Annotated in this window: 203 protein-coding genes, 2 tRNA genes and 8 pseudogenes (2 of these 213 cut by a window edge); 147 read left to right on the top strand and 66 right to left on the bottom strand. The window is 43.7% G+C overall.

Translation table 11 applies throughout. The features are described from left to right. A protein-coding gene (locus tag ACNOGP_RS20030) for a SusC/RagA family TonB-linked outer membrane protein (RefSeq protein ID WP_418213548.1) crosses the window boundary here: on the bottom strand, window positions 1-1,775 show its 5' portion. 1,246 nt of this gene lie to the left of the window's left edge; the window shows 1,775 of its 3,021 coding nt (coding positions 1-1,775); it begins with the start codon at window positions 1,773-1,775; its stop codon lies beyond the left edge, outside the window. Window positions 1,776-2,064: 289 nt separating this feature from the next. Between ACNOGP_RS20030 and ACNOGP_RS20025 the strand changes: the two genes are divergently transcribed. Continuing rightward, window positions 2,065-3,081: an energy transducer TonB gene (locus ACNOGP_RS20025; RefSeq protein WP_007758664.1), complete on the top strand. Its 1,017-nt coding sequence runs from the start codon at window positions 2,065-2,067 to the stop codon at window positions 3,079-3,081. A 529-nt stretch (window positions 3,082-3,610) separates the two neighbouring features. Continuing rightward, complete coding sequence (locus ACNOGP_RS20020; protein ID WP_143866673.1) at window positions 3,611-3,823, top strand: hypothetical protein; 213 nt, start codon at window positions 3,611-3,613, stop codon at window positions 3,821-3,823. A gap of 601 nt (window positions 3,824-4,424) precedes the next feature. Here the strand turns inward: ACNOGP_RS20020 and ACNOGP_RS20015 are convergent. Beyond that, window positions 4,425-4,498: transfer RNA gene (locus ACNOGP_RS20015), tRNA-Ala, on the bottom strand. A gap of 117 nt (window positions 4,499-4,615) precedes the next feature. Here ACNOGP_RS20015 and ACNOGP_RS20010 point away from each other — a divergent pair. From ACNOGP_RS20010 to ACNOGP_RS19970, 9 genes are all read left to right on the top strand, one after another. Then, window positions 4,616-4,918, top strand: coding sequence for a DUF4286 family protein (locus ACNOGP_RS20010; RefSeq protein ID WP_007758669.1), 303 nt, complete (start codon window positions 4,616-4,618; stop codon window positions 4,916-4,918). Next, the gene (ruvC, locus tag ACNOGP_RS20005) at window positions 4,915-5,481 is read left to right on the top strand and encodes a crossover junction endodeoxyribonuclease RuvC (protein WP_007758671.1); all 567 of its coding nucleotides are present in this window, start codon (window positions 4,915-4,917) and stop codon (window positions 5,479-5,481) included. The genes ACNOGP_RS20010 and ruvC overlap by 4 nt, the downstream gene beginning before the upstream one ends. Before the next feature lie 50 nt (window positions 5,482-5,531). Then, window positions 5,532-7,532: a type I pullulanase gene (pulA, locus tag ACNOGP_RS20000; RefSeq protein ID WP_418213547.1), complete on the top strand. Its 2,001-nt coding sequence runs from the start codon at window positions 5,532-5,534 to the stop codon at window positions 7,530-7,532. 206 nt (window positions 7,533-7,738) lie between these two features. After that, window positions 7,739-9,154: an MFS transporter gene (locus ACNOGP_RS19995; RefSeq protein ID WP_186967007.1), complete on the top strand. Its 1,416-nt coding sequence runs from the start codon at window positions 7,739-7,741 to the stop codon at window positions 9,152-9,154. Between the two features lie 68 nt (window positions 9,155-9,222). Further along, window positions 9,223-10,323, top strand: coding sequence for an endo-1,4-beta-xylanase (locus tag ACNOGP_RS19990; protein WP_418214783.1), 1,101 nt, complete (start codon window positions 9,223-9,225; stop codon window positions 10,321-10,323). 27 nt (window positions 10,324-10,350) lie between these two features. Next, window positions 10,351-11,328: a glycoside hydrolase family 43 protein gene (locus ACNOGP_RS19985; protein WP_418213546.1), complete on the top strand. Its 978-nt coding sequence runs from the start codon at window positions 10,351-10,353 to the stop codon at window positions 11,326-11,328. A 111-nt stretch (window positions 11,329-11,439) separates the two neighbouring features. After that, window positions 11,440-12,894 (top strand): ATP-binding cassette domain-containing protein, encoded by a 1,455-nt coding sequence (locus ACNOGP_RS19980; protein WP_186967004.1) that lies wholly within the window; start codon window positions 11,440-11,442, stop codon window positions 12,892-12,894. Window positions 12,895-13,004: 110 nt separating this feature from the next. Further along, a complete protein-coding gene (gpmA, locus tag ACNOGP_RS19975) occupies window positions 13,005-13,751 on the top strand; it encodes a 2,3-diphosphoglycerate-dependent phosphoglycerate mutase (protein ID WP_186967003.1) in 747 nt (248 codons plus the stop codon). 28 nt (window positions 13,752-13,779) lie between these two features. Beyond that, a complete protein-coding gene (locus tag ACNOGP_RS19970) occupies window positions 13,780-14,832 on the top strand; it encodes a class I fructose-bisphosphate aldolase (RefSeq protein ID WP_143866701.1) in 1,053 nt (350 codons plus the stop codon). 56 nt (window positions 14,833-14,888) lie between these two features. Here ACNOGP_RS19970 and ACNOGP_RS19965 read toward each other — a convergent pair whose 3' ends face one another. After that, entirely contained in the window at window positions 14,889-18,821 is a 3,933-nt protein-coding gene (locus ACNOGP_RS19965) for a hybrid sensor histidine kinase/response regulator transcription factor (protein WP_418213545.1), read from the bottom strand. Window positions 18,822-18,899: 78 nt separating this feature from the next. Between ACNOGP_RS19965 and ACNOGP_RS19960 the strand changes: the two genes are divergently transcribed. From ACNOGP_RS19960 to ACNOGP_RS19905, 12 genes and pseudogenes are all read left to right on the top strand, one after another. Continuing rightward, window positions 18,900-20,330 carry a phosphotransferase gene (locus tag ACNOGP_RS19960; RefSeq protein ID WP_418213544.1) on the top strand — a complete coding sequence of 477 codons (1,431 nt, stop codon included), beginning with the start codon at window positions 18,900-18,902 and terminating at the stop codon, window positions 20,328-20,330. Window positions 20,331-20,339: 9 nt separating this feature from the next. Beyond that, window positions 20,340-21,089 carry a nucleotidyltransferase family protein gene (locus ACNOGP_RS19955; protein ID WP_182505661.1) on the top strand — a complete coding sequence of 250 codons (750 nt, stop codon included), beginning with the start codon at window positions 20,340-20,342 and terminating at the stop codon, window positions 21,087-21,089. Between the two features lie 91 nt (window positions 21,090-21,180). Further along, a complete protein-coding gene (locus tag ACNOGP_RS19950; RefSeq protein ID WP_418213543.1) occupies window positions 21,181-22,092 on the top strand; it encodes a PD-(D/E)XK nuclease family transposase in 912 nt (303 codons plus the stop codon). Between the two features lie 314 nt (window positions 22,093-22,406). After that, on the top strand, window positions 22,407-25,736 hold the full coding sequence (locus ACNOGP_RS19945; protein ID WP_418213542.1) for a SusC/RagA family TonB-linked outer membrane protein: 3,330 nt from the start codon (window positions 22,407-22,409) through the stop codon (window positions 25,734-25,736). Between the two features lie 15 nt (window positions 25,737-25,751). After that, a complete protein-coding gene (locus tag ACNOGP_RS19940) occupies window positions 25,752-27,590 on the top strand; it encodes a RagB/SusD family nutrient uptake outer membrane protein (RefSeq protein ID WP_418213541.1) in 1,839 nt (612 codons plus the stop codon). Between the two features lie 27 nt (window positions 27,591-27,617). Beyond that, window positions 27,618-29,513 (top strand): DUF5006 domain-containing protein, encoded by a 1,896-nt coding sequence (locus ACNOGP_RS19935; RefSeq protein ID WP_418213540.1) that lies wholly within the window; start codon window positions 27,618-27,620, stop codon window positions 29,511-29,513. 103 nt (window positions 29,514-29,616) lie between these two features. After that, a complete protein-coding gene (locus ACNOGP_RS19930; protein WP_272720920.1) occupies window positions 29,617-31,200 on the top strand; it encodes a sulfatase in 1,584 nt (527 codons plus the stop codon). Window positions 31,201-31,215: 15 nt separating this feature from the next. Further along, window positions 31,216-33,546 carry a family 20 glycosylhydrolase gene (locus tag ACNOGP_RS19925; RefSeq protein WP_418213539.1) on the top strand — a complete coding sequence of 777 codons (2,331 nt, stop codon included), beginning with the start codon at window positions 31,216-31,218 and terminating at the stop codon, window positions 33,544-33,546. Window positions 33,547-33,570: 24 nt separating this feature from the next. Beyond that, window positions 33,571-36,642 (top strand): annotated as a pseudogene (locus ACNOGP_RS19920) (glycoside hydrolase family 2 TIM barrel-domain containing protein); the annotation flags it as partial. Further along, entirely contained in the window at window positions 36,637-38,415 is a 1,779-nt protein-coding gene (locus ACNOGP_RS19915) for an alpha-L-fucosidase (protein ID WP_336314528.1), read from the top strand. The pseudogene ACNOGP_RS19920 and the gene ACNOGP_RS19915, both read left to right, overlap by 6 nt. A gap of 30 nt (window positions 38,416-38,445) precedes the next feature. Continuing rightward, window positions 38,446-39,996 carry a sulfatase family protein gene (locus ACNOGP_RS19910; RefSeq protein WP_418213538.1) on the top strand — a complete coding sequence of 517 codons (1,551 nt, stop codon included), beginning with the start codon at window positions 38,446-38,448 and terminating at the stop codon, window positions 39,994-39,996. 127 nt (window positions 39,997-40,123) lie between these two features. Continuing rightward, on the top strand, window positions 40,124-41,299 hold the full coding sequence (locus ACNOGP_RS19905) for a mechanosensitive ion channel family protein (RefSeq protein ID WP_186966990.1): 1,176 nt from the start codon (window positions 40,124-40,126) through the stop codon (window positions 41,297-41,299). Between the two features lie 99 nt (window positions 41,300-41,398). Here ACNOGP_RS19905 and ACNOGP_RS19900 read toward each other — a convergent pair whose 3' ends face one another. Then, window positions 41,399-42,538: an endonuclease gene (locus ACNOGP_RS19900; protein ID WP_272720925.1), complete on the bottom strand. Its 1,140-nt coding sequence runs from the start codon at window positions 42,536-42,538 to the stop codon at window positions 41,399-41,401. Next, the gene (locus ACNOGP_RS19895; RefSeq protein WP_272720926.1) at window positions 42,519-43,979 is read right to left on the bottom strand and encodes an aminoacyl-histidine dipeptidase; all 1,461 of its coding nucleotides are present in this window, start codon (window positions 43,977-43,979) and stop codon (window positions 42,519-42,521) included. Before ACNOGP_RS19895 ends, ACNOGP_RS19900 begins: the two co-directional genes overlap by 20 nt. Before the next feature lie 134 nt (window positions 43,980-44,113). Between ACNOGP_RS19895 and ACNOGP_RS19890 the strand changes: the two genes are divergently transcribed. Both ACNOGP_RS19890 and ACNOGP_RS19885 read left to right on the top strand, forming a co-directional pair. Next, a complete protein-coding gene (locus tag ACNOGP_RS19890) occupies window positions 44,114-44,347 on the top strand; it encodes a hypothetical protein (RefSeq protein WP_418213537.1) in 234 nt (77 codons plus the stop codon). Between the two features lie 27 nt (window positions 44,348-44,374). Continuing rightward, window positions 44,375-44,977 (top strand): OmpH family outer membrane protein, encoded by a 603-nt coding sequence (locus ACNOGP_RS19885; RefSeq protein WP_007758720.1) that lies wholly within the window; start codon window positions 44,375-44,377, stop codon window positions 44,975-44,977. Between the two features lie 95 nt (window positions 44,978-45,072). Here the strand turns inward: ACNOGP_RS19885 and ACNOGP_RS19880 are convergent, their stop codons facing one another. The 6 genes from ACNOGP_RS19880 to ACNOGP_RS19855 are packed head-to-tail and all read right to left on the bottom strand — an operon-like array spanning window position 45,073 to window position 49,556. Next, on the bottom strand, window positions 45,073-46,089 hold the full coding sequence (locus tag ACNOGP_RS19880) for an FAD:protein FMN transferase (RefSeq protein ID WP_186966987.1): 1,017 nt from the start codon (window positions 46,087-46,089) through the stop codon (window positions 45,073-45,075). 33 nt (window positions 46,090-46,122) lie between these two features. Further along, a complete protein-coding gene (locus ACNOGP_RS19875; protein ID WP_418213536.1) occupies window positions 46,123-46,704 on the bottom strand; it encodes a manganese efflux pump MntP family protein in 582 nt (193 codons plus the stop codon). A 6-nt stretch (window positions 46,705-46,710) separates the two neighbouring features. Beyond that, window positions 46,711-47,508, bottom strand: coding sequence for a DUF6048 family protein (locus ACNOGP_RS19870; RefSeq protein WP_182505658.1), 798 nt, complete (start codon window positions 47,506-47,508; stop codon window positions 46,711-46,713). Further along, window positions 47,444-47,992: a DUF6452 family protein gene (locus ACNOGP_RS19865; RefSeq protein WP_143866734.1), complete on the bottom strand. Its 549-nt coding sequence runs from the start codon at window positions 47,990-47,992 to the stop codon at window positions 47,444-47,446. Before ACNOGP_RS19865 ends, ACNOGP_RS19870 begins: the two co-directional genes overlap by 65 nt. A gap of 20 nt (window positions 47,993-48,012) precedes the next feature. Then, complete coding sequence (locus tag ACNOGP_RS19860; protein WP_007758729.1) at window positions 48,013-48,963, bottom strand: glycosyltransferase family 2 protein; 951 nt, start codon at window positions 48,961-48,963, stop codon at window positions 48,013-48,015. Between the two features lie 35 nt (window positions 48,964-48,998). Next, window positions 48,999-49,556, bottom strand: coding sequence for a DUF4199 domain-containing protein (locus tag ACNOGP_RS19855; RefSeq protein ID WP_055278979.1), 558 nt, complete (start codon window positions 49,554-49,556; stop codon window positions 48,999-49,001). A gap of 308 nt (window positions 49,557-49,864) precedes the next feature. Between ACNOGP_RS19855 and ACNOGP_RS19850 the strand changes: the two genes are divergently transcribed. Then, window positions 49,865-49,938 (top strand) — tRNA-Thr (locus tag ACNOGP_RS19850). 687 nt (window positions 49,939-50,625) lie between these two features. Here the strand turns inward: ACNOGP_RS19850 and eno are convergent. The 5 genes from eno to ACNOGP_RS19825 all read right to left on the bottom strand — a co-directional run bounded on the left by eno (window position 50,626) and on the right by ACNOGP_RS19825 (window position 54,795). Then, window positions 50,626-51,906 (bottom strand): phosphopyruvate hydratase, encoded by a 1,281-nt coding sequence (gene eno / locus ACNOGP_RS19845; RefSeq protein ID WP_007758733.1) that lies wholly within the window; start codon window positions 51,904-51,906, stop codon window positions 50,626-50,628. Between the two features lie 179 nt (window positions 51,907-52,085). Beyond that, entirely contained in the window at window positions 52,086-52,748 is a 663-nt protein-coding gene (locus ACNOGP_RS19840) for a pentapeptide repeat-containing protein (protein ID WP_418213535.1), read from the bottom strand. Between the two features lie 30 nt (window positions 52,749-52,778). Beyond that, window positions 52,779-53,156 carry a fluoride efflux transporter CrcB gene (crcB, locus tag ACNOGP_RS19835; RefSeq protein WP_004309778.1) on the bottom strand — a complete coding sequence of 126 codons (378 nt, stop codon included), beginning with the start codon at window positions 53,154-53,156 and terminating at the stop codon, window positions 52,779-52,781. Between the two features lie 18 nt (window positions 53,157-53,174). Further along, a complete protein-coding gene (locus tag ACNOGP_RS19830) occupies window positions 53,175-53,951 on the bottom strand; it encodes a hypothetical protein (protein ID WP_004302049.1) in 777 nt (258 codons plus the stop codon). Window positions 53,952-53,961: 10 nt separating this feature from the next. Next, entirely contained in the window at window positions 53,962-54,795 is an 834-nt protein-coding gene (locus tag ACNOGP_RS19825) for a M23 family metallopeptidase (protein ID WP_418213534.1), read from the bottom strand. A 268-nt stretch (window positions 54,796-55,063) separates the two neighbouring features. On the opposite strand from ACNOGP_RS19825, the gene ACNOGP_RS19820 reads away from it, so the two are divergent. The 6 genes from ACNOGP_RS19820 (at window position 55,064) to ACNOGP_RS19795 (ending at window position 64,197) form a co-directional block, all read left to right on the top strand. Further along, entirely contained in the window at window positions 55,064-57,223 is a 2,160-nt protein-coding gene (locus ACNOGP_RS19820; protein WP_418213533.1) for a glycoside hydrolase family 97 protein, read from the top strand. A 160-nt stretch (window positions 57,224-57,383) separates the two neighbouring features. Continuing rightward, window positions 57,384-58,793 (top strand): amidophosphoribosyltransferase, encoded by a 1,410-nt coding sequence (locus ACNOGP_RS19815; RefSeq protein ID WP_418213532.1) that lies wholly within the window; start codon window positions 57,384-57,386, stop codon window positions 58,791-58,793. A gap of 153 nt (window positions 58,794-58,946) precedes the next feature. Further along, window positions 58,947-60,170 carry a peptidase T gene (gene pepT, locus ACNOGP_RS19810; protein WP_143866741.1) on the top strand — a complete coding sequence of 408 codons (1,224 nt, stop codon included), beginning with the start codon at window positions 58,947-58,949 and terminating at the stop codon, window positions 60,168-60,170. A 31-nt stretch (window positions 60,171-60,201) separates the two neighbouring features. Beyond that, a complete protein-coding gene (gcvT, locus tag ACNOGP_RS19805) occupies window positions 60,202-61,287 on the top strand; it encodes a glycine cleavage system aminomethyltransferase GcvT (RefSeq protein ID WP_418213531.1) in 1,086 nt (361 codons plus the stop codon). A 159-nt stretch (window positions 61,288-61,446) separates the two neighbouring features. Continuing rightward, window positions 61,447-63,720, top strand: coding sequence for a cation:proton antiporter (locus ACNOGP_RS19800; RefSeq protein ID WP_007756107.1), 2,274 nt, complete (start codon window positions 61,447-61,449; stop codon window positions 63,718-63,720). A gap of 51 nt (window positions 63,721-63,771) precedes the next feature. Further along, entirely contained in the window at window positions 63,772-64,197 is a 426-nt protein-coding gene (locus ACNOGP_RS19795) for an HIT family protein (RefSeq protein ID WP_186966982.1), read from the top strand. Window positions 64,198-64,349: 152 nt separating this feature from the next. Here the strand turns inward: ACNOGP_RS19795 and ACNOGP_RS19790 are convergent, their stop codons facing one another. The 4 genes from ACNOGP_RS19790 to ACNOGP_RS19775 all read right to left on the bottom strand — a co-directional run bounded on the left by ACNOGP_RS19790 (window position 64,350) and on the right by ACNOGP_RS19775 (window position 66,604). Beyond that, window positions 64,350-64,766 carry an RNA-binding S4 domain-containing protein gene (locus ACNOGP_RS19790; RefSeq protein WP_007756093.1) on the bottom strand — a complete coding sequence of 139 codons (417 nt, stop codon included), beginning with the start codon at window positions 64,764-64,766 and terminating at the stop codon, window positions 64,350-64,352. A 1-nt stretch (window position 64,767) separates the two neighbouring features. Beyond that, entirely contained in the window at window positions 64,768-65,334 is a 567-nt protein-coding gene (pth, locus tag ACNOGP_RS19785; protein ID WP_195475414.1) for an aminoacyl-tRNA hydrolase, read from the bottom strand. 140 nt (window positions 65,335-65,474) lie between these two features. Further along, window positions 65,475-66,065: a 50S ribosomal protein L25/general stress protein Ctc gene (locus ACNOGP_RS19780; protein WP_007756089.1), complete on the bottom strand. Its 591-nt coding sequence runs from the start codon at window positions 66,063-66,065 to the stop codon at window positions 65,475-65,477. A 137-nt stretch (window positions 66,066-66,202) separates the two neighbouring features. Continuing rightward, a complete protein-coding gene (locus tag ACNOGP_RS19775) occupies window positions 66,203-66,604 on the bottom strand; it encodes a PUR family DNA/RNA-binding protein (RefSeq protein ID WP_007756088.1) in 402 nt (133 codons plus the stop codon). Window positions 66,605-66,772: 168 nt separating this feature from the next. On the opposite strand from ACNOGP_RS19775, the gene nusB reads away from it, so the two are divergent. From nusB to ACNOGP_RS19745, 6 genes are all read left to right on the top strand, one after another. Next, window positions 66,773-67,699, top strand: a complete 927-nt coding sequence (gene nusB, locus ACNOGP_RS19770) for a transcription antitermination factor NusB (RefSeq protein WP_007758751.1) — start codon at window positions 66,773-66,775, stop codon at window positions 67,697-67,699. Window positions 67,700-67,738: 39 nt separating this feature from the next. After that, window positions 67,739-68,062 (top strand): preprotein translocase subunit YajC, encoded by a 324-nt coding sequence (yajC, locus tag ACNOGP_RS19765; protein ID WP_143866748.1) that lies wholly within the window; start codon window positions 67,739-67,741, stop codon window positions 68,060-68,062. Window positions 68,063-68,083: 21 nt separating this feature from the next. After that, window positions 68,084-69,097, top strand: coding sequence for a CdaR family protein (locus ACNOGP_RS19760; protein WP_029425769.1), 1,014 nt, complete (start codon window positions 68,084-68,086; stop codon window positions 69,095-69,097). After that, complete coding sequence (gene coaE / locus ACNOGP_RS19755) at window positions 69,087-69,701, top strand: dephospho-CoA kinase (protein ID WP_418213530.1); 615 nt, start codon at window positions 69,087-69,089, stop codon at window positions 69,699-69,701. Before ACNOGP_RS19760 ends, coaE begins: the two co-directional genes overlap by 11 nt. Before the next feature lie 22 nt (window positions 69,702-69,723). After that, window positions 69,724-70,149 (top strand): DUF5606 domain-containing protein, encoded by a 426-nt coding sequence (locus ACNOGP_RS19750; RefSeq protein WP_007756075.1) that lies wholly within the window; start codon window positions 69,724-69,726, stop codon window positions 70,147-70,149. 200 nt (window positions 70,150-70,349) lie between these two features. Next, complete coding sequence (locus ACNOGP_RS19745; RefSeq protein ID WP_017142364.1) at window positions 70,350-70,610, top strand: hypothetical protein; 261 nt, start codon at window positions 70,350-70,352, stop codon at window positions 70,608-70,610. Between the two features lie 85 nt (window positions 70,611-70,695). Here the strand turns inward: ACNOGP_RS19745 and clpB are convergent, their stop codons facing one another. Further along, window positions 70,696-73,284, bottom strand: coding sequence for an ATP-dependent chaperone ClpB (clpB, locus tag ACNOGP_RS19740; RefSeq protein ID WP_055278177.1), 2,589 nt, complete (start codon window positions 73,282-73,284; stop codon window positions 70,696-70,698). A 224-nt stretch (window positions 73,285-73,508) separates the two neighbouring features. Here clpB and ACNOGP_RS19735 point away from each other — a divergent pair, with 224 nt between their 5' ends. Together ACNOGP_RS19735 and ACNOGP_RS19730 are read left to right on the top strand one after the other, a co-directional pair. Further along, complete coding sequence (locus ACNOGP_RS19735; protein WP_418213529.1) at window positions 73,509-74,093, top strand: DUF6621 family protein; 585 nt, start codon at window positions 73,509-73,511, stop codon at window positions 74,091-74,093. Between the two features lie 19 nt (window positions 74,094-74,112). Next, entirely contained in the window at window positions 74,113-75,009 is an 897-nt protein-coding gene (locus ACNOGP_RS19730) for a LysR substrate-binding domain-containing protein (protein ID WP_143866754.1), read from the top strand. A gap of 53 nt (window positions 75,010-75,062) precedes the next feature. Here the strand turns inward: ACNOGP_RS19730 and ACNOGP_RS19725 are convergent, their stop codons facing one another. Beyond that, window positions 75,063-76,049, bottom strand: coding sequence for an IS30 family transposase (locus ACNOGP_RS19725; RefSeq protein ID WP_195477624.1), 987 nt, complete (start codon window positions 76,047-76,049; stop codon window positions 75,063-75,065). 329 nt (window positions 76,050-76,378) lie between these two features. Beyond that, window positions 76,379-77,014 carry an HU family DNA-binding protein gene (locus ACNOGP_RS19720; RefSeq protein WP_007758767.1) on the bottom strand — a complete coding sequence of 212 codons (636 nt, stop codon included), beginning with the start codon at window positions 77,012-77,014 and terminating at the stop codon, window positions 76,379-76,381. Window positions 77,015-77,561: 547 nt separating this feature from the next. Here ACNOGP_RS19720 and ACNOGP_RS19715 point away from each other — a divergent pair. Both ACNOGP_RS19715 and ACNOGP_RS19710 read left to right on the top strand, forming a co-directional pair. Next, window positions 77,562-78,290, top strand: coding sequence for a Fic family protein (locus ACNOGP_RS19715; protein ID WP_418213528.1), 729 nt, complete (start codon window positions 77,562-77,564; stop codon window positions 78,288-78,290). Window positions 78,291-78,532: 242 nt separating this feature from the next. Next, the gene (locus tag ACNOGP_RS19710) at window positions 78,533-79,528 is read left to right on the top strand and encodes a YeiH family protein (RefSeq protein ID WP_007756046.1); all 996 of its coding nucleotides are present in this window, start codon (window positions 78,533-78,535) and stop codon (window positions 79,526-79,528) included. Window positions 79,529-79,674: 146 nt separating this feature from the next. On the opposite strand, the gene recA is transcribed toward ACNOGP_RS19710, so the two are convergent. From recA to ACNOGP_RS19695, 3 genes are read right to left on the bottom strand one after another with little or no spacing between them, the layout of a single operon-like run. Then, window positions 79,675-80,709 carry a recombinase RecA gene (gene recA / locus ACNOGP_RS19705; protein ID WP_418213527.1) on the bottom strand — a complete coding sequence of 345 codons (1,035 nt, stop codon included), beginning with the start codon at window positions 80,707-80,709 and terminating at the stop codon, window positions 79,675-79,677. Window positions 80,710-80,732: 23 nt separating this feature from the next. Next, the gene (gene bcp / locus ACNOGP_RS19700) at window positions 80,733-81,188 is read right to left on the bottom strand and encodes a thioredoxin-dependent thiol peroxidase (RefSeq protein WP_418213526.1); all 456 of its coding nucleotides are present in this window, start codon (window positions 81,186-81,188) and stop codon (window positions 80,733-80,735) included. Between the two features lie 32 nt (window positions 81,189-81,220). Continuing rightward, complete coding sequence (locus ACNOGP_RS19695) at window positions 81,221-82,414, bottom strand: saccharopine dehydrogenase family protein (protein ID WP_007758772.1); 1,194 nt, start codon at window positions 82,412-82,414, stop codon at window positions 81,221-81,223. A 173-nt stretch (window positions 82,415-82,587) separates the two neighbouring features. On the opposite strand from ACNOGP_RS19695, the gene ACNOGP_RS19690 reads away from it, so the two are divergent. The 52 genes and pseudogenes from ACNOGP_RS19690 to ACNOGP_RS19435 all read left to right on the top strand — a co-directional run bounded on the left by ACNOGP_RS19690 (window position 82,588) and on the right by ACNOGP_RS19435 (window position 133,260). Next, window positions 82,588-83,376 carry an META domain-containing protein gene (locus ACNOGP_RS19690; RefSeq protein ID WP_007758773.1) on the top strand — a complete coding sequence of 263 codons (789 nt, stop codon included), beginning with the start codon at window positions 82,588-82,590 and terminating at the stop codon, window positions 83,374-83,376. A gap of 331 nt (window positions 83,377-83,707) precedes the next feature. Then, on the top strand, window positions 83,708-85,621 hold the full coding sequence (gene dnaK, locus ACNOGP_RS19685; RefSeq protein WP_272719485.1) for a molecular chaperone DnaK: 1,914 nt from the start codon (window positions 83,708-83,710) through the stop codon (window positions 85,619-85,621). A gap of 201 nt (window positions 85,622-85,822) precedes the next feature. Then, complete coding sequence (locus tag ACNOGP_RS19680) at window positions 85,823-86,389, top strand: hypothetical protein (protein ID WP_005812876.1); 567 nt, start codon at window positions 85,823-85,825, stop codon at window positions 86,387-86,389. After that, window positions 86,386-87,633, top strand: coding sequence for a site-specific integrase (locus ACNOGP_RS19675; RefSeq protein ID WP_005812874.1), 1,248 nt, complete (start codon window positions 86,386-86,388; stop codon window positions 87,631-87,633). Before ACNOGP_RS19680 ends, ACNOGP_RS19675 begins: the two co-directional genes overlap by 4 nt. Before the next feature lie 410 nt (window positions 87,634-88,043). After that, window positions 88,044-88,598, top strand: coding sequence for a hypothetical protein (locus ACNOGP_RS19670; RefSeq protein WP_021935591.1), 555 nt, complete (start codon window positions 88,044-88,046; stop codon window positions 88,596-88,598). 133 nt (window positions 88,599-88,731) lie between these two features. After that, window positions 88,732-89,100, top strand: coding sequence for a helix-turn-helix domain-containing protein (locus ACNOGP_RS19665; RefSeq protein ID WP_004320284.1), 369 nt, complete (start codon window positions 88,732-88,734; stop codon window positions 89,098-89,100). A gap of 43 nt (window positions 89,101-89,143) precedes the next feature. Continuing rightward, complete coding sequence (locus ACNOGP_RS19660; protein ID WP_005812869.1) at window positions 89,144-89,485, top strand: helix-turn-helix transcriptional regulator; 342 nt, start codon at window positions 89,144-89,146, stop codon at window positions 89,483-89,485. Between the two features lie 2 nt (window positions 89,486-89,487). Further along, the gene (locus ACNOGP_RS19655) at window positions 89,488-90,594 is read left to right on the top strand and encodes an AAA family ATPase (protein ID WP_005812867.1); all 1,107 of its coding nucleotides are present in this window, start codon (window positions 89,488-89,490) and stop codon (window positions 90,592-90,594) included. Window positions 90,595-90,794: 200 nt separating this feature from the next. Continuing rightward, window positions 90,795-91,694: a toprim domain-containing protein gene (locus tag ACNOGP_RS19650; protein ID WP_005812865.1), complete on the top strand. Its 900-nt coding sequence runs from the start codon at window positions 90,795-90,797 to the stop codon at window positions 91,692-91,694. A 156-nt stretch (window positions 91,695-91,850) separates the two neighbouring features. Further along, the gene (locus tag ACNOGP_RS19645; RefSeq protein WP_005812863.1) at window positions 91,851-92,822 is read left to right on the top strand and encodes a hypothetical protein; all 972 of its coding nucleotides are present in this window, start codon (window positions 91,851-91,853) and stop codon (window positions 92,820-92,822) included. 119 nt (window positions 92,823-92,941) lie between these two features. Further along, complete coding sequence (locus ACNOGP_RS19640; protein WP_227191525.1) at window positions 92,942-93,589, top strand: hypothetical protein; 648 nt, start codon at window positions 92,942-92,944, stop codon at window positions 93,587-93,589. Next, the gene (locus ACNOGP_RS19635; RefSeq protein ID WP_007837351.1) at window positions 93,586-94,356 is read left to right on the top strand and encodes a metallophosphoesterase; all 771 of its coding nucleotides are present in this window, start codon (window positions 93,586-93,588) and stop codon (window positions 94,354-94,356) included. Before ACNOGP_RS19640 ends, ACNOGP_RS19635 begins: the two co-directional genes overlap by 4 nt. Window positions 94,357-94,577: 221 nt before the next feature. Continuing rightward, window positions 94,578-95,030: a hypothetical protein gene (locus tag ACNOGP_RS19630; protein WP_005812857.1), complete on the top strand. Its 453-nt coding sequence runs from the start codon at window positions 94,578-94,580 to the stop codon at window positions 95,028-95,030. Further along, complete coding sequence (locus tag ACNOGP_RS19625; RefSeq protein WP_005812854.1) at window positions 95,027-95,359, top strand: DUF4134 domain-containing protein; 333 nt, start codon at window positions 95,027-95,029, stop codon at window positions 95,357-95,359. The genes ACNOGP_RS19630 and ACNOGP_RS19625 overlap by 4 nt, the downstream gene beginning before the upstream one ends. A gap of 58 nt (window positions 95,360-95,417) precedes the next feature. Further along, window positions 95,418-95,675 (top strand): annotated as a pseudogene (locus tag ACNOGP_RS19620) (DUF4134 family protein); the annotation flags it as partial. 562 nt (window positions 95,676-96,237) lie between these two features. Next, window positions 96,238-98,049 carry a group II intron reverse transcriptase/maturase gene (gene ltrA / locus ACNOGP_RS19615; RefSeq protein WP_060451334.1) on the top strand — a complete coding sequence of 604 codons (1,812 nt, stop codon included), beginning with the start codon at window positions 96,238-96,240 and terminating at the stop codon, window positions 98,047-98,049. A 24-nt stretch (window positions 98,050-98,073) separates the two neighbouring features. Further along, window positions 98,074-98,268 (top strand): DUF4134 family protein, encoded by a 195-nt coding sequence (locus tag ACNOGP_RS19610; protein ID WP_121765382.1) that lies wholly within the window; start codon window positions 98,074-98,076, stop codon window positions 98,266-98,268. Window positions 98,269-98,316: 48 nt separating this feature from the next. Continuing rightward, entirely contained in the window at window positions 98,317-98,616 is a 300-nt protein-coding gene (locus ACNOGP_RS19605) for a DUF4133 domain-containing protein (RefSeq protein ID WP_005816074.1), read from the top strand. A 122-nt stretch (window positions 98,617-98,738) separates the two neighbouring features. Further along, a complete protein-coding gene (locus ACNOGP_RS19600; protein WP_008021336.1) occupies window positions 98,739-101,444 on the top strand; it encodes a TraG family conjugative transposon ATPase in 2,706 nt (901 codons plus the stop codon). A 220-nt stretch (window positions 101,445-101,664) separates the two neighbouring features. Then, entirely contained in the window at window positions 101,665-104,205 is a 2,541-nt protein-coding gene (locus tag ACNOGP_RS19595) for a hypothetical protein (protein ID WP_005816117.1), read from the top strand. A gap of 14 nt (window positions 104,206-104,219) precedes the next feature. Beyond that, on the top strand, window positions 104,220-104,945 hold the full coding sequence (locus tag ACNOGP_RS19590; RefSeq protein ID WP_005816118.1) for a hypothetical protein: 726 nt from the start codon (window positions 104,220-104,222) through the stop codon (window positions 104,943-104,945). 27 nt (window positions 104,946-104,972) lie between these two features. Beyond that, a complete protein-coding gene (locus tag ACNOGP_RS19585) occupies window positions 104,973-105,737 on the top strand; it encodes a DUF5045 domain-containing protein (protein ID WP_005816119.1) in 765 nt (254 codons plus the stop codon). 43 nt (window positions 105,738-105,780) lie between these two features. Next, a complete protein-coding gene (locus ACNOGP_RS19580; protein ID WP_005816120.1) occupies window positions 105,781-106,611 on the top strand; it encodes a phage antirepressor in 831 nt (276 codons plus the stop codon). Window positions 106,612-106,626: 15 nt separating this feature from the next. Then, entirely contained in the window at window positions 106,627-107,028 is a 402-nt protein-coding gene (locus tag ACNOGP_RS19575; RefSeq protein WP_005816121.1) for a hypothetical protein, read from the top strand. Then, the gene (locus tag ACNOGP_RS19570; RefSeq protein ID WP_005816122.1) at window positions 107,028-108,158 is read left to right on the top strand and encodes a hypothetical protein; all 1,131 of its coding nucleotides are present in this window, start codon (window positions 107,028-107,030) and stop codon (window positions 108,156-108,158) included. Before ACNOGP_RS19575 ends, ACNOGP_RS19570 begins: the two co-directional genes overlap by 1 nt. Before the next feature lie 65 nt (window positions 108,159-108,223). Then, complete coding sequence (locus tag ACNOGP_RS19565) at window positions 108,224-108,625, top strand: hypothetical protein (protein WP_005816123.1); 402 nt, start codon at window positions 108,224-108,226, stop codon at window positions 108,623-108,625. Window positions 108,626-108,628: 3 nt separating this feature from the next. Continuing rightward, complete coding sequence (traK, locus tag ACNOGP_RS19560; protein ID WP_005816126.1) at window positions 108,629-109,243, top strand: conjugative transposon protein TraK; 615 nt, start codon at window positions 108,629-108,631, stop codon at window positions 109,241-109,243. A gap of 12 nt (window positions 109,244-109,255) precedes the next feature. Then, window positions 109,256-109,675 carry a hypothetical protein gene (locus ACNOGP_RS19555; protein WP_005816127.1) on the top strand — a complete coding sequence of 140 codons (420 nt, stop codon included), beginning with the start codon at window positions 109,256-109,258 and terminating at the stop codon, window positions 109,673-109,675. Continuing rightward, window positions 109,659-110,801, top strand: a complete 1,143-nt coding sequence (traM, locus tag ACNOGP_RS19550) for a conjugative transposon protein TraM (RefSeq protein ID WP_005816128.1) — start codon at window positions 109,659-109,661, stop codon at window positions 110,799-110,801. Before ACNOGP_RS19555 ends, traM begins: the two co-directional genes overlap by 17 nt. Window positions 110,802-110,870: 69 nt before the next feature. Beyond that, the gene (gene traN / locus ACNOGP_RS19545; protein ID WP_005816133.1) at window positions 110,871-111,716 is read left to right on the top strand and encodes a conjugative transposon protein TraN; all 846 of its coding nucleotides are present in this window, start codon (window positions 110,871-110,873) and stop codon (window positions 111,714-111,716) included. Next, window positions 111,716-112,261 carry a hypothetical protein gene (locus ACNOGP_RS19540; protein ID WP_005816135.1) on the top strand — a complete coding sequence of 182 codons (546 nt, stop codon included), beginning with the start codon at window positions 111,716-111,718 and terminating at the stop codon, window positions 112,259-112,261. The genes traN and ACNOGP_RS19540 overlap by 1 nt, the downstream gene beginning before the upstream one ends. An 8-nt stretch (window positions 112,262-112,269) precedes the next feature. After that, complete coding sequence (locus ACNOGP_RS19535; protein ID WP_005816136.1) at window positions 112,270-112,923, top strand: hypothetical protein; 654 nt, start codon at window positions 112,270-112,272, stop codon at window positions 112,921-112,923. Between the two features lie 66 nt (window positions 112,924-112,989). Then, entirely contained in the window at window positions 112,990-113,898 is a 909-nt protein-coding gene (locus ACNOGP_RS19530; RefSeq protein ID WP_005816138.1) for a fimbrillin family protein, read from the top strand. Window positions 113,899-113,978: 80 nt separating this feature from the next. Continuing rightward, window positions 113,979-116,168, top strand: coding sequence for a type IV secretory system conjugative DNA transfer family protein (locus tag ACNOGP_RS19525; protein WP_005816140.1), 2,190 nt, complete (start codon window positions 113,979-113,981; stop codon window positions 116,166-116,168). Between the two features lie 53 nt (window positions 116,169-116,221). Next, a complete protein-coding gene (locus ACNOGP_RS19520; RefSeq protein WP_005816141.1) occupies window positions 116,222-116,719 on the top strand; it encodes a hypothetical protein in 498 nt (165 codons plus the stop codon). Between the two features lie 88 nt (window positions 116,720-116,807). Further along, window positions 116,808-118,016 (top strand): putative resistance-associated DNA invertase, encoded by a 1,209-nt coding sequence (locus ACNOGP_RS19515; protein WP_005816149.1) that lies wholly within the window; start codon window positions 116,808-116,810, stop codon window positions 118,014-118,016. A 505-nt stretch (window positions 118,017-118,521) separates the two neighbouring features. Next, window positions 118,522-119,094 (top strand): UpxY family transcription antiterminator, encoded by a 573-nt coding sequence (locus ACNOGP_RS19510; RefSeq protein WP_007837407.1) that lies wholly within the window; start codon window positions 118,522-118,524, stop codon window positions 119,092-119,094. 100 nt (window positions 119,095-119,194) lie between these two features. After that, window positions 119,195-120,397: a GNAT family N-acetyltransferase gene (locus ACNOGP_RS19505; protein WP_008021343.1), complete on the top strand. Its 1,203-nt coding sequence runs from the start codon at window positions 119,195-119,197 to the stop codon at window positions 120,395-120,397. A gap of 43 nt (window positions 120,398-120,440) precedes the next feature. Then, window positions 120,441-121,562 (top strand): efflux RND transporter periplasmic adaptor subunit, encoded by a 1,122-nt coding sequence (locus ACNOGP_RS19500; RefSeq protein ID WP_005816213.1) that lies wholly within the window; start codon window positions 120,441-120,443, stop codon window positions 121,560-121,562. Further along, window positions 121,559-124,672, top strand: a complete 3,114-nt coding sequence (locus tag ACNOGP_RS19495; RefSeq protein ID WP_007837417.1) for an efflux RND transporter permease subunit — start codon at window positions 121,559-121,561, stop codon at window positions 124,670-124,672. Before ACNOGP_RS19500 ends, ACNOGP_RS19495 begins: the two co-directional genes overlap by 4 nt. Continuing rightward, a complete protein-coding gene (locus ACNOGP_RS19490; protein WP_005816221.1) occupies window positions 124,673-126,031 on the top strand; it encodes an efflux transporter outer membrane subunit in 1,359 nt (452 codons plus the stop codon). Window positions 126,032-126,168: 137 nt separating this feature from the next. Next, window positions 126,169-126,483 (top strand): annotated as a pseudogene (locus tag ACNOGP_RS19485) (hypothetical protein); the annotation flags it as partial. Then, window positions 126,480-126,677: pseudogene (locus ACNOGP_RS19480) on the top strand (SIS domain-containing protein); the annotation flags it as partial. The pseudogenes ACNOGP_RS19485 and ACNOGP_RS19480, both read left to right, overlap by 4 nt. Window positions 126,678-126,717: 40 nt before the next feature. Continuing rightward, window positions 126,718-127,146 (top strand): annotated as a pseudogene (locus tag ACNOGP_RS19475) (CatB-related O-acetyltransferase); the annotation flags it as partial. A 12-nt stretch (window positions 127,147-127,158) separates the two neighbouring features. Further along, complete coding sequence (gene erm(G), locus ACNOGP_RS19470; RefSeq protein ID WP_418213525.1) at window positions 127,159-127,893, top strand: 23S rRNA (adenine(2058)-N(6))-methyltransferase Erm(G); 735 nt, start codon at window positions 127,159-127,161, stop codon at window positions 127,891-127,893. A 353-nt stretch (window positions 127,894-128,246) separates the two neighbouring features. After that, window positions 128,247-128,597, top strand: a complete 351-nt coding sequence (tnpB, locus tag ACNOGP_RS19465) for an IS66 family insertion sequence element accessory protein TnpB (protein WP_007897433.1) — start codon at window positions 128,247-128,249, stop codon at window positions 128,595-128,597. Between the two features lie 54 nt (window positions 128,598-128,651). After that, window positions 128,652-128,858, top strand: a complete 207-nt coding sequence (locus ACNOGP_RS19460; protein WP_008144451.1) for a transposase — start codon at window positions 128,652-128,654, stop codon at window positions 128,856-128,858. Next, window positions 128,815-130,170 (top strand): IS66-like element short variant transposase, encoded by a 1,356-nt coding sequence (locus ACNOGP_RS19455; RefSeq protein ID WP_007897432.1) that lies wholly within the window; start codon window positions 128,815-128,817, stop codon window positions 130,168-130,170. The genes ACNOGP_RS19460 and ACNOGP_RS19455 overlap by 44 nt, the downstream gene beginning before the upstream one ends. Before the next feature lie 690 nt (window positions 130,171-130,860). After that, entirely contained in the window at window positions 130,861-131,115 is a 255-nt protein-coding gene (locus tag ACNOGP_RS19450) for a DNA cytosine methyltransferase (protein WP_007897429.1), read from the top strand. A 22-nt stretch (window positions 131,116-131,137) separates the two neighbouring features. Further along, complete coding sequence (locus tag ACNOGP_RS19445) at window positions 131,138-132,007, top strand: nucleotidyltransferase domain-containing protein (protein WP_007897428.1); 870 nt, start codon at window positions 131,138-131,140, stop codon at window positions 132,005-132,007. Beyond that, window positions 131,988-132,728: a class I SAM-dependent methyltransferase gene (locus ACNOGP_RS19440; RefSeq protein ID WP_007897427.1), complete on the top strand. Its 741-nt coding sequence runs from the start codon at window positions 131,988-131,990 to the stop codon at window positions 132,726-132,728. Before ACNOGP_RS19445 ends, ACNOGP_RS19440 begins: the two co-directional genes overlap by 20 nt. A gap of 37 nt (window positions 132,729-132,765) precedes the next feature. Further along, window positions 132,766-133,260: an HD domain-containing protein gene (locus ACNOGP_RS19435; protein ID WP_007897426.1), complete on the top strand. Its 495-nt coding sequence runs from the start codon at window positions 132,766-132,768 to the stop codon at window positions 133,258-133,260. A 159-nt stretch (window positions 133,261-133,419) separates the two neighbouring features. On the opposite strand, the gene ACNOGP_RS19430 is transcribed toward ACNOGP_RS19435, so the two are convergent. Beyond that, window positions 133,420-133,872 carry a hypothetical protein gene (locus ACNOGP_RS19430; RefSeq protein WP_007664626.1) on the bottom strand — a complete coding sequence of 151 codons (453 nt, stop codon included), beginning with the start codon at window positions 133,870-133,872 and terminating at the stop codon, window positions 133,420-133,422. A 1,008-nt stretch (window positions 133,873-134,880) separates the two neighbouring features. On the opposite strand from ACNOGP_RS19430, the gene ACNOGP_RS19425 reads away from it, so the two are divergent. After that, window positions 134,881-135,081 (top strand): hypothetical protein, encoded by a 201-nt coding sequence (locus tag ACNOGP_RS19425; protein WP_007837439.1) that lies wholly within the window; start codon window positions 134,881-134,883, stop codon window positions 135,079-135,081. A gap of 153 nt (window positions 135,082-135,234) precedes the next feature. Here ACNOGP_RS19425 and ACNOGP_RS19420 read toward each other — a convergent pair whose 3' ends face one another. Further along, window positions 135,235-136,521, bottom strand: a complete 1,287-nt coding sequence (locus ACNOGP_RS19420) for an IS1380-like element ISBaov1 family transposase (protein WP_007664617.1) — start codon at window positions 136,519-136,521, stop codon at window positions 135,235-135,237. A 139-nt stretch (window positions 136,522-136,660) separates the two neighbouring features. On the opposite strand from ACNOGP_RS19420, the pseudogene ACNOGP_RS19415 reads away from it, so the two are divergent. From ACNOGP_RS19415 to ACNOGP_RS19400, 4 genes and pseudogenes are all read left to right on the top strand, one after another. Further along, window positions 136,661-137,158 (top strand): annotated as a pseudogene (locus tag ACNOGP_RS19415) (SIS domain-containing protein); the annotation flags it as partial. Further along, window positions 137,155-137,343, top strand: coding sequence for a hypothetical protein (locus ACNOGP_RS19410; RefSeq protein WP_005816226.1), 189 nt, complete (start codon window positions 137,155-137,157; stop codon window positions 137,341-137,343). The pseudogene ACNOGP_RS19415 and the gene ACNOGP_RS19410, both read left to right, overlap by 4 nt. 234 nt (window positions 137,344-137,577) lie before the next feature. Continuing rightward, window positions 137,578-138,720 (top strand): ImmA/IrrE family metallo-endopeptidase, encoded by a 1,143-nt coding sequence (locus ACNOGP_RS19405; protein ID WP_007897423.1) that lies wholly within the window; start codon window positions 137,578-137,580, stop codon window positions 138,718-138,720. Next, window positions 138,711-139,268, top strand: coding sequence for a DUF4411 family protein (locus ACNOGP_RS19400; protein WP_005816230.1), 558 nt, complete (start codon window positions 138,711-138,713; stop codon window positions 139,266-139,268). The genes ACNOGP_RS19405 and ACNOGP_RS19400 overlap by 10 nt, the downstream gene beginning before the upstream one ends. Before the next feature lie 162 nt (window positions 139,269-139,430). On the opposite strand, the gene ACNOGP_RS19395 is transcribed toward ACNOGP_RS19400, so the two are convergent. Continuing rightward, window positions 139,431-140,060, bottom strand: coding sequence for a M23 family metallopeptidase (locus ACNOGP_RS19395; RefSeq protein ID WP_007837448.1), 630 nt, complete (start codon window positions 140,058-140,060; stop codon window positions 139,431-139,433). 220 nt (window positions 140,061-140,280) lie between these two features. Between ACNOGP_RS19395 and ACNOGP_RS19390 the strand changes: the two genes are divergently transcribed. The 18 genes and pseudogenes from ACNOGP_RS19390 to ACNOGP_RS19305 all read left to right on the top strand — a co-directional run bounded on the left by ACNOGP_RS19390 (window position 140,281) and on the right by ACNOGP_RS19305 (window position 159,039). Continuing rightward, complete coding sequence (locus ACNOGP_RS19390; protein WP_005816235.1) at window positions 140,281-141,042, top strand: DUF4099 domain-containing protein; 762 nt, start codon at window positions 140,281-140,283, stop codon at window positions 141,040-141,042. 23 nt (window positions 141,043-141,065) lie between these two features. Further along, complete coding sequence (locus ACNOGP_RS19385; RefSeq protein ID WP_005816237.1) at window positions 141,066-141,290, top strand: hypothetical protein; 225 nt, start codon at window positions 141,066-141,068, stop codon at window positions 141,288-141,290. Between the two features lie 37 nt (window positions 141,291-141,327). Beyond that, complete coding sequence (locus ACNOGP_RS19380; protein ID WP_005816239.1) at window positions 141,328-142,923, top strand: hypothetical protein; 1,596 nt, start codon at window positions 141,328-141,330, stop codon at window positions 142,921-142,923. Between the two features lie 30 nt (window positions 142,924-142,953). Then, window positions 142,954-144,096 carry a toprim domain-containing protein gene (locus tag ACNOGP_RS19375; protein ID WP_005816242.1) on the top strand — a complete coding sequence of 381 codons (1,143 nt, stop codon included), beginning with the start codon at window positions 142,954-142,956 and terminating at the stop codon, window positions 144,094-144,096. Then, complete coding sequence (locus ACNOGP_RS19370) at window positions 144,093-144,578, top strand: PH domain-containing protein (protein ID WP_005816244.1); 486 nt, start codon at window positions 144,093-144,095, stop codon at window positions 144,576-144,578. The genes ACNOGP_RS19375 and ACNOGP_RS19370 overlap by 4 nt, the downstream gene beginning before the upstream one ends. Beyond that, on the top strand, window positions 144,559-145,260 hold the full coding sequence (locus ACNOGP_RS19365) for a hypothetical protein (RefSeq protein ID WP_005816246.1): 702 nt from the start codon (window positions 144,559-144,561) through the stop codon (window positions 145,258-145,260). The genes ACNOGP_RS19370 and ACNOGP_RS19365 overlap by 20 nt, the downstream gene beginning before the upstream one ends. A 17-nt stretch (window positions 145,261-145,277) precedes the next feature. Continuing rightward, on the top strand, window positions 145,278-145,961 hold the full coding sequence (locus tag ACNOGP_RS19360) for a hypothetical protein (protein WP_005816248.1): 684 nt from the start codon (window positions 145,278-145,280) through the stop codon (window positions 145,959-145,961). A 93-nt stretch (window positions 145,962-146,054) separates the two neighbouring features. Then, window positions 146,055-146,717 (top strand): hypothetical protein, encoded by a 663-nt coding sequence (locus tag ACNOGP_RS19355; protein ID WP_005816251.1) that lies wholly within the window; start codon window positions 146,055-146,057, stop codon window positions 146,715-146,717. 15 nt (window positions 146,718-146,732) lie between these two features. Further along, a complete protein-coding gene (locus tag ACNOGP_RS19350; RefSeq protein ID WP_418213524.1) occupies window positions 146,733-147,554 on the top strand; it encodes a M23 family metallopeptidase in 822 nt (273 codons plus the stop codon). Window positions 147,555-147,586: 32 nt separating this feature from the next. After that, complete coding sequence (locus tag ACNOGP_RS19345) at window positions 147,587-147,859, top strand: hypothetical protein (RefSeq protein WP_007897422.1); 273 nt, start codon at window positions 147,587-147,589, stop codon at window positions 147,857-147,859. 9 nt (window positions 147,860-147,868) lie between these two features. Next, complete coding sequence (locus tag ACNOGP_RS19340) at window positions 147,869-149,668, top strand: hypothetical protein (protein ID WP_005816255.1); 1,800 nt, start codon at window positions 147,869-147,871, stop codon at window positions 149,666-149,668. Window positions 149,669-149,750: 82 nt separating this feature from the next. Further along, the gene (locus ACNOGP_RS19335) at window positions 149,751-152,207 is read left to right on the top strand and encodes a zincin-like metallopeptidase domain-containing protein (RefSeq protein WP_005816257.1); all 2,457 of its coding nucleotides are present in this window, start codon (window positions 149,751-149,753) and stop codon (window positions 152,205-152,207) included. 4 nt (window positions 152,208-152,211) lie between these two features. Next, window positions 152,212-153,768, top strand: coding sequence for a glucosaminidase domain-containing protein (locus ACNOGP_RS19330; RefSeq protein ID WP_005816260.1), 1,557 nt, complete (start codon window positions 152,212-152,214; stop codon window positions 153,766-153,768). Then, window positions 153,765-153,947 (top strand): hypothetical protein, encoded by a 183-nt coding sequence (locus ACNOGP_RS19325; RefSeq protein WP_005816263.1) that lies wholly within the window; start codon window positions 153,765-153,767, stop codon window positions 153,945-153,947. Before ACNOGP_RS19330 ends, ACNOGP_RS19325 begins: the two co-directional genes overlap by 4 nt. A gap of 72 nt (window positions 153,948-154,019) precedes the next feature. Further along, entirely contained in the window at window positions 154,020-154,625 is a 606-nt protein-coding gene (locus ACNOGP_RS19320) for a hypothetical protein (RefSeq protein ID WP_005816265.1), read from the top strand. A gap of 6 nt (window positions 154,626-154,631) precedes the next feature. Further along, a pseudogene (locus tag ACNOGP_RS19315) lies at window positions 154,632-154,826 on the top strand (ArdC family protein); the annotation flags it as partial. Window positions 154,827-155,387: 561 nt separating this feature from the next. Continuing rightward, window positions 155,388-157,199 (top strand): reverse transcriptase domain-containing protein, encoded by a 1,812-nt coding sequence (locus ACNOGP_RS19310; protein WP_121765590.1) that lies wholly within the window; start codon window positions 155,388-155,390, stop codon window positions 157,197-157,199. 37 nt (window positions 157,200-157,236) lie between these two features. Beyond that, window positions 157,237-159,039, top strand: a complete 1,803-nt coding sequence (locus ACNOGP_RS19305) for a zincin-like metallopeptidase domain-containing protein (RefSeq protein WP_418214782.1) — start codon at window positions 157,237-157,239, stop codon at window positions 159,037-159,039. Window positions 159,040-159,145: 106 nt separating this feature from the next. On the opposite strand, the gene ACNOGP_RS19300 is transcribed toward ACNOGP_RS19305, so the two are convergent. Together ACNOGP_RS19300 and ACNOGP_RS19295 are read right to left on the bottom strand one after the other, a co-directional pair. Beyond that, window positions 159,146-159,511, bottom strand: a complete 366-nt coding sequence (locus tag ACNOGP_RS19300) for a DUF2958 domain-containing protein (protein ID WP_005816269.1) — start codon at window positions 159,509-159,511, stop codon at window positions 159,146-159,148. Between the two features lie 2 nt (window positions 159,512-159,513). Then, window positions 159,514-159,807, bottom strand: coding sequence for a hypothetical protein (locus tag ACNOGP_RS19295; RefSeq protein ID WP_005816271.1), 294 nt, complete (start codon window positions 159,805-159,807; stop codon window positions 159,514-159,516). Window positions 159,808-160,201: 394 nt separating this feature from the next. On the opposite strand from ACNOGP_RS19295, the gene ACNOGP_RS19290 reads away from it, so the two are divergent. After that, the gene (locus tag ACNOGP_RS19290) at window positions 160,202-161,464 is read left to right on the top strand and encodes an ATP-binding protein (RefSeq protein ID WP_005816273.1); all 1,263 of its coding nucleotides are present in this window, start codon (window positions 160,202-160,204) and stop codon (window positions 161,462-161,464) included. Window positions 161,465-161,604: 140 nt separating this feature from the next. On the opposite strand, the gene ACNOGP_RS19285 is transcribed toward ACNOGP_RS19290, so the two are convergent. From ACNOGP_RS19285 to ACNOGP_RS19255, 7 genes are all read right to left on the bottom strand, one after another. Continuing rightward, window positions 161,605-163,011, bottom strand: coding sequence for an OmpA family protein (locus ACNOGP_RS19285; protein WP_005816276.1), 1,407 nt, complete (start codon window positions 163,009-163,011; stop codon window positions 161,605-161,607). A gap of 54 nt (window positions 163,012-163,065) precedes the next feature. After that, the gene (gene mobV / locus ACNOGP_RS19280) at window positions 163,066-164,517 is read right to left on the bottom strand and encodes a MobV family relaxase (protein ID WP_005816278.1); all 1,452 of its coding nucleotides are present in this window, start codon (window positions 164,515-164,517) and stop codon (window positions 163,066-163,068) included. A 208-nt stretch (window positions 164,518-164,725) separates the two neighbouring features. Continuing rightward, window positions 164,726-165,610, bottom strand: coding sequence for a hypothetical protein (locus tag ACNOGP_RS19275; protein ID WP_005816280.1), 885 nt, complete (start codon window positions 165,608-165,610; stop codon window positions 164,726-164,728). A 79-nt stretch (window positions 165,611-165,689) separates the two neighbouring features. Next, window positions 165,690-166,184, bottom strand: a complete 495-nt coding sequence (locus tag ACNOGP_RS19270) for a hypothetical protein (protein ID WP_005816282.1) — start codon at window positions 166,182-166,184, stop codon at window positions 165,690-165,692. Beyond that, entirely contained in the window at window positions 166,174-166,587 is a 414-nt protein-coding gene (locus ACNOGP_RS19265; protein ID WP_005816283.1) for a hypothetical protein, read from the bottom strand. Before ACNOGP_RS19265 ends, ACNOGP_RS19270 begins: the two co-directional genes overlap by 11 nt. A 78-nt stretch (window positions 166,588-166,665) precedes the next feature. After that, window positions 166,666-167,112 (bottom strand): hypothetical protein, encoded by a 447-nt coding sequence (locus ACNOGP_RS19260; RefSeq protein ID WP_004319947.1) that lies wholly within the window; start codon window positions 167,110-167,112, stop codon window positions 166,666-166,668. Between the two features lie 24 nt (window positions 167,113-167,136). Continuing rightward, entirely contained in the window at window positions 167,137-168,249 is a 1,113-nt protein-coding gene (locus ACNOGP_RS19255; protein WP_005816286.1) for a hypothetical protein, read from the bottom strand. Window positions 168,250-168,503: 254 nt separating this feature from the next. Between ACNOGP_RS19255 and ACNOGP_RS19250 the strand changes: the two genes are divergently transcribed. From ACNOGP_RS19250 to ACNOGP_RS19200, 11 genes are all read left to right on the top strand, one after another. Then, complete coding sequence (locus ACNOGP_RS19250; RefSeq protein ID WP_005816288.1) at window positions 168,504-169,127, top strand: recombinase family protein; 624 nt, start codon at window positions 168,504-168,506, stop codon at window positions 169,125-169,127. Window positions 169,128-169,143: 16 nt separating this feature from the next. Further along, window positions 169,144-169,827, top strand: a complete 684-nt coding sequence (locus ACNOGP_RS19245; protein WP_005816290.1) for a DUF3800 domain-containing protein — start codon at window positions 169,144-169,146, stop codon at window positions 169,825-169,827. A gap of 3 nt (window positions 169,828-169,830) precedes the next feature. Beyond that, on the top strand, window positions 169,831-170,367 hold the full coding sequence (locus tag ACNOGP_RS19240; protein ID WP_005816292.1) for a hypothetical protein: 537 nt from the start codon (window positions 169,831-169,833) through the stop codon (window positions 170,365-170,367). Window positions 170,368-170,561: 194 nt separating this feature from the next. Continuing rightward, complete coding sequence (trxA, locus tag ACNOGP_RS19235; protein WP_005816294.1) at window positions 170,562-170,861, top strand: thioredoxin; 300 nt, start codon at window positions 170,562-170,564, stop codon at window positions 170,859-170,861. A 10-nt stretch (window positions 170,862-170,871) separates the two neighbouring features. Further along, window positions 170,872-171,447 (top strand): DUF6155 family protein, encoded by a 576-nt coding sequence (locus tag ACNOGP_RS19230; RefSeq protein WP_007837469.1) that lies wholly within the window; start codon window positions 170,872-170,874, stop codon window positions 171,445-171,447. Window positions 171,448-171,461: 14 nt separating this feature from the next. Further along, a complete protein-coding gene (locus tag ACNOGP_RS19225; RefSeq protein WP_005816298.1) occupies window positions 171,462-171,707 on the top strand; it encodes a hypothetical protein in 246 nt (81 codons plus the stop codon). Then, window positions 171,688-171,891: a hypothetical protein gene (locus ACNOGP_RS19220; RefSeq protein ID WP_008144459.1), complete on the top strand. Its 204-nt coding sequence runs from the start codon at window positions 171,688-171,690 to the stop codon at window positions 171,889-171,891. Before ACNOGP_RS19225 ends, ACNOGP_RS19220 begins: the two co-directional genes overlap by 20 nt. Then, complete coding sequence (locus ACNOGP_RS19215) at window positions 171,891-172,328, top strand: DUF4186 domain-containing protein (RefSeq protein WP_005816300.1); 438 nt, start codon at window positions 171,891-171,893, stop codon at window positions 172,326-172,328. Before ACNOGP_RS19220 ends, ACNOGP_RS19215 begins: the two co-directional genes overlap by 1 nt. After that, window positions 172,325-172,531 (top strand): hypothetical protein, encoded by a 207-nt coding sequence (locus ACNOGP_RS19210; RefSeq protein ID WP_005816302.1) that lies wholly within the window; start codon window positions 172,325-172,327, stop codon window positions 172,529-172,531. The genes ACNOGP_RS19215 and ACNOGP_RS19210 overlap by 4 nt, the downstream gene beginning before the upstream one ends. Window positions 172,532-172,540: 9 nt before the next feature. Further along, window positions 172,541-172,777, top strand: coding sequence for a hypothetical protein (locus tag ACNOGP_RS19205; protein WP_005816304.1), 237 nt, complete (start codon window positions 172,541-172,543; stop codon window positions 172,775-172,777). Between the two features lie 24 nt (window positions 172,778-172,801). Beyond that, window positions 172,802-172,981 carry a transcriptional regulator gene (locus ACNOGP_RS19200; protein WP_005816310.1) on the top strand — a complete coding sequence of 60 codons (180 nt, stop codon included), beginning with the start codon at window positions 172,802-172,804 and terminating at the stop codon, window positions 172,979-172,981. 300 nt (window positions 172,982-173,281) lie between these two features. On the opposite strand, the gene ACNOGP_RS19195 is transcribed toward ACNOGP_RS19200, so the two are convergent. Together ACNOGP_RS19195 and ACNOGP_RS19190 are read right to left on the bottom strand one after the other, a co-directional pair. Then, the gene (locus ACNOGP_RS19195; RefSeq protein WP_005816313.1) at window positions 173,282-173,773 is read right to left on the bottom strand and encodes an SLOG family protein; all 492 of its coding nucleotides are present in this window, start codon (window positions 173,771-173,773) and stop codon (window positions 173,282-173,284) included. A 3-nt stretch (window positions 173,774-173,776) separates the two neighbouring features. After that, the gene (locus tag ACNOGP_RS19190; protein WP_005816315.1) at window positions 173,777-174,343 is read right to left on the bottom strand and encodes a hypothetical protein; all 567 of its coding nucleotides are present in this window, start codon (window positions 174,341-174,343) and stop codon (window positions 173,777-173,779) included. Between ACNOGP_RS19190 and ACNOGP_RS19185 the strand changes: the two genes are divergently transcribed. After that, window positions 174,337-174,588: a hypothetical protein gene (locus ACNOGP_RS19185; protein WP_225494525.1), complete on the top strand. Its 252-nt coding sequence runs from the start codon at window positions 174,337-174,339 to the stop codon at window positions 174,586-174,588. The two genes, ACNOGP_RS19190 and ACNOGP_RS19185, sit on opposite strands and share 7 nt — an antisense overlap. 306 nt (window positions 174,589-174,894) lie before the next feature. Here the strand turns inward: ACNOGP_RS19185 and ACNOGP_RS19180 are convergent, their stop codons facing one another. The 6 genes from ACNOGP_RS19180 to ACNOGP_RS19155 all read right to left on the bottom strand — a co-directional run bounded on the left by ACNOGP_RS19180 (window position 174,895) and on the right by ACNOGP_RS19155 (window position 177,732). Continuing rightward, window positions 174,895-175,173 (bottom strand): plasmid partition protein ParG, encoded by a 279-nt coding sequence (locus tag ACNOGP_RS19180; RefSeq protein WP_005816317.1) that lies wholly within the window; start codon window positions 175,171-175,173, stop codon window positions 174,895-174,897. Window positions 175,174-175,180: 7 nt separating this feature from the next. After that, the gene (locus ACNOGP_RS19175) at window positions 175,181-175,936 is read right to left on the bottom strand and encodes a ParA family protein (protein ID WP_005816319.1); all 756 of its coding nucleotides are present in this window, start codon (window positions 175,934-175,936) and stop codon (window positions 175,181-175,183) included. A gap of 119 nt (window positions 175,937-176,055) precedes the next feature. Beyond that, the gene (locus ACNOGP_RS19170; protein WP_005816321.1) at window positions 176,056-176,481 is read right to left on the bottom strand and encodes a single-stranded DNA-binding protein; all 426 of its coding nucleotides are present in this window, start codon (window positions 176,479-176,481) and stop codon (window positions 176,056-176,058) included. Between the two features lie 53 nt (window positions 176,482-176,534). Next, window positions 176,535-176,891 (bottom strand): helix-turn-helix domain-containing protein, encoded by a 357-nt coding sequence (locus ACNOGP_RS19165; RefSeq protein ID WP_007837478.1) that lies wholly within the window; start codon window positions 176,889-176,891, stop codon window positions 176,535-176,537. A 47-nt stretch (window positions 176,892-176,938) separates the two neighbouring features. Beyond that, a complete protein-coding gene (locus ACNOGP_RS19160) occupies window positions 176,939-177,169 on the bottom strand; it encodes a hypothetical protein (RefSeq protein WP_004319914.1) in 231 nt (76 codons plus the stop codon). Window positions 177,170-177,177: 8 nt separating this feature from the next. Further along, window positions 177,178-177,732 carry a hypothetical protein gene (locus ACNOGP_RS19155; protein ID WP_005816324.1) on the bottom strand — a complete coding sequence of 185 codons (555 nt, stop codon included), beginning with the start codon at window positions 177,730-177,732 and terminating at the stop codon, window positions 177,178-177,180. A 909-nt stretch (window positions 177,733-178,641) separates the two neighbouring features. Between ACNOGP_RS19155 and ACNOGP_RS19150 the strand changes: the two genes are divergently transcribed. Next, the gene (locus ACNOGP_RS19150) at window positions 178,642-178,929 is read left to right on the top strand and encodes a hypothetical protein (RefSeq protein ID WP_227224266.1); all 288 of its coding nucleotides are present in this window, start codon (window positions 178,642-178,644) and stop codon (window positions 178,927-178,929) included. Between the two features lie 355 nt (window positions 178,930-179,284). Here ACNOGP_RS19150 and ACNOGP_RS19145 read toward each other — a convergent pair whose 3' ends face one another. Next, window positions 179,285-179,671 carry a single-stranded DNA-binding protein gene (locus tag ACNOGP_RS19145; protein ID WP_004319910.1) on the bottom strand — a complete coding sequence of 129 codons (387 nt, stop codon included), beginning with the start codon at window positions 179,669-179,671 and terminating at the stop codon, window positions 179,285-179,287. 78 nt (window positions 179,672-179,749) lie between these two features. On the opposite strand from ACNOGP_RS19145, the gene ACNOGP_RS19140 reads away from it, so the two are divergent. Continuing rightward, on the top strand, window positions 179,750-179,893 hold the full coding sequence (locus ACNOGP_RS19140; protein ID WP_007897403.1) for a hypothetical protein: 144 nt from the start codon (window positions 179,750-179,752) through the stop codon (window positions 179,891-179,893). A gap of 607 nt (window positions 179,894-180,500) precedes the next feature. Here ACNOGP_RS19140 and ACNOGP_RS19135 read toward each other — a convergent pair. Both ACNOGP_RS19135 and ACNOGP_RS19130 read right to left on the bottom strand, forming a co-directional pair. Further along, window positions 180,501-180,683 carry a hypothetical protein gene (locus ACNOGP_RS19135; protein ID WP_004319908.1) on the bottom strand — a complete coding sequence of 61 codons (183 nt, stop codon included), beginning with the start codon at window positions 180,681-180,683 and terminating at the stop codon, window positions 180,501-180,503. A 15-nt stretch (window positions 180,684-180,698) separates the two neighbouring features. Next, window positions 180,699-181,283, bottom strand: coding sequence for a hypothetical protein (locus ACNOGP_RS19130; RefSeq protein ID WP_005816332.1), 585 nt, complete (start codon window positions 181,281-181,283; stop codon window positions 180,699-180,701). 65 nt (window positions 181,284-181,348) lie between these two features. On the opposite strand from ACNOGP_RS19130, the gene ACNOGP_RS19125 reads away from it, so the two are divergent. Beyond that, complete coding sequence (locus ACNOGP_RS19125; protein WP_007837487.1) at window positions 181,349-181,561, top strand: hypothetical protein; 213 nt, start codon at window positions 181,349-181,351, stop codon at window positions 181,559-181,561. 632 nt (window positions 181,562-182,193) lie between these two features. Here the strand turns inward: ACNOGP_RS19125 and ACNOGP_RS19120 are convergent. Next, the gene (locus tag ACNOGP_RS19120) at window positions 182,194-187,068 is read right to left on the bottom strand and encodes a RecQ family ATP-dependent DNA helicase (RefSeq protein ID WP_418213523.1); all 4,875 of its coding nucleotides are present in this window, start codon (window positions 187,066-187,068) and stop codon (window positions 182,194-182,196) included. A 213-nt stretch (window positions 187,069-187,281) separates the two neighbouring features. On the opposite strand from ACNOGP_RS19120, the gene ACNOGP_RS19115 reads away from it, so the two are divergent. The 6 genes from ACNOGP_RS19115 to ACNOGP_RS19090 all read left to right on the top strand — a co-directional run bounded on the left by ACNOGP_RS19115 (window position 187,282) and on the right by ACNOGP_RS19090 (window position 193,619). Continuing rightward, a complete protein-coding gene (locus ACNOGP_RS19115) occupies window positions 187,282-187,458 on the top strand; it encodes a DUF4250 domain-containing protein (RefSeq protein WP_143866765.1) in 177 nt (58 codons plus the stop codon). A gap of 209 nt (window positions 187,459-187,667) precedes the next feature. Continuing rightward, window positions 187,668-188,207, top strand: a complete 540-nt coding sequence (locus ACNOGP_RS19110) for an RNA polymerase sigma factor (protein ID WP_195475473.1) — start codon at window positions 187,668-187,670, stop codon at window positions 188,205-188,207. 4 nt (window positions 188,208-188,211) lie between these two features. Continuing rightward, window positions 188,212-188,565: a hypothetical protein gene (locus ACNOGP_RS19105; RefSeq protein WP_007758808.1), complete on the top strand. Its 354-nt coding sequence runs from the start codon at window positions 188,212-188,214 to the stop codon at window positions 188,563-188,565. Between the two features lie 33 nt (window positions 188,566-188,598). Continuing rightward, window positions 188,599-189,165: a hypothetical protein gene (locus tag ACNOGP_RS19100; protein ID WP_007756023.1), complete on the top strand. Its 567-nt coding sequence runs from the start codon at window positions 188,599-188,601 to the stop codon at window positions 189,163-189,165. A gap of 47 nt (window positions 189,166-189,212) precedes the next feature. After that, complete coding sequence (locus ACNOGP_RS19095; protein ID WP_418213522.1) at window positions 189,213-191,960, top strand: TonB-dependent receptor; 2,748 nt, start codon at window positions 189,213-189,215, stop codon at window positions 191,958-191,960. 87 nt (window positions 191,961-192,047) lie between these two features. Next, complete coding sequence (locus ACNOGP_RS19090) at window positions 192,048-193,619, top strand: ClC family H(+)/Cl(-) exchange transporter (RefSeq protein ID WP_418213521.1); 1,572 nt, start codon at window positions 192,048-192,050, stop codon at window positions 193,617-193,619. 5 nt (window positions 193,620-193,624) lie between these two features. Here ACNOGP_RS19090 and nfo read toward each other — a convergent pair whose 3' ends face one another. Next, entirely contained in the window at window positions 193,625-194,458 is an 834-nt protein-coding gene (gene nfo / locus ACNOGP_RS19085; RefSeq protein WP_418213520.1) for a deoxyribonuclease IV, read from the bottom strand. A 1,086-nt stretch (window positions 194,459-195,544) separates the two neighbouring features. Here nfo and ACNOGP_RS19080 point away from each other — a divergent pair. The 8 genes from ACNOGP_RS19080 to ACNOGP_RS19045 all read left to right on the top strand — a co-directional run bounded on the left by ACNOGP_RS19080 (window position 195,545) and on the right by ACNOGP_RS19045 (window position 202,284). Next, on the top strand, window positions 195,545-197,791 hold the full coding sequence (locus ACNOGP_RS19080) for a caspase family protein (protein ID WP_418213519.1): 2,247 nt from the start codon (window positions 195,545-195,547) through the stop codon (window positions 197,789-197,791). Window positions 197,792-197,810: 19 nt separating this feature from the next. Continuing rightward, the gene (locus ACNOGP_RS19075; protein ID WP_143866779.1) at window positions 197,811-198,494 is read left to right on the top strand and encodes an outer membrane beta-barrel protein; all 684 of its coding nucleotides are present in this window, start codon (window positions 197,811-197,813) and stop codon (window positions 198,492-198,494) included. A 9-nt stretch (window positions 198,495-198,503) separates the two neighbouring features. Next, window positions 198,504-199,529 (top strand): hypothetical protein, encoded by a 1,026-nt coding sequence (locus ACNOGP_RS19070; RefSeq protein ID WP_195532531.1) that lies wholly within the window; start codon window positions 198,504-198,506, stop codon window positions 199,527-199,529. Next, window positions 199,526-200,002 carry a hypothetical protein gene (locus ACNOGP_RS19065; protein WP_418213518.1) on the top strand — a complete coding sequence of 159 codons (477 nt, stop codon included), beginning with the start codon at window positions 199,526-199,528 and terminating at the stop codon, window positions 200,000-200,002. Before ACNOGP_RS19070 ends, ACNOGP_RS19065 begins: the two co-directional genes overlap by 4 nt. A 25-nt stretch (window positions 200,003-200,027) precedes the next feature. Then, window positions 200,028-200,438 carry a hypothetical protein gene (locus ACNOGP_RS19060; RefSeq protein ID WP_418213517.1) on the top strand — a complete coding sequence of 137 codons (411 nt, stop codon included), beginning with the start codon at window positions 200,028-200,030 and terminating at the stop codon, window positions 200,436-200,438. A 35-nt stretch (window positions 200,439-200,473) separates the two neighbouring features. Then, window positions 200,474-201,115 carry a hypothetical protein gene (locus ACNOGP_RS19055; protein WP_418213516.1) on the top strand — a complete coding sequence of 214 codons (642 nt, stop codon included), beginning with the start codon at window positions 200,474-200,476 and terminating at the stop codon, window positions 201,113-201,115. Between the two features lie 439 nt (window positions 201,116-201,554). Further along, window positions 201,555-201,707, top strand: a complete 153-nt coding sequence (locus ACNOGP_RS19050; RefSeq protein WP_186966961.1) for a hypothetical protein — start codon at window positions 201,555-201,557, stop codon at window positions 201,705-201,707. A gap of 4 nt (window positions 201,708-201,711) precedes the next feature. Continuing rightward, a complete protein-coding gene (locus ACNOGP_RS19045; protein ID WP_418213515.1) occupies window positions 201,712-202,284 on the top strand; it encodes a GNAT family N-acetyltransferase in 573 nt (190 codons plus the stop codon). Window positions 202,285-202,372: 88 nt separating this feature from the next. Here the strand turns inward: ACNOGP_RS19045 and ACNOGP_RS19040 are convergent, their stop codons facing one another. The 15 genes and pseudogenes from ACNOGP_RS19040 to ACNOGP_RS18970 form a co-directional block, all read right to left on the bottom strand. Next, the gene (locus tag ACNOGP_RS19040) at window positions 202,373-204,991 is read right to left on the bottom strand and encodes a DUF4962 domain-containing protein (RefSeq protein WP_287665304.1); all 2,619 of its coding nucleotides are present in this window, start codon (window positions 204,989-204,991) and stop codon (window positions 202,373-202,375) included. Window positions 204,992-204,993: 2 nt separating this feature from the next. Further along, complete coding sequence (locus tag ACNOGP_RS19035) at window positions 204,994-206,262, bottom strand: sugar MFS transporter (protein WP_017142352.1); 1,269 nt, start codon at window positions 206,260-206,262, stop codon at window positions 204,994-204,996. 42 nt (window positions 206,263-206,304) lie between these two features. Continuing rightward, entirely contained in the window at window positions 206,305-207,264 is a 960-nt protein-coding gene (locus ACNOGP_RS19030) for an ROK family protein (protein WP_418213514.1), read from the bottom strand. Window positions 207,265-207,282: 18 nt separating this feature from the next. Beyond that, window positions 207,283-208,911 (bottom strand): Tat pathway signal sequence, encoded by a 1,629-nt coding sequence (locus ACNOGP_RS19025; RefSeq protein ID WP_418213513.1) that lies wholly within the window; start codon window positions 208,909-208,911, stop codon window positions 207,283-207,285. Window positions 208,912-208,927: 16 nt separating this feature from the next. Beyond that, on the bottom strand, window positions 208,928-210,535 hold the full coding sequence (locus ACNOGP_RS19020; protein WP_287665294.1) for a sulfatase: 1,608 nt from the start codon (window positions 210,533-210,535) through the stop codon (window positions 208,928-208,930). 6 nt (window positions 210,536-210,541) lie between these two features. Beyond that, window positions 210,542-212,542, bottom strand: a complete 2,001-nt coding sequence (gene hepC / locus ACNOGP_RS19015) for a heparin-sulfate lyase HepC (RefSeq protein WP_418213512.1) — start codon at window positions 212,540-212,542, stop codon at window positions 210,542-210,544. 43 nt (window positions 212,543-212,585) lie between these two features. Continuing rightward, window positions 212,586-213,881: a DUF4995 domain-containing protein gene (locus ACNOGP_RS19010; RefSeq protein WP_418213511.1), complete on the bottom strand. Its 1,296-nt coding sequence runs from the start codon at window positions 213,879-213,881 to the stop codon at window positions 212,586-212,588. Between the two features lie 180 nt (window positions 213,882-214,061). Continuing rightward, on the bottom strand, window positions 214,062-215,768 hold the full coding sequence (locus tag ACNOGP_RS19005; RefSeq protein WP_143868591.1) for a RagB/SusD family nutrient uptake outer membrane protein: 1,707 nt from the start codon (window positions 215,766-215,768) through the stop codon (window positions 214,062-214,064). Between the two features lie 11 nt (window positions 215,769-215,779). Then, on the bottom strand, window positions 215,780-218,944 hold the full coding sequence (locus tag ACNOGP_RS19000; RefSeq protein WP_418214781.1) for a SusC/RagA family TonB-linked outer membrane protein: 3,165 nt from the start codon (window positions 218,942-218,944) through the stop codon (window positions 215,780-215,782). 19 nt (window positions 218,945-218,963) lie between these two features. Further along, window positions 218,964-221,300, bottom strand: coding sequence for a surface glycan-binding family protein (locus tag ACNOGP_RS18995; protein ID WP_418213510.1), 2,337 nt, complete (start codon window positions 221,298-221,300; stop codon window positions 218,964-218,966). Window positions 221,301-221,333: 33 nt separating this feature from the next. Next, the gene (gene hepC, locus ACNOGP_RS18990; protein ID WP_418213509.1) at window positions 221,334-223,499 is read right to left on the bottom strand and encodes a heparin-sulfate lyase HepC; all 2,166 of its coding nucleotides are present in this window, start codon (window positions 223,497-223,499) and stop codon (window positions 221,334-221,336) included. Between the two features lie 239 nt (window positions 223,500-223,738). Next, on the bottom strand, window positions 223,739-226,009 hold the full coding sequence (locus ACNOGP_RS18985; RefSeq protein WP_418213508.1) for a glycosyl hydrolase family 95 catalytic domain-containing protein: 2,271 nt from the start codon (window positions 226,007-226,009) through the stop codon (window positions 223,739-223,741). A 113-nt stretch (window positions 226,010-226,122) separates the two neighbouring features. Beyond that, entirely contained in the window at window positions 226,123-228,255 is a 2,133-nt protein-coding gene (hepC, locus tag ACNOGP_RS18980; RefSeq protein WP_418213507.1) for a heparin-sulfate lyase HepC, read from the bottom strand. Between the two features lie 531 nt (window positions 228,256-228,786). Further along, window positions 228,787-229,695, bottom strand: a pseudogene (locus ACNOGP_RS18975) (ATP-binding protein); the annotation flags it as partial. An 85-nt stretch (window positions 229,696-229,780) separates the two neighbouring features. Beyond that, window positions 229,781-230,686, bottom strand: the 3' end of a protein-coding gene (locus tag ACNOGP_RS18970; protein ID WP_418213506.1) for a hybrid sensor histidine kinase/response regulator transcription factor. Its footprint extends 3,156 nt past the window's final position; only the last 906 of its 4,062 coding nucleotides appear in the window; its start codon lies beyond the right edge, outside the window — the gene reads right to left on this strand; its stop codon occupies window positions 229,781-229,783.

Raw genomic sequence — 230,686 nt, 5'->3', positions numbered from 1 at the left:
GCAGTGATGAAATACCGTTTCTTGTAGTCATAGTTGGCACGTATGATTCCTGAAGCAAGAGACGCTTCTGTGTACGAGTTGCTTGCATTTCTTATAGCGGCATTGGCGATATTCCAATATCCTACGCTCTCATTGTTCAGATTCGAACCGGTACCTTGCAAGCCCGTATCCCACGAGCGGCTGATTTCCCATACGGCCATTGCCGTAACGTTGTGGTCACCGAATTGTCTTTGCCAGGTCAGGTTATTGGTATTCTGCCAATAGTTATGCATATTGCTGGTGTTGTTCATGCTGTTGATTGCACCGGGAGCTTCCAATTTTGATTTGAAAGAATAGGAAGGGCTGTGGTCGTAGTCGTATCCACCTTGTACGGAGAACGTAAGCCCTTTCATTATCTTGAATAATAAGGTCAGGTTGGCATTGAGGTTATAACTGTAACTGTCACTGTAGTTAACCATCAGCTCACCGTATGGATTCGAGCCGTTGGCGATGTTATACGGGTCTCTGTTGTATATGCCGGTTTCCGGGTCTTTCATTTCCATCGTAGGGGAGAAGTTGGTGATATGAAACCAGTTGGCGCCGTCGTTATGCTTATGCAGACTGCTGGCGTTCATCTTGGCGGAGATAGTCAGCCAGGGTTTTACATCAGCATCGATGTTTGCCCGGATACCATAACGTTTGTAATCCGTCCTGATAGTGACGGCTTCCTGATCCAGCATATTTCCGGAAATAAGATATTTCACTTTGGCGTTTCCACCGGAGATGCTTAACCTGTAATCCTGCGTGATACCGGTGTGAGTGATGAGGTCAGCCCAATTGATTCCTTTTGTCCCGTTTTTGTAGGCTTCGAGGTCTTCGGCTGAAATCGTAGATGAACCGCGTATATCATTCAGTGCCGTTGCATATTCATATGCGTTCAGTAAATCATATTGTTTTCTCACTGTGGAAAGACCTACGGAAGCATCGAACGTAATACTGGCTTTTCCTTCGCTGCCGCCTTTGGTGGTGATCAAAATAACTCCGTTTGAACCTCGCGAACCGTAAATAGCGGTGGATGAAGCGTCTTTCAGAACTTCCATCGATTGGATATCCGACGGATTGATGCCGTCCAGCCCGCTGGAAGAGATGATTCCGTCTATCACGTACAACGGGTCACTACTTTTATTGATAGAGGTAGTACCGCGTACACGTACTTTCATGCCTGCTCCGGGCACACCGCTTGTCGCAGTAACTTCCACACCGGGTGTCCGGCCTTGAAGGATGTTTTCCACCCGTTTTACCGGCTGGTTCTTGAATTGCCTGGTCGACACACCGGAAACGGAGCCCGTCAAATCGCTTTTCTTGACTGTTCCGTATCCTACCACCACTACCTCTTCTAGTAGCTGATTGTCTTCTTTCAGTATGACATGGAGGGCTGTTCTTTTTCTTATTTTTATTTCCTGCGGATGATATCCGATATAAGAAATAACGAGGGTGGCTCCTTGGGGAACACTCAGTGTAAATTTGCCGTCCATGTCACTCGTTGTCCCTGTCGTTTCTTCTCCTTTTATTAATACAGAGGCACCGATGATGGTTTCTCCTTGTTCGTCATAAATAATTCCTTTTATGGTTCTGTTCCCGCCTTCATCGGTTTCGTCTTCTTGCACTTCCGTCACCGGCTCTCCCTCTGTCGGGGCTTCCATCGGCATACTTGCTGCTTGTGAAAACAGATGTGATGGTAAAAGGAACACAAAAAGAATGCTTAACAACCATTTGCTTTTTCTTGTCACTTTCATGTTTATTTAAGTTTAGATTTTCTTATAGGGATTGAATTCTGTTAATAGTTAGTGGGCAAGCAGCGTGCCAGACCATTTTATATACTGTCCGGATAAAACGTAAATAATTGATTTTTATTGTTATAGTATTTAAGAAATAAAGTGTGTTTTTTTAGAAGTGTGGAATTGCAGACTGTGGAATTGTGTAAAAATTCCACAGTGTGGTGGAGTATATTCCCCATTGTTTTATCGGTACGCATTGAAATAATTTATATCTTTGCACCGTTATGTACCGAAAATCCGGCAACTTATGAAAAAGATTGTTTTCACTCTTCTGATTTTGGCTTTTTCTTTTCGCCTTGCGGCCCAGATAGACTATTTGGAGCCGGTGCGATCTCTCTCTACTTATAAAGGCGAGTTGGGTGAATATTATCGTAGCGTATTCTCTTTGTTAAATACAGGTTTTCAGAAACAGCCTTATGCGCGTTTTACAGCTATTCCTTCCTTTTCGCCCGAATATGCCATGTCGGTGGAAAAGAAGAACGGACGTTATTTTCTTATATCGAACACGCTGTCACGAACTTATTGGCAGGCGGAGAAAGGAACGGTGAAAGTGGAGACGAAATCAGTTGCCATCAGTCCGTCGCTTTATCGGTCTTTGGGAGCTATCTTTCATATAGTCACTGAGCAGATACAGGATTTGGATGGTTCCAGTGCCGGTCTGGATGGGGTTGTCTATTATTTTTCTTCCACCAATGAGAAAGGGAAAGAGCGGATGGGACGGAAGTGGTCTCCGGAAAAAGGAACTTTGATGGAGCGTCTTGTGTTGGTTTGCCAGTCGGCTTATATGTTGTCCAAAGGTGGAAATATATCGGAACAGACTTTGGCGGAAGAAGCCGCTTCTTTGTTGAAGGCCCTGCAACAACGCAGTAAGGAAGCTCCCGATGCATATAAACAACCGATATATGTTGGAATTTATCAGGTAGGTCCCCGTTCGAGAGCGCTTTCCGGAAAACGGATAGAAGAGTTAGCTCATTTTCCGGATATGACTCCTGAAGAATATATTGCCGGACAGATGGTGTATCCGGCCGATTTACTGGAAAAGAATATTCCCGGATTTGCTTTGTGCGAGTTTACTATTGATAAAGAAGGAGTTATACTTCGTCCACATATAGTACGGTCTACGCATCCGGAGTTTGCGGAAGAAGCTCTCCGCATTGTAAAAGGAATGCCGAAGTGGGCTCCAGCTCTTGTAGAAGGTAAACCGGCAGATAGTAATTATACTCTTTATATTCCTTTTCGACCGCAGAATTATCGGGCGAAATAACCTTCCTCCCCTAGTGTAAAAACATAAAATTCTCTATCACCTATCACCTGTTGCTCTGAATTCCTTTATTCATCGTGCTTTCAGTAGGGTGATAGGTTGTATGTAATCTATCACCGCACCTGTCACCTATCACCGCTTTCTCTGAAAACAGTAATCGGTAGAATGTCTCTCTTACTATTGGTCGTTTTGTTTCATGGATGTTTGAAACATTTTGTTTGCCACCGTAAAACACTATGTTTCACGCTGCCAAACACTTTGTTTCTCACTGCCGAACACTTTGTTTCAAGCCGTTGAAACACGACTCTACTCCGTATGTTTGGGATGAATCGTATAGTTGGTTTAGGCGAATCGTATGGTTAGTTTAAGTGAAACGTATAGTCGATTTAGGCAAATCGTATGGTCGTATTGGGTGACAGATGTTTTGCCAAGATAGTTACTCATGTATAATCAGATTCAAAAAATCATTAAAACAAAGAACTTTTCTTGTTCTTGATTGTCTTATGACCATAAATATATAAAATGAGAACTTATGGATGATATGATTAACAGACACGATTCGATTGCAGAAGAAAATATCGAACCGAATGGTCGTCCGGCCACGAATGATTTTGAAGAATGGAGCAGCGAAGTTTCTGACCGTGCAGACAATGTTTTCAAGAATGATACGAAAGACGGTCCCGACAAAGACCGTAAGAAACGTATAAAGGAAATAGATGAAGTGATAAAGAAGGACCTTGAATAAAGGTCCTTTATTTGATTACAATCTCTATTTGTATATTTTTAGGTATAAGTTCTACTCCATATTTTTTCTTGAATGCCGCTTTTGCTCTTTGTACGGAAGTTTTCCCTTTAATTCAACAAAATACTCGTTGTGACAATGATCAAGTATTAAATAATCGCACCTGATGCCTTCAGTGATTTGGTAACCGTCGACTTTTATTTTTGTTAGTAAATGTTGGTCAGGGTTTAAGAAAATACATTTGCATTTATTCTCTTTGATTACCAGAATTTTATCTGTCATTTCTCGTGTACACGTCTGTTTGAAGATTGTCATGTTATTCTAAGTCTAATAATGCAGAGAAAATCCAGCCTTGTTCATCTGAGGTAGCGTCTATTTGGTCGGCAACAACGATATTAAATTCTTTATCTAAAATGGAAATGACATTTCCGTTCTCTATTTTATAAGCGGTGATTCTGTTGAAGTGATCGCTCCAAAGTTGCGAATGATGAGTTTACGTTCCATATTACTATACGACTTATATTTTCGACTCGTGCAATATAATCATTTAATGGTAGAAAATCAAAAAAGAGCAACTCTGTTTATGAATTGCTCTTTTAAGAAGTGGAGCGTATCGGACTCGAACCGATCACCTTAACACTGCCAGTGTTACGCTCTAGCCAGATGAGCTAACGCCCCTTTTTTCTCTTATTATGATAACGTTTGTAAACGAATCTCTTTTGTTGCCGCAAATATAATGCAATATTCTGAAATAATTGCTATGTTTGCGGTAAATAATCTATTAGAAGGAAAAATATGTTGATTTATAACACCACTTTTCAAGTGGACGATGATGTTCACGATAATTTTTTGATTTGGATAAAAGAATCTTATATTCCCGAAGTACAGAAGCACGGAGCGCTGAAAACACCACGTATTTGTCGTATACTGAGCCATCGGGAAGATGGGAGCGCCTATTCTTTACAGTGGGAAGTAGAGAGTAGCGGATTGTTGCACCGCTGGCATTTGGAACAAGGGGTGCGATTGAATGACGAACTGACTAAGATATTCAAGGATAAGGTAATCGGATTTCCTACATTGATGGAGGTGATAGAGTGATTCAACCGGTAAAAGAGAAGATAATTCTGGGGATAGACCCCGGTACGACAATCATGGGATATGGAGTGCTGAGAATAAAAGGAACCAAACCCGAAATGATTGCTATGGGGATTATCGACTTGCGTAAGTTTGCCAATCATTACTTGAAACTGCGCCATATCCATGAGCGGGTGCTGAGTATTATTGAAAGCTATTTACCTGATGAACTGGCTATTGAAGCTCCTTTCTTCGGCAAAAATGTTCAGTCTATGTTGAAATTGGGACGTGCGCAAGGAGTGGCGATGGCAGCAGCGTTAAGTCGTGATATACCGATCACCGAATATGCCCCGTTGAAGATAAAGATGGCTATTACCGGAAACGGACAAGCATCTAAGGAGCAGGTGGCGGATATGTTGCAGAGAATGCTTCATTTCTCAAAAGCGGATATGCCCACCTTTATGGATGCGACCGACGGTCTGGCTGCCGCCTATTGTCATTTCCTGCAAATGGGACGGCCTGCCGTAGAGAAGGGATATAGTAGCTGGAAGGATTTTATAGCGAAGAATCCGGATAAAGTGAAGTAAACTTTAACAATAATCAGATTACGAAAAATAGTATCATAGGAGAGCTTGAGATGAAGATAGGAATTAATTCAATAATAGGAGTGACTACAGTGGCAACAGTGATGAGTTGTTCTTCTGCGAAAAAGGAATATGCTTCCTTCGAGTTGTATCCCGTCCGTACGGGAAGCCTTACGGAAATGGAATATACTCCGGAAGCTACGAAATTCACCCTTTGGTCACCGACAGCAGAAGAGGTGCGCCTGATGCTTTATGATGAAGGTGAAGGAGGTCATGCCTATGAAACTGTGAAGATGGAACTTGGAGAGGATGGAACTTGGGCAACTGTGGTTAACAAGGATTTGCTCAATAAGTTCTATACTTTCAATGTGAAAATCAATGATAAATGGCAAGGGGATACTCCGGGAATTAATGCTCACGCCGTTGGGGTGAACGGAAAACGTGCCGCTATTATCGATTGGAAAGCAACGAACCCGGAAGGATGGGAGAATGATCAACGTCCTCCGCTGAAATCTCCTGCCGATATGATTATCTACGAAATGCATCATCGTGATTTTTCGGTCGATTCTACTTCCGGAATAAAGAATAAAGGAAAGTTCCTTGCTTTAACCGAGCATGGAACGATGAATTCGGACAAATTGCTGACAGGAATCGACCATCTGATAGAGTTGGGTGTGACGCACGTGCATCTTCTTCCTTCCTATGATTATGCTTCCGTAGATGAAACGAAATTGGATGAAAATCAGTACAATTGGGGATATGACCCGTTGAACTACAATGTTCCGGACGGCTCATATTCAACAGATCCTTATCAACCCGCCACTCGCGTGAAAGAATTCAAGCAAATGGTACAGGCGTTGCATAAAGCCGGCATCCGGGTGATTCTGGATGTGGTTTACAATCATACGTTTAATACGGCGGAGAGTAATTTTGAACGTACAGTACCCGGTTATTTTTATCGTCAGAAAGAAGACGGGACATTGGCGAACGGTTCGGGTTGTGGAAATGAAACGGCTAGTGAACGTCCTATGATGCGTAAGTTTATGATAGAGTCCGTGCTTTACTGGATGAAGGAATATCATATCGATGGTTTTCGCTTCGATTTGATGGGAGTTCATGATATTGAAACGATGAACGAGATTCGGAAGGCAGTGGATGAAGTGGACTCTACTGTTTGTGTTTACGGAGAAGGATGGGCTGCTGAAACGCCTCAATATCCTGCTGATTCTTTGGCTATGAAAAAGAATGTGGCGTATATGCCCGGAATTGCAGTCTTCTCGGACGAGTTTCGTGACGGGCTTTGCGGTTCTGTTTGGGAGAAAGGTAAGGGAGCTTTTCTTGCCGGAGTGCCGGGAGGGGAGAACAGCGTTAAGTTTGGTATTGTGGGAGCTATCGAACATCCGCAAGTACGCTATGATTCGGTGAATTACAGTCGGCAAGCCTGGGCCGGACAGCCTACCCAAATGATTAGTTACGTTTCCTGCCATGACGGTTTGTGCCTTGTTGATCGCTTGAAAGCAAGTATGCCGGGAGCTACTCCCGAGCAACTGGTCCGGCTTGATAAGCTTGCACAGACGGTAGTCTTCACTTCGCAAGGTATTCCTTTTATCTATGCAGGAGAAGAAGTGATGCGCGATAAACAAGGGGTGGATAATAGTTATAAGAGTCCGGATGCAGTCAATGCTATCGATTGGCGACGCAAGACGACGAACGGAGATGTTTTCATGTATTATAAGCGGCTCATAGATCTGCGTAAGTCCCATCCCGCTTTCCGTATGGGAGATGCGGAAAAGGTTCGGAAGCATCTGGAGTTTCTTCCGGTGGAAGGACAAAACCTGATTGCATTCCGCCTGAAGGATCACGCGAACGGAGATAGTTGGGAAGATATTATCGTGGCCTTTAATTCCCGTATAACCCCTGCACGTTTGGCAGTGCCTGCCGGAAAGTATACAGTGGTGTGTAAAGACGGGGTGATAGATGTTCGCGGGCTGGGAACACAGACGGGAACGGAAGTGATTATTCCCGGTCAATCGGCTTTGATTATGTATCGGTAGCCAGCTTTTTCAGCTTGAATGTAACATAACAACAACTATTTGTAACATATGCATACGATGATGTAACAGACGAGAAACAATCTGAATCGTAATTCTTCGGTGGAGGGCAAGAAACTTCTTAAGTTTGCAACGTGATAGTCGGCAAGATTCGTCATTTTTCCAACTATCGCGAAATAACTAAGAAGTAAAAGAAAAGACAGAATGAAATGGACTCTACAATGAAAACGAATGACGCTAAAGGTTTCTACAAGCTCTCCTGGCTCCAGCGTATAGGATTCGGCTCCGGTGATTTGGCGCAAAACCTTATCTACCAGACCGTATGTATGTATCTGCTGATTTTTTATACGAATGTATATGGTCTCAAACCGGAGGTGGCAGCCGTGATGTTCCTTATCGTCAGGATAGTGGATGTCATTTGGGATCCTCTTGTAGGGGCTTTTGTTGATAAGCACAATCCTAAACTCGGCAAATACCGTTCATACCTTATATTGGGAGGGATTCCATTGACGGGATTTGCTATTCTCTGTTTTTGGAACGGCTTCTCGGGTTCGTTGTTTTATGCTTATTTTACTTATGTGGGATTATCCATGTGCTACACGTTGATCAACGTTCCTTACGGAGCATTGAATGCATCGCTTACGCGGGATACAAATGAAATAACAGTGCTGACTTCAGTACGTATGTTTCTTGCTAATTTAGGTGGACTGGCAGTAGCTTACGGTATCCCGATATTAGTAAAATTATTATCCCCCGATGGTAAGATCAATACTACCGCATCTGCCAATGCCTGGTTTATTACGATGACAATCTATGCCGTTGTAGGGCTGGCGTTATTGGTTTTCTGCTTCAGCCAGACGAAGGAACGTGTAGTTATGGATCAGGAAGAAACATCCAAAGTAAAGGTATCCGACCTATGGGTAGAGTTCTGTAGGAACAGACCTTTACGGATTCTCGCATTTTTCTTCATAACCGCTTTCGCTATGATGGCTATCGGTAATTCTGCAGGTTCATACTATATGATTTACAATGTCCATGCGCCGGAAATGCTACCTTATTTCATGGCGTTAGGATCTATTCCCGCATTTATCTTTATGCCGTTGGTACCTGCCATTAAACGCGCTATCGGGAAGAAACAGATGTTTTACGTATTTCTTTCGGTCGCAATTTTCGGTATGGCGTTGTTGTATGCCATTTCTGTGATTCCTTCGTTAAAGACGCAGATATGGCTGGTATTTGTGGCGCAGTTCATAAAGTCTACCGGAGTGATTATTGCGACGGGATATATGTGGGCGTTGGTTCCTGAGGTAATTTCTTATGGGGAATATACTCACGGTAAACGTATTTCGGGTATTGTCAATGCATTGACAGGTATTTTCTACAAAGCGGGTATGGCTCTTGGAGGTGTGGTGCCGGGACTTGTCATGGCATTTGTCGGATTTGATCAGACTAATGAGGTGTCACAATCACCTTTTGCCGAACAGGGGATACTGTGGCTTGTAGCTGTTATTCCTGCCTTGCTGCTTCTGGTGGCTATGTTCATTATATCTAAGTATGGACTAGAGGACGATGTGATTGATAACATCAATAGAGAGATAGAATTACGCCACAAAGGAGGCGAATAAATAAAAGAATATTTACTTAAAAAATGTTGTATATGAAAAACAAACGGATCAATATTTTCTTGCTTGTGATGGCGGCATTTCTTACTTATGGTGGTGAAGTAGCTTTTGCGCAAAACAAAAGCCCACTGAAAGAGGCTCTGAAAGATAAGTTCCTGATCGGCTCATCGCTGAATGCCCGCCAATTTTCGGGAAAGGATGTGAAGGGTATAGAAATAGTAAAAAAGAATTTTAATACGATTGTGGCAGACAATTGTATGAAGTCCTCTCTAATTCATCCGGAAGAGAATAGGTATAACTTTGTTCAACCGGACGAATTTGTCCGTTTCGGTGAAGAGAACCGGATGTTTATTGTCGGTCATTGTCTGATTTGGCATTCGCAGTTGGCTCCTTGGTTTTGTATTGATGAGAAAGGGGGGGATGTCTCTCCGAATGTTCTGAAAAAGCGGATGAAAGAGCATATCACTACTATCGTGAAACGGTATAAAGGTCGTGTTAAGGGATGGGATGTGGTAAATGAGGCGATTGAAGACGACGGAACTTATCGTAAGAGTAAATTTTATGAGATTTTGGGAGAAGAGTATATTCCGTTGGCTTTTCAATATGCACATGAAGCCGATCCGGATGCGGAGTTGTATTACAATGATTACTCAATGGCAAATCCGGGCAGAAGAGCAACAGTGGTGAAATTGGTGAAAGACTTGAAGAAAAGGGGAATCCGCATTGATGCCGTAGGTATGCAAACACATATCGGTATGAAATACCCCAATATTGACGAATATGAGAAAAGTATGCTTGCTTTTGCGGAAACGGGAGTGAAGGTGATGATTACGGAGATGGATCTAACGGTGATACCTACTCCGGATCCCAATATTGGTGCGGAAGTTTCCGCTTCTTTCGAATATAAGAAAGAAATGAATCCTTATCCGAACGGGTTGCCGGAGGATGTAGCTGCAGCATGGACAAAGCGAATGGGCGATTTCTTCCGTTTGTTTTTGAAACATCAGGATATCATAAGTAGAGTTAACCTTTGGGGAGTAGCCGATCCGGATTCTTGGCGTAATGATTGGCCGATGGCCGGGCGCACGGATTATCCATTGCTTTTCGACCGTAATTATCAGCCAAAGCCGATAGTGGATCTGATTATTAAAGAGGCTGAAAAGACAAAATAAGTTTCTAACAGAAAAAACAGAAATAGGATGAGAACAGAAAAAAGATATTTAGTTCCCGGTGATTATATGGCTGACCCTGCCGTACACGTATTTGATGGCAAACTGTATATTTATCCCTCGCATGACTGGGAGAGTGGCATTGCCGAAAATGATAACGGGGATCATTTTAATATGAAAGATTATCATGTCTATTCTACGGATGATGTGATGAACGGTGAAATAAAAGACTATGGAGTTGTACTTTCTACTGAGGATATTCCTTGGGCAGGCCGTCAGCTTTGGGATTGCGATGTGGCTTTTAAGGATGGGAAGTATTATATGTACTTTCCGCTAAAGGATCAGAATGATATATTCCGTATTGGGGTGGCTGTGAGTGATACACCCTATGGCCCTTTTATACCGGAAGAGAATCCGATGAAAGGAAGTTATAGTATTGACCCTGCTGTGTTTGACGATGGGGATGGTAACTATTATATCTATTTTGGTGGATTGTGGGGCGGTCAACTCCAACGTTACAGGAATAATAAGGCGTTGGAATCGGCCATTTTACCGGAAGGTACGGAAGAAGCCTTGCCCGCACGCGTAGCCCGTTTGAGAGAGGACATGATGGAGTTTGCCGAAGAACCGCGCGCGGTGGTGATAATCGATGAAAATGGGAAACCGTTGACAGCCGGAGATACGGAACGCCGTTTTTTTGAAGCTTCGTGGATGCACAAGTATAACGGGAGATATTATTTCTCTTATTCTACGGGAGATACCCATTTGCTTTGTTATGCGATAGGTGATAATCCATACGGACCATTCACTTATCAGGGAGTCATTCTGACTCCGGTAGTAGGATGGACTACACATCATGCCATTGTTGAATTCAAAGGAAAATGGTATTTGTTCCATCACGATTGTGTGCCGTCAGGAGGGAAAACTTGGCTGCGCAGCATGAAGGTTTGCGAACTGCAATATGATGCGGACGGGAAAATCATTACTATTGACGGAACGGATGAATAACCCCGTTGGATAAACAAATCGGTTGTATGAATGGAAAAATGTTCGTGATAGGCCTTATTTTGCTGTAAAATTGTTACCTTTGCGGTCGATAATTAAACAGAATATAAGAATATGAGTCAAAATACATTTAGTATGGCGGGGGGCGTAGCACGCAACCCGCTTGTGCGTTTAGCCAAACCCATCACGGCAACTATCGGAGCGAATGAACACATAGCTATTGTAGGTCCCAATGGTGGTGGTAAAAGTCTTTTTGTAGATACTTTGATAGGAAAATATCCTTTGCGTGAGGGAACGATTGAATATGATTTTTCTCCTTCGGTCACTCAGACTGTTTATGATAATGTGAAATATATTGCTTTCCGTGATACTTATGGGGCAGCCGATACCAATTACTACTATCAGCAGCGTTGGAATGCTCATGATCAGGATGAAGTACCGGATGTTCGTGATATGTTGGGCGAAATCAAAGACGACAAGCTGAAAAATGAATTGTTTGAACTCTTCCATATCGAACCTCTTCTTGACAAAAAGATAATTTTACTTTCCAGTGGTGAACTACGTAAGTTCCAACTCACTAAAACTCTGTTGACAGCACCTCGTGTGCTGATTATGGATAATCCGTTCATCGGTTTGGATGCACCTACCCGCGAATTATTGTTCTCCTTGCTTGAGCGTTTGACAAAGATGTCGTCGGTGCAGATCGTCTTAGTCCTTTCTATGCTGGATGATATACCTTCGTTTATTACTCATGTCATTCCTGTGGATAAGATGGAGGTCTTTCCTAAAATGGCACGTGAGGCTTATCTGAAAGCTTTTCATGACAGAGATACGGTTGATTCTTTTGAGGAGTTGCAGAAACGGATTATCGATTTGCCTTATGACGGAAATACCTACGACTCGGATGAAGTCGTGAAATTGAATAAGGTGAGTATTCGTTATGATGACCGTACTATCCTGAAAGAATTGGACTGGATAGTTCGTCGTGGTGAGAAGTGGGCATTAAGTGGGGAAAACGGAGCGGGTAAATCGACCCTGTTGAGTCTGGTCTGTGCAGATAATCCGCAGTCGTATGCCTGTGATATCAGTCTTTTCGGGCGGAAAAGGGGAACGGGAGAAAGTATTTGGGAAATCAAGAAACATATCGGTTATGTCAGTCCGGAGATGCATCGTGCCTATCTCAAGAATTTGCCGGCTATTGAGATTGTGGCCAGTGGTTTGCACGACAGTATCGGTCTGTATAAACGTCCTCAACCGGAACAGATGGCTATCTGTGAGTGGTGGATGGATATATTCGGTATTGCAGATTTAAAAGATAAACCATTCCTGCAACTATCCAGTGGAGAACAACGTTTGGCCTTGCTGGCAAGAGCTTTCGTCAAAGACCCGGAACTGCTGATTCTGGATGAACCGCTTCATGGATTGGATACCTATAATCGTCGCCGGGTAAAGAAAGTGATTGAGGCTTTCTGCCAACGCAAAGATAAGACGATGATTATGGTGACACATTATGAATCAGAACTTCCCGATACAATTACAAACCGTATTTTCTTGATGAGAAACCGATGAAAGAATAAAATCAGCATTTTTAGGTATTGGCAACTCCTTCTTCTTTGGTGAACTTTGTAGCGAAACAAACTGTTCTATATATAACTAAAGAAGAAAGGAGACCAATAAAAATGAAAAAAATAGTATTGCTTCGTCATGGAGAAAGTGCTTGGAATAAAGAAAACCGCTTTACGGGTTGGACAGATGTCGATCTGACCGAAAAAGGAATTGCCGAAGCTGAGAAAGCAGGCGAGACATTGAAGGAGTATGGCTTCAATTTCGATAAAGCCTATACCTCTTACTTGAAAAGAGCTGTCAAGACGCTGAATTGTGTACTTGATAAAATGGATCTCGACTGGATACCTGTTGAAAAGAACTGGCGTCTGAACGAAAAGCATTATGGCGATTTGCAAGGATTGAATAAAGCGGAAACTGCCGGGAAATATGGTGAAGAACAAGTGCTGATCTGGCGTCGTAGCTATGATATTGCCCCTAATCCGCTTTCGGAAAGTGACCTGCGGAATGCGCGTTTTGACTACCGTTATCATGAAGTTCCCGATGCCGAACTTCCCCGTACCGAATCACTGAAAGATACCATTGAACGTATTATGCCTTATTGGGAATCGGATATATTTCCCAACCTGAAAACAGCCCATACTTTATTGGTTGTGGCTCATGGTAACAGTCTGCGAGGTATCATCAAACATCTGAAACATATTTCTGATGAGGAAATTGTAAAACTGAATCTGCCTACTGCCGTTCCTTATGTATTCGAGTTTGACGAGAACCTGAATGTCTCCAATGATTATTTTCTTGGAAATGCGGAAGAAATCAAAAAAATGATGGAAGCGGTAGCCAATCAAGGAAAGAAGAAATAAAGTGTTGTATATTTAAAAAAGTAAAGTTATGAGTAAAGTAATTGATTTGTTGGGAGATAAAGCCGGATATTATCTGGATCACACTTGTAAGACTATTGATAAGTCTTTGATTTATGTGCCTTCTCCCGATACGATAGATAAAATATGGATTGATTCCGACCGTAATATAAAAGTGCTGAACAGCTTGCAAGCTATTCTCGGACATGGGCGTTTGGCTAATTCCGGTTATGTATCCATTCTTCCTGTAGATCAGGATATTGAACATACTGCCGGAGCGTCTTTTGCTCCGAATCCTATCTACTTCGATCCGGAGAACATTGTGAAATTGGCTATTGAAGGTGGTTGTAATGCGGTCGCTTCTACATTCGGCATTCTGGGAGCGGTGGCACGCAAATATGCCCATAAAATTCCGTTTGTAGTTAAACTGAATCACAATGAATTGCTGACCTATCCTAATTCGTATGATCAGGTGATGTTCGGTACAGTGAAAGAAGCATGGAATATGGGAGCTACGGCTGTCGGTGCTACTATCTATTTCGGTTCGGAACAAAGTCGTCGCCAATTGGTGGAAATCGCTGAGGCTTTCGAGTATGCTCACGAATTGGGGATGGCCACTATCCTGTGGTGTTATCTGCGTAATAGTGATTTTAAGAAAGATGGTGTGGATTATCATGCTGCTGCTGACTTGACCGGACAGGCCGACCGTCTCGGAGTTACGATCAAAGCAGATATTGTCAAACAAAAACTTCCTACGAATAATGGTGGTTTCAAAGCAATAGGTTTCGGTAAGACGGATGAACGTATGTACACCCAACTGGCTTCGGAACATCCGATTGATCTTTGTCGCTATCAGGTTGCCAATGGTTATATGGGGCGTGTCGGTTTAATCAATTCCGGTGGTGAGTCGCACGGAGCTTCCGACTTACGTGATGCGGTTATTACAGCCGTAATCAATAAGCGTGCCGGAGGTATGGGGTTGATTAGCGGACGTAAAGCGTTCCAGAAATCGATGAATAAAGGTGTCGAATTATTGAATGCTATCCAGGATGTTTATCTTGATCCGGCAATTACTATTGCCTGATTACTGATTATAGGAAAGTGAATATTCCGGTGACTGTGTCAACAGTCGGTGAATATTCACTTTTTTCGTTTCTCTTTGTATTGTGTGGGAGTTTCCCCTGTATATTGTTTGAAAGCTGTACTGAAATAACGTGAAGTGGTGAAGCCGACTTTCTCAGCTATTTCTGTAAATGTCATATCCGTTCCGGTAATGTATGCTATTGCTTTCTCCATTCTGAACTTATTGATATAATCATTAGCCCCCATATCTGTCAGGGCTTTCAACTTATTGTAAAGTGAAGCCCGGCTCATACCGATTTCTTTGCAGATAAAGGCTATATCCAAACTGCTGTTGTCTAGATTTTCTTGAATGATCTTATTCAACTTGAGCAGGAAGGTCTCATCTGCCTGGCTGAACGTACTTTCTTCCGGTGCAGGGATTACTCCGGCATTTAGGTATCTTTTCTTGGTAGACTCACGGTTTTTCAATCGGTTACGAATGATTTCCATAAGCATTTCTATCTCAAAAGGCTTTGTCAGATAGGCGTCCGCTCCATTCTTGTAACCGCTTAATTGACTTTGCTGGTCGTCTCTTGCCGTCAGCAGAATAATAGGGATATGGCTGATTGTGATATCTTCCTTGATACTTTTGCAGAGTTCATATCCATTCATTCTAGGCATCATTACATCGCTGACAATTATGTCCGGAGTGTGGCTTCTGATAAGTTGAAGGGCTTCTACACCATCCGAAGCTATCACTACCCGTTTAAAGTATTCTCCCAACGATTTTTTCAGGAAATCTGTTAAATCCGGATTGTCGTCTACAACTAAAACTGTATATGGAGTTGTATCGAAATCATCATTGCCGGGTGCTTGTTCATGGCTGTCGTCACTCATCAGTTCGTTCAGATAGGCTTTCGGTTGACAGATGATTTCTTCTGATTCTTGTCTTAACGGCAATTCAATGAAGAAAGTCGCACCTGCTTCCTGATTGTCGTATGCGCCGATGGAACCACCTTGCAATTCAACCAGAATCTTTGAATAAGACAGTCCGATTCCAGTTCCGTTTTGTTCTTCGGAGCCTTGATAGAAGCGTGTGAAAAGTTTTTGTGTATTGACTTGCTTCAAACCGCTTCCTTGGTCGGTGATAGAGATACGTATTCTGTCTTTTTCAGGAAGCAATTCTGATATAATAGTGATTTCCGTATTCTCCGGACTGTGTTTCAATGCATTGATAAGCAAGTTGCTCAAAATAATTTCGCATTTGTCTTTATCGAAACTTACCGTTTCTATTTGCGGATCCAGTTGGTATCGGATACGTACGTTTTTAGCTTCTCCTTCACTGATGAAATCCTGTGAGATGTGTTCTATCCATTGGTTGAGGAAGTGAGGCTTTATCTGTATTTTACTTTCACCCACTTCCATTTTTCGTACGTCAAGTACCATATTAATCAGATTCTTCATCCGTTGTGACTGCCTGTAAATCGCCTTTATGGGCAGATATTGCGGCTCTTCAGGAGAGAGTGATTTCAATATCCGGCTAAGTGGAGCGTGTATCAATGTCAACGGTGTGCGTAGTTCGTGGCTGATATTAATGAGGAAACGTACTTTTTCTTCGTATACCTGTTGCTCATGCTCTTTCATCGCCCATTTCAACTTTTCTTCTTTGCGTTTCAGAGCCCTTCTGAAAGTCTCGATAATAACGACAGTAATGAGAACCGCACAGCTAAGGATAAACCACCACGTGCGGTACCAGGGAGGAAGAATAGTCAATGCTAATACTTGTTGATTGGGAATCCAACTACCATCTTTTGCTGTACAGGACGCTGTGATTTTATAATTTCCCGGAGGAAGTGAACGTATCACCAGTTCAGGGTTGTATGATTCTATTTGTTGGTCGTTCAGTCCTTCTATTTGATATCGGTATACTTTTTGTCGGAAGATGTCTTTTTCTTTTGACATGATCCGAATGATTATATTGCTGTTCCAAGGAGCGGAAATACTCGTTGGATTATTGTTTAACTTATCGTTGACGGACTCACCATTGATGATGACATCCGATAGTTGAAGTTGGGGTATTTCGGTAGTGATTAAGGGTAGGGTACTATTGATGTGTAATAATCCTTTCACTCCGCCCATATAGATATTGCCTTGTGAACTTAACAAACAGGGTTTGGATAGGTACTCGTTTTGAATGACACCGTCCGATTCGCCGAAAAGCACAAATTTCTGTTCTTTGATTAGCCAGGCGAACAGCATATTATTGGTTCCTATCCATACTTTTCCTTGTTGGTCACACACAATCGATGTGACTTCCGAGAAAAGGGAGGTAGATATGGGAGTTTGTATTTTTTCATCGGGATTATAATGAAACAGCCCGTAATTATTTCCTATCCAGAAATGACCATGTTCATCTAATGAAACAGAATTGATAATAGTGTCCTTGTAGCATTGATACAGAACTTCCAATTGGTTGGTGCGGTTATCCAACCGATAAATGTGCTTTATGTCGTTCAGATAAGTATAATTCCCATAATTTGTTATGGGTAAGAAAGTGCCGATAATGTCCAGTCCTTCTTGTTCGGTTGCAATATTGAAAGTGTGCTTCTTCAAGTCATATTGATAGACATGGTCTCCAAGTAACAGAATGCTATGAGGGCTATTGGAAAATAAATTGACTGTCTTTCCCCGCTTTCCGAGACGCATGGAAGTTTCCGAATCTATAATCATGAATGGTGTTTTCTTACCTGTTGCCGGGTTGAATACGAATATTCCTTTTGAGAAAATGGAAACTAACAGATTGCCGGAAGTGAATGGACAAATGGAAGCGATTTTGTCTTCCCAAGTGGATGGATAATGGGTGAATTTCTCTGTGATAGGATTAAAGAGATTAATACCTCCGCCGTCTGTGCCCACCCAGATGCGGTCGTTCGATTCCTGATAAAGACTGAGTACGGTATTATTACTTAATCCACGATTGCTGCCCGTCAGGACTTCCGTATAGGTTTTCATGGAAACTTCCCGGATATTGATCAATCCGTTGCGGATACTTCCAGCCCACATATTATTGTTCCGGTCATTGTAGAGACAAAAGATAGAGGTGGCGGGAAGTGAATAGTTATCACCTCCGGGAATGTGTTCCAGCAAGGATAAACGTCCTGTTTCCGGTTCAAGGATATTGATACCGCCTCCGTCTGTTCCTATCCATATTTTTCCTTCCCGTTCGGCAAGACTTAAAACGACGTTGTTGCTTAGGTCGGAATTGTGAGTAGTATAGGCTTTCACCAGTTCTCCGTTATGGGTGAAGCATTTTATTCCTTCATTGTAAGGGGTGATCCAGATTCTGTTTTGTGAATCGATCAGCATATTCATGATTTCCTTTCCGCAATCGAAAGGCGGAAGGCGATGCTTTCCCGTTTTCAGATCCAGTAAAGCAAGACCTTGCCACCGGCTGCAACAAAGGACAGTATGTTCGTTCCATAGGCTTAGTAAAGAGATATTAAAATTACTCCCTTTATTCAACTTTTGCAGAAGGCGAAGAGAAGAATCCTGATAACTATAAAAGTATACTTTGTCTTTAGAACCAAACAATACCCCGTCTTTGGTCAGGCAGGTTGAATAGGCGATAATAGGATTACCTTTTTCATCCGTAGGTAAGAAGAAGTCATCACTTTGACGTTGATAGCGGGCTATTCCTTTGTCGGTCAGAATCCAAATATTGCTCATTTCATCTTCTGCAATCTGATGGATTAAGTTATTGGGAATCGAATGAAGATTGTTTGGGGAATGGACGTATTTCTTTAGCTCATGTCCGTCATATCGGCTTACTCCAGCCTTCGTTCCTATCCATACAAATCCCTGTTTGTCTGTCAGGATACATCTCACGGCTGAAGTCAACCCATCTTTTAAGGAGAGCTGTTTATAGTAATAATGGCTAGCTTTTAGGTGCGTGACACCGGCAAACTGCATAATAACTGTCAAACATAGTAGGATAAAGATTTTTATTCTCATGAGATTAGGTCAGTTAAACGAAAGCAAAGGTAGTATTATTTGTTTATAATTCCTATCTTTGCTCGAAAATATGTAACTATGATTACCGAAGAACTACAGAAACTTTATCAGTCATATACGGGAGTTCCCGCTGAGAATATAACAGAATTACCTTCCTCCGGTTCAAATCGCCGTTATTTCCGGCTGACAGGAACACAAACACTGATTGGAGTATATGGAACTTCTGTTGATGAGAATGAAGCTTTCTTTTATATGGCGGAACATTTTCGCAAAAATGGGCTTCCTGTTCCCGAAGTACACATTGTGTCGGAAGATAAAATGTATTATCTGCAAGAGGATTTAGGAGAAACTTTACTTTTTCACGTCATTGAGAAAGGACGTGCTACCAGTGTATTTTCCGAAGAAGAGAAAGAGTTGCTTCGTAAAACGATCCGTCTGTTGCCTGCCATTCAGTTTGCCGGAGCTGATGGATTTGATTTTTCCCGTTGCTATCCCCAGTCGGAATTCAATCAGCGTTCCATACTTTGGGATTTGAATTATTTCAAATATTGTTTCCTTAAAGCTACCGGAATGGAGTTTCAGGAAGATAAGCTGGAGGATGATTTCCAGAAAATGAGTGATGTTTTGCTCCGTAGTTCTTCCGCTACTTTTATGTATCGTGATTTTCAGAGTCGCAATGTGATGATAAAGGATGGAGACCCTTGGCTTATTGACTTTCAAGGAGGACGAAAAGGGCCGTTTTATTATGATATTGCTTCTTTCTTGTGGCAAGCCAAAGCAAAATATCCAGATAGCCTTCGGAAAGAATTGTTACAGGAATATATAGAGGCTCTTCGCAAATATCAACCAATCGATGAGTCTTATTTTTATAGTCAGCTCCGTCATTTTGTACTTTTCCGTACTTTGCAGGTGTTAGGGGCATACGGCTTTCGCGGCTATTTCGAGAAAAAGCCCCATTTTATCCAGAGTGTTCCATACGCTATCGCAAATTTGCGCGAGTTGCTTAAAGAGGAATATCCGGAATACCCGTATCTTTGCAAAATGTTGCGTGAATTGACCGGACTGAAACAGTTTACAGATGATTTGGAGAAGCGTCAACTGACGGTCAAGGTAATGAGCTTTGCCTATAAAAAAGGTATTCCTGATGACCCGACAGGTAATGGTGGAGGTTTTGTATTCGATTGTCGTGCAGTGAATAATCCAGGAAAATACGAACGTTATAAGCCTTTTACCGGATTGGATGAGCCTGTGATAACTTTCTTGGAAGAAGACGGTGAGATTCTTCGTTTTCTCGACCATGTTTACGCTTTGGTGGATGCTTCCGTCAAACGTTATATGGAACGCGGATTCAGTAATTTGTCGGTTTGCTTCGGTTGTACCGGAGGACAGCACCGTTCCGTTTATTCAGCGCAGCATTTGGCGGAACGTCTGAATAGAGAGTTTGGGGTTAAAGTGGAATTAGTACATCGCGAACAGAATATAAAACATACATTTGAAGCAACTATATAGAAGATCGTTATGAAAGCAATGATATTTGCGGCCGGTTTGGGAAGTCGGTTGAAACCGCTGACGGATACTATGCCTAAAGCTCTTGTTCCCGTAGCCGGGCGTCCTATGCTGGAGCACGTTATCTTGAAGCTGAAAGCATTCGGCTTTACTGAAATAGTAATTAATATTCATCATTTTGGCGAGCAAATACTTGAATTCCTGAAAGTGAATGACAATTTTGGACTTACTATCCATATTTCCGATGAACGTGATGTGCTACTTGATACAGGGGGAGGAATCCGGAAAGCCAGTTCTTTTTTTGAGAATTCCGATGAGCCTTTTCTTGTACACAATGTAGACATTCTTTCGAATGTGGACTTGAAAGAACTTTATGATTATCATTTGCAGACTGATGGTTTGGCTACTTTATTGGTAAGCCAACGTAAAACTTCACGTTATCTGCTTCTCGATGCGGAGAAGAGACTTTGCGGATGGATAAACAAGGATACAGGTCAAGTGAAACCCGAAGGTTTTCAATATGAACAATCATTGTTCCAAGAATATGCGTTCAGTGGCATTCATGTACTTTCACCTGCTATATTCCAATTAATGGAAGTTCCCCTGTGGGAAGGAAAGTTCTCTATCATGGATTTTTATCTCTTCACCTGTCGACAAACGAACTTCTTTGGTTATCCGGTGGAAAATCTGCAACTTATTGATATTGGTAAACCGGAAACACTTGCTAAGGCAGAGGAGTTTATAAGGTCTTTCGGCAAATAATATTGTTCGCTGGGTTGAATAACATGAGCTTGGCTAATTTAGTTTTTGTATTTGTTTGGGATTCCAACATATTTCCTTTACCTTTGTTATAATGAAAACAGAAATAGAAAAAGGAGGCGAACAAATGGCAAGTAATTATATTCGTTTCGGTTGGGCAATGAAACGCTTATTGCGTAATAAAGCTAATTTTGCCGTACTGGAAGGTTTTTTGACTACCCTTTTAGGGGAATCAATCCTTATTCAGAGATTATTGGAGAGTGAAAGTAATCAAGAAGATGAGTACGATAAATATAATCGTGTGGATTTGCTTGCCGAAAACTCTAAAGGTGAGCTTATTTTAATAGAAGTTCAAAACAATAATGAATATGCTTATTTCCAGCGTATGTTATTTGGAACATCTAAGTTGGTTACCGAATACATAAATCGTGGAGAAGGTTACGACAAAGTTCGTAAAGTGTATAGCGTTAATATCGTCTATTTCTCTTTAGGTAGCGGTAAAGATGTTGTATATCATGGTAAAACGGAATTTCGCGGAATTCATCAAGGGGATGTTTTAAAACTGACTCCATTCCAAAAACAAACTTTCAAAGTGGATACTGTCAGCCAACTTTATCCGGAATATTATATATTGAAAGTGAATGATTTCAATCAAGTAGCAAGAAGTCCGCTTGAAGAATGGATTTACTATCTGAATACAGGAGATATTCCCGATAACGCTACTGCACCGGGATTGAACGAGGCACGCCAGCGATTGAAATTGGATCGGATGACAAAGGAAGAACTCAATGCTTATTATAGACATTTGGATAATATTGTTATTTTGAGAGATAATATATTCACGGAACGTGCAGAAGGACGTGCTGAGGGACGTTTGGAAGGACGTGCCGAAGGGGAAAGAAATAAGCAAATTGAGATTGCGCGTAATTTAAAGAAGGCAGGGGTTTCAATAGATGTTATTTCACAATCTTCGGGATTGACAGTAGATGAAATAGAGAAGTTATAAAAGTATTACTTTAAGTAGAAATAAAAAAAGAAAAGGCGGGAATGCTCAAAAAGGGTATTTTCGCCTTTCCTATTTTGTTTTATATACGTATCCAAAAATGTCTAAACAACTCGTATTATCCGATGAAATGGACGATTTTAGACAAAATTGGATATAAAATAGCGATTTTGGAACATTCCATTTTTAGAAGCTTCCTATTTTTGTAGTCGTAAAGAGTTACCCGCTATAAAATATCGGGATATTCTTTCAACCAAAGTTTAAGATTTATTTTTGTTAGCTAATAAATAAAGTCTTTTTATTATTAATGTAATATTATGAAAAAAAAGAAGCTTATGAAAAAACAAAGCTGCTTTGTTGTGCTTTTGACATTACTCTTGTTATTTCCTTCAGGAGTGTTTGCACAGCAACAAGTAATTAAAGGACAAGTAGTGGATGATAAAGGTGAAACTGTTATCGGTGCTACGGTCATGTTGAAAGGAACACAAGAGGGTTCGATAACTGATATTGATGGAAATTTCTCTTTAAAAGGACAAGTGGGAAGTGTGCTGACCATTTCTTATGTAGGTTTTTCTCCTCTCGAAGTAAAAGTAACAAAGCTTGAAGGAAATCGTTTCGTACTGAAAGAAGATGCTCAGGTACTTGATGAAGTCGTTGTTGTAGGAATGGACAAACAAAAACGTAATACTATTACGGCAGCGGTAGCTACTGTGAATGAAAAGGCGATTGTCAATCGTCCGGTTTCCGATCTGACTAGTGCTTTGCAAGGTAATGTAGCGGGTTTAAATTTTGCTTCAGATGCGACTTCCAGTGGTGTAGGTGGTGAAACGGGTGCTGAAATAAAATTCAATATTCGTGGTGTCGGATCTATTAATGGTGGTGACCCCTATGTATTAGTGGATGGAGTAGAACAGAGCATGCAAAATGTGAATCCTGCCGATATTGCAAGTATTAGTGTGTTGAAGGATGCTTCGGCATCAGCTGTTTATGGTGCCCGTGCTGCATACGGTGTTGTTTTGGTAACGACCAAAAGCGGTAAGAAAGAAAAAACACGGATTACATATCGTGGAACCGTAGGTTTTAGTTCTCCTATCAATATGCCGGAAATGATGAATTCTTTGGAGTTTGCTCATTATGTTAATGAACGTAACGATAATATGGGAGTGAAGCATCTTTTCTCTGATAAACTCATTGAAAAAATGGAAGGATTTATGGCAAATCCTTATTCTGCAGAATTTCCAGGGGTAGAACCCAATCAGCAAGGAACCGGATGGGCAGGTTCACAGGATGCAGTTTATGCCAATACTGATTGGTTTGATTATTATTTTAAGAAATCGGCTATCCGCCATTCTCATAATCTCAATATTACTGGTGGTTCAGATAAGTTCAACTATTATGTAGGTATGGGATATACTTATCAGGAAGGTTTGTTGGATAAGGTAGAGGATAATCTGAGCAAGTATAATGTAAATACCAAATTCCAAATAACGGCAAATGAATGGTTGAAATTTAATTTTAATAATAATATGACGCTGAATATTATTAAGCGTCCGTTAGCTAATCAGACTATTTTTTATGGAACGATAGCTAACTCTTTCCCTAATCGTCCGACAGTCCTTCCTGTTGATTCGGAATATAATCTTCCTGATTGGAACGAGTTCCTACGTTTGAAGCAATCTCATTATAATCAGAATCGTATTTCAGATGCAATGTCTTTTTCTGCTGTTATTACTCCATTAGAGGGATGGGAGATTGTCGGTGAGATGAAAGTTCGTCTGGATGTGGAGAAGAACAGTTTCGAACGTGGAAAGCCTATGTATGAAAATCCTAATGGACAATTTTATACGGTAACGGGAAGCACGCAAGGGTATCAATATCCAGGTATGCATTGGAAAAATTCTGCATGGGGGTCATATACTCGTGGTGATGCTTTTAATTATTATCTTTCTCCGAATATCTCTTCTTCTTATACCCATCAGTGGGGAGATCATTTCTTCAAGGCTATGGCGGGTTACCAGATGGAATTGCAGGAAAATTCAAATGGTTATACTTATAAAGATGGAATGTTGAGTGATGATATATTCTCATTTGCAAATGCGAACGGAACTCTCTATGCTGGTGATAATCGTACGCATTGGGCAACGATGGGTACCTATGCCCGTTTGAACTGGAATTATCAGAATGTTTATTTTTTAGAAGTCAGTGGTCGTTATGACGGTTCTTCCCGTTTTGCTCCAGGACATCGCTGGGGATTTTTTCCTTCTTTCTCGGCTGGTTATGATATTGCCCGTACCGATTATTTTCAGAAACTGAAATTGCCGTTCTCTCAATTGAAGGTGCGTGTTTCTTATGGCCGATTGGGTAACCAAAATGGGGCTGGATATTATGACTATATCGGGGTGATGCCGCTAGTAGCAGCCGAACCGAATGCGTGGATACTTCCGGGTGTTAACGTTACTCCTGTTAAGGGTACGATAGCAAAAACTCCTAAAATGGTAAGCCCTTATATTACTTGGGAAAAAGTGGATAACGCTAATTTAGGTCTTGATCTGATGTTGTTGGATAATCGTCTTTCTATTACTGCGGACATATATCAGCGTACCACTCATGATATGATTGGTCCAGCAGAAGCTATTCCGTCCATTGGAGGTATAGCTGCATCTGATCGCGCGAAAGTGAATAACGCTACATTGCGCAATCGTGGTTGGGAACTTTCCGTCAATTGGCATGATCAGTTGAAGTGTGGATTTAGTTATGGGGTTGGTTTCAACTTGTTTAACTATAAGGCGGTTGTGACTAAATATAATAATCCGGAAGGACTTATTTATAATAATCATACAGGATTGGATACCAATAAGGGTTACTATGAAGGTATGGATGTTGGTGAGATTTGGGGATATCAGGCTGATGATTTATTTATGAGCAACCGTGAAATTGATGATTATATACGAAATGTTGACCTTAGCTTTTTCAAACCTAACAGTCAATGGCAGCGCGGTGATTTGAAATATTTGGACGTAAATGGCGACGGAAAGGTGGATCCAGGAAAAGGAACTTTGAGCGATCATGGTGATTTACGCGTAATCGGTAATGCTACTCCGAAATATTCGTTCGGTATTAATCTGAATTTAGGATATAAGGGATTCGAAGTGTCTACCTTATTACAGGGAGTTGCTAAAAGAGATTTTCCATTAGCTGGAAGTACTTATCTCTTTGGTGGAAAGAACTTCTTCAAGGAACATTTGGATTATTTTAATGCTGATCATCCAAATGGTTACTTGCCGCGTTTGACAGAGTTTAATAAACCTGATTATCAAGCAAACTCTGCTTATAATAACTCCCGTTATTTGGTGAATGCCGCTTATATGCGTATGAAAAACTTGATGGTGTCTTATACCTTTAATAAGAAAATGCTTCGCCATATAGGAATTGAGAATCTGAAAGTATACTTTACATGTGATAACTTGTTCACTATTACAAAATTACCGAAACAGTTTGATCCTGAAACATTAAATCAGGTGAATACATGGGCAGGTGGTAGTAATGAATCTGCTCCGGGATTGACTTCTCCTGCTAAAGAAAACGGTAATGGTAAGGTGTATCCGATGAACCGGAACTTTGTATTTGGACTTGATTTTACATTTTAATTAGGGAAGAAAGATATGAAAATAAAATATATTCTGCTGACAGCTTTTACTGGAATAATGTTGTCTGCGTGTTCTGATTTTTTAGATAGGAAGCCTTTAACGGAACCAAATAACGAAGAGTATTTGTGTAGCCGTGCGCAAGTGGAAAACTATATTAACGGTTTATATATGGCACTTCCTACTCCTTCTCAGTACGGAATGGGAGTGAGAGGTGAAGAAAAGAATAGTGATAACATTTTGGCAGAGAAGTATGACTTGCGTCTGAATGGTGAGTATAATGCTTTCAGCGGTTCGTCCGAATGGCAGAAAGGATACCAAAATTTGCGTAATGTCAATTATTTCTTTCATTATTATTGTGTACCTGAAAATGAAGAGACTGAGGATATTCGTTCTCTTAAAGGAGAGGCTTATTTCTTTCGTGCCTATTGGCATTTCTACCTGCTAACCCGTTTTGGAGATATTCCGTTGATGGATTGTCTTTGGGATGAAAATGCAACGGTTGAAGGATTGCAGATTCCTGCTGCTACCCGTGCAGATGTGGCGAAATTCATTTTGAAAGACTTGAATACGGCAACGGAAGGATTGCTTCAGCCGAGAAGTAAATATAGTGGTCTGCGTATCAATCAGGAAGCTGCTATGATACTGGCAATGCGTGTGGCATTATATGAAGGTTCATGGGAAAAATACCATAAAGGTACGGCATTCTCTAAAGAGGATCAATCGAAATACTTTTTTGGAGAAGTAATGAAATGGGGAAATAAGCTATTTGAGACAGGCTTAAGTTTGAATACAGATGATACGGATAATGAGTCTGTGAATGAGGGAGACGCTTTTGCACATTTGTTCAATAAATCTGACCTTAGTAAAATAACAGAAGCGGTTTTTTGGAAGAAATATTCCATAGCAGATGGGACCTTCCACAATCTTGGCGGATTATTGGGAGGAGGAGTTGTTGATAATGACGGACCGGCAGGTGTGTCTAAATCATTGATAGATAATTATCTGAATAGGGATGGTACATTTATTAATCCCAATGACGGGAAATATAAAAACTTCAATAGTATGTTCGAAGGACGCGATTTGCGTCTAATTCAATCGGTAATGAATACAGGGGCAAAGTTTCGTTCTACTTTGAAAGGAGCCAAACCTATGAATGTGAGAGTTTATGATAATACTGGAACTGATGAGGAAATAAAGGAAAAAAATAAGGATATCTATTCTCCAAATCTTAATGGGGATGGTAATGGGAAGAATGTAACCGGATTCCATATTCGTTTGGGTATAGATACTACTTTTGTAGAAGGTAACAGTGAGACAGCAATCATACTGTTCCGCTATTCGGAGGCACTGCTCTCTTATGCTGAAGCTGCGGAAGAATTGGAACTTTGCAACGACGATGTATTAAATAAAACCTTGAAGCCGTTGCGTGAGCGCGCAGGTGTAACTTACATTCGTCCTTCTGCAATTGACCCCAATTTTACCGATTTTGGTTACGAACTGACTCCTGTCATGCAGGAAATTCGTAGAGAAAGACGTGCTGAATTAGCTTTCCAAGGTTTCCGTCAAGATGATTTGATGCGTTGGGCAGCCCATAAATTGATTCAAGGAAAACGAGGCTTGGGTGCTTATTTGGGTACTGATGGAGTACTTTATCAGAGCTTTTCTCCAACGGCACAGGAATCATTGGAGTTGGTTTCTACGAATGAGGAAGGATGGATGGATCCTTTGAAAGAATATTTGCCGCGTGGTTATCAATTCCAGCCAAATCGTGATTATTTGTTACCTATACCACCGGACGAACTTGAACTGAATAAGCAGTTACAACAGAACCCCGGATGGGAAAAGACGGAATGAAATAGGACTTATTAAAGAATGAAAACGATGAAGATAAAAAATATATTATACGCATGTTTGCCTTTGGGTATATGGGCAATGCTTTTAACAGGATGTAAGGATGATGATCAGATCGCTCCTCTTCCTAAACCGGTTCCTCTAACATTAGCATTGGAGAGTAATACATTGGTAATGGGAGAAACTTTAAATATGACTTTCAGTGTGAAAGACGAACAGGGTGCAGGTTTGGCTGCTAACGAGGATTTTGATATTTATTTGACTGCTGTGGAGGGAACAACGGATGTATCTAAAGCGGTGTTCAATAATTTTCCGGAGATGGTAACATTTCCAAAAGGAGAAACAGAATTGGAAATATCTGTACCGGTGAAATCATCCGGCATTACAAAGTCAGTATTGGCGACATTAACAGCTTTTGCTCGTGGATATAAAATGGATGGCTCTGAACAGGTGGTCAAAGTGTCTGACTATTACCGTACAACTATTTCAATTAAAGGAAATTCGGATTTGGTGGTGAAGGAAGGTGATACATTTATCTTGCAAATGAAAGTGGAAGTTCCTGCTAAAGAGGATATAGTAGTTACTGTTACTCCAGGTGCCGGAGAAAGTGATTTTTATGAGAATCTTCCGTCTACGTTAACTATTGCTGCTGGAGAGTTATCAGTGGAAAGCGAACCTATTACTATGTTGGCAGACGGTTACCCTTTTGGAGACAGGAAATTGACTTTCAAGTTTACTTCCGAATCTGTTCATCATCCTTTGTTGTCTGAAGAAATGAATTTGACCCAACAGGATATTGACACTCCGCTTGGTTCTGAATTGGAAGATGAACGTTATGTATATACTTCTCCTGAAATGCCATTCTATTCGGAGAAAAACGCAGGTAAGTTCAAGGAATGGTGGGGCAATAAAAAAGCCTTGTCCATAAAGTCTGGAACACCTCACCCTAATGAGAGTTTGGCTGCAGAAGGTTGGAAGTTTGTGAATGCGATGGAGTTTCACGCTATTGACGGACAGTGTCGTACTGCGAAGAATTCCAATGGGGTATGTCCTGTTTTAGGATTTGGAGCGCAGAGTACAGCAATGGTCCAGAAGTTTATGGCGGTTAATAATGATAGGTATACAGATGTAACTGATGAAGGACATCTGAAAATGTGGGCTGTAAAAGAGAAAATGAATGCGACTGGTGGAGGTAGCGGACAAAAAGACTATGGATTTTCTGCATGTTTCTCTGGTAAATTTAATATGCAAGGAGCATATGCTCCTCAACATACATGGATTGGGGTAGGAACAAGAATTGAGACACGTGCCCGTATTCGTGGCAATAAAAATGGTTTTAATGCTGCTATTTGGTTGCAAGGAAATACGCAAAGTCAGCCCTCCGATCCTTATAGTGCATGGCCAAAGTATGGAGAGATTGATGTGATGGAAAATCCGGCAGGTAATATTACTGGAATGAATTATATCCATCAGACCATACATATGGGAGATCAGGTGACTGGCACTTACAAGAATCCAACGACTCAGAATAGTATTAGTAAAATGGATCAGTGGAATATTTATTGGGTAGAGATTGTTGATGATCATACAATAAAAATGGGTATTAATGGTAAAACAACTAAAGTAGTTACACCAGCTGATTTGGGAGGTGATTCCTCTGAGTGGCCGTTTAATTTGGAAAGGAATCCGTTAGGCTTTCATTATTTATTAACATTAGGTGCTCCTAGTGAGTGGGCGTTGGGGTATACTGACATTCCACCGGTAGGTTGGGATTCAGGATTTTCTACAATTACTTATGAGGCTAGTAAGACAAATCAGGAGACTCCTCGTATGGAGATAGACTGGATCCGCTATTATTCGAATGACAATTATTCTAAGCCTACTAACATAAATTTGCATAATCCTAATGCGCATACTTATTATTAAATAGTGAAGTATTGGCGTTGATTGGAATTTAATTAATGATTTGTGGAAGTGAAGATAGGGATCCCTCCCTATCTTTGCTTTCTCAATCTAACACAAATTTATTATGGAAAATCTGCAATCAAACTTATTCTATTCTTTAGCGGGAGTAGCTACCCTTGCTTCTTTTGCTTCATGCACCGGTAAACAAAAGCCTGCTGAACAGCCTCCCCTGAACATTGTCTATATCATGACAGACGACCATACGGCTCAGATGATGAGTTGTTATGATACTCGCTATATGGAAACGCCGAATCTTGACCGTATTGCTGCCGATGGCGTCCGTTTTACTCAAAGTTTTGTAGCCAATTCGTTAAGTGGTCCCAGCCGTGCCTGTATGATAACGGGTAAACATAGCTGTGCCAATAAATTCTATGATAATACGACTTGTGTTTTCGATAGTTCCCAACAAACCTTTCCAAAACTTTTGCAGAAAGCCGGTTATCAGACTGCATTGGTAGGAAAATGGCATTTGGAGAGTTTGCCGTCAGGATTTGATTATTGGGAAATCGTTCCGGGACAAGGAGATTATTATAATCCGGATTTCATCACACAAGAAAATGATACGATTCAAAAACATGGATATATCACCAATCTTATAACGGACAATGCCATTGATTGGATGGAACACAAGCGCAACCCGGAGAAACCTTTCTGCTTGTTGATTCATCACAAGGCTATTCATCGTAATTGGATGGCGGATACTTGTAATTTGGCTTTGTACGAAGATAAAACTTTCCCATTGCCGGATAATTTCTTTGACGACTATGAAGGACGTCCTGCAGCGGCTGCTCAGGAAATGAGTGTCGTGAAAGATATGGATATGATCTACGACCTTAAAATGTTGCGGCCGGATAAAAATTCACGTCTGAAATCTCTTTATGAGAAATTCTTGGGACGGATGGACGAGGGACAACGTGCCGCATGGGATAAATTCTATGCTCCGATTATAGAAGATTTCTATAAGCAAAATCTGCAAGGTAAGGAACTTGCCAACTGGAAATTCCAGCGTTATATGCGTGATTATATGAAAACTGTGAAATCTCTTGATGATAATGTAGGTCGTGTGCTCGACTATCTGAAAGAAAAAGGACTGTTGGATAATACTCTTGTTGTCTATACCTCCGACCAGGGATTCTATATGGGCGAACATGGCTGGTTCGATAAGCGCTTTATGTATGAAGAGTCCATGCGTACTCCTTTGATAATGCGTCTACCGAAAGGATTCGACCGTAGAGGAGATATTACTGAAATGGTACAGAACATAGATTATGCACCGACTTTCCTCGAATTGGCAGGAGCGGAGATACCGTCGGATATTCAAGGAGTTTCGTTGGTTCCTTTATTGAAAGGAGAACAGCCGGAAAACTGGAGAAAAGCCCTTTATTATCATTTCTATGAATATCCGGCAGAACACATGGTAAAACGCCATTATGGAGTGCGTACAGAACGTTATAAACTGATTCATTTTTACAATGACATTAATTGGTGGGAACTGTATGACATGAAGACAGATCCGACCGAAATGCACAACCTTTACGGACAACCTGAATATGAATCCGTAGTGAACGAACTGAAAGAAGAATTGCAAAAGTTGCAAGAACAATACAATGATCCTGTTCGCTTTTCACCGGACAGAGACAAAGAATAAATAAAATACATCAGCATGATTAAATATATCTTTATCTTATTGATAGGTTTTTTACTACCAATTACGACGGGATGTACTGATACTAACTTGACACATGACATACCCTTGGTTCCACGTCCGGCACATTTGGTGCCGGGCAGTGGCAACTATCTCTTCTCAGACAAAACTGTGTTTGTGGTGGAGAATGAGGAACAGGCGACAGTGGCAGCCAGTCTTATTTCCCGATTTACCAATGCAGCCGGTTTTACTCCCAAGTTGGTTGTGGGCGCTACGGAAAAGGGGGATGTTCGGTTTGTAACGGACGCTTCTTTAAAGAGCGAAGCATATTCATTGGAAGTTTCTCCAAAGGAAATTATCATTAAGGCTTCCGGTGATAAGGGATTCTTTTATGCTTTGCAAACTATCCGGCAATTACTTCCCGCATCTATCGAAAGAGAAAGTCTGTCGGATAAAAAAGATAAGTGGAGCATTCCTGCCATGAATGTTCAGGATGAACCCCGTTTTGAGTACCGTGCCTTGTTACTGGATGCGTCGCGTTTTTTTATTCCTAAAGAGAACGTTTTGCGTATCATTGACTGTATGTCGATGTTGAAAATAAATAAACTGCATTTCCATCTGACAGATGACAACGGCTGGCGCATAGAAATAAAGAAGTATCCTCGTTTGACTGAGGTTGGTGCATGGAGAGTGGATCGTATGGACGTTCCGTTTCCGGCCCGGCGTAATCCGAAGCCTGGAGAACCGACTCCGATAGGAGGTTTCTATTCGCAAAAAGATATAAAGGAAATGGTGGCTTATGCGGCCGAACGCCAGATAGAGATTGTGCCGGAGATAGATATGCCTGCCCATAGTAACGCTGCATTGACGGCTTATCCGAAATTGGCTTGTCCGGTAGTGAAGGACTATATCGGTGTATTGCCCGGTTTGGGAGGGCGAAACTCAGAAATCATCTTTTGTGCCGGAAATGACAGCGTTTTCACTTTTTTGCAGAATGTGATGGATGAGATTATGGAGTTATTCCCTTCCCGTTATATCCACATCGGAGGCGATGAAGCTCAAAAGACACATTGGAAGAAATGTCCGTTGTGCCAGGCACGTATGAAGAAAGAAGGCTTGGCTAATGAAGAAGACCTTCAAGGCTATTTTATGCAGCGGATAAGTGACTATGTACGTAGTAAAGGTCGTGAAGTGATTGGTTGGGATGAACTGACTAACAGTAGTTTCTTACCGGAAGGCTCTATTATTCTTGGTTGGCAGGGATATGGCAAGGCTGCACTGAAAGCTGCGGAAAAGGGACACCGTTTCATTATGACTCCGGCACGTATCATGTATCTGATTCGTTATCAAGGGCCGCAATGGTTCGAACCTTTGACATATTTCGGCAATAATACATTGAAAGATGTATATGACTATGAACCGGTACAAAAAGACTGGAAACCGGAATATGCTTCATTACTGATGGGGGTACAAGGTTCTATGTGGACGGAATTCTGTAATAAACCGGAAGATGTGGATTATCTTTTGTTCCCTCGTTTGGCAGCGGTGGCGGAAGTAGCGTGGACACAACCGGAAAAGAAAGATTGGGCTTCGTTCCTGCAAGCTATGGACCGGTATAACGGGCATATTGCAGAAAAAGGTATTGTCTATGCCCGTTCGATGTACAATATCCAGCATAAAGTAACACCGGAAAACGGTGGGTTGAAGTTAAATCTGGAATGTATTCGTCCCGATGTAGAGATTCGCTATACTATCGACGGCAGTGAACCTGCGGCAAATTCTTCTGTGTATTCAGACTCACTGATCGTAACAGGGACTCAACTCATTAAATGTGCTACCTTTGCAGAAGGTGTGCAGATGGGAAAGACGCTTGTATTACCGATTACGTGGAACAAAGCGACCGCTAAGATGATACTTGGAAATAAACAGAATGAGATGCTTATGCTCAATGGTGTTCGTGGCAGCCTGAAACAGACTGACTTTGAATGGTGCTGTTGGGACAAGAACGACCTTATTTCTTTTACCATAGATTTGCAGCAGAAGGAAAAAATGAATACTTTTACAATCGGTTGTATCACGAACTATGGTATGGGCGTACATAAACCGAAATCAATACGTATAGCTGTATCAGACGACAATAAATCTTATCGTGACGTAACCGGATTGAACTACACTCCTGAAGAAATATTCCGTGAAGGCACCTATATTGAAGACCTTTCTATGGATATGAAAGGAACGGAGGCAAGGTATATTCGTGTAACGGTGAATGGAGCGGGGGAATGTCCTGTCGACCATGTTCGTCCGGGACAGGAATCGAGAGTATATTTTGATGAGATCATTATTGAATAGTACAACATAGTCATAACAATAACCATGAAGAACCTGAAGAAACGAACTTTTTTACTCTTATTGGCAGGACTGACTGCTACTGTTTTTGCTTCGGCACAGAAACAGCTGTTGCCCGAATGGCAAAGCCAGTATGCTGTAGGACTGAATAAACTCGCTCCTCACACTTATGTATGGCCTTATGCCAATGCTTCCGATATTGAGAAGCCGGGAGGCTATGAGCAATCTCCTTATTATATGTCCTTGAACGGGAAATGGAAGTTCCATTGGGTGAAGAACCCGGACAACCGTCCGAAAGACTTTTATCAACCTTCTTATTATACAGGAGGTTGGGCTGACATCAATGTGCCCGGAAATTGGGAACGGCAGGGATACGGAACAGCTATCTACGTCAATGAGACGTATGAGTTTGATGATAAGATGTTCAATTTCAAGAAGAATCCGCCGTTAGTGCCTCATGCCGAGAATGAAGTCGGTTCGTATCGCCGTACTTTCAAAGTGCCTGCCGATTGGAAAGGACGTAGGGTAGTACTTTGCTGTGAGGGGGTAATCTCTTTCTATTATGTATGGGTGAACGGTAAATTGCTCGGATATAATCAAGGTTCGAAAACAGCGGCTGAATGGGATATAACAGAGGTATTGACCGAAGGAGAGAACGTAGTAGCTTTGGAAGTCTACCGTTGGAGTTCGGGTGCTTATCTGGAATGTCAGGATATGTGGCGTTTGAGCGGTATCGAGCGGGATGTATATCTTTACAGTACCCCAAAACAATATATCGCCGACTACAAACTGAATGCCTCTTTGGATAAGGAAACGTATAAAGACGGACTTTTCGGACTTGAAGTGACGGTAGAAGGTCCGTCTTCTACGGCAAGCTCGATTACTTATACACTGAAGGATACCTTCGGCAAAGCTGTTCTGAAGGATGCTATCAATATCAAATCCCGTGGATTGAGTAATTTTATAGCATTTGAAGAGAAGAAGATTCCTAATGTAAAACCGTGGAGTGCCGAATATCCTAATTTGTACACATTGGTGCTTGAACTGAAAGACGTACAAGGGAGAGTAACCGAACTGACCGGCTGTGAAGTCGGTTTCCGTACTTCGGAAATCAAGAACGGGCGTTTTTGTATCAACGGTGTGCCGGTATTGGTAAAGGGGACTAACCGTCACGAACATTCCCAATTGGGACGTACCGTAAGCAAGGAACTGATGGAACTGGATATTAAACTGATGAAAGAGCATAATATCAACCTGGTACGCAATTCTCATTATCCTACTCATCCTTATTGGTATCAGCTTTGCGACCGTTACGGATTGTATATGATTGATGAAGCTAACATCGAATCGCATGGAATGGGCTACGGTCCTGCTTCTCTTGCTAAAGACAGCACTTGGCTGACTGCGCACATGGACCGTACACATCGTATGTATGAGCGTTCGAAGAATCATCCGGCTATTGTTATCTGGTCATTGGGCAATGAGGCCGGAAACGGTATCAACTTTGAACGTACATACGACTGGCTGAAATCGGTGGACAAGACTCGCCCTGTTCAATATGAACGTGCCGAACAGAATTACAATACGGATATTTATTGCCGTATGTACCGTAGTGTAGATGAGATAAAAGCGTATGTAGCGAAAAAGGATATTTACCGTCCCTTCATCCTTTGCGAATATTTGCACGCGATGGGTAACAGTTGTGGCGGATTGAAAGACTATTGGGATGTTTTTGAAAACGAACCAATGGCACAAGGCGGTAATGTTTGGGACTGGGTGGATCAGTCTTTCCGTGAAATAGACAAGAACGGCAAATGGTATTGGACGTATGGCGGTGATTACGGACCGGAAGGAATACCGAGCTTCGGCAACTTCTGCTGTAACGGTCTGGTGAATGCCGACCGTCAGCCACATCCTCATCTGCTCGAAGTGAAGAAAGTGTATCAGAATATAAAAGCAACTCTGCTGAGTCCGAAGAACATGAAACTTCGTATCAAGAACTGGTACGACTTCTCTAACCTGAACGAATATGAACTTCATTGGAATGTGACGGCTGATAATGGAGAGAAAATTGCAGAAGGTACGAAAGTCTTAGACTGTGAACCACACGCTACCATAGACGTGTCGTTAGGAAATGTGCTTCTGCCGAAGACAGTCCGTGAGGCTTATCTGAATATTAGTTGGACACGTAGGGAAGCTTCTCCGATGATAGCCGAAGATTGGGAAGTGGCATACGATCAGTTCGTTATTGCCGGTAATAAGAATTATACGGGCTATCGTCCGCAAAAAGCGGGTGAGACGACTTTCACGGTGGATAAAGAAACGGGAGCGCTTACTTCTCTTGCTTTGGATGGTAAGGAACTGTTGGCTACTCCGATCACTCTCAGTCTTTTCCGTCCGGCTACGGATAATGATAACCGTGACAAGAACGGAGCTCGCCTGTGGCGTAAAGCGGGATTGGATAATCTGACTCAAAAGGTGACCTCATTGAAAGAAGGAAAGAATACGACAACTGCGGATATCGAGCTTCTTAATGCAAAAGGTCAGAAAGTGGGAACTGCTGACTTTATCTATACGCTTGATAAGAACGGCGCATTAAAGATACGTACTACTTTCCAACCGGATACAGCGATTGTCAAGTCTATGGCACGTCTGGGACTGACTTTCCGTGTGGCGGATACTTACGATCAAGTTTCTTATCTGGGACGTGGTGACAATGAAACGTATGCCGACCGTGGCCAGTCCGGTAAGATCGGCTTATATCAGACAACGCCCGAACGGATGTTCCACTATTATGTCACTCCGCAATCTACCGGTAACCGTACAGATGTGCGTTGGACGAAATTCACTGATCGTTCCGGTGAAGGAATCTTTGTCGATTCAAATCGTCCTTTCCAGTTTAGCATAGTTCCTTTCTCGGATGTATTATTGGAGAAAGCCCGTCATATTAATGAGTTGGAACGTGACGGACTGGTGACTGTGCATTTGGATGCAGAACAGGCTGGCGTAGGAACAGCTACTTGTGGTCCCGGAGTATTGCCGCAGTATTTGGTTCCGTTAAAGAAACAGAGTTTTGAATTCACTCTTTATTCGGTGAAACCGGCAGGACAGGCGCAGAAAAAAGAGAATTATTATGTGAAACATCTTGAGTTTCCTCAAAATGCAACTTTGGAGCAAAAGGTAGATATGGCTGCGCGATTAATTCCTACTCCCCAGCAGTTGTCTTGGCAACAAATGGAGTTGACTGCTTTTCTCCATTTTGGTATTAATACCTTTACCGGACGTGAATGGGGAGATGGAAAAGAAGAACCGGCGCTGTTTAATCCATCCGAACTGAATGCGGAACAATGGGTTCGTACCCTTAAAGAAGCCGGTTTCAAGATGGTGCTGTTGACGGCAAAACATCATGATGGATTTTGTCTTTGGCCTACGGCTACCACCAAACATTCCGTAGCTTCTTCTCCTTGGAAAAATGGACAAGGCGATGTAGTAAGGGAATTGCGCAAGGCTTGCGATAAATATGATATGAAGTTTGGTGTTTATCTTTCTCCCTGGGATCGTAATGCGGAATGTTATGGAGATTCTCCCCGATATAACGACTTCTTTATCCGCCAATTGACAGAGTTGCTTACCAATTATGGGGAGGTACACGAAGTTTGGTTTGACGGAGCGAATGGGGAAGGGCCGAACGGAAAGAAGCAGGTATATGACTGGGAAGCTTTCTATAAAACGATTCAACGTCTGCAACCGAAGGCTGTGATGGCAATAATGGGCGATGATGTGCGTTGGGTTGGTAATGAAAAAGGTTTGGGACGTGAAACCGAATGGAGTGCGACGGTACTTACTCCGGGTATTTATGCCCGTTCGGAGGAAAATAACAAACGTTTGGGCGTATTCAGCAAAGCGAAAGATTTGGGAAGCCGTTCGATGTTGGCGGAGGCTACGGAACTTTTCTGGTATCCGTCGGAAGTGGATGTTTCTATTCGTCCGGGATGGTTCTATCATGCGGAAGAAGATACGAAAGTGAAGTCGTTGAAACATTTGTCGGATATCTATTTCCAATCGGTAGGATATAACTCAGTACTTTTATTGAATATTCCTCCTGACCGCAGAGGGCTGATTCACGAGGCCGATGTGAAGCGACTGAAAGATTTTGCTGCTTACCGGAAAAGAGTGTTTGCAGACAATCGTGTAGTGAAAGGTCGGAAAGAGTGGAATGCGGTTTCGGGAAGTGAGAAGATTTATTCTTTGAAACCGGAATCGGAAATCAATGTGGTAATGCTTCAGGAAGATATCGCTAAAGGACAACGGGTTGAATCCTTTGCCGTAGAGGTGTTGACCGAACAGGGATGGCAGGAAGTCGGACAGGGTACTACCGTAGGTTACAAACGTTTGCTGCGTTTTCCGGCAGTAAAGGCCAGTCAACTGAAAGTGAAAATCAATGAATGCCGGTTGACGGCTCATATCAGTCAGGTCGGTGCGTTCTATGCAACACCGTTGCTGGAAGACAATCAGACGGAAAGTTGGAATAACCTACCTCGTAAAGAATGGAAACAGGTGGCTGCTTCTCCGTTGACGATTGACTTGGGAAAGATGGTGCAGCTGTCAGCCTTTACATACGCTCCCTTGAAGGCGGAAGCAAAACCGACAATGGCTTTCCGGTATAAGTTCTATGTAAGTACGGATGGGAAGAGTTGGGCGGAGGTGCCGACCAATGGTGAGTTTAGCAATATCATGCACAATCCTCTGCCGCAAACGGTTACTTTCAACAAAGGCGTACAGGCGCGTTTCATCAAACTGGAGGCTACAACGCCTGCTGCCACCACTGCTAAAGTAGAAATGAATGAGATCGGAGTCACAGTAGCTCCTTAATACAGATAACCTATTATTTCAGAACATAAGATGAAAAAAGAATATTATTATGGTATATTGCCTTTGGCTTTAACCTCTTGCTTGGTTTCTCAGACATCTGCTCAGGAAAGACAGGCGAACCGTCCGAATGTAGTCTTTATTTATGCCGATGACATAGGCTATGGTGATTTGAGTTGCAATGGAGCGAAGACGATTCACACTCCTAATGTAGAGCGTTTGGCAAAAATGGGAGTACGTTTTACAAATGCGCATAGTGCTGCCGCTACAAGTACGCCTTCCCGTTATGCTATGCTGACCGGTGAATACGCTTGGCGTAAGGAAGGAACGGGAATTGCAGACGGAGATGCCGCGTCTATCATCCGTCCGGAACGTTATACAATGGCGGATATGTTCAAAGAGGCAGGATATAGTACGGGGGTGGTAGGTAAATGGCATTTGGGACTTGGCGACAAGGGAGGTGAACAGGATTGGAACAAGCCTTTGAAACCGGGCACAAATGATATCGGGTTTGATTATTCATTTATCATGGCCGCTACCGGTGACCGTGTGCCGTGTGTTTTTGTGGAAAACGACCGGGTGATTAATCTTGATCCGAATGATCCGATTCAGGTAAGTTATAAAAAGAACTTTCCGGGTGAACCTACCGGGAAAGACAATCCGGAACTGCTGAAAATGCATCCTTCCCATGGTCACAATCAAAGTATTGTCAACGGTATCTCACGTATCGGGTATATGAAAGGTGGAAAATCCGCTCTTTGGCAAGATGATAAGATTGCGGAAACTTTAACCGGGAAAGCGATATCTTTTATTGAAGGACACAAGGATGCTCCCTTCTTTCTGTATTTCGCCACTCAGGATGCACACGTTCCTCGTGTGCCGTCTCCTCAGTTTGTTGGCAAAAGTGGTATGGGACCTCGTGGCGATTGTCTTCTTGAGTTTGACTGGTCGGTAGGACAAGTGCTGGATGCATTGGAACGCTTGGGACTGGATAAAAATACATTAGTGGTTTTGTCTAGTGATAACGGGCCGGTAGTGGATGACGGTTATAAGGATCAGGCGATAGAATTACTGGGCGATCATAAACCCGGAGGTGTTTATCGTGGAGGAAAATACAGTGCTTACGAAGCCGGTACACGTGTGCCGTGTATTTGGAGTTGGCAGGGAGTGATTCGTCCCGGTACCGTTTCGGATGCGTTGCTTTGTCAGATAGACTGGTTTGCTACTTTTGCGCAAATGATGAATTTCCGTTTGCCGGAGGGGGCTGCTCCGGATAGTGAACCGTTACTGAATGCCTGGACAGGTAAAGAAAAGAAAGGTCGGGAATGGCTGGTACTTCAGAATGCACAGAATAATCTGTCGGTGACAGATGGACGGTGGAAATACCTGCGTCCCGGAAAAGGTCCTGCATATAACAAAAATGTCAATATTGAATTGGGCAACAGCATGAAACCTCAACTTTATGACATAAAGAAAGATCCGGCTGAAAAGAATAACGTAGCAGAGAAGAATCCGAAAATAGTGACGAAAATGTCGGGACAATTGGAAAAGATAGTAGACGGCCGTTATGGCTTGCCTTTGTAAAAGAATGCTTAGAGAGTAGCAGTGTGGACCGGTGTCTTGATTCTTTATGAGTCGGATGCCGGTCTTTTTTTTATTTTCTAAACTAAATGTATATCCAGACTGTTATTTCTTAAAAAAGACAGAAGTTATGCTCGTAGTAGATTTAGGAAAGTGGATGAATAAAATCCTGATAGATTGGGGGATAGATCCGGAAGTTGCCGACCGTTTTGATGAAACTATTATTGCTATATTGATGATAGCGATTGCTGTCGGCCTGAATTATCTCTGCCAGGCGATTCTCATAGGAGGGATGAAACAGTATACCCGGCGAAAGCCGCATAAATGGAATACACTGCTGATGAAGCGTAAAGTGTTCCATCATCTGATTCATACTATTCCGGCTTTTCTTGTTTATGCTCTTTTGCCAATGGCATTTGTTCGTGGAAAAGAGTTATTGCTGATTTCACAGAAAGCGTGCACCATTTATATAATCTTTTCGCTGTTGTTGGCTATTAATGGTATCCTGCTGATGATTATGGATATTTACGATGGTAAAGAATCTATGAAGAACCGGCCTATGAAAGGATTTATTCAAGTCTTGCAGGTCGTTCTTTTCTTTGTGGGCGGAATTGTAATCATCGCTATTATTGTAAATAAGTCTCCTGCCAGTCTGTTTGCAGGATTGGGAGCGTCGGCAGCTATCCTGATGTTGGTATTCAAGGATTCTATTTTGGGCTTTGTGGCGGGCATTCAGCTTTCTGCCAATGATATGGTACGTCCGGGCGACTGGGTTACGCTGCCTTCGGGGGAAGCCAATGGTACGGTGCAGGAAATTACGTTGAATACGGTTAAGATTCAGAATTTTGATAATACAATTTCTACGGTTCCGCCTTATACGTTAGTGAGCACGCCATTTCAGAATTGGCGGGGAATGACGGAGTCGGGAGGACGGAGGGTCATGAAGAACATTACCTTAGATCTGACTACTTTACAGTTCTGTACACCGGAAATGCTGGACCGTTACCGGAAGGAGATTCCCTTGATGGCAGACTATCAGCCGGAAGAAGGGATGGTTCCGACCAATTCCCAAGTATATAGGGTATATATTGAACGCTATTTGTGCAGCTTGCCTGTAGTGAACCAAGATTTGGATTTGATTATCAGCCAGAAAGAGGCTACGATGTACGGAGTGCCTATTCAGGTTTACTTCTTTTCCCGAAATAAAATCTGGAAAGAGTACGAACGTATCCAATCGGATATCTTTGACCATTTGCTGGCAATGGTTCCCAAGTTTGACTTAAAGGTTTATCAGTATTCGGATTGAACGGAATACGTTGATGCTAAAAACATTCTCAAGCATTCTCACTGCGGTGAAAATGATCCTTTATCAGAATATACTGTGACATTGTTTTGGGAATTTTAATCAATAGGGAATCAGTTCGAAGTCTGTATAGATGGGAAGGTGGTCGCTGAACCCTCCTTGATATTTCATTCCTTTATAGGTGCGAAAAGGTTCTTTACCTCCATACCTCTTGTCGTAGGTCAACAAAAAAGGAAGTTGGCAGACTTTCGCTTTTTCCTCATGAGTGAAGAAATTGCTGGAAGTGTTGAGCAATGTACCGGATACAATTAAATGGTCGAGCAATCCCCATTCCCCATGATATTTATATGAACCGAAATTGGCAGTCTTTGCTTTTCGGGCAAGCAGATGATAGAGCTTTAACGGGGATAGGGATGAGGGTGAGGTAACAGGATGGGTTGCTATATCCAAACTATCGGAACGGATAGGAGGAGCTTCCGCTTCGAGTATTTTCCGAATTGATTTATTGTTGGGATAATCATTGAAGTCGCCCATGATGATGACTTGAGGATGGAGACGGGTATGCAGGACGCTATCCACTTCTGTACGTAAAATTTGAGCGGCATGGAGTCGATAAGGCTCGGATTCTTTTGCTCCGCCTGAGCGACTTGGAAGATGGCAGACGAATACATCCAATGTATCTCCGGTCAGCAGCAGACCGTTGACGTGCAGCAAATCTCTTGTCGGGCGATGTTGCCTGAACATAGGAATGGAAATAGAGCGGGAGGATAAGAGTTTGAATAAATCCCGTTGGTAAAGAAGAGCCACGTCGATACCTCTCAGATCAGGAGAGTCAGTCATTACATAACGGTAATCGAGCTCTTGCAAAGGCGAACGGTGGGTGAGGTCACGAAGTACTGTGTCGTTCTCTACTTCGCAGAGACCTATGAGTGCTGGAGCATTCCATTCACCGATAGCAGTGATGACACGTGCGATATCACTCAGTTTCTTTTTATATCTGTTGTAATTCCAATGGCGTATGGCATTGGGAAGGAACTCGTAATCGTTCTTCAGACTGTCATGGTGGGTATCAAACAAGTTTTCTGTATTCCAGCAGGCAACACGGAACCGGATATTTTCTTGTGCTGGTGCGTTCCATGAACAGATAACAAAAAAGAGTATGGTAACAGCTACTCTTGTTTCACTGTTACCATACTTTAGTTGTCGCAGACTTATCCGTCTTTTATTTTTTAGCAGGGACATGTACCAGAATATCCAACAAATGTTTCCAGAACTTCTCTACGGTAGGGATAAGCATCCGTTCGTCCGGAGAGTGTACTCCCGTCAATGTCGGTCCGAAGGAAATCATGTCCAATGTGGGATATTTATCGAGGAACAGGCCACATTCGAGTCCTGCGTGAATTGCTTTCACTTTGGCTTCTACACCGAACAGGCGTTTGTAGGATTCGGCTGCTACTTCGAGAATGGACGAATGCGGGTTGGGCTTCCATCCCGGATAACCTTCACCGAAAGTGACTTCCGCTCCAGCCAGTCTGAACACGGCACGTACGGTATTTGCCATATCGTTGCGTGCGGACAATATAGAACTACGCTGGCTGGTTTCAATACGGATGATATGGTCGGGTTTCATCTTCACCGAAGCAAGGTTCGTGGATGTTTCTACCAGTCCCGGAATGTCCTGACTCATTGCATATACTCCGTGAGGAGCCGCATACAGTGCTTTCAACAGGCGGTCGGTGGTATCTTGGTCGATAGCTGTCTGGCGGGGAGTCTCTGATTCGAGAATCAATTTCAAATCCGGTTCTACAACTGACAGCTCGTCTTCCATTTCACTGGCGAAGATGTTCAGTTCGGTGCGTACGTCATGTTTTGCATCTTCGGGAACTGCACAGATGGCATAAGCTTCACGAGGGATGGCATTGCGCAGATTTCCACCGTTGATTTCGCAAAGGTACAAATCGTGGTTGTTGGCTATGCGGGTAAGGAAACGGTTCAAGATTTTGTTGGCATTGCCGCGTCCCAGATGGATATCTCCTCCAGAGTGGCCTCCTTTCAGTCCTTTTACTTCTACTTTGAAGAAGAAATATCCGGCAGGTACTTCGATTTCTTTATATGTAAATTCTGCTACGGAGTCAATACCACCGGCACATCCGATGAAGATTTCCCCTTCATCCTCAGAGTCGAGATTCAAAAGGATATCTCCGCTCATGAAGCCTTCTTTCAGGGCAAATGCTCCGGTCAGTCCGGTTTCTTCATCTACGGTGAACAGACATTCCAGCGGTCCGTGTTCTATGCTGTCATCGGCAAGGATAGCTAGCTCCGTAGCCACACCGATACCATTGTCGGCTCCGAGTGTGGTTCCTTTGGCTTTCAGCCATTCACCGTCTATTTCTGTTTCGATTGGGTCGGTAAGGAAGTCGTGTTGAACATCGTTGTTTTTCTCACATACCATGTCAATGTGCGATTGCAGTACTACAGTTTGCAGGTTTTCCTTTCCGGGAGTGGCAGGTTTTTTTATCAGTACGTTGCCCGCTTCGTCCACTTTGGTCTCAAGATTATGTTTAGCTCCGAATGCCTTTAGGTAGGCAATCATTTTCTCTTCCTTCTTCGAAGGGCGCGGTACTTGGCAGATTTCTTCAAAATACTTGAATACGCCGGCCGGCTTTAGGTCTTTTTTTTCCATGTTGTTTCTTTATTATAATAAGGAATAGAAGGGCGGTTTTAGCTTCTTCTATTGCTAAATATGGTTAATTTGATTGACTTATCTGAACTCATATCTCATTAAAGCCTATCTTTGCATTCACAAAATTAATAGAAATGGTTGAGACTATACTGATAACTTTGTTAATAGTTGCTATTTCCCTGGTTTTATTGGGGGTGAAAGTATTCTTTACGAAGGGCGGGAAGTTCCCGAATGGTCATGTGAGTGGGAATAAGGTGTTGCGTAAAAAGGGAATCGGGTGTGCTCAGTCTCAGGATCGTGAGGCACAGAAGAAACCGCGCTTTTCTATTGATGAGTTAGAAAAGGCCTTGAATGATAGTATGAATTAAATTTATTAAAAACAATACTTATTAATTATGAATAGAATGAACTACCTCATGAACGGTTTGGCTGCTCTTGCGTTTATCGTTTTATTTTCACAATGCGCTGGCAAAGCTGATAATCAAACTGCTACAACTCCCGTTCAGGCAAATGCTGAATTGTCAGGAATGAAAATTGCTTATGTTGAAATAGACTCGCTGTTGGCCAAATACAATTTTTGTATTGACTTGAATGAGGCTATGGTGAAGAAAAGCGAGAATGTTCGTATGACATTGAATCAGAAAGCTAACTCCTTGAATAAGGAAAAGCAGGACTTCCAGAAGAAAGTGGAAAACAATGCTTTCCTGTCACAAGATAGAGCACAGCAGGAATATAACCGTCTGGTAAAGTTGGAACAAGACTTGCAAGAGCTGAGCAATAAGCTCCAGAATGGTTTGATGGAAGAGAACAATAAGAATAGCTTGCAGTTCCGTGATTCTATCAATGCATTCCTGAAAGAATATAATAAGACTCACGGATATAGCTTGATTTTCAGCAATACCGGTTTCGATAATCTGCTTTATGCTGATAGCGCATTTAATATTACAGAAGAAATCGTAAACGGATTGAATGCCCGATATTCACCGGTAAAGAAATAGATCATTTTTTTATTGTATATTTAAATTTTTTGCCTGTCCGGTACTGTAAAGTCCGGATGGGTTTTTTTGTGCGTGAAAACAAGGAAACGGAATGATCAGGGAGCTTCCGTTATATATTGTTTCATGCCTTCCGTGTAATAAGTCTCGAACTCTCCTTTTTCTCCACTATATATAAAGTAAGCATCAATCTTGGGATGCGCTTTACAGAAAGCCTCCGCTTTTTCAAGCCCCATCACCATAAATGAGGTAGCCAAAGCGTCGGCTGTCATACAATCTTCCGCTATCACAGTAGCGGACAGAATGTTATGCTGCACAGGATAGCCCGTTCTCGGATCAATGGTATGGGCATATTTCTTTCCGTCTTTGTAATAGAAGTTGCGGTAGTTTCCGGAAGTAGCCATACCGAGATCGGTCACTTTGAGTACCGTCTGTATATCTTGTTTTACAGAGAGAGAATCATCGATAGGCTTGTTGATTCCGATACGCCAACGGTCGTTTTTAGGATTGAATCCTTTTACCACCACTTCGCCACCTATATCTATCATATAGTTCTTGATTCCTTTTCTATCCAACAGACGGGCGACTACATCCACTGAGTATCCCTTAGCTACAGCACTACAACTCAACATAATACGCGGATCTTGTTTGATAATCTTTTCGTTCTCAAGTTTTACTTTGTCATATCCGGTGATTTGCAACAAACTATCTATCATTATGGAATCAGGGAAAGTGCCTTTCTTGAATCCGAATCCCCACGCATTGGCGAGCGGGGCTATCGTTATGTCAAAAGCTCCTTGGGTCTCGCGGGAGATCTCCATAGAACGGTTGAAGCATTTTTGGAAAAAAGTATCTGTCACTATTTCTTCGTTACGATTGACACGACTGATGACGGAACTGTCATTGAAGGGTGACAGTGACAAGTCGAATCGTTTTAACTCCGTTTCGATTTCCGATTTTAAGTCACCGTCATATTGATAAGTGATATTGTAAACGGTTCCGAACACCAGACCGGTAATACTGTTGTAGTTTGCTTGTTGATTGTGCCTGGCCAATATCCAGATAGTTGCCAGAATTAGGAAAGCCAGCCAAAGGAAACTCTTTTTTGTCTTCATACGCTCTTCTATTTAATAAGAAAAACTCTTTTTTTATTGGAAAAATAGATGCTCAATTAATATTTTAATTCCGATAATTACCAGAATGATACCTCCCCATAACTCAGCTTTTAACTTCCGGGCAAGGCCGCAGCCACATTGAATGCCGAAAATAAGTCCGATTAATGACAGGACGAATGAAACAAATCCTATGATGAGGATAGGAGAAAGGATATCGCTGTAATCCTGAATACCTAAAAAGGCAAATGAAATACCGACTGCCAATGCGTCGATACTTGTTGCTACCGCCATGGTCAGTACTACCTTTAGGTTTGCCGGATTGAACAGTTGGCAACATTCTTCTTCTTTAAAGGATTCCCAAATCATTCGGCCTCCCAGAAAGGCAAGAATTCCGAAAGCGATCCAATGATCTATACTTTCTATAAGATGACTGAAGTTTTTTGCACACATCCATCCGATAAGTGGCATGATGGCTTGAAAAAGTCCGAAAGCAAAGGCCATGACTAGCATTGGTCTCCATCGGGTACGTTTCAAAATAATGCCGCTTGCAATGGATACGGCGAAACAATCCATCGCCAAACCTATTGCAAGCAACCAAATCTCTAGTCCTGTCATTGTATTCTAAAGAGGCAATTTATAGATGAGGGAATAGGTGATTCCCATATTATTTGATTTATATTTACCGTAACCCGGCACATACCACGGAGCGCCATACTCTCCGATAGAAGCTTTTGTCTTGTATTTCATGCGTACCGACCACCCCATATTAAAGTTCTTGTAAATACGCACTTTAACGCCTAAGACGATTTCCAACCATTGTACCGAGCCTTTCATGCCCAGATGGCTGAAAGGAACACTCCCTCCCCAATAATCGTCTTCTAAGCTGGGATTGCCTATTACATCTCCCCAAATAGGATCATTTGCCGGCAGGGTTGATACATCATATTTGAAAGAACTGAATGCATAACGAAGTCCGGCATATAAATAACTGTTTTTCTCTTTTTTCTTTGCCATCGTGTTGTAGTCTACGCCGATACGGAAAAAAGGGGCAGCTTTGCTTTTGTAGTGTATACCCGTTTCGCTCCAGGTGTCTGTTCCTCCCATGCCAAATTCAAAAGTAGGGATGAATTTGTTTTTAAGGTTGACACCAATGCTGACTTCTGAACTCATGAAGTCTCCTCCTAAGATTTTGCTTCCTATGCCGTATAAATCCACACCGATATACGTCCCGTTATAAAACGGAATCGTATCTATCTCGACAGTCTCTTTTTTTTTCTGGTCTCTTTTGGGTGTATGAGTAGGACGCTGCTGTTGTGCCAGTAACGGAAGACCGATACAAAAGAGTAGAAGCAGACTAATCAGGCGTAACCGGTGTGCGGTCGCGATAGTTAAAGAATATCTGTAAATTCTCAATTTCATTTGAATTGGCTTCTTTATTTCGTAATTCGATAGACGTTATTTTCTCCGTACTGTTTTTTCTGTTACCGAATGCAGCACTGATGATGTTTTGTTTCATCATGTAGCCGCATTCCATAGACTGAAAATAGGGAGTGTTCTCTTGTACGATATATACTGTATCTACATCCTCGGGATTGCGTACCGGATCATATTGGAAGATAAATACGGTGGAATCGCTGGTATAGCGCAACGGCAACATTACTGTATGTACATCTTTCTCATTGTTGAGAATAATGGAGTCTGTTCCCATTGCTCTGACTGTCAGCGAGTCGAGTGTGTCATTGAGTACGGCCTTATCATTATCCGGATCGTTGGTTTTGAACGTACAATACATCATGGGACGTCCTGCCATAGAACAATCATTTTCGTCCGAACATGAACTGTGGATACCGATAGCGGCACCAACGATTATCAATAGGAGAAAGATACGAACTAAATTCTTCATAGTCAAGTATTGAATGTGAATCAAATTTTCTTTTCTATCTGGTAGTTATTCCGTTCCGGTGCGTTACGCGAGATTAATTCGCCAAGAAATCCGGCAAGGAATAATTGTGTACCTATAATCATTGCCGTAAGTGACAAATAAAAATAGGGAGAGTCGGTCACTAGTCTATATGGTAGATTGTTGTACATTGCGTATAGCTTACTACCACCTACAATGATAACGGAAATCATTCCGATGAGAAACATCAACGATCCTAACAAACCGAAAAAATGCATCGGTTTGATTCCGAATTTGGAAAGGAACCAGAGTGAGAGTAAATCCAGATAACCGTTCACGAAGCGGTTAAGTCCGAATTTGGTTGTACCGTATTTGCGGGCTTGATGATGCACCACTTTTTCACCGATTTTCTTGAATCCGGCGTTCTTTGCCAGATAAGGTATATAACGGTGCATCTCACCGTACACTTCGATATGTTTTACGACCTCTCTGCGATACGCTTTCAGTCCGCAGTTGAAGTCGTGCAGGTTTTTAATGCCTGAAACTTTGCGTGCCGTTGCATTAAACAGTTTGGTGGGAAGTGTCTTTGACAGAGGATCATATCTTTTTTGTTTCCAGCCGGAAACCAAGTCGTAGCCGTCTTCGGTTATCATCCGGTAGAGTTCAGGTATTTCGTCCGGACTGTCCTGTAAATCTGCGTCCATCGTTATAACCACGTCTCCCTGCGCTTCTGCGAATCCACAGTAGAGTGCGGGTGACTTGCCGTAGTTGCGACGGAACTTGATACCTCTTACATGCTCCGATTGGGATTTTAGCTTTTCTATTACTTCCCATGAACGGTCCGTACTTCCGTCATTAACGAAAATCACCTCAAATGAGAATCCGTTGGCTTGCATTACCCGTTCTATCCAAGCGTAGAGTTCGGGTAGTGACTCTTCTTCATTGAATAATGGGACTACAACTGATATATCCATTTCTTTAATTACTAGTTACGAATTACAAATTACAATCAACTCGGCTCATTGTTTCCGGGTTTCGCTTTTTTCATTACCATTAATCCGGTGGGGATGGCAAGGATACTTCCGAAAAATACGTCCGATGACAGCATTTGCATGGTAATGTCGATAGCGCTGAGCGAGTTTATTTTATCTGCATCAAACATATCTTTCATAAGTTCTTTGTTTTCTTGTAAAGCGGGACTTTGCTCTATCGCTTGGTTCCAAAAATCAGCAAGGGCGTTGAAGATAAAGCCGTGATCTATAAACTGGAAGTATATGTAATGTGCTACGGCTACCAATAGGGAAGCGAACATATACATAAATATAGTGAAAAGAACCGCGTGTGAGAATTGTATAGCTCCTCCGCATACTTTGTCGCGATAGATTTTTACGTAATAATAACCTATGATTGGCACGGCTAGCGTTAGAATAACATATAGCAATTGGAAAAAAGGTATAGCAAACATCAATGGAAGTAGTATGAATTTCAATATCCAATAAGCTCCCATATATGTGCCAAAATGCATGGCGTATTTCTGTAAATAGCTTCTGTTCTCTGTCATCTTCATTTATAAATTGCGCACAAAGGTACAAATAATATCGGTTGATAGAGGGAATATGGTTGTTAAAGTTAATAAAGCAATAAAAGTTGCTAGTAGAGATTTTTTTTATACTTTTAATTGCTTGAAATGTAGTCTGTTAGTTGTTTTACTTGAAAAAAGTTGTTCGTAGCTATTGCAGAATTCGTAAAAATGCCTACCTTTGCAACCGCAAAACGGGTAAGTCCTATACGGTCAGCTCCCTTCGAATCCTCCAGGGCTTGATCGCAGCAAAGGTAGTTGGTTGTAGCGGCGCGATATAGACAGCTTACCCACCCGCCTCTTTAGCTCAGTTGGCCAGAGCACGTGATTTGTAATCTCGGGGTCGTTGGTTCGAATCCGACAAGAGGCTCGAAAAAGGATATATAACAAATCCAAGAAGAAAGCATTCAGGTAATTGCCTGAATGCTTTTTTTATATATAATTTGCATATTATCGAAATTCTGCAGATTCTTTATTTACAGCCTGATAAAGGCTTTAGGAAAACCTTTCAATCCGTCTATACAGGCTATAAGAATATCTTTTTCTTATATTTTGGCTTGTTTCCGTACGGTTTTGAATTAAACAATGATAGCCTTCTTATTCTTATTGATTTCTATGGACATTCTTTTATAATCGATTCACTATTTAGACTCATTTCATTCGTTACTTTTACTTCGTATAACTATAGTGTACTTTGCGTATGACTATAGTTGTACGCAAGGGAGACTATAGTTATTCTTGCGGAATACTATAGTCATACGCAAAAAGAATAAGTAACGCGGCTAATCTGATTAGGCAGAAAAAGAAATAAAAATAGTATTTGGCTCCTTCCCGCACCAATATGAAAAATGACAACTGCATAGGGACTTGCAGTTAGGGTATTCTACTATTAATAGAATGTATTATGCTTGTTTTCATACAGTATTTGTATTATTGATTAAAATGGTATTATTTAGATTATCAATGATTTAGTTGATTCTTCGTCTATTATAAAAGCTTATATAAAAATCCCTGGACGATATCGCCCGGGGATTTTATTTGGATGTAAAGTCGAAATTTACTTGATTCTCTTGTATCCATACACAGCTAAATCGCCTAATTCCTCTTCAATGCGGAGTAACTGATTGTATTTAGCCATACGGTCTGAGCGGCTTAAAGAACCTGTCTTGATCTGTCCGCTGTTAGTAGCTACTGCGATATCGGCGATAGTAGCATCTTCTGTTTCACCCGAACGGTGAGAAGTAACAGTAGTGTATCCATGACGGTGAGCCATTTCGATAGCGTTCAGTGTTTCTGTCAGCGAACCGATTTGGTTTACTTTAATCAGGATAGAGTTGGCACAGCCTTTTTCGATACCCATTGCAAGGAAATCTACGTTGGTTACGAACAAGTCGTCACCTACCAGCTGGCAACGGTTGCCGATGCGTTCGGTCAGCTTTTTCCAGCCTTCCCAATCATTTTCGCTCATACCGTCTTCGATAGAGTCGATAGGGAACTTGTTAATCAGTTCTTCCAGGTAGTTGATTTGTTCTTCAGCGGTACGTTTCTTACCTTTTTCACCTTCAAACTTGCTATAATCGTAAATACCATCGTGGTAGAATTCGGAAGAAGCACAGTCCATACCGATCATAACGTCTTTGCCCGGTTCGTATCCTGCTGCTTTGATAGCGGCCAGAATAGAATTCAAAGCATCTTCCGTACCTTCGAGGTTAGGTGCGAAACCACCTTCATCACCTACAGCAGTGCTAAGGCCACGGTCTTTCAGGACTTTCTTTAAAGCGTGGAATACTTCAGCACCCATGCGCAGACCTTCTCTGAAAGAAGGAGCACCTACGGGGCGGATCATAAATTCCTGGAATGCGATCGGAGCATCGCTATGTGAACCACCGTTGATGATGTTCATCATCGGTACAGGCATTACATACGTATTTGTTCCACCGATATAGCGGTATAGAGGAAGGTCCAGATAGTTGGCAGCAGCTTTAGCTACGGCAAGAGATACGCCGAGAATAGCGTTAGCACCTAAATTCGATTTAGTCTTAGTGCCGTCCAATGCCAGCATTGCGTAGTCGATACCTCTCTGATTGAGTGAAGACATACCAATCAGCTTCGGAGCGATGATTTTATTTACATTATCAACCGCTTTTTGTACTCCTTTTCCACCATAGCGCTGTTTGTCACCATCGCGAAGTTCCAATGCTTCGTGTTCACCTGTGGAAGCACCTGACGGCACAGATGCACGTCCCATAATGCCGGATTCCAATACTACGTCAACTTCTACTGTGGGGTTACCTCTTGAATCGAGAATTTCTCGAGCTACAATTTTTTCAATTTTCATCGTTTCTATTGTTTTTGAATAAGATTTCTGCAAAAGTACGGACTTGACGGGGAGTGAGAAATCACCATAAATAGGTATTCTTTTTATGCCTATTCCCTATATGTCGTTAGTCCGACCTTATACTATAACAACGGGACGATGCTTTTTGTTTGAGTGCGGCGGGGTGAATTTGCAGGATTTTAATCTTCGATAATAACCCCTAACAGTGGAAGCAAATCCATAGCTTGCAGGGAAGTGATGACAGCGCCTTTCAGATCGCTAATGTTAAGCGTGATTCCGCTGATACGGGAAGTGCGCAAATCTATTCCGCGAAGCGGAGCGTGTGAAAAATCGGCTTCTACGAGATCGCAACTCTCAAATGCGACGGATGAAAAACGGCAGTCGTTCAGACTTCCGTTGCGGAGCTGGCTGTGTGTAAAACGTACCTGGTTCATTTTACTCATAGCCAGATTGATATAACCTGCGTTGCAGTCATGCAGCAAGACGTGATTCATCGTTGTTTCCGATAAATTGGTACCCAATAGTTTGCAGGAAATGAATTCTACCCGGTAGAGCGAACTTTCAGCGAAAGAAATGTTGGGTAAGTCGCAGTTCTCAAACCTGACATCGGTCAGTTGGGAGGAACGGAATTTACATTCGCTGAATGTCTGATGCTGAAAGGTGCAGTTTTTGAAACTTTTATAAGATTTGTCGATGCCTTCTTCTTTTCCTTTGCAGAATAAAAGATGAGAGACTGTTTCTTCTCTGTCGAGCCATTCCTGTAGGGTAGTAGTACTAACTTCCTGCTCTTCCATCATGGGAGGAACAACGCGGACGGGTTTGGTTGGGTTTCTTTTAATCATGCCGTAAAGGTAGGATTTATATTCGAATTATTAAATCTGTTTTCCCACATATCCGCCGGCTAACGTTGCGGCTAATCCTATTCCTATACTTAATAATGTATATAGAACAAATGCTCCGTAAAATTCTCCTTTCAGCAGACCTACGCCGTCACTGGAGAAAGTAGAGAACGTTGTGAAACCTCCACATAAACCCGTTGTCAGAAACAAACGGACCTCGAACGGAAGGTGGAATCGCTCTGAAAGGGCATAGAACAGGCCGATGAGAAAACTGCCGAGAAGATTGACCGTGAAAGTGGCCCATGGAAAATGATAAGGGACGATTCGTTCGTGCATTAGCAACTGGATGAAATAACGCAGTGCACTACCGGTTCCTCCACCGATAAAGATATAGATAACTTCTTTACTCATTTGATTGAAAGATTGATATTATTTGTAGGCGGCTTCAAAATCCTTTTCGAATTGCTGGAAGCCTCCGGGATAAACAAGATTGATTTGTTCTGAAACGGTTGACGGATCATTTTTGTTTTGCAGAACGGATATGAACTTTTTGAATATCTCGCGGGGAACGCTCTCTATCCAGAAGGTGACAAGCGCATGCGAAAGGATATAAGAGTATTGCTCGTCCGTCATTTGCTGTTTCATAAATTTGCCCTGGCTGCTATTTAAAAATGTAGGAAGGTTTACTTCTCCCAGCATATACATCGTCCGAACTCTCCCTTGTTCGTATTCGGTAAATGTGTGGCGGACTGCTTTTTTGTGAATGGTGCAATGTTCGAAGTACTCCGACAGTCCTTCGTTAAGCCAACTTGGAGGACGCTTGCCGAGAATCTGCGAAACGAAATGATGACTCAGTTCGTGATAGATGATGGCAAGACTTCTCTCCCGTCCATTCTCCCGTCCTAAGATGACTGCCTTTTGTAGCTTAGGTGAGTATGCACCGCTTGCCTTGATAGGCAGAGACACATTGATACTTTCTAAGTAATCTATTGCTTCTCTTCTATTTTCAAAAACATATAGTTGGAGGCTAAGCGTATCGGGCAGTCCGAATTGTGAATAGAAATCAACCTCATGTTGAAGAAACTGTTCTATCTTCTTCCGGTCTTTGTCGGGAAGCGGGTCACCGCCATATTCCACTTTTACGGTTTGGGCATGAAGCAAACCGCAGAAAAAGAAGACCGGGAAGAAAAGTAAAAATATGCGCATGATACATCTATTATTTCAGGTTGTGTAGCTTCATATATTTCTTTTTATCACGTTTACTCATGTCCTGCATGATAAGGTCATGGTCGGTCACAGCCTGATAGATGGTTTTCTCTTCCGGTTTCACATCTCCTTCAGTTGTGCGGAATACAGGAATAAAGTGGGAGTAAGGGTATCCGGATGATAATCCTCCTTTGAACTTATTTTCATCCAGAAAAAAGAAGGAGATGGCAGCACCTGTGGGGCCTGCCTTTCCTATGGCTTGTCCAACTTGTACTTCTTCGCCCGGTTCGATAAAATTCTCGTTCATCACCAGATAGGCTGCAAAAGTCTGATCGGGATGATAGATGAGCAGCTGTTGCGGGTTGGTGGTTTTACAGACTATTCCGCTGCGGGTGGCGTAGATTGTATCACCTTGCTTGATGTGAAAATTCAAGGTCTTGAATGGTTCACGCGGATCGGTTTTCCAGGCTGTCTTTTGATTGTTCTTTACGGGTAAGGCATAAGGAGTCTGAATATTGAAATCTTTAGGAAACTTGCCCCGGTAGAACGTATAAGAAGAGGCACTTTTAAACGGATTGTCTACCTGTGCGTTCTTTTCTATTTTAAATATAGTGTTTTTTCCGTTACTTAAATTGTAGGAACGGTCGTTGGCACGATACAGATAATAGTCGCAATAGTCTTCATTGTAGTAATTGAGTTCGGTAGCTCCCTGAGCATCTTTTTCCCATTTTGACTCGATGATACCGTATGGACGTTCCAGCAGTTTACGTAAAGACTGCGCGGAAGTGTAGCTGGCGGACAATGTGAAAATCAATAGAGCGATCAATTTAAGGTGCTGTGCCATATTCTAAATAGTAAAGTGTTTATTGATATAGTTGGGATAATACGTTGCAAATATAGAAAGATTATGTAATATGCGTCTTTAATCCTTTTAATTTTTTCACTATAGACACTATATTTTTTCTAGCTTCTGGATTTGTTATCTGCTTTATATTTAAATGTTTATCCCGTTTCTACTTCTATATCCTTCTATATTTTCTTTATAAAGAAAAACACCTCTATTGTTTCCTGTCTATCTTTGCCATACGATTATTAACTAACTCATTTATATCATGAAGAACATGAAGAAAAGAACCGTAACATGGCTTTACCTGCTGTTTTCTTTATTAATGTGCACATCAGCAAAGGCCGAAAGTATTACTTCTCCCAACGGACAGTTACAACTTAATTTCTCCGTCAATGCGCAAGGAGAACCAATGTATGAACTTTCTTATAAAGGAAAAGAAGTAGTTAAGCCTTCAAAACTGGGACTGGAATTGAAAAATGATCCCGGGCTAATGAATGGATTTACTCTGGCAGATACTAAAACATCAACTTTTGATGAAACATGGGAACCGGTGTGGGGAGAGGTGAAATCAATCCGCAACCATTATAATGAGATGGCTGTTACTTTGAATCAGAAGGCACAAAATCGCAATATCATTATCCGTTTCCGTCTTTATGATGATGGCTTGGGATTCCGGTATGAATTTCCATTGCAGAAGAATTTGAATTATTTTGTGATTAAGGAAGAACATTCCCAGTTTGCTATGGCGGGAGATCATACGGCCTTTTGGATTCCCGGCGATTATGATACTCAGGAATACGATTATACCGAGTCCAGACTTTCTGAAATTCGTGGATTGTTGCAAGGGGCGATTACCGGAAACGCTTCTCAAACCTCTTTCTCGCCAACAGGTGTGCAAACTTCTTTGCAGATGAAAACGGATGATGGTCTGTATATCAACCTGCATGAAGCTGCTTTGGTTGATTATTCCTGTATGCATTTGAACCTTGATGATCGGAACATGGTTTTTGAATCGTGGTTGACACCGGACTCACAAGGAGATAAAGGATATATGCAAGCACCTTGTCGTTCTCCTTGGCGTACGGTAATCGTGAGTGATGATGCACGTGATATTCTGTCGTCTAAGCTGACATTGAATCTGAACGATCCTTGTGCCTATGAAGATGTTTCTTGGATTAAACCGGTGAAATACATTGGTGTGTGGTGGGAAATGATTAGCGGAAAAAGTTCTTGGGCATATACGGACGATGTTTACTCTGTGAAATTGGGCGAAACAGATTATTCAAAAACAAAACCGAACGGACGCCATGCAGCGAATAACGATAATGTGAAACGGTACATTGACTTTGCTTCTGAACATGGATTTGATCAAGTATTGGTAGAAGGATGGAATGAAGGTTGGGAAGATTGGTTCGGCAAATCAAAAGATTATGTATTTGATTTCGTTACACCTTATCCTGATTTTGATTTGAAAATGCTGAATGCATATGCGAAGTCAAAAGGAGTAAAGCTGATGATGCATCATGAGACATCCGCTTCTGTTCGTAACTATGAACGTCATTTGGACGTGGCATATCAATTTATGGTAGATAACGGCTACAATGCAGTGAAGAGTGGATATGTCGGCAATATCATTCCTCGTGGCGAACATCATTACGGACAATGGATGAACGACCATTATCTATATGCAGTGAAGAAAGCGGCTGATTATAGGATTTGTGTGAATGCTCATGAGGCAGTCCGTCCCACCGGACTATGTCGTACTTATCCGAATTTGGTCGGCAATGAGTCGGCGCGTGGTACGGAGTATGAAGCATTTGCCGGTAATAAACCGTTTCACACCACTTTACTTCCTTTTACCCGTCTGATTGGCGGACCGATGGATTATACTCCGGGTATTTTTGATACCAAACTTTCTTTCTTGTCGGGCGATCATAGTTTTGTACGTACTACATTGGCTAAACAATTGGCTCTTTATGTAACGATGTATAGCCCTTTGCAGATGGCGGCTGATTTCCCTGAAAACTATGAACGTCATATGGATGCATTTCAATTTATCAAGGATGTAGCCGTTGATTGGGATGACAGTAAGTATCTGGAGGCAGAACCGGGAGATTACATCACCGTTGCACGTAAGGCGAAGGGTACTGATAGCTGGTTCGTAGGTGGTATCACTGATGAGAATCCCCGTACTTCTGCTTTTACACTTGATTTTCTCGAACCGGGAAAACAATATGTAGCGACATTGTATGCTGACGGAAAGGATGCGGACTTTGAAAAGAATCCAACCTCTTATCAAATAAAGAAAGGTATAGTGACTGCTAAAACCCGGATTTCTGTCAAACTGGCCCGTAGCGGAGGATTTGCGTTGAGCTTGATTGAAGTAGCTCCGTCGGATAAGAAGATAATCAAGAAATGGAAATAAGATCTAGGCAAAGAGATTGTTCTCGGATTCCCCGCTTTTAATAAATATTAGTTGTTGCCCCGCAAAGAAAACAAAACTTTGCGGGGCTCTTTATTTTATCAGACGGATTCTTTTTTGTACTTTTGCACATCTTTTTAAAAACATCAATAAAGAGAATAACATGGGAGGTTTTTTCGGAACAGTCTCGAAAGCTAGTTGCGTGACTGATTTATTCTACGGCACAGATTATAACTCACATCTGGGTACAAAGCGGGGAGGACTCGCAACATACAGTAAGGAAAAAGGGTTTATACGCTCCATCCATAATTTGGAAAGTACCTATTTTCGAACAAAGTTCGAAGGAGAATTGGACAAGTTTAAAGGAAACGCCGGTATCGGCATTATTAGTGACACAGACGCTCAACCTATTATTATTAACTCTCACCTCGGCCGCTTCGCCATTATTACCGTTGCAAAGGTTGTCAATATTCAGCAACTGGAAGATGAACTTCTCAATCAAAATATGCACTTCGCCGAACTTAGTTCGAGCAATACCAATCAGACAGAACTTATCGCATTACTTCTGATACAAGGTAGAAACTTTGTGGAAGGTATTGAGAATGTGTTCAAGCACATCAAAGGTTCTTGTTCAATGCTTATCTTGACGGAGGACGGAAGTATCATCGCTGCTCGTGACCAGTGGGGGCGTACTCCTATCGTAATAGGAAAAAAAGAAGGAGCATACGCTGCGACAAGCGAATCATCCAGTTTTCCGAATTTGGATTATGAGATAGAGAAATACTTAGGTCCCGGTGAAATCGTCCGTATGTATGACGATCATATCGAACAACTTCGTGAACCGAATGAGGATATGCAGATTTGTTCGTTCTTGTGGGTGTACTATGGCTTTCCTACTTCTTGTTATGAAGGACGGAATGTAGAAGAGGTGCGCTTCACTTGTGGATTGAAGATGGGACAGACAGATCAATCGGAAGTGGACTGTGCTTGTGGTATTCCTGATTCGGGAGTGGGTATGGCTTTGGGATATGCAGAAGGCAAGGGTGTTCCTTATCACCGTGCGATTTCAAAATATACACCGACCTGGCCTCGTAGTTTTACTCCTAGTAATCAGGAGATGCGTGCGTTAGTGGCGAAGATGAAATTGATTCCGAACCGTGCAATGCTTGAAGGTAAACGTTTGTTGTTTTGTGATGATTCTATCGTTCGTGGCACGCAGTTGCGTGATAATGTGAAGATACTATATGATTATGGAGCAAAAGAGGTACATATGCGTATTGCCTGCCCTCCATTGATTTATGCTTGTCCGTTTGTAGGTTTTTCCGCTTCCAAAAATGCGTTGGAACTGATTACCCGCCGTATTATTAAGGAATTGGAAGGTGATGAAAATAAGAATTTGGATAAATATGCTACTACCGGGTCTCTCGAATATGAGAAGATGGTTGGTATTATAGCCGAACGTTTCGGGCTTTCTTCTTTGAAGTTCAATACAGTGGAAACATTAATAGAAGCTATCGGTCTGCCCAAATGCAAGGTTTGTACACATTGCTTTGATGGCAGCAGCCATTTTTAAAGTGGTCAGATAGGTCAGTTAAGTATCCGGATAAAATTATACAATAAAAAAGAGCCGTGAATTGCTTTGTAATTCACGGCTCTTTTTTTACCTTTACGGCACTATAAACTATCAATTTGTAAATTGTAATTAGTAACTTGTAATTAAAACGATATGACTTTAGTAGACAGATTTTTAAAGTATGTAAGCTTCGATACACAATCTGATGAATCGACAGGGCTTACTCCAAGTACTCCGAAGCAGATGGTTTTTGCAGAATACTTGAAAAAAGAGTTGGAATCTTTGGGGTTGGAAGATATAACTTTGGATGAGCATGGTTATCTTTTCGCCACGCTCCCTGCCAATATAGATAAAAAGGTGCCGACTATCGGGTTTATTGCTCACATGGATACAAGTCCGGATATGACGGGTAAGGATGTTACTCCGCGTATTGTAGAAAAGTATGACGGTTCGGATATTGTACTTTGTACTGAAGAAAATGTGGTTCTTTCTCCGTCGCAATTCCCTGAATTGTTGGATCATAAAGGAGAAGATTTGATTGTAACCAACGGAAAAACTTTGCTCGGTGCTGATGATAAGGCCGGTATTGCAGAGATTGTTTCTGCAATGGCCTATCTGAAAGAACACCCTGAAATCAAACACGGAAAAATCCGTATCGGTTTCAATCCGGACGAAGAAATCGGTGAAGGCGCTCATAAATTCGATGTAGAAAAGTTCGGTTGTGAGTGGGGATATACAATGGATGGCGGTGAAGTGGGAGAGTTGGAGTTCGAGAACTTCAATGCTGCTGCCGCTAAAGTTACTTTTAAAGGGCGTAATGTACATCCGGGATATGCTAAGGATAAGATGATTAATTCCATTTATTTGGCCAATCGGTTTATTACTCTGCTGCCGGCACAGGAAAGGCCGGAGCATACTACGGGATATGAAGGATTTTATCATCTGATTGGCATTCAGGGTGAAGTGGAGCAAAGCTCAGTTTCTTATATCATTCGCGATCATGACCGTACTAAGTTCGAAAACCGCAAGAAAGAAATGGAACGTCTGGTCGCTCAAATGAATGCCGAATATGGTGCGGGTACGGTAACTCTCGAATTGCGCGACCAATATTATAATATGCGTGAGAAGATAGAGCCGGTGATGCATATTATCGACACCGCTTTTGCTGCAATGGAAGCTGTTGGTGTGAAACCGAATGTGAAGCCGATTCGTGGAGGTACGGATGGTGCACAACTTTCTTTTAAAGGCTTGCCTTGCCCGAATATCTTTGCCGGTGGGCTGAATTTTCACGGACGTTATGAATTTGTGCCTATCCAGAATATGGAGAAAGCAATGAAAGTAATTGTAAAAATTGCCGAGCTCGTAGCTTCCAAATAACTGATACTTAAAACTTAATACTTAAAAGAATATGAAAACCACTCCGTTTACAGAGAAACATATAGCGCTTGGCGCTAAAATGCACGAGTTTGCAGGTTATAATATGCCTATTGAATACTCCGGTATCATTGACGAACATCTGACGGTCTGTCAGGGTGTCGGGGTGTTTGATGTATCCCACATGGGAGAATTCTGGGTGAAAGGTCCGAAAGCATTGGCTTTTCTTCAGAAGGTGACTTCCAATAATGTGGCGGTACTGACTCCGGGAAAGATTCAATATACTTGTTTCCCGAATGATAAAGGAGGAATTGTAGATGACTTGCTGGTATATCAGTATGAACCGGAAAAATATATGTTGGTAGTCAATGCCGCTAATATTGAAAAGGACTGGGACTGGTGCATTTCTCATAATACGGAAGGAGCGGAATTGGAGAACGCTTCGGATCACATGGCGCAACTTGCTGTGCAGGGACCGAAAGCGATTCTTGCTTTGCAAAAATTGACTGATATTGATCTGTCATCAATTCCTTATTATACTTTTAAAGTCGGAAAGTTTGCAGGTGAAGAGAACGTGATAATTTCTAATACCGGCTATACGGGTGCAGGAGGTTTTGAACTATATTTCTATCCGAATGTGGCTGATACCATTTGGAAAGCGGTCTTTGAAGCCGGTGAGGAGTTTGATATCAAACCTATCGGTTTAGGAGCTCGCGATACACTTCGGTTGGAGATGGGATTCTGTCTGTATGGAAATGATTTGGATGATACTACTTCACCGATAGAAGCCGGACTTGGATGGATAACTAAGTTTATAGAAGGTAAAGAGTTTATCAATCGTCCGATGCTGGAGAAGCAGAAAGCAGAAGGAGTAACCCGTAAATTGGTTGGCTTTGAAATGGTTGATCGTGGAATTCCCCGTCATGGGTATGAACTTGTAAATTCGGATGGGGAGAAGATTGGGATCGTTACTTCGGGCACTATGTCGCCTACCCGCAAAATCGGTATCGGCATGGGGTATGTGAAACCGGAATACGGCAAGGCAGGTACGGAAATCTGTATCGATATGCGTGGGCGTAAATTGAAAGCGGTCGTGGTAAAACCTCCGTTCAGGAAATAATTGAATATTTATAGAAACGCAGATTAACGCAAATTTGCGCAGAATAAGATTTGAAATTAAACTTCTGCGTGAATTTGCGTTAATCTGCGTTTCTTATATGGATAAACGTTGCTCATTCCATAGATTTATTATAATTTTGTCAGCAAATATGATGAAATAATGTCTCAGTTACCTACTCTTATAGCCGATCTCGCACTGATATTGATCTGTGCAGGCATCATGACTTTATTATTTAAGAAGTTGAAGCAACCTTTGGTTTTAGGATATGTGGTTGCCGGCTTTTTGGCAAGTCCGCATATGCCTTATACGCCTTCCGTAATGGATACTGCGAATATTAAGACATGGGCGGATATAGGTGTTATCTTCTTGTTGTTTGCTCTCGGACTGGAATTTAGTTTTAAGAAGATAGTGAAAGTGGGTGGCTCTGCTATTATTGCCGCTTGTACTATTATTTTCTGCATGATCCTGTTGGGTATAGGTGTTGGTATGGGCTTCGGCTGGCATAGGATGGATAGCCTGTTTTTGGGTGGTATGATTGCAATGTCCTCTACTACGATTATTTATAAGGCTTTTGATGATCTGGGGTTACGGAAAAAACAGTTTACCGGCTTGGTCTTGAGTATCTTGATTTTGGAAGATATTTTGGCAATTGTGTTGATGGTCATGCTTTCCACAATGGCTGTAAGCCATAATTTTGAAGGTACGGAAATGTTGGAAAGTATCGGTAAACTATTGTTTTTCCTAATTCTCTGGTTTGTGGTCGGTATCTATCTAGTACCGGAATTCTTGAAACGTTGCCGTAAACTGATGGGAGAGGAGACTTTGCTTATTGTGTCGCTGGCACTATGTTTCGGTATGGTGGTTATGGCGGCCAATACGGGTTTCTCTGCTGCTTTCGGTGCGTTTATTATGGGATCTATTTTGGCGGAAACAATTGAAGCGGAATCTATCGACCGATTAGTGAAACCTGTTAAAGATCTTTTCGGAGCCATCTTTTTCGTATCGGTAGGAATGATGGTGGATCCGGCGATGATTGTAGAATATGCCATACCTATTCTTGTCATTACTTTGGCGGTTATTTTGGGGCAGTCCGTATTCGGAACATTTGGAGTAATACTTTCCGGCAAACCATTGAAGACGGCTATGCAATGCGGCTTTAGTCTGACGCAGATTGGTGAATTTGCATTTATTATCGCATCTTTGGGAGTCTCGCTGCACGTGACAAGTGATTTTCTCTATCCGATTGTGGTGGCTGTTTCCGTCATCACTACTTTTCTGACTCCTTATATGATTCGTCTTGCCGAACCGGCTTCTACTTTCGTAGATGCTCATCTTCCCGTTTCATGGAGGAAATTCCTGATGCGCTACTCTTCCGGATCGCAGACTGCGCTCAATCATGAGAACTTATGGAAGAAGTTGATATTGGCAATGGTACGTATTACTGTCGTTTATTCTATTGTCAGTATATCGATCATTGCACTTTCTTTCCGTTTTGTCATACCTTTCTTTAAAGAGAACCTGCCTCATTTGGGAGCTTCTTTACTTGGAGCCGTGTTTATCATTCTCTGTATTGCTCCATTTCTGCGGGCTATTATGGTGAAGAAAAACCATTCGGTGGAGTTTATGACTTTGTGGCACGCCAATCGTGCAAATCGCGCTCCGCTGGTATCGACCATTGTGATTCGCATTATGATAGCGGCACTTTTTGTTATCTTTGTGATTTCCGGATTATTCAAGGCGTCTATCGGCCTGGTTATCGGAGTTGCAGTGCTGGTAGTGTTGCTAATGGTATGGTCGCGCCGCTTGAAAAAGCAGTCTATCTCGATTGAACGTCGTTTCTTCCAGAATCTTCGTTCCCGTGATGTGCGTGCGGAATATCTGGGGGAGAAAAAACCGGAATATGCCGGACGCTTGTTATCGCATGATCTCCATCTTGCCGATATGGAGATTCCTGGTGAGTCTGCTTGGGCAGGAAAGACATTGATGGAACTGAATTTAGGAAAGAAGTTCGGAGTTCATGTTGCTTCCATTCTTCGCGGAAAGAGACGGATTAATATTCCGGGTGGTTCTGTCCGTCTGTTTCCAATGGATAAAATACAGGTGATAGGGACGGATGAACAATTGAATGTGTTTAATGAAGCCATGCAAAATGGGACAAAGGTGGATTGGGATGTGTATGAAAAGAGTGAGATGACTCTAAAACAATTAATTGTTGATAGTGATTCCATGTTTTTAGGTAAGACCATTCGTGAATCGGGCATTCGGGATAAATATCATTGTATGATAGCAGGTGTTGAAAGTGAGGATGGAACATTGATGATTCCGGATGTGAATGTGCCGCTTGAAGAGGGTGATGTGGTCTGGGTGGTAGGTGAAAAAGAGGATGTATACCAATTAGTCAATCAAAAAAACGAAAAAGTACAAGTCGGATAGGAATGTTATGCCTATTTTTGTAAACGATAAAAACTTAAAAATAATAATGTCATGAAGAGCGATCCGAAAGAATGTCTGTATTGCCAGAATAATGAAACGCTGCATAATCTGATGATTGAGATTGCGCAGTTGAGTGTGTCACGTGTATTCCTGTTTAAGGAGCAAACCTATCGCGGGCGTTGCCTTGTTGCTTACAAGGATCATGTGAACGATTTGAACGAGTTGAGTGATGAAGACCGTAATGCTTTTATGTCAGACGTTGCACGTGTTACCCGTGCCATGCAAAAAGCTTTCCAGCCGGAAAAGATAAATTATGGTGCATACTCAGATAAGTTGTCTCATTTGCATTTTCATTTAGCGCCTAAATATGTGGATGGACCAGATTATGGAGGTACATTCCAAATGAATCCGGGAAGGGTTTATCTGACTGACGCGGAATATCAGGAAATGATTGATGCAGTTAAGGCAAATTTGTAAATGATAATCTAGAGTCCACGGTTCACCACAGAGGACACAGAGGTTGTATATCGAAGCATACCTATGGTATCCTGTAATTGTATTAAGAGTATAATCATGGACAGTGCCTAAAAGACTCTTTCCCCTATTTCCTCCGTGTCCTCTGTGGTGAACTATTCTTCAAAGTCAAAATCGAAGTCGAAATCGTCCATAAACTCCGGAGTTGTAAATTCTTCCAGCTCGCGGCGGTCTTTTTTAGTTGGGCGTCCGGTTCCGCGTGCACGGTCTATGAATCCGCTGATTTTGCTCATTTCTAACAATTCGTATTGATCGGGAGTAGTGACGTTTTCCATCATCTCCGGTACTAACTTTGCACCTATGCGCTTTTCGATAGCCTGCAGTACCTTGAATGAATAGGTGATAGGTGGCTTTTTTACCTGTATGACATCTCCCGGTTTTACCATACGGGCAGCTTTCACCAATGCGCCATTGATGGTGACACGTCCTTTCTTACAAGCTTCCGCTGCAATTGTGCGTGTCTTGAAGATGCGGACAGCCCACATCCATTTATCTATTCTTGCTTCCGCCATTTTATTTCTTATTAAACTGGTTCATTGTGATATCAATTCCGGCAAGACAAAAACTCTTGATGATTTCTCCAGCTGTTTCCAATCTTTCATTCATTGTTTTCCAGTCTTCATCAGTGAAGTGTCCGAGTACGTAATCTATTTGTCCGCCACGAGGAAAATCATTTCCGATACCAAAACGCAAGCGGGCATAGTTCTGAGTCCCTAATGTTGCAGCGATATGTTTCAAACCGTTATGTCCGGCATCGCTTCCTTTTCCTTTCAAACGTAGCGTTCCGAAGGGAAGTGCCAGATCGTCTACTACAATCAATATATTTTCTAGTGGAATGTTTTCTTTTTGCATCCAATAGCGAACGGCTAATCCGCTTAGGTTCATAAAAGTAGACGGTTTCAACAGTATCAGTTGGCGACCTTTGATCGTGAAATTAGTGGTGAATCCGTAGCGGCCGTCAATAAAAGGAGGCGCACTGTTGGTTTTAGCCAATGAATCTACCGTCATAAATCCGATGTTGTGGCGGGTCTCATGATATTCGGGACCAATATTCCCCAGTCCGACAATTAAATATTTTATCATTGTTTTTTCGGTAAAACAGTTCGTTAATGTAGAAAGAGAAACGCAGATTAATACAAATTAATGCAGACTGAACATCTGCTTTAATCTGCATTAATCTGCGTTTGAAGTATATCTCTGTTTACAGGGATAATCTCAGATTATTTGCCTGCAGCGGCTGCTGCACCTCTTGCTGCACGAGTCAACTTAACGGCACATACAACGGCTTCTTTAGCACTGATCAGTTCAAGACCTTCAAAGCTCAATTCACCAACTTTGATAGTCTTACCCAATCCTAAGTGAGAAACGTTGATGATCAGTTTTTCAGGAATTACATTGTACAAAGCTTTCACTTTGATCTTACGCATCTGCAATGCCAACTTACCACCGGCTTTCACACCTTCTGCAAGACCTTCCAACTGTACAGGAACTTCCATTACGATAGGTTTAGCTTCATCAATCTGATAGAAGTCAACGTGCAAGATAGTATCCTTTACCGGGTGGAACTGGATGTCTTTCAAGATAGCGTTTACTTTTTTGCCATCGATCACCAAGTCTACTACGTAGATGTGCGGAGTATAAACCAAGTTGCGAAGACCTTCGTTAGTCACTGTGAAGTGAACTACTTCATTACCTCCGTAAAGTACACAAGGTACACCACCGTTCTTACGCATTTCTTTCAAAGCTCTTGCTTGTTCTGAAGAGCGTTCTGCAATTGTTCTTGCAGTTCCTTTTACTTCAATTGATTTCATTTCTTTAAAAATTTGTGTTACTCTAAATTAAGTTAGTTTGCTTAATTCACCATCACACGATGTGGATTATCACACGATGTTGCAAAAAAGCGGTGCAAAAGTACATCTTTCTTTTGAAATATCAAAGAGTTACTCCCTTAAAAGTCAATATCAATCTTAATTTCACTCTCTAATTTCTCTTCTTGGGCTTCTTCGGTAGCTTTTCGCTCATTCTCTTCATCGGCTTCTTGGTCCAGCTGACCGCTGTAGTCACCCATTTCACTACGGTCGATAAAGCTGATAGCTTCCGTCAACCCTGCCATAAACTTCTGAAAGTCTTCCCGGTATAAGAAGATTTTGTGTTTCTCGAAGCTCACTTGAGAGTCATCACCTTCTCCCGTTACCACTTTTTTACTCTCTGTAATAGCCAGGAACATTTCATCTTTACGATTCTTTTTTACGTCAAGGTAATAGATGCGTTTACCTGCTTTAATGGACTTGGAGAATACGATCTCCTTGTCATTCATGTCTGCGCTCATTTTCTTTTTTAAATCTTCCATATCTTACGGTCCGTTTATAATCGGCCTCAAAATTGGATATTTTTTTTAAACTGTCAAAAGAAAAAGCGCAGAGAATGAAATACTGCATTAAAAAATGTGATTTATTTGTGGAAACTCATTAAAAATATCTACTTTTGCAGTTCGATAACAACAGTATTAATTTGAATTATGATCAACAGAGTTCTTATTCGTCTTAAGATTATACAGATAGTATATGCCTATTATCAGAATGGCAGTAAAAATCTAGACTCAGCGGAGAAAGAGTTATTCTTTAGTCTTTCAAAGGCGTATGACCTTTATAATTATTTGCTAATGCTGATGATAGCATTGACAGAGTACGCACAAAAACGTATTGATACGGCAAAAGCCAAATTGGCACCTACGGCAGAGGAGTTATATCCCAATACAAAGTTTGTGAACAACAAGTTTGTTGCTCAATTGGAGGTCAATAAGCAGCTTACAGAGTTCATAGCCAATCAGAAAAGGACTTGGGCGAACGATCAGGATTTCGTAAAGGAACTTTATGAAAAAATTGTGGAAACTGATATTTATAAGGATTATATGGCTTCCGATGATGATTCTTATGAAGCAGACCGGGAATTATGGAGAAAACTCTATAAAACATATATTTTTAATAATGATTCTTTAGATCAGGTGTTGGAGGATCAAAGTCTGTATTGGAATGACGATAAGGAAATCGTAGATACATTCGTGCTGAAGACAATTAAACGTTTTGATGAAAAGAAAGGCGCTAATCAGGAATTACTTCCGGAATTCAAGGATGATGAAGATCAGGAATTTGCGCGCCGTCTGTTCCGTCGTACTATTTTGAACTCTGACTACTATCGCCATTTGATTAGCGAGAATACGAAGAATTGGGATTTGGACCGTATTGCATTTATGGATATCATCATTATGCAAACTGCCTTAGCGGAAATTTTAAGTTTCCCGAACATTCCGGTCAGTGTTTCGTTAAATGAATATGTAGAAATAGCGAAGTTGTATAGCACGTCTAAAAGCGGTAGCTTTATTAACGGAACGCTGGATGGAATAGTTAATCAATTGAAAAAAGAAGGTAAGTTGACCAAAAACTGATACCTTTGTATACATTATAGAAACTAAAACAGATTATTTATGAACGTATTGACTTTATTATTAGATGCTCCTGTTGGGGCTGCCGGAGGTGGAAGTATGATGTGGATCATGCTGATAGCGATGTTTGTTATCATGTATTTCTTTATGATCCGTCCTCAAAATAAGAAACAAAAAGAAATAGCTAATTTCCGTAAATCTCTTCAAGTAAATCAGAGTGTGATTACTGCCGGTGGTATACACGGAACAATCAAGGAAATTACTGACGACTATGTTGTACTTGAGATTGCTTCTAACGTAAAGATTAAAATAGATAAGAATTCTATCTTTGCTGACGCTTCTGCAGCTAGCAATCAATCTAAATAAATAGCTGGTAAATACATGCCTATGTTTGATCGTAGGGAAATAAGATATACGTATTTAAAACTATCTAAGAGAATTAAGGATTTTCTGCTCAGTGATAAGAGCAGAGAGTTCTTAATTTTTTTATTTTTCTTTTTGATAGCCAGCGGATTCTGGTTACTTCAAACATTGAATAATGATTATGAAGCGGATTTCTCTATCCCGGTGCGTATCAAAGACGTTCCTAATAATGTAGTGTTGACCTCTGAACCTCCTTCCGAACTTCACGTCAGGGTGAAAGATAAAGGGACTGTCCTTCTGAACTATATGTTGGGCAAAAGTTTTTTTCCGGTGAATCTTAGTTTTCCTGATTATAAGGGAAAAGATAATCATGTGAAGATTTACGCCTCGGATTTTGAAAAGAAGATAATAAGCCAGTTGAATGTGTCTTCCAAAATTCTTTCTATAAAGCCGGATACATTAGATTATATCTATTCGGAAGGAAAGTCCAAACTGGTACCTGTTCGTCTTCAAGGAAAAGTGACTGCCGGACTTCAATATTATGTGTCGGATACGATTTGCAATCCTGATTCAGTATTGATATATGCTCCGGAAGGAATTTTGGATACGATAACGACTGCTTATACGCAAAAGATAAATTTGGAGAATATTTCGGATACTACGCGTCAACGGGTTTCTTTATCTCCGGTGAAAGGAGTAAAGTTTGTTCCGAGTTCGGTTGAAATGACATTCCCGGTTGATATTTATACGGAGAAAACCGTAGAAGTGCCGTTGCATGGAATCAACTTTCCGGCGGATAAAGTGTTGCGTGCCTTCCCTTCTAAAGTTCAGATTACTTTTCAGGTAGGCTTAAAACGGTTTCGTAGCATAAAAGCGAGTGACTTCGTGATTAATGTCTCGTATGAAGAGTTGCTGAAGTTGGGTTCGGATAAATACACGGTTAAGTTGAAATCATTTCCAAGTGGAATCAATCAAATCCGTATTACTCCGGCACAAGTTGATTTTTTGATAGAACAAATATCTTCCAATGGCGATTAAAATAGGTATAACCGGTGGTATCGGTAGCGGGAAAAGTGTGGTTTCCAGATTGCTCGGCATAATGGGAATCCCTGTTTATATTTCTGATATAGAAGCGAAACGCATTACGAATACGGATGAGGTGATTCGTCGGGAACTGTGCGCTTTGGTTGGTGAGGAAGTTTTTCAGAATGGGGAATTAAACCGTCCTTTGTTGGCTGCCTATATGTTTGGATATCCGGAACGCACGAAAGAAGTGAATGGGATCATTCATCCACAGGTGAAAAATGATTTCCGTCAATGGGCCGGTCGGTTGAGTAGTAAACCATTAGTCGGCATGGAATCAGCCATTCTTATAGAGTCTGGTTTTAGAGATGAGGTCGATGTTTTGGTAATGGTATATGCACCATTGGATATAAGGGTGGAACGTGCCATGCGACGTGACGGTTCTTCAAGGGACTTGGTAATGAAGCGTATCGAGGCTCAAATGAGTGATGAGGTTAAGAGAAGTCAAGCCGACTTTGTGATTGTGAATGACGATGAAACACCCTTAATTCCGCAGGTTTTAGAGCTTATTTCTTTGCTATCTAAAAATAATCATTACCTTTGCTCCGCAAAAAAATAATTAATAAACAAAAGAATATACTATGTTGAAGACTATCTTGTCTATCTCCGGCAAACCGGGATTGTACAAACTCATTTCGCAAGGAAAAAATATGTTGATTGTAGAATCAGTCAATGCTGAGAAAAAACGTTTTCCAGCTTATGGTAATGAAAAAATTATCTCTTTGGCAGATATAGCAATGTACACGGACGATGCGGAAGTTCCTTTGTATGAAGTGTTGGAAGCAATCAAGGAAAAAGAAAAATCTGCAGCCGCTTCTATTGATCCAAAGAAAGCAACTCCTGAACAATTGCGTGAATATTTGGCTGAAGTATTGCCGAATTTCGATCGTGAACGTGTGTATGTGGCTGATATCAAGAAATTAGTTTCCTGGTATAATATCTTGGTTGCTAACGGAATCACGGAATTTAAACCGGAAGAGGCTAAAGAGGAAACTGTTACGGAATAAGGAATTGAGCCGATTGTTTAATTAAAGTGGAAGCATGATAATCACATAAAGATGGTTATCATGCTTTTTTAGTTGGAATGTGAATATTTCAAAAATATATTAGTATTAATTGGGTAATCTTTGATTAAAATAAATATCTTCTTTTTATATTGTAAATAATACTTCTTTTTATGTATCTTTGCCTCCATAGTTTTAAAGTGATGTTAGGGGAGATGGAGACAATAACAAATAAAGAAGTAAATGTCCGTTTGGACAATCAAAAAGGAATCTTGTGCATAACCGGCTTATTAGTTGGTACGATGGTGTTTTTATACGATTCACAGGGAGAGCTGAGGGGGAAGTCCAAGTTTGAGTTGCCCTCAATTTCTATGCCGGTTCCTAAATATGGGACTTATGTATTGGTGATGAGCCATCCGAACTGTCAACCGGAAGTTCGTAGGATAATATATTCAGAGAAATAAAAAAATGAGAATGTGTCATACCGCGATGAACGCAAATTATCGCAGGTTATTTATGACACATCCTCATTTTAATTTAATGAAACCTTTAGTTCCTGAATACTAATCCGTCACCGCTAGCGTCTACAATAATTGCTTTGCTTCGGTCTACTTCCTGAGAAAGTAGTTTTTTGGACAAGTCGTTCAATAGGTAGCGTTGAATAGCCCTCTTTACCGGACGTGCTCCGAATTCGGGATCATATCCTACTTTAGATAAGAAGTCCAAAGCAGCTTCGGTCATCTCAAGTTCCACTCCGTTTTCGGCTAACATCTTCTGTACGCTCTTGATCTGTAAGAGTACAATCTGCTTGATTTCCTTTTCTGTTAACGGCAAGAACATGATTGTTTCGTCGATACGATTCAAGAATTCCGGACGAATGGTCTTTTTCAGCATATTCATCACTTCCTTTTTCGTTTCTTCGACTACCTCTTCTTTGTTTGCACCATTCAGCTTCTCCATCTGGCTCTGTATATAGGAACTACCCATATTTGAAGTCATGATGATGATAGTGTTCTTGAAGTTGACCACCCTTCCTTTGTTGTCCGTCAGTCGTCCGTCATCCAATACTTGCAACAGAATGTTGAATACATCCGGATGAGCTTTCTCTATTTCATCGAACAGAACGACAGAATAAGGTTTTCGTCGGATAGCTTCCGTCAGTTGACCGCCTTCATCATATCCTACATATCCCGGAGGCGCTCCGACCAAACGGGAAACACTATGCTTTTCCTGATACTCGCTCATATCGATACGGGTCATCATCGTTTCGTCATCAAACAGAAATTCAGCCAATGCCTTTGCAAGCTCTGTTTTACCCACACCGGTCGTTCCGAGAAAGATGAATGAACCGATCGGGCGTTTTGGGTCTTGCAGTCCGGCGCGGCTACGACGTACAGCGTCCGCAACAGCTTCTATCGCTTCATCCTGCCCGATAACCCGTTCGTGAAGCTCTTCTTCAAGATGCAACAGTTTGTCTTTCTCGCTCTGCATCATTTTGCTGACCGGAATACCCGTCCAACGAGAAACTACGTCTGCAATGTCTTCAGCGTCTACTTCCTCTTTAATCATGGCGGTATCACCTTGCATCTCGCGGAGCTTTTGCTGAGTCTCTTCTATTTCTTTGTCCAAAGCTTGGAGTTTACCGTAACGTATTTCCGCAACTTTTCCGTAGTCGCCTTCCCGTTCCGCCTTTTCAGCCTCAAACTTCAGATTCTCAATCTCCACCTTATTCTGTTGGATCTTGTCCATCAACGTCTTTTCGCTCTGCCATTTTGCCTTGAAAGACTTTTCCTGCTCTTTCAGTTCGGCAAGCTCCTTACCGATGATTTCCAACTTAGGCTTGTCATTCTCACGTTTGATGGCTTCACGCTCAATTTCCAATTGTTTGATTTTACGGGAAATCTCATCCAGCTCTTCCGGAACGGAATCCACCTCCATGCGTAATTTAGCGGCAGCTTCGTCCATCAGGTCGATAGCTTTGTCCGGCAAGAAACGATCGGTGATGTAGCGGCTACTTAGTTCTACGGCTGCAATGATCGCATCATCTTTGATACGGACATGATGATGGTTCTCGTAGCGTTCTTTCAGTCCACGCAGGATAGAGATTGTGCTCAAGTTATCCGGCTCATCCACCTGCACGATTTGGAAACGGCGTTCCAAAGCCTTATCCTTCTCGAAATATTTCTGGTATTCGTCGAGAGTCGTAGCACCGATAGACCGCAATTCGCCACGTGCTAAGGCCGGTTTTAGGATATTGGCGGCGTCCATTGCACCTTCCCCTTTTCCGGCGCCTACCAGCGTGTGAATCTCGTCAATAAACAAGATGATATCACCTTCGGATTTCTTCACCTCATTGACTACGGACTTCAACCGTTCCTCAAACTCACCTTTGTATTTTGCACCGGCAACCAATGCACCCATATCCAATGAATACACCTGTTTGTTTTTCAGATTTTCGGGCACGTCTCCACGAAGAATACGATGCGCCAATCCTTCTACAATGGCAGTCTTACCGGTGCCCGGTTCCCCAATCAGAATCGGATTGTTTTTAGTACGACGGCTCAATATCTGAAGTACGCGGCGGATCTCCTCGTCACGTCCGATGACAGGGTCCAACTTACCGCTACGGGCAGCCTCATTCAAGTTGATGGCATACTTCTCGAGTGACTGATAGGTGTCTTCACTTGATTGCGACGTAACCTTTTCTCCTTTTCTCAATTCACTGATGGCGTTACGCAGTTCCTTTTCCGTCATACCTGCGTCCTTCAGGATGGTAGAAACGGTACTCTTGACAGTCAGCAATGCGAGTATGATATGTTCCAGTGAGACGAATTCGTCACCCATTTCTTTGGAATACTGTGTCGCTTTCTGTAAAACCTCGTTGGATTCACGACTCAGGTACGGCTCGCCGCCGGATACTTTCGGAAGTGAATCGATTTGTCTGTCTACAACAAGAGCAACCTGTTGTCCGTTCATACCCAATTTCTGGAAAATGAAGTTAGTGACGTTTTCGCCTACTTTCATCACTCCCTGCATGATGTGGACAGGTTCAATAGCCTGTTGTCCCCGACTTTGTACCAGGTTCACGGCCTCCTGCACCGCTTCTTGAGATTTGATGGTAAAATTGTTAAAATTCATATTGTTGTTCTCCTTTCTTATTTCATGTTTCTAATAACACTTAAAAGGGCGCAAAAGATTTGCCAAGTAGAAAAATATGACAAAATAGCATGATTATTAAGGAGTTAAAGGACAAAATGACTTTTTTTGTTTAGTGCAGACTGACGAATTTGCAAGATAATCAAGTGGATAAATGAAAGTATTGTAGTATCTTTATCCGCTGTAATGATATAATTAAGGTATATATGAATGATAAACCCCAAATAAAACTGTCCGAAACAGTAGTGCTGATAGATGCCGCTTTTCTGAATTTTGTAATAACGGATATAAAAAACTATTTTGAGAAGACATTGCAACGTTCTTTACAAGAGATAGACCTTTCGTTGTTTACTTCCTATCTGACTCTGGATGCAGGAATCAACGAAGGAAAGAACGAGGTGCAATTTCTTTTTGTATATGATAAAGAATCGAGACACTTGCAACATTGCCAGCCTTCCGACTTGCAGAAGGAACTGAACGGAGTTGCTTTCCAAAGTCCGTATGGCGAGTTCTCTTTTGCCGGTGTCCCGTCGGAGGGCATGGTGTCGAGAGAAGACCTGTTTATGGATTTGCTTTCCGTTGTCTCCGATTCGGCGGATGTGAAGCGGATGATTGTTGTTTCTTTCAACGAGGAATATGGGAAGAAAGTGACTGATGTTCTACAAGGACTGAAAGGCAAGGAAGTTATGCAGTTCCGTATGAATGAACCGGAAATACCGGTAAACTACAAATGGGATATGTTGGCTTTTCCTGTGATGCATTCATTGGGAATAAGGGCGGAGGAGTTATAATCGCTAATACTAAGTTGCTGTGTCCGATTTTCGTTTAAAAGTTTTTCAGAGTGTAGCGAAGAATCTAAGTTTTACGAAGGCTTCGCAAGAGTTGTTTGTCAGCCAGCCTGCTATCACCAAGCATATTCAGGAGTTGGAGACTTGTTACCAAACCCGTCTTTTCGATCGTCAGGGAAGTAAAATCTCCTTGACTGAGGCCGGAGAGCTGTTACTGAAGCATAGTGAAAAGATTCTGGATGATTATAAGCAATTGGAATACGAGATGCACTTGTTGCATGACGAATATATCGGAGAATTAAAACTGGGTGCCAGCACTACGATTGCGCAATATGTCCTTCCTCCTTTATTGGCCAACTTCATAACAAAGTTTCCACAAATCAATCTTTCTTTGATAAATGGGAATTCCCGTGGGGTGGAAGTGGCGTTGCAGGAACATCGTATTGACCTGGGATTGGTAGAGGGTATCTTCCGTTTGCCGAATTTGAAGTACACTGCATTCCTGCAAGATGAACTCGTGGCTGTGGTTCATACGCGGAGTAAATTGGCGGTTGCCGACGAAATCCTTCCGGAAGAACTTCCAAATATCCCTTTGGTCTTGCGCGAAAGAGGTTCCGGTACATTAGATGTATTTGAGCGTGCTCTGCTGCAGTATAATCTGAAGCTCTCTTCTCTGAATGTTTTAATGTATCTTGGCAGTACGGAAAGTATCAAGCTTTTTCTGGAGCATACGGATTGTATGGGAATTGTTTCCATCCGTTCGGTACATAAGGAACTTGTTGCCGGCACTCTGAGGGTAGTTGAAATAAAAGGAATGCCGATGCAACGTGAGTTTAACTTTGTTCAGTTGCAAGGGCAGGAGGGAGGATTGTCCCAAGTCTTTATGCGTTTTGCGGGACATCATAGCAAGAGTTTATAACCTCGCTTAGGAATCTCGCTGAATTCAATTTGTAAATGCGACACCTCCTTATTTTATAAGTTCAATTTTTTCTTGAGCTGCTTAATCTTTCTAAAATTTTGTGCCTCTTTGGGTGATAAAAATCCCAATCTTTTTCTTGGTCTTTGATTAATTTCTAATGTAATTTCCTCTATATATTGGTGTGTAATATATTCGAACGAAATGCCTTTCGGTATATATTGCCTGACTAATCCATTTAGGTTTTCATTTGCTCCTCTTTCCCATGGGTGATGTGGTTTTGCAAAGTAAAAATCTATCCCTAATTCTTTCGCAATATATTGGTGGTCTGCAAATTCTGATCCATTGTCTGAAGTAATTGTATGTATTCGCCCTTTATATGGTCTCAATAGTTGCACGGTTGCTGCCGCCACATATTTAGCTTCCTTACTTGGCAACTTGTATGTCCATAGCCACCCAGTTTTTCTTTCATTTATTGTAAGAATAGCCCCTTTATTATTCTTTCCAATAATAGTATCCATTTCCAAATCTCCCCATCTCTTTTTTTTCTCCACAATAGCAGGTCTTTCCGAAATATCCTTGCGATTGGGAATACATCCTCTACTATTATGTGCGGAACCTCTCTTTCCATGCTTCCGCCCCTTTCTTCTAAGTGACCGATATAAATCCCCGCCTTTTCGTTTATCGTCCCATATCCACTGATAAAGCCTCTCCACGGAAACCATCGGGAAGCCTAGCCCCTTACATCTTCCTACTATTTGTTCCGGGCTATAATTCAGCTGGACAAGCATGGCTGTGGCTCTGGCCTTGACACACTCTGTGAATTTCTGTGGACGAATACGTTGCTCTTTACGACGTTCGTAACGATACTGTGCATAGTCAGCATCATAAGAGTCCGTGGGATTCCATTTATTGCGACATAACTCACGATAAAGGGTACTACGATGAATACCCAGCAAATGGGCTATTTCATCTTTTTTAATTCCTGCTTGCAGATACGCTTGTAATTTGTATCTTTGTCCTTCGGTTAATTGTTTCATCATGCGACTGATTTGGTAGGAGATTGAGGGAGCAAGATAGAAACTTTATTCCAAGGGAGAAGCAAGATGAAGATTTTTTTCATCCGCTTCTCTCTAAAAATATTTTTCTAAACTATATTCTCACTCAACTGTCGCATTTATAACTTGAACTTAGGTCTCTACTAGAAGAAAAAAACAATATTATCTCTCATCTCTCATGACTTTACTTGTAAATTGTTGATTATCAGTTTGGTATTTCATGAGAGATCTTTTTTATGCTACCATCTCTCATATATTAAGGCTCTATCTCTCATACTTTCCGCACCTTTTGAGACATAATCTTTGGTAACTCATTATTCTTCTTGTTTCTTTTTTATATAGATTCTGTGTGCACCTCTTCCAGCGATTCCGATTCCGGAATTGGGTTGATCTCCCCATTGTTTTAATTCTATGGTTGCTGCCGTTTGTAGTAGTCCTGTTAGGTTCCGATATTCATGAACCGTAAGGAACGAATGTTCGTCGAGATATTTCAATGCCAGTTTGAGGCGTTGCTCCGGTGTGAACTTCTGTGAGGAACGTTGCTTTTTCCAAGAGGCTCTTTCCAGTCGGCACCTTTCATTAATTCTTCTCGGCATGATTTTGTCTACCCGGAAATTTACATTTCCTACATAAATACTCTGTGCATTACGATGTTCACTTCCTTCTTCGGCTCCTTCCCGTTCTTTATCTTTGTACAGGGCCAGCGACGCTGTGAATGTGCCGATTCCGTCTATCTTAACCGAGCGTCCTTCCGCCATTATGTGTGCCATCTCGATGGAAGTTTGGAGCAATATGCCTTCTATATCTCCTGGACTGAAACCACTGACGTCACCCACTCGTTGGGCGAGTTCTTTTATGCTTGCATTGTCTACCCGTGCAAACTTCGGATATGTGATTCTTTTCCCCGTATTCTGTAAGTCGGGCATCTCCTCCATTATGTACTTTGCCATACTGTTTGTTGTTTAAATCATTAGTAGATAAGTTCTTGTATACTAGGGCAAAACTTCTTTTTCTCTAATAGATAAGTACTTTGGGATTAAGTATAAACTATAAACGGAACTTTCGTTTTTACAAATGAAACTTGCGTTTATAAAAACGAAAGCTTTGGTTATAAAAACAAAGCCTTCGTTTATAGTTTTCTCTTGTACAAAGGTAGGTTTTATATTTGAGAAAAAGAAGTTTAGCATTGATAAAAAGGAATTTATCTATTAATAGATTGTATGGAAAGTACTAGGATAAAGTGGAAGTAGGAAAGGGTGTATGCGGAGTATGTTTATATCTTTGGCATACTTTAAAAAAGTGTACTGTACAGATTTCTGCGCTTTTTCTTTATATGGTAATCGCTTATCTAAATTCAGAACGCAAGTAAAAAATACTTTAATAGGGCTTGAATAAGGTGATATTTGTTCTTTTATAATAAGTTTCTGAAATGCTATATCAAAATCTCATATTTCTTCTCTATCTTTGTCTTTGTATCATTAACAAAGAGAGAAACTTATGGATAGTATTACTGCATATCTTTTGGAGGAAAAGCAATCTAAGCGAAAAGGGGGATTGTATCATAAAACCCAAGTGAGTTTGACTTATAACTCTAATCGAATAGAAGGGAGTAGGCTTACTGAAGAACAAACTCGTTTTATCTTTGAAACTCGTACTATAGGTTTTAGGGATGAAGAGGCTGTACCGGTTGATGATATAATTGAGACATCCAATCATTTTGTGGCTTTTGATTATTTGCTTGATACCATTGATGAACCCTTATCTGGAAAATTGATTAAAGAATTTCATCGAATATTGAAAACTGGGACAGCGGATGCAGCGAAAGCTTGGTTTAATGTAGGTGATTGGAAAAAATATCCAAATGAGGTTGGAGGTATTCAGACTGTAATGCCTGATAATGTAGATGTGGAAATAGCGAATTTGAATGAAAAATACTATTCAATTGTCTGTGTAACATTTGAAGATATTATAGAATATCATTATTGTTTTGAAAGAATTCATCCATTTCAAGATGGTAATGGTAGGGTAGGGCGGCTGATTATGTTTCGTGAATGCCTTCGTCATAATATCGTTCCATTTATTATAGATGAGCGCCATAAGCAATTTTATTATCGTGGACTTAGAGAGTTCGCGACTACTCGTGGATATTTGCTAGATACTTGTCTCTCTGCTCAAGATACTTATATAGCGTGGGTAAAGTACTTTTATCCGGGATTATTAGACTGATAGATAGAAATAAAATCAGACTTTTATATGGGCTGTTTAATGAATCTTTTATGGTTGTTGCTTGGCTGCATTAGCGTTATCACCTTTTGGAAAAGATATTGTAGAAGTGTAATAAGGTAATCTTGATAAAGAAGAGGTTAGAGCTATAACTAAAAGTTATAACGTATAATTAGAAACGATTGGCGTGTCTTGATTGTTTGTCATACCTTTGCGCTCCAGAAAAACAATTAAAGATATATTATATGATTTCAACAGCTACAAAAACATTGCAGGCAAAAAATAAGACTATTTATGTCGCCCTGCTTTCTACTTTGACTCTTTTCTTATTTTTGGATTATATTCCGGGTTTGCAGGCATGGTCTGCATGGGTGACTCCTCCGGTAGCTCTGTTCCTCGGACTTATTTTTGCATTGACTTGCGGACAGGCACATCCGAAATTCAATAAAAAGACTTCTAAATATCTATTGCAATACTCCGTTGTCGGATTAGGATTCGGTATGAATCTGCAATCAGCGTTGGCTTCCGGTAAGGAAGGGATGGAGTTTACTATTATTTCGGTGGTAGGTACATTGGCGATAGGTTGGTTTATCGGACGCAAGATATTTAAGATAGATAGAAATACTTCTTATCTGATCAGTTCGGGAACGGCTATTTGCGGTGGTAGTGCCATTGCGGCAGTAGGACCGGTACTGAAGGCAAAAGATAGTGAAATGTCTGTGGCATTGGGTACTATCTTTATTTTGAATGCTATTGCGCTTTTCATATTTCCAATGATTGGTCATGCTCTGAACATGAGCGAACATGAGTTTGGTACTTGGGCGGCTATTGCTATCCATGATACAAGTTCTGTGGTTGGAGCCGGTGCTGCTTATGGAGAGGAGGCTTTGAAGGTGGCTACTACCATCAAATTGACTCGTGCTCTTTGGATTATTCCGATAGCTTTCGCTACTTCATTCATTTTTAAGAGTAAGGGGCAGAAGATTAGTATTCCCTGGTTTATTTTCTACTTTGTACTGGCAATGATCGTAAATACTTATTTGCTGGATGGAATGCCGGAAATTGGAAATGCTATTAATGGAATTGCTCGCAAGACATTGACAATTACGATGTTCTTTATTGGTGCTTCTCTTTCGATAGATGTTCTGAAAGCAGTTGGCGTAAAACCGTTATTGCAGGGAATAGCGTTATGGGTAGTCATTAGTTTGAGTACATTGGCATATATCTATTACTTTGCATAAGTATGAATAAGGATTAGGTAATATATAAAAGAAGTGGGAGAATGTTCGTTTCGTACGATATTCTCCCACTTCTTTTTGTACAACCCTCGACCCTCCGATTACAGCTCCTCCGATTACAGCTTTGAAGAACTGTAAGGTGGGAGTGATTATTTTTTCTTTAACTCTTCAAAGATCAGTCCTTCCAGCTCTTCTGTAAGTTCCGGATTGTCGGCAATACATTGTTTGGCGGCGTCGCGTCCCTGTCCCAGCTTCGTGTCGTTGTAACTATACCATGAACCGCTTTTCTTGATGATTCCCAGATCGGCACCCAAGTCAACGATTTCTCCGGAATGGGAGATACCTTCACCGAACATGATATCAAATTCTGCTCTCCGGAAAGGAGGAGCCACTTTATTCTTCACGACTTTTACTTTAGTCAGTTTGCCCAGAATCTCTTCACCATCTTTGATCGGTTGTCCCGGACGGATATCCAAACGTACGGATGCGTAGAATTTTAAGGCATTACCACCGGTAGTTGTTTCCGGACTGCCGAACATTACACCGATCTTCTCACGCAACTGATTGATAAAGATACAAGTTGTACGTGTCTTGCTGACTGCTGCTGTCAACTTACGTAATGCCTGAGACATCAAACGTGCCTGAAGACCTACTTTGTTGTCACCCATGTCACCTTCAATTTCAGCTTTAGGAGTCAATGCGGCAACGGAGTCGATTACGATAATGTCGATAGCAGAAGAACGGATCAGTTGTTCTGCAATTTCCAATGCCTGCTCTCCGTTGTCCGGCTGGGAGATGTACAGGTCATCGATGTTTACACCTAGTTTAGATGCATAGAAACGGTCGAAAGCATGTTCTGCATCAATGAAAGCTGCTATACCGCCAGCCTTTTGTGCTTCGGCAATGGCATGAATGGCCAATGTCGTTTTACCGGAAGATTCCGGACCATAAATTTCGATGATTCTACCTCTTGGGTAACCTCCCACGCCAAGTGCCACGTTCAAGGCTATGGAGCCTGTCGGGATCACTTCTACTTGTTCAACACTGTCGTCACCCATTTTCATGATAGAACCTTTACCGAAGCTCTTTTCTATCTTTTCCATGGCTGCCTGTAAGGCTTTTAGTTTTTCGCTTGATGCCATTTTATTATCTGTTTCAAAATTAAGTTCGTCTTTCTTTGCCATACCTTATTCTATAATTAATAGATTTATTGATTTAAAATCTGTGCGGCGTGTTCTTTGGCCTTCACCTCTTTGGGAGTGATAATCCGTTCTACTATTCCTTCTTCATTAATCAGGAAAGTAGTGCGGAAAGTACCCATGTAAGCGCGTCCGTACAGCTTCTTTTCTCCCCACACACCGAACTCTTCTACTAGTTTCTTGTCAGTGTCGGCAATCAGCGTGAAAGGAAGATTGTTTTTCTCGATGAATTTCTGATGTGATTTCTCATTGTCTACACTGACACCGATTACTTCATAGCCGGCTTTGCGTAGTTCGGAGTAGTTGTCGCGCAGATTACACGCTTGCGCAGTACACCCCGACGTGTTGTCTTTCGGATAGAAGTACAACACAATCTTTTTCCCTTTATAAGCACTTAAACGGATTTCTTCGCCTTTTTCATTGATTCCCAAGATTTCCGGTGCTTTATCTCCTACGTTTATCATAACTTTCTTTTTATCGAACAGGGCTACTACTCTTACAATTCCAAATCTTTGTCGAACTCTTCATGCCACGGAAGGCCTTGTTTATTGAGTTGTTCCATGAACGGATCCGGATTGAATTCTTCAACGTTGTTTACGCCCGGACGTTTCCATTCGCCTTTAAAGAACATCATAGCTCCGATCATTGCCGGAACTCCGGTTGTATAGCTCACTCCCTGCATACCTGTTTCTTTGTATGCTTCCTGGTGGCTGCAATTATTGTACACATAGTAGGTACGTTCTTTTCCGTCTTTCAAACCACGTATACGGCAGCCGATAGAAGTTTCGCCTTCGTAGTTTTCGCCCAAGTCCTGCGGGTTAGGCAGAACTGCTTTGAGGAATTGCAGAGGTACAATCTTCACCCCATTATAATCGACCTCGTCAATGCGAGCCATGCCAATGTTTTGGATAACACGTAAATGAGTTAGGTATTCTTGTCCGAAAGTCATCCAGAAACGTGCACGTTTGATAGTCGGGAAATGTTTTACCAATGATTCCAGTTCCTCATGATATAGAAGGTATGAATCACGTGGACCGATATTCGGATAAGTCAGGTCCTTATGAATTTCCAGAGGACCGGTAGTTACCCATTTCCCGTTTTCATAATAACGTCCGTTCTGCGTAATCTCACGGATATTGATTTCCGGATTGAAGTTTGTTGCAAATGCCTTGTGGTGGTTTCCGGCATTACAATCTACAATATCCAGATAATGAATCTCATCGAAATAATGTTTGGCTGCATAAGCTGTATAAATACCGCTTACTCCCGGGTCGAATCCACAACCAAGAATGGCTGTCAGTCCTGCTTCTTTGAAACGGTCGTGATATGCCCATTGCCAACTGTATTCGAAATGAGCTTCATCTTTCGGCTCGTAATTGGCGGTATCCAAATAGTTTACTCCTGCTTTCAGACACGCTTCCATAATGGTCAGGTCCTGATAGGGGAGGGCAACGTTAATCACCATTTCCGGTTTGAAATCATTGAACAGAGCTACCAGCTCGTCCACATTGTCGGCATCGACTTTTGCTGTTTTTATATTGGGGTTACCTATTGCCTCGACGATTTTATCGCATTTCTCTTTCGTACGGCTGGCAATCATTATATCTGTAAAAATGTCGGCATTCTGTGCCACTTTGTGTGCAACGACAGTACCAACACCACCTGCACCGATAATAAGAACTCTACCCATTTTCTTTAATTGCGAATTAAAAATTAAGAATATTAGAATTGTTTATGGAGCAAATATACGTGATTATTTTTAGATAATCATTCGTCTCGCTCTCTTTTTATTTACCTTTGTGAAGTCTATTCTCAATTTTTTTGGTATCTTTGTCCTCAATTTAACTTAAACGTTATAACAATATGAATAAAGTACTAGTTTCAATTTGCATTGCGGGTACAGCGCTTGCAATGTCTTCATGCCGTTCAGTAGAGAAGGCAATCCCTTTGTCATCAATCAATGGCGAGTGGAATATCATAGAGGTCAATGGCTCGAAAGTGACTCCGGGCGAAAGCAGAACCCTTCCTTTTATTACTTTTGATACTGCAACCGGTCGTGTGTCCGGTAATAGCGGCTGTAATCGTATGATGGGTAGTTTCGATGTAAATGCTAAACCGGGAAGCCTTTCGTTGGGCGCGATGGCGGGTACGAAGATGATGTGTCCGGATATGACTACTGAGAGAAATGTATTGGGTGCTTTGGCACAAGTAAAAGGATATAAGAAAGCAGGTAAGGATAAAATGTATCTTTGCAATGCATCCAATCGTCCGGTTGTGGTTCTTGAAAAGAAGGAGGCTAATGTGAAATTGTCTGTTTTGAATGGAGAATGGAAAATAAAGGAAGCGAATGGCGAAGCAATTCCTTCTGGGATGGAAAAGCAACCTTTCATCGCTTTTGATGTGAAAAAGAAAACGATTCATGGCAATGCCGGATGTAACTTGATAAACGGTGGCTTTGAAACCAGTGCAAGCAATGCTAAATCAATCTCTTTTCCGGGAGTGGCAAGCACGATGATGGCTTGTCCGGACATGGAAACGGAAGGTAAGATTCTGAAAGCCTTGAATGAGGTGAAGTCGTTTGATGTATTATCAGGTGGCGGAATCGGTTTGTATGACGCAAATAATGCATTAGTGCTCGTCTTGGAAAAGTAATAAGTAAGAATAATATATATAATAATAAGGTATGCCTGTGTCGCACATGACGACATAGGCATATTTTTTTTGTTGGCATTGAACCAGAACCGTCTGTATTTGTTTAATGAGTCAGTTGCTGATAGTGTCCGGGTTTGATTGTGTCAGCAGTGTTTTATTTGTTGAAACTGTCTTTTTGGCAGATATTATGTCAAGCATTCGTATAATTTCTTTTTGGCATACGGTTTGTCTTTTAATAAACGTCCGTTTGGGATTACACCCTAGGAAAAGGATGGAAAAACAACCGGACAAAAGAAATTATAGAATAAATAATAAATAAAAAATAACGATCATGGGAAAAATTATTGGTATTGACTTAGGAACAACGAACTCTTGTGTTGCCGTATTTGAAGGTAACGAACCGGTAGTAATTGCAAACAGTGAAGGTAAGCGCACAACTCCTTCAGTAGTTGCTTTTGTGGATGGTGGTGAACGTAAAGTAGGTGATCCTGCTAAGCGTCAGGCTATTACCAACCCTACGCGTACGATTTTCTCTATTAAACGTTTCATGGGTGAAACTTGGGATCAAGTGCAGAAAGAAGTAGAGCGTGTTCCTTATAAAGTAGTGAAAGGTGACAACAATACTCCGCGTGTGGATATTGACGGTCGTCTGTATACTCCGCAGGAAATTTCTGCAATGATTCTTCAGAAGATGAAGAAAACCGCTGAAGACTATTTGGGACAAGAAGTGACAGAAGCTGTGATTACCGTTCCTGCTTATTTCTCTGACTCTCAACGTCAGGCTACAAAAGAAGCCGGACAAATTGCTGGTCTGGAAGTAAAACGTATTGTAAACGAACCGACAGCCGCAGCTCTTGCCTATGGTCTGGATAAGGCTCACAAAGATATGAAGATTGCTGTATTCGACCTTGGTGGTGGTACATTCGATATCTCTATCCTCGAATTCGGTGGTGGTGTATTTGAAGTGCTTTCAACAAATGGTGACACTCACTTGGGGGGCGATGACTTCGACCAGGTAATCATCAATTGGTTGGTACAGGAATTCAAGAATGATGAAGGTGCTGACTTGACTCAGGATCCGATGGCTCTGCAACGTTTGAAAGAGGCTGCTGAAAAAGCTAAGATTGAACTTTCTTCTTCTACAAGCACAGAAATCAACTTGCCGTACATTATGCCGGTAGCCGGTGTACCTAAGCACTTGGTTAAGACGTTGACTCGTGCTAAATTTGAATCTTTGGCTCACGGATTGATTCAGGCTTGTCTTGAACCATGTAAGAAAGCGATGAGCGATGCAGGTTTGAACAATGCCGATATCGATGAGGTAATCCTTGTAGGTGGTTCTTCTCGTATTCCGGCTGTTCAGAAACTGGTAGAAGATTTCTTCGGCAAGACTCCTTCTAAGGGCGTGAATCCGGATGAAGTTGTTGCTGTAGGTGCTGCTGTGCAGGGTGCTGTTTTGACAGATGAAATCAAAGGTGTGGTATTGTTGGATGTTACTCCGTTGTCAATGGGTATCGAAACGCTGGGTGGCGTAATGACTAAGCTGATTGACGCTAACACTACGATTCCGGCACGTAAGAGTGAGACTTTCTCTACTGCTGCCGATAACCAGACGGAAGTTACTATCCACGTATTACAGGGAGAACGTCCGATGGCTGCACAGAATAAATCAATCGGTCAGTTCAATTTGACAGGTATTGCTCCGGCTCGTCGTGGTGTTCCTCAAATTGAGGTTACATTCGACATCGATGCCAACGGTATCTTGAAAGTATCTGCAAAAGACAAGGCTACTGGTAAAGAACAGGCTATCCGTATCGAAGCTTCCAGCGGTTTGAGCAAGGAGGAAATCGAAAAGATGAAGGCTGAAGCTGAAGCTAATGCTGAAGCAGATAAGAAGGAGCGTGAGAAGATTGATAAGCTGAACCAAGCTGATAGTGTAATTTTCTCTACTGAGAATCAGTTGAACGAATTGGGTGATAAGTTATCTGCTGACAAGAAAGCTCCGATTGAAGCTGCTTTGCAGAAACTGAAAGATGCTCATAAAGCTCAGGATTTGGCTGCTATCGATACTGCTATGGCGGAAATCAATACTGCTTTCCAAGCTGCGAGTGCTGAAATGTACGCTCAGAGCGGTGCACAAGGTGGAGCGCAGGCTGGTCCTGATATGAATGGCGGTGCTGGTCAGCAAGATAACAGCAAGCATGGAGATAATGTACAGGATGCTGATTTTGAGGAAGTGAAATAAGCACATAGAGAAATAAGAATACAATATCAAATGGAAAGCGTGTAGCTCAATGAGTTACACGCTTTTCTTGTTTTTGGCCGTACACAATAATATTGCTATCTTTGCGTTATTATTATAAACATCTGTACCTTATTTGTACCTGTAAGAAAAAGTAGATATGATGAGAAGAATAGATATTAAGAACTACAAAATGAATGAATTATGGCAGTAGCAAAGTATAAGATAGTACGGAAATGTCCTGTGTGCGGAGAAGAGTTCTTCGCAAGGACTTTGGAGTCCTGGTATTGTTCACCCAAATGCTCCAAGGTGGCGTGGAAGCGTAAGCATGATGAAGAAAAACGCCAACTTGAACTGGACAAGATTGTAAGCAATATGCCCAAGTCTAAAGAGTATATCAGCATAACGGAAGCGTATGCTATGTTTGGTGCAAGCCGCTCAACCATTTATAGGCTCATCTACATGAAAAAGATTTCCTTCATTGAGCCAGAGAAAGGAATACGACTTGTATGCAAAGGAGAACTAATGAATCTGTTTCCGTTAAGACAGTCTCCGCTTGACACCAAGCCAAGGAAACCAGTTACCATGTACCGCATGGAACCAGAGGATTGCTATACAATAGGTGAGATTTCCAAGAAATTTCATCTGGATGACAGCACCGTGTATGCTCATATACGAAAATACTCAATACCGACCCGGCAAATCGGTAATTATGTGTATGCTCACAAGGAATCAATAGACAAACTTTATAAAGATATAAAACCATTATGAAAAGATTAGATTATACTAAAGTCTCCGTCAAATTAAAGAAAAGTGAGTGGAGAGATGAGTGGTTCATCTATCTTGAAGCTTATCCTGTTTATGAGACGGGAAATGACAAACCCAAACGAGTGCGTGAATATCTCAGGAGGTCTATTACTACCCCTATATGGGATAAACGACGAAGCGAGCGAGCCGTTGCTGGTAGAATAAAGTACAAGCCCAAGCGAGATGACAATGGCGTTATTCAGTGTAAATCCAAGCAAGATATGGAAACTTGCCTTTATGCGGATGGCGTTCGAGTCCTGCGTCAAAAAGAGTACGACAACATGGCTCTCTTTACTGACCAGCAAATGGAAATGGCAGAACAAAGCGAACGCTCAAAATGCAATGTTCTGGAGTATATTGAGAAGTTAATCAAAGAAAGAGAGGAAACTGCGTCAGAATCGATAGTTGTCAACTGGCGCAGATTGCACACACTGTTGTCAATGTTTGCCAAGTGTGACTACATACAGTTCTCGCAGATTGACATGAAGTATATTGAGGCATTCCGTTCCTTCTTGATAAAGGCACCGCAGGGTGGTTCTAAGAAAGGAACTATTTCAAGGAATACGGCATCGACGTACTTCTCTATCTTCAAGGCGGCACTCAAACAAGCTTTCGTGGATGGCTATCTGAATTGTGATATTGCTGCCAAGGCTAAAAATATCATGTTTCAGAGTGCTCGAAGAGAGTATCTGTCACTGGAAGAACTTAATATATTGGCAAAGACTCCGTGTGATGATATACTAAAACGGGCAGCCTTGTTCTCTGCACTGACAGGAATGCGACATAGCGATATTCAAAAGCTTAAATGGTCAGAGGTTGAAGAATACAATGGTGGGTACCGTCTCAATTTCACTCAGCAGAAGACTAAGGGCGTTGAATACATGCCTATATCGCCACAGGCATACAAGCTTTGCGGTGAGCGCAAGAAAGACGGAGAACTGTTGGTGTTTGCCGGACTGCCTGACCCTTCATGGATATCTAGGCCTTTGGAACGGTGGGTAAAAGCATCAGGGATTACCAAGCACATCACCTTTCATTGCTTCCGCCACACCTATGCAACGTTACAATTGGCTAACGGTACAGACATATATACCGTAAGCAAAATGTTAGGGCATACCAATGTAAAAACCACGCAAATCTACGCAAAAGTAATTGACAAGAAGAAAGATGAAGCTACAGAAGCTTTTAAGTTGGACATAGATGAATAGTGATTATCATTTGTAAGCACTTAGTATAGAAGACCACTTGTATCAATAAGTCCTTTATTGTACAGGTGGTTTTTAGTGCCTTTCATTTTCAACATTCTATGTAATGATGCTATTGTTTTGGCACTTTAACCTTTCGTGGAAACCAAACATTTATAACAATAAACAGATAAAAATGAAAAAAGACAGCCTTTTTTGGCTTCTCTCTTTTTGAAGAGAGCAAGCGTGTCCACAAACATGTGGAGTGTACAGAAGACTTCTACAGAGAACTGTATGAGTTGTTTGAGATCGCAAGAAGTTGGTATCTTCAAGCTGAAAAGAATCATATGAAGACAGAGTACTTCATAGAACTATTTGAGCGCAGTCACCAATATATTGACTGTGATTGTGCACGTTGTAAGAACTCGCGACAGATGGCAATTGGCATTATTGGTACTTTGTTTAGAGACTCTAAGTGTGTGTCAATAATCAAGAAAAAAGAAGATTATTCCAAGCAGGAACTTATTGAGTTGTTTCTTCAACATGTGGGTACTGGTCTGCCAATCCTTACCCGAAAGAAATCGTCCATCCTCACTTTGGGATGCCAATTGTCAGACAGACAGATGGATTTGTTGGTAGAACTTGTCCAAAGTCACGACATATTTGATTTTGCCGACAACAGTGATGTGCGTAGCGAGTTGTGTCGCCTATTCAAGTGCGACTTGGACGCATCTATCCGTGTAAAGAATGTACGTAATGTAGCCGTACTGTTTGACGCTATGGCTCAATACCATTTGATAAACAATAATTGGCAATATGTCATGGGAGAAGGTCGCTTCTTAACCAGTATCAAAAAGGATGGAACAGAGAAATTCATAACTTCAAGTTGTCTTTCCTCTTCTCTTTCAAGGATAAGAAGAAACGTTTCCATGACAGCAAGTCAATATGCCATCTGCAAATCCATCGAACAGATATTAAGAGAGGAATAAATCACAATAATTCTGCTAAATGAAAGTAAAAACGTGATAGTTTGGTTGATACTGCCTTACTATCACGTTACTTTTTCTATTTAGTGACAGTCTCCCCATAACTTTGCATCAAAAATCATAAAAAATAATTAGCATGGAAGAAAATAGTATAAGATTTGAAGATATTCCCAACGCTATAACGGGGGTACTGAAAAAGCTGTCATCATTAGAAGACAAGATTGATGGTATATATGAACTTGTTCAATCAGAAAAAGAAGAAACATGGTTTACGGTTGCTGAATTATGTGCTTATCTCCCAACACATCCGGTAGAGCATACCATATATTGCTGGACAAGCAATCGGGAAATACCGTTTCACAAGAGAGGCAAACGCATCATGTTCCTCAAATCTGAGATAGATGAATGGCTTCAAGGAACCAAGGGCAAATCGAAGAACGAGATTCAAAGAGAAGCAGAGGAATATGTACTATCTACACAAAGAAAGAATAGACGGCTAATATAACCGTGCTACTGTCTGTAAACAATTTAATTAAGGTACGTGACACATGAATGAAAGACATTTTAGACTCTATGAGCGAATTGTCGCAATAGAAGACAGTTTGGAGGCTTTGGGACCTATTGACAAACTAATAGAGCGAATCGAGGAATTGGAGAAGATGGTCAAGCAGACCAAAACCGTCTTGGGGTTTGACGAAGCATGTAAGTATATTGGTGTTTCTGAAAGCCTGCTATACAAACTTACAGCCGCAAAAGAAGTTCCACACTATAAGCCAAGGGGAAAAATGCTGTATTTTAATAGAGAAGAAATCGACAAGTGGCTGCTCCAAAACAAACAAGAGGTCATTGGAATGGTAACGAAAATAGAAATTGATAATCCGAAAGAATGAAAATGGAAGAAAATAACAAACATGTACAGCCTAACTCAAAAGAGGAAGGAGTACAGCGTCTCAATCGCATATTGAGCGAATCGTTGATAAAGGCAACAGATACTTATAAAACACCTCCTCAGATTATATGGGTTGATAATTCCAGCATAGCCACATTGGGCAACTTCAGTGCTTCTACTGGTAAGGCAAAGGCGAAAAAGACCTTCAACGTGTCTGCCTTGGTAGCCGCTTCCCTCGCCAACGGCAAGGTACTGAACTATCGCGCCAGTCTGCCAGAGGGGAAACGCAAGATACTGTATGTAGATACGGAGCAGAGCCGCTATCACTGCCATAATGTGCTGGAGCGCATCCTGAAGCTCGCTGGTCTACCTACAAGCATCGACAACGAGAACCTTGACTTTATCTGTCTGAGAGAGTACACGCCCTCCGTCAGGATAGAGGTCATAGACTATGCGCTTGCCCAAGACCAAAGCTATGGACTGGTCATCATCGACGGAATCAGAGACCTGCTTCTCGACATCAACAATGCGGGAGAATCGGTCGAGGTCATCAACAAGATGATGGAATGGTCATCAAAGTATGACCTGCACATCCATTGCGTATTGCATCAGAACAAGGGCGACAATAACGTGCGCGGGCATATCGGTACGGAGATGAACAACAAGGCAGAGACGGTGCTTGTCATCACCAAGAGCACCACCAATCCCGACATCAGCGAGGTGAAGGCGATGCACATCCGTGAGAAGGAGTTCAAGCCGTTTGCCTTTACAGTCAATGAGGAAGGGTTGCCAGAGATTGTCGAGCACACGCCGGAGAAGGAAGAAGGTGACAAGCAACCGTCAAGGTTTACTTACCAAGACTTGACATCCGAACAGCATAACGAGGCGCTGACGGCTGCATTCAAGGAGAAACCTATCAAAGGATTCGATCGCATGGTGGAGGAATTAACGCAAGCCTATGCAGACATTGGCTTTAAGCGTGGCAGAAGCGTCATCATCAAAATGCTGAAATACCTGATTAACGAGCAAAAGCTCATAGTGAAGCGGGATAATCATTACTATTTCGGATATACACCTGCCGAGATTGACCTGTTCCATGAAGAGGAATAAAAACAGTTCAGAAACCAGTTTAGTTTACGTCCGTACCTATATATAAGAAATAAGGCCAAAGTAAACCGAAATCGGAGGCTGAATTGGGAAGCGGAAAAGTAGTTTAGCAAATGGTTTAGTTTACGGGTGTGCCTATATAGGAGAAAGGGTAAAGTAAACTGTTTCCATGGACAAAGTAAAACCGAACAAATGAAAGTACAATGAATATTGAACAATCGAAGAAACTGAGCATTATAGACTTCTTAGACAAGGAGAATGTAACGCTGAAAAAGAAGAAGGGCAATGCCTACTGGTATCTGTCACCCTTCAGGGACGAGAAGACCGCATCGTTCAAGGTCAGCAAGAAGGAGAACCTGTGGTACGACTACGCCATTAAGGAGGGCGGTGACCTTGTGGAGCTGGTAAAGCGTATGTATAACAAACAATCCGTTTCCGATGCCCTTGCCTACCTTGCGTCCAAGAGTATTGCCACTGTGGATAAGGCAATCGAGACCGCTATCGCAGCCAAGGAATACACGACAACCAAGATGAACGATGTGAAGCTGCTCCCACTGAGCAACCATTCTCTGCTGTCCTATTTCAGTAGCCGACGGATAGACATCACCATTGGCAGGATGTATTGCAGGGAGATACACTACAAGGTTGAGCAAAAACATTACTATGGCATTGCCTTTGGCAATCTGAGTGAAGGACATGAGGTGCGCAATCCCTATTTCAAGGGCTGCATCGGGCATAAGGACATCACCCTGCTTGCCCATACGTTCAACGAGTGGCAAAACGGTTGTCTGGTCTTTGAGGGCTTCATGGACTTCCTTGCTTATATGACCCTCGTTAAACAGCAAGACCGATGGTTTGTCGTTGAAAGCCCTTGCGACTATATGATACTGAACTCAGTCGCCAACCTCAAACAGGCATTGCATTACCTTGACCGTTACACCCACATCCATTGCTTCCTCGACAACGACCAGGCAGGACGCAAGACGGTTGAGAGCATCAGCAATGTATTCGAGTACAGGGTGACGGACGAGTCCTTCAGATATGCCGACTACAAGGATGTCAACGACTATCTGATGAGGAAGAAACGAACGGCATCTGAATGACATTATAAAGACGAAAACACCATCATTTGATGCAAAAATGGCTCAAATGCATTGAAATTACATATCAAATCTGCACTTTTTCGCCCAAACATGCTTGATTCTCAATTATTATCCTTATTTTTGCATCGTTTTAATACATTATTAAAATGTAGCAGAATGGAATTGAAAAAAGAAATAAGGATATTGGGCAGACGCTTTGAGGTGGAACCTCGTGCCAAGGAAAGCCTGAAAGGCATCACGGTTGGCGAGAAACTCTCATACCGTTTCTATGATGGCACATACCAAGGCACGCCCCTGCTGTTCGTTGAGCCCAAGAAGGGCAATCCCTCTCCACGGACTTGCGCCATCACGGGCAAGCGGTTGACCGAAGCCCTGGGACTGCCTGCGGTGTTTATCCTTGCGCCCGGACCCACCTACGAGCGACACAGACTGGCAGACAAAGGAGTCTTCTTTGTCATGTCCGAGGAATATGCCCATCTGCCAGGCATCATAGCATTGGAGAAGACAAGCAACAGGAAGATTGCCGAAGTATTGACCCCTGTGGCGCAATACATACTACTCTATCACCTACAGGTGGGCAGTATTGAAGGAATGTCGCCAAGGGATATTGCACCGTTGCTTCCATATTCTTACGAAAGCGTCACGTTGGGTGTCACCTGTCTTGAAGATGTAGGACTGTGTCAAAAGATTCAGAACGGACAGCGCAGCAAGGTGGTACACTTCGAGTTGAAGGGCAAGGAACTGTGGGACAAGGCTCAGAACGTCTTGCTGTCACCTGTGGAGAACCGCATCTTTTGCGATGACATACGCTTGGATGCGGAATACCCCGTATGCGGCATCAATGCCCTGGCACATTATTCCATGCTTAATCGTGACCGGGAAGAGATGATAATGATGACAAGCAAGGAATATCGTGCCGTCAAGTCGGCTGATGTCATGGAGAATCCCAACATCTATGACGGCAACTATATCATAGAGGTATGGAAATACCCTGTTGTCAGCAAAATGGGCGACAAAAGCCAGTGGGTTGATCGCCTTTCCCTTGTCCTTTCGTTGAGAGATGATGATGATCCGAGAGTAGAAAAAGAAGTAGAACGAATAATCAGTGAACAGAAATGGAAGGATTAGTCAAGTTCCGTGAAGCATTTGCGGAATACTCAGAAAACTATGTGGTGATAGGCGGAGCAGCCTGTGACATCACCATGACCAATACCGTGGTGCGTCCACGCGCCACACACGACATCGACATGATAGTCATCGTAGAGAACATGACCGAGGCTTTCGCCAATCGCTTCTGGCAGTTTGTGCGGGAGGCTGGCTATCGACCTGAAAAGAGGAAACAGGAGGCTGGTGAGCCACCAAGGTATGAAATGTATCGTTTCCTTGATGGTAAAGACGGCTATCCCGAGATGATAGAACTGCTGTCACGCCACCCCGACGTGCTTGGAGAGCCAAAGGGATTTGTCATAGAACCTATCCCGACCGATGAAGATGTGTCGAGTCTTAGTGCCATCATCATGGACGATGATTACTATCACTTTACTATCGCACACAGCCAACTGACTGATGGCATACGCCATGCCAATTCCGCTGCCTTGATAGCACTGAAGGCAAGAGCCTACCTAAATCTCATGGCAGACAAGCGGGACGGCAAGCATGTGAACACCAAAGACATCAAGAAGCACCGTTCGGACATCCTGAAAAATGTGGTCATAATGACTGAGGACAACATTGAGGCTCCTGCTTCAATAGTGGCATGTATAAGGGAGTTTGTCGCCTCCATCAGAGCCGACTGGTCAACTCTCGCAGAACCATTGTCAAAGTCACTCGGTCAAGACGAGGCATTTGTGACCGGACTGTTAGATCAACTGGATGAATTGTTTATAGAAGCATGACCAATATGAAGATACAATACGCATCCGACCTGCATCTGGAGTTTGCCGACAATTGGCGGTATCTGAAAGCCCACCCCTTGGAGGTGACGGGCGACATACTGCTGCTTGCCGGCGACATCGGCTATCTCGGCGATGACAACTACTCCAAGCATCCCTTTTGGGACTGGGCATCGGAGAACTACAAGGAGGTGCATTGCTGCATGGGCAACCATGAGTTCTACAAATATTATGATGTGGCGACACTGCCCGACGGCTATCTCTTGGAGGTACGTCCCAATGTATTCAGCCACTACAACGGTATTGCGAGGATTGGCGACACCGACATCATCCTCTCCACCCTTTGGTCGAGGATTCCTTTGGAGGACGCTTACTTCACCGAGCAAGTGATAAGCGACTTCCGCCGTATATTATATAAAGGTGAGCTGATGACCCATGCCCAATTCAATGCTGAGCATGAACGTTGCCTCACCTTTATCAAGGATGCAGTGGCATATTCGCAAGCAGCCCATAAGATTGTTGTCACCCATCATGTACCATCGTTCCGTATGCTCCACCCAAAGTTTCAAGGCAGCAAGGCAAACGTGGCGTTCACCGTAGAGTTGGAGGACTATATCACCGATAGCGGCATAGACTATTGGATATACGGACATTCGCACACCAACATCGATGCCAGGATAGGCAACACCCAATGCTTGTCCAACCAGTTGGGCTATGTTTTCTCTAACGAACATCAGGACTTCTCCCATGGCAAGTACCTGACCATATAGCCATCCACATTTTTTTCATCCACCCTCTTTACAAGCTCTTCCCTATCGGAAGGGCTTTTTTTGTGCCTTTCGAGTTTGATTTTTGAGTATGATTGCGAGTGTAATCAAAATTAGAGTTAAGATTTGGCTCCGCGGAAAGTCATTTCGGTTTAAGATTGAAGAAAAGGTAGTTCCTTTGCATCGGCAATAAGCCAAACCATAGTAAAATCAAACTTGAAAATATGAAGTCATTTGTAATATTCGCCATTGTCGTGACCATAATCTATGTCATCTACTATACGGTCATCATCGTGCAGGATCTGTACGGAAAGCCCAAGGACGAGAAGTCACAGGGCGAGTCGTTTGATGTCAGTGACATGACCGACGAGGAAGAGTCGATAGCGGTCAGCGAGAGCGACGGTGGTTTCAGCGTAGGCGACAACCAATATGAGACAGCCTACGAGGAGAAGCAGCTTGCAGAGCCTACAGAGGAGGCAGCCGCCACTGCGGAAGAGAGCAAGCCTCATGTGCTTGAAAAGATACAAAGCGCAATCGAGAAGAAGATGGAGGAAGTGAATACCACCTATTCCGACCCCATGTATTCGGAAGAATTGAACAACACCATCATCGCCCGCGGTCTTCGTCACAATGGACGTGACATGGTCAAGGTGGAATCACTCAATAATGAGATATGATGTCAAAAACAAGAAGTGCATTTCTATCATTATATGCCGCTTTAACCCCAGCTCTGGCCAGTGCTAAGTGTGGCAACGTGGACTACAGCTGGGGAGCGGACGCACTTGCGAGTGCCCATGACTATGCCGTGACGATGATGCTCTATATCGTTTATCTGTGCTATGCAGTGGCGGGCATCGTGGTCATAGTCAGCGCCTTGCAGATATATATAAAGATGAATACGGGCGAAGAAGGAGTGAAGAAGAACATCATGATGCTGGTGGGAGCCTGCCTGTTCCTCATAGGAGCGACCATCGTCTTCCCCGCTTTCTTCGGTTATCAGATTTGAGATACAGGTGATACGAGATAAGATAACTCAAAGTGTAACAAATTAAAAGGTAAAAAGAATGTTTGAAAGGATTAACAAGAAGGTGAAGGGATTCTTCTCTTCACAGCGCATGAAAACGCTCGCCCTGATGTTGCTTGTCGGCACCACCGCAGCAATGGCACAGAACGCAGCCGGCGACTACTCGGCAGGAACGACCGCGCTTACCACAGTGACGGAGGAGATTGCCAAGTATGTACCTATCGTGGTGAAGCTCTGCTATGCCATTGCAGGTGTCGTTGCAATTGTCGGAGCCATAAGCGTTTACATCGCCATGAGTGCGTCCGTAGTGGTTGCATGATAAATACCTCTTTTGCAAGAGGTTAGGTCAGGGTTCAAGTGACCTACTTCCACCCAAATAAGCCCGAGGGGAAACCTAAAGGTGAAAATAGCACTTTGGGAAAGCAATAAGTCAGTCAATAGCCAGACTGCGACTGAATTGCGAGGGAGAAAGACAGATATGAGGATAAAGTCCATACTGATTGAACGATAGCCCAGCGGCAAAAGATGTAGCTGCGACGGAAGGCTTTTACAAACGTCGCATTGTGGCACTTAGACAACGTCATTGGTGTTATAGCAAAGAACCTGCCACAACGCAACCGCAATAAGCGGAGAAAAGGGCGGAAGTCGTATCCGACAATCTGTCGTGCTAATAGTTATCATGCAGCTAAACGGAGATTACCTAAGTTGGAAAGCCATGCAAGTGGCTATGAGTTTTGGCTCTGAATATCCAATATGGTAACGGAGTTCCCATAGTAGTCCGAGCAAGGTAACGCCTTGTACATGGCGAAGGGGAACAGTTAGTAATGTTTTAATACAAATTTTGAAAACGTGTAAGACGTATGGAAAAATCAGAAAGAGTATTGAAAGCTCTAAGTGACCACAGTCAAAGTTCGGATTATAAGTACGAACGGCTGTATCGGTATCTGTTCAGTGAAGAGATGTTCGCTGTTGCCTACCAACGCATTTATGCGAAACAAGGCAACATGACACCCGGCACTGACGGCAAGACCATCGACGAGATGAGTCTTGAAAGGATTGAAAGATTGATTGTGTCCTTAAAGGACGAAAGTTACCAACCCCACCCTGCACGCAGAGTGTACATACCGAAGAAGAACGGCAAGAAACGTCCGCTCGGTATTCCCTCATTCGAGGACAAATTGGTGCAGGAGGTAGTTAGACTGCTGCTTGAAGCCATTTATGAAGGTCATTTTGAAGGCACTTCACATGGTTTCAGACCGCACCGAAGCTGCCACACGGCATTGGGTATGATACAGAAGTCTTTTGCGGGAGCAAAGTGGTTTATCGAGGGAGACATCAAAGGCTTCTTTGACAACATCGACCACAATGTACTGATAAGCATACTTCGTGAGCGCATATCAGACGAACGCTTCCTCAGGCTTATCCGTAAATTCCTCAATGCAGGGTATGTGGAGGATTGGAAGTACAACAAGACGTATTCAGGAACTCCGCAAGGTGGAATTGTAAGCCCTATATTGGCTAACATCTATCTTGACAAGTTCGACAAGTACATCAAGGAGTACGCAGCCAAATTCCGCAAAGGTGACAGACGCAGCATCAATCCCGACTACTGGCGTTTGAACAATAAGAAGAACAGACTGAAACAGAAGTTGCAGAAAACGTCTGATGAGCAGATGCGGAAAAGCTATCTGTATGAAATTGCCCAACTGAGCAAACAGATGCTGTCCATTCCTCACAAGGATGCAATGGATGCAGACTTCAGAAGATTGCAGTATGTAAGGTATGCGGACGATTTCCTCATATCGGTTATCGGAAGCAAGTCTGAATGCGAGACCATCAAAGCGGACATCACCCAATTCATGAGAGAACAACTCAAACTTGAATTGTCTGACGAGAAAACTTTGATAACACATGCACAAGACAAGGCAAAATTCCTTGGATATGAAATCTTCATCAGAAAGTCAGACGCAGTGAAAAGGAACAAGGACGGAGTACTCAAAAGAGACTTCAACGGCGCAGTGGTGTTAACCCTTAACTCGGCTGTGATACAAAAGAAGCTCACTGAATACAACGCTTTGGAGGTCAGAAACATTGACGGCAAAGACATTTGGTGGTCTAAGCCTCGCAGATATATGACTCCAATGAAGCCCGAGGATATTCTTGCACAATACAATGCGGAAATCAGAGGACTTTACAACTACTATTCACTTGCTACAAACGTGTCCAAAGAATGTGCATCTTTTGCCTTCATCATGAAGATGAGTATGTTCAAGACACTTGGCTGGAAGCTGAACACTTCCGCAAGGAAGGTTCGCCAAAAGTATCAGAAGGACAAGGATTTTGTCATTCCGTACAATGACGCTAAGGGTAAACAGAAGTACAGAGTCTTCTATAATGAAGGTTTCAAAAAGAGAAATGCGCAGTTCGATGTTGACTATGACAAACTGCCACAGACCATGTATGTGCCATATCCAAGCCTTGTAGAAAGGTTGAAGGATGGCAGATGCGAACTATGTGGCAAGGAAGGAAAAGTAGTCATGCACCATGTGAGAAATCTCACCAAGCTGAAAGGCTGTAATGAGTGGGAGAAACTGATGCTCAAAAGACATCGCAAGACACTTGTTGTCTGCGAGGATTGCAACTCAATGATTCAGAACTATGGTAAAGAGTAATATTACTAATGGAAAGCCGTATACATGGAGACATGTAAGTACGGTTTGGGGGCGAGTACTCGGAAACCGCCCACCGCAAGGTGGGTATGGCGCTGGGTGCTTAGCCCACACAACGAGGAACAGGACGTGAAAAAGAAGATCATGATGGTCGTCGGCGCATGTATTTTCCTCATTGCAGCAGCCCAGGCACTGCCTCTGTTCTTCGGCATTGGAGGTTAAACGCAGCGTGAGATTGTGAGTATGTAGAACGTTAAAACACTGACAGTTATGGCAGATACAAAGCAAGAGCGTTTTCCGGATTATCCCATTTTCAAGGGACTGCAACGTCCATTGGAGTTCTTCGGGTTGCAGGGACGCTACATCTACTGGGCGGCAGCCACCGCAGGAGGAGCCGTTGCGGGTTTCATCCTCGGCTACTGCATCTTCGGTTTCGTGGCAGGACTCGTGCTGCTAGTCCTCGCCGTAGCTGTCGGTGGCGTTCTCATCGTCATGAAGCAGCGCAAGGGCTTGCACAGCAAGAAGAGTGACAACGGCATATTCATCTATGCCTATTCAAAGAAAGTGTAAAACAAAAAAGAGAATCCATTATGTCCAAGTGGAAAGCTATCAATGATTGTAAGTGAATGGAGGTGGGGGCATCACGCATGAGGGTGCGCCCGCCTTTTTGCGATTAAAAAAGAAAAAGAACAATGACCCTATACATCATACTCATATTCTCAGCCATCTGCGTGGGCATGGCCATCAGTGTCAAGGCATTCGGCACGGGAGGGAAGCGCAAGCGCATCTTCCAGGACATCTACTTCTCCATCGAGGAAGTGGATGGCATCGGCGTGCTCTATACCAAGACGGGCGAATACTCCGCTGTTCTGAAGATGGAGAACCCTGTGCAGAAGTATTCCGCCAACATCGAGGCCTACTATGAGTTCACCCACCTCTTCGCCGCCCTTGCCCAGACCTTGGGCGAAGGCTATGCGCTGCACAAGCAGGACGTGTTTGTGAGGAAGGCATTCAAGGAAGAGAACGGTGGAAATCATGAGTTCCTGAGCGAGAGTTACTTCCGCTATTTCAACGGCAGACCCTTTACCGACAGCGTCTGCTACCTCACCATCACACAGGAGAACAAGAAGAGCCGTCTGATGTCGTTCGACAACAAGAAATGGCGTGACTTCTTGGTGAAGATACGCAAGGTGCACGACCAGCTGAGGGATGCCGGCGTGAAGTCCCGATTCCTCGGCAAAACGGAAGCCTGCGAGTATGTGGACCGTTTCTTCTCCATGAACTTCCGTGACAAGGTGGTGTCGATGACCAACTTCAAGGTCGATGACGAGACCATCGGCATGGGGGACCGTAGCTGCAAGGTGTATAGCCTTGTGGATGTGGATTATGCCAACTTGCCGTCGGTCATCCGTCCCTACGCAAATATCGAGGTGAACAACACCAGTATGCCCGTTGATCTCGTGAGCATCGTCGATAGCGTGCCCGGAGCCGACTGCGTGGTGTTCAACCAGATGGTGTTCGTGCCCAACCAGAAGCGTGAGCTTGCCCTACTCGACAAGAAGAAAAACCGCCATGCCTCCATGCCCAACCCCAGCAACCTGATGGCTGTAGAGGACATCAAGCGTGTGCAGGAGGTGATAGCCCGTGAGAGCAAGCAGCTCGTCTATACCCACTACAACCTCGTGGTGGCAGTGAGCGGCGACACCGACATACAGAAATGCACCAACCATCTCGAAAACTCCTTCTCGCGCATGGGCATCCACATCAGCAAGCGGGCCTACAACCAGTTGGAGCTGTTCGTCAACTCTTTCCCCGGCAACTGCTATGGCATGAATGCCGACTACGACCGATTCCTCACCCTCGGCGATGCCGCCACCTGTCTGATGTACAAGGAGCGCATCGTGCATAATGAGGACACCCCGCTGAAGATATACTATACCGACCGCCAAGGTGTGCCCGTAGCCATCGACATCACAGGAAAGGAGGGAAAGGAGAAGCTGACCGACAACTCGAACTTTTTTTGTTTGGGTCCTTCGGGCAGCGGCAAGTCGTTCCACATGAACAGCGTGGTGCGTCAGTTGTGGGAGCAGAACACCGACATCGTCATGGTCGATACGGGTAACTCGTATGAGGGACTCTGCGAGTATGTGGGCGGCAAGTACATCGCCTATACGGAGGACAAGCCCATCACCATGAACCCCTTCAACATCAGCAAGCGGGAGCTGAACATTGAGAAGATAGACTTCCTGAAGAACCTGATACTGCTGATATGGAAAGGCTCGGAGACGCAGATACCCGAACTGGAGTTCCGTGTCGTGGAGCAGTTGGTGACGGAGTATTACGATTTCTATTTCAACGGTGTGCAGCCCTATCCTTCCTCACAGAAGGAGACACTGAGAAAAAACCTCTCCACCATGGAGAAGCGGCGCGGCACGGAGCTGACGCAGATACACGACAAGGTGGAGAAACTCATCAAGGGACTGGAGGAACGGCGCATGGCATTGAGCGTGAAGACCCTCTCCTTCGACTCATTCTATGAGTTCGCCTGTGAGCGTCTCGACCAGATCTGCATCGAGAACAACATCACCACCATCGACTGCGACAACTTCGCCTATATGCTCCAAAACTTCTACCGTGGCGGCAAGTACGACAAGATTCTCAACGAGAACGTGGATAGCACCTTGTTCGACGAGACCTTCATCGTCTTCGAGGTGGATGCCATCAAGGAGAACAAGCAGCTCTTCCCCATCGTGACGCTCATCATCATGGACGTGTTCCTGCAGAAGATGCGCCTGAAGAAGAACCGCAAGTGCCTTGTCATCGAGGAGGCATGGAAAGCCATCGCCTCGCCGCTGATGGCCGAGTACATCAAGTACCTATACAAGACAGCCCGAAAGTTCTGGGCGAGCGTGGGCGTAGTGACACAGGAGATACAGGACATCATCGGCAGTCCCATCGTGAAGGAAGCCATCATCAACAACTCCGACGTGGTGATGCTGCTCGACCAAAGCAAATTTCGTGAGCGATTCGACGAGATCAAGGCGATATTAGGATTGACGGATGTGGATTGCAAGAAGATATTCACTGTCAACCGCTTGGATAACAAGGAGGGAAGAAGTTTCTTCCGTGAGGTGTTTATCCGACGTGGATCGACGAGCGGAGTGTATGGTGTGGAGGAGCCGCACGAGTGCTATATGACCTACACCACCGAGCGAGCTGAGAAGGAGGCATTGAAACTCTATAAGCATGAACTGAAGTGCAGACATCAGGAGGCTATCGAGCGGTATTGCAGAGATTGGGATGCCAGTGGCATCGGGAAGTCGTTGGCATTTGCGCAGAAGGTCAATGAGGCGGGGCATGTGCTCAATTTGACGGACGATGGAGCCACTCGCCGCTGACACGGCGAGCACGGGGGCTGATTGATGGAAACGGAAATCCCGGAATAGACGTAAAGCCCAGATGCCCGAAAGCAAAACTTTCGGGAACGGTGGCTGGGTAGTATTTACGATTAGTAGTAAATACGATTAGTAGTGAATACTACCAATAGTAAATACTACAAGTAGTAAAGTAGTGGAATAGTAGAAACTGAAAGTAGTAAAAACGTAAAGTAGTGAAGCAATGAGACGTTTATACCTTATTATAATATATATGTGTCTTACACTTGTCGTGGGAAGGGTTCATGCGCAGTATTACAGCGTGAACTACGACAAGCAGATCGTTGCCGCCATGGCTGCCGCATTCGGTGCTGGAGCTATGGCAGAGAGCTATTATAACGAGCAGGTGGGCGAAATCTTGAAGCACTACAATGCCGCAGAGGTTGCCACTGCCGGCATCTTCGCTGCCAAGTTCTTGGAGCGCAAGGCATTCACCGACCTCGGCATTTGGAGCAGTAGCACGGAGAACTACTATTACCGCCGCATCCACAATATGGTGGCGAACAAGATTATGCCCAAGATATGGACGGTGGCAGGAATGATGCTGAAAAGTCCGCAGACCGCCCTCTACTGGGGCAGTTACCTGATGAAGATATGCGCCGACACAAAGTCGCTGTGTATGCAGTTTGAGAGTGTCGTGACCAACAGTAGCTTGACCTTTGCCGACATTCAGTTCTTGGAAATCAACCAAGAGATAGCCGCCATCCTCAAACTCTCGGAGATAGGCAATGTAGATTGGCAGCAGCTGTTGGATGACATCGCCAGTGTGCCCGGCAACTTCACCGTGGAGAACCTCACCGCCGACATCGAGACGCTTTACAATATGGGAGCATCGTTGGCGACGGCAGGTATCAACGGGGCATCAGGCGCACTCTTGCAGCAGAGTGCCTTCAACGACCTTTTCAATGGCAAGGTGAGTAAAATCATCGACATCTATGACAACTACCATGACCTCTATGAACAGGCAGAGAACGGCATCGGCAGCACACTCCTTAGTCTGGTGGGTGGCGAGGACAACGTGGCAGCCCTCTTCGACCTCTCCAACTACAACATCACCTCGTGGATGACAGACTATCTGAGCGAGACGCAGGGCAACTACTATACACAGCGTTGGTACATTGCCCGACGAGACCAAGGCAGCGTAAGCCTCTGTGACTACTATCCGCCGACCGATGACAACAGTATTCTGAACGGTGACCATTGGTATCGTATCAACACCTCCGACCCCAACTTCTACCCTAACAGCACGCAGCGAGAGCAGATACTGGCCAACTCGGAGAACCATGCCGGATGGAGCCGCAGCCGTGTGCAGCAGCTCAACGCCCAGAGCGACGGCTTCACCTATACGATGAACTATTGGATGTCGTCGTACATCATCAGCCGTGGCGGCAAGCAGACCAAGAAGGCCTACGCCTACGAGATACACGTTACCAAGAGCTGGAACAACGTGGAAGAGGTGTATGAGGATGTCTTCGACTCCTACAGCATGGACTTGAATACCTTCAAGCGTCAGTTGCAGGCACGTCTCTCGGAGTATAACGACAACGAGGAGGGCTATGTCTATTACATCGGCAGTGACGCACGCCGTTACTATCAAGCCACCGATGCCGCCAAACTGAAGGGCGTGGAGAGCGTGACCATCAGCGTCACCTGTTCGGACGGTGTCACCCTCGGACAGGGCAGCACGCAGTACAAGTGCCGTGAGTGCGGCGGTTCGCTCAATGCCCACAGCAAGGAATGCGCCATGAGGACAAGCGTATCAGAAAATAATCTCGACCTATCGGAACTGGACGAGAAGGAACGTGAGGCGAATAGCAAGATAGCCCTGTTGGAGGCGCAGATAAGCCAGTTGGAGACAGAGAACAGGAACCTGCTCACGCAGATAGCCAATGCCTCTGTGGAGGAAGCCCCTGCCTTGCGGCAGCAACATAATGTCAACAAGACGAAGATAGACAACCTGAAGAAGGAATTGGCGACATGGCAGCAGCAGTTGGCAGACATACAGAATGCCAAGAGCGAGGCGGCTAACGACAATGCCACCTCCACCGATGACTACTACCGCATCCCTGCCATCATGCAGGATGTGAAGTCAGCCTACAATCTCACGTGGCAAGGTGCCGGTTCGTGGAACGGCTACACCTACGTCCGAACTGCCACCATGCCCAACATCAACGGCATTATCACCTTCAAGGCGACACTGTCCATTGCAAGGAAGCCCAAGTACTTCCTTGGCATCAAGATACACCGTGCGATACTGCAAATATCGTGGGAGCTGACCTCGGAATACACCGACACACAGGTGGTGGATGTGCTGACCCTTGACCCGAATGCCTCTGACGAGGAGAAGACGAGGCAGGTGAACAGCCGTATCTCGGAGATAGCCCAGGAGTTCCCGTCGTGCAGCATCACCACAGAATATGCCAAGAGCGAGGCAACCCAGACCGCCGACAATGACGATGTAATACACCTGCTCTGGTCGAGCGACCGTCTGGAGATAGCCCGTGAAGTAGATAGCCGTATCACCAAGATTTACGCCGACTTGGTATCATTAGAAAAAATGATGCACTACAAGCGCAGCATCATTGACGTGCTGAAGGACATTCTTCCTTCAATCGACGCAGACCAAGGTCGCAGAAGGACACTCATTGAAGAGTGCTACGAGCGATGGAGAGAGAATGCAGACCCTAACAGAGGGAATGGTGAAGATAACGAGAACGAAAACTGAGGGAGGAACGGAGAATGAGACATACCATCATCATAGCTCTCCTGCTGATTACCCTCTTCCCCAATACAGCCTTGGCGCAATGGGGATTCGATGCGGTATCGGTGGAAGCATACATCAACGACCACAAGAAGCAGCGCAGCCTCTTGCTGGCACGCAGCACTTTGGAGTACAGCAATCAACTGCTGCATGAATACAGCAGTGAAGAGGTGGGCAAATACAAGGAACTGAATGTGGATTTGGACAAATACACCCGGGCCTTCGACATCATCGATGTGATGTACCAGTCGTTGCGCACGGTGCTGAACGTGAAGAGCACCTACCAGACGGTGAGCGACCGCATCAGTGACTACAAGAACCTGTTGGAGGACTTCAATGATAAGGTCATCAAGCGGAAACACATCGAACTGGCTGACACGATGCTCATCAGCATCAACAAGAAAGCCATCGACAACATATACAACGAAGGAAGCCAACTCTACCATAGCGTCAACGACCTCGTGTTGTATGCCACAGGAGCGGCAGCCTGTTCAACTTCCGACCTGCTGATGGTGTTGGACAATATCAACAATTCGTTGGACCTGATAGAAAAACATCTGAACCAAGCCTACTTCCAGACATGGCGGTATGTGCAGCTGCGCATGGGCTATTGGAAGGAGAAGGTGTATCGGACGAGGACGAAGGAAGAGATACTGGAAGATGCCTTCAGCCGATGGAAAGTGGCAGGAAAACTTGACTATTGACGGATTGTAAACAAAAGAAGAACGGACATGAAGAAGACAATGATACTCATCATGGCGGTAGCAACCACCATCAAAGCCACAGCCCAGAGCGTGACCTACAACCACGACTCCTCCAAGCAGAACCAGATAACGGTGATGGAGACAGGTGGCGGTTCTCTCACCCCTGAGTTCTATTATTGGCTGTTACATAACAACTATAAGAAGACAGCGGCAGAGAAGAACAAGTTAGGTTTCCGCACTCTTGCCGGCATCAACCTCTACAACCAAGTAGATGATGCGGAGAAGATAGACTCTGCCCTCACCAAGCGTGCTGAGGTGGAAGCCTTGAACGTAGCCGACCGACAGATAGACCTCGCCTGGCTTGCCGAAAGCAGCAAGATCAACGGTCAGTTGGACAAGATGAAGGCGAACATAGACCATATCATCCCTACAGGAGGCACCATCAACGACAAGCGTCGGTGGGAGGAACTGTACAATATGTACCAGTGTGCCGTGAAAGCCACCAAGGATGCCTATATGCCCAATGCACAGAGAAAGCGGCAGTATCTTAGCATCTATGCCGACCTGACGACACAGAACGAGACACTACTGAAATACCTTGTGCAGCTCAACACCCAAAGCCAGACTACCGCCCTCTTGGCAGCCACCAACGACCGTGTAGTACATAAAGGCAGCATCATCAGCGATGCCAAGAGCCGTTGGCAGGAAAACATGAAGGGCGTGAGGAGCTCGACAGGCACTGACGGCGATGATGCCAACAGCGGTGAGGGTGAAGAAAGTGTGAACAGATAGAAATAAGGGAAGAGAAGAAATAATCACAAAACAGCATAGAGATATGAACGATATTCAGATTTTCAACAACGAGGAATTTGGAGCAGTCCGAACCACAGGAACACCAGAGCAACCCTTGTTCTGTTTGGCTGATGTGGCAAGAGTTCTTGGACTAAAAACCAGCAAGTTGGTACAACGACTTTCGGATGATGTACTTTCAAAGTACCCCATCTCGGATAGTCTTGGAAGAGAACAGGTTACAAACTTTATCAATGAAGACGGACTGTATGATGTCATCCTTGATAGTCGCAAACCCGAAGCCAAACGTTTCCGCAAGTGGGTGACATCGGAGGTGCTCCCCTCTATCCGCAAGCATGGTGCCTATATGACACAGCAGACCATCGAGAAGGCATTGGCAGAGCCAGACTTCCTGATACGGTTAGCAGTCAATCTGAAGGAAGAACGACAAAAGCGTCTGCTTGTCGAACAGGAGTGTGAACACCAAAGGACACGCATCGTTGAGTTGGGATCCAAGGTGGATGACCTGCAACAGGAGGTGACGGAGATGAAGGACAAGGTGAGTTACCTTGACATCATCCTTGCCACGAAGAGCAGTGTCCTGGTCACACAGATAGCACAGGACTATGGCGAGTCGTCCATCCGCTTCAACCGACGTCTGAAGGAGATGAACATCCAGTATCAGCGTGGCAAGCAGTGGATTCTGTATGCCGACTACAAGGACTGCGGTTATGTGACCAGCGAGACCTACCTCATTAAACACAAGGACGGTACGGAGGATGTGCGCATGAACACCAAATGGACACAGAAAGGTCGCCGCTTCCTCTATGAGAAACTGAAGAGCGTGGGAGTCATTCCTGTTATCGAAAGAACATAAAATAAAGAAATAGCTATGGAATCAATATCAAAAATACAGTTACGTCTCTATGCCGCCAAGAGGAAAAACGGCAAGTGGCAGTTGGAGATGTCAAGGATGCCGAAGCGAATCAGCGTTATCGGCAGGACACCCATCGTTGATGAGCATTATATGCCATCTGATTTAGAGGTAGTTTCAATGTCAAAGCTTCACAAATATGTCGGAAGTTACTACGGCAAGATTGTGAAGACCCTCAAAGAGGAAGGCATCATCACCAAGGAATATGGAATGTGGAAACTGCGTGAAGACCTTCAGGACAAGGGCATTGCGGTATATGTCACAGGCAGGATGCGCTGCTTCTACCACTTCTATCTGTCATGGACACCGAAAGGCATAGAGTTTATCAAAGAGATTATCAACAATAGAACCAGGCACTGATGGCAGACAACATACTCAGCGATTTCGGCATCAACATCCTCGAAGAGGAGATTGACGATGTGATATTCCAGACCAACGAGTTCCTGACCGATGCCACCTTCACAGGCTCACAAGGGCCGTTCTGGTGGATCCTCCAAATGTGTATGGCATTGGCGGCACTGTTCTCTATCATCGTGGCGGCAAGCATGGCCTACAAGATGATGGTGAAGAACGAACCGTTGGACGTGATGAAACTGTTCAAGCCCTTGGTGGTGAGCATCATCCTCTGTTGGTGGTACCCACCTGCTGACACAGGCATGACCAACAGCGGCAGCAGCTGGTGCGTATTGGATTTTCTATCCTATATTCCCAATTGCATCGGCAGTTACACCCACGACCTCTATGAGGCAGAGGCGACCCAAATTTCCGACAAGTTTGAGGAGGTGCAGCAGTTGGTATATGTCAGGGACTCGATGTACACTGACCTCCAGGCACAGGCAGACGTGGCGCATAAGGGCACATCAGACCCCAACCTGATAGAGGCGACGATGGAGCAGACGGGCGTGGACGAAGTGACCAACATGGAGAAGGATGCCAGCAAACTGTGGTTCACCTCACTGACGGCAGGGGCCGTGGTGGGCATCGACAAGATAGTGATGCTGATAGCCCTGATCGTGTTCCGCATCGGTTGGTGGGCGACGATATACTGTCAGCAGATATTGCTCGGAATGCTCACTATATTCGGTCCAATACAATGGGCATTTTCGTTGCTGCCCAAGTGGGAAGGAGCGTGGGCGAAGTGGCTAACCCGTTATTTGACAGTTCATTTCTACGGAGCCATGCTCTACTTCGTCGGTTTCTACGTCCTGTTGCTGTTTGATATTGTGCTCTGCATACAGGTAGAGAACCTGACGGCCATCACCGCCAGTGAGCAGACGATGGCAGCCTATCTGCAAAACTCGTTCTTCTCGGCAGGCTATCTGATGGCAGCGAGCATCGTGGCGTTGAAATGCCTGAACCTCGTGCCCGACCTTGCGGCATGGATGATACCAGAGGGCGACACCGCCTTCTCAACCCGAAACTTCGGCGAGGGCGTGGCACAACAAGCCAAGATGACGGCTACGGGAACCATGGCGACCGTGATGAGATAACATGTGAGTGTGCGGTGAGTCACCGCACCTCCTATTGAAACAAATAAAAGTAACCATCAAGAAAAATGAAAGCAAAAAATGAAATTGAGCGTTGGCTCAAAGATGAGAAATTCATGGCGTTTGCCAACAAGCGTGCAAAGGAAGAGTTTTTCAATTCCGAAAACAACTACATCGACCCACAGTATGAGGAGATGGCAGAAGGCTTTGAGGATAACGACGAGTATGTAGTGCCTATGGTAGATTACCTGAGTTATCGCTTGCATCGTGCCAAAATCTACAGAAATCGACGGAGACGTGAACGTGACATCTGGTGGGTGTGGATCCAACTGAAATACGAAGGCATCTACGTAGAGGCTTGCATCAAGTATTACGCCAAACTGGTGGAAGAAGTTGAGAAGGACATATACACCATCCTGCACCGTGAATATGTGAGAATGAAGAGAAATCAGACCTCAAACAAGCAGTAACGTATGGTAATCAAGAACTTAGAAAACAAAATCAAGCTGGTGGGCATCATCTGCTCTGCGTTCCTCATGGGCTGCATCATCATCTCGGTGTCGAGCATCTGGACGGCGCGCTGCATGGTGACGGACGCGCAGCAAAAGGTGTATGTATTGGACGGCAACGTGCCCATACTGGTGAACCGCACCACGATGGAGGAAACGCTGGATGTGGAGGCAAAGAGCCATATCGAGATGTTCCACCATTACTTCTTTACGCTTGCTCCCGATGACAAGTACATCCGCTATTCGATGGAGAAGGCGATGTATTTGGTCGATGAAACTGGTTTGGCGCAGTACAATACGCTGAAGGAAAAGGGCTTTTACAACAATATCATGGGTACGAGTGCCGTGTTCAGCATCTTTTGCGACAGCATCAAGTTCAACAAGGAGAAGATGGAGTTCACCTACTACGGTAGGCAAAGGATAGAGCGAAGGAGCAATATTCTGATGCGTGAATTGGTGACGGCGGGACAGGTGAAGCGCGTGCCGAGGACGGAGAACAATCCTCATGGACTGCTCATCACGAACTGGAGAACCTTGCTCAACAAGGATATTGAGCAGAAGTCGAAGTCAAACTTCTAATATCCTAGCGGTATGAGTGTAAAAGGAATCAGACGGATGCTTGTGGGCGAGGATATGCCCGACAAGAACGACCCCAAGTACAAGAAGCGGTATGAGAAGGAGGTGGCGGCAGGGCGCAAGTTTGCCAAGACCGCGAGGATAGACCGTGCGGCGGCTAAGGTGCAAGGCTTTGCCAATGCCCACAAGACGCTGTTTCTCGTCATCGTCTTCGGCTTTGTCGCCACGTGCTTCGGCATCAACATCTACAGGATGGTGCGGTATTACGGTCATCGGACGGAGGCTGCAAGTGCCATCGAGCGGCAGGAAGGGCGCATGAAGCAGATGATGAATGCAGCCCATTGCATCACTCCTCCCGTGACGCATCGAACCAACGAGGAGAATCGAGACAAGTCAGTAACATCAAAATCAGACAGCGATGAGAATAACAGATAAGATAAACTTCCGTCAGCCGAAGTACATGCTGCCAGCCATCGTGTACATCCCGTTGATTGCCACAGGCTATTTTGTCTTTGACATGTTCAATACGGAGGTGGCGGAAACGCAGGACAAGAACCTGCAGACCACCGAGTTTCTGAACCCCAACCTGCCCGGAGCGCAGATTAAGAATGGTGACGGCATCGGTGGCAAGTATGAGAACATGGCGAAGTCGTATGGTCGCATAGCAGACTATTCGGCTGTTGATAACATTGAGCGTGACAACGAAGAAGAGAAAGAAGCGTATGAATCCAAGTACACAGAAGAAGACCTTGCGGAACTCGTCCGTCAGGCAGAAGAGAAGGACGATGCAGCCGAAGTGGCCGATGCCAAGGCGCGAGAAGCGGAAGCACTCGAAGCACTCAACAAGGCACTCGCCGAAGCGAGGCTGAGAGGACAGGCGGCAGTTGCCCCCGTGGCCCAGGATACCACACAGGCTGGGCCTCCCAAGGAGCAGATTGAGGTGAAAGGTCAGATTGCCGAGGACAGCAAGGCGGTGAAGGCACTGGACGAGGAGGACAAGGCACAGGAGGTGGTGAAGAAGGTGAAGGTGACTTCGGACTATTTCAACACCCTGACGCAGAACGAGCATGAGCCAAAGCTCATCAAGGCCATCATTGACGAGGACGTGAAGGCTACGGACGGGTCGAGGGTGCGGCTGAGACTGTTGGACGATATTGAGATTGGTGAGACCGTGGTGAAGAAAGGGTCGTACCTCTATGCCACCATGAGCGGTTTCGGTTCGCAGCGAGTGAAGGGTAGCATCAACTCCATCCTTGTGGATGACGAGCTGATAAAGGTTTCGCTTTCGCTTTATGACACGGACGGACTGGAGGGACTGTATGTCCCCGGCAGCCAGTTCCGTGAGACCACGAAAGATGTGGCGAGCGGTGCTATGCAGAGCAACATGAACATCGACCAGAGTGGAGCGAACAACAGTTTCTCGCAATGGGGAATGCAAGCCGTGACCAATGCCTACCAGAAGACAAGCAATGCCATCAGCAAGGCTATCAAGAAGAACAAAGTGAAGCTGAAGTATGGGACGTTTGTTTACCTTGTAAATGGGAAAGAGAAAAGGAAATAGACACTGCCCGACAACGGAATTGTCGGGAACGGTGGCTCATAGAGTATAAACATCAAAAAATCAACTAATATGAATTGTTTTCAGAAAATGAATGTCTGTGCATTGCTTTCGCTGAGCGTGCTTTCAGCCAAGGCGCAGACCACCTACATGGAGATGGAGCAGCTGACGGTCAACGACCAAGTGACCACCGTCATCACCGCCTCCGAACCCATCCGCTTTGTCGATATATCCACAGACAAGGTGGTGGGCGACCAACCCATCAACAACACCATCCGCCTGAAGCCGAAGGACAACGTGTATGCCGACGGTGAGGTGTTGGCGATAGTGACAATCGTGACGGAACGCTACCGCACGCAGTATGCACTGCTCTATACCACGAGGATGCAGGAGGCAGTAACCGATAAGGAAATAGAATGCTCGGAGCGCAATGCCTACAACAATCCCGCTGTAAGCCTGTCCACTGCCGACATGACCAAGTATGCACGTCAGATATGGTCATCGTCTGCCAAATACCGCAACGTGGCGACGAAGATGCACCGCATGGTAATGCGCCTGAACAACATCTACAGCGTGGGCGAATATTTCTTCATCGACTTCTCCGTGGAGAACAAGACCAACATCCGCTTCGACATCGACGAGATGCGCATCAAACTATCGGACAAGAAGCAGAGCAAGGCTACCAATGCGCAGATAGTGGAACTGACCCCATCTCTTGTGTTGGACGATGCGAAGACCTTCAAGTATGGCTATCGCAACGTGATTGTGGTGAAGAAGATGACCTTCCCCAACGACAAGGTGCTGACCATCGAGCTGTCGGAAAAACAGATAAGTGGACGCACCATCTCGCTCAGCATCGACTATGAGGATGTGCTGTCTGCCGATTCGTTTAACCATATACTGTTGGAGGAGGAATAATGAGAATTAGGAATGAGGAATTAGGAGTGAGGAATTGGCTTGTGCATACCTTACTCGTTGTCATCTGTTTTATGGCAAGCATGACTCCGGCAATGGCGCAGCAGAATAGCGACCGCATATCCTTGGGGTTCGGATGCCTGTATGAGCGAGGACTGGACGTGACGCTGTCCTACGAGTATGAGACGAAGTACCACAATGCGTGGGAGTATTTTGCAAACGGATATATCAAGTGGAACGAGTGCGCATCGTGCGGTCATGTCTGTCCTGAGAGTTTTTGGAACAACTACCGCAGTTATGGTTTCGGCTTTGCCTATAAGCCCTGTGTGGCAAGAGGACGCAACCACCATGGCAACATGCGCATAGGAGCATCGGCAGGTAGCGATACTGACAGGTTCTTGGGTGGCATCCACCTCGGCTATGAGCAAAACTATACACTCAGACACGGCTGGAAGCTCTTCTGGCAGGTGAAGACCGATGTGATGATCAAGGGTGAAGACCTGTTCAGAACGGGTATTGTCCTGGGTGTGAAACTTCCTGTAAAATGACTATGCGTATGAAGAAACTGTTTTCAATCTTGGCAGTTGCGGCAACGGTGTTGCTGACTGCCTGTGACGAGCATCAGGACTTTCCCGACACAGCCATGAAGGTCACCCATATCTTGACCACTGACGGCAAGGTGATGCCCTACGAAACCTACGAGCAATCGTGCAAGCAAGCCATTGCAGTGGTGTTCAACGTCAATCAGAGGGAAGAAATGGAGGGAAACGGATATGCCGTCTATCTGTGGGACATCGCTCCCGAAGCCTTTGCTGACAGTATCGGTGTGGAACAGGACACATCCTGTGACCTCACCGCCTACGACGGCAACAAGAACACTTTTGCCCTTTATGGCACGACCGATGTGAAGTCGCCTTTGGCTGAGCGTGTCTTCGACATGTGGCGTTACGGGCAAAGTGCCTATATCCCCAGTGTGGCACAGATGCGTCTGCTCTATCATGCCAAGGACATCATCAACCCATACATCCTGAAATGCGGCGGCACACCTATCCCCGATGAGGATGATGACTGTTGGTATTGGACTTCAACGGAGGTAGAAGGACAAGCGACCGCCAAGGCATGGCTTTACTCACTGGGAAGCGGTGCCATACAGGAGACTCCCAAGTGGCAGCCGCATAAGGCGAGACCCATCATCACGATTATGGATTAGCCCATATACAGACATCGAGTATCACCCGTATCATCATCAAAGTACAACAATTAAAAAAGAAAAAGCATGAAAAAGAATTTGTTTCTAATGTTGGGACTTGGAGCCATGCTCCTCACGTCCTGTGACCAAGACATCGTCAATGAGATTTACCTGCCCGGTGGCGGAGGTTCTGTGGTCGTGACCGACAGCACATCAACCAAGCAGCTTCAGGTATTCACCAATCTGGAGATGCTGCAACCTGCCGTTTCCACACGAGCCGTTGACAACCAGTGGGAACTCAATGATATGATTGGCATCTCTTCCACAGGGATGATCAACAATATGAAGTTCACCCGAAGCGGCGGCACGAATCAGTTTGTGTCAGCCAACAAGGTGTTTTTCACGGACACAGACACTCACACCTTCAATGCCTACTATCCCTATACGGCAAATCCTACCAACGACCTCATAGAGTTCCAAGTGCCGGAGGCAGCTGTACAGAGTGAGCAGAAGGTCAATGATTTTCTGTTTGCCAGTGGAGCGGCATCATACGCCAATCCGAGCCTTACATTGAACTTCACCCATCAGATGGTGCGTGTCATCATCAAGGTCTATACCTCACCAGAATACGGTTTCACCACCAATGATTTTGCAGGAAGCCTACTCACGTTCGTCGGTTATTTTGACAGCGGTACTTTCAACATCAAGACCGGAAAGGTAGAATGCAGTGACGAGTCGGTGACGACCTATTATTTCGGCGACCCACAAAGTGACCACATGGAATATACGCTTTATGTTCCTGCACAGGTTATGCCAGACATGACATTGCAACTCAGCAATGGGGAGAACTTCGTATTCCTCACAAACGACACGTGGAAAGCGGGTCATTCCTACAGCTATTCATTGAAGCCTGTACGCAACACCTTGGAGGTCATATCTGCAACTATTTCTCCGTGGACAGTAGAGTCTGAGAAGACCATCAACGGCTACGAATAAAACTCATAAGAGGATTGGAGGGTGTCCACCGTGGCATCCTTCATCTTTTCTCATTATCACCCAACATCATCGTAAAGTAAATGGAAGAAAGCAAAGAGTTACAGGGTTTTTACAAGATATTCAGGGCGGTGATTTATGTCTCCATCCTGATGGAGTTCTTCGCCTACGCACTGGAGCCGGAGCAGTTGGACTTCTTGGGCGGCGTAGTGACGGATATCCACACTCGCATCAAGCGGTGGATGATTTACCATGACGGCAACCTCGTGTATAGCAAGGTGGCTACGTTCCTGCTGATATGTATCACCTGTGTGGGAACGCGCAACAAGAAGCATCTGGAGTTTGACGCTCGCAGGCAGGTGCTCTATCCGCTGCTGTCGGGAGTGCTGCTGATTGTGCAGTCCGTATGGCTGTTCGGTCATTCGATAATGCCCTGTTTCTATACCCTCCGTTTGAACACTTGGCTCTATATGCTCACTTCCATCGTCGGTGTCGTATTGGTGCATATCGCCCTCGACAATATCTCTAAGTTCCTGAAGGAAGGGCTGCTGAAAGACCGCTTCAACTTCGAGAATGAGAGCTTTGAGCAATGCAGGGAGTTGCAGGAGAACAAGTACAGCGTGAACATCCCTATGCGCTATTATTACAAGGGCAAGTTCCGCAAGGGATGGGTGAACATCGTCAATCCGTTCCGTGGCACATGGGTTGTGGGTACTCCTGGTTCTGGTAAGACCTTCTCCATCATCGAGCCGTTTATCAGGCAGCACAGCGAGAAGGGCTTTGCCATGGTGGTGTACGACTATAAGTTTCCCACTCTCGCCACCAAACTCTACTATCATTACTTGAAGAACAAGAATGCCAAGGACAGCAAGATGCCCCATGGCATGAAGTTCAACATCATCAACTTTGTGGATGTGGAGTATTCGCGCCGTGTGAACCCCATCCAGTTGAAGTACATCAACAACCTTGCCGCAGCGAGCGAGACCGCCGAGACCCTGCTTGAATCCCTGCAAAAAGGCAAGAAGGAAGGCGGCGGTGGCAGCGACCAGTTCTTCCAGACCTCTGCCGTCAACTTCCTTGCCGCCTGCATCTATTTCTTCTGCAACTACGGCAAGGAGCCCTACGACAAGGACGGAAAGATGCTGATTGCCGAGCGGCGTGAAGACCCAAAGACGAAAAGGCTGATACCCACAGGACGGGTGTTCGACCATTCGGGCGCGGAGGTGCAGCCCGCTTATTGGTTGGGCAAGTACAGCGACATGCCACATATCCTATCGTTCCTCAATGAGAGTTATCAGACCATCTTCGAGGTACTTCAGACCGACAACGAGGTAGCCCCCTTGCTTGGCCCGTTCCAGACTGCCTTTGCCAACAAAGCCATGGAGCAGTTGGAAGGTATGATTGGCACGCTACGTGTCTATACCTCCCGTCTCGCCACCAAGGAATCTTACTGGATATTCCACAAGGACGGCGATGACTTCGACCTGAAGGTCAGTGACCCGAAGAATCCAAGTTATCTGCTCATTGCCAACGACCCCGAGATGGAGAGCATCATCGGTGCACTGAATGCCTTGATTCTCAACCGCCTTGTAACGAGGGTGAATACAGGACAGGGCAAGAACGTTCCTGTCAGCATCATCGTCGATGAGTTGCCGACCTTGTATTTCCACAAGATAGACCGACTGATAGGCACAGCCCGAAGCAACAAGGTGAGCGTGGCACTTGGCTTTCAGGAACTTCCGCAGTTGGAAGCCGATTATGGCAAGGTGGGTATGCAGAAAATCATCACCACCGTGGGCAATGTGGTGAGCGGTTCGGCAAGAGCCAAGGAAACCCTCGAATGGCTGTCGAGTGACATCTTCGGTAAAGTAGTGCAACTCAAAAAGGGCGTGACCATCGACCGTGACAAGACCTCCATCAACCTCAATGAGAATATGGACAGCCTGGTGCCTGCAAGCAAAATCTCCGATATGCCCACAGGTTGGATATGTGGACAGACCGCCCGTGACTTCGTAGTCACCAAGACCGGGATGAACGGAAGCATGAACATCCAGGAGAGCGAGGAGTTCAAGACATCCAAGTTCTACTGCAAGACCGACTTCGATATGACGGAAATAAAGAAGGAGGAATCGGAGTATGTCCCTCTCCCTAAGTTCTATAAGTTCAAGTCGAAAGAAGAGCGAGAGCGCATCCTCTACAAGAACTTCGTTCAGGTTGGGGAGGACGTGAAAGCCATGATTAAAGAGATTCAGCAGTTCCGCACTATGATGTAGTGATATTGATTAGAGTGCGGTGAGACATCGCACCTCCTATATAAAATAATGTAATGAGAAGATACATCATCGTACTATTGAGCATGTTGGCCATCTGTAGCGTGCCCTGTCAAAGCCAAACCATTGACAGGGCACTGTTTGAACGGATGGTAGCCATTACCAAACACTTCGAGGGTTGGCACGACCCAAAGACCACACCGGGCTATGTGGGCTATGGTCACCAGCTACAGAAGGGAGAGCGTTTCCCGAAAACACTGACACGTCAGCGTGCAGATTTGCTGTTACGGACAGACCTCCTCCGGCACCTGCGCCTATATGCCCGTTATGGCAGGGATGCTTATCTGCTTGCCACCCTCTCGTACCAGATTGGACCAGCCAAGTTGTTAGGCAATGGACGATACCCGAAAGCGTCCCTGCTCACCCGATTGGAACGTGGCGACAGGGACATCCTGCCACTCTATCTGAGCTATTGCAAATGGAGGGGAAAAGCAGTGGCATCCATTAGGAAACGGAGGTGGGTGGAATATCAGCTGTTGTATGCCGAGCGGTGAGGCACCATCCCTCCTATACCTGTTTGTCTGTCACTTATATTATATATAAAGGTAATAATTGCAATTTCAATGTTAAAGTCAGAGCATTATGGCATCCATCAAATTAAAGTTCAGAACATCATCTGTTCAAGAGAAAGAGGGTCGCCTGTATTATCAGGTGATACACAATCGTGTGGCACGTCAGATCCATACAGAGTACAGAATCTATTCCTCAGAGTGGGATGCGGACCATTCAAACATCATTTTGCCAACTTCCGTCACTCCACAACGTCAAGCCTATCTTCTTTCCTTGAAAGATACATTGGATGCTGACAGGAAGAAACTGCTGTTGGTCATTGCACGGTTGGACAAGGAAGGGCAGTCATATACAGCAGACACCGTCGTTGACAACTTCCATGAGGGAAAAGAATTACATGGCATTATCGGCTATACGCTGGAGTTGAACGAAAAACTGAGACGCATCGGCAAGAAGCGGATGGTAGCAAGGTACAAAACCACCCTCAACAGCCTCCAGCGTTACCTGAAAGGAGGCGATGTGCCATTGGAGGAAGTCGATGGGACAACGATACAAGGCTATGAACAGTGGCTGAAAGACAGCGGACTGTGCCGCAACACCACCTCTTTCTACATCCGCAACCTGCGCACCATCTACAATCATGCCGTAGATGACGGACTGGTCATCTCTTCCTCACCGTTCAAGCATGTATATACCGGCATCGACAAGACCGTCAAGCGGGCACTCCCCTTGGAAATCATCAAGCAACTGAAAGAGCTGGACTTGAGTCTGAACCCCCGTTTGGAGCTTGCAAGGGATATGTTCCTGTTCAGTTTCTATACCCGTGGGATGTCGTTCATCGATATGGCACAACTTACACCAAGCAATCTGCATGGCAGTACGCTCATTTACCGCCGTCAGAAGACCTCACAACAGTTGCACATCAAATGGGAACCTGCCATGCAGGAGATAGTGGCGAAGTACAAAACAGATGATTCTCCCTACCTGCTCCCTATAGCAAAAGGAGAGGGAGCCATATTCTGGAGACAGTACAAGAATGCCTATAGCCGTATCACCAAGCAGTTGAAGAAAATCGGAGAAATGATAGGCCTGTCCGTACCCCTGACCACCTACGTAGCCCGCCACTCCTGGGCAAGCATAGCCAAGAGCAAGAACGTGCCCGTATCTACTATCAGCGAGGCATTGGGGCATGACTCCGAGAAAACCACACAGATATACCTCTCCTCATTGGACACCTCTGTCGTTGACAACGCCAACAATCTCATCATCAATTCTCTTTAGGAGGTGCAGCGTCTCACTGCACCTTTATTTCAATATTTATAACTATTGTATTGCGGTGTGATACCGCAACTATAATAAAAAAGTCGGGGATTGTTGAGCAAAAAGGTGTTTCTCTCTTTAAGAGAAACTCTTCGGGATGCAAAAATATGAAAATAACTCCAATTCACCAAATTATATAGCGACTTTTTTACAAAAATGCTAAAATTTGTTGATTTCCGTCAAGCAATTGTTGAGCAAATATGTCTTTTACGATAAAATGATACCTCAATATCAACTGTTTAGCAAAACGATATTTCTCTTAAAGAGAGAAACATCTTTTGCATACCTTTTCCGACCGAATTTTTATGTCGTAAAGAGGGGCTTTGCAGGGGGTGGACTCAGAAAGATGAGAATAGATGACTATTGTAGTTGAAACACATAGAAAGTTGCTGATATACAGACCGATACGCATATCGGGATGAACCATGAGTACGTTCTTTTCTCAAAAAACACATGTCAAAACAGTATGGTGAATGTATTGGACAAGGATAAGATACTGTGGTATGTCATGCGGGTCTACAAGAACGAGAATACTGCCGAAGATCGGCTCTCTAATGAAACGTATGGCTTAGAGTATTTCATACCCAAGCAGAAAGTCCTTCGCACTGTCAAGGGCAAGAAAGTCTTTTTCATGGTACCCGTCATCCATAGTCTGGTGTTTGTGCATGCAAGTCATCAGAAGATTGTTGATTTCAAACACAATTATTATTACGACCTACAGTTTGTCACATGGAAAAGTGGCGGAGAACTTGTCTATCTGACTGTACCTGATGAAGACATGACCAACTTCATCAAGGTGTGCAAGCAGGCAGATGAAGAGGTACACTTCTACAAAATCAGCGAAATCAACAAGGAAAAAGATAAAATCAACATTGAAAAAGGTAAAAGAGTAAGGGTACATGGCGGACCGTTCGACCAGGTGGAGGGCTACTTCATAAAAGTGGCAAAAAAGAGAGGTCGGCAGCTTGTCGTCATTATTCCCGACCTACTGGCGGTTTCAGCTGAGGTGAAGCCGGAATATATTCAAATCATAGACTGAGATTATGGAAACACGAATTACCCCCCCCCCGAATTGATTGATACAGAGGGATTAGTACAGGACAGACCGACACAAACGGCCTATTAAAGTTAGATAGAGAATGAGTTTAATTTGGATTGTCAACATCCTGTCGGTATTCTTCCTGTGCGTGTTTTTCGCAGGAATCGTGATACCGCAGATTCTGCTCATCGCCTTCCGCAGGCGACTGTTCGACGAGCCGGACGAGCGGAAGATACATCAGTGTGTAGTGCCTCGCCTTGGCGGTATGGCCTTCAAGCCCGTAGTGTTCTTCTCCTTTGTCCTGCTTTTGGCGGTCAATGTCTCAACCGGACATGATGAGCTGCTTAAGGAAATAGGCGCAGAAGCGTTGCCATTGGCATACGCCTTCTGCGCCATCATCATGTTGTACCTTGTCGGCATTGCCGATGACCTTATCGGTGTGCGCTACCGTGCCAAGTTCTTTATCCAGATAGTCTGCGGCATCATGCTGGTGGCTGGCGGAGTGGAACTGTCCGACCTTCACGGAATGCTGTTCATCCATTCCATGCCGTCGTGGATTAGCATCCCTCTCACCGTTTTCGTTACGGTTTTCATCATCAATGCCATCAACCTCATCGACGGCATCGACGGACTGGCCTCTGGGCTGTGCAGCATTGCCTTCCTGTTCTACGGGATGACCTTCATCTGGTTCCACCAGTATCTCTATGCCATGCTTGCCTTCGCTACTTTGGGCGTACTCATACCATTTTATTATTACAAGGAAATATATATCGAAACCGAACGAATTATCATTCGAAATTTCAAACAGAAGGATGCCGAAGGGTTGTTGGAGTATCTTTCCCATCCGCGTGTGAATTGCTTTGCCGGAGACCGCCTTTGTTCCAGAGAGGCGGCATGGGCATATATGCAGTATTCCCCGAAAGACATGCTGCGCTATGCGGTGAGTCTGAAAAAAGATGACTTTATTATCGGTGACGTGTTCGCTTTGCGTGAGAATGAAGACACTTATAATGTGGGGTGGCATTTCAACAAACGTTTTGAAGGCAAAGGATTCGCTTGTGAAGCGGCAGCCGGATTGTTGGATTATCTTTTCCGAGAGGCGGGCGCACGGCGTATCTATGGATTTGTGGAAGATGACAATATCCGCTCCAAACGCTTATGCGAACGTCTTGGTATGCGCCGCGAAGGATGTTTCAAAGAGTTTGTGACATTCGTAAACAATCCTGACGGCTCCCCAAAATATGAAGATACCTGTGTTTATGCCATTCTCGAAAAAGAGTGGAATACCATCCGTCAGTGGTGACACACCAAACCTATTATGAATTAATACAAAACAAGAAGAAAATATGAACAAGCAATTCATTATCACGAATTTCGCCGCATTTGCTCTCATGCTGTTCCTGCCGACCGGATGCAGGCAGGCGGACGGCAAGCAGGATGCGGTGCAGAGTTATCGGGTCATAAAGGTCGCGGCAAGTCCGGTGGAAATCTCCGAGTCCTATTCCGCCGCCATACGCGGACGGCAGGATGTGGACATCCTGCCGCAAATATCCGGGCGCATTATCCGTCTGAAAGTGAAAGAGGGTGAACGGGTGAAGACCGGTCAAGTATTGGCTGTAATTGACCAAGTGCCCTATCGGGCGGCATTACGCACGGCGCAGGCCAATGTCAGCGCGGCACAGGCAAAAGTGGAAACGGCAAGAATCGAGCTGCGGGGCAAGCAGGCATTGTTTGACGAGAAGGTCATATCCGACTACGAGCTTTCTCTCGCCCGGAACCAACTGGCAGTGGCGTGTGCTGAACTCGAACAGGCAAAGGCACAAGAATCGGATGCACGCAACAATCTCTCCTATACGGAAATCAAAAGCCCGAGCAACGGAGTAGTAGGCACATTGCCCTATCGCATCGGTGCGCTTGTCGGTCCCAATATGGCACAGCCTTTCACGGTCGTGTCCGACAATGCGGAGATGTATGCCTATTTCTCCATTTCGGAGAATATGCTACGGCGATATTTGGCTCGCTATGGCTCGATTGACAGCATGATAGCCGGGATGCCGGAAGTGGGCCTGCAACTCAACGACGGCAGCCTGTACAAGGCGAAAGGACGTATTGAAACCGTAAGCGGCGTGGTGGATCCTGTTACCGGAACGGTACAAATCAAAGCCCTGTTCCCCAATCCCGACCGCGAACTGTTGAGTGGCAGCATCGGCAATGTCATCCTTCAAAACCCGAAAACGGAGGCCGTAACCATTCCCATGACCGCCACCGTGGAACTGCAGGACAAGATTATCGCTTACCGTCTGAAAAACGGACAGGCGGAAGCCGCCTATCTCACGGTGGACCGCCTGAACGACGGCAACCGGTTTATCGTAAAAGAAGGTCTTTCGGTCGGTGACACCATTGTCGCCGAAGGCGTGGGACTGGTGAGAGAAGGCATGAGCATAACCCCTAAAAACGAAACGAAATGAACCTGCGATTTTTTATAGACCGCCCGGTGTTTTCGGGCGTTATCTCGGTGGTGATTGTACTGTTGGGCATGATTTCCATGTTTTCCTTGCCGGTGGAACAATACCCCGACATCGCACCTCCGACCATCAACGTATTCGCAACTTATCCTGGAGCAAACGCTGAAACTGTGCAGAAGGCAGTGATAACCCCTCTGGAAGAAGCCATCAACGGCGTGGAAGACATGACCTATATGACTTCCACGGCATCGAATACGGGCGATGCTTCCATCAACATCTATTTCAAGCAGGGAACCAACGCGGACATGGCGGCGGTAAACGTGCAGAACCGCGTGAACGGCGCGCTGAGCCAGCTTCCGGCGGAAGCCACCAAGACCGGTGTCACCACTGAAAAGCAGCAGAATGCCGAACTGATGACTTTCGCGCTCTATTCGCCCGATGACCGCTTCGACCAGACCTTCCTGAACAATTACGTGAAAATCAATGTCGAGCCGAGGCTGAAACGTATCAGCGGCGTGGGAAAGGCACAGTTGTTCGGTTCCAACTACAGCATGCGACTTTGGCTGCGTCCCGACAAGATGGCGCAATACGGGCTTATCCCCGATGACATATCCACCGTACTCGCACGACAGAACATCGAGGCCGCCACCGGCTCCTTCGGTGCCAATCATCCTACCGCCAATGAATACACGATGAAATACCGCGGACGCTTGTCCGGCGCGGAAGAGTTCGGTGAGTTGGTCATCAAGTCACTGCCGGGCGGCAATGTGCTTCGGCTGAAGGAGGTTGCCGATGTGGAACTGGGCGATGAATACTACAACTATTCCTCCGAAGTGAACGGGCATCCGGCAGCCATGATGCTCATCAACCAGAAAGCCGGGTCCAATGCTTCAAGCACCATCAAGGAGATTCACGAAGTGCTTGACGACCTCAGCCGGGACTTGCCCGAAGGGACGGAATTCGTGGTGCTTACCGATACCAACAAGTTCCTGTATGCTTCCATCAATTCTGTTATCCGGACACTTATTGAAGCGATACTTCTGGTTATCGTGGTGGTATATGTATTTTTGCAAGATATTAAGTCCACGCTTATTCCTACGATATCCATTTTCGTCTCCATTATCGGTACGTTCGCCGTGATGTCCATGATCGGCTTCTCCGTCAACCTGCTCACCCTGTTCGCGCTTGTGCTTGCCATCGGAACTGTGGTCGATGATGCCATTGTGGTGGTGGAAGCGGTGCAGGCGAAGTTCGACGAGGGCTATCAGTCTGCGGTTCTCGCGGCTGATGATGCCATGAAAGGCGTTTCGTCGGCTATCCTGACCTCTACCATCATCTTTATGGCAGTGTTTTTCCCCGTTGCCATGATGGGCGGGACTTCGGGAGCGTTCTACACGCAGTTCGGTATCACGATGGCTGTTGCCGTGGGAATCTCGGCAGTCAATGCCTTCACACTCTCACCGGCACTTTGCGCGCTGCTGCTGAAACCCTATATCGATGAGCAGGGCAACACCAAGAACAATTTTGCAGCCCGTTTCCGTAAAGCGTTCAATGCCGTCTTCGACCGTCTGAGCCGACGCTATGTACGTGGAGTGATGTTCATTATCCATCGCCGATGGCTGTTGTGGAGCATCATAGGCATTTCTTTCGGGTTGCTGGTGCTGCTGGTCAATGTCACAAAGACGGGACTTATTCCCGAAGAGGACACCGGGACGGTCATGGTGAGCATGAACACGAAGCCCGGCACATCCATGGCTCAGACAAGTAAGGTGATGGAGCGTATCAACAGCCGTCTCGACAGCATCGGCGAGATTGAATACAGCGGTGCGGTCGCCGGTTTCTCTTTCAGCGGTTCCGGTCCCTCGCAGGCGATGTATTTCGTGACACTCAAAGACTGGGAGCAGCGTAAGGGAGAGGGGCAGTCGGTCAATGATGTCATCGGAAAGATTTATGCCGCCACTTCGGATATTCCCGATGCCACGGTGTTCGCCATGTCGCCTCCGATGATTGCCGGGTACGGCATGGGAAACGGTTTCGAGCTTTATTTGCAGGACAAGGCGGGCGGAAACATCGCCGCCTTCAAGGAAGAGGCAGACAAGTTTGTCGAAGCCTTGTCGCAGCGACCCGAAATCGGCGAAGTCTATTCCTCCTTTGCCACGGATTATCCGCAATACTGGGTGGATATCGATGCCGCCAAATGCGAACAGTCGGGTGTGTCGCCCGCAGATGTGCTTTCCACATTGTCGGGCTATTATACCGGACAATATGTTTCCGACTTCAACCGGTTCTCCAAGCTCTACCATGTGACCATGCAGGCTCCGGCGGAATATCGTGTGAATGCGGAATCCCTGCACCACATGTATGTGCGTGCCACCGATGGCGGCATGTCGCCTTTGAGCCGGTTCGTGCGCCTGACCAAGACCAACGGCCCGTCAGACCTCACCCGTTTCAACCTGTTCAACGCCATCTCGATTAGCGGGTCTCCGGCTCAGGGCTACAGTTCGGGGCAGGTGCTCGAAGCCATCGGCGAGACGGCACGTGAAGTGCTTCCGTCAAATTACACATACGAGTTTGGCGGCATTTCGCGTGAGGAAAGCAAGACGACCAACAATGCCACGCTTATATTCCTGCTCTGCATGGTTCTGGTCTATCTGATTCTGTGCGCCTTGTATGAGAGCGTGTTCATACCCTTCGCGGTTCTGTTGTCGGTGCCTTGCGGACTGATGGGCAGTTTCCTGTTTGCGTGGCTCTTCGGTCTGGAGAACAACATCTACATGCAGACCGGACTTATCATGATTATAGGCCTGCTTGCCAAGACAGCGATCCTGCTTACCGAATACGCCGGTAAACGGCGGTCGGAAGGCATGACGCTGGCACAGGCGGCATACAGTGCGGCAAAAGTCCGCCTGCGCCCCATATTGATGACTGTGTTGTCCATGGTGTTCGGTCTTGTCCCGCTGATGATGGCGCACGGAGTGGGTGCCAACGGCAGCCGTTCGCTTGCCACAGGTGTAATCGGTGGAATGATTGTAGGTACTTTGGCTCTGTTGTTCCTTGTGCCGTCATTGTTTATTGTATTCCAATATATCCAAGAACGTGTTAAGCATAATTAAATGAAGAAGACAGTAATATATATCATATTGTCGGGATGGATGCTTGCCGGCTGTGGCACATACAGCCGGTATCATCGCCCTGACCTCTCAACGGAGAATCTGTATCGGGACATGCCGGCGGACATTGATACAATGACCATCGCGTCCCTGTCGTGGCGGGAAATGTTTACCGACCCGAAACTCCAGTCCTTGATTGAAACCGGACTTGAACGGAACGCAGACCTCAATGTGGCACGGTTACGCGTGGAAGCGGCAGAAGCCGTCCTGATGACTGCCAGACTATCATATCTTCCATCACTGGGACTGACTGCCGAAGGTAATGCCAATAAACATGACGGAGCAACGGCAAAGACATATAATGTGGGAGCGTCGGCAAGCTGGGAACTGGACATCTTCGGCAAACTTACGGCGGCAAAGCGTGGCGCAGCCGCCGCATTACAAGGAAGCCGTGCCTACCGGCAGGCCGTACAGACACAGCTTGTCGCCACTATTGCAGACAGTTACTACACCCTTGCCATGCTTGACGCACAAATGACAATAAGTAACCGGACTTTGGAGAACTGGCGGACTACCGTACGCACTCTTGAAGCGTTGAAAAAAGTGGGGAAATCAAACGAGGCTGGCGTATTGCAGGCAAAGGCGAACGTGATGCGACTCGAAGCATCCCTGTTATCCATACGCAAGAGTATTTCCGAAACAGAAAACGCCCTGTCTGCGATACTTGCCATGCCGTCACACTCGATTGGACGAAGTGATCTGGCCGAGGCTGCTTTCCCCGATACTGTCTCGATCGGAGTCCCTTTGCAACTGCTTTCCAACCGTCCCGACGTGCGTCAGGCTGAAATGGAACTGGCGCAAGCATTCTACGCCACCAATGCGGCCCGTGCCGCCTTCTATCCCAATATTACCCTCTCGGGAATTCTTGGATGGACTAATAACGGCGGTGGCGTAATCGTAAATCCCGGACAATGGTTACTTAATGCCATCGGTTCCCTGACACAGCCGTTATTCAACCGGGGCGTAAACATCGCCAACTTGAAGATAGCCAAAAGCCGTCAGGAAGAAGCCAAACTGTTGTTCCGGCAATCATTACTGAACGCAGGAAAGGAAGTGAACGATGCTCTGACCGCATGGCAGACGGCAAAATCGCAAATTGAAATCAATGCTCGGCAGGTTGAAACATTATGCGACGCTGTGCGAAAGACAGAATCGCTGATGCGTCATTCCAATACCACCTATCTGGAAGTGCTGACCGCCAAACAGTCTCTTCTCGAAGCGGAAGTGCAACAGTTACAAACTCGTTTTGAACGCATACAAAGTATAATTAAACTTTACCATGCGTTGGGAGGAGGAATGTAACTTTACAAGAATTATAACCTAATACTGAACCATGTTGTGTAATTTTTATATTTCAGTCGTCATAAACTTATAAATAAGTAATTTAGTATGCAAAAACAAATTAAAAAGTCTTCTCTTTTTTTGAAGAGAAGCAACACCTGACCCACTTCGCTACCGAACAGGATGTAGCAGAAGAATTGTTTGAGTTACTCTTAGAAGCGAGAGAACTCTATCTTCAGGATGTGATTTTGAATGGCAAGCGGTATGACCGCTATGTGGATGACTTCATCAACAGTCATCGGTATATCAACTGCAACAGTGCAATTTGCCGAAACTGCCACGAGATGAACATCCACATCGTCAAGGGACTGCTGAACGAATGCGCCCACCTTATCCAGCCTCTTTTTGAGGCATCCGACTTCTCCTTTGAGAAGTGTATGGAGTTACAAAGGAAGTATGACCGCTCGGAACCGTTGCCGCCATACAGTTGGCACGGAGCAAGGGGGCTTTTGTGTATGGCATCTGCAACGTCGTGGGTGCCTCTATCCCAAGAAATACGGATTCCGGGACATACATCCATGTAGGACCTGAGATAGGTGTGGCTTCTACCAAGGCTTTTACAGGACAGGTAACGGTGCTGATGCTGCTACTTTTTGTTGCTCAGGAACTTATAAATAAAGTTAAATCAAAGTGTTGCGGAATTAAGGATTATGAATGGTGCAAATCATAGAATGGATGGAATCACAACCTATCCCTTTAATATCTTTGGCTGTGGATGGGAAAAGGTTACTCCTACAATAGAACAACTTCCTTTTAAGGGAGATACTGTGATTGGTAATGATGTCTGGATTGGTCAAAATGTAACCATTATGCCAGGTGTTATAATTGGTGATGGTGCGATTATTGCCGCTAATTCAACAGTAGTGAAAAGTGTTGAACCCTATTCAATATATAGTGGGAATCCAGCTAAGTTTATCAAAAAACGCTTTAGTGACGAAAAGATTGAATTCTTACTAAAGCTAGAGTGGTGGAACTGGAGCGGAGAGGAAATATTTGATAATCTTGAAATTCTAACATCCGAAGCAGGGTTAGAGGAATTAATGAATAAATATTCGAAAAGAGATGCAATAAATTAAGGAGGTTTTCTAATGAACAAAGTAAATATAAAAGATAGTCAAAATTTTATTACTTCAAAATATCACATAGAAAAAATAATGAATTGCATAAGTTTAGATGAAAAAGATAACATCTTTGAAATAGGTGCAGGGAAAGGTCATTTTACTGCTGAATTGGTAAAGAGATGTAATTTTGTTACGGCGATAGAAATTGATTCTAAATTATGTGAGGTAACTCGTAATAAGCTCTTAAATTATCCTAACTATCAAATAGTAAATGATGATATACTGAAATTTACATTTCCTAGCCACAATCCATATAAAATATTTGGCAGCATACCTTACAACATAAGCACAAATATAATTCGAAAAATTGTTTTTGAAAGTTCAGCCACAATAAGTTATTTAATAGTGGAATATGGTTTTGCTAAAGGGTTATTAGATACAAACAGATCACTAGCATTGCTGTTAATGGCAGAGGTAGATATTTCTATATTAGCAAAAATTCCTAGGTATTATTTCCATCCAAAACCTAAAGTGGATAGCGCATTAATTGTATTAAAAAGAAAGCCAGCAAAAATGGCATTTAAAGAGAGAAAAAAATATGAAACTTTTGTAATGAAATGGGTTAACAAAGAGTATGAAAAACTGTTTACAAAAAAACAATTTAATAAAGCTTTAAAACATGCGAGAATATATGATATAAACAATATTAGTTTCGAACAATTTGTATCGCTATTTAATAGTTATAAAATATTTAACGGCTAAAAACAATAGGCCACATGCAACTGTAAATGTTTAGTTATAGGTAGGGTAGCATAAGTTAAAATGCTATTCTGCCTTTTAAAAGTATGGTATACATTCGTAAGCGTCCAATAACAAGGTGTATCGCATCTATCTAGTCCTCCAGTTATACTGTATTCAAACAGAAGATTGGAGGTTTTTTATGATGAAACAACCCATTGTCCCTCTAGCGATGCCCAAAACTGGCACGCAACACTTTAAACAACGAACTAAAAATGAGCTCTTACTTCGTTGTAAAGTGGGATCGATTGAGCTCAGCTTTTTCTCATCACTTGACGTATCTCAACGAAATGAAATTTTAGAGAAGGTGTTCGCTTATGGGACTAAACTTAAGTGATCTGGGGCCCGTCTACATTGTTTGTGGGAAAACGGATTTACGAAAAGGAATCGATTCACTGGCTTACCTCATTCAGTCACAATTCGCTTTAGACCCTTTTTCAAAATCCGTCTTTCTTTTTTGTGGTGGAAAAAGTGATCGATTTAAAGCCCTCTACTGGGATGGTGAAGGCTTCTGGTTGCTTTATAAACGTTTTGAAAATGGACAACTAACTTGGCCAAGAAATACTACGGAAGTTCAGGCTTTAACGCCTGAACAAGTCGAATGGTTAATGAAAGGATTTTCTATTACACCTAAAATTTTAGAGAGTCAAAGTCGTCATTTCTATTGAAATGTCGGCTTTTTTTCGCGTATAATAAAGAAAAATCTTGAGGAGTTAACGAAGATGTCATCATCAGAAAAAACGATTGAAAGACTGACAAAAACAATTGAAGCAATGTCTAATGAACTTGCGCTTTTACGTGAACAAGTCGCTTACCTTACCAAAAAACTTTATGGTAAATCCTCTGAAAAGCGTGACTATAACCAGAATCAATTGAGCCTGTTTGATGACGTGGAACTGCCTGAAGAAGAAAGTGACTGTCCCAGGTAACTTAGAAGAAGAAACCATTACTTATCGTCGGAAAAAAGCGAAAGGCAAACGACAAGCCATTTTTCAGCAATTTAAACCAGAGGTCATCCACCATGAATTGATGGGAGAGGCTTGTACCTGTCCAGATTGTCATGAAAGGTTAAAAGAAATCGGCTCGTGTGTGCAACGACAAGAATTAATCTATGTTCCTGCACAGTTAAAACGAGTGGATCATATTCAGCATGCCTATAAGTGTGTTGCCTGTAGCAAGAAAAATGCGACAGATAAAATCATCAAGGCCCCTGTACCCAAAGCGCCCTTGGCGCATAGTCTTGGTTCAGCTTCTATTATTGCGCACACCATTCATCAGAAATTCACACTGAAAGTGCCAAACTATCGACAAGAAGCGGATTGGCAGAAAATGGGGCTACCGATTAGCCGTAAGGAGATAGCTAATTGGCATATCAAGTCTAGTCAGTATTATTTCGAACCGCTCTATGAGCTACTACACGAAAAATTATTAACACAAGACCTTCTTCATGCGGATGAAACAGCTTATAGAGTTTTAGAAAATGAGACTCCCTTGACTTATTACTGGACATTCCTGTCAGGAAAACAAGCAGCACAGCCAATCACGCTCTATCATCATGATCAACGCAGAAGTGGCTTAGCTGTTCAAGAATTTCTCGGCGAATATGATGGCTATGTTCACTGTGATATGTGGTCAGCGTATCGCCAACTACCTAAAGCAAAGTTAGTAGGTTGTTGGGCACATGTACGCCGAAAATTTTTTGAAGCAACGCCGAAACAGGCAGATAAGCAGTCATTGGGGCGCAAGGGATTAGCCTATTGTGACCAGATGTTTTCACTAGAAGCCTCTTGGGCTGAGCTGCCTTCAGCTGAAAGATTGTGCAAGCGCAAAGAAAGATTAGCGCCATTGATGACAACGTTCTTTGATTGGTGTCGCAATCAATCAGTGCTCCCAGGATCGAAGTTAGGCCGTGCGATCACCTATGCCTTGAAATATGAGGAAACATTTAAAACAGTTTTAACAGATGGTTCCTTAGTATTATCCAATAATCTGGCTGAGCGTGCGATTAAAGGATTAGTCATGGGACGTAAGAATTGGCTTTTCTCTCAAAGTTTTGAAGGAGCCAAATCTAGCGCGATCATCCTGTCACTTTTAGAAACTGCCAAACGAAATGGCTTAGACTCAGAGAAATATCTCACCTATCTTTTGGAGAAGTTGCCAAATGAAGAGTCTTTCGCAAAAAAAGCAGCTCTAGAAGCTTATTTGCCATGGTCAGAAACTGTACAAGCAGATTGTAAATAAAGAAAAGAATCTCCAAAGTCGAGTGACTTTGGAGATTTTCAATATACCTCGTTATTGGGCGCTTACATACATTCCAGAGAGAGATTGGATATGTTCCCGTATACCGATAGTGCCAAAAGCGAAGTGGATATGTTTCCGAGAACGGACGTACTCAAATGACATTCATTCTGTCCTCTCAAGCCATGTGGAGACGGTTGTTCTTCTGTCAAGGAATCAGTAAAAAAGTCCTAAAACAGCCTATAAATAAAGGGATTTCGAGAGATTTGCCGATTTTGGCAGTCTCCTGGGATCCCTTTTTTCGTGTTTTGACAATAGCGTCATAGTCTGCCTTTTGATAGGTTGAGACAAGAAACTACTTTTTTGACGATTGAGACAATAGGACTATTGTCAGGTTAAAGTCCGTTTTTTGGTACAGATGGCTTGATATTATTATACTGTCCAGAGTAGCAAACCGATTGATTTTAGACTAAAAATAGGGTAAAATTAGTCCATCACTAGAAGGAGAATGGGATATGGATGAGAGAATATACTTAGACACCTATCTTTTGCAGCAGGACATGCGAGTTCGCTTGCCGAAGTCGGTAATCTCCAATTTAGGGGTCGAAAAAGGAAAAACAAAGTTTGATATTTATTTGGACTCAAAAGAGCATTGCTTAATATTTAAAATCCACGATGAGGAGAAGTCTGAAAATGAGTAAAAAACTTATAGCCGTTTCCCTGTTTACCGGAGCCGGTGGCATGGATGTAGGCTTTGAACGACCCGGGATTAAGGTTGTATTTGCAAATGAGGTTATGAAAGAAGCAGCTCAGACTTATATACTGATTGATTTCCGTGCCTTCTATGGCTTGGATAAATTTAGCTTGAAGCAAATCGACCAGTATGTTTGGCAGATCGGGAAGGATTACTTCCCGAAGAACTACGGAAAGAAAGTATTTTGTCTTTAATCGATAAAAGGAGTGTGTTCGTATGGTAGATAATGTAATTCAAATAGTAACAGAGAAATTATCTTCTTTGCCTTGCATAGAAGGCATTGTATTAGGGGGCTCACGTGCAAGAGGCACCCATACAGAGGATTCTGATATAGATATCGGAATCTATTACAATTCAGAATCATTTGACCTGACAGCGATTAATCAAATTGCTACAGAATTGGATGATGAGAATAGAAACGACCTTGTTGTACCTCCCGGAGCGTGGGGGGATTGGGTTAATGGCGGCGGATGGTTAGTTATAAACGGGTATCATGTTGACTTGATTTTACGTGATATAAAACGGGTGGAACAAATAATCAAAGATACGGAGCAAGGAATTGTTACTGCCAATTATCAGACTGGGCATCCCCATGGTTATATAAGTGCTATGTATCGTGGAGAATTGGCGATCAGCAAGATACAATATGCTAAGAATGAAAGCTTATGCGAATTAAAAAATCAGGCAGAAATTTACCCTGGTGCTCTAAAGAAGAGCTTGATAAACTTTTTTATATTTGAAGCAGAGTTCTCTTTAATGTTTGTAAAAGCAAATGCGGGAGCAGAGGATAAATATTATATTGCAGGCCATGTTTTTCGTATTATTTCATGCTTAAATCAAGTACTATTTGCATGCAATAATGCTTATTGCATTAACGAAAAGAAAGCTATAAAACTGCTTGAAACTTTTGAATATAAACCTGAAAAATATGCCGAAAGGGTTAATCATATTTTTGAAGTACTCGGTCTTTCACTTTTTGAATGCTACGATATGACCGAGAAGCTTTATAAAGAAGTGAAAAAAATTGCAACGGAGATAAATAACTTTTTAAACGAGGGGAATTCAGATGAAAGAAAACAAATATGATGATAATATATTTTTTCAAAAATACAGTCAAATGAGTCGCTCACAGCAGGGACTAGCCGGTGCAGGAGAATGGGAAACATTGAGAAAGCTGCTGCCGGATTTTAAAGATAAGCGTGTGCTTGATTTAGGATGCGGCTATGGATGGCACTGTATTTATGCGATGGAACACGGTGCTTCTTCTGTTGTAGGTGTTGATATTTCTCATAAAATGCTCGAGGTAGCCAAAGAAAAAACACATTTTCCACAGGTTGAATATAAATGCTGTGCTATAGAAGATGTGGAATTCCCAGAGGAGAGTTTTGATGTAATATTAAGTTCACTTGCGTTTCACTATGTAGCAGATTATGAGATTTTAGTAAAAAAGATATATAGAATACTGAAGTCTGGTGGTAAGCTAGTTTTTACGGTTGAACATCCTGTTTTTACTGCCTATGGAACACAAGACTGGCATTATAACGAAAAAGGAGAAATACTGCATTTTCCGGTGGATAATTATTATTATGAGGGCAAACGGACAGCTGTGTTTTTGGGAGAAAAGGTTACAAAATATCATAGAACACTGACCACATATCTAAATACACTGCTTTCAAATGGTTTTATAATAAATCAGATTGTGGAGCCGCAGCCGCCGGAAAACATGATGGATATTCCGGGGATGCAGGATGAAATGCGCCGTCCCATGATGCTGATTGTAGCGGCCAACAAAAAAATGGATAGATAGAACTAAAACACCTATAAGGTATAAATGGAGGTAATTTATGTTTAAAGAAAAAATTATTATAGAGATGAAAGAAGTATTCAAAGAAATTCCTTTTGGCATAGAGCATACTCTTAAAGTTTTGAAAAATGCAGAAGATATAATGAACGGAGAAAATATCGGAGAGGAAGAAAAAGAATTCATCAGTATTATTGCTATACTACATGATATTGGTGCGGTTGAAGCACAAAAAAAATACGGTTCTATTGATGGTGTCTATCAAGAAAAGGAAGGACCAGCAGTAGCGAAAGAAATATTAAAAAAGGTAGGCTATAACAAAAATATTGATAGAATATGCTTTATAATAGGCAACCATCATACTCCATCTAAAATTGATGGACTTGATTTTCAAATACAATGGGAAGCTGATTTGCTTGAAAATTTAACGGTTATGGATAAAGAAAAAGAACAGGAAAAGATAAAAAAGTGTATAGGTGAAAACTTTAAAACAAACACAGGAAAAAGGATAGCTTATAATCGCTTTATTTTAGATTAGTAGTAGATTATTACAGTTATGTATTTTACTCAAGTTTCGGATTTAGGTTTTATGCAGTCTGAGCGATCAGTTGCATGGCCTTGAACCTGCGGTTATCCCGTATAATTTGCTCCATCAATTCGTTCTCGTCAATGGTAAAAATCTCAGCCACGATTGCTATTACATCAATAATGATTGACCAGATCTTTTCCACGACGGTGAGCTCGTGTACGCCTTCATATATATCGGCGAACAATCCTCCAATGGTCTCTTCACCATGCTCTTCAGGCGCTCAAGCTTGGATACGAAATACTCTTCCTTGCGTTTTTCGGTCTGGCAGTCTCTGTCACGCTTGCGGTTGTAGCGCCTCTCGCGCTGCCGGGCCGTAAGACCTTGTTCCTTGCCATCGACCTTCCCTCTCTCGCCGTGAATCGAGAAGTCCACGACAAATTGAGAGCGGCCGTCGCTCCAGCACAGGGCCAGCAGCTTGTAGCCGAGAATGCACCGCTGAAACACGTGCGAGAATATCTTGCCAATACACTCCATCCTCAATCCGGTCTTCGGCAGGTCGGAATCATCCACAATAAGCACTGCCGGAAGATGGCTCTTTTGATAGTCTTTCCTTATGGTCACGGCCTTGATGAGATGACAGGCGATGTGCCAGATGATGTTGCTAGTCTATATTGTCCTTGGCCATAAACGAATAGAGTAGGTCCTTCTTACCCCCGAACAGTTTCGAGATTGACGATCCGGCATAATGAGAAAAACCCGGGACGGCCATAAACGGCAGAATCAATATGATCTGGAAAAGTTGAAGGTTGGTAAGCTGACAGTTCTCACGTTTTTTCCCTCCGAGATCTTTGTCTGAAATCCTCATTCCCTCAAGGAGGGTCATAAACTTGGAAAATGCGGGATTGATTCGTTTTCCCGTGAAAAAGTTGCGGATCTCCGATGGAATTTTTGTAATTTTGCTCATGGCTTTGAGTGATTGTAATTAGTTGTTTGGGCACCTCTAAATTACTAAATTTCCGTGACATACGGAAATCCTCAAAGCCTTTTTTATGCCCAAATCTATCCTCTCAACCTAAATCCGAAACTTGAGTAAATTATAATTATGAGATGCTACGTGCTTTTGTTCAATATACCCTAAACGTCGATTTAAATGCGCCTGTGATAAAGGATTTAGTTGAAAAGTATAAGGATATAGAACAATTTAATAGGAGCATAACAGATAAATACGTTGCAATATGTAAACGCTTTTAATATTTGAATTTAGCCGTTTATGTAGAATGAAGGTGTGCAAACAAACAGACCCTGAAAAGGGTCTCACCCCCGTTAACCGCAATGTCAAAGACTTGCGGATGGCCAGATGACTCCTATACATCCGACCCCAACGGGGTCGAACCATATAATCTGTAGAAAGGTTCGACCTCCGTTGGGGTCGTGGATTGGGAAGGCACTTCGACCCGCACATTGTATCATGTGCGGTTACTTGAAGTTCGACTCCCGTTGGGGTCGATGGCTCGTCGTTATTCTGAATCTTAGCAAATCCTCTCTTTTTTAATGAACTGTGTGCTTGATCACTGAAAATAATCCTTATTTTTGCCACGAGAGTTTTACGAAAGATAAATAGATAAAGTATTGGAAAAGAAACATAACTGTCAGCAGTGCCCACTGAGGCGGCGATACGACCGTTCACCCAAGTCATTGTTGGGTCGTTTTTGGCGATGGCACATCAATTTCTGTCCGGGATGGAAAGCCTATTTCCTGTCGCTGAGCGAAGAGGAACGGCATGTATTGAGAAAGCAATACGCTTTTCATAAGCCTCAAATCCGCAACTAAGTCCTTCATCGTCCTATTTACGTGTACACGTTCTCTCATTACTGAATTATTAGATAAATTGAGGCTGAAATACCCACTTCTGCCTACAATACCCCCTTACCCCACAATGCGACTTGAGACAATACGCAGTATCATACCCATAAGTTGTAGTCGTCATCCAAAATCAGTCTGGAATACATCTGCGTAAGCATTATTACAGGTATAGATATTCAGCACATACCACCTTGATGTTCTGATCCATTTGGCTGGTACAGAGACAAATCTGAAGACAAACGCTTTTATGCGACTTGTTTTATTGGGTCCGAACCTCTTTACGTCAAGTCTTTGGATAATGACCTTGTAGAAGTTACGGATAAGTGCTGTAAGAAGAAGGAACACTGTGTTCTCTGCCATGAAGGATTTGGGCAATCTGGACCATCCGAAACCATTGTTCATGTCATCGAAGATGCGCTCCTTTCCTCCGCGGAGGTTATAGAACTCGACAATCTCTCTTACGGAAGGCTCGTAGTCGTTGGTCAGGATGCAGCGGTATGTGTATTCTCCTTCCCAGAGGTCAAGCTCACCGTCCATCCGTTTCCGCCTTTGAATCACAAGCCGGTATGTCTTGCCTTTCCACTTCTCTACAAGAATGGAATTCAGCTCAAACTCAATGCCGTTGATTTCTCCCCTCTTCCAGCCTCTGAGAGCGAAGAGGTCATTGTAGAGCGAACTACAGCGGTTGGCACGGATATAGAAGGTCTTGCAGTGGGTGGCAACCTCTTCCACGATCTCTTCAGAGCACGAGCCGCAATCAGCTCTGAAACGATTGATAACAAGATTGTTCTGTTCAAACCTTTCGAAGAATCTCTTCAGCGTGTCCTTCTGATGGAAACGGACGTTTGTGTTGCCGTCGCTGTTCTCAATGCCGACAATCAAATCTCCAATAACCGCCACACCTGGTCGATAACCAAGGAACTTCTTGTATGTATGCTTTGCATCATATTTCTCTGTTTCTATGAACTGGTGGTCGAAATCAACATCATACATCTCACCCTCTTTCAGCTGACCAGCTGCACACATACAATTGAGCAGTAAGGTATTGAGGGTGTCAGCCGTATTGAAATCGTAGTTCTTACCCGTATCTGACGTGTATGAAATGTTCTCCTGCGTCAGTTCCTTTATCGCTCTGAGGATAGTGTCAGAGCTGCAGGTACGAAGTGTCGGATGAAGCGAGAGATGGGGCATCAAATGAGTTGTGACATCCTCAATACATGAGCCGCCACAGAAGTAGATGCTCATGAGAGAACGGATGATTTCGCTGTATTGATAACCATACAGCCTGCATCTTAGACCGAGGGTTGTGTCAATTACATATGACAATGTGGAGTCAAATTGCTCCATCATTGCAAATATTCCTCCAAAAGGAGTGAGTTTCTCAGATTTTATTGCTTTCTTTGCCATGTCTGTCGGGTTTGATACATATTTTGATTTGCAACACTAAGATAGGTGAAAAATCTGACATGACAAAATCCTGAGCAACTTTTTGTTGCTCAGGTACTTAAAAAGTTATATTTATAATAGTGTTGCGGAATTAAGGTATATAAAAGATGTGTTGGGACTTGCTGACAAAATCAAGAACTTGTCGAAGATATACACCTATGCCCGCAACTTCCTTTATCTCGGTCGTGGGTACAACTACCCCACCGCCCTTGAAGGTGCGTTGAAGCTGAAAGAAATATCCTATATCCATGCGGAGGGTTATCCTGCTGCGGAAATGAAGCATGGACCGATTGCACTTGTAGATAGCGAGATGCCCACGGTGGTCATTGCTCCAACGGACTCGCTGTATGACAAGATAATCAGTAATGTAAGGCAGGTGAAGGCGCGTGGCGGTACGGTTGTCGCCATCATTACCAAGGGCAATGACGCAATGAAGGACATCGCCGACCATTGCCTTGAAGTGCCCGACGTACCCGAATGCCTTACACCTCTCGTTGTTTCCGTCCCATTGCAGTTGCTGGCCTATTACATCGCCATCAACAAGGATAGGAATGTTGACCAGCCAAGAAACCTTGCTAAATCAGTTACCGTAGAATGAATAGAATATTATCACTTATTGTTACCATCCTCTTTGCGTTGTGCATTGAGGCTGGCATCTTTATGCTTATTGCCCACTGGTGGGGCATGACTGCGGCCATTACCGTGATAGCCATTGAATGTGTGTTAGCCTTATGGACAGTTTACGAAATGAGACATGCGAGTGATGAACCAGTTGATGAATAACATTGCAGGCTGTGGTTAGAACGAAAAAGGCTAAAAACAAAAGGACGGGTCGATGATTCGTCCTATTTTTGTGTCTTTTTGGTGGCGAAATGTAGCGATTTAGCAAAATAAACATAAATTCCAGTGATATTCAGCATGAAAATTCGCCCATTTAAGTGAAAATGTGTAATTTTGCAACGCAAAATTGTGCCTAAGCATTTGCATCAAAACAACAATAGTTCAATCGAGGCTGATATGAAAGTAGAGATTAACAAGAAACGTTTAGAATACCTGCTGGCATTATACAAGATGTCGGTGGATGACTTGTTGTCTCTTCTGAACAAAGGCAGGAAACGGATAACAGGAGCCGCAGACATCAGTGGAGATTCTATTGATTTGGGGGTGTTGAAGCGTATAGGTGAGATATTCGACAAAGAAGTCAGTTTCTTTCAAGACTATTCTAAGTTGTCAACCAATGCAAGCAGCAGTATCTTCTTCCGCAAGACCTCATTCGGAACAGAGCTGAACTTGGAGTCGATCCGTACTGTAAACCGATTCGAGAGTCTGAAAAACGCTTTGGATGCATACAACAAACTGTCGCAACTGGATGTGAAGTTTGACATAGAACACTACACCCTACAAGATGACCCTAAGACAGTAGCCGTACGTGCAAGAGATTTTTTTTATCCCGGGGAAACTGTCAATCATAGGCAGTTTCTTGTGAAGATGATAGAAAAAATCGCCGATCATGGCATTTTTGTCTTTGAATACATAGAGACATGGAACAAGAAAGAGAAAACCAACATTGACGGTTTTTACCTTAAGCCCAATGTGATAGTGCTTAAGCATCATAAGCATTACAAGCGAGAAATATTCACTCTGGCGCATGAATTGGGGCATTGTCTATTGGGGATTGAAGAAGTGGAGTCGGTGGACATGATGGACATCTCGGCACAGACTTCATACAGTGATGTCGAAAGATGGTGCAATGATTTTGCATATCAGTTCATTATGGGACAAGAAGCAGAAACACTTGCTAACATAGCATGTGTAGATTCCCGTAACGACTACTGCATTGACCTCTTCAAGGCTATCAGTGCACGGACGCACATTAGCCGTCTTGCCTTATATACAAGGATGTATATCGACAGGAAAATCAGCTATTCGAGCTACAGCAATGTCAAGAGTGAATTGGCAGAGGAATACAGAAGAAGAGAGGAACAGGAAAAGTTGAAAAACTCTGAGAAGAGAGGCGGGCGAACACCAAAGCCCATCATTTCTCCGCTATTCTTGAAAACCATGCAATATGCCTATTTCAATGGAGTGGTCAACGAGACCACTTTCTGTTCGAGACTCAATGTCAAACCAGCAAATTTTGAGAGGGAGTTATGGCGATAGTTGTTGATACATGCTCATTGGTGATGATTGCCAAGAATTATCTTCCCTTGGATAAGGACGGACAGTTGTACTCATTCCTGGAAGAGGCGTTCTCCCGCAAGGATTTGATGCTACTTGATGTGATTCTGGATGAATCAAAACGCACCTCCAAAGGAATTGCAGTTGAAAAGATGCCTTTCCTCAAAGACAAGAAATTGGTCATTCCGACAAAGGATCTATTTCCATGTGCCCCAGAGAGATTCAGCAACATGATAGACAACAATTTCTGTGTAAGACTGAAGAAGCAGGAACTGACTGAAGAAGAATACATAGAGCAAAAGGAAGAATACCTTAAAACAGGTGATGCTAAGATTATCATTTATGCACTGAATGTACGACACTCGGACGCTATCCATCTGGAAGAGATGCAAGTAATGACGGAGGAAACAAGGCAGCAGAATGACGGTAAGTTGTTCAAGAAACTTCCTTTGTTGTGTGAGCAGATAGGGATTGGAACACTAACCGTTTCAGAATATCTGCATAGAAACGGGTTCTTTATTGACAAATAGCATAGATATTAGTATCATCTTATGACATCTTTCACGAAATCATATTATATTCGTGAATAAAACACTTGTTTTTCAAGAATAGAAATTGTTGAGGATTAGATATTTAAGACATTATTGCAATGCGGAAGGGGTGATGTGAACGACAAAAGACAAGGCGTTCTATTAGAGTGGATGCTTGATAAGATTGAGAAGAATGGACGGGTCGATGGCTCGTCCTTTTTTTGTGTCTTTGAGTGTGAGGTGCAGGTGGGGACCAGTACTGCGACCACTGTTGCCTGTCAGCGCGATGATGATGCCGGGACGGACGTGGGTGCCTTTGGTGACGAGAGTTTGGGAGAGGTGGCAATAGCTGACGGTGAAGTCGCCGTGACGGAGGGTGACATAGAGGCCTGAACGTTTGTCCTTGCCTACCTTGATGACCTCGCCGTGCATCATGGCGTATGTGGGTTCGTAATTTGCCTTCAAATCAAGCCCGTTGTGTAGGGCTTTTCTTTTTGTAAATGGGTCTCTGCGGTAGCCGAAAGGGCTGGTGACAGAGATATGACGGAGTGGACTGACAAGTGCCGTGTGGCGGTCGGTCTGCTCCGTTTGGGTTTGTAATGGGGCAAAGGCAAGAGAGTCTCGCCGCTGATGCGGCGAGCACGGAGGCAGTTGTTCGGATGTTGCGGACTGCGTCGTTTTTGGCACAGCCTTGCGGTGTACCTTAGTCTGTGTGACGGTATTGAACTGAGCGCATACTGTTGCTGATGAACAGAATATTGCTGCTATTGTGATGAGTAGAAATCGTTTCATGGTGCAAAAGTAACAAGCAATTCTTTGACTGGCATAAAGAACAAAGGGAAGACAAGAAGATTGTAACATAATATAGCAATCGAGTTTGATTTTTGAGCAGAAATCAAACTCAAATAATAATAATCGTCAAAAATAACACGCATTATCTTATGCAATTCTGCTTGTCTCTGAATAGGTATATAACTTTGCATGAGTTTAATTTCAAATTCAAAGTTAAAGTATGAAGCAAGTACGATTTGAAGAGAGCGAGGTGCCTTATCAGACACTGGCTCGTTTTGGTCTCACACAAGAGAAGATTGAAGACCTGCCCATGTGGGCGTTGGAAGATATTGGTCAGGGACGACGTTCACCGTTGCTGCCCATTCAGGTGAATAATGATGAGGGCGAGACATTGAAGAGCCGCACCCGATTTGCGTTGGTCCGTATGGAGGACGGCAAGGTGGATGTGGTCTTCTATCCGCAGTTGGAGAAATCACCATTGGAGGCTTTTACTCAGGAACAGCAGGAGGACTTGCTGGCTGGAAAGGCTATCCTTGCCGATGTTAAGGATGCTGATGGCAGGAGCAGCAAGGCTTTCGTGCAGATTGACACGGAGACCAATCAGGTGATGTCGGTACCTACGCCTGTCATCGGGCGCAACTTGGAGGTGCTGAAGGATGAACTGAAACTGAGTTCGGCAGAACTGACCGTGATGCAGAAGGGTGAGCCGCTCACGCTCATCATGGAGGACGAACAGGTGACGGTGGGTATTGACCTGAACGATAAGACCGGCATAAGGATTAATCAAGGCGACAGTCAGAAGTGGAAGGAGAACACCAAGCGAGAGTGGGACAAATACACCTTCGGGTGCTATGGCTGTTGGGTAATGGGCGATGACGGTAATCTTGACTATGTGCCTGAAGAGGAATACACGGAAGAACTTTGGAATGAGCAGAAGAAGAATGGAGAGCGCAACCGCGCCTCTTTTTCCATGCACAAATAATCTACACATAATATAATAAGTATATGGCATCAAATAAATATTATCCAGAGGATGTGCTCGTCGAGAAGATACAGAGCGGCGAGTACGGTTGGTTGGAGTATGTCAACCATCATTCTGCTGAATGGCAGGAAGAATATGAGAGCTATTGTCTGAACAACGGACTCTGCATTTGTGAAGAGAGTGCGGAGCAGTTTGTCCATCACAAAGATGAGGAACTGGAGAAGGCAATAGAGAACGGTGAAGCATGATAAATGAAGAGTGAAGAATGAAGAGTGAAGAATAAGTATGGCGATAAGAAAGAATACGAATCCCCAACAGATGGACCTGCAACCAGAGATGCGTGACTTGCTCATGCGCAATGGTATGCAGGCTCATGTGGTGAGTAATGGCAGCGGCTATCAGCTTGTGGTGCAAGGGCATGACAGTCCGCTGCTTACCTATAACATCACCGAGAAGCAGATGTTGGCTCTGACCGACTGGGGTACGAATCATGCCAACAAGTTAGCCTACAATACCTTTACGGGCATTGTGGGCAACGACTTCTATATGCCCAAGAACTTCGTTCATGCACGCAATGCCAACGGTCGTGTAGCTATGGGGCTGCACGGCTATCGTGTTGGTATCGGCGAGTATGGACGGATGGGGCGCATCGATATGCCACCACCCTTTTTAGGTTGGACACCACGCAGTCAGGAGGGATTCCATCTTCGCAGAGTTGGAGGACGATTGTTCTTCCCCGAAGCCCCGATTGTGCCTGAACGTTGGGACGGCAGAATGAAGCCTGGCGAATTGCAGAGCGGCGGTTATGGGTTCTATTATAAGGGACAGCAACAGAGTTATAGCCCTCAGCAACAGGATGTGCTGAAAGATTTGGAGGGAATCATAATGCCTTCCATCAGCCGCACGAGAAGCACGGAGCCAGCCAAGCCTTATAAGGAACTGATTACCTCGCCTGTCTATTTCACCAATGAGAAGTGGCAGGAGTGTCTGGCATCGCATGGCATCATCATTGATGAGAATGCGAAGACGCTGACCATTCAGTCGAACAGCGTCAATGCCGACATGGTGTATGACCTGACAGATGAGGAACTGAAGAAACTCACCTCCAACTCCATCAAGGAAGTGCCCGTCGTTCAACGCTTGGAACTGCTGAATGGCATCATCAAGGACGACTTTGCTGACAAAATCCTGATGGACACACTGAATAGCAAGGAGCGCATCGACCTGCATCTGCATCCCGAACTTGAACAGGAGTTGCAGCAGCGTCAGCAACAAGACGAGGAACGGTTGCTTCCGTTGGAAGAGGACGAGACTGTCAGACGTGACGTGTTGCAAGGCGATGCCATGGTGAGAGGTGAAGACCTTGCCTTGATTAATGAGAACAAGGGTTGGTATCGTGAGGGAGCGCATGGGCGTGAAGTGAAAGTCGGTGACATCATGGTGGAGAAAGTGCCTCCGATGGAGGGAGATAAGAAAGGCGAAGATAAGTATCGCATGACCGCCATTATCAATGGAGAAGCCATCACGCACGAAATCAAGCAGAAGGACTACGACAAGTTCTTGGCGGTGGATGACTACCATCGCATGAAACTCTTCTCCAAGGTTTTCAGTGAAGTGGATATGAAGACACGCCCCGAAACCAACGCCGGACTGGGCACGAAGATATTGGCGGCTCTGACGGCAGGAGCAGTCGTTACAGCAGAGGTGGCGCATGACATAAGCCACCATCATCACCATCCAGCCCCGGAGTTCTATGCAGAGCATCATGGCGGTCCACGTCCTTACTTCAAACCGGGAGTGGATTCGCCACAGGAGATTGCGGCAAGGTACTTTGAGGCAGAAGCAAATCATGTTGCCACGGAGATAAGGAGAGGATATTAACAATGTATAATTTACAATTTATAATTTATAATGAGTAGTGAACTGACATACGATGACTTTCTGGACAGGTTGAGCATACAGGAAGTACTGGTGGACGCAGGGTATCATCTGAACAAGAGAGATGGCTTGCGTTATCCGTCGTATGTGCGTACTGACAGTGAGGGCAGACGGGTGCGTGGTGATAAGTTCATTGTCACGCAGAATGGGAAATGTTGCTTCCAACCACCGCAGCAGAAGGTGTATAATGTCATTTCGTTCATCAAGGAGCATCCAGAAATGTTTTCAGAGAACAAGGTGGGAATGTCTCCTGACCGACTCGTCAACCTCGTCTGCAACCGACTGCTCAACCAACCCATAGAGGACAGACCATCGAAGATTACAGAACCAAGAAAGGACGGAAAGCCATTCAACCTGAATGACTACGACATCCACAAGTTCAATCCGCAGGACAGGGAAACGCAGAAAAGGTTTTATCCCTATTTTAAGTTCCGAGGCATCGACCTCTATACGCAGTATGCTTTTCATCGGCATTTCTGTCTGGCTACTAAGCATCGGACGGATGGACTTACCTTTGCCAACCTTGCCTTTCCGCTTGTACTGCCCAAGACACCCGACAAGACTGTGGGCTTTGAGGAACGAGGACGACCGAAGATGGACGGTAGCGGCGGTTACAAGGGCAAGGCAGAAGGAAGCAACAGCAGTGAAGGACTGTGGATTGCCAACCTCACGGGCGAGCCGTTGGATAAAGCAAGCGAAATTGTATGGTTTGAGAGTGCCTACGATGCCATGGCAGAGTATCAGATAAATCCTGTAAAGATGGTGTATGTATCTACGGGCGGCACACCCACCGAGGGACAGATGCGAGGACTTCTGTCCGTTACTCCCAACGCACGGCACTATTTGGGTTTTGACAAGGACGATGCAGGGCGGCAGTTTGTTGCAAACTTCAGGAAGGTGGCAGCAGAGATGGGCTTCCGTCACGAGCATGTGCAAGCCTATCATCCATTGGGTTGCTACAAGGACTGGAACGATGCGCTGCTCAACAAGAAATCAGCAGAACTGATTGCCAAGGGCGAACCAGATACCTTCGACTATGCCGAGTTTATCGCAGCCGGCAAGGCAGAGAAACAAAGGGAAAAAGAAGAAAAGAACACATATCATAGAAGCGTATGAGACAAGAAGATAATAGCATCATCACCTTGTGCCCCAGCATCGGACAGTTTTTCATCAACGAACTGCCTCTGTTGCTGTTGTGCGTGGCAATGCTCCTAATCGGAGGATTGCCCGGTTGTGCATATAGTACCCTGTTGCTTGTCTTCAGCCTCCTGTTCTCCCTCTGTTTACTCTACCGATTCATCTATCTGAGGAGTATCCGCTACCATATCGGGAGCGAGCAACTCATCTGTGAGCACGGAGTGTTTCAGCGGAGCGTGAACTACATGGAGTTGTACCGAGTGGTGGACTTTGCCGAGCATCAGACATTGATACAACAGTTATGCGGACTGAAAAGCGTGACCGTGTTGTCGATGGATAGAACGACACCGAAACTGGAAATGACCGGCATCAGCAACAGCTATGACGTGGTGAGTGTGATACGAACAAGAGTAGAAACGAACAAACGAAGAAAGGGCGTATATGAGATTACGAATAGATAAGATTTGGTTCATTGTCGTGGCATTGGTACTGAGCGTGCCGTCAGCCCATGCACAGATTGTGACTGCCAACCCTTTGGAATGGATGGCACTGGCAGAGGGCAACGAAGCCATCAACGGTGAGATAGAGAAGGAAATCAAAGGTCAGACCAAGACTGCCCTGTTGCAGAATACCATCGCCGCAGAGTTCACCAAGATACACGAATGGGAGAAGAAGTACAACAGTTATCTGAAAACCGCCAGTGGTTATGCCTCTTCCCTCAAAGCCTGTACCTATCTGTACGACGATGGAGTGAAGATATTCATCACCTTGTGTAAGATGCGCAAGGCCATCAACAATAATCCGCAAGGCATCGTTGCCACCCTCTCGATGAACAACCTGTATATGGAGACCGCCACGGAATTGGTGTCCGTCTTCACACTGCTGAAAGATGCAGTCGCCAAAGGAGGCAAAGAGAACATGCTGACTGGTGCGGAAAGGAGCAAGACGCTGTGGGCACTGAACGACAAGCTGAGTGCCTTCAGCAAGAAGCTGCATCGTCTTTATCTGTCTATACGATATTACACCATGACCGATGTGTGGAACGGCGTGACGGCAGGGATGATAGACCGAAGCAATGGAGAGATAGCCACCCAAGCCCTTAGCAGATGGCGCAGAGCAGGACGTATGACCATCAGTGATTAACGATAAAGGAATCAGTCATGAAGTATTTCATATCAATTGCCATTTTTATGTTTATATCATCTTTTGCAGGAGTGCGGGCGCAGAACGACCCGACTCTTGCGGGGATGATTCTGATGTACACCAACAAGGCGGAGAAAGAACTGAAGAATCAGGAGAAAGTGATGCTGCTACAATCCACCGGCCATATCTGGACCAAGGAGGAAGTGGAAGCCACTACCGACCTGCAGCGGGAGTTCAACAACTATCTGGACTCCTTCCGTTCCATCGTCAGCTATGCCGCACAGATATATGGTTTCTATCACGAGATAGGTCAGTTGGTGGACAATATGGGTGGATTGGTGGCGCAGTTGGATGCCCATCCTGCCAACGGACTTGCCGTAGCCCTGTCAGCCAAGCGCAACAAGATATACCGCGAGCTGATTATGAACAGCATCGAGATAGTTAATGACATACGCACGGTATGCCTGTCGGGCAACAAGATGACCGAGAAGGAGCGTGTGGAGATAGTCTTCGGCATCCGACCCAAACTGAAGAAGATGAACAAGCAGTTGAAGCGACTGACGAGGGCGGTGAAATACACCACCATGGGCGATGTTTGGATGGAGATAGACGAAGGGGCAAGACCCACCAAAGCGAACAAAGCCGAGATAGCAGCGGCTGCCAAGAGGCGGTGGAAGCAGGTGGGCAAGAACGTAAACTGATGGAGCAGCGAGAGCAGAGCCGAACTTGTTCGAGCTATGCCGAGTCGTGACAGAAGAAGACGAAGTCAAACCGTGATTAAAAAACGATAAGATATGGGATTTTGGAGTTCATTATTGAAATATGGTGGCAAGGCGGCACGAGGTACTGGCCATGTCATCGGAGTAACTGGAAAGACCTTAGGCAGTGCGGCACTCCACCCGCAACGCACCCTTATGGGAGCCGGCAAGGCTATGCAGACGGCCGCAGTGGGTAGTGCCGCAGGCTATGTGACATGGGAGAAGCTGACCACAGACAAGAGCGTGGCACGCATCGTAGGTGATGCTGTCATCGGCGAGAATGCCACGGAAGCGGTGGCACAAACCGCCAACGATGTGCAACGTCTGACGGGCAAGGCTGGTGAAGCCGTTGATGCGGTGAACACTGTAGCCGGAAAGATGGACACCCAGTTCAGCGGCATCAGTGATTTCTTTAGGAATATGTTCGGAGGCGTAGGATGCGACATGATAGGCAATCTCTTTGGCAATATCGGCAAGGGCAACGTGTCGGGTATGAGCATCGTCGGACTGGTGGCTGCCGCCTTCATGGTATTCGGACGCTTTGGTTGGATGAGCAAGATTGCGGGTGCCCTGCTTGGAGCGATGATCATCGGGAACAATTCTAAGGTGGCGCAAACTCTGCCTAACAGAGGCGGTACGTCTTCACATGGGCAGAACATGAAAGAAGCAGAGACCCAAAGCAGAGGGATGAAACGATAACCAATATACAGTGATATGAGATATACAGAAGAAATGATACTGCGCTCATCGAGCGGCTACTGTATGCCGTTTGAGGAGCCTATAAAGCAGGACGTGCAGATGTCCTTGGGTTACGGAGAGCAGAAAAATCCCGTGACGGGAGAAACATTCTTCCATCACGGCATAGACTTCTCAGTGAACCATTACCTGCTGTCGGCGGTGGCAACGGGAACCGTCTCTGCCATTGGGTCGGACGCGGAGCATGGCATCTACCAGACCATCCGCTACGGCAAATACGAAGTGACTTACAGGCATCTCTCCAATGTCTTCGCCAACTTCTCCCAAAGCGTCAAGGCCGGTCAGACCATCGCCATCAGTGGCGACCTGCTGCACATGGAGGTGAGGTTTGACGGAGAGGAAATCAATCCGTTGGAGTTCCTCATCATGCTCTACGGCAATATCAAGGCATTGGAGCACAATTCCCAAATGGGCATCAATGAACTGGACATGAACATCCCTTCACCCTACGACACCGACCGTCAGGAGATAGAGGCATTGATGCTCCGCTTCCTTCCCTCCTACTTCGAGGACCTTCAACAAGGAGCATACTCTCTGCCCGAACATACGGAGCAGTCGTTGAGAAACATCTTCTCGTTGGGAGCGAGCAAGCATTATTTCTACGAGACCATGCCGAGCATGGCTAATCCCTTGGGCATCGGCAACCGCTGTATGCCTTTGGCGACTAAGGTGCAGAACCTGCTCATTGCCGACTTTCTCAACTATCTTGCCATGCGACATCAGGTATATCTCTCCACGATGGACGAGGTGTTAAAAAAAAACTCCAAGAGCAAGCCCTGACGCATGACGGCATCATCGACCCTCTTGCCGACTTGGACGTGGATATCCAGAGCTTCGACATTCCGAGGATAGTGAGCGTCTATCCCGACCGGGCTGGCGTGAGATGGTGGACAAAGGCATGGTTCAATGGTAAGGAAGAGGGGGAACCCTCCGTGGAGATTGAGGAACGTATGGCCGTGCAGTTCATCCACTGCCAAGTGGACAAGGACGCATGGTTGGAGGAACACTATCCTAAGCAGATGGAGATATATCACAATGCCATCGAGCAGACAAAGGAACAGATATTACAGCAGTATAATATATAAACAAGGTATATGGCAGTTAAGAACAGTCAGCGATTCGCAGAGATAGAGCGTCTGATGGGCGACTACTTCGGGTGTCACCTTGCCCCCGTGATGGGCAGGGTGCAACGGGACTTGTCCAACAGACAGGCAGACGAGATGCGAGCCTACTCCAACAGTACGGCTGGCATCCTACGCTCATTGGCCACTGCCAATATGCCTGGTGATGACCCATACGCCACGCTGAAGATTACAGGCAAGTGGAACAGCAAGACCACCGAAGACTATCTGGCGATGTGCAAGGAGGCTATTGTCGGCAACAAGGATATGCAGCGTGACCTTGCCGTGATGGCTGAGGAATGGCGCAAGGCGGTGGTGACGGAGATAGGACGAGAGCGGTACGATGCACTCTCTAAACAACTCGGTTGTGATTTGGCATACGCCTATATCGATCACCGCATGGAGCAGCTGATGATAGAAAAAATGGTGAAAGACCGTATGCCAACATCTTCTGCCGACTATATCATCCGCAAGGCGGCACAAAGCAGTCTGTTCGGTCTGCCCTACGAACTGAACAAGTCACCCCTTGCCGCAGAGATAGAAGCCAAAGGAGAGGCAGCCTATAAGCCCTCTCGAACAGAGAAGGCAGCGGGATGGGCAGCCGGAGCGGGTGCCGATGTCGTGGCCATGGGAGGGATTGGCTCATGGGCAACCTTCGCCAAGTTTGTCGGTATCGATATGGTGATGAATGTCGGCATGGAGCACCTAAGCAAGAAAGGTAGCAGCCAAGAGGTCTGTGTCGAGGAGTGTATCAGCAAGGGAGTTTTCGGTACGGGCACCAACGTCTTCGCCTCATTCCGCAAACAGGCAAAAGTCATCAAGAACCACGAGAACAGCTATATCAAGGCTACCAACAGCCATTTCAAGAACAAGATTCCCACGAGCAATATCACTTTTATGGATTGGACGAAACAAACCGAGCAGACCTCTTTTCCTTGGAACAAAGGTACGTTCCTTGACCCTCAGAGAAACGAAGCAACCAAACGTACAGGCAAGTACAAGGATGTGCCCTTGATAGTTGCGCCTGGACAGGAAGACGAGTATCTGGAGGTTAAGGCGAGACTGGATGCAGAGGCTGAGAAGGAGAAGAAGGCAGAACCGAAAGAAACTCCTGATTCATCGACTGAAGAGGCAACACCATCTGTAGTCCAGCAGGAGGAAACAGCCTTACAAACAAACGAAAATGGATGGGACGGGCTGTTGCAGAGTTTTGGACTGAACGGCTTTTCAGACATCGGCAAGAACCTTGGTTATGTGTTGGCGATGCTGCCCGATGTACTGGTGGGACTGTTCACTGGCAAGACAAAATCGCTGAATATGGACAATAGCCTCCTTCCTTTGGCCTCTATCGTGGCTGGAATGTTCGTGAAGAATCCTATACTGAAGATGCTGTTGATGGGTATGGGAGGTGCCAATCTGCTCAACAAAGCGGGACATGAGGTGCTGGGCAGGAAACAGCAGGAAGGCATTGCACCTACAGTTAGTCCTGCTGCATCTCGCATTCAGTACCGCCAATATCCTGATGAACCACTCAATCCTCGTATCAGCAACCCGATGCTGCAAGGGCGGTGTCTCGTTGCCAACATTGACCATGTGCCTTGTACCATTCAACTGCCTGACAGTGTGATTGGGGCGCATCAGTCGGGGGCATTGCCGCTGAATACATTGGCTAACGCCATACTTGCCAAGAACGACCAGATGCGACAGATGGCAGCAATGCAGTACGAAGAGCAGGCACGGGAGAGCGTGGTGCGACCGAGGGGAATACAGTGAAGCCCGACAACAAAATTGTCGGGAACGGTGGCTTGGTAAGCCAATTATAGAATGTGATTGAGATAAACAAAAAGATAAAAGCATGAAAGAGAAATCAGAATTTGAGAAGCGGACGGCGGAGAAGCAGGTGTCGCTGCTCACTGAGGCACTGACGAGTGCGGTGGATGCCAAGGGACATTGGTTGAATGCAAGCGGCAAACTCTATCCGAAGCTCTATCCCAAGGGCTTTTCGGTCAGTCCGTTCAATGCCCTTGTCCTTGCCCTTGACTCCGATGCCAAGGGTTGCAAGAGCAATCTGTTTACGCAGTTCTCCGAAGCGAAGGCACGGGGTGAGAGCGTGAGGGAGCATGAGAAAGGTGTGCCGTTCCTGTATTACAATTGGAATAAGTACGTCAACCGCAACAATCCCGACGATGTCATCACCAAGGAGGCATACGCAGAACTGTCGGAACAGGACAAACAGCAGTACAAGGGAGTGAAAAACCGTGAGATCCGTGTGCTGTTCAATATCGACCAGACGCTACTGCCTATGGCTAACGAAACAGCCTACACTACGGCATTGAAGAAGGATGGCACGGTGGAGGATAGAGGTTATGGCGACAAGGAGGACAAGCAGCTGCATGGGTGCGTCAACGGATTCCTTCAGAAGATGAAGGACAACCTCGTGAATGTACGTCAGGACGGCACGGGTGTGGCGCACTACGACACCGAGAAGGATGTCATCTACCTGCCACGGCAGCGTGACTTCGAGCACTACAATGACTATGTACAGGAGATGATGCGTCAGTTGGTGTCTGCCACCGGTCATCAGCAGCGGTTGGCACGTGAGGGCATGGTCATGAAGAACGGCAAAGCCCCGTCGGAGGATGCCGTGAAGAAGGAACGACTCATCACTGAGATAGCTTCGGGCGTGAAGATGCTCGAACTGGGACTGCCTGCCCGTCTGTCAAAGGACAGCCTTAGCATGGTGGACTATTGGACGAGGGAACTGAAGGAAGACCCTTGTCTGATTGATGCCATCGAGAGTGAGGTGAACGGTGCGCTGAAGGTGTTGAAGAAAGCCGAACTGGGTGAAAAGGTGGAGTATGCCACCGACCAGCATCAGCGAGAGACGGCGCAGATACAGGTGCAGTTGCCCAACCACTACTTCGTAGCAGACGAAATCAAGCAGCATCCCAACGAGGAGCAGCGTACTGTGGTCATCGTGCGTGATGATGCCAGCAAGACCGCCGATGTGGTGCTGCCACAGGGTGCATCGTTGGAGGTGAACAACGAGATCAAGGGCATGAACAAGCAACGCTTCACCAATGCCTTGCAGAAAGAGGGTTATGACAACGTGCGTTTCTACAATCCCGACGGAGCCTTGGGCTTCCGTCCCGACGACAGTTATTTCGCCGACAAGAAAATCACGGTATCAAGACTGCGCAACTGGTCTATCGAAGACCTATCCTCGTTGGATGCTTCTGAGGCCGTAACCCACAGCCGTGACATCGGTTTCGACAATGTGCAGTTGGTAAAGGATGACAAGGAGCGGTGGGCATTGTACATCAAGCCCGAAGGTAAGGAGGGCTTTGCCGTCTATCCCGACAAAGGAGACCTCAATCATTTCTTCACCACCTTGAAGCAGTCGATGGACAACATCGAGCGTGTGCGTGAGGAACTGGCACAGAAGTATTATGCTATGGCAGAGGCGAAACCCGACCTGAAGGTGGACATCTTCGGAGGTAATGAGCAGGAGGTTGATTTGAACCGCATCCAGCGTGTGGCAGTATTCCGTGCCAAATCGGGCGAATGCCTGTGTGCAGCCACTATTGACGGCAAGAAGTTGCAGCCGAGAAGTGTCAGTCCGTCACAATGGCAACGATTGTGGGTGGCTCCTGACAGGGATTCCTACAAGCAGAACCTTGCCGCCTCGCTGTTTGCTGATGTATTGCAGAAAGACAACAATGTCGAGCAAAGTACACAAGAGAAGCAGGAAGAAGCGACGGAGGTGAAGCAAGCGGAGACGGCAATTGTCGATAAGCATGATGAACAGAAGGAAGTGGTACTTAAGGAAGATAAAAGCTCTGAACAAAGGGAAGAGAAGAAACAAGAGGAAAAGAAAGAAGAAAAGAAGGATGAAAAGGCTGTCAAGGCTGCTGTCTCTCCCCTTGTCCAACAATATCTTGACTTGAAGAAGAAGCATCCTGATGCCATTCTTTTGTTTCGCTGCGGTGACTTCTATGAGACCTACAAGGATGATGCGGTGAAGGCATCCAAAATATTGGGTATTACGCTGACAAAGAGCAATGGGCGCAAGGATGATGAAGGCAAGCCGTTGGCAATGGCAGGATTCCCATATCATGCCCTCGACACCTATCTGCCGAAGCTCATTCGTGCTGGTGAACGGGTGGCCATCTGTGACCAGTTGGAAATGCCGAAGCAGACAACATCATCGAAGCGTGGAATTACGGAGATGGTGTCACCTGGAAAAGAGACAGGAAAGCAGATGGCACAGGAAAGTCAAGAAACAGAACAACACACCAGTCTAAGGAGATAGGCTTATGGGAAAGAACGCAGCGTATGCCGCACAATATGCGGAGGAAGCCAAAGAACAGATGCGGATGTATGGGATTCCTGCCTCCGTCATCTTGGCGCAAGCCATACTGGAGAGCAGCAACGGACAGAGCCAACTGTCGCGCGAATGCAACAACCACTTTGGCATCAAGGCTACGGCATCGTGGTTGAAGAATGGCGGAGAGTATGGAGTCTATACGGATGATAGGCCCAACGAGAAATTCTGTAAGTACAAAAGCGTGGGTGACAGTTATGAGCATCACTCGCAGTTCCTGAAGCAGAACAAGCGTTATGCGCAGTGCTTCACGCTGTCGCCTGACGACTACAAGGGATGGACGAAGGGCATTGAGCGTGCCGGCTATGCCACGGGCGGCGGTTATGCTGCAAGTCTGCAGCGCATCATTGAAGCCAACGGACTGGACAAGTATGACAGTGAGGTGATGGCTGAGATGCGGGCAGAAGGTCGGTCGTTCGGGGTGGAGAATAATCCTCGTAGAGAAATGCCTGCTGCCCATGTACCGCAGTCTGCCGGGTATTCCTTTCCTGTGGAGCGAGAGGAGTTTCTCTTCATCACCTCGCCTTTCGGCAATCGCCAGGATCCGATGGATGCCACCAAGCAGCAGATGCACAAGGGCATTGACATCAAGACGAACCATGAGGCGGTGTTGGCCACGGAGAACGGCGGCAAGGTGGTGGCGGTGAACCATAATGCGAACACGGCAGGAGGGAAATCCGTCACCGTGGAATACAGCCGTGAGGATGGCAGCAAGGTGCAATGCTCCTACCTGCATCTGTCTGACATAGCAGTAAAGGTAGGTGACGTGGTTAATGCCAGTCAGAAGTTGGGGGTGTCGGGAAATACCGGCACCAGAACCACTGGCGAGCATCTGCATTTCGGAGTGAAGAGTGTATCGGCTGACGGCTCAAAAAGGGATATGGATCCAGCCGCTTATCTGGCAGAAATCGGACAGAAAGGCAACATCAAGCTACAGGCCCTGCATAACGGCAATGACCTGTTGGCAAAATACAAGAGCAATGCGCCACAGGAGCAGAAGGTTTCGTCGGAGGACTGGATGAAGAAAATCCTTTCCTCGGAGGACAGCGGCGTGGGCATTTCGGGAACGAATGACCCTATACTCGACATGGCGATGACCACCTTCATGTCGCTGATGATGTTGGCAGCGCAGATTGACAGCAATGATGAGGAACGACAAAAAGGACTTATCTCTGCCATGGCAGCCAACCGGCTCGTAGATTTGACCTCGCTTGTTCCAGGCATGAGGCAATGCACCATTACTGTGGGTGAGAACGGCAAGACTGTGCTTCATGCAGAGAGCGGTACGGTGAAGATTGACCGTGAACTGACCTCCTCGGAGATGAACCGCCTGTCGCTCATTTTGGGCAATGCCAATCTGTCGGAAGAAAGCAAACGGACGAAGATTGCGGGAATGGTGACAGGCATCGTGGCGACACAGCAGGCTTCGCAGAACTTCGAGCAAGGGATGGAGGCTGAGAGTCAACAACAAAATCTGCAAAGGAAATGAAAAGGATAGCAAGTCATCTGTGTACATTGCTGGTGGGTATGGTAGCTGTGGCAGGACACTTCATGCTTACCCAATGGCTTTTCGGTCAGACCGTGGCCATCATCTATCTCGGCTTCCAACTTATCATAGCAGCGTGGATAGTCTATGAACTGATACGTGCGCTAGTATATGATGATTGAAAAGAGATTATTGTCATTGCTAAGACATTTCACTTGGACGATGGATATGTATAATTCAAATAGTATCGAGCAATGATCAAATGTAATGTAACAGTGTGCGGAACGGTCAGCAAGGCTGCGACCTGCCGCACGAACAAGGAGGGCAAGGCATTCGTGAGCTTTGCCATGAACGTAGTCATTCCAGCGAAGAGCGGGATTAACAAGACCATCGAGGTGTCGGTCATCAAAGATGGGACACTGACGGAGGTGGGCAGCTGCAACATCGGCGAACGCATTGAGGTAGCCGGTGTATTGGTACCAAGAAAATGGGGCGATGTCCTTTATTTCAACCTGTCGGCAAGCAGCATCAGCCACCAGCCTGACGAGGCAGAGGACTGCATCAAGGGCGTGATGGAGTTCCGCGGCAAGGTGGGCAAGAGCATTGAGGACAAGACGGACAAGAATGGTGTGCCGTACTGCCAGTTCTCCGCTTTCAGCGCAGAGAAAGTACAGGACGGATTTGAATACATCTGGGTAAGTTTCTTCCTATTCGATGGCAAATGCGAGGCATGGCTGCAACCAGGCGTGAAAGCGAACATCAAAGGGGCATTGTCTGTCAGTGTCTTCAATGACAAACTGGACTTCTCCTGCCGAGTGTCTGAAATGAGCGAATATGTTCCGCAGCCCTATAATGGTTAATTGACTATGGGAAAGCCTTATGCTAAGGAAGGTCCGAGTGCCGAAGACAAGGCACTCGACCTGTTTGCCGATATGATGATTGAGCGTATTCAGTCGCTGTCGGGCAAAGACGGATGGAAAAAGCCCTGGTTTACTGAAGGTGCGTTGCAATGGCCGAAAAACCTGAACGGACGAGAATATAATGGCATGAACGCTATGATGTGTGCGCCAGTATTGGCTGCGTAATAAATATCTCTTTGGCAAGAGATTAGGTGAGGATTCGAATCACCTACTACCAACTGACTTATCCGTAGGGGAAACCCGATGGGGAGTGTAGCATGTCAGTAAAACCCTAAGTCAACTAATTGCCATGTTGCTACTGAGGGGTGAGGTAGAAAGATAGATACAAGGATGAAACCTTGATTGGTTAAACGATAGTCAAGTGGCATACGCTGTGGCTGCGTCGGAAGGCAATTACAAACGACGTATCGTAACACCCTCATTCAAAACATCAGTCTGAGTGGCAAAAGAATCGGTTACGACACACTGCAATAAGTAGAAAAAGACGAAAGTCGCATCCGAAAATCTATCGTGCTAATAGTTATTACGTAACTAAACTGGGATTACCTAAATCGGGATGCCGAAAGGCTATGAATTATAGGTTCTGAATACCCGACATGGTAACGGAGCTCTCGTAGTAGTCCGAGCAAGGGAAAGCCTTGCACATGGCGAAGGAGAGCAGTTAATAACTTAATACAAACAAAGGATAATGTGAGAGACATTATGAGAAATCCAGAGCAAGTATTAAACAATCTAATCGTTCACAGCAAAGTTTCGGATTACAAGTTCGAAAGGCTGTATCGGAATCTATTCAATGAACAGATGTTCTATATTGCTTATCAGCGCATATATGCAAAGCCAGGCAATATGACACCTGGAGCAGATGGCAAAACTATAGACCAAATGTCAACTCAAAGAATAGAAAGACTCATCGAAAGCCTCAAAAACGAGACTTACCAACCAGTTCCGGCAAGAAGAACGTATATACCAAAGAAAAACGGAAAACTCCGTCCTCTTGGTATTCCGTCCTTTGAGGATAAACTTGTGCAAGAGGTAACAAGAATGCTTCTTGAAGCCATATATGAAGGGCATTTTGAATGCACTTCTCACGGCTTTAGACCTTTCAAGAGTTGCCATACTGCAATGGATGACATCCAAAAACACTTCACTGGTGCGAAATGGTTTATCGAAGGAGACATAAAAGGTTTCTTTGATAATATTGACCATAATGTACTCATCGATATTCTCAAACTGAGAATTAGTGACGAACGTTTTCTACGACTAATCCGCAAGTTTCTCAATGCTGGCTATATGGAGAAATGGACATATCACAAGACGTACTCGGGAACACCCCAAGGTGGAATCGTTAGCCCAATTTTGGCAAACATTTATCTTGACCAGTTCGATAAGTATATCAAGGAATATGCCGAAAACTTCAACACTGGAAAAGGCAGAAGGGTCAACCCCGAGTATAACCGTTTCTGCAACAAACGTAATGCACTGAAACGCAAGCTTAAAAGCGAAATGGACGAATCTGTTAGACAACAACTAATGGACGAAATCCAAGCATTGAAAGCCAAAATGGTTACAATTCCGTACAACATGGCAATGGATGAAAACTACAAACGAATGAAATATGTTCGTTATGCAGACGATTTCCTAATCGGAGTAATTGGCAGTAAAGAAGATTGCAAGAAGATGAAAGAGGACATCACGATTTATATGCGTGATAAACTGAAGTTGGAACTTTCCGATGAAAAGACCTTAATCACTCACTCGCATGAACATGCTAAATTTCTCGGATTCGAAATCTCAGTCCAAAAGTCAAATACGCTACGAAGAAATAGCCTTGGCTTCACCCGTAGGTCTTTCCAAGGGAAGGTTGTCATATCGCTCTCTCCCGATAATGTCGAAAAGAAACTTTTGGCTCTAAAGGCCATAAGAATCAAGGACATTCAAGGAAGAAGATTATGGTGGCCCGAATCTCGTGGATATTTAGTCGGTAAGAAGGAAGAAGAAATCTTGATGCAATACAATCTTGAAATCAGAGGTTTCTACAATTATTTCTCTATTGCCAACAATATAGCTGCGGTAGGAAGCGGATTTGGCTATGCGATGAGGTTTAGCCTATACAAAACCCTTGCCAACAAGCACAACAGTACTATCAGTAAGGTAAGAAATAAATACCGAAAAGATAAGGACTTTGTGATTCCCTACAAGGATAAGAATGGCAAAGAGAAATGTGTAGTGTTATACAATCAAGGCTTTAAGCGCCAAACTATCAACGATTTTCCCGAAGTGGACAATCTGCCAAATACTTGTTGGCTTCCTGAGCCAACTCTTGTTGACAGACTTAAAACTTCATGTTGCGAACTATGCGGTCAAACTGGCAATGTAGTGATGCATCACGTGCGTAAACTCACACTTTTAAAGGGTGAGAACGAATGGGAAAAACTTATGCTCAAAAAGCGCAGGAAAACGTTAGTAGTATGCGAAACATGCAATGCGAAAATCCAAAGAGCAAGTGAAAAATAGATTGATGTTATTAATGGAAAGCCGTATACATGGAGACATGTACGTACGGTTTGGGGGCAGATATTTGGAAACCTACCACCGAAAGGTGTCAAGGCGTCGAATATCGAGCCTACTGCTCCTGCATTGCGAGAAGGAGGGTTACAAGATTCCTCGCTTCTGTACCTTCGACCGCATACAGCAGTTTAACAAAACTGGCAAGAAAGACGAGGAACAGAAGCCCCGTGTGTCAGTACTGAAAGGTGAGCATTCTTTCCCCGTGATGCTCACCACGTTTACGGTGGTCAATAAGGAAACAAAGGAACACATCAAGTGGGAGGACTACAAACTGCTCTCTCAGGAAGAGCGCGAAAAGTACAATGTATATCCAAAGCTTCAGACTTACCATGTCTTCAATGTGGCGCAGACCAACCTGAAGGAGGTCAGACCAGAGTTTTGGGAGAAACTGGAACAGGAATACTCGATGCCCAAGGTAGAGAAGGACGAGCAGTTTGCCTTTGAACCCGTGGATAGGATGATAGCGGACAACCGTTGGATATGTCCCATCAAACCGATGTTCGGTGATTCCGCCTATTTCTCCATCAGCAAGAATGAGATTGTGATGCCTGAGAAAAGGCAGTTCAAGGATGGGGAGTCTTTCTACTCGAACCTTTTCCACGAGATGGGACACTCCACGGGTGCGGAGGGACAGTTAGACCGCATCAAGCCCGCTACCTTCGGCTCGGCAGAGTATGCACGCGAGGAACTGGTGGCAGAACTGACGGCTGCGCTGACCGCTCAGCGGTATGGCATGACAAAGCATCTGAAAGGAGATTCGGCTGCCTATTTGAAGTCTTGGCTGGATTCGCTGAAGGAGTCGCCGCAGTTCATCAAGACCACGCTACTCGATGTGAAAAAAGCTACCTCAATGCTCACGCAGCATATCGACAAGATTGCTATGGAGATAGACCAGGAGAAAAAGGCTGAGCAGGAAAACGGGCAAGGGAAAAGTTATCTATCCATAGATGACGGCGACCATGCAGTCTTGGCATATAATGGTTCTGCTGTATATATCCAGCATCATGAGAAGGAGGACTCTGTAAAGATTGCTGTGCCGACGAGTAACGGTCTGGAAGTGAAACTCTCTGTTCCTTACGACCACGGCAAAGACCTTGACACCAATTATCAGGAGGCTTTTGCCCAGTACAAAAGCCTGACAGAGCCTTCACAATCGAAAGAAAACGTCTATTATGCCTCCATCGCCTATCTCCAATCAACGGATGACACATCGGAACTGGATAAGCTAAAGGAGAAAGGTGACTATCAAGGACTGCTGACGCTTGCCAAGGAATACTATGACGGGAACGGCATGGACGAGGAGCAGACCTACAGGAAGCCGTGCCAGAACAGAGGCGATGACCTGCTAATAGAGGACAAGGACTTTGCAGTGGTCTATAACGGGAGTGTCGGCGGTACGTATGAGGTGTTCCTGAAGCATACGGAGCAAGAAGTGCGTGACCATATCACTCGCTATGGCATAGGACGTGCCAGTGAGGACGTGAAGGCTGTGGCGAGGGAGATGACCGCCGAAGAGTTTTCGGAATTGGCGCAGCGAAAAATGCCGATATTCCAAATGCCGAATGGTGGTTTGCTGAACCTGCAATATAACAAGGATAAGGATAGCCTGGATGTGGGGACTGTGACCAATGCAGGACTCTCTGTGAAGCATACCTTCCCTTTCAGCCACAACCATTCTATGGACGCAAACATCAGCTCTGCGTATGAGCAACTGCTTGACATGGAGGAGTACCAGAAGGAAGAGGTACAAGAGGAGCACGTTGCCAAGTCCGCTTTCCGAAGATGAGAGTAGTATCGTAGTATATACTAATCGTAGGCTTTACTACTCATAGTAGGTACTAACAATAGTCAGCCGCAAGGAGTAATGTCCCTGCGGCTGATTTAATTTGGGGTCATTCCATATTATGAAGGAATGCTTGTAAATCCTCGTCTGGAATGCTCTTCAGTTTCACCGGCTTGAAGCCGTCCAACTGCTCCACTTGAAATATCTCGTCCACTCCATATTTGGAGCCATCCACCTTTACGCTCTCCATTTCATTGACGGAGGTATAGCCATACTCCGTTTCATGCAGACCGCATACGATGGTGAACAACGTGGTGTCGTTACCTTCCGGCTGTCCTTCAAGTACGAACCAACGGACGTGTCCGATGAAGAATATTGCCACACAAACGGCATCCTTGCCTTTGCCGTCCTGTGAATACAGAGGATAGGATTTCAGTATCTCCTCCAATACGGGTGTAATCAATCTGCTTGCCATAGTCAATCGTTGTTAAGTGTTCTGTAATACATTCTGTTCTCTACAAGGTGTTCGATGGCCTCTGCTGCCAATCGGCACACCCACTCGTCACGCTGGTCATAACGACCTTTTTGATAGTCGTTGGCAAGGCGTTCCAAGAAGGCAAACACCACCTTGCCCTTTTCGTTGATAAGATAGCGATGGTCATCTGCAAGGGCATTGCCTACCTTGGCGGCTGACCCCATCTGACCGTTTACGAACCGTGAGAAGCACTCGACAAATGCCTGCTCGTTTTCTGATAATCTGTGTAATTCCATACGCAAAGAAATTATTTGTTCAACTTGTTTTTCTTCCCTCCTTTTGAAGCCTTTCGGCTCCTCTTGTCGGGAACTGATTTTTCGTGCATCAAAAGACTGCGGAATGAGGGCGATAAGGCAAGAAAACAGACGGAGGAGTTAATGAAATACCCAAATCTTTGATTTGCGGAAAGCTGTCGTTCAGTCCTCTGCCTGTTAGCATGGCGGTACTTGACCATTCGCCCGGGCAGTAACTTTGCAAAGAAAAATGGGCATCGGCAAGTGGAATAGACACTACAAAACAGGAAAATCATTGATTTTTAGTGCATTTTTCTTTATTTCTTTCTTTGATTTAGGATAAAATATATAACTTTGCCTCCGAAAAAGTGTCACAAGTGACAGTTTTTCGTAAAATATGATAGTAAACAGATATAGATACATAGAACAGTTGAGCCGTTCAAAGAACAACGGGCTCATAAAGATAATCACAGGATTGCGACGTTCAGGCAAGTCGTTCCTTCTGAAGAAACTCTTTCATCAGCATCTATTGGATGAGGGCGTGAGAGAAGACCATATTCTCGTCATCGACATGGAGAGTAGGAAGAACAGAGAGTTCAAGAACCCGGACTACCTGTTGGACTGGGTGGAAAAGATGATGATTGACTATGAGACTTATTATATCATCATCGACGAGGTGCAGGAGGTGGAAGACTTTGTAGAGGTGCTCTCTTCCTTGTCAGTTACCGAAGGGGCGGATGTGTATGTCACAGGCTCCAACTCGCGTTTCCTGTCCTCTGACCTGGTGACGGAATTCCGAGGCAGAGGTGACGAGATACATGTGTGGCCACTATCCTTCAAGGAGTTCATGACGGTGTATGATGGTTCGAAAGAAGACGGTTGGGCTGAATACAGACTGTACGGAGGTTTGCCGCAACTACTTACACAGGTTGGGGATGAGAAGAAGGCTGATTTCCTGCGTCGCCTTTATCGCACGGTATATCTACGTGACATCTACGAGCGGAACAACATAGAACTGAGACCTGAATTTGAAGAATTGTCGAAGACCGTAGCATCCAGTATAGGAGCACCTGTCAATGCACTGAATATAGCCAATACGTTCAAGTCCGTAAGCAATGTGCAGAGCATAACCGACAAGACAGTGTCGGCTTATCTGGAATATATGCAGGATGCTTTCCTTATCGAAAAATCCGAAAGGTTCGACATCAAAGGACGGAAATACATAGGTTCGTTGTCCAAGTATTATTATCAGGACGTAGGTCTGAGGAATGCTATTCTGTCGTTCCGTCAGAGCGAGCCGACACATATCATGGAGAACGTCATCTACAATGAGATGCGTATGCGAGGATGGCTCGTGGATGTGGGTAACGTCTATCATCGAGTGAGGAATACGGAAGGAAAGCAGCAGAGGGTGACATTGGAAGTGGATTTTGTCTGCAACAAAGGGAGCGAGCGGATCTACATCCAGTCGGCGTGGCGTATGCCCGATGCAGAAAAGATGGAACAGGAGAAACGGTCGTTGCGTCTTGTAGATGACTCTTTCCGCAAACTGCTGATCGTGGGAGAACATACCAAGCAGTGGAGCGACGAAAACGGCATACAGATAATGAGTATATATGACTTCCTGCTTGACTGGTCAAGTACTGAGAAACACGGATAAAAAAAAGATATGCGCATAGAATATGCGTTAATACATATATGATTAAGGGAGGGCCTATCCATCACGGACAAGCCCTCCCTTTCTAAAATTTATCAATGAAAAAAAAGTTTTAGTGCTCTTGTTCGGAGCTGTATGTCTGGCTATAGATACAGCAGGATTCTGGTATGGCGGTTCGCCTCATTGGGCGAGTAATCGTCAATGCCGCCATCGAAAATCTGAGAGATGGTGCCATTTTCCATACCACGTTTCATCAGTTCCTCTGCAATGAATCTGGCACGGGAACGGCTGAGGTTATCATTGATGGCTTCACTGCCTGTGGCACTGTCGGCAGCGCCGATGACCTTAACTTTCAAGCCATATTTCTTGGCGATGCGTGCTACTTCGTCGAGATTGACGAGCTGTGACCTGTTGAGCAACCTGTCAGTGCCAAGTTCAAAGAAGAAATAGATGGGCGCACCTATGCAAGCCTTTCCTGAGTGGATGAGCGATAGGTAATCGTCTTCCGGCTCACCTTCAGCATTGCCATATTCTTCTGTACAAGAGGCGGACTCCATGACCTTTGTCTTTTGACCATTACCATACTTGTCTCTCATTCTTGCACGCAGCGAGTTGAGACCGCTGTAGTCGTTTCGAGGATAGCCATTTGTGACGGAAGAAGCGGCATCGTCAGAAAAGAGGTGGCCGTACTTGTCCAGAAGTCCCTCGATGGCAAGAATCTTGCGCAGCTGCTCCAGAGTCTGACAATCTCGATCGTGCTGGGCGTGATAGCGGCTGTTGCTGTCAGAAAGGGATGAGGCGTATGCCGAAAGCCATTCGTTCTGTGCGATGTACGGGCGAGCGTCTATCACTCGCTTCCAGCCAGTCTTGCCGATGCGGACAGAGAGGCCGAGGGATGCGGACAGCAGATGGTCGCCAAGGCGGTGTGCCTTGCCATAGCCGTCAAAATCCTGCATGGTGGTCATGTTGCCTATCTCTGCCGTAACAGCAATGCGTGGGGAGAGATGATACTGCCCCTGTATGCCGTAGGAAATGGCAAAGGGCTTGTGGGCATTCACCTTGTTGTGCAGCATACCCACGCCCACGTATGGAATGACACTCCATCTGGCAAGAGTGTGTACATCGTCCTTGTAGAGGTTGCCGAGGACATTCCACATGAAATCAGCACGCAGGTACTGGTAGTCCTGCGAGGAGTTGTTGCAGTCGTTGAACTGCATACCGCCATAGTTCAGACGACCGCCGACGGAAGGTGTGAACCATTTGCCGATCGACACGGAGAATGCCGGTTTCATGCGACCGAATAGGTCGTTGCATCCGAGCGGTTTGCCGAGGAAGACCGTAGTTCCTCCTGCCGCTTGGACAAACCAGTTGTCCGTCCATGGCGAAGCTACCAATGCCCCTTTCATGTAGGAAGGTTTAAGCGGACGAAGCATACCGTCTGCCGAAAGTCTGCATACAACGGTGGTGGTGTCCGCCGTGCGGTGATAGTCTTTGGCTTGCGCACCCAATGAAAGGGCGAAGCCAAGGGATAGAATAAGTATTTTTCTCATGTTGTTCAATTTAATCTGGTGAATACTATAACAGGTGATACGTGACAGTGCCGCTTATCGTTTCTTCCTTTTGCCGGAAGAGGGGCGCATCATGCGTGCAGCTTTCATCATGCAACGGCGTGCCCAAGCGCGTTCATCCTCGTCATCGTCACGTCCCCATTTGAGGTCGGACGAACTGCCGCCACCGCCATGACCTTCGGCAAAGGTGGTGGCATCATCGACGTAGCCGAGGAATAGAAGCGTGGCACAGTACATCACCTCCGTTCCATTCTCCGCAAAGGCCTGAAGCAGGGAACCGTCAAACACGTCCTTGCCCTCATTGGAAAGCCGTGCCACACGTTCGGAGAACTCGCTGACCATGTTTTCGAGAAGGGCATTTCTGAGAACGGTGTCCGCACCTTGTCGGATAGTATCGGAATATCTGTGTGCCTCCTGCCGCAACTCCTCCGTGCGCTCCTTCATGGCGGTCATCTCCTCACGCAGGGCATCGAGCTTGCGGTCAGCCTCTGAGAGCTTCTCCTGCTTGTCGTCCAGTTTCGACTGGATAGCGGACAGTTCCTGCTCCAGCTCTTGGACTTGCTGACGGAGAGCATCAGGATTGTCGTGACCTGCAAGAATCTGCCGATGCAATTCAGCAAGTGCCGCCTCCTTCTCAGCCTTCTCCTGCAAGAGGTTGTTGACCATTGAGGTGAGTCCTTTTACTCTCCGCTCTGCCAGACGGATGTCCGATTGGAGCGAGGCGAGTGTCCGCTGATGGGTGGCGACGGACTGCTCAATGGTGGTGCACTGTTCTGACAGCTGGCGGCGGTATTCTTCGGTGGTGCGGTGGCGTGCTCCCGTCTCTGAGACGGAAGTTCCGCGCTCCATGCCCCAACGCTTGTTGACATCGGCAAATTCGCTGTGCAGGGCTTTCATCCTGGCAGAAAACTCGTACTTGTCCTTTCCGGCGAATATCTGTTTGTATGCAAACTTGCCGTCCTTGATTGGCAAGAGGGTGCAGTGAACGTGCGGATTGGTTTCGTCCAAGTGTAAGATGAAAGCGACGATGTTCTCCTCACCGTATTTGTCCGCAACAAAGCGGTAAACATCCTTTGCCCATTCCTCAATGTCCTTGCATCGGGTTAGATGCGAATTGTCCGCTCCGTGAGTGAGATTCACCTTCTGGTCACCGAATGCCAATTCTGTCATACGTTCTCGTGAGCCTCCGAAGATGAAATTGACCACTGTGCGGAAGCGTGGCTCTGCCAGTCCCTCGTTGGGGTCTTTGATTCCACGGCTCCGCAGGATGTCTGCCATGCGCTCCGGGATGCTTCGGCTCTTGTCTATAGGACAAACCTTGCCGCCCCGAACCTCGAAGTTGAGCCGCTCACGGCTGCGGTCGTAGTTGCCTGTTGATTCAGCGGATCCCCAACCCTTTTCCGTCCAACGGCGTTGGTGCTCGTTGCTCTGTGCTGTGGTGATTCCCTTAGATGGTCGGAAATCCATAACCTGTTTTGGTGTTGCCATAACCTATTTCCTTTTATGTGTGTACAACTCTCCTGTCTCCAGCTTGCTGCTTGTAAGGACAGCCTCCCGATGGTCGGAGACCAAGAGGGGTATTAGGCTACCCAAATTCCCTCATTTCCGACCAACGGGCAAGCCCGATTATTTTACAGCAATGGCAGACGTGTAAACACTGTGCCAGTAGAAAAGAAGAAGCGTTGTACGGTGATTATTAGAGGTTAATACAGCCTTTTGATGGACAGGAGCCCTCTTGGTTGGCTACAATGGCAAGGAACGGTCGGCAGAGTGACTGAAACTGTGACTTGATGGCTGCGCTTTCCTGATGCAAGGCTGGTGAGCTGCCATCCAATGCCAATTCTGATATTGCCTTTGCCGCCTCGATGAATGAGAGCCAGTCTCCTCCCAGGTCTTTGTAAAAGAAGGGAAGAAGGGAGGTAACGAGGGCGTTATCTGTTTCCTGCGAAAGCACCTGATGGAAGGTGGCTTCGCAGACAGCTGTGAGTGCAGTCATACAAAAGGCGTGTCCTACAGATTCGGGAATGTTTCTTCCGCATGGCACCTTGCCAATTGAATTGCCATTGTCGGCTTTCTGCAAGATAATGGCTACTTCCTCTGTTGCATCTTCGTAGAGTTGTTCACATTCCGAGGCGCAAGCCGATGCGGACATCTTGCCGCTTCGCCATTCGTCCAATGCGGTACACATCTTCTGGCGGAACACATCCAAGGCTGCGTCAATCGGAGAAACGGCAGGTGTCTCAGCCAACATCGGGATGGTGATGATTTGGCTCTTCGTGAGACGGGTGACGGAAATCTGGTTCATCTTCTCCAACTGCTCGATGAAGGTGCGGACAGTGGCGCGGTGCCAATGCCAGCATCCTGCCAGTTCGGTAATGGTGATTACAAACTGCCCGTTGGACAGGCTGAACTCCTGCTTGCACAGATCCTTGGGGATGTACTGTACAGAAGCCTTGTCTACAAGGTCAAGGTAGGCTTCGAGCTTCGACAGCCTTATCCCGGACCTCTCTTTCAAGAACTCCAACAGGGACATCCGTTCAGACATCTTGCCGGAACTCGTTCTATGTTTCTGTTTCTTCATTTCAATAATCTGTTTGGTGAATACTGTTGTTTGTCGCCAGCTCCATTATACAAAAGGAACGGCATGATACAGGTGATACTTAATAGTAGTATATGATGAGCATTTCTGTGTCTTCGAGGAGCATCTTGCGGTCAGCCTTGTTCTTCCACAGCGATATGACTATGCGCGAGGGATAGAACAGTGATGCCAGAAGGACAAAGGAGATGGTGACAGCAAGCGTGAACAGATGAGGAGTGAAGACAAACACCACTGCCGCCAACGCGGCGATGCAGAAGGGTGTCCGCTCCTCGTGCAGACGCTGTAGCCACCTCTCCACATCCATAAAGACAAAGAATATGGCAAACGCTATGGTGGAAGCCACTACGCCTATGTCGTTATAGTGTACACAGAGGTAGAGGAAGTGGAACACGTACAGCAGGATGAGCAGCATCAACCGGTAGAGCTTCCTTGCTGTCACAAGCGCGGTCATGCGCAGATAGAACCGTGTCATAAACTGTCTGCGGCTTCTGTGCAGAATCATCGTCACAAAGAAGAACGCTGACATCAGGATGAGAAACAGTATCTTACTTGTCATAATATGTATAGCATGTGAATAATGGAAGTGGACTCAGGTCGGGCTGGACGACACCGTGTGTGGCAGTGGATATGATACGCTCCACATCCTCCAGTGTCAGTTCTCCCTTGATTATTCTCTGACGGAAAGCTCCGTCGGTTGTCCGAAGGCTCTTGATAGCCTGTTCCAAGTCGTACTCGGCTATCTGCCACACTTGCCCTCTCGTGTAGGGGAAATGATGGTGGATGGCCTTGACCACAAGCACACGGCTGAGGATGTCGGTCATTCTGCCGTTCCTGACTATCGTGTGGTTGCGGACAGTGGCGATGCTCTCAATCTCCAGCCATGTGCGGTGACGGTCGAGAAGATGGATAATCTTCATGTAAAGCGTTTCCTTCATCAGATGGTCGGGAGCTTGTGGCATGACTTTGGCCTTTGTTGTGGACAACAGAATGGAGCGTTGTTGCGGTAGAACAGGACTGTCATCTGGCAAATGTAACTTTCAAATGAAGTCGAGCAGGACTTCCTCCTTGGGCTTCATGTATTTGAAGAACCCGTTCTTGCAATGCAGACTGAGGTCGAGGCATACATCTGCCGACATGTGCTCCAGCGAGTCATAGATGGTCACTTTTATCTGGCTGACCATGCCACGCTCATCTGTGGAGCCGTTGACCTTGAACATCCGTCCGAAAGAAGGGTTGGAATAGGCACAGCAGCTGTGTCCGAACTCCGTATGACGGCTTGGAATGTGGTGATAGAGGATTATCATTTCCATCTCGTCTTCGAGCATATCCATCACCTCCTCTATCGTGAAAGGGGTGTTCAACTGGAAAGTAAGAAGCACGTAATCGTCATACTTGACAGGCTTCTCCATCTTGCGCTTGTCCAGCAGTTCTGGCAACTGCAAAGGCACGACGGCAAGGAAATCATCGCAAAACTGTTCTAACATAATCGTATTCTCTGTTTGGGGTGTTTATAATCTTGTGACATAAATCTTCATCATGAGCATGGGCATATCCGACAGGCGTTGCTTGTCGAGGTGCAGTTTCTTGGCCAGACCGTCCATCTCCTTGGGGAGCGCATCGGCTATTTTGTAGAGGTCTGCCTTGTCCTTGTCGGAGAGCACGCTCACGGAAAGGTCATCCATCGTCATGAACGGCTGCATCATCATCAGGAGGTAGGCGTGCATGGTGTGCTCGTCCTTTACCCTGCCACTATTCAGATCCTCGATAGCCGCTTGTGCGTTGCGCAGCAGACGGTGGTTGGTGCGCATGGAGAGGTATATCATTGCATCCTTGTGGGACAAATCCTTGCGGTCGGCGGCACGGAGTATCTCCCGACAGCAGTGTTCGGTGTTTCGTCTGATGTCACCGATGTCATCGTCAGCAAAATCCGGCAGGTATTGCAGGAAGGATTTGAAATACAAATGCTCTTCCTTGATGAAAGCGAGCAGGTCTTCCTTGCCGTGAATGCCTTGCTTGGCGGATTTTTGCAGGAACAGCAGGTAACGCTTCAGTACCGCCTGTTTACCACCTTTATTATATATAGGCAGGCTATCCAAGGAAGCGAAGAATGGCTGTGCTTCCTTCACGGCTTGCTGTAGTTCCTCATCACCAACATGGGAAGAGGTCTGTTCTCTGAGATAGAGCAGGTCGTGAAAGGTGCGTTGCTTAGACATCGCCATACGGCACAGCTCGATGTGGATGGAGTCGTTCAACTCATGATATACCGTGAACGGGTATGAGTGGGCTTTCCTGACAGTGTCACGTGAGATGCACGATGTCACGGAATCGTCCAACACGCGCCATTCGTTGACAATCTTAACTAATGTCTGAATTGAGACCTTGCCGTTCTGTCGAAGAGTGGTCAGAAAGCCATGATACTCTCTGATGGCTTCATCGCTCGAATGGAACGACTTCGTGCCGTTTCCGTCTGAACATGCTGTCAGCATGACTACGGCAAACGCAGTGGCAATACAAATGGCAAGTCTGATACAGCCATGCGAGTTTGATTTTGCATTATGCAATATTTGCTTCATGCAATGGAGGTTGGTTTGTCCTCCGAAAAGTTGGGTTTCATATTTCATTGTTGTCATTATTTTGAGTCTGATTTTGAAATTGACGGTGCAAAGTTAATGCGTTTCAGCGATATATTTGCAAGAATGACAGTAAGTTTAATCTTATTTGTGTATCATACTTGCGAGTATGATTTTCAATGAAATCAAGTGAAAAGAAAATGGCAAATTATCGTGTTTAAGTATGATTTTTCGTTCAAGTATGATTGTTTCTCGGAAAAATAGTGTACCTTTGCACTTGATTTCATTTAATAGCGTACAACAGTATGGCAAAAGTAGGTTACATCTTTATCGCCACCAATGGCGAAGAGTATGCAGAAGACAAGGCTTGGATGCAGCAATACGGCTGTGTTCAGGTGATAGAGGAACTGTCCGAACACGAGAGGCTGCGCCCGATGTGGAAGCAGCTCATATCGAGTCTGGAGCGCGGCGACGAGCTGGTGGTGTCGAGGTTCAGTAACGCACTGCGTGGCACCCGTGAACTGGCTACATTCATAGAATACTGCCGTGTGAAGGTGGTTCGCATCATCTCCATCCAAGACCGCATCGATACGTTTGACGAACTTTTCCCCGACACCAAGCCCTCACAGGTCATCCGTATGTTCGGGTCACTCTCTGAGGAGTGTGCCGTGCTGCGCAAGGCATCGGCACACATCATCCATCTGCAACAGAATATCCGGCCGCCCAAGAAGTCGGAAAGGGCACTGTCGAAACTGGAGCGTGAGAAGAATATCGTGAACATGTACAACGAGGGGCACAGCATAGATGACATCTTTGCCATCAGCGGCTTCACAAGCCGAAGTTCCGTGTTCCGCATACTCAACAAGCATGGTGTGACGCTGAACCGTGGACCTCATAGTGGACCGCTGAAGAAAAGGAATAAAGAATAAACAAAAAACAGATACAATGAATAAGACATTCAACATCTACTGTGATGAAAGCACCCACATGGTGCATGACGGTCATCCCTACATGCTTTTGGGATGTACAAGTATAGCATACACACAAATCCGCATGGCAAAAGATGCCATAAAAGATATTAAGAAGAAGCACGGCTATAGTGATGAGCTGAAATGGACAAATGTCCACGAGGCCACGTATAAAGTCTATGCAGAGCTTATAGACTGGTTCTTTATGAATGACATGGAATTTAGGGCTGTGGTTGTTGACAAGAGTCAGATTGACGAGAAACGAGAAGACTATACGTTTAATGATTTCTACTTTCGCATGTACTACCAATTGCTGCATCACAAGATGGACATGGATTATACATATAACATATATATGGATATCAAGGACACATGCAGTAGCGATAAGCTGGAGAGGCTCAGAAAAATAATGGAATACAACTCTTCCATTGGCAGGTTTCAGTTTATACGTTCACACGAAAGTGTCTTCATCCAATTGGCAGATGTTCTAATGGGAGCCATCAACTACAACCTTAGATATGAAAAGGGAGAAGTTGAAGGAAGGGTGAGAGCCAAAATGAAGCTGATTGAAAAGATAAAAAAACACAGTAATATCAGTCTCAACACCACAACTCCCAAATTTAGAAAGAAGTTTAATTTGTTTTTTATCGCACTGAAATAGCCAATGAGCAGTTTGAATATTATCAAGAAATACCCTGAGCTGCTGGAACTGGCATATCTCAGTGAACGAGAAAGAGAGCATGATCTTCATGCAATATTCAAGCGTGATATAGAAGATAACTGTCAATTCTCATTCAGAGGGTGGCGCATCTATCCTATAAAGACAGATGGCGAGATTGACATGGCAAGATTGTTCAAGCATCTTACCTGTGAAGAAATCATGGTTGAGAACGAAGACGGTACGACTTATCCAAAGCGAGTATTCGAGATGGCTCGTTCACAAAGGCTTCATTGGATAAATCACCATGTGAGAGAATTGACACCAGACAATCTGGATGTATTTACCATAGAAGAGAGGGACGGCAAAAAGCGTAAGGTCAAGAAAACATACATCTATGATAAAGTGGAAAAGTATGTTATTGTCTTGGAACAACAACGTAGCAACGGATTCTATCTGTTGACAGCATACCATCTTAACAAAGAGTATGGACTAAAGGCTTTGGAAAAGAAGATGAAAAAGAGATTGCAGACACCACTATAAAACGCAAGACCCGAATTGCATCAAAGGCAACCGGGTCTCGAAACTCCTTCTATCTATAGATGAGCGCTGCAAAGGTACGAATATTCTTTGAAATAACGAAGGTTTTTCATTGAATTCTTCTCGATTTTAACATTTGCAGGGCAGTATTGTAAGATAACAGGAAAGAAAATAGCATAATTTTACAGAAAATCGTAATGGAAACATTCAAAGACGTTATATCAAGTGACCAACTTGTCTTGGTCGATTTCTTCGCCACCTGGTGCCAGCCATGCAAGATGATGCACCCCATCCTTGAGCAGGTGAAGGAAGTGTTGGGTGACAGAATCCGCATCATCAAGGTAGATGTGGACAAGTATGGGGTGACTGCAAGTCAGTATGGCATACAGTCTGTGCCCACATTGATGCTGTTCAGACGCGGCGAAGTGTTGTGGAGGACGAGCGGTGTGATGCAGAAATCAGAGTTGCTGGCAACGATTGACCCGTTTTTAAGATAAAAGAGCAGAAATGTCAAAATCTAAATTAAAGTCTGTCCTCATGTCCATGGACAAGAGTGAAATAATAAAAATGGTATTGGAACTTTATTCTGCACGGAAAGAGGCAAAGGAATATCTTGACTTCTATGCAGAGCCGAATGAGGGCCAGAAGCTGGAAGAGTATAAGCACATCATACGGGAAGAGTTCTATCCGAGCAGAAACAGAGAGCCAAAGACACGCTTCTCAGTGTGCCGCAAGGCATTGTCCGACTTCAAGAAACTGAAGCCTTCGGAAGATTCAGTCGCAGAATTGATGGTGTTCTATATGGAGAATGCCTGTCAGTTCACTTATGACTATGGAGACATGTGGGAGCAATTCTATGATTCTGTTGAGAGTAATTTCGACAAGACATTGCGCCACATCGTGCTTTATGACCTTTGGGACAAGTATGATTCCCGAATCAAGCAATGCCTTCGTTGGGCAAGCCCTTGTGGATGGGGATTTCCTGACGCACTGAATGATATGTATGAGGAAATGAAGGCGCAAAATGAGGAACTCCGAAAGAAATACAGGAATTTCAAGATGCCCATCAACGCTGATTATTAAACGAATATACTCAAATGGGGAAACCAAAGAAAAAACATAAGAAAGCGAAACAACTGCCCTTAAGCAAAGAAGAGCAGATTTTTCAAGCGGCAAGAGACCTTGCAGCTGAAATTGGCATATCCTATTCTGAGGCATTAGGGTTTACTTTGGGCATAAAGGACGTAACGTATGGTTGGGAAGAAGACTATACGGAAGAAGAGTTTCAGGCACTGATTGACCACGCTGTGGGAGACACTGATTATGAGCACACCCTCTATTGAATCATCTACACGAGAGGAACGTTTGGATTACGTTCTGAATGAATGGAGATGTCTGCACAACTGTGAGCTGTGCGGTAAGTGCCATATTCTGAAAGGCAGAAGCGAAGAAATACTCTATGCAGACTATATAGACGGCAAGCGGTCATATATGGATATAACATTAGAAATCAGAAGCAACAGATAATGATGTCACAGAAATACATATATCCATCGTTGTTCCAAGAGGAAGAGCCGCAAGAAAGCGTTCCTGGTGATAAGAAAGAGTATGACCTGACGAATCTCTTTGAGAGATTGGCAAAGTCTGATTTTCGCAGCCGGTTCCATCTGTCCAAGCAAGACAGGGAGTATGTAATGGAAAAGGGATTGCCGACGATACGAAAACACGCAGAGGACTTTGTGGCAAAAAGACTTGCTCCGGCTGTCATACCGAACGACGGCAAGCAGACTCCCATGCGTGGGCATCCTGTTTTCCTGGCTCAACATGCCACTGGCTGTTGTTGCCGGGGATGCTTCTTCAAGTGGCATCACATCTCAGCAGGCAGGGCACTGACCAAGGAAGAACAGGAATATGCTGTTGCCGTATTGATGGCATGGATTGAAAAACAGATGAATAAAGGATGAAGATAGAAGAAGCCATAGTATATGTGATGGTAAAGCGAAATGGCGGCATGACAACCGACCAGATTGCCGATGCCATCAATCGTCATAGGCTGCACCTGAGAAAGGACGGTCAGCCTGTGACAAGCAAGCAGGTGTATGCAACAATCTGCCGTTTCCCTGAAATGTTCACAAAAGAAGCTGGCAGAATCATGTTAATGATATGACGTAACGATATGACAATAGATACAACCAACATGTGCTCACACCTTCAGAAGAAGTTGTTTGAACCAGAAGGTGTGTATTATCCTATATGGCAAGCCATGCAGGATGATGAGACCTTGACAGCAGTGGTACGAAGCAGACAGCTGCACATCTACAGAAACGGGAAGAAAATTCTCGTTCTGGCAGGTAAGGCACAACCGAAGATTATAAGGGAAGACAAAATACAAGAGTTAATAACAAGATTATAAACAAAACATCAAATCATCAAAACAATGGACGCAAAAGAAAAAGTATTGGCAACAATGAAAGAGGCTGGTCAGCCTCTCAACGCAGGTAAAATCGCAGAACTCAGCGGTCTCGACCGCAAAGAGGTAGATGCAGCCATGAAGCAGCTGAAAGCAGAGGGTGCAATCGTCTCTCCTGTGCGTTGCAAATGGGCACCTGCAGAGTAAGGTTTATACTGCTGTCTTGAAATATAGGCAGCAGTATCTTTATTTTTATCAAAATGTTAAGGTGAGGAATCTGAATATCCTTGCCTACGGACACAATTATCCGCTGCATCTTTTTGGGGTAAGGTGCAGACGTATGGCTGTCAGCGTATCTTGGTTTAAAGACGCTTAGCGGTCACGGCGGAAGTCGTTTCGTCTCTCTCCGCCGAACAAAGCTCTGAGCACATTGCCCAAAGCTCCGAACACGAAGTAGCAAACGATGATTGCAACAATATCGTCCATAAGCATTTTCTGTTTTATGGGTTATACACTATTATGAAGATTCACTATGTCCAATCCCTGCCTCTTGGCTTCTCTGACGGTGTAGAACGTGCCGCCCTTGGGATTGCCATCGAAGTAGGCTATGAGACGTGAACTGCGGTTGACCATATAGTCGTTGCGCCTCAGAAGGCAGCCATTGTAGTATTGCTCGCTCAATACGACCACGTCATCCACGATGCGCAGGATGGCATCATACTTGGCTTGCTCTTCCTTGCTCCACCGGTCAGACTGACCACGGAACGGCACAACGGCTATCACCTGCAAGTCCTTCAACTCGCATTGCAACGAAAGGGCGGCTTCTGCCGCCAGCAGGTCAAATCCCATTGCCATGCCACAATAGAAATACCGGTAGCCGTCGGCATACGCCTTGGCTATCTCCGATTTGAGACATTGCTTCAACTCCCTCCGCTTGGCGAAAGGTACGCTGCGGTGTCCGCTGAAGCATACGGACACTGCCTTGTCGTACTTTGTCATACTTTACCTTACTTTATAATGTGTGCGTGCGAGGAACATACCGCCAATAACACATGCCCCGAGCCTTTCGAGTTGGTTGGCATACTTGGCATAGCTGAGACCCTTGGTTATCACATCGTCAAAGACCAACACCATTTTGTTGTCGAAGAACGGCTCATCAAACTCAACGACATTCGCCTTGCGGACTTCATCCTCGTTCTTGCGGTTATCGTGGATGGTCTTACGCTCTCCGCATACCCTCACGTGCTCGTAGCCGTTTTCCGCTCCTGTCAATTCACACACCCTGTGGCAGAAAGCCTTGTAGCGGAGTTCGTTGCTCTCGCTTGTGGATGCTGGAACGGGGGCGAAGACGATGTTCACGCAACCCTTGCCGTAGAGTGTCAGCATATTCTCTGCGGTGCGCTGCGCCACTTCCTCGTAGGCTCTTCCGTCCTTGAAGTCAAACACTAATTGTCTGTCGGCAATCTCCTTCTCACCCACATTGCGGATGCGTGCGGGATAGTATTTGCAGAACCAAGTCTGAGGCTTGTCTAACTGCTTTTGGATTTGATAGTCATTCTTGTGTGCCATTGCTCTTATGTTTTTTCTTCCCTTATTTCGGAGGCTTTTCCTGCCTGCCCAAGGGATATTTTTTGCTTTCCAAGAGTGATGGCGATCAAAAAGCCAAATCGGGAGCGAAAAATACGCTCTGCACGCAGAGGAAGATTTTTCGGTCAAATGCAATGGACGATTTGGTGTTTGAACAATCGCCAGCATTACCTTTGCAAAACAATATCCGCAGCGGCAAGGCAGGCGAAAAGAAATCTGTTATGTAAAAGAGGAAACGGGCGGGATGGCGTGGGGCGAAGCTGTATATGGGGAAGGACGATAGTTGATATGAGGGAAAAAGAGAAAATCTTGTAATAGGGAACGACATTGCCTTTTATCAGCATGGAGACAGTCCTACAAGCAGAGAAAACTATTGCCCTAAAAATGAGTTGGATAGTATTTTCTAAAAGTAGTATCGACTACGAATAGTATAATAGTCGAATAGTTTTTACTACCATACTACGGATAGTAAAGTCTGTTTATAGAAGAGATAGCGGTATCATCGTCTGTTCGGCGATGATACCGCGCGGCACTCATGTGTCATGCCGCTTTAGGTATTCTGTCATTGCCTCATTGACAATATCACGCAAGGACATCCCTTTCTTGATGGCGAGGTACTTCATCCTCGTGTGGATGCTCTTGTTGATAAGGAAATTGCAATGCACCGGCACTTCGGTAGTCTCAGAAACAGACACAGGTGGTGCTGGTGTAGTTTCTGTGACTATCTGCTCCTTACTCGGCTTCTTTGTGGAAGAAAGGAGTCCGTTGAGACCGCCTTTCATTCCCTCTTTCAACATACTGCTCTTGCTCATGGCTATGCTATTTTAAGTTTAACACTTCTTTTGCCAAAGACATATAATCACTGGCACCATTGGATTTGGGATTATACTCAAAGATAGTCTTGCCGTTGATGGGTGCTTCTGCCAAAGCCACATTATCACGGATGACGGTCTTGAAAACCTTCTCGTGAAAACTGTCATTGACGATTTCCCTCACGCTTCGGTTCAACGTCTTGCGGCGATCGAACTGGGTGATGACGATGCCGCCCACTTTAAGGTTGGAGTTGAGCCGCTCCTGAACGATGCGGATGATGTCCATCAACTTTGCCATACCTCTCATGGCAAGGTATTGCGCTTGAACAGGGATGATGATGTAGTCGGCTGCGGTGAGGGCATTCAAGGTCAGCAAGCCCAATGACGGTGGACAGTCGATGATGATGTAGTCGAAATGCTCTTTGGCGATGGCTTTGGTGATAAGTCCCTTCAAGATAAGCTCCCGTCCCGGCTCGCTGATAAGCTCTAACTCAGCCGCAGACAGGTCAAGGCATGAGGGTGAGACGGTGATGCCGTTGTGCAACTTGACCAACGGCAAGGTGTACTGTCCACACATTGCGCCATAGACTGTCTGTTCTTCCTCGATGGACAATCCCAAGGCTTCCGTGAGGTTGGCTTGTCCATCCATGTCAATAGCCAAGACGTTCTTCTTACTCAGTTGCAGAGCTGCCGCAAGGCTTACTGCGGTCGTACTTTTCCCTACACCACCCTTGTGATTTAATACTGCAATTATCTGTGTCATAACATGATACTACTATTAGTGAATACTACTTTACTATTCTACTACTGATAGTACATACTAACCATAGTAAAAGCGGATTTACTACGATTAGTACGTACTACTCTCAGTTGATACTACCCTCAGAAGGGAAGGTCTTCGCTCTTGTCCTGCGGTGCATCGGCTGGCGGTACGGGAGCCTCGCCCTCTGCCTTGGCTGCCTTGCGTGCCTTTGTTGCAGGTGTGTCGGTTGCATCCTTCTTCCCTGCATTGACAAAGGCGATGGAGTCAGCTATGATGCTATGCTGTATGTGGTTCTCTCCGTTGCGGTCTGTCCAAATGGAAGAAGTCAGTGTGCCTTCCACAAGCACCATACGACCCTTGGTGAGGTATTCAGCCAAACGGATATGGTTCTCCTTGCTGCTCTTCACCCTTACCCAAGTGGTGATTTGCTTGCCCTTACTGTAGTCGTCCACTGCGATGTCAACAGCCATGAATGTTCCGTGTGTACCTGTGATGACGCGGCAATCCTTTGCTCCGATGCGTCCGATAGTGTGAGTGTAAATCATAATGTGAAAATGTTATAGTGGCAAGTTGGTTAGACTTGCCGTTACCTTGTTATTTAAATGACTTTTCTTGTTGATTGAACATAAGCTATTGCTTCATTCATAATTTCTGCTCGTGACCTACTCTTGTTATCTTGCATCCACTCATCAATTTCAGATTTGAGGAACATGATACGTTTCCCCTTCTTATGGAATGGTATTTGTTTATTGCTTGTCCAACAATAGATTGTGTGTTCAACTGGATGGGTAGGGAGATACTCACTCAATTCGGAAACACTAAGCCATTCCAATCCCTTATCGGGCTGAATTTGAGTCATTAGTGTGGAAAACTTTTCTTCTAAAATCTCCAGCTTGTTTATTACTAATGACAATGCTGATGGCAAGTCATTAAAACTCAATATTTGCTTTTCCATATCAATATATGTGTGGCAAGTTGGTTAGGCTTGCCGTTACCTTGTTATTAATATCCTTTCTTCGTCTGCCTTGTATTGGCGACAAAAGACTTGTTGCTGCCTGTGAGACTGATAGAGCCGCAATTAACAAACTCTCCGTCGGAATAGACTCTGTACTTCTGTCCGCTTACCTCATGCTTCTGTTTGATGCGCTCTCGCATCCACTTCTTGGCTGCGGTCAATGAGCAAAAGGTCTCGCTCTCCTTGGTCGTCTCGTCATATACGATGCACTGGGTCATACATGCTCCTACTTCATCCATGCACCTATACTCGACGTGACATAGTCCAACTGACCGCCAAATATGTCGCTTGGCTCTATGTCGTATTGTCCATCCCTCACTTCCTTGTCCTCTCCAAGAAGCGACAAGTTTCCGTCGGCATCCAAACGTGCTGCGTCTATGACGATGTCACGAGGCTCGTCAAAGAGATAACCTGCCACGATGGGCTGCTCTCCCTCGAAATGCACCTCAAAGCCTCCGTCCACCTCCGTGCCGTACTTGCGAAGAGCCGCTTTCAGCTCGTCCTGCTCCCGGTGCTGCAATGCCTGGAGTTGTCCGTGGATAGTGAGGTCTTGCAGTTCTGCCTCTCGTTTGGTGTGGGTTGCCTCGCCGGTCTTGCAGTCGATGTCATACTTGTGGTAAACCACTGGGATATGGTCTGCCGATGTGACAAGCCATGTGATGTTGTTCACTGAGAAGCCCTGTCTGGTGAGGAACTCCTCGATGTCTGAGCCGAGAAGGTGGTCGGCTACGTCAAGATACTCGATGCGTGCGTCAGCATCATGCAGGATGATAATCTTCATTGCCTTTCTATTTTTAGTGATACAAATAAGTTTGTCGCCCATGTCGCTGGACTTGTTTAACTACGTTGAAGAAACTTACGCTCAGCATAGTGAATAAATTCCCTCTGCGTTCGCTTAACCGTTTCTTTCTCTTCCCTCCTTTCGAGACCTTTCAGCCTGTGGAGGGATATTTTCTGCTCCCACAAGCCGCAAGAAAAGACATAAAGACAAATTATGTGTGAAGAATACTCTTTTCCGAGGAAAAGGAAGATTGTTCACAGTCACAAGACCTCAAGCAGAATTTGACGATTGTCTCAGACGCGGCTAACTTTGCAGGAAATATGCCTACCACTGCGCTGATTGGAAGAAGATTATTGATATTGGCTGCAAGAGGAATGATGTGTTATATATAAAGAGGTAAGAAGAAAGATTGAAACAGTAAGGGTGGGCAGTGAAGTGTTTGCAGGTCTGCTGTACCGACATAAAGCGAGTGTGTTGGCTGACCGGGATGCAAGTCATCAAAGCTTCAGCCTTGATAGCTTGTAGCACGGACAGACAATTCTCTCGCGTCGGTACTTCGGCATACTGTCAGCTTTGGCTAATAGCAACGTGTTGCCATCAGCCAAGGATGTCTGTATGACGACAGACCATGTAACGCTTCGCAAAGGCGTGGGGCAAAGCAGTATAATTTAGAAGTAGATAGTAACGTATATCAGGCAAGAAGAGACAGTTGCGCAACGGACAAATCGGGCACTCCTGTCAGCATGACAAATGTGCCTTGTCCTTGCCGCAGGACACTGAGGCAGATTGGACGTAGCAGACATGTCTGCCACATTCAATATGCCTGAGTGGACAAGAACTGCCTCTTGTATAGCAGAAGAGAAATTGTAAAACAGTTGATTAGTGGTAAAGGTGGTATGGGTGGGCAGAATGGCATTACACGGACATTGCCGAAGCCCGATAATGGGACAGCCAGACAGCAATAAAGGCAGTTATCAGAAGTGTCAGTTTCTGATAGTGACATTGTTGGCTGCCTGTCACATGGGATTCGTGCGGTGTCCGTACAGTAATGCCGTTCTGAAGGTGTGGGGCGAAGCGATACAACGCACTTGGACGAAACCACCGCTTATAACAGAAAATATTTTGCAGTCAAAGAGAAGAAGAATAGTAAAGCAGGTGTGGGTGGGTAGTGAAGCTGTCGCAAGATTGACGGTCTGAATATCAAGGCGAGTGGATAGCCAGTAAAGGACACAATTATCAGAAGCCTCGGCTTCGGCATCTTGTGGCATAGATGGCAGTCCTCTCGCGTTCAGACCTTGGCATACTGTCTTTCTTGGCTAATAGCGACTTTGTCGCCATCAGCCGGGAATATCTGTATGCCAACCATCTTGGTGACGTTTCGCAAATGGTGAGGGACGAAGTGGTTAGAATAAAGGAAGACGGCGTTGCCGTTATGGTTAATAAATGCACATGGTTGTTATTAGAGAAGATTATCACACGCTATAACAGCAGATTGATGTCCCTGAGCAAAACAAAAGCGACCCGAAGGTCGCCTTGTTATGGAGAGGAAAGGCTATTTCTTGCCTTTCTTGGTTGCTGGCTTGGCCGGCTCTTCCGCAGGAGTCTCCTCCTTGTCGGGACACTCGTAGAACTTGGTTGCAACCATGATGATTCTGGAGTGCTTCACGCCATCCTTGTCTGTCCACTCCTCTGGCTTGAAGAAACCCTCGACGGTGAGCAACGTGCCCTTGGTGAGCTTGTCGAATGATTCGGTGTGCTCGTTCTTGCGCCATGCCTCCATATTCATGAAAGCCGATACGCGGTTGGTTTCCTCGCCGTTCTTCTCCTGACGGCCTACTGCCAATGAGAAGCGTGCTACGCTGGCGTTTGCGAACTGACGGATTTCTGCATCCTTACCTACGAAACCTGAAACTGTGAAGTTGTTCTCGATCTTTTTCATTTTGAATTGAATTTAAAAGTGAAACTTAATTTTTACATGCATTCAAAAGCAGGGATGTGGCACCATGTGGGAAGCACCATGAAAATCGTTCGCAATACTCTTTTTGTCGTTGGCGGTAAGGGAGAAAAAGGAAGATTACGCACTATTTTATTGGTCACAGCGATAGCGGCCACACAAGAAGGAGGAAGTCCTTCGCAGCATCACGCTACCTTTGCATGGTAAAAATAAGTGGCTTTCAAATAGCTCAATTCAGAAAAAGACGGGGCCAAACAATGGAACAAAGGTTGTAAGCAAGGAGGCAATCCGTATGCAACAGACAGGGGCACTGCTATGGCTGTATGCCTGGAGAAACGAAGCGGGAAATCCGACCTTACAGCTGTATCATCAGAAGAGTGAGGAGCATGAACACTGATGCACGATGAACGACAAGCCTAAGGGTCAGCTTAGCAATAGAGGCATCAAGCCAAAAGAGGACAGACATCAGAGGATTGGCGATAGCACTGTCATCATGCTAAGACCAAGTTCTGTGTCCGACAAGGAAGAGTCGCAAAAGACAGACGAGTAAAACCAAAAGGCGAAATGACCATTCCTATAACAAGGTACAGAGACGCTTAAAACGGCGAAGGGACTTTGGCGACGTATCGCTATACAGGTGTCGAAGCATCGCTTCTATAACAGGACTGGAGCAAGTGAGCAAACCGCACAACTTGCTCCCAAGGTATTTCAGTTACAACAGCCATAACCTCATTGGAGGATTGTCCTAAAAGAGTTTTTGCAGTCAAAGGAAGAAAGAGTCTGCAAGCCACATAGCCAACAGACTCTCTCCTGATTATTCACAGATGACAACATCATCCTTGTACTCCGTCACTTCCTTGCCGTTGATGAGCTGGACAATGACCTCACAACCCAAGTCCTCGACAATCGTTCCCTCTGTCTGACCTCTTCGGGGATAAAGCAAGGTGCAGAAACACCCTACAACGCCGTCCAACTGCTCCATGTCTATCGTTGCCATATCCGTTCCTCCTTGTTAGCCGAATGTGATTGGATTGATGCAGAAATTCGTGTCCTCTGCCTCATACTCGTATTCATTGATGAAGTCAATCATCTTCTGTTCGCTTCTTCCGTCCTGTGAGACACCAGTCTTCTCACACCACAACTTGATAGCATCACCAAAGGTGGAGTAAGCACCCTCACAATCCTCAAAGAGTTCTCCGTATGCAGTGACGTAGCACTCTTCGGGGAAGAAGTCGTTCTCATCGTGCGTATAGAAGATGTCGCAACCTGGCTCAACCTCTCGCCAACTGATTGAAAGTTCATCGCCAAGTGCCTTGTTCACCTCCTCAAAGAACAAGTCGCATGAAGACCAAGCACTTTCGGTGTCAAAGGACAAGAGGGCATAATCGTCTTCCACGTTCTCCTCATACTCTGCCCAATAGATGTGTCCTCTCACCGAGATGCCTTTCTTCTCGTAGTCAATGCCATAGTGTTCTGCCAAGAGATACAGATACACATTATTACTGTTCACCTCCAACTCTTGGAGTGTGTTCCAAAGGTCTGCCACGGCTTTGCGTGAGCCTGTCACCTTGTACTGAGTGTCGCAAATGTTAGCCATAAGATAAAATTTTTATTTTCTTCCCTTATGTAGAACCAACTACCATCGGGATTGATTAAAGAATTATGTTGCCCCAAAAGGTGTTATGGCTCATCAATGCAAGGTTTTGCCGTCAAATACTACCTCTGCCACAATCAGAGCGTGGAGATTTCACGGACAAACCACAGGCACCGACCTTGCAGGATGAACGCCATGACAGGTACCTTTGCAACACAATTCTTATCAAAGCCCGATGGGGTGGTACATGGCAGACTGCATGGTACAGCAGTGTGAAGTGACGTTATAGGTGGAGATAAGGCTATAAGAGGTTTTTGCAGTCAAAGGAGAAAAGAGTCCACAAAGTGCAGTATCTACAGGACAAAAACACTTTAGTTTACCTTGGTTAGCTCTTATATATATGCTAACCTAAAGTAAACTGTATATATGTCCGTCTAAAACCCGAAAACCGTACGGGTCAGCTTACGTCAGAAACAGAAGTATAGAACCATAGAAGTGGTTCAAGAAGTCTTTCTTCCTTTGACTGCAAAATATTATCTTTGCACGAATCATAATTGCCCTGTAGGATTTAATATAATTTAACACTCTTTGTTGAATGCAAGGAAGAACAGCTTCAATATGCTGAATATCAGTAGTATAACATTGTGTTAACCCTTAATCTGTAGAAAAGGATGTTATCATACAAAGTAATGTCCATTTGTACTTTTTCTATATGGTTTTATACTTACATTTGCATATCATTTGTATCTTGATAACAGTAACTAACTGATTATCAATATACTTTATATTTGAGGAGGTCAAATGATTCCGATAAGTAAACAGATAATAAACAATAAACAAAAGCGTGCAGCTCAATGAGTTGCACGCTTTTTGCGTTCAGAAGTTTCTTGCGATACTTTTTTTATATTTGGTATTATCGGGAAAGAAGTAAATCGGCTAATAGAACCGCTGTTTCTGGTTCATCTTTCGGTGCTTCTTTAGGTTTCCATGCTACAACGAATCGAACAGAGGCAGATTTTACTTCATATCCTTTTTCTTTCCATTCCGCCAATGTATTCTGCATATTTTGTGATAATTTGGCTACTGGTTTATTGGTTAATGAATCATACAAGACGAAATTGTCGTAGTTTAAAAGATCTCCGCCTCTTAATGCCAATACCTCTCGTTTAAGTTTTTTGAAGAATCCCAGATAGACATCTTTATGAGAGAGTTGTAGAACAATCTCTTCGGGCATTGCATACTCTTTGGAGTCAATAAAATACTGGTCTACATTTAAATGATTAAAACAATTGCTATTCGTATGTATAGACAGTCTGTTTTTTGCACGTGTTATTCCCACGTAGTATCGACGCATCAGGTGAGCATCTTTCAAATAATTGTCAGATATAAGCATATATACGTTGTCGAACTCTTTGCCTTTGGCTTTATGAATGGTCGATATCACGACATCTGTACCTGAAACATCACAGAAATCTTCTACCGATGATTCAAATACAAACTCTTTGAAGTCACTAAGGTATTTTACTTTGTTGATTTGTTCAAATAGTTCCACACAACGCTTTACATACACCAAACTTTGACTTCCGTTGTAAGTGGAAAAAGTGGTATGTTTGGCATCTTCCCATAATTCTTCCGGAATCAGGGGTGTTTTTGTCCGTTTGTCTATATATCTTAGGAAATATCTTATTTCGGCCATATTCCAAAAACGGAAACCATCCATAGATTGTACTAACTTGCTGTTTATTCCATATTTTCGTAAGAGAGCTACTAATATTACAGCTTCTTCGTTTGTCTGGGTGAGTACACACGAAGTGCCATTCGTCTGATGTTGGACTAATTCTTCAACGAGTGGCTGATACATATACTTTGATTGATAGTATGTCACTCCAACCCAACCATTCTCTTTTTTCATAGAGGTGATTGGGATGCTTTTCATTCTTTTACTGATACTTTTCACAAATCCGTTGGCGAAATTCACCAGATAGTGCGCACTGCGATAATTCTCAGTCATTTCGAAAAACTTGCTTCCGGGTTCCTTTGTCAGCCGGTACATATATTCGGAATTAGATCCGCGAAATTCATAGATATTTTGGTCATCGTCGCCTACTGCTATCATGCGCATCTCCTCGTTATTGGTCATTAGGGCCTTTACAAGCTTATATTCGTCAGTGCTCATGTCTTGAGCTTCGTCTATGACTAGCACCGTCTTACCAATTTTGTTAGGTTCCACTTCTCCCTGATTAATCATTTCGGTAGCTTCTGCGACGACGTTTTTGGTATCTTCAAGATTTCCTATTCTTCCTAAAAGATCAAAGCAATAAGAGTGAAATGTCTTTATCTCAACAAAGTGGGCGGCGTTGCCTATCAGCTCCATGAGTCTTTGTTTGAATTCGGTTGCGGCTGCCCTTGAAAACGTTAACATCAGAAGTTGTTCATGTTTTACATCTTCGAGCAGTAAGAGTGATGCGAGTTTGTGAACTAGCACACGTGTTTTTCCGCTACCGGGACCTGCTGCGACAACGATGCAACGTGAATCTTTGTCGGAAATGATTTCCATTTGTCGCTTGGATAATTGACCGAATAATTGCTTGTATTTCTGTGGTGTCAAGTTACGCTGTATTTCACTGACTCTTTCCCCCTTGAAGTATTTTGTGATAAACTTCTTGTAATCCATTTGGAAATAGTCTTGAACATATTGTAAGGCCGAATTGTAATCTCTTACCATCAAGTTGGCATATTCCCCCACAATATGAACTTGTTGAATCTTCTGCTTGTAGAATTCATTAAGCATTTGGTAGTCATCCTGCTTGTATCTCGATTTATTGTCCTTAATTCTTTGAATATTCATAGCATTATAAAGGACCAGGAAACCTCCTTCGAGTTTCAGTGCACCAATTTTCGACAGATAAAGAAGTGCTTCCTCCACGTCTTCCAATTGTATGTTGTCAAGCTCGCTGAAAAGGGACTGGGGATTTGACTTTATTTGATTTAGAAGTTCTACTACAGAAAACTGAACAGCTTTGTTTTGTGAGATTTGCTTTTCTGTATCAGCAGTCAACTTATATAGCCATTCCACTGTGAAACGGCTTATTTCCAATCGCTTTTCAAAACGTTTGATGGTTGATTCCATATCTGTTTGACGGCTGATTTCCATATTATGGACCGCATCTTCTTTCTTACGGATATATCCCTTGATTGTGAGGAAATAGAGTAACGTTCGGATGTCTTTTTCTTTAGATGTATTGATACCGTCGTTTGTTGCATCGTCATTCAGTTGCTTGCATGATATACGTAAAGATTTGTCAGGAATATGATTGAGGATGTATTGTTCAAGTTTCGCAAAACGTTCGAGGAGCGTGCGCGATTTTCGTTCCGATTCACCGGTATCTAACAAATAGGCGGATATGTCTTTACTGTCTGCCAATATACCTTCTTGTCGCATTCTCTCCACAACAGATATGATTTCACTCTTGCTTATCCCCAGTATATCTGCCAGATAATCAATTCGTGATTCAGCTTCTGAATCTTGGGCTTTGGCAATATGTTTCTGTGAAATCAGTGATTTGATGATTCTGACGGCTTTCTCTATCTCGTCACTGCCAAATAGTAGTGACGCTGATATGCGTTTTCTTGCTTCGTCTATATTTTTAACTGTGATACCTGTAGCATATACATGAGGTACATTATTGCCTCTTACCAAGTATCCACTTTGTTCCAGAGTTGCTAAAGCTGTCCGTACGCGGGTCTCAATATCGGATACAGAATCATCCCAACCTGCCTGTCGGGCAATCTCCAGTGCAGAGCAGCTAACTTTCATGCGTTGTCTGGTGAGATCTTTTACAGCTTTCCATACCTGTTGAATTTCACTAATACTTAGTTTTGTCTGGTTCAATAGTATAAAATGCTTGTCTAAGTCATTATCACTATAAAGCACATAGCAACGTGCGTTGAGGCTGGGATCACGGCCAGCCCTACCTGCTTCCTGCACATAATTCTCCAATGAATCGGAAATATCGTAATGTACCACAAGTCCGACATCCTTCTTGTCGACTCCCATACCGAAAGCTGATGTTGCCACGATGATGCGTACTTGGTCATTCATAAATGCATCTTGATTGGCAATCTTATCATCAGAATCCATTTTGCCATTGAATGGCAATGCTTTATAACCGTCACGAGTCAATTTGGCAGCCAATTCTTGTGTACGTTTGGTACGTGATACATAAACGATTGTAGGACAATCGGATTCTGCTACAAGTCCTCTCAGTTTTAAATATTTGTCATCGTTATTTTCAGCATGTATGACAGAATAACGCAGATTGGTCCTTGAAGCCGTTGATGCAAATAATTCTAAATCTAAATTCAAGGTTTGTTTGAAATAGTCACAAATGTCTTGTACCACTTTCTGTTTTGCCGTAGCGGTGAAGCAGGAAACGGGTATTGGCTTTTTACATCTTTTGTTTTGTTGGTATTCTCGGATAAATTTGCCTATGTAGAGATAATCAACCCTGAAATCTTGTCCCCATGAAGAAAAACAATGTGCTTCGTCTATTACAAATCTCACAACATGGCGTGCCATTAAAATCTTTTCAATGGTTTTTGAACGAAGCATTTCGGGAGATATATACAAAAGTGAAGCTTCTCCGTCTTGCACTCTTTGTATTGATAGTGCTCTTGTGATAGGATCTAACAATCCGTTGATAGTTACCGCATCAGTAATACCTCTATCAGCAAGATTATCCACCTGATCTTTCATCAATGATTGTAGTGGCGAAATGACGATTGTGAGTCCGTGCACAGAACGTCCTTCCATAAGTGCGGGCAATTGAAAAGTAAGCGATTTTCCTCCACCGGTAGGAAATATTGCCAATAGTGATTTGCCTTTTACTGCTGCTTGGGCAGCTTGCTCTTGAAGCGGTTCGCCTTCGTATGTACGGAATTGTTCATATCCAAAGAATGTTTTCAAGTTATGAAGCACATTCAGTTGCGTATTACAGTAAACGCAATTTTCGCTGCAACTGTTATGACGCAGGAGTTTTACGACAAATTCTACTTCGGGATAATTGTGCAGTACCCATCCGGGAGTGATGGAGCGGTAGTCGGTGGTGTCAATTAAAGCCAGAGCGTATGCCAATTCACATGGACGCCGTTCAGTTAACATCTCAATATCAGCATGCTGGCAGATCTTATTCACGTAAAGTTTTCTTATGAGATCGGGTACTCCTTCATTGATATATTTCGCACCTACCATACTAAGAAATCCTTCAAACTCTGTCTTGCCTTTTAGTAACGATGCAAATAACGTACGTTTTTCGTCCGGCAACGAATTCCAACGTGCTATTTCGTCCAGTAGCAGAGCTTTTGCTTTTTCGCAATCATTCACAGGGTTGTTCATCTGCTCGCTGATCAGTTTGTCATCTTTTACAAGCTTATGATAAGGGCGTTCCGGAAATAATAAAGGTGATACATAAAGCGTATCGACAAAGAAGCAGTGGAATGTTTTATCGGTAAACAGATACTTTGCATCATGATGGATGATATTATGTCCGCAGATATAGTCTGTATCACCAAGAAATTTGAACAGCTCTTCTTTCGAAGATTTATGAAATGTTGCACCATCATGACGGAGTGCCCCAATATCATGGATTTTATGATCTTTCAAACCAATTTCAACATCTACTATGGCATAACGTATGGCATCAAATGGCACAGATGTGTTTTTATTGTTGATTACATGGTTGGTGTCCTCATCTTTTCCGATTCCTATAAGTCTGCTCCATATTGACATATATCCAATAAATAAGTTGTTTTATAATTGAATTTATTATGTATCTGCATCTTTTTATTGTTTGGGTATAGCCCCAATATTGTTTACAAAGATAAAAATAAAACTGAATAATCGGTTAAAATCACTGCTTTCTTTTTATATATCTATACCATTTGTTTTGCCGTTCAATGAGATTACTGTAACTTTGTGTCCGGTTTAAAAAGATTGTATATTATGGAGTTACCTAAAGATCCGATGATGCTGTTTAGCGTTATCAATATGAAATTGCGGGATTGTTATTCTTCGCTTGATGAACTTTGTGAAGATATGGATGTAGATAAGGAAGAGCTGGTGAGTCAATTAAAAGCCGCAGGTTTTGAATATAGTGCAGAGCACAATAAATTCTGGTAACGGCCTTTTCTTTAATTTACAGACTAACAATCTATCCGAATATCCGAAACGTCTCCATAAGCTCTGCCAAGAGCATGGAGACGTTTTTTTTATCTTATTATTATTCCCTTCCATATCCTTCACTTGTTAATAAAAGCAAAAAGCAAGATTCTGTATTTAACTTCCACACTTTTATGCGTTCTAATAGACAAAGTTCAGAAAAAGAATCGATGATAAATGAGAATAAAATCAGAGAAATTTGTGCCTCGAATCGCGAACGGGGATTCAAGATGTTGATGGACGTTTTTCAGGAGCCGATATACAATTATATTCGTAGACTGGTTGTATCTCATGAAGATGCAGAGGACGTACTTCAAGAAGTGTTTATCCGCGTGTTCCGGCACTTAGACCAGTTCCGTAGTGAAAGTTCTTTGAGTACGTGGATTTATCGGATCGCGACAAATGAAAGTCTGCGTTTGCTGAATGACCGTAAAGAAGAAGGAAACGTTGCCTCTGAAGAGATTCAAGAGGAATTAATAAACAAGTTGCAAGCTTCTGATTACATTGATTACGAGAATGAGTTGGCAGTGAAATTTCAGGAAGCTATTTTGAGTTTACCGGAGAAACAACGTCTTGTGTTCAACTTGCGTTATTACGATGAACTCGAATACGAAGAAATAGCACGAATCTTGGATAGTAAGGTGGAAACACTTAAAGTAAACTACCATTATGCTAAAGAGAAAATAAAGGAATACATATTAAACAGATAGAAGGATGAAAAAGGATTTTGATTTTGACGATATTGGAAAACGTACCCCTTACCGTACTCCTGATGGCTTTTTCGAAGATATGCAACGGAGAGTGATGGAGCGTGCGGGAGTAAAGCAACGGCGGAAGTCACATTTGAAACTGATTGTTTCTGCAGTTGTTACGATGGCGGCAATATTAGCCGGATTCTTATTCGTTCCGTCCTTGCGTCAGATAAATGACGTTAAGTCGCCTTCTTCGATATTGGCTGTCGATAGAAGTAATGGTACGGATGCGGTAGATAAGTGGATTAAAGAATTGTCGGATGAGGAGTTGGAAGAGCTCGTCAGCTTCTCTGAAAACGATATATTTTTAAATTAAGTAACTCAATCAATTATTTAAAACGTAAAGATTATGAAGATGAAATTTATTTATGTACTTTTGGGTGCTCTCCTGTTGGGGAGTCAGATGAGCCTTTCTGCTCAAAACAATGATAACAGAGAAAAGAAACAGCGTCCTACGCAGGAACAAATGGTGCAGATGCAGACCAATCAGATGGTTAAAACGTTGATGTTGGATGATGCAACAGCAGCTAAGTTTACTCCTGTCTACGAGAAATATCTGAATGAATTGCGTGAATGTCGTATGATGAACCGTAAGCCCAGAGCGGAAAAAGCACAAGGTGCGGAAGCAAATGCTAAAAGAGAAGGTCAACGGCCGTCTATGACTGATGCGGAGATAGCAGCGATGTTGAAGAACCAATTTGCTCAGAGTCGCAAAATGTTGGATATTCGTGAAAAGTATTATAACGAGTTCAGCAAGATACTTTCTCAGAAGCAGATTATGAAGATCTATCAACAGGAGAAAAGCAATGCGAATAAATTCAAAAAAGAATTTGACCGTAGAAAGAAGGGACGTAAACCGGGACAAGGACACCATGAGGGACAGAAGCCTCGTGCTCCGCGTCAAGGTGAAAAATAAAGATTAGGTTTATTATTAGAGTTTTATTTTACTAAATCGACACAAAATTGAACATAGGCAGCCATATTTGTTTTTTTCAGCGGCGTTTGATTAGTTGTTATGTCTTCTTGCTGATTATCAGTTTGGCTGCTTATGCGCAGTCCGGTGGAAAGCGTTTCTCCGGACGTGTCGTTGATTCGGAAACCTATCAGCCGGTACCGTTTGCTACGGTCCGGCTTTTGGCTTTATCGGATAGCTCACTGTTAGTAGGAGGGGCAACCGATGCGGAAGGTAAATTCCGATTGACCGTTGCCGCTCCCAAAAATAAGTCTTTGTTGCTTCATGTCTCTTTTATCGGATACACTGCGGTTTATCGGGAAGTATCGCCTGTAGCGGACAGCCATAAAAATAATTTGGGTGATATACCTTTAGCTCCGGAAGTAATTGCTTTGGATGAAACCGTTGTGGTAGGACAAGCGCCTATGGCGGTAACCGAAGAAGATACAACCGTCTTTAGTGCGTCTGCTTTTCGTACTCCCGAAGGTTCGATGTTGGAAGATTTAGTGAAGCAACTTCCCGGTGGAGAGATAGATGCGGACGGAAAATTGTTGATTCATGGAAAAGAAGTGAAGAAGATTTTGGTAGATGGAAAAGAGTTCTTTTCCGACGATCCGAAAGCGGCATTAAAGAACCTCCCGGTGGAAATGGTGGAAAAGCTGAAAGCGTATGAACGTAAGTCTGATTTAGCACGTCTTACGGGGATTGATGACGGGGAGGAAGAAATGATTCTCGATCTGTCTGTAAAAAAGAATATGAAACTCGGCTGGATGGAGAATTTTATGGGTGGATATGGAAGCAAAGACCGTTATGAGCTGGCCAATACATTGAACCGTTTTCGAGACAACTCCCAATTGACTATTATTGGAAACCTGAATAATACGAATAATCAGGGATTTTCTGAGATGCAAAAAGAATCAGCGGTCTCCAGCGGTAACCTGCGTACACAAAAAGGACTGACTACTTCCCGTTCTTTAGGTATTAACGCTACATACGATTGGCAACGCGTTAAATTTCGTTCGAATATTCAGTATGTAGGTACGGACAGGCTGGAAGATAGCCGTACGACAGTCGATAACTTTCTCCGTCAAGATAAGTCGATAACACAAAGTACGGGGCGCAATCGCCTGAAAAATGACAATCTGATCGCAAATGCGTTTTTGGAATGGAAGATGGATTCTGTTACAACCTTAATCTTTCGGCCCCAATACCGTACTGCCGCGAATGACAGACGTAACGGTAGTTTCCAGCAAGGGTGGGGGAATGATGTTTTGCTTAATGAGAAAGAGTCATCCGGAACCAATCATAATTCTTCGTACAATGTAACGATGATGATGCAACTCAGCCGTAAACTGAGTCGGATGGGGAGAAATATAGCCTTGAAAGTGGATTATGGAAGTAATGCCTCTTCAACGGACAGAAAGAATCTTTCTACCACGCATTATTTTAAGAACAATACGGAAAAAGTTCAGAATCAAAAGATAGAAGACGAAATAGACGGCTATAATTATCGGGTACAACTGGTCTATGTAGAGCCGTTACCTTGGTTGCATTTTCTTCAGTTCCGTTACAGTTATCAGTATCGGGCGAATAATTCCGATCATTTCGTCTACAATTGGGATAAGTATCTGGACGAATTTACTCCCGATTATGATGAAGAGGCAAGCAACTGTTTCGAAAATCAGTATAGCAATCACTTGTTTAATGTTGCGGTTCGCACTTCCCGAAAGAAATATAACTATAATATAGGTGCCGACTTTGAACCTCAGAAGTCTGTGAGCCATTCCGTATTGAAGGATGATCCGGAAAATCAATTGGAAAGATCTGTTTTTAATTTCTCTCCTACCGTCAATTTCCGTTATAAGTTCTCCAAGCGCACCCGTTTGCAAATAGTATATCGGGGAAAGAGTCGCCAACCCAATATACGTGATCTGCAGCCTGTGACAGATCGTACCAATCCTTTGAACATCCGGGTGGGTAATCCTTCTTTGAAACCTTCTTATATAAATACATTTACGTTGAATTTCAATTCCTACAATATGAAACGTCAACGGAATATGGTTGCCACCGCTTTGGTTGAAAACACGATTAATAGCGTAACCAATCAAGTGACGTATGATAGCGAAACGGGGGTACGGACCACGACTCCACTCAATCTGAACGGGAATTGGCGGGCTTTGGGCTCTTTCTCCCTCAACACTCCTTTCAGAAACCGAAGCTGGATATTCCGCACCTACTCGTATCTGCAATACCGGAATCAGAATGGGTATACCACTATCAATAAAGAAGCTCCCGTGAAAAGTACTGTGAAACATCTTACCGCCCGTCAACGTCTGCAATTAACGTATCGGACAAAGCAGATGGAGATCAGCGCACGTGCCGAGTTGCTTTATAATAATTCGCACAACAATGTGAAAGAGACGCGTACGGAAACGTATGATTATCGTTTCGGGACGGAAGTACAATATTATCTCCCTTGGGGAATGGAATTGTATACCGATCTTACCTATTTCCAACGTTCCGGCTATGGCTACGAAGGTTATGCTCGGGAGAATCTGATGTGGAATTGTCAGTTGTCGAAAGCCTTCTTGAAGCGGAAACAATTGTTGCTCCGCTTCAAGATATATGATATGCTCCGTCAGGATGTTTCAATGATACGTACCATTACCGCTACCGCTATCCGTGATACGGATTACAACGCTTTGGGTTCTTATTTTATGGTACACGCTATTCTACGCTTGAATCTGATGGGACGCTAATTGGAAATTAAATCTTCATTTGTCTGAAACCACTACCCTGTTTTGGTTGTTGTATGTCATGCGTATAAAACGGTGAAGAGTGGTAGTATGTTTAGATTGATGAAAAAAATAAAAGATGACGGCCGTTGGCGAATCTTCAAACTGAAATTGATTGATGCGCGGCTTTACTTCGTCAGTATCTTTGTTGGATTGCTGACGGGGCTTATTGCTGTCCCTTATCATTATTTACTTCAATATTTCTTCAATCTGCGTTACGACTTTTTCAACTCTCATCCCAAATGGTATTGGTATATCCCCCTTTTTCTATTGATGTGGGGCATTCTGGTATTTGTTTCCTGGCTGGTCAAGAAAATGCCTTTGATAACAGGGGGAGGTATTCCGCAGACACGAGGTGTCATTAATGGGAGGGTGGAATATAAACATCCTCTGATTGAATTGATCTCTAAATTTGTGGGTGGAATACTTGCGTTGAGTACGGGACTTTCTTTAGGGCGTGAAGGACCTTCCGTCCAGATCGGCTCCTATGTAGGCTGTTTGGTTTCCAAATGGGGCAGAGTGCTTGCCGGTGAGCGGAAACAATTGCTGTCTGCGGGGGCGGGTGCCGGGTTGGCGGCTGCTTTCGCTGCGCCGTTGGCTTCATCGCTGTTGGTTATTGAGTCCATAGAGCGGTTTGACGCTCCGAAAACCGCCATTACAACTCTTTTGGCGGGGGTAGTAGCCGGTGGGGTTGCCAGTTGGATTTTTCCGATTAATCCTTATTTCCGGATAGATGCGATAGTGCCGGGCATGACGTTTTGGTCGCAAGTGAAACTGTTTCTTTTGCTGGCTGCTGTTATTTCTGTTTTCGGAAAACTGTTCTCTATAACTACTCTTCAGGTGAAACGTATTTATCCTGCCATCAAGCACCCGGAATACGTGAAAATGCTGTATCTGCTTTTCATTGCTTTCATGATTTCTATGACTGAAGTCAATCTGACTGGGGGAGGGGAACAGTTCTTGCTTTCGCAGGCTATGCATCCGGATATGCATATTCTCTGGATTGTAGGTATGATGTTATTACACTTGGTCTTTAGTATTTTTTCCTTTTCTTCGGGATTGCCGGGAGGAAGTTTCATTCCTACATTAGTGACAGGCGGACTGCTTGGGCAAATTATAGCCTTGATTATGGTTCAACAGGGAGTCATTGCCTATGAGAATATTAGTTATATCATGTTGATTTGTATGTCTGCTTTTCTGGTGGCAGTCGTCCGTACTCCTTTGACTGCTATCGTCTTGATAACGGAGATAACAGGACATCTGGAAGTATTCTATCCGTCGATTGTTGTAGGAGGATTGACTTATTATTTCACGGAAATGCTCCAGATAAAACCCCTTAATGTAACTTTATATGAAGATATGATTCATTCGCCCGCATTTAAGGAGGAAACACGCTATACCTTGTCTGTTGAGGTGATGAGCGGTTCTTATTTAGACGGGAAAATTGTAGATGAACTTCGCTTGCCGGAACGTTGCATTATCATTAATGTCCATCGGGATAAGAAAGATTTTGCGCCTAAGGGACAAACGCTAATGCCGGGCGACCAGGTTCAGATAGAAATGGATTCACAAGATATCGAGAAACTATATGAACCTTTGGTCAGCATGGCAAATATTTATTGACCGGATTATACAATGCTTCTGAGCCATGAAATTTCTTCTGCCCATTTGCTTTCATCCGGAGTTTCGAGTATGAGTGGGATATTATCGAATCTGGGATCTTTCATCAGTCTTTCAAAGAAAGCCTTTCCTATCAGACCTTCGCCTATGCTGTCGTGGCGGTCTACGTGGCTGCCCAATGCTTTCTTGGAATCATTCAGGTGCATCCCACGGAGATAACCGAAACCTACTTCCTTGTCAAATTCATCAAAGACCTTATCGTACTCGTTGACAAGGTCGTAACCGGCCGTATAAGTATGGCAGGTGTCCAGACAAATACCTACCCGGCTTTTGTCGTCCACCCGGTCAATGATATATTTTAGTTGCCAGAATTCGTTTCCCAAGTTACTGCCTTGTCCGGCTGTATTTTCGATAACGGCCGTCACGCCTTTTGTCTTTTCTAATGCCAGATTGATACTTTCTGCGATAAGGGATAAACAGTCTTCGATTGATATCTTATTGAGAGAACTGCCAGGATGAAAATTCAATAACTTCAGGCCAAGCTGTTCGCAGCGTTGCATTTCGTCCAGAAAAGCGGCACGGCTTTTGGCAAGTCCTTCTTCTTCCGGATGTCCCAAATTGATGAGATAGCTGTCGTGAGGCAAGATGTATTCCGGTTGGAAACCATATTTATTACAATTCTCTTTGAAGAGAGCGATACTTTCTTCCGTCAATGGTTTGCTTACCCATTGGCGTTGATTCTTAGTGAACAAAGCAAACGCGTTTGCTCCTATTTCATGCGCATTGACGGGGGCAAGTTCTACCCCGCCGGATGCACTTACATGTGCGCCTATTTTTTTCATTGTGATATCTATTAATTGTATGAGATGATTATGTTGGCTATGATTGCAAAGGTAATGAATATATTTAATATAGGAATATATTTAATAAAGTTTGAAACTGGTCCCGTTGTGCGTAGCTTTGAATGCCTTTTATTGTAGTAAAACTTGTGTTCTCTTATATCCGAACTTCCTTATGATTATATCTAAACTTCCGTTTTGTAGCAATGAAACTATAAACGAAGATTGCGTTTATAAAAACAAAGGCTTCATTTATATAAACGCAACCTTCGTTTTTATAATCAAAGGCTTCGTTTATAGATTGCGACTAGTCAAACCGAAATTTAGTTACTGATGAAGAGAAGTTTGGCTATAGGGAAGAAGAAGTTGTCTATTAGTAAAACATGGCTGGGTATGCGCCCTATTCACTCACATATAGGTGAAAGACTGATGAGGGGAAGGCCCTTCACCCGCAAACGACGATGAACAGGACGTTATGGCGAAAAGGTGAAGGGCTTTGAAATTTTAAATCCATACATATTAGTTCGTTGGTTTTCGTGAATTGTATTGGGTTGTCATCGTGGAGAAAAAATAAAAATAAAAGAAAGTTTGTATGTTTTAATATTACTTTCTATATTTGCAACATCCAGCTAGCCCCAGAGGGGGCGGCGGGGACTTTTTATAATTAAGAAAGGCGTTTACCAAACGTTATCTTCTGCATTCGAATCTCGCAAATTTGAAATCTGTAGGGAGATACGGCAACGGGAAGCGTCCACTTAAGGTGTCGTATCAAACATTATGCTGCGCATGGTGTTCTGTATATCTCATCTTGGCGTGGGCTAGCTGCGTTGCTTATCCTTACAGATGGGCAATGCGAGAGCCTGAATGCGGGATAAGCAAAAGTACAGACTCCCATGCCTTTTTATTTATTGCCCAATCCGGGGAGGCTATAAGCAAAACCAACAATAGAATGCAATGAAACAGTGCAATTTGTTTATAGTTCCATTTTCTTTAATGCCAGGTATATGCTCTCTTCTATATATACCCTGCGCTATCAAGCCAACTGAACAATCTTATTTTTTAGTTTAATTATTTAATAGTTACTTACAAATGAAGAACAAATGTAAGAAGAACAGTAGTGTGATGACAGCTATGTGCTGTGCTATCATGCTGGTATGTAATGTGGATGCTTACGCTCAGAAGTCTTCATCCGTTAATCCGGTTAAAACATCGATACTGCCCAACGTGGGGTGGCGGGATGTGAAGTCGGATATGGAAAAACCTTTTGATGTAAATGATCCTAATTGGCCACAACTCGACACGAACGTCAGGGTTAATGATTTGATTTCTGTTTGCCCGAACAGTTTCTGTGTGGTGTCAAACTTTGGTAGAAAGTCCAATCGTGGAATGATGACTTTTGTTTTGGAAGTCAAACTGCAAAAAGGTAGCAGTTTACTCTTTAATGCTGATAAGAATGTCCGGCTGACATTGGATGGAGCGACTTATAAAGCGTTGCCTTCTTCCAAAATGAATTTGATACCTGGTAAGAGTTTGAAAGGAGAGGTGAATATACCTATCCGTAAATCTTTGAAAGGACGCCGTACGGCTACCTTATTAATACAAGTCGGTGATGATTTGCATCGCTTTGAACTTGCCGGGAGTGGCGGAGGAAGGACGCAGGAATTGGCGTTAGTACCTTATAATCCTACGTGGATGGCATCGGAAAAGAAGAAAAACGAAAATCTGGAAACACAGCAGAGAGTGGAAGAAGTGAAGAAAGCTGTGAAGAAAGCGGAAGATGTGACGAAGGACATCAAGGATGATTTGAAGGAAATGCTGGCTACGGCGATTGCCTTATTGCGTGCCAATAATCAACTGACGGAGAATACGAAGGTGGACGTGAATGCCGAAGTCATGCCGGAAGTAAGAAAAGACGGGGCGGTGGAATATAATATGAAGGTGCGCTATGATGTTCAGGTCGTTTCCGATTATGTTAAGAAGATGAATATATCACAAGCTACGGAAGATTGGCCGGCTGGGAAATACCGCTTGAAAGATTCGCAGGCGGCACTTCAGACGGCAGGCATAATAAAAACAACAGTTGAGTCGAAGCTGGAAGAATATATTGCGCCGGGAACTAAAGTGACTGTGAAGATTATTGGAGGAACAGATGCGGCTCCATTTAGAAATGCAGTTGCATACGATGGCAGTTTCGGTGAAATCAAAGACGCGGAATGTTTTGTGAACGGAGCATATAGCTATGTTTCGGTAAACAAAGAAAAAGGGATTAGTTCTAATGAACAGCTTGCTTATTTGCGTACATTGGATATTAAAGATTTTATGATGGCGCATGTAGGTCCTTTCAGGGCAGCGGATATGCGCTACGAACATTTTGCGGAAATAGCTAAAGAGGTGGGAGCGCAATATCGTCGTGTGGCTGTAGAAATAACGATACATAATGCTTTCCAAAAGAAATATCCCGAAATAGCTTCCTATCAGGAAAATGTGTACGACCGAAAATCGGATGTAGATATTAATATTCCGGTTGCGCAGGTTAAGTCAAATGCCGTGGCGGTGATTATTGGTAATACTGATTATCAGGTTGCTACCGGAAAACAGGGAACTACTAAGGTCGGTCCGGTGAAATATGCTGTCAATGACGCGAAAACGATGCGTGATTATCTGATAAAGACGTTGGGAGTGGAAGAAAATAATATCTTGTTTAAGGCCAACGCCGATAAGAAAGATTTTGATGACATCTTTGGCGTAGACGGACAGGAAGGTAAGTTGGCTCAGATGGTAGCTGCCACAGGAGCCAAAGAAGTTTACTTTTTCTATTCCGGTCATGGATATCCGTTTATGGGACAACCCTATTTGCTGGGAGTCCGTTCGAACCCGAAAAGTTGCAAGGAACAGGCTACTTCTTTACAGAGTATCTATAAAGTATTGGGGGCATTGCCAGTGGATAAAGTGAATGTGATTACTGATGCTTGTTTCTCAGGACAGGAGATAACGATGGAAGCATCGGCTACGGAATTTGTTCGTCGTCCTAAACCTGATAAATTGGCGAAATTCGTCATATTGTCGGCTGCGAAAGAAGATCAATACGCCAATTGGTATAAAGATAAGAAGCATGGACTGTTTTCGTATGTCCTGTTTAAAGCTATGCAGAATAAGGCACAATCGGACTTAAATGGTGATGGAACATTGACGTTTGATGAGCTATATAAGTATTTGTCGGACGAACAGGCAACGGGAGTGCCTTATTTAGTGAAAGAGTTGGAAGGTGAACAAGTGCATCAGAATCCTGTACTCCAAGTAAGTGCACGTGCAAAAGATACATTCATAAAATATTAAACTAACAAATTAGTGAATAATGAAGACAATAATAAAAACAGTAGGGCTACTGTGTGTTTTATTTGTATTTTCTGTGAAAGGAAATGCGCAGTGGCGTTTTGGCTTTGAAGGAGGTCCCGGATTTAGCTCTGCTTATGAATATGACTCTGACGGTTATTTTCAGAATGAAGACAAAACAGGACGGTTATTCGGGCAGGCAAACTTTATGATGGATTATCTTTTACCCCGTAACTGGACTCCTAATTACCTCGCTTTGTCATTACGGGCAGGATTAGGCTTCATGTGGGTGGAAGATTGCAGTACTTTTGACGGTTATGATACTTATACACAATCTATGGGTGTGGATATTCCTTTGGAAGTGGAAGTAAAATATTTGCTGACAAATCGTGCCCGGGTATATTTGAATGGTGGTATTACTCCTTATGCGGACATATCCTCGTCAGATTCATGGGATAGAAGTCCGAAAGATGATCCGGAAGTTTGGGAAGATACCGGTACCCGACCTTTTATTCTTGGCTATCAGTTTGGAGTCGGAATAGAATTTGGTAATTTTCGTGTCGGCTATAAACACTTCTGCATGAGTAAAACAATTGACAAAGCTGGATTGGGAAATAAAGCGAAACCGGTTCATGCGCTGTCGGTAGGATTCTGGTTTGGAGGTAGCCGTTTCTTGAAGAAACATTCTACTTTGAAAGCTTATTAGGAAAGAAAGATGGGTGTGAAAGGAAAGATATGCCTGATAGTGGGAGTCTTGCTGTGCACCGTGTCCGGTCGTTCACAGATTTTTCACGGAGTTCCTTCTTCGGATTGGGTGTTAGTGGAAGGTTGTACTTCCATAAAGATTCCCTGCGGAGAGGAACTCGACCGGGAAGGGCTTTTGAATATGGCACAGCAAGAAGCTATTGAGAAGAAATTCGGTACTTCCATCGCTTACGGTAACTTTATGAAATCTTTTGAAAGCGAGCTTCGCCATTCGGAGTACTATGTCGATTTGTCTTCCCAATTTCCACAGGGGATTTGGAAAGCGGATCTTATGGAACCGGAATGGAGTTCGAAAGAAGCGGAGATTATGAAGGCAAACCGCAGGGGAGAACTGAAAAAGAAAGTAGCTGCCATAGAGTGGACATGTCGGGTAAAAGGTTATGCGCAACCTTTAAGGCAAATCCTTCCGCAGTTTGAGTTTCAGATTTTGAATGGACGGAAACAGGTGGTTGTAGAGCAGGCGATTCTGAAGAGAGAAGCTAAATTGTCCGTCGGTATTGATTCGGTATTTCGACAAGGTGATTTGTTTATCACCCGGTTTCGTAGTACGAAGTCCGGACATTTGGTCTTGTTCATGGACAATGGAGAAAATGCGTTTCGTATGCTTCCTTATGCCGCTTTCGATCACGAAGATGATGTTTGGGTAGAGGCTAACCGTTGGCATTCTTTCTTCGATTTGTCTGCTGTTCCGCTGAAAGAGCAGAAGATGGTAGATGAGCTTGAACTGATGACCGATAGAGAATATGATGCTATTCGTGTCTATTATCTCTTTTCGGAAACTCCTTTTACAAAAGATTTCTTTTTTACAATGGGCGATACTGAACATAAAGAACTTCCTGAAGGGTACAGTGGACTTCCTTCGGTAACTTCCCGACAATTTGCGCTTTGGCTACAACAGAACAGGGTTCGGAAGCCGGATTTGCAGATTAGTGTGGTTGACTTAATTATTGATAACTTAAATAAGGAGGTGAAATGAAGTGCTATTTATTAATCTTATTTTTAGGAATGAATTGTTGCGTATTTGCTATGAAGAGTTTGGGAGATGGTCAGTATTTCAAGACAACTCAAAGTGCAACTACAGCTTCAGTAATTTCAGCACGTCAGAAGGCGCTACTGTTTGCTAAAAACACATTGGCTACAATGGTGAATGGCAAAGTGGAAAATGTGACGAAGAGTTATATTGAGCATAATAGTGAAACGGGAAAGTCCGCCGATGATTTTATGACAGAGACTCGGATGACTGCCAATATGTTATTGCAGAATGTGACTGTGACTGATGAAAATGTAATTAAGGAGAAGAATGGGAAATATACAGTGTATATCACTCTAAAACTAAGGAAAGATGACGTATTGAAGGCACTTTGTAAAAAGTTATCTGCGAATAAGCAGGATAAAGAGACTTTTCACAAGGAAGTGTTTATAGACCTATGGGAAAGAGAAAATAAATGAATTGATAATTTAAAAGACAATGATTATGTATATGAAATATGTAAGGTTATTATTTTTGATTTGTGCATCCGCTATGTATGTGGGATGTTCGGAAGATCCGTTTGATTGGAGCGGAGACAGTGAAAGAAGTGTTCCGATTCCGGTGGATTTGAGTTTGGAAGTAGTTGAGGATATTGTCTCTGTTAGTTGCGGAATTGAGTATCATGAGGATGATTTACCAATTCTTGAAGTCGGGTTCTTTTATGGAGATAACGAAGGAGTTACTTATAATACAGGGAAACATGTAAAATGTGATATTAAAAATAATAAATTTTCTTCCTCTAGTATCGGTGTTTATTCCGGTGAACGGGTTAAATATAGCTATGTTGGAGCATATATAACAACTTCAAGAGGAACAGCGACAATAGGGCCGGAACTAGCCCAATATCGTTGGTGAATAATTTCTTATTTAAGAATGTAAAGTATATAGTTATGAAGAAGATAATTGTATTCTTGTTGACATTATTAGTAATAGTATCAACAACCGAGCTTCAAGCTCAGAACAAGGCATTGGAAAAGGCATTAAAGAAAGAATTTAAAGCCAAGCAAAAAGAGTTGAAACAAGGAAACTGGAAAATTTACGGTTCATCCCGCAGTGCGGATGTAGTTTTATTAAAGCATTTTGATAGATTGTCTACGATGGGGGATGATGCGGTAGAAGTACTTGGAGTTGCTTCGAAGTTCAAATCTAAAAATGTCGGTGTACAGATGGCTTATAATAATGCGGTAGTAACTTATGCGCAAAAAGCCGGTAGCCATGTGAAAGGTAGGGTTGTTTCCGATATTTCCGGAGACGGAACGGAAGGAACCAGTGAGTTTGAGCATTTCTATGCAGCCTACGAACGTGAAGTGGAAAAGGAAATAAAAGGTGAATTGGAACAGAGCTTTACCGTTATTCGTGAAAATGGTGATGGTACTTTTGAAATGCAAAGTTACTTTATAGCCAGTGAAAGTGCAGCTACTAAGGCACGTATACGGGCATACGAGAATGCAATGAAAGAATCGGCTGCTGCACAAAAGTATACCGGAAAGATAAGTGATTTTATCAAAGAAGGATTTAAATCACAGGAATAGATTAGTTTGTAATGAAAGCGAAGCGGATTTTAGCGGGATTAGTTTTGTCCTTTTGTGTGATAGTACTATCTGCACAACAAGAGAAACAGACTTTTGATGAGTATCGGAAAGAAATGCTGAATAAGTATGATACTCATCGGAGGAATATGCTCGAAGGGTATTATCTTCTCCTTGGCTGCTTGACACTGTTCCTGTGACGGATACCATATCATTGAATAAAACAGATATCCCGCTAAAAGCGCTTTCGGATTTACCTCTAAATAAGAAAAGAGTATTTTAAAGTTTGTGCAATATGCTTTTCTGTATACACCGGATAAGCGACCAAGTGTCGAGTGTTGGTAGATATAATGAAGAGATTTAAGATAAAATCCTTCTTTCTTGGAGTTTTATTATTTATTGGCTACTTTTGTACCTACAATAAACAAGGAAGGAGATTAGTATGGCAAGGCCAATAAAGGAGACCCCGATATTATTCGGGAAGGACGCTCGGAAATTTGAGGAACGGATGAAAAATCCGCCTAAAGAAACAAAAGAGCAAAGAGAACAAAGGCTGAAAGACTTTGAAGTAGCAATGAAAATGCTGAAAATATAAGCTGATGGAACAGCAAAATAGAAAACACCTTTCAGATCATTATGCGATTCGTAGACTGAAACAAGGTGAGTGTATAAAATCGTTCAATTGCGGTGATACCGATTTGAACGATTTTATTTTGAATGAATCTGTATACTATAGAAATGCATTATTGGCTGTGAGCTATACGGTAGAGAAAAGAGATGATCCAAACAATGTGATCGCGTATTTTAGTCTTGCAAATGATAGAATATCTTTAGGAGATTTTGAAAATAAGACTGAATTTAATCGTTTTCGTAAACATCGCTTTGTGAATGAGAAGCGCCTGAAAAGCTACCCCGCAGTCAAAATATGTCGATTAGGAGTTGATTTGTCGATGAAAGGACTCTTTGTTGGTACTTTTCTGTTGAACTTTATTGAGAGTTATTTTATTATAGATAATAAAACTGGTTGTCGTTTTTTGACAGTAGACGCATATGCTAATGCTGTTCCATTTTATTTTAAGAATGGCTTTATTCCGTTGAATGAGGATGATGCGGATTCTGATACTCGTTTATTATTCTTTGATTTGGCAACTATTGTTGATGGAACGAATTGATAAATATTTAAGGGAAAGGGAATAAATTCTTTATAAAAATAAAGAGAGTGTCCTCGAACACTCTCTTGTATCTTTTTAATTATTTTTTTTATATCTCAAAGTCCGGCAAATAATCCGTCAGTACTTTACTGATCTGTTTGCCTTTTATCTGATCGGTTACAATTGTTGCGCCTTCCTTTTTACCTGCATCATAGTTCAAAGAAACCTTTTCAGATTTGTTGGTGACGGTGATAGCGGCTTTTCCTTTCTCAGTCAGATTGCAGTTGATAACCCAATCTCCGACTTGAACGGTATTACCGTTACGGACTACTTTCATATCCGGGCGGTTATTTCCATGAGTATCCATAACCGTTAAGAAACGGGCAACCTTGCATGGAACGGTTGTAGAAGAGAAATGCCAGTGATTAGGATATTTCAGAGCTTTCCCTTGCGCGTTCGTTACATTTTTCCAGTTTGTCGGAGCACAGAAGAAAGTATCTGCAATGGCCTGTTCTGTCTTAGCCGAACTGAAGAGGTGAGCTACGGAAACTCCGCCTGCCTTATTCTTGCCCGTAACTTGCACTTCGTTCGGAAGTTCTTTCATTTCCATAGGTAGTTCTACTGTATGCAAAAGATAACTCCATGTTACAGCCTCTTTACCCTCCAGTTCGTCATAAATCACATATACGCCACTATTGCCTAATTGGATGATATGACGGCGGAACATATCCAGTTTGTTCTCATCCCATCCTTTTTCCGGAGTATATTGAGTACCCGATAGCTCACCGCGTTTCAGCCAAATGGGAGCAGTGACTTTTCCGTACGCATTGGATGCATCACCCACCATATAGGAAATCTTTTCCCCTTCATACCAACGTGGAATCCAGCCGTATCCTTCCGTACCTATCTTCTGCGTCATGCCATTGACCAGAATACTATTGTGCGCACGTGTATTGCGGTAGGCGTACATGCAATGATCATCCGTAAAACCTGTACGATGACCGCTACTGTAGAAAATAGCCTTCCCACCATAGAACGTGTTGAAAGCATTCTGATTAGCCAGTGCATGAGAAGTGGAACCGTAAGGACTCGAACGGAATGAAAGCATGGCATTCTTACCTATATCTCCCAGTGAAGTATGCATCGTTGCTATTCCCGTTTCGTTGAATACTTTTGTCATAGGGAGCTCAGCCAATGAACGTTCCTCTTTCGGCAATGATTTTTTAGTAGTACAGCGGTACCAAGTCAAGTCGCCGGATTTACCTAAGAATGTTTTCTTCATGATGTCCGGTTCTTTTTCCAATATCGTACGTGCATAAGCTGCAGCCCACGGATTATTACATTCACGTGCCAGTGCATCTGCGTAGCCCACACGCGTGCCGTTCGGCTTCATCTTTGTCTCATGAGAATTCCCCTGTCCGGCAGATTTGGAGAATGGCGGTTGCTGATAGATGACATAAAGTGCATTGTTGTTATACCACGGGTCGGCAAAGAAATCGAATCCACTGATACGAGAGTAGAAAGCAGGCACTTCGATCAACGTGCGGAGGTTGACATGGAAATAAGAATCGCCATTATGCCATCCCCCGTCCGTATTAAGTCCCGGCAGACGAGATACCCATTCATTGTAACAATAATCCACCCAAGTGGAAGCCATCGGAAGTTCGCCGTACGTAGCGAAAGCCGCCATATTCAGAATACGGAAAGTCATTTGCCAGACATGATTGTCGGCAATACGGTTTTCCAGATGATTGACATACTCATGATAGAACTTCTTGCCATTATCGCGGATCGTTCTCAAGAGCAGCTTTTTTTCTTCCGGTTTCATCAGATTATACCATGCATCGTATGCCGAAGTACTCATCGACAAAATCGTGGAACGGTTGAAATCTCCTGCAAAATACTTGCTGTTTTTCCATGAGAGAATTTCAGAAAGGCGTTTGATTCCTTCCTTATAATACACCTCATCTTTAGTCAGCAGATAAGCGCGTACCATTGCTTCAATGTTTGCTTCTTCACGGTCTACAATCTTCCGGCTTTCCCGAATCAGTGCAGAACGGTATTGCACGATGTTCGTCAGCTTCACAACCTGTGTCGTATCAATTTCCTCTTCCAGATGTTTCAGCGGGTGATTCAAACATTTATTGGCCTTTGTGATATACGCCTGTGCTTCCGGGTTGTTCTTATTTCGTTCGATGATGTTATCCCAGTCGTTCGCATCGAGCAGAATACGGGGATGAGTCTTTGGAAATTTAGCCAATACTTCTTGTAGTGAAGGAGGGTTGAAAGTATGCGTCTGCTCGTCTACATAGAAATGGTAAACAGGCGACCATTCCTCCTTACCGTCTTTGTCAACGTATGCGTGCTGCCAATACCATTTTCCTTTCCCGAACAATTTGAAAGGATTGAAGAATGCCCATTTCCTTTCGGCAGTGATAACTTCCGACTTAAACTCCGGATCACGTGCGATGCGGATACGATAAGTTACTTCCGGTTTGAAATCCTCTTCTTCCACACCGTCGAGTACGGCACCGAGATGCGGATACTTATCCGGCCACATGAAGCGTGGCGGATTAACTGCAATATGCTGTCCATCCAGTGGCGAAGGAGTTTCACGTACCTCATGCATCAATGTCTGTTGGCTAAGGCGCATAATACCTTTCTGGGCATATCCGTTTGCGGATAACAGGATGGAAAACAAAAGGAGAATATAGCTTCGTTGTTTCATAATCATGCTTTTTTAAACAGTTCTTTCAGTTTCACTGTCTTATTGTTAATCAACGGGCGAGCCCAAAAACCGATGAACGTGATGTATCCTACAAAGACCAGGATAAACAACATACCTGTTCTCAGCGACGTAGCATCGGCTATCGTGCTGACAATCATCGGACCGCCTGCTCCGCCTACGATTGCGGAACATAAAATACCGGCAAAAGAGCCATGATGTTGTGAGGCGGAATTCAAGGCCAGAGAGAACACGATGGAGTACATCATTGAAATGCTGAATCCTACGGCAGGGAAAGCAATCAAAGCAATTCCCTTGCTTCCGAATAAAGCGGAAAGCAACAACACAATCGTCAATACTCCCGAAATCTGTAACAATCGTTTGCTGTCAATCAACTTCAGCAGCAACATTCCGACCAGACAACCGGCCGTCATCAATCCCCAAAAATAACTAACGGCTTGCGCGCCATCTGTTTGAGGGTTGACTCCATGATACTGTTCGAGGAACGTACTCATAAAGATAGAAGTGCCCTGCTCGGTGCTGACATAACAGAAGATTCCCAGAAAGAACAGCCATACATACTTTTGTTTGAATAAAGCCAGATAGGAATCCTTTGATCCGCTTTTCTCGTCTTCTTTCAATTCGATTTTCGGGAAACGAGAGAGACTGACGGCAATCAACATGACCAACAGAATTAAGGCGAATACCCAATAAAGCGATACCCAAGGCATTTCCCGCGGGGTGACGTCTGCCAATAAATCAATGAAGAATCCTTTTCCGGCTGTGTACGTTGCCGGATCAAGTTCACGAATTAGATAAGTATACACTAAAGGACTCAGGAAAGAAGCGATTCCAAACATAAATTGCGCCAGTTCGGCAACGAACGCATAGTTCTCTTCCCCTCCCACAGTACGTTGAAGCGGATTCAGTACCGTTTGCAGCATAGCCATCCCCAAGCCGATGATGAAGGAAGAAGCCAGCAACATCGGATAGGTATGCATACAAGCAAACAGAATAGTTCCGATAAACGGCATTAGGAATCCGCCGAACAATACCGGCTTTTCACCGAAACGGTCGATCAGTAACCCGGCGGGAATGGACATGATGGCATAAGCCAGAAAGAAAGAAGTCGGGATAAAACCCGCCATTGCCAGGTCACTTAAATTGAAGTTGTGAATGATGTCCGGAATAAGTGGTCCTAGAATATTAGTGATAAACGAGATTGTGAACCAAAACGCCATTATCAGCGCCAGCATTCCTATATTTCTTTTCATAATTTTGAATAAGTTGAAAGTTGACAATTGGAAGTCGAGAGTTTATTCAACTTTTAACTTTCCATTAAAGAAGAGGGAAGCGGCCCCGATACTTCCTGCCTTATTGCCTAATGCGGCAGCCATGATTTCCGTATTCATGGCACAGTCGGAGATAGCATAACGGTGTGCTTTTTCACTTACCTTCCGGATATAAAAATCACCGGCTTCGGAAAGGCCTCCGCCGATCACAATCTTCTGAGGGCTGAAGGTATTGATGAATCCGGCAATACCGTGTCCTAGAAAATCGCAATGTTCTTCCAGTGATTCGGTGGCAATCTTATCGCCTTGTTTGTAAAGACGCACAATCAATTCACCGTTAATCTCTTCGCCCGGATAGGAGATACCGGCTTCTGCTATTCGTTTACTGAAACGTCGTACGAGAGCGGAAGTAGAAGCATAGTGCTCCAGACAGCCGACAGAACCACAAGCGCAGGGCTCTCCATTGGCTATTAAGGGTACGTGCCCTAATTCCGTTCCCCGATTGGCAAAACCGTTGAATAATTTACCGTCGATAACAACTGCACCGCCGATACCGGTTCCTACCGTTAAGAAAACAACATGAGTCGCCCCTTTACCTGCCCCGTACATAGTTTCACCTAGTCCCATCAGGTTAGCGTCATTCCCCAATAAAACCGGAATGCCGGTTTCTGCTTCAATGCGGTCTGCCAAACATAGGTTTTCCCATCCCTTGATGTTCTCCGCACCTCCCAGAACGATCCGGTTCGTACAATCTACGATACCCGGTGTTCCGATTCCTATACCGTTAATCTTATAATCCTGTTCTTTTGCAAAAGCCTTCACTTCATTGATGGCGGCAACCAACTGTCCGATGACCGCTTCTGCCGATACATCGGCTTTCGACGGCAACTTCCCTTGAAAATGAAATACGCCTTCATTATCAATAAGGGCGTATTTCACTGAAGTTCCGCCAAGGTCAATTCCTATAGCGTATTCTTTTTCCATATCATTTTAATACTTGATTTACACTCTTTCTGCCCAGATCGGTGAACTCCACGCCCATTGTCCGTCGCGTTGACGGGCGCGTACATAGTAATAATCCGTATCACGTTGAGGCTCTTTATCCTCCATGTAATGTTCTACCGTGAAGCAACTTTCTGGCATAGCGCGGTTGAAGAGGATCGCTTCGCTCAACCAGCCGATCATAAAGTGTGAACGTGAACCTTCAAGCAGTTCACCTAATGTATGTTCAAACTTCTTGCCATTGAATTCTGCGATAATCTTACCGTCTTTCGGCATTTCCACATCAAGTATTACAGCTTGCATAGCCGCTGTGGTAGTATTCGGATTCTTGCTGCTGTACATATCCAGTTCGGTTTCCTTGTCGTTCACGGAAACGATGCGGTTGACGTGTGTGTGGAATTCTGTTTCACCTTCTTGCGGAGAAGTGAAGGCCGCACCACGGAAGCAAGGAGTTACACCGTGCAATTTTCCTTTATCCAAAGACAGTTTACCCTGCCAGTGTACATATTGTTCTTCGCGGTTCCAACCGAAATCCATCTTCACTTTGCAACGTACCGTGTCACCTTCCGGAGCAACCGGAGTCAACGGACCGTTCATGCGGGCCAGAATCTGACCGTTCTTTATAATATCTACATAGTCGATACAGCTTTCACCGGTTACATTCACATAGATGCGCCGGTTGTTTCCGCGAACTACATCTCCCATAAAGGCGTCATTCAACCGGAAATCGATAAGAATTTTATCACCTGTTGCGGCGCATACGTGGCGGGTACGGAGTGCGTCCCAGATTGCATCACGGGTTAACGATGGAGCAAGCACTCCGATACGTCCGTCTCCGTAACTTCCCGGATAACCGGAATGTTGGTCGGTAGAAGCCATGATACCGAACTTATTGCCTAACTCAAGACCGTATTGAATGGTTCCTTCCCATTGGCGAGGTCCCATATCATGCAGATACGGATAATCTCCCTGATCACTTTCCGCCAGACCGTGACGGGAATACATCTCTACGAACGGAGTCTGATCTCCTTCGGTGAAACATTTCCAGTTGTAGCCACGATAACCGCCTTGATAACCCATGTGGTGCGGAGTGATAAATACTTTATGTCCTTTGGCTTTTTGTTTCCAGTCCTCAATGGAAGTACATTCAACAAGTGGTGCATCCAGGTCATAGTTCAGTGCGACATGGTCACCATGTTCCATGCTATGAGCTTCGTAGCCGATAAAGGCGAGGAATTCACCTTCTTTATTGTATTCGTTTGTCATGGCTACATATTTCTCGTAACCACCTTCACGCAAACGTTTGAAAGCACCTGTATGATAATCGATTACCCATTTCAGACGAGGATCGTCCGCTCCGGGAATATCCGGCCACATGGCATGGGGAGTGACGCTGACAAAATCCAATTGTCCTTTTGCTGCTTCAAAAGCGTCGCGCATATCGCCGTGTCCGTATGTGATGTTACAGTGGTTATGTAAGTCTCCCCAATACATTTTGAGGTTGCTTGCCGATGGCATGATTTTCTTTGCATCTTTGCTGCCCGGTGCACAAGCACCCAATAAGCTGCCCGAAGCTGCCAATCCGAGGAAAGACCAGCCTGTGTTTTTTAAGAACTTTCTTCTATCCATGGTTTTAGTAATTAGTTTATCTGTTTTTCATTAGTCGGCGATCCCCTTTGAAAAGAACTTTCTCTTTCTCATCAGGATCGGTGTCTTTGTACTGTTTTTGAGTCTCCTCAAGAAGTTGCATCAGTTCCTTCTGTTTTTCTGCATATTCCGGTTTGCCGAAAACATTATTCATTTCTTTGGGGTCGGCTTTCATGTCGTACATTTCCCATTCATCAATGTCATTGTAGAAATGAATCAGTTTGAAATCTTGGGTACGGATACCGTAATGGCGTTTTACAGAGTGCTCGGCAGGATATTCATAATAATGATAATAAGCTGCTTTTCGCCAGTCGGCAGGAGTTTTGCCTTCGTTCACCAATATCGGTTTCAGCGAGGCACCTTGAATATCCGATGGTATTTCCACTCCGGCAAAGTCGAGGAAAGTAGGGGCAAAGTCAACATTCATGCTGATCGCATTGCTTACGCTTCCTGCTTTGATTGCCTTCGGATAACGGATGATAAGCGGCATACGCTGGCATTCTTCATACATAAAGCGTTTGTCGAACCATCCATGCTCACCGAGGAAGAAACCTTGATCGGAGGTATAGACAATAATTGTATTGTCCAGCTCACCAATCTTTTCGAGATAATTCATCAGGCGACCGATGTTTTCGTCCACTGCCAATGTGGTAGCCAGATAATCGCGCATATACTGTTGGTATTTCCAACTGATCAACTCTTTGCCTTTCAAGTCGCCCTTACGATATTCTGCGATACGTTGTGCATACACAGAATCCCATTTGTCCTGTACTTCGGCAGGCATACGTTTGTACACACTGTAAAGACGGTTGGTAGTATCTTTCAGCATTTCTTCACGAGTCAGCAGTTTGAGATCCCAGTCGTCAGTCAAAGTGTGTTCGATAGACATATCCTGTTCACGAGCCGCTCTTCCACGTCCTTCGTAGTCGTCGAACAAGTTGGCAGGTTCGGGAAAGGTAGTATTGTTGAAGATACCCAGATAGCGGGGAGCAGGCATCCAGTTGCGGTGCGGTGCTTTCTGATGATACATCATGCAGAACGGTTTGCTCTTGTCGCGGCCTTCGAGGAATTTGATGGCTTTATCTGTGATAATGTCTGTTGCATATCCTTTTTCAACGATATGTTTACCGTCTTCCCAGAAGTCAGGATCGTAATAGTCGCCTTGTTCATGCTGACCGCTAAGGATGCTCCAATGGTCGAAACCTTGCGGCTCACTGATAAGGTGCCACTTGCCGATCATGGCAGTCTGATATCCGGCTTGTTGAAGAAGCTTTGGAAATGTCTGCTGGTCACCGTTGAAAGTGCTGGCATTATCGGTAAAGCCGTTTTCGTGACTGAACTTACCGGTCAGGATACAAGCACGTGAAGGACCGGAGAGGGCATTGACAGCATAACAATTATCGAAACGGATACCTTCGTTGGCAATCCGGTCCATGTTAGGAGTCTGGATCAGATTTCCTCCATAGCATGACATCGCCTGGGTGGTATGGTCATCCGTCATCATGAAAATGATGTTCGGCTGTTTGGCTTCTTCCTTCTTTTGACCACCGCATGAAGCAAGGCTTAATGCAGCCAACGGGAGGAATAGGGTAGAGGGGTTTTTCATCAATTACTATATTTTGTATTTTAGTGACTGTTTCTTTCCGTTTACTTTCACTTCTACTTCCAGACCATTTTCATCGAACGCTTTGTTCTTGAATTTAGCGTCAAATTTAGGGGCATCTGCGCTTTTCTTTACTGGATAGATCACAGTGATATAACGTACAGCTTCTTCGCCGTCTTTCTTCACGTTGAATGATACATTCATACGTTTGTAGCGTTTGCGGTAAGCTGTAGAACACCATCCCGGTTCTTTTTTCATAGTCATGCCGGTAGGACCGAAACATTGCAGTTTCATGTTGCTTCCATCCTCAAACTGAGTAAGGAATGTCATGTCTTCGCGACTGTTTGCGATTTCTCCCTTCGGCATTTGATAATGAAGGTTGATGGAACCTTTGGCGCTGCCTACCAATTCGTCTACAATTACAAAGTATGTGTTGTCGACGAAGAAAACGGAACGACGGTGCTTCAAGTTTTTGTAGCTTGGGTTTTCAGTCACCAGCGTTTGGATTGTTCCTTCCGGCTGCCATAACTTAGTTACAGATTCTGTTGTATCCAGATTTTTGTTGTTCAGAGTCACAGTGTTGTGAACACAAGTCTGACGGTGCCAGTTGCGTTGTTCCATTACTTCACCTTCGCCTGCATACACATACGAACCTGAATCCGGGAACAGATTTTTACCATTGAACCACAGTTCGAATGTACCGTTGTCCGGTTGACAGTGCCAGAAAGCTTTCGGACCGGCTTTTACCACCATTTGAGTAGCATCCGTTCCCCAAGAGTTGCGGAATACGAAGAAACCTGATTTCAAGAATCCTTTAGACATATAATCCGGCAATGCACCTTCCTTACCTTCTGTTGCGAAGTATTTGATAGCCTGGTTTTTCGGGAACAATTTGCTCCATGATTTGTAGTTCTTCACCATTTCTTTCTTTGTTGTCAGTTTTGCGTCACTGAAACACGGATTTGTGTAGTCGGGGAAAGAAATGTTTGCATAGAACATAATCATGCTTTCGATAGTATCCAGATAGTCTTGTGGGAATTCTTTGCGGAATCCGTTTGCGTCTGCGATACCCAATGCTTTACAGAAGATATTGATTGCGGCAAGATGATAATGCGGGTCAAGCTCGAATTGTCCCCCATCTTCATATACCTGTACATGAATTTCACGGTTCAGGATATCAATGCCGCTCTTTCTCCATGCCGGAGCGTCCTTGAATTCAGGGAAGAAAGCGCCGGCATAAATCATACGCTGAGCTTCAAACAACAAGTGGTTACCTTGATCTGAGTAATTGCCCAAAATATGTACAGCGTGTTTGTGATAGTTCACCAAGAACTCAGTCAGGAAATCCGGAGTGAAGGAAGGAGAGGGGAGGAACAGCTGGAATTGTGAGGTCTGATCTTGCAGACGGTTGCTCACTTCCAACGGACGCCATGCAAAACGTACGTTTTCCACTTCACCTTTAAGTTTGCTGTCACTCAACATTTCATATTCTTTCTTATCCATCTTCACCAACGGATTCTTGTTGATCCAGTCGATATACTGATGAGCCCATTCTTTGGCATATTTCTCATCACCGGATACACGGTAAGCCTTACCCATCGGAGTGAACCATTTGTGACGGTGCAACTGCCAACGGAGTTCGTTATCTTTCACCGGCCAATATTGCCAGTTGATGTCTTCTCCATAATTATAAGAAGGTTGATAACCTTTGTGTACAAAGAAAGTATGTTGCAGCGCGTCGTCTGCCCATTTCTGTTCTTCTTTACCGATAGTGATTTTGTTCAGATTGATATCCGGAGTCTTCACGTTTGTACGTGCGCGATAGTAATCAAGCAATGCTTGGGCTGCATCTTCATTTTTACCCTCCTGATGGAGTGCTTTCACTTTTTCCAGCCCCGGATAGTCCAGATTGAGAAGTGAAAATACTTCGCTTTTCAACTCTTGGGCATAACCTTTGCCTACGAAACATGCAAATGTCAGTAGGACGATATATTTTAAAGTTTTATTCATGATATACTTTACGATTTTAAAATTTACTATTGGACTCTTACTCTTATATTATTGAATCATTCTCAACTCTCAACTTCTTCAACTCCATGAATCTCTTCAATGCTTCCAGATAGTAGTAGTCGGCATAGTTCAGTGGAGTGTCTATCTCAGAACCGTTAGGCAATGAGCCGACAGAGTGCAATAGGATAAATCCTTGATTATCGCCAACTTTTGCGAGGTATGCATCGCTTGACAAACTCTTCAGAATCTTTTCTGCGTAATCCAGATATTTCTGTCCGTCGGGAACCATAGTGCTCAACTCGATTAATGCAGAAGCAGTAACAGCGGCGGCGGATGCATCACGCGGGGTCTCTTCTGTCACAGGAGCGTCATAGTCCCAATAAGGAATAGCGTCGTCAGTCTTCACACGATCCATTATCATGTCGGCTACTTTCACTGCAAAGTTCAAGAAAGTAGTGTCGTTTGTTTCACGGTAGCAAGCTGTGTAACCATATACAGCCCATGCCTGACCGCGTGCCCATGAAGAATCATCGTTCTTGCCTTGATGAGTCTGTTTGCGTTCTACTGTTCCGTCGTTGTTGTAGCTCACTACATGCCAGCAAGTATAATCCGGGCGGAAATGGTTGTTCATAGTAGTCATAGCGTGTTTAACGGCGATGTCTTTATATTTGTTGTCACCTGTTGCTTTTGCTACGTTAAACAGAAGGTCGAGGTTCATCATGTTGTCGATGATAACTGGGAAGTTCCATGTTCCGAAATCCCATGAACGGATAGCGGCGATAGAATCGTTGAAACGTCCGCAAAGATTATCAGCTGTTTCTTTCATCACGGCTGCGATAGTATCGTTAGGGGCCAGACGTTCAGCATTGCCATAACTGCAATTGATCATGAAGCCTAAATCGTGTGTGCCTTTGTAATAGCGTACAGGATTCAAGAGATTTGTATATTGAATGGCTTGTGCTTTCAGAGTATCGTTTCCTGTCAGTTCGTATGCGTACCATAAAGAACCAGGGAAGAAACCGCTTGTCCAGTCATAAACGCCACAAAGACGGCGTTTACCTAATTGCTCTGCAGTCGGTTGTGCGCGAAGTGAGTCTTTGAAAGTCAGTGAGTCTCTTTCTAACTGACGGCAAAGGAAGTCCATATCATAGCCTGTGCGGATAGAACGCGGCAACATACCTGTGCCATTAATTTCCTCTGCGGAAAGCTGTAATTGTGCAGAAGCTACATCCAGTCCTTTTTTTATCCAACTGTAGTCTTCCTTAGGGGCTGTTTGGCACGATGCAAGCGCAATTGTAACCGAAGCAAAGAGAACGAGTTTCTTTTTCATGTTATTCATTTTAAGTGATTGTTTTTAGAAGTTTTGTAACTGATGCAAAAGTAGGCGAAAGCTCTAATTTTATGTTACAGGATTGTTGAAAAGGCATTTAATTAAGGCTTTTCAAATATTGATTTTGTTGAAAAAGGTTTTAATATTCTCCAATATGCCTGGTTAGGGGCATATTGGAGAGGGATTAGATTAGTTCCATTTGGGATTTTGTACAAACTGTTCACATAAATCCATATCACGTTGTGGGATAGGGTAAAGTTCATGTTTGCCAAACACTGTATATCTTCCTGCAGTATTATATGCTTTGTTTTTGACCATATCATTATCAAAGAACCACTCTGTGATAGCATTGGATGTTTCTTTAACAGTTTTATAGTAGATGTCCCAACGTACTAAGTCCATACGGCGGTGTCCTTCGAATGCAAGTTCATAAGCACGTTCGTCTTGGATAGCTTTACGGAAGTCTTCGTAAGACAAGTTCTTTAAGTTATATTTGTTGTTTCCATAGGCACGTTCACGTACTTTATTTATTGCATCATATGCTTCTTTAGTCGGACCTTGCTTCCATTCATTGAGAGCTTCTGCATATAATAGTAATACGTCGGCATAACGTAAGAAATACCAATTGACGTTTGATTTGTCATTATTGATTAATTTGTTTTTTACGTATTTCTCAATGTCCCATTTGGCAGGTGTATAGTTTTGTTTTTCTTTGTTTTTTTGTGTACTTAGTGCGTCGTTTTCTAATGCTTTTTTATCAGTATCACTTTTACCTTTAGCATATAAAACTTTATTTGGATTATACTGGTAATTTGCTACAGAAAGATTTAGACGTTTATCTTTAACGGTTTCCGGATGATATACTTCACCGTCTGCTAAGTCTTTTTCTCTCCATTTTAGAACAAAAGGATGAACAACTTTAACATTACCAGCACAACTACCACGTTCTCCAGCGAGCATTGTTGTTTTTACTCCATTCCATTTTCCAATACGTCCGCATGGGTCGCTGGCACCACCAGATGCTGTTGGGCTGTAAAAACTAATTTCAATTAGACTTTCGGTCGGATCCCAAACGCCATTACAAGTATTGTCCCATAATTGTTCAAAGTCATTTAATAAATCATGTTTTTGTGATTCGACCAGAACTTTCGCTGTTTTGGCTGCTTCTGCCCATTTTGTGTGATCTTTGACTGGATAACCTGCCCATGTAGCATAGACTTTAGTTAATAGTCCTAAAACAGCTCCCTTGGACATACGGTATTTATTGCTTTGGCGATTTGTATCGTCTATTGCATAAGGAAGTGTTTGGATAGCATGTAGCAAGTCTTCTTCAATAAATTTATAAATAGTTTCAGGTTTTTCCTGAACGAAAGTACTTGGAGCTTGTTCGGACATTGCTGTATTAGTCATTAATGGCACATTACCAAATCTGCGTACTAACTCGAAATAGCACATACCACGAATAGCTCTTGCCTCGGCTATGTAAATATAAGCCAATTGTTTGTCTGTTTCATTGAAATCATTCATCCGTTGTTGAAGAATCTCCATGAAATCATTTGCATTATAAATAGCTTTATACAAAGCAGCCCATGTTTGTTGTATTTCTGCTTGGCTTGCATTAAAAGCATTGGCAGGAATGATACGATAATTTTCTGTAGTATTTCCTTCTACTTGTTCACAATCTGTTGCTAAATTGAACAGAATTGAGAGGTGGTAGCCATACATTGCATCACTCACTAAACTTTGATAAACGCCTAACAATACAGTTTCCGCTTCTAAGGCGTTTTTCATGAATCTATTTTTATCAATCTCTGTCCGAGATTCTTCGTCAAGCGAGCATGAGAAAGGAAGTATGCACATCGCTGACAATAATATATAATAAAATATCTTTTTCATTGCGTTCTTTATTAGAATTGAAGATCAATACCGAATGTAAATACTCTACTCTTAGGATAAGCACCCCAGTCTAAACCTGGTGTCATAGGATTACTTCCTGCCGTACTAACTTCCGGATCATATCCACTGTATCCATTGATGCAGAATAGATTCTGTCCACTGGCGTAAACACGTAATTTAGATACATAAAATTTCTTAGTCCATTTATGCGGTAACGTGTATCCGAGAGTAACATTCTTCAAACGTAAGAAGGAACCATCTTCTACAAAACGAGAATATACATCATTTGTTATATAACCTTTAACCGAAGGTACTTTATTAGATGCATTTGTTTCACTCCAACGATCGGCTACTTCTGCCATCATGTTTCTACGGCCATTTCTAGTTTGTGTGGCATACAAACGTGTAGCATTATAGATGTCATTCCCATAATTGAACTGGAACATGAAACTTAAATCTATTCCTCTATAGTTGAATGTATTTGTAATACCACCATACCATTTAGGAAGTGCGTTACCTATTACTGTACGGTCTTCCGAAGTAATAATGCCATCACCATTCTGATCTTTATATTTTACAACGCCAGGACGTAAACCATCTGCATCAGTATAGCGAGTGTTATTTACTACTCCTTCCTTTAAAATATATTTAGGATTGTTCGCGTCTGTATATCCATCTATGTAAAAGTCAGAACTTTGGTAGATACCATCAAATTCATACCCGTAAATCAAGCCTAATGATGAACCCACAATAGCTATATAATCATCTTGTGTAAAGTTTCCGTCAAAACCGGAACGAGTTGTTTTATAATTAGCACCGGATTCTAATGACTTTAGTTCATTACGAATGAAGGAAATATTGAAATTGGTATTCCATGTGAATGATTTCGTCTGAATGTTAGTACTGCTAAGATTTAACTCTATACCACGGTTTTGTATTTTTCCAATATTTTGATATTGAGTACTATGTCCGGTGACATGTGCTAATTCTTGAGCTAACAGCAAATCTTTTGTATTTTTGATGAAGAAATCTGCTGTAAAGTTTAAACGGTTATCAAAGAAACCTAAGTCTACTCCTAAATTGACACTTGATGAACCTTCCCATTTCAAATCTTGATTCTTAATTTGTTTAGGAGTAAGTACAGTTACTAAACTGTTACCAACGCCATATCTGTTGTTTTGATACAAATCAAGTGAGAGATAATTAGAGATTCGGTCGTTACCAACGATACCCCATCCAAAGCGTACTTTGAAATTAGACACCCATTCGATATCTTTCATAAAGGCTTCTTCTGATACACGCCATGCAGCAGAGAATGAAGGGAAGAAACCCCATTTGTTTTTCTTTGAAAATACTGTAGAACCATCAGCACGTACTGTAGCTGTTAGTAAGTAGCGATTGTCATAGTTGTAATTACCACGTGCAAAGAAAGACAATAACTTTTTGTCGCCAAAGTCCGTAACGACTTTGCTTGGGGTAGCCCCCAGTCCTAAATTGTTATTACCTAAATAATCAACGGGAAAGTCCATTGCCTGTCCTAATAGATATTCGCTGCTACGGTAAGCAATTTCATGTCCTAGCATGATGTCATAGCTGTTTTTCTTGTTGATTTTTTGCTTCCATGTCAATTGGTTAGAATTTGTCCAACGCAAATCGCGTCCCATTTGAGTATCTCCATAAGGCTTTTGTCCATTACGGAATGCTTCCTTCGAACCGTCTTTATAGAATTTGTCTATACGATTGTTTGTTGTGTTATAAGTGGCTGCTGTTCTGAAAGTCAGTCCTTTAATAATCTCCCAGTTTAAGGAAACATTAGCTGACCACATTTCAGCTCTTTTTTTATTGGTTACAGATTCTGTTTGTCTTACAGGGTTTACTTGCGCTAAACTACTTCCATCTTCTAGCATTACTGGGTCGATTGCAGAAGCTAGTAATTCTTCATCTGTCAATTTAAGACCACCGGTAGGACGTGCACTTAAAATTTGTGCCAACATATTAAAACGTCCGCTGTCTGCTGTTGTTCCAACTCCTCTTCTATTTGTTTGTGCGTAGTTCATAGTTGCATCAAACGATAGTTTCTTGGTAAGTTTTTGTTTTAAACGAAACTTAGCTGTTGTTCTGTCAAATCCACTGTTGTTGAAAATACCGTTTTCATTGTAACGTGTGAACAAAAGAGAGTATGTGGTTTTTTCGTCTCCACCTGTGATTGAAAGGTTATGATCTTGTGACCAAGTAGGATTGAATGTTTCATCCTGCCAATCTACTCCGCTTTGACCGATATAATCTTCTAGTGATTGATAACGATATGGAATACCATCATCATCATTTCCCACTTTATAATATGTATCCGGATACTTCTCATTAATTTCCCCTTGTAATTTTACAAATTCATAAGGGTTGAGGAGGTCTAGCTTTTTAGTAATTTTACGATAGCTGGCAGAACCGTTATATGTAACTGTGGGTCTTCCGATTTTTCCTGATTTAGTAGTGATCATTACAACACCATTAGCTGCACGTGCACCATAAATAGCTGAAGAAGAAGCATCTTTCAAAAATTCCATAGACTCAATATCTGAGTTGGCAATATTATCAATATTATCTACTTCGAATCCATCTACAATGAGTAGAGGAGAAGCATCTCCGGTCATTGTACCGACACCACGAATATTGATATTGAAACCGGAACCAGGACCACCATCAGATTGAGTGATTTGTACACCGGCAATTTGACCTCCTAAAGCTCCAATGACAGAACTACTTTGGAAACCTGCAACATCTTTTGCTGCTACCGAGGCAACAGAACCAGTCAAGTCACTACGTTTCATAGAGCCGTAACCTACTACAACTACTTCGTCTAATGCTTGATTATCTGGTACCATTTTTATGTTTACTCTTTGCTGACCGGTATATTTCACTTCCTGTGTTTTATATCCGATATAGGAAACCACAATGATATTTCCTTTTTTGGCATTGATAGAATAATTACCATCAATATCAGTAATTGTTCCTCCACTATTTCCTTTTATTAAAACAGTTGCTCCAATTAACGGAAGATCAGTTTCATCTACAACTGTTCCTTTAACTAAATTCTGGGCATACAGACTAATTGACATGACCAGAGCCAAGAGGGTGATGAACCCTCTATGGCTAATTGTTTTGGTTATTATATTGTGCATAATTATTAGATTATTAGTTTTACTCTTCGTAATTTTCATCGAACCAGATGATTAGTGGTGTTGCTTTACCCCCACCGTTAACATTTCCTATTATACCATCAGTACAGAAAGTCATTTCTGCTGCCATAAATCCATTAGCGTATCCCTCGCTATCTTTCCACATATCTTTAATGATATTCACTGAATGTTCATGGTTTTTGTATTCTATAGTATTCGGATTGTAATTAATTACATAACCTAAGGATTGAGAACTATTATCTTTGTAGCCACTGTTTGTGAAAAATGCCATCGGTGGTTTGTTTGCATTATTTTTTTGTCCACAAGCTTCCCATAAATGAGCCATGAATGGTGAGATTTTACTTGGGTCGCTTTTGTCATAAGGTATGCCATTAGTATGATTGCCTCCAAAATTGTAGTAGTTGAAGTTTCTACGATATTCCAATAAGAACTTCTTACGTACATCACCTGAAAGTTCACTGTCAGGTTCTCCTTTAAGGATTATTTTAGGAGATGTTGATATTCCTCCTTTATGTGGATTAACGTGTAACACAAAGGGATAATATTCGATTTTGACATTATCTTGATTGTATTTTGTCCAATTGTTGAAATGGAAGAAAACAGGGACTTTAAGTTCTGTCTTATCATTCACTGTTGCAGTGATAATTCCGATATTGGATGTGGCTGCATCTCCTTTCCAACCAGAGAATGTAATTTCATTATTAGAAATATTCGCATTTACTGATGTAGAAAGTTTTTCGTATTTAAATGTAATCTTAGCATTAGGATAAGCATTGGTTTTTATAGTGAAAGTTTTATTCATATCATTTTCACTATTGAATCTAAATTGATTTTCGTATTGAATACCCAGTAATGCATTACCGTTTGTATCTAAATTATTACCACAATGAATGTATGTAATCCTATCTATATTTTGAGTTAGTTTGAAAGTTATATTGGCTTCTTTTTCATATTTTGAGTTAGCAACTTTGACTTTCATCGTATAAGAGTCTTTACCCTCATCATTTATCACTAATTTATTTCCCTCTTTCATAGTGATAGCGCCTGTCGTTGCATTAAATTCAATGTTTTTTTGTAACTCTGGTTCACATTCAATAAGTGTATATTTAATGTTTTCACCTCCACCTACTATAGTTGGCTCTATAGTGTATGATGGACCAAGTTCCATTCTTTCAATTGTATTTGTTTCATTTTCATAATAAAATTGATCAAATTTTGCGATAAATGCTACTGTTTTTAAAGAATAGGCATTTTCAATAACTGTTCCTATCTCTCCTTCTTCATTGTACATATTCCTTGCACATACACTAATCTTATAGGTTGTTCCTTTTTGTAATCCATGTCCAGCTTCTACATATAGTTTACCTGTATTTTCATTAATTTTGATAACTTCTTGTTCGATGGCAGGTTCGATTGTATAAATGCTAAATTTTAATCCATCTGTGGCTCCCTGATATGTTGGAAGTACCGATTCGAAAGTTGTTCCTTCTGGCGTAGCTGTACTTTCTTCTTCTAATTCTCCTTCTGCGGGATCATAGAAGAAATTAAGTGGTTTAGATGTTACTTTAATGTTAATACTATTTTTCTCATCCAACAAATATTCATTTGTACGGGTTGATAATAGAATACTAACCGCATATAAAGCACCTGGTTCTAAGATTTTTGATTTTTCATCTTGTACAATAGTGAATTCTCCTTCTTGAGAGATACTGAAACATTCTTTAATACCTTCTGTTGTTACTAATTCGTAAACAGGTTCTTCTGTATTCTCATTGGTGATTTTGAATACATCAGAAACTGTGTATGAACTGATGGAGATATGTTCTTCACCAGTTGTTGTTATTTGGGCTATAGGCATATCAATTTCACTATTTTTATTGATGATATCTCCGTAATCAGCCTGTATTAATTTAGGAGTGACTATTACGCTTTTGGGAGCGGATGCTAATAATTTAACAATTACAATATCTTTATATTCATATCGAGTCCCTCCGGATATGCAAGAGATGGAAATTTTGTAGCGTCCTTTAGCTGCATTTTCTGTGTTTTGCACAGAAATTACTCCAGTTTCAGAATCAATCTGAAAACAATTTCCTGTATACACTTCATTGTTAAGTGTGATACCGGTAATTGTAAAATCAGAAGGGGCACTACCTTTATATGTAGGTTTACTGATTGTTCCAGTCATAGATGGAGCTATGTTGGTCAATCCTGTATAATAAAGTGCGAAGTTGGACGAGTCTGTTGTTTCTGTATCAGAACAAGAAGCATAGAACAGTGGTGAAACTGTAACTATTAGAATCGCCAAAAAACTAAATGTTAATTTTCTTAGACTCATTTTATATCAGTATTAGTTATTATTATAGGTTGATTATTTAGTGTATCCTAATTCATATGTCTGACTATTTACCGTAACCTCTAATTTTATAGCATCTTCAATAGATTCCTCAATATCTGTGAATTTAGCTGAGATGTCAGGTGTTTCGTTTGAAATGGGATATATAACGGTTATATAACGTACTGGTCTATCCGCTTCTTTTTCCATAACGAGTGAATAGGCTTTACGGGCAAGGAATATCCCTTTGGTATCGTAAGAAATATATCCCTTAACTTCATTCTGTGTGATATCTGCATTTCCAAAACTACGTATGAATAAGTTGTTATTATCATCGAATGTTGTATGTGCTCCGTAGTTATCTGTATCTAAGGAAACAGATTCTTCCGTTTTATCATCACAGAGGTGGAAATATAGTTTGCTGAATCCAGTTGCTGTTCCTATACCTTCATCTACTATTACAAAGAATGGCTTTTCTTTGGGTGTGACAAAGAAGATAGAACGTCTATGAGTAAAGTTATCGTATCCTTGATTTTCAGTAGCAATAAACTGATATTGATTAGTTTCACCTTTACGAATTAATTTGCCTAAGGTGTTTTTTATATCTTCATCTCCATATCTTTTTGCATTAGGTTCATCATTGTCTTCTGCTTCTTCATTGCTTAGAATCATTGTGTTATGCGATTTTGTTTGACGGAACCAACTGCGAATATTATTAGGAGTTCCAGTACCTACATAAGAAGATACTCCGGAATCAGGGAAAAAGTTACGCCCATTATGATATAATTCAAATGTTCCGTTATCCGGTTGATTGTGACTCCATATATCCATCTTTTCATTTGAATAGTTATTACTATGTATTAGCATAGTTGAAGTTTTATCCCATCCATTTCGTAGAATATAGTGTCCGGAGTTCTCGAAAACTTTTATTCCTGCGCTTGGTGCATGTCCTTGTCCACCACGGGTTGCCATCCACGCTAATTCTTGATTATTGGGGAACATTTCAGCGTATTTCTTAAAGTTTTTCTCTAATACACTTTCTGTTTTCATCCACGAATCATTGAATGCCGATGTGCAATAGTCATTACTGCTTGCCTCAAAATAATTGGGATAGGTAAAATGCATAACTATTTCAGTTGCTTTCTCTAAAATTTGGTCAAGTTTAGAAGTGAGTAGGTTTTCCGGTAGATGATTCTCCTGGATAAGTCTTTTAAGGTTATAAAGTTCGTCTAATATACCTATATGGTAATGCAAAGAAAGGTCACTAAGCATTCCATCCGGTAAGAATTGTTTTTCAAGTTGCTCATTAATGATTCTACAACCTTCTGCTTGCCATTGAGGAGCATCCTTAAATTCAGGAAATAAAGTTCCGGCAAATACCATTGAGATTATTTGGCTAAATAGAATATTGTTTTCATCTTTATAGCGATTTTTTAGTAAAAAATCGGCATGTTCTGAGAAGTGAACTAAAAAGAAAGAAAGCCATTGGGGTGTGAAATTGGATGAAAACTTGAAATATTCAAATGCTTGTGCTTGCCCCATTAGACGTGTGGATACTTGTAATTGCCACCATGCAAATTCATCTACAACGGTTTCTGTTTTTGGGAATTTGGATACCCAATCTGAATATACATCTTTCCATCCCAACATATATGCTTCATCTTGGGTTTTTTGATATGCCATAGCCTGAAATGGAATCCAATTGTGTCGATGCAACTGCTTGCGATATTCGTTATCAGCACCTGTAGGAATAAATTCCCAATTGATCTCTTTTCCTGACTTTAAGCTATAGGGAACTTTTTCTTGACCATTCCCAAGATTTTTTTCTTCTACATAATTATCATTAACATAAAAACGATAATTATTTTCTGCTAATGCTAATTCTGCATATCTTGCTTGCTTTGTTGTAATAGAGTTTAAGGATACATAAGGGTTAATGATGCCAATTCTACCTCTATAATATTCGAGTAGAGCTTTGGATGCAGAGTAATAGTTACCAGTTTCATACCAATTTTTTACTTGCTCCAAGCCAGGATAATCTAAATTGATAACTTCAAATAAACGTTGATCAATTTCTTCGTTAGGGAAACTAGTTTCCTCCTCGGCAGAATCTTTTCCACTGTTTTTGTAGAGTTCGTCGTCATCTGTGCATCCTGTAAATGCAATCAGTGAGAACACGCAAATAAAGAAGATGTTCTTCATACTTTATTAGGTTTTAATTATTAAAAGTTATATTTTACTGTTTGCAAATGTAATCTCTTTATATATAACGATTAGCCGAAGTTGTTCAGGCTTTGTTCAAAAATGTTTTTTTGATATTAGTTTTGTTGAATCATATACTATTTATGTCCAAAAAAACTGTTTATGACTTGAAAATAGGTCTTTTGTATGTCATAATGTAACCTTCTCGTACATATATAGAGGAAGGCTTTTGTACATTTTTAGGTGTTGGTTTGGATGTTTTTTAGTCCAAAATGATTTTTGGAAACAGGTGGAATAGGAGAGATTATGAAGTCCGGAATCTTTCCTTGGGGATAGATCAACACCTCTTCTCCTTTCTTTAAATCAATTTGATATGTGCCGTTGGTGGTGGCTTGTACAGTAAACGTCCGTTTCCCTTTGAATATGGGATTAACGATGTCGGTAGTTACGATACATGGTTCTCCTGCAAGACTTTTGATGTGGACAAACAGTGTTTTCCCATCCTTTCTGTTGGCAGATACTTTGAATGCTCCTTCTGTGCGTAAACCGGAGAAGCAGACATCCTTCCAAACGTCCGGCAGTGCAGGGAAAATACGGAGTTTCCCTCCCCAACTTTGTATTAACATATCATGTATACATTGTGCACCTGATAGTGGCGTCTCGATAACCGGGCCGCTTTCTTTATACATAGTGGTCGAACTAAGGAACTTGCCAAATAATTTATTTAGATAGGATAGAGCCTCGTTTCCTTTTCCAATAGCGGAAGATATAGAGGATGCACCTGTACATGAGTAACCTAAAAGAGCTTTCGGCTTACTTTGCCAAAAGGCTAATGATTTCTCTATAAGTTGGGTATTGTTTGGTTCCTCCTTATTAATAAGGTATAAAGGATAGATGGAAAGTAGGTGTGAATAATGCCTGTGGGAGAAAGCATAAGGTGTGTCTTTTCCAATAAGTAACCCATTTTCATCCATCGGATACGGAGTGAGATTATCTAATACATCTTTCCAGGTTGAAATTAGTGGATCTTGAATCTGCAATCGCTGTGCTGACTCCAATAAGGTCTGACAACCCCAATATAATAATGCAAGGTCAAAGTTACAGTCTTCCGTTACACCATATTCGGGAGAATAAGTTTCAGGTAGATGATATTTGCCGTCTTCTCCTTTTTTGATAAAATGAAGATAGTAATTGATAGCCCCTTTTAATAACGGGAACAATTTATTACGCAAAACTTCATCATCCATTTTATGACGATAAATAAGCCAAAGATTATGGCAGGCCCAAGGAAGAAGTCCCACTTGCGCTTTTCCTTTACCGGGAATTCCTACAGTGGTCGTCATGCATTCCAGATTTGAAGCAACACCTATGCCCAATGAGTTGTGACGATATGCGGCAGGTATGTTCAAGCGTAGTTGGTCAATGTGATTATAGAGTGCATTCTCTAGGGATGCGGCTAAATCCAAATGGTCGGAAGCATTCAGTGCCCAGTAGGTGAGTTGCACGTTGAGGTTCCACCAAGCATTTGGCCACGGTGTTTCAGATAACCACGGACCGGTGTTATCTATTAATGCCCGGTCGCCACGAGTAGCTGAGGCTAGTTTATACATTTGAATCCAGTAGAAATTTTCTTTCTTTGCATCCGGTAAGCTGATGAAACTAGCGGGATAATAAGAGTTCCACCATTGCCGATGAGCGTTTTGAAGTGCTGCATAACCTTTACGTATAGCTTGGCGTATTTCTGCTTTACAAATCTTCTTTGAAGTACTTTGTGGATAAGTGTGTGTAAGATTTATCCATAAGATTCTTTCTTGTGGAGACGTCTTTGTCTCTTGCCATCCTACGGTTGTTTCTCCTCCTGCCAATAATTCTTGTATAGATAAGTTTATCTCATTTTCTTTGCTGTTAGTAGGGGAAGGATTGAGTTTGTAACCTTCGGGGATCTTATTCGTTTTTCCTTGCCTTTTGAATAATAGATAACGCGGGCTGTTAGCTTCAGCAGCTATCCATTCCCATCGAAAGTCATGTTCGTCTCCTTCGGTAGTTGCTTTAACTACGATGATCATATCATCAGCATGAACGAGAGTTTGTAGATGGATAATTCCTTTCGTAGTGGTGATTTCGGTTGAAGCCTCTGCGTTCCAAAGATCAAGACGCATCTTGCCGCTGATTATTTCTCCTTTAGGGTGTAAAGCAAAATGCCCGGTAAGTAGTCGGGGAATTCCAAATACATCTCTTTTTGCACGATGATCGTGTACATCACAGTTTCCTGTTTCCAGGCGTATATAGTTTTTATCCGGTTCTTTGTAGATCATTAGTCCCAACCTGCCGTTACCTAGATAGGCTGAGTCGTACCAATATTCCGGTAATCTTTCCCATATCATATCCTGCTGACTCATAAATTGAGGCCAATTTATATTCTGCTTGATATCCATAGAATAAACATCCGCACTACAAAGGCAGATTAAAAGCAGAAGGATATAGCTATAGTATCTGTGTTGAATATTCATAGTGCCATTTTTGTGTTTTATAAGGTTAACGAGAGATTTACAGGTTGCTAACAAAAATAGGAATAAAAATAATAAATTCCAACTAATTGTTTGAATATATTTTTGCATAACTTTTAGTGTTTGAGTTGAAAGCTTAGTGGATATACCTGATTACCGATAGTCACCTCAATAGAAACATGGTTTGAGTTTGACGGGTCATCAGTAAATTTTGCACTGATCTTTTGATTGGAAACCTTACTGACCGGATATAGTATGGTAATGTATCGCACGGGGATACTTCTTTGTTTCTTCATAACAAGTGAATAGGCTTTTCTTGTTGAGTATTTTCTGTCGGTCTGATAAGATATCCGTCCATCAAAAGGCTTTAGGGTGATGGCCTGATTTCCAAAGCTTCGGATTAATAAGTTATTGTTTTCAAAGGTAGTATGTGCGCCTGCCTCTTGACTGTCCAGAATAACATTATTTACAGATGTTTCATCGCAAAGATGGAAATATAATTTTGCATAACCGGTTGCTGTGCCAAATCCTTCATCTACCAGTACGAAAAATTCGGTCGGTTGTTTTATATAAAAAACAGCACGGCGGTGTTTGAAATCATTGTATCCTTGATTTTCGGTAACTATGAGTTGTCGGTCGGCATTTTCTTCTTTTAGTAGTAGCTTGCCTTCTGCCTTGCTGATATTTTCGGCACCGATATCTTCATGATCTTCAGATTTTCCCAGTACCATTGTATTGTGCGCTTTGGTTTGCCGAAACCATCTGCGTAGTTTCATTACTTCTGCATCATCCTCTTTCATATATGAACATACTCCGGAGTCCGGAAAGAAATTACGACCGTTATGATATAACTCGAATGTTCCGTTATCAAGTTGGTTATGGCTTGAGTCTTGTAACTTGGAAGATATGTTATTGCTAAGTATCAGCATTGTAGACTCTGGTGTCCAACCGTTGCGCAATACATAAAATCCGGAATCTTCGAATGTTTTGATTCTGCTGTCGGGAAGAGTGCCTTCATTACCATACGTTTGCATATACTTTAATTCAGAATCTTCCGGAAACATTGCCGCATACTTCACAAAGTTTTTGTTTAATACACTGCGTGTTTTTATCCATGAATCATTGAATGCGGGACTGCACTGTTTGCTTCCTTTCTCAAAATAACTTGGGTATGTGAAGTGCATGACAACTTTGGTGGCTTTCAAAAGTGTTTCATCGAGCTGCGGTGAGAGCAGATTGTCCGGCAATTTATTCAGTTGGATAAGCCGTTTGAGATCATAAAGTCCGTCTACTATGCCTATATGATAATGAAGAGAGAGATCGTTAGTCATTCCATCTTCCAAAAATAACTTTGTAGTTTGATCATTTATAATCTCACATCCTGTTTTCTGCCATTGTGGGGCATTCTTAAGTTCTGGAAACAATGTTCCGGCAAATACCAATGCTACTGCCTGGCTTAGTAGAATATTGTTTTCTCCGGAATATTTGTACATGGATAGATAATCGGCATGTTCAGCAAAATGTATGAGGAAAAAGGAAAGCCATTCCGGAGTGAAATGAGGGGAGGATTTGAAATACTCGAAAGATTCTGTTTGCCCCATAATACGTGTGGACATTTGGAGCTGGTGCCATTGGAATTTGTCCGGCTTCCCATTCGGCTTTGGATTTTTGAGTATCCAATCTGTATATACTTCTTTCCATGAAAGCATATATTTTTCATTCTTGGATTTTTGATAGGCTTTGCCCTGCATCGGTATCCAATTATGGCGATGTAACTGCTTTTGATATTCATTATCAGCACCTTCGGGAGCAAATTGCCAATTAATCATTTGGTCGTTACTTTTCAGTGAATATGGAATTTTCCGATCTTTGTCTTCCAAGTAATTGTCATTGACGTAAAAACGATATTCGTCTATGGCATAATCGGCATAACCTTGCTCCGTGTCATTAAGAGTAGCAGTCAGATTGGGGTTTTCAATGGCCGTTCTGCTTCTGTAGTAGGTAAGTAACTTTTGCATTGCTGCATCATTCTCACCGCTTTTATATAAAGATTTTATTTCTTCTAATCCCGGATAATCAAGATTGAGAATATCAAATAAATGTTCTCCGGTCTCTTCCTGAGGAGGGGTTGGCTCGTCTTTTGGAGGAAGATTATTATTGTTTTCCTGAATGTCGTTGTCAGTGCACGCTATAAACGTGGCGATAAGAAATAACAATATGTGGATACCTAATTTATTACCGAAGCTCATAGTATTAATTATTAGTTTACGCAATTTCTGAGTACTGATTTATTTCTCTGCAAATATATGGAGTAAAGTAGCCTGATTATGGATAATTTTATTGAATAGTATTTCAATTTTGTGCAATGTTCCTGTTTGATACGTGGAAAAGGCCGTAGCATTTTGTAGAATTGTGCTGTAGTATTAATAATCTCGCCTACTTATATTATGCAAAACATCTTGGTCTTTTGATAAGTTCGTCTAATAGAGTTAATGAGTTGGACTTGAGTAATCGACTGGTTGCTGTTGTGTAACCACATGGAAAGACAAGTGTAACTTATCGGTTACACAACTGTAATGCATTAAAGAAAAAATGCACTTTTCTCTTGGAAAAAAGCGAAAACATCCTGTTGTTTTTTGTAAACTTATTTTATTTTACCCCTATTTGGGGACTTAAACCTTTGATAATGAGGATTGCAACATTTTTGTATTTCCCCCTATAATACTTAGAATAACTACAAAAATGTCACAGGCGATGAAAGAGAGGTTCATATTGCTGTTTTACAATAAAAATTCTTCTATATTCTCCGAAGTAATTACTGTAAAAGTAGCTCCCGGATAATTCTCAGAAAATGCTCTTGGAAATTTGGCAGAACGTTTGGGATTCCACTTGAATTCATAAGTCATTAACTTTCCATCTCCTTCTTCTATCAAGTCTATTTCCTGCATGGCAGTTGTACGCCAAAACCATGTGTTATGCCATAAATGGTGGTATTGAAGATATTTGATTCGTTCTGAAACAAGGAAATTCTCAAATAAAGCTCCTATATCTGAACGGGTTTCCGCTAACGAAAAGTTGGCGATTACAGCGTTACGTATTCCATTATCATAGAAATATATTTTTCGGCTGCTTTTTAGTTCATTTCTGAGATTACGGCTGAATGAACCTAAACGGAAGATTATATATGATTGTTCGAGCAATATAACATAGCGTTCTACTGTTTTCGGATCAAGATCACATAATTGTCCTAATTCATTATAAGAGACTTCAGAGCCTATTTGAAAAGCCAGTGCTTGAAGGAGTTTTACAATCTTGTCTGCCTTTTTGATGTGTTCCCAATCTAAAATATCTTTATATAGGTAGCTGTCTGATAGTAACTTCAGAATTTCACTTTCCGAACCGGGATGTGTAACTACATCCGGATAATAGCCAAAAACCAAGCGGTGTGGTAACAGACGTTTTTCATCCAGTAAACCATGATGATTGACCATTTCTTGAAAAGAAAGAGGGTACATTTTATATTCCCATTTTCTTCCGGTAAGAGGCTCATTTACTTTATTGGCTAAGTCGAACGAGGAACTTCCTGTGGCAATCAATTGTATTCCATTTATTTGGTCGGTGATTAGTTTTAAGCGTAATCCTATATTTTCGATACGTTGTGCTTCATCAATGATGATAATTTTCTTTTTTCGAGCATTTTTTCTTTAAATCCAAAAATATTATGATTTTTATGGAATGAAATCCGTAAAAAGCATAATATTTTTGGATTTGGACTTATCCTTTTGTCCTCTTAATATATTCTGTCGGCAGGTATCCAAAATATTTCTTGAAACTTGTAGCAAAGTAAGACGGGGTATTGAATCCCACCATTGTACTGACTTCCGCTACGGTATAACGTCCGTCTTTCAGTAGTTTGGCAGCTTCGTTGAAACGAATCTTACGTATAAAGTCGATCGTGGATTCACCGGTAATCGCTTTCAGTTTCAAGTGCAGGTTGGAGCGGCTCATGTTCATTTCTCTGGCAAACTCATCGGTGGAGAACTCGATATTGTCCATATTCTTTTCTACAATACTTACGGCACGTTTAAGCAAAGCCTCGTCCATGGCATTAAACGTGATCTTTTCGGGTTCTACTTCCAAAGACTTGGAATACCGTTCGAGCATACGTCTGCGTGTACGCATCATATTTTGTATCTTCGTGGTCAGGATCGAAAGAGAGAAAGGTTTGGGGATGTAGTCGTCCGCACCCATTTGCAGACCTTCCATCTGGTCTTTTATTTCGCTTTTGGCTGATAACATAATTACCGGAATGTGACAGGTCGGAATGTTCTGTTTCACATTTTTGCATAACTTGATACCATCCATAACAGGCATCATCACATCAGTCACGATAATATCTACCTCATTTCCTTTCAGTTTCTCCAATGCTTCTTCACCATTTCCTGCCTCTAATATATTGAACAGTTCGGCAAGCCCGCTACTTAGATAGTGCCGGATTTCATTGTTGTCTTCTACGATGAGAATGGTTCCTCGCTTTTTGTCACCGGATTCTATAGCTTCATTCTCCACCTTTTCCGTGTCGATGAAATACATTTCTTTGGAATTGGTGGAATATACCTGTTCCTCCTCGCTCTTCTTGCCGTTAGCAGCCAGTTCGGAGGGCTTGTAGATACTTATATC

The organism is Bacteroides difficilis, from assembly GCF_048319815.1.
GTDB classification, from domain to species: Bacteria; Bacteroidota; Bacteroidia; order Bacteroidales; family Bacteroidaceae; genus Bacteroides; species Bacteroides zhangwenhongii.
The sequence above is the reverse complement of the archived record's forward strand: the minus strand, read 5'-3'. Positions and strand labels throughout refer to the sequence as shown.

Excerpts from the sequence above, each read along its gene's own strand:
- ACNOGP_RS19780 (WP_007756089.1), bottom strand. The coding sequence starts at position 66,065 with ATGAAATCAATTGAAGTAAAAGGAACTGCAAGAACAATTGCAGAACGC.
- ACNOGP_RS19035 (WP_017142352.1), bottom strand. The coding sequence starts at position 206,262 with ATGAAAAGAAATATAGGAATGCTGGCGCTGATAATGGCGTTTTGGTTC.
- ACNOGP_RS19380 (WP_005816239.1), top strand. The coding sequence starts at position 141,328 with ATGGCGATAAGAAAGAATACGAATCCCCAACAGATGGACCTGCAACCA.
- ACNOGP_RS19110 (WP_195475473.1), top strand. The coding sequence starts at position 187,668 with ATGATAAATGAGAATAAAATCAGAGAAATTTGTGCCTCGAATCGCGAA.
- ACNOGP_RS19125 (WP_007837487.1), top strand. The coding sequence starts at position 181,349 with ATGTTGCCCCAAAAGGTGTTATGGCTCATCAATGCAAGGTTTTGCCGT.
- ACNOGP_RS19540 (WP_005816135.1), top strand. The coding sequence starts at position 111,716 with ATGAGAATTAGGAATGAGGAATTAGGAGTGAGGAATTGGCTTGTGCAT.
- ACNOGP_RS19625 (WP_005812854.1), top strand. The coding sequence starts at position 95,027 with ATGATGTCAAAAACAAGAAGTGCATTTCTATCATTATATGCCGCTTTA.
- ACNOGP_RS19390 (WP_005816235.1), top strand. The coding sequence starts at position 140,281 with ATGAAGCAAGTACGATTTGAAGAGAGCGAGGTGCCTTATCAGACACTG.
- ACNOGP_RS19245 (WP_005816290.1), top strand. The coding sequence starts at position 169,144 with ATGAATAAGACATTCAACATCTACTGTGATGAAAGCACCCACATGGTG.
- tnpB (WP_007897433.1), top strand. The coding sequence starts at position 128,247 with ATGGGACTAAACTTAAGTGATCTGGGGCCCGTCTACATTGTTTGTGGG.
- ACNOGP_RS20025 (WP_007758664.1), top strand. The coding sequence starts at position 2,065 with ATGAAAAAGATTGTTTTCACTCTTCTGATTTTGGCTTTTTCTTTTCGC.
- ACNOGP_RS19820 (WP_418213533.1), top strand. The coding sequence starts at position 55,064 with ATGAAGAACATGAAGAAAAGAACCGTAACATGGCTTTACCTGCTGTTT.
- ACNOGP_RS19580 (WP_005816120.1), top strand. The coding sequence starts at position 105,781 with ATGAACGATATTCAGATTTTCAACAACGAGGAATTTGGAGCAGTCCGA.
- ACNOGP_RS19655 (WP_005812867.1), top strand. The coding sequence starts at position 89,488 with ATGGAAGAAAATAACAAACATGTACAGCCTAACTCAAAAGAGGAAGGA.
- ACNOGP_RS19605 (WP_005816074.1), top strand. The coding sequence starts at position 98,317 with ATGGCAGATACAAAGCAAGAGCGTTTTCCGGATTATCCCATTTTCAAG.
- ACNOGP_RS19650 (WP_005812865.1), top strand. The coding sequence starts at position 90,795 with ATGAATATTGAACAATCGAAGAAACTGAGCATTATAGACTTCTTAGAC.
- ACNOGP_RS19250 (WP_005816288.1), top strand. The coding sequence starts at position 168,504 with ATGGCAAAAGTAGGTTACATCTTTATCGCCACCAATGGCGAAGAGTAT.
- ACNOGP_RS19020 (WP_287665294.1), bottom strand. The coding sequence starts at position 210,535 with ATGAAAAACCCCTCTACCCTATTCCTCCCGTTGGCTGCATTAAGCCTT.
- ACNOGP_RS19865 (WP_143866734.1), bottom strand. The coding sequence starts at position 47,992 with ATGAAGAATTTAGTTCGTATCTTTCTCCTATTGATAATCGTTGGTGCC.
- nusB (WP_007758751.1), top strand. The coding sequence starts at position 66,773 with ATGATCAACAGAGTTCTTATTCGTCTTAAGATTATACAGATAGTATAT.
- dnaK (WP_272719485.1), top strand. The coding sequence starts at position 83,708 with ATGGGAAAAATTATTGGTATTGACTTAGGAACAACGAACTCTTGTGTT.
- ACNOGP_RS19710 (WP_007756046.1), top strand. The coding sequence starts at position 78,533 with ATGATTTCAACAGCTACAAAAACATTGCAGGCAAAAAATAAGACTATT.
- ACNOGP_RS19525 (WP_005816140.1), top strand. The coding sequence starts at position 113,979 with ATGGAAGAAAGCAAAGAGTTACAGGGTTTTTACAAGATATTCAGGGCG.
- ACNOGP_RS19530 (WP_005816138.1), top strand. The coding sequence starts at position 112,990 with ATGAAAAAGAATTTGTTTCTAATGTTGGGACTTGGAGCCATGCTCCTC.
- ACNOGP_RS19875 (WP_418213536.1), bottom strand. The coding sequence starts at position 46,704 with ATGACAGGACTAGAGATTTGGTTGCTTGCAATAGGTTTGGCGATGGAT.
- ACNOGP_RS19455 (WP_007897432.1), top strand. The coding sequence starts at position 128,815 with ATGACGTGGAACTGCCTGAAGAAGAAAGTGACTGTCCCAGGTAACTTA.
- ACNOGP_RS20010 (WP_007758669.1), top strand. The coding sequence starts at position 4,616 with ATGTTGATTTATAACACCACTTTTCAAGTGGACGATGATGTTCACGAT.
- ACNOGP_RS18985 (WP_418213508.1), bottom strand. The coding sequence starts at position 226,009 with ATGAATATTCAACACAGATACTATAGCTATATCCTTCTGCTTTTAATC.
- ACNOGP_RS19595 (WP_005816117.1), top strand. The coding sequence starts at position 101,665 with ATGAGACGTTTATACCTTATTATAATATATATGTGTCTTACACTTGTC.
- ACNOGP_RS19130 (WP_005816332.1), bottom strand. The coding sequence starts at position 181,283 with ATGGCTAACATTTGCGACACTCAGTACAAGGTGACAGGCTCACGCAAA.
- ACNOGP_RS19180 (WP_005816317.1), bottom strand. The coding sequence starts at position 175,173 with ATGAGCAAGAGCAGTATGTTGAAAGAGGGAATGAAAGGCGGTCTCAAC.
- trxA (WP_005816294.1), top strand. The coding sequence starts at position 170,562 with ATGGAAACATTCAAAGACGTTATATCAAGTGACCAACTTGTCTTGGTC.
- ACNOGP_RS19895 (WP_272720926.1), bottom strand. The coding sequence starts at position 43,979 with ATGGAAAAAAAAGACCTAAAGCCGGCCGGCGTATTCAAGTATTTTGAA.
- ACNOGP_RS19155 (WP_005816324.1), bottom strand. The coding sequence starts at position 177,732 with ATGAAGATTATCATCCTGCATGATGCTGACGCACGCATCGAGTATCTT.
- ACNOGP_RS19715 (WP_418213528.1), top strand. The coding sequence starts at position 77,562 with ATGGATAGTATTACTGCATATCTTTTGGAGGAAAAGCAATCTAAGCGA.
- hepC (WP_418213507.1), bottom strand. The coding sequence starts at position 228,255 with ATGAGCTTCGGTAATAAATTAGGTATCCACATATTGTTATTTCTTATC.
- ACNOGP_RS19585 (WP_005816119.1), top strand. The coding sequence starts at position 104,973 with ATGAAGAAGACAATGATACTCATCATGGCGGTAGCAACCACCATCAAA.
- ACNOGP_RS19400 (WP_005816230.1), top strand. The coding sequence starts at position 138,711 with ATGGCGATAGTTGTTGATACATGCTCATTGGTGATGATTGCCAAGAAT.
- ACNOGP_RS19325 (WP_005816263.1), top strand. The coding sequence starts at position 153,765 with ATGAAAAGGATAGCAAGTCATCTGTGTACATTGCTGGTGGGTATGGTA.
- ACNOGP_RS19160 (WP_004319914.1), bottom strand. The coding sequence starts at position 177,169 with ATGACCCAGTGCATCGTATATGACGAGACGACCAAGGAGAGCGAGACC.
- ACNOGP_RS19360 (WP_005816248.1), top strand. The coding sequence starts at position 145,278 with ATGAAGTATTTCATATCAATTGCCATTTTTATGTTTATATCATCTTTT.
- ACNOGP_RS19970 (WP_143866701.1), top strand. The coding sequence starts at position 13,780 with ATGAGTAAAGTAATTGATTTGTTGGGAGATAAAGCCGGATATTATCTG.
- pepT (WP_143866741.1), top strand. The coding sequence starts at position 58,947 with ATGACTTTAGTAGACAGATTTTTAAAGTATGTAAGCTTCGATACACAA.
- ACNOGP_RS19760 (WP_029425769.1), top strand. The coding sequence starts at position 68,084 with ATGTTTGATCGTAGGGAAATAAGATATACGTATTTAAAACTATCTAAG.
- ACNOGP_RS19420 (WP_007664617.1), bottom strand. The coding sequence starts at position 136,521 with ATGGCAAAGAAAGCAATAAAATCTGAGAAACTCACTCCTTTTGGAGGA.
- ACNOGP_RS19775 (WP_007756088.1), bottom strand. The coding sequence starts at position 66,604 with ATGGAAGATTTAAAAAAGAAAATGAGCGCAGACATGAATGACAAGGAG.
- ACNOGP_RS19600 (WP_008021336.1), top strand. The coding sequence starts at position 98,739 with ATGACCCTATACATCATACTCATATTCTCAGCCATCTGCGTGGGCATG.
- ACNOGP_RS19200 (WP_005816310.1), top strand. The coding sequence starts at position 172,802 with ATGGACGCAAAAGAAAAAGTATTGGCAACAATGAAAGAGGCTGGTCAG.
- ACNOGP_RS19300 (WP_005816269.1), bottom strand. The coding sequence starts at position 159,511 with ATGGCAAGCAGATTGATTACACCCGTATTGGAGGAGATACTGAAATCC.
- ACNOGP_RS19100 (WP_007756023.1), top strand. The coding sequence starts at position 188,599 with ATGAAGATGAAATTTATTTATGTACTTTTGGGTGCTCTCCTGTTGGGG.
- nfo (WP_418213520.1), bottom strand. The coding sequence starts at position 194,458 with ATGAAAAAAATAGGCGCACATGTAAGTGCATCCGGCGGGGTAGAACTT.
- ACNOGP_RS19385 (WP_005816237.1), top strand. The coding sequence starts at position 141,066 with ATGGCATCAAATAAATATTATCCAGAGGATGTGCTCGTCGAGAAGATA.
- eno (WP_007758733.1), bottom strand. The coding sequence starts at position 51,906 with ATGAAAATTGAAAAAATTGTAGCTCGAGAAATTCTCGATTCAAGAGGT.
- ACNOGP_RS19570 (WP_005816122.1), top strand. The coding sequence starts at position 107,028 with ATGGCAGACAACATACTCAGCGATTTCGGCATCAACATCCTCGAAGAG.
- ACNOGP_RS19450 (WP_007897429.1), top strand. The coding sequence starts at position 130,861 with ATGAGTAAAAAACTTATAGCCGTTTCCCTGTTTACCGGAGCCGGTGGC.
- ACNOGP_RS19630 (WP_005812857.1), top strand. The coding sequence starts at position 94,578 with ATGAAGTCATTTGTAATATTCGCCATTGTCGTGACCATAATCTATGTC.
- ACNOGP_RS19955 (WP_182505661.1), top strand. The coding sequence starts at position 20,340 with ATGAAAGCAATGATATTTGCGGCCGGTTTGGGAAGTCGGTTGAAACCG.
- ACNOGP_RS19135 (WP_004319908.1), bottom strand. The coding sequence starts at position 180,683 with ATGGCAACGATAGACATGGAGCAGTTGGACGGCGTTGTAGGGTGTTTC.
- ACNOGP_RS19240 (WP_005816292.1), top strand. The coding sequence starts at position 169,831 with ATGAGCAGTTTGAATATTATCAAGAAATACCCTGAGCTGCTGGAACTG.
- ACNOGP_RS19830 (WP_004302049.1), bottom strand. The coding sequence starts at position 53,951 with ATGCGCATATTTTTACTTTTCTTCCCGGTCTTCTTTTTCTGCGGTTTG.
- ACNOGP_RS19000 (WP_418214781.1), bottom strand. The coding sequence starts at position 218,944 with ATGCACAATATAATAACCAAAACAATTAGCCATAGAGGGTTCATCACC.
- ACNOGP_RS19995 (WP_186967007.1), top strand. The coding sequence starts at position 7,739 with ATGGACTCTACAATGAAAACGAATGACGCTAAAGGTTTCTACAAGCTC.
- ACNOGP_RS19945 (WP_418213542.1), top strand. The coding sequence starts at position 22,407 with ATGAAAAAAAAGAAGCTTATGAAAAAACAAAGCTGCTTTGTTGTGCTT.
- ACNOGP_RS19115 (WP_143866765.1), top strand. The coding sequence starts at position 187,282 with ATGGAGTTACCTAAAGATCCGATGATGCTGTTTAGCGTTATCAATATG.
- ACNOGP_RS19045 (WP_418213515.1), top strand. The coding sequence starts at position 201,712 with ATGGAACAGCAAAATAGAAAACACCTTTCAGATCATTATGCGATTCGT.
- ACNOGP_RS19355 (WP_005816251.1), top strand. The coding sequence starts at position 146,055 with ATGGGATTTTGGAGTTCATTATTGAAATATGGTGGCAAGGCGGCACGA.
- ACNOGP_RS19080 (WP_418213519.1), top strand. The coding sequence starts at position 195,545 with ATGAAGAACAAATGTAAGAAGAACAGTAGTGTGATGACAGCTATGTGC.
- ACNOGP_RS19175 (WP_005816319.1), bottom strand. The coding sequence starts at position 175,936 with ATGACACAGATAATTGCAGTATTAAATCACAAGGGTGGTGTAGGGAAA.
- ACNOGP_RS19025 (WP_418213513.1), bottom strand. The coding sequence starts at position 208,911 with ATGGATAGAAGAAAGTTCTTAAAAAACACAGGCTGGTCTTTCCTCGGA.
- ACNOGP_RS19750 (WP_007756075.1), top strand. The coding sequence starts at position 69,724 with ATGTTGAAGACTATCTTGTCTATCTCCGGCAAACCGGGATTGTACAAA.
- traK (WP_005816126.1), top strand. The coding sequence starts at position 108,629 with ATGGTAATCAAGAACTTAGAAAACAAAATCAAGCTGGTGGGCATCATC.
- ACNOGP_RS19285 (WP_005816276.1), bottom strand. The coding sequence starts at position 163,011 with ATGAGAAAAATACTTATTCTATCCCTTGGCTTCGCCCTTTCATTGGGT.
- traN (WP_005816133.1), top strand. The coding sequence starts at position 110,871 with ATGAATTGTTTTCAGAAAATGAATGTCTGTGCATTGCTTTCGCTGAGC.
- ACNOGP_RS19640 (WP_227191525.1), top strand. The coding sequence starts at position 92,942 with ATGATAGTCATCGTAGAGAACATGACCGAGGCTTTCGCCAATCGCTTC.
- mobV (WP_005816278.1), bottom strand. The coding sequence starts at position 164,517 with ATGGCAACACCAAAACAGGTTATGGATTTCCGACCATCTAAGGGAATC.
- ACNOGP_RS19495 (WP_007837417.1), top strand. The coding sequence starts at position 121,559 with ATGAACCTGCGATTTTTTATAGACCGCCCGGTGTTTTCGGGCGTTATC.
- ACNOGP_RS19230 (WP_007837469.1), top strand. The coding sequence starts at position 170,872 with ATGTCAAAATCTAAATTAAAGTCTGTCCTCATGTCCATGGACAAGAGT.
- ACNOGP_RS19195 (WP_005816313.1), bottom strand. The coding sequence starts at position 173,773 with ATGACAAAGTACGACAAGGCAGTGTCCGTATGCTTCAGCGGACACCGC.
- ACNOGP_RS19670 (WP_021935591.1), top strand. The coding sequence starts at position 88,044 with ATGGCAATTGGCATTATTGGTACTTTGTTTAGAGACTCTAAGTGTGTG.
- ACNOGP_RS19330 (WP_005816260.1), top strand. The coding sequence starts at position 152,212 with ATGGGAAAGAACGCAGCGTATGCCGCACAATATGCGGAGGAAGCCAAA.
- ACNOGP_RS19065 (WP_418213518.1), top strand. The coding sequence starts at position 199,526 with ATGAAGTGCTATTTATTAATCTTATTTTTAGGAATGAATTGTTGCGTA.
- ACNOGP_RS19925 (WP_418213539.1), top strand. The coding sequence starts at position 31,216 with ATGATTAAATATATCTTTATCTTATTGATAGGTTTTTTACTACCAATT.
- ACNOGP_RS19405 (WP_007897423.1), top strand. The coding sequence starts at position 137,578 with ATGAAAGTAGAGATTAACAAGAAACGTTTAGAATACCTGCTGGCATTA.
- ACNOGP_RS19950 (WP_418213543.1), top strand. The coding sequence starts at position 21,181 with ATGAAAACAGAAATAGAAAAAGGAGGCGAACAAATGGCAAGTAATTAT.
- ACNOGP_RS19575 (WP_005816121.1), top strand. The coding sequence starts at position 106,627 with ATGGAATCAATATCAAAAATACAGTTACGTCTCTATGCCGCCAAGAGG.
- ACNOGP_RS20020 (WP_143866673.1), top strand. The coding sequence starts at position 3,611 with ATGGATGATATGATTAACAGACACGATTCGATTGCAGAAGAAAATATC.
- ACNOGP_RS19365 (WP_005816246.1), top strand. The coding sequence starts at position 144,559 with ATGAGATTACGAATAGATAAGATTTGGTTCATTGTCGTGGCATTGGTA.
- ACNOGP_RS19435 (WP_007897426.1), top strand. The coding sequence starts at position 132,766 with ATGTTTAAAGAAAAAATTATTATAGAGATGAAAGAAGTATTCAAAGAA.
- ACNOGP_RS19140 (WP_007897403.1), top strand. The coding sequence starts at position 179,750 with ATGAAAATCGTTCGCAATACTCTTTTTGTCGTTGGCGGTAAGGGAGAA.
- ACNOGP_RS19375 (WP_005816242.1), top strand. The coding sequence starts at position 142,954 with ATGAGTAGTGAACTGACATACGATGACTTTCTGGACAGGTTGAGCATA.
- ACNOGP_RS19825 (WP_418213534.1), bottom strand. The coding sequence starts at position 54,795 with ATGGCACAGCACCTTAAATTGATCGCTCTATTGATTTTCACATTGTCC.
- ACNOGP_RS19695 (WP_007758772.1), bottom strand. The coding sequence starts at position 82,414 with ATGGGTAGAGTTCTTATTATCGGTGCAGGTGGTGTTGGTACTGTCGTT.
- gpmA (WP_186967003.1), top strand. The coding sequence starts at position 13,005 with ATGAAAAAAATAGTATTGCTTCGTCATGGAGAAAGTGCTTGGAATAAA.
- ACNOGP_RS19060 (WP_418213517.1), top strand. The coding sequence starts at position 200,028 with ATGTATATGAAATATGTAAGGTTATTATTTTTGATTTGTGCATCCGCT.
- ACNOGP_RS19680 (WP_005812876.1), top strand. The coding sequence starts at position 85,823 with ATGGCAGTAGCAAAGTATAAGATAGTACGGAAATGTCCTGTGTGCGGA.
- ACNOGP_RS19290 (WP_005816273.1), top strand. The coding sequence starts at position 160,202 with ATGATAGTAAACAGATATAGATACATAGAACAGTTGAGCCGTTCAAAG.
- ACNOGP_RS19165 (WP_007837478.1), bottom strand. The coding sequence starts at position 176,891 with ATGGAAAAGCAAATATTGAGTTTTAATGACTTGCCATCAGCATTGTCA.
- ACNOGP_RS19900 (WP_272720925.1), bottom strand. The coding sequence starts at position 42,538 with ATGTCCCTGCTAAAAAATAAAAGACGGATAAGTCTGCGACAACTAAAG.
- ACNOGP_RS19225 (WP_005816298.1), top strand. The coding sequence starts at position 171,462 with ATGGGGAAACCAAAGAAAAAACATAAGAAAGCGAAACAACTGCCCTTA.
- ACNOGP_RS19720 (WP_007758767.1), bottom strand. The coding sequence starts at position 77,014 with ATGGCAAAGTACATAATGGAGGAGATGCCCGACTTACAGAATACGGGG.
- ACNOGP_RS19075 (WP_143866779.1), top strand. The coding sequence starts at position 197,811 with ATGAAGACAATAATAAAAACAGTAGGGCTACTGTGTGTTTTATTTGTA.
- ACNOGP_RS19040 (WP_287665304.1), bottom strand. The coding sequence starts at position 204,991 with ATGAAACAACGAAGCTATATTCTCCTTTTGTTTTCCATCCTGTTATCC.
- ACNOGP_RS19005 (WP_143868591.1), bottom strand. The coding sequence starts at position 215,768 with ATGAAAAAGATATTTTATTATATATTATTGTCAGCGATGTGCATACTT.
- ACNOGP_RS19510 (WP_007837407.1), top strand. The coding sequence starts at position 118,522 with ATGGTGAATGTATTGGACAAGGATAAGATACTGTGGTATGTCATGCGG.
- ACNOGP_RS19505 (WP_008021343.1), top strand. The coding sequence starts at position 119,195 with ATGAGTTTAATTTGGATTGTCAACATCCTGTCGGTATTCTTCCTGTGC.
- ACNOGP_RS19690 (WP_007758773.1), top strand. The coding sequence starts at position 82,588 with ATGAATAAAGTACTAGTTTCAATTTGCATTGCGGGTACAGCGCTTGCA.
- ACNOGP_RS19855 (WP_055278979.1), bottom strand. The coding sequence starts at position 49,556 with ATGAAGATGACAGAGAACAGAAGCTATTTACAGAAATACGCCATGCAT.
- ACNOGP_RS19860 (WP_007758729.1), bottom strand. The coding sequence starts at position 48,963 with ATGGATATATCAGTTGTAGTCCCATTATTCAATGAAGAAGAGTCACTA.
- ACNOGP_RS19870 (WP_182505658.1), bottom strand. The coding sequence starts at position 47,508 with ATGAAATTGAGAATTTACAGATATTCTTTAACTATCGCGACCGCACAC.
- ACNOGP_RS19445 (WP_007897428.1), top strand. The coding sequence starts at position 131,138 with ATGGTAGATAATGTAATTCAAATAGTAACAGAGAAATTATCTTCTTTG.
- ACNOGP_RS19565 (WP_005816123.1), top strand. The coding sequence starts at position 108,224 with ATGAAAGCAAAAAATGAAATTGAGCGTTGGCTCAAAGATGAGAAATTC.
- ACNOGP_RS19255 (WP_005816286.1), bottom strand. The coding sequence starts at position 168,249 with ATGAAATATGAAACCCAACTTTTCGGAGGACAAACCAACCTCCATTGC.
- ACNOGP_RS19660 (WP_005812869.1), top strand. The coding sequence starts at position 89,144 with ATGAATGAAAGACATTTTAGACTCTATGAGCGAATTGTCGCAATAGAA.
- ACNOGP_RS19220 (WP_008144459.1), top strand. The coding sequence starts at position 171,688 with ATGAGCACACCCTCTATTGAATCATCTACACGAGAGGAACGTTTGGAT.
- ACNOGP_RS19030 (WP_418213514.1), bottom strand. The coding sequence starts at position 207,264 with ATGGAAAAAGAATACGCTATAGGAATTGACCTTGGCGGAACTTCAGTG.
- clpB (WP_055278177.1), bottom strand. The coding sequence starts at position 73,284 with ATGAATTTTAACAATTTTACCATCAAATCTCAAGAAGCGGTGCAGGAG.
- ACNOGP_RS19735 (WP_418213529.1), top strand. The coding sequence starts at position 73,509 with ATGAATGATAAACCCCAAATAAAACTGTCCGAAACAGTAGTGCTGATA.
- ACNOGP_RS19800 (WP_007756107.1), top strand. The coding sequence starts at position 61,447 with ATGTCTCAGTTACCTACTCTTATAGCCGATCTCGCACTGATATTGATC.
- ACNOGP_RS19335 (WP_005816257.1), top strand. The coding sequence starts at position 149,751 with ATGAAAGAGAAATCAGAATTTGAGAAGCGGACGGCGGAGAAGCAGGTG.
- ACNOGP_RS19265 (WP_005816283.1), bottom strand. The coding sequence starts at position 166,587 with ATGCCACAAGCTCCCGACCATCTGATGAAGGAAACGCTTTACATGAAG.
- ACNOGP_RS19905 (WP_186966990.1), top strand. The coding sequence starts at position 40,124 with ATGCTCGTAGTAGATTTAGGAAAGTGGATGAATAAAATCCTGATAGAT.
- ACNOGP_RS19205 (WP_005816304.1), top strand. The coding sequence starts at position 172,541 with ATGACAATAGATACAACCAACATGTGCTCACACCTTCAGAAGAAGTTG.
- ACNOGP_RS19310 (WP_121765590.1), top strand. The coding sequence starts at position 155,388 with ATGAGAAATCCAGAGCAAGTATTAAACAATCTAATCGTTCACAGCAAA.
- yajC (WP_143866748.1), top strand. The coding sequence starts at position 67,739 with ATGAACGTATTGACTTTATTATTAGATGCTCCTGTTGGGGCTGCCGGA.
- ACNOGP_RS19665 (WP_004320284.1), top strand. The coding sequence starts at position 88,732 with ATGGAAGAAAATAGTATAAGATTTGAAGATATTCCCAACGCTATAACG.
- ACNOGP_RS19840 (WP_418213535.1), bottom strand. The coding sequence starts at position 52,748 with ATGATTAAAAGAAACCCAACCAAACCCGTCCGCGTTGTTCCTCCCATG.
- ACNOGP_RS19940 (WP_418213541.1), top strand. The coding sequence starts at position 25,752 with ATGAAAATAAAATATATTCTGCTGACAGCTTTTACTGGAATAATGTTG.
- ACNOGP_RS19675 (WP_005812874.1), top strand. The coding sequence starts at position 86,386 with ATGAAAAGATTAGATTATACTAAAGTCTCCGTCAAATTAAAGAAAAGT.
- ACNOGP_RS19880 (WP_186966987.1), bottom strand. The coding sequence starts at position 46,089 with ATGAAGACAAAAAAGAGTTTCCTTTGGCTGGCTTTCCTAATTCTGGCA.
- ACNOGP_RS19395 (WP_007837448.1), bottom strand. The coding sequence starts at position 140,060 with ATGAAACGATTTCTACTCATCACAATAGCAGCAATATTCTGTTCATCA.
- bcp (WP_418213526.1), bottom strand. The coding sequence starts at position 81,188 with ATGATAAACGTAGGAGATAAAGCACCGGAAATCTTGGGAATCAATGAA.
- ACNOGP_RS19645 (WP_005812863.1), top strand. The coding sequence starts at position 91,851 with ATGGAATTGAAAAAAGAAATAAGGATATTGGGCAGACGCTTTGAGGTG.
- ACNOGP_RS19210 (WP_005816302.1), top strand. The coding sequence starts at position 172,325 with ATGAAGATAGAAGAAGCCATAGTATATGTGATGGTAAAGCGAAATGGC.
- ACNOGP_RS19120 (WP_418213523.1), bottom strand. The coding sequence starts at position 187,068 with ATGTCAATATGGAGCAGACTTATAGGAATCGGAAAAGATGAGGACACC.
- ACNOGP_RS19980 (WP_186967004.1), top strand. The coding sequence starts at position 11,440 with ATGAGTCAAAATACATTTAGTATGGCGGGGGGCGTAGCACGCAACCCG.
- ACNOGP_RS19070 (WP_195532531.1), top strand. The coding sequence starts at position 198,504 with ATGGGTGTGAAAGGAAAGATATGCCTGATAGTGGGAGTCTTGCTGTGC.
- ACNOGP_RS19790 (WP_007756093.1), bottom strand. The coding sequence starts at position 64,766 with ATGGCGGAAGCAAGAATAGATAAATGGATGTGGGCTGTCCGCATCTTC.
- recA (WP_418213527.1), bottom strand. The coding sequence starts at position 80,709 with ATGGCAAAGAAAGACGAACTTAATTTTGAAACAGATAATAAAATGGCA.
- ACNOGP_RS19890 (WP_418213537.1), top strand. The coding sequence starts at position 44,114 with ATGGTTGAGACTATACTGATAACTTTGTTAATAGTTGCTATTTCCCTG.
- ACNOGP_RS19170 (WP_005816321.1), bottom strand. The coding sequence starts at position 176,481 with ATGATTTACACTCACACTATCGGACGCATCGGAGCAAAGGATTGCCGC.
- ACNOGP_RS19960 (WP_418213544.1), top strand. The coding sequence starts at position 18,900 with ATGATTACCGAAGAACTACAGAAACTTTATCAGTCATATACGGGAGTT.
- ACNOGP_RS19410 (WP_005816226.1), top strand. The coding sequence starts at position 137,155 with ATGAATAGAATATTATCACTTATTGTTACCATCCTCTTTGCGTTGTGC.
- ACNOGP_RS19150 (WP_227224266.1), top strand. The coding sequence starts at position 178,642 with ATGGCATTACACGGACATTGCCGAAGCCCGATAATGGGACAGCCAGAC.
- ACNOGP_RS19320 (WP_005816265.1), top strand. The coding sequence starts at position 154,020 with ATGATCAAATGTAATGTAACAGTGTGCGGAACGGTCAGCAAGGCTGCG.
- hepC (WP_418213512.1), bottom strand. The coding sequence starts at position 212,542 with ATGAATAAAACTTTAAAATATATCGTCCTACTGACATTTGCATGTTTC.
- ACNOGP_RS19515 (WP_005816149.1), top strand. The coding sequence starts at position 116,808 with ATGGCATCCATCAAATTAAAGTTCAGAACATCATCTGTTCAAGAGAAA.
- hepC (WP_418213509.1), bottom strand. The coding sequence starts at position 223,499 with ATGAAGAACATCTTCTTTATTTGCGTGTTCTCACTGATTGCATTTACA.
- ACNOGP_RS19275 (WP_005816280.1), bottom strand. The coding sequence starts at position 165,610 with ATGAAGAAACAGAAACATAGAACGAGTTCCGGCAAGATGTCTGAACGG.
- ACNOGP_RS19990 (WP_418214783.1), top strand. The coding sequence starts at position 9,223 with ATGGCGGCATTTCTTACTTATGGTGGTGAAGTAGCTTTTGCGCAAAAC.
- ACNOGP_RS19815 (WP_418213532.1), top strand. The coding sequence starts at position 57,384 with ATGGGAGGTTTTTTCGGAACAGTCTCGAAAGCTAGTTGCGTGACTGAT.
- ACNOGP_RS19555 (WP_005816127.1), top strand. The coding sequence starts at position 109,256 with ATGAGTGTAAAAGGAATCAGACGGATGCTTGTGGGCGAGGATATGCCC.
- ACNOGP_RS19535 (WP_005816136.1), top strand. The coding sequence starts at position 112,270 with ATGAAGAAACTGTTTTCAATCTTGGCAGTTGCGGCAACGGTGTTGCTG.
- ACNOGP_RS19745 (WP_017142364.1), top strand. The coding sequence starts at position 70,350 with ATGTTAGGGGAGATGGAGACAATAACAAATAAAGAAGTAAATGTCCGT.
- ACNOGP_RS19260 (WP_004319947.1), bottom strand. The coding sequence starts at position 167,112 with ATGTTAGAACAGTTTTGCGATGATTTCCTTGCCGTCGTGCCTTTGCAG.
- ACNOGP_RS19930 (WP_272720920.1), top strand. The coding sequence starts at position 29,617 with ATGGAAAATCTGCAATCAAACTTATTCTATTCTTTAGCGGGAGTAGCT.
- ACNOGP_RS19295 (WP_005816271.1), bottom strand. The coding sequence starts at position 159,807 with ATGGAATTACACAGATTATCAGAAAACGAGCAGGCATTTGTCGAGTGC.
- ACNOGP_RS19010 (WP_418213511.1), bottom strand. The coding sequence starts at position 213,881 with ATGAATAACATGAAAAAGAAACTCGTTCTCTTTGCTTCGGTTACAATT.
- ACNOGP_RS19725 (WP_195477624.1), bottom strand. The coding sequence starts at position 76,049 with ATGATGAAACAATTAACCGAAGGACAAAGATACAAATTACAAGCGTAT.
- traM (WP_005816128.1), top strand. The coding sequence starts at position 109,659 with ATGAGAATAACAGATAAGATAAACTTCCGTCAGCCGAAGTACATGCTG.
- ACNOGP_RS19910 (WP_418213538.1), top strand. The coding sequence starts at position 38,446 with ATGAAAAAAGAATATTATTATGGTATATTGCCTTTGGCTTTAACCTCT.
- ACNOGP_RS19215 (WP_005816300.1), top strand. The coding sequence starts at position 171,891 with ATGATGTCACAGAAATACATATATCCATCGTTGTTCCAAGAGGAAGAG.
- gcvT (WP_418213531.1), top strand. The coding sequence starts at position 60,202 with ATGAAAACCACTCCGTTTACAGAGAAACATATAGCGCTTGGCGCTAAA.
- ACNOGP_RS19500 (WP_005816213.1), top strand. The coding sequence starts at position 120,441 with ATGAACAAGCAATTCATTATCACGAATTTCGCCGCATTTGCTCTCATG.
- ACNOGP_RS19270 (WP_005816282.1), bottom strand. The coding sequence starts at position 166,184 with ATGACAAGTAAGATACTGTTTCTCATCCTGATGTCAGCGTTCTTCTTT.
- ACNOGP_RS19350 (WP_418213524.1), top strand. The coding sequence starts at position 146,733 with ATGAGATATACAGAAGAAATGATACTGCGCTCATCGAGCGGCTACTGT.
- ACNOGP_RS19885 (WP_007758720.1), top strand. The coding sequence starts at position 44,375 with ATGAATAGAATGAACTACCTCATGAACGGTTTGGCTGCTCTTGCGTTT.
- ACNOGP_RS19440 (WP_007897427.1), top strand. The coding sequence starts at position 131,988 with ATGAAAGAAAACAAATATGATGATAATATATTTTTTCAAAAATACAGT.
- ACNOGP_RS19590 (WP_005816118.1), top strand. The coding sequence starts at position 104,220 with ATGAGACATACCATCATCATAGCTCTCCTGCTGATTACCCTCTTCCCC.
- ACNOGP_RS19460 (WP_008144451.1), top strand. The coding sequence starts at position 128,652 with ATGTCATCATCAGAAAAAACGATTGAAAGACTGACAAAAACAATTGAA.
- ACNOGP_RS19145 (WP_004319910.1), bottom strand. The coding sequence starts at position 179,671 with ATGAAAAAGATCGAGAACAACTTCACAGTTTCAGGTTTCGTAGGTAAG.
- ACNOGP_RS19610 (WP_121765382.1), top strand. The coding sequence starts at position 98,074 with ATGGAGACATGTAAGTACGGTTTGGGGGCGAGTACTCGGAAACCGCCC.
- ACNOGP_RS19935 (WP_418213540.1), top strand. The coding sequence starts at position 27,618 with ATGAAGATAAAAAATATATTATACGCATGTTTGCCTTTGGGTATATGG.
- ACNOGP_RS19090 (WP_418213521.1), top strand. The coding sequence starts at position 192,048 with ATGTTTAGATTGATGAAAAAAATAAAAGATGACGGCCGTTGGCGAATC.
- ACNOGP_RS19305 (WP_418214782.1), top strand. The coding sequence starts at position 157,237 with ATGTACGTACGGTTTGGGGGCAGATATTTGGAAACCTACCACCGAAAG.
- ACNOGP_RS18995 (WP_418213510.1), bottom strand. The coding sequence starts at position 221,300 with ATGAGTCTAAGAAAATTAACATTTAGTTTTTTGGCGATTCTAATAGTT.
- ACNOGP_RS19190 (WP_005816315.1), bottom strand. The coding sequence starts at position 174,343 with ATGGCACACAAGAATGACTATCAAATCCAAAAGCAGTTAGACAAGCCT.
- ACNOGP_RS19635 (WP_007837351.1), top strand. The coding sequence starts at position 93,586 with ATGACCAATATGAAGATACAATACGCATCCGACCTGCATCTGGAGTTT.
- ACNOGP_RS19520 (WP_005816141.1), top strand. The coding sequence starts at position 116,222 with ATGAGAAGATACATCATCGTACTATTGAGCATGTTGGCCATCTGTAGC.
- crcB (WP_004309778.1), bottom strand. The coding sequence starts at position 53,156 with ATGAGTAAAGAAGTTATCTATATCTTTATCGGTGGAGGAACCGGTAGT.
- ACNOGP_RS19055 (WP_418213516.1), top strand. The coding sequence starts at position 200,474 with ATGAAGAAGATAATTGTATTCTTGTTGACATTATTAGTAATAGTATCA.
- pulA (WP_418213547.1), top strand. The coding sequence starts at position 5,532 with ATGAAGATAGGAATTAATTCAATAATAGGAGTGACTACAGTGGCAACA.
- ACNOGP_RS19985 (WP_418213546.1), top strand. The coding sequence starts at position 10,351 with ATGAGAACAGAAAAAAGATATTTAGTTCCCGGTGATTATATGGCTGAC.
- ltrA (WP_060451334.1), top strand. The coding sequence starts at position 96,238 with ATGGAAAAATCAGAAAGAGTATTGAAAGCTCTAAGTGACCACAGTCAA.
- ACNOGP_RS19340 (WP_005816255.1), top strand. The coding sequence starts at position 147,869 with ATGGCAGTTAAGAACAGTCAGCGATTCGCAGAGATAGAGCGTCTGATG.
- ACNOGP_RS19105 (WP_007758808.1), top strand. The coding sequence starts at position 188,212 with ATGAAAAAGGATTTTGATTTTGACGATATTGGAAAACGTACCCCTTAC.
- coaE (WP_418213530.1), top strand. The coding sequence starts at position 69,087 with ATGGCGATTAAAATAGGTATAACCGGTGGTATCGGTAGCGGGAAAAGT.
- ACNOGP_RS19795 (WP_186966982.1), top strand. The coding sequence starts at position 63,772 with ATGAAGAGCGATCCGAAAGAATGTCTGTATTGCCAGAATAATGAAACG.
- ACNOGP_RS19490 (WP_005816221.1), top strand. The coding sequence starts at position 124,673 with ATGAAGAAGACAGTAATATATATCATATTGTCGGGATGGATGCTTGCC.
- ACNOGP_RS19370 (WP_005816244.1), top strand. The coding sequence starts at position 144,093 with ATGAGACAAGAAGATAATAGCATCATCACCTTGTGCCCCAGCATCGGA.
- ACNOGP_RS19050 (WP_186966961.1), top strand. The coding sequence starts at position 201,555 with ATGGCAAGGCCAATAAAGGAGACCCCGATATTATTCGGGAAGGACGCT.
- ACNOGP_RS19965 (WP_418213545.1), bottom strand. The coding sequence starts at position 18,821 with ATGAGAATAAAAATCTTTATCCTACTATGTTTGACAGTTATTATGCAG.